Origin of the sequence: Streptomyces cupreus (genome assembly GCF_014257025.1) — a bacterium.
GTDB classification, from domain to species: domain Bacteria; phylum Actinomycetota; class Actinomycetes; order Streptomycetales; family Streptomycetaceae; genus Streptomyces; species Streptomyces cupreus.
The window spans coordinates 227,088-416,080 of the sequence record NZ_JACMSF010000001.1; the positions used below are offsets into that span (position 1 = coordinate 227,088).

Here is a 188,993-nt window from a genome sequence, read left to right on the forward strand (position 1 = left end):
TCGCCCGCAGCGGCGCCGACCGCTTCGCCCCGCCCACCGTCTGGCACGAGGGCCCCGAGGGTGTCCCGGTCCTCGACAACGTCCCCGCCTGGCTGATCTGCCGCATCCACGCGCGCGTGCCCGCCGGCGACCACCGGATCGTGCTGGCGGAAGTCCTGCTCGGCGACCACACCGGCCCCGGGCGGCCGTTGCTGTACCACCAGGGCCGTTTCACCGGCCTGCGCGACTGACCGCGTATCGGACAGTTCTGCGAAACCGTCCAGTTCCGATTACGCTGCGTTGCGAAGGTCACAGTTCAAAGCGCTTGCTTAGCGGGAACGAACTGGGTGTACTGACGAGTAATATTTTCGCTCGGAGCGCGGGTCGCCCCGATCGGGATCGGCCGCTTGGGGCGCCTATGCTGCCTGCAAGTAGGCAGCAGAGAAATGTCGACGCAGTAGGAGAGCCGGCGTGAGCTTGAGGATCGTTGTCACTGTGAAGTACGTGCCCGACGCCACTGGCGACCGGCACTTCGCCGATGACCTGACCGTCGACCGGGACGACGTGGACGGTCTGCTCTCCGAGCTCGACGAGTACGCCGTCGAGCAGGCGCTGCAGATCTCCGAGAACTCGGACGACGACGTCGAGATCACCGTCCTGACCGTGGGCCCCGAGGACGCCAAGGACGCGCTCCGCAAGGCTCTTTCGATGGGCGCCGACAAGGCGATCCACGTCGAGGACGACGACCTGCACGGCACCGACGCCATCGGCACCTCCCTGGTGCTGGCAAAGGCGATCGAGAGGGCCGGCTACGACCTGGTCATCTCCGGTATGGCCTCCACCGACGGCACCATGGGCGTGGTCCCCGCGCTGCTCGCCGAGCGTCTGGGCGTCCCGCAGGTCACCCTGCTCTCCGAGGTCTCGGTCGAGGACGGCACGGTCAAGGGCCGCCGCGACGGCGACGCCGCCTCCGAGCAGCTCGAGGCCTCCCTGCCGGCCGTCGTGTCGGTCACCGACCAGTCGGGCGAGGCGCGTTACCCGTCCTTCAAGGGCATCATGGCGGCCAAGAAGAAGCCGGTTCAGTCCTGGGACCTGGAGGACCTGGAGATCGAGGCCGACGAGGTCGGTCTGGACGGCTCCTACACGGTGGTCGACTCCGCGGCCGAGCGTCCGGCCCGTACCGCCGGCACGATCGTCAAGGACGAGGGCGAGGGCGGCAAGCAGCTCGCTGAGTTCCTCGCGGGCCAGAAGTTCATCTGAGCCCGGATTCGCTGACCGCCCCTCAACTGATCCAAGCAGGAGAGCATTCCCATGGCTGAAGTTCTCGTCTACGTCGACCACGTGGACGGCGCCGTCCGCAAGCCCACCCTGGAGCTGCTGACCCTGGCCCGCCGCATCGGCGAGCCGGTCGCCGTCGCGCTCGGTGCCGGCGCCGCCGACACCGCCGCCGCCCTCGCCGAGCACGGCGCGGTGAAGGTCCTCACCCACGACGCCTCCGAGTACGCCGACTACCTGGTCGTACCGAAGGTCGACGCCCTGCAGGCCGCCTACGAGGCCGTCTCTCCGGCCGCCGTGCTGGTCCCGTCCTCCGCCGAGGGCAAGGAGATCGCCGCCCGTCTGGCGCTGCGCATCGGCTCCGGCATCATCACCGACGCCGTCGACCTGGAGGCCGGCGACGAGGGCCCGGTGGCCACCCAGTCGGTGTTCGCCGCCGCCTTCACCACCAAGTCCCGCATCGCCAAGGGCACCCCGGTCATCACGGTCAAGCCCAACAGCGCCGCCGTGGAGGCCGCCCCGGCCGCCGGTAGCGTCGAGGCCCTCGCCGTGACCTTCTCCGAGAAGGCCACCGGCACCAAGGTCACCGCGCGCACGCCGCGTGAGTCGACCGGCCGCCCCGAGCTGACCGAGGCCGCGATCGTGGTCTCCGGCGGCCGCGGTGTGAACGGCGCGGAGAACTTCGCAATCATCGAGGCGCTCGCCGACTCCCTCGGCGCGGCCGTCGGTGCCTCGCGTGCCGCCGTCGACGCCGGCTGGTACCCGCACACCAACCAGGTCGGCCAGACCGGTAAGTCGGTCTCGCCGCAGCTGTACATCGCCTCCGGTATCTCCGGTGCGATCCAGCACCGCGCCGGTATGCAGACCTCGAAGACGATCGTGGCGATCAACAAGGACGCCGAGGCCCCGATCTTCGACCTGGTCGACTACGGCGTGGTCGGCGACCTCTTCGACGTCGTCCCGCAGCTCACCGAGGAGATCAAGACCCGCAAGGGCTGATCCGTCCGACGCCGTACGAGGCCCCCGCGACCGTGCCGACGGTCGCGGGGGCCTCGGCGCGTTCAGCCCAGGCTCAGCGATGCCTGTACGGGCAGATGGTCACTCGGGAACTGGCCGTCCACGGCGAAGGTGTTGATGGTCGCCCGGTGCGCGGTGACGCCCGGCGTGGTCAGGATCCAGTCGATGCGGTCGCCGTCCGGGACCAGCGGCCGGTAGCCGTGGAAGGTGGCGTACTGGGCGCTGCGCTCGGCGGCCGTGTCCCAGGTGTCGACGAGCCCGGCGCCCAGCAGGGTGTCGTAGACGATGTTCTTGTGCGCGGCCACGTTGAAGTCACCGGTCACCACGACCGGAAGAGCGGGGTCGAAGCCCTTGATCCGCTCGGCGATCAGGGCGGCGCCGCGTTCGCGCGCCGACTGGCCGCGGTGGTCGAAGTGGGTGTTCATGACGTAGAACTCCCGCTCGCCGTCGCGCAGATCGCGGAAGCGGATCCAGGTGACCATCCGGGGGAAGGCGGCGCCCCAGGTGTTGGAGCCGATCACGTACGGGGTGTCGGAGAGCCAGAAGTGGTCGTACTCGACCGGGCGGACGCGACGGGTGTCGTAGAAGAGCGCCATCGATTCGTCGGCACTGCCGTGCAGACGGCCGGTGCCTGTCCAGTCGTAGTGGCGGCCGAGGTCGGCGTCGATGTCGAGCAGTTGCGGGAAGAGGCCCTCCTGCGTGCCGATGACGTGCGGGGCCTCGCGGCGCAGCAGCTCGCGCATCACCGGTCTGCGCACGGCCCAGCCGTTGGGCTCGGTGGTGCTCGCGAAGCGCAGGTTGAAGGACATGACCTCCAGGTGGCGGCGCGGGCCTTCGTCCGCCGCGGCGGACTCGGAGGTCAGTGCTGTACTGGAGAGGGGTGTGGTGACCGCGACGGCTAACGCGGCCTTCATGCCCAGACGGCGCGTGACTCGGCTGTGGTTCGGCACGGGAGGCTCCTTAGGTGGGAACTGCCGGACGAGTCGTGCGGACGTGCCCAAGGAGTGTCATAGCGTGCCATGAGGCGGGCGTGAACATGACGAGATGACCGAGTGGCTCCCCGTGGACACGGTGTTGACCATCGGAAGGACCCCGGATAACTTCGTTCTACGGATTGTTGATTCCGTACAGCGGAAAATAGGAGGGTGTGGGATGGGTCAGGGCCAGCAGGAGAAGGTGGCGACGAGCCTCGCGGGCGCCGTCAGCGAGGAGATCAGCGCCTCCCTCGCGCCGGTCGACGCCGAGCTGGAGCGCCGCTACCCCGGAGACCCCGGCACCCGCCAGCCCGTCCACACCGTCTACGTCCCCGGCGAGGTCTTCGCCGCCGACACCATCCGCTCCTGGGGCGACCAGGCCCTCACGGCGCTCGATGAACACGCCCCCGACGCCGCCTCCTTCGCGGCCGTCCTCGGCCTGGCCGACGAACTCGCCGAACCGGTCTACACGCGCGTGCGGGCCAAGTTGGAGCGCGAGCCCGTCGAAGACCTGCGCGTCGACTTCGAGGACGGCTACAAGGGCGCGGACGAGGACCAGGACGCGGCCCGCGCCGCCCGCCTGATCGCCGAGGCGTACGAGAGCGGCACCGCCGCCCCGTACATGGGCATCCGCATGAAGTGCATGGAGGCCGCCGTCCGCGACCGCGGCATCCGCACCCTCGACGTCTTCCTCAGCGGCCTGATGGAGGCGGGCGGACTGCCCGACGGGCTGGTGCTGACGCTGCCCAAGGTGACGTACGCCGAGCAGGTCAGCGCGTTCGTGCTGCTCCTGGAGGCCTTCGAGAAGATCCACGGCCTGGAGCCCGGCCGGCTCGGCTTCGAGATCCAGATCGAGACCAGCCAGTCCATCCTCGCCACCGACGGCACCGCCACCGTCGCCCGTATGATCCAGGCCGCCGAGGGCCGCGCCACGGGCCTGCACTACGGCACCTTCGACTACAGCGCCTGCCTCGGCGTCTCCGCCGCCTACCAGGCCAGCGACCACCCGGCCGCCGACCACGCCAAGGCGATCATGCAGGTCGCCGCGGCCGGCACCGGCGTACGCGTGTCGGACGGCTCCACCAACGTCCTCCCGGTCGGTACGACCGAGAAGGTCCACGACGCCTGGCGGCTGCACTACGGCCTCACCCGCCGCGCCCTGGCCCGCGCCTACTACCAGGGCTGGGACATGCACCCCGGCCACATCCCGACCCGGTACGCGGCCGTCTTCGCCTTCTACCGCGAGGGCTTCGAACAGGCGGCCGCCCGGCTCGCCCGCTACGCCAACCGGACCGGCGGCGACGTCATGGACGAGCCCGCCACCGCCAAGGCCCTCAGCGGCTACCTGCTGCGCGGCCTGGACTGCGGCGCCCTCGACACCGCGGAGGTCGCCCGGCTCACCGGTCTGACCCGCGCCGACCTGGAGGGCTTCGCGGCGCCTCGGCGCGGGGATCTGACGATCTCCGGGCCGCAGTAGGCTCCGCCAGGGCGCAGCAGGCTCCGCCGGGAGTGCTCTGATGCGTCGTCGGTCGGCTGCGGCCACGTCGTGGCTGGTCGCGCAGTTCCCCGCGCCCCTTTGGGGCGCCTTCGCCGCCCCCCTCTAGTCTGTACGGCACGCGTTGGTGGGTCACAGGAACGGGGCGGCGGTGTCTTCGGGGGAGTACGGACGGACGGATGGGGGCGGGCGGCTGCTGGCCGGGCGTTATCGCGTCCTGGCGCAGCTCGGCCGGGGTGGCATGGGCGTCGTCTGGCGGGCCCGCGACGAGGTCCTCGGCCGCGAGGTCGCCGTCAAGGAACTGCGCACCTACACCGACGCCGACGGCCCCGAACTCGACGGCCTCAGGGTGCGGATGCAGCGCGAGGCCCGCGCGGCGGCCCGGGTGCGCCACCCCGGAGTCGTGGCCGTGCACGACGTCACCGAGGTCGACGGACGTCCGCTGATCGTCATGGAGCTGGTCGACGGCCCCTCCCTGGACGACGTGCTGCACGAGCGCGGCACCCTCGACGCGCGCGAGGCCGCCGGGATCGGCGCCAAAGTGATGGACGCACTGGCCGCCGCCCACCGCGCCGGCGTCCTGCACCGCGACGTCAAGCCGGGCAACATCCTCCTCGACCGCTCGGGCCGGGTCGTGCTGACCGACTTCGGCATAGCCACCATGGAGGACCCGGGCGACGGCTCGGCGACCCATCTCACCCGCAGCGGCGAACTGGTCGGCTCCCTGGACTACCTGGCGCCCGAACGCGCCCAGGGCGCCGACCCCGGCCCGGCCTCCGACGTCTGGGCCCTCGGCGCCACCCTGTACGCCGCAGTCGAGGGCTCCTCGCCCTTCCGGCGCACCTCGACCTTCTCCACGCTCACCGCGATCGTCAGCGAGCCCCTGCCCGAGCCCCACCGCGCCGGTGCGCTCGCCCCGGTTCTCCAACGCCTCCTGGACAAGCGCCCGGAGGGGCGACCGGAGGCCGAGGAAGCCCGCGAACTCCTTCAGGCGGTGGCGGGCAGGGACACGCCGACGACGACACTGCGCGGCCCGGAACGGGCGGAGACGCAGCGCAGCGTGCCGACGGTGCCGCCGGGGTTCGGGCCACCGCAACAGGGCGGTCCCGGGGCGTACGTCGCCGGTTTCGACGCCGCCCCGGCGCCACAGGAGCCGGCCACCACGCACCCCATGGACACCCCCCGCCCCTCCCGCCGCAAGAGCCGCGCCCTGCTCGCCGCCGCTGCCGTGACCCTCGTCCTCGCCACGGCCGGCGTCACCGTCGCCCTGGTGAGCAACGGCGACGAACCCAAGGCGGCCGGACAGCCCACCTCCACCGCCATCTCCGCCGACGCGACCGGCGGCGGGCCGAGTCTCGACGGCTCGGCCGACACGAAGCCCACCGACAAGGGCGACGAGAAGACCCCGACCCCGAGCCGCTCGCCGAGCCGCAGCACCGAGACCGAGCCGTCCGCGAAGCCCACTCCCACACCGAGCAGGACCTCCGGCGGAGACGGCGCCACGACCCCCGCGGCCGCCTGCCACCCCATCGGCGGCGGCAAGTACAACTGCGAGGTCTGGCGCACCGCGAAGTCCTACACCGCCGACGGCACCGAGGTCGGAGTCCTGGGCGCGGGCACCAACTACTTCTACTGTCAGCAGAATCTGGGCCGCCGCGAGACGTCCGGCGAGTGGACCAACGTCTGGTGGGCGAAGACCGACGACGACAGCGGCAACGCGGACGTCTGGGTCAGCGACGTCTACGTCAAGGGCGGCGACAACGACGAGCCGGTGCCCGGACTTCCGGTCTGCTGAGCGACGTACCGCTCCAGGCCGTGCACGGTCACCAGCTTCTCCTGTGCGAACAGCCGTGTCCCCTGCTCGCACAGCCGCCGGTCCGCGCGCGCCCGGGCGCAGAACTCCTCCGGGGCCACGCCGAACAGCTCCCTCAACCGGGCGGAGTTCAGGAGCAGTTCGGTGAGCAGCTCCCGCTGCCCGGGGTGGGTGCGCGGTGCCGCGGAGCCGTTGCGCAGAACGCCGCGGCGGTTGACGTACGAGAAGACACCCGGCAGCGTCGTTCCGTCCGCCAGGTCGAGGCGCACCTCGGGGGAGGGCAGCCAGGCACGCCGGTAGTTGCCGTAGGGCAGCGGTACGCCCTCGCTGGCGTCGATCACCGCGAGCTGCTCGGCGTCGAGCCACAGGACGAACAACTCCCGTACGGAGTCGGACGCGTGGAAGGGTGATGCCGACACATAGCCCAGCCGGCTCACATGTGCCGAGACACCGATCGCGATGCCGGTGACGCGGACCTTGACCATGGGGATCGGCGAGAGGATGCCGAACTCGGTCATCTTGTGCCGCAGTTGGCCCGGGCAGGCATTGGAGCCGATCGCGAGGACGGGGGTGCGGTCCGGGTGGGTCAGCCGGTCCAGGGGCAGGAAGCGCTCGCCGTCCAGGAGCCCGGAGTCCGCGGGCCAGGCGCCCGGGTAGAGCAGCGGATGGTCGCGGGGTGCCATCGCGAGGCCCAGTGCCTGGAGGGTGCGCGCGTCCATGCCTTGCTCAGTCCGCCGGGGGCAGCTCGCCCGAGCCGCGGGTGATCAGCCGGGTCGGCAGCTCGATGCGCTCGGGTGTGATCAGCGTACCGTCCAGCTGCCGGAACAGCCGCTCGGCGGCGGTCCGGCCGAGGGCGGCCGCGTCCTGCGCGACGACGGTGACGCCCGGCTGGAGCAGATCGGCGAGTTCCAGGTCGTCGAAGCCGACGAGCGCCACCCGGCGGGCCTCTTCGGCCAGGACCCGGATCACGGTGACCGTCACTCGGTTGTTGCCCGCGAAGATCGCGGTGACCGGCCGGGGTCCGGAGAGCATCTCCTCGGCGGCCCTGCGCACCCGCTCGGGGTCGGTGACGCCCAGGGACATCCAGGAGTCCTCCACGGGTATCTCCGCGTCCTCCATGGCCGCCCGATAGCCGCGCAGTCGCTCGGCGGCGGTGTGGATGCGGGGCATGTCGCCGATGAAGCCGATCCGGCGGTGCCCGTGGGCGATCAAGTGGGCGGCTCCCTCCCGGGCGCCGCCGTAGTTGTCGGAGAGGACGACATCGGCGTCGATCTTCCCGGCCGGACGGTCCACGAACACGGTGGCGACGCCCGCCCTGATCTCGGGCTCCAGATAGCGGTGGTCGTCCCCGGCCGGAATCACCACCAGACCGTCCACCCGCCGTGCGCACAGCGCGAGCGCCAGCTCCTGCTCGCGGTCCGGGTCCTCGGCGCTGGAGCCGTTGATCAGCAGCGCGCCGTGCGCCCGGGCCACCTCCTCGACCGCGCGGCTGAGCGGGCCGTAGAACGGGTCCGCGAGGTCCTCAAGGACAAGACCGATGCTGGCGGTACGGCCCTTGCGCAGTACCCGTGCGCTGTCGTTGCGGCGAAAGCCGAGGGCGTCGATGGCCTCCTGGACGCGGCGCTCCGTCTCCGGTGTGACGCCCGGCTCGCCGTTGACGACCCGCGAGACCGTTTTCAGTCCGACTCCCGCACGAGCGGCCACGTCCTTCATCGTCGGCCGATTGCCGTAACGGTTCCCGGGGGTACGGTCGGCGCGGCGGATGGTCTCGGGCACTATGCGGGTCCTGTCCTGTTCGTCCACGGGGGATGCGTCGATCCATGGTTTGTATGAGGATGTGGCGTCGAGCATAGAGCCTGGACAACGTTGTCAGATGCAGGGGACACTGTCCACCGCACTCTCCGGCCTGCGCCCCACCGCGAGACCGGCCTGCCCTTTTCCTCATGGTTGACCGGGAGATCTGACTCTGATGCACACCGACCTCGTGGCCGCGCTCGACATCGGCGGAACGAAGATCGCCGGAGGTCTTGTGGACGGCGACGGCCGGATCCTGGCGCGCGCCCAGCGCCCGACCCCGGCGCGGGAGGACGGTGACACCGTGATGGGCGCCGTCGAGGCGGTGCTCGGCGAACTGACCGCGAGCCCGCTGTGGACGCGCGCGACGGCCCTCGGGATCGGCAGCGCGGGTCCCGTGGACGCCTCCGCCGGCACGGTGAGCCCGGTGAACGTGCCCGGCTGGCGCGACTACCCGCTGGTGAGGCGGGTCCGTGAAGCGGCGGGCGGACTGCCGGTCGAGCTGATCGGCGACGGCGTGGCCATCACCGCGGCCGAGCACTGGCAGGGCGCCGCCCGCGGCCACGACAACGCGCTGTGCATGGTGGTGTCCACGGGCGTCGGCGGCGGTCTCGTCCTGAACGGCCGGCTGCACCCCGGCCCCACCGGCAACGCCGGCCACATCGGTCACATCAGCGTCGATCTCGACGGCGACCCGTGCCCGTGCGGTGCGCGCGGCTGCGTGGAGCGCATCGCGAGCGGCCCCAACATCGCCCGGCGCGCCCTGGAGAACGGCTGGCAGCCAGGCCCCGACGGCGACACCTCCGCCGCCGCGGTGGCCGCCGCCGCCCGCGCCGGCGACCCGGTCGCCGTGGCCTCCTTCGAGCGAGCCGCGCAGGCCCTGGCCGCCGGGATCGCGGCCACCGCGACCCTGGTCGAGATCGACATCGCCGTCATCGGCGGCGGGGTCGGCAAGGCGGGTGAGGTGCTCCTCGCGCCCCTGCGCAAGGCGCTCGGCGACTACGCCACCCTCTCCTTCGTCCGGCGTCTGACGGTGACGCCGGCACAGATGGGGACGGACGCGGGGCTGGTGGGGGCGGCGGCCGCGGCGCTGCCCCGGCGGGCGGACGCGGCGACGGTGTGACGGGGGCGGCCCGGCGGAGCGTGGCAGGAACGTTCCGGCGCTGGTCGGACCAGCGCTTCGGACAAGAACGCCGTGACTGTTGTCCCGCTGTGCAGTTGAACCGGTCATGAAGAAGCGCAGCATGCTCGCCATCGCCTCCCTGGCCACCGGTTTCGTCGTCGCGGCGGTCACGCCGTCCCACTCGCTCGGGTCCGACCTGGACGACCTCGACGTGGGCAAGACCCTCAGCACCCTCGACGACACGGTCGCCGGCGACAGTCCGGCCGTCGAGGACAGCGCCCTCGGGCAGAACGACTGACGAGCCCGACGGCACGGAGCACGGCGCCGGTGTCCCGCACCCAGGGGCACCGGCGCCGCCGCGCGTGCGCCCTCAACTGGCACTGGTTTCCGTGGCAGGGTGGAGCGGGCAAGCCACAGGGGTCCAACAGAAGAGGGGGAGTCTGTGATCGTCTGGATCAACGGACCTTTCGGTGCGGGGAAGACCACCACCGCACGGGAACTGATCGAACTGATCCCGAACAGCGCGCTCTTCGACCCCGAGGTCATCGGCGGAGCACTGCCGCATCTGCTTCCGCCCAAACACCTCGCCGAGGTCGGCGACTTCCAGGATCTGCCGATCTGGCGACGACTCGTGATCGACACGGCGGCCGCGATGCTCGCCGAGCTCGGCGGAACCCTCGTGGTCCCCATGACCCTGCTGCGCCAGGAGTACCGCGACGAGATCTTCGGCGGCCTGGCCGCGCGCCGGATCGCCGTACGACACATTCTCCTGGCCCCGGCGGAAACGATCCTGCGCGAGCGAATAGCGCATCGGGAGATCCCCGACGTCCCCGACGGCGAACTACGGGCCCGGCAATGGTCGTACGACCAGATCGAGCCCTACCGCTCCGCGCTCGCCTCCTGGCTGACCGCCGACGCCCACCTCGTGGACAACGGCCGGCTCACCCCGTACCAGACGGCCGCCCGGATCGCCGAGGCCGTCACCTCCGGTGAGGCGCCGGTGAGCGACATCGTGCAGACGCCCGAACCGACCGCCGAGACGCTGGCCGCCGGAGTGCTGCTCTTCGACGAACACGACCGGGTCCTGCTCGTCGATCCCACCTACAAGGCCGGCTGGGAGTTCCCCGGCGGCGTCGTCGAGCCCGGCGAGGCGCCCGCGCGCGCGGGCATGCGCGAGGTCACCGAGGAGACGGGGATCCGTCTGGACGACGTACCCCGCCTCCTCGTCGTCGACTGGGAACCGCCCGCACCTCCCGGCTACGGCGGACTGCGCCTCCTCTTCGACGGCGGGCGGCTCGACTCCGCGCGGACCGGACGTCTGCTGCTGCCGGGGCCCGAACTGCGCGACTGGCGCTTCGTGACCGAGGAGGAGGCCGCCGACCTGCTGCCACCCGTGCGCTACGAGCGCCTGCGCTGGGCCCTGCGTGCCCGTGAACGCGGGGCCGCGCTGTATCTGGAGGCGGGGATTCCCACCCCGTGAGGGGCGGGCCGGTCAGCTCCCCGCGTAGTTGCGCAGGAACAGCGCCTCCGCCACGGAGAGACGCTCCAGCTCCTCGGGCGAGACGCTCTCGTTCACGGCGTGGATCTGGGCCTCCGGCTCGCTCAGCCCGATGAGAAGGATCTCCGCGTCCGGGTAGAGGGCGGCGAGGGTGTTGCACAGCGGGATGGAGCCGCCCTGACCGGCGTACTGCATCTCCTGGCCCGGGTAGGCCTCGGCCATCGCCCGGGCCATCGCCTCGTACGCCGGGCTCGTGGTCTCGGCGCTGAACGCCTGCCCCTGCCCGACCTGCTCGCTGCGCAGCCGCGCGCCCCACGGCGTGTGTGCCTCCAGGTGCGCCTGGAGCAGCTTGGTCGCCTCGGCCGCGTCCACGCCCGGCGGCACCCGCAGGCTGATCAGCGCACGGGCGCTCGACTGCACGGACGGGGTGGCGCCGACGACGGGCGGGCAGTCGATGCCGAGCACGGTCACGGCCGGGCGCGCCCAGATACGGTCCGCGACCGTGCCGGAGCCGATCAGCTCCACCCCCTCCAGCACCTTGGCGTCCTTGCGGAACTGCTCCTCGTCGTACTGGAGCCCCTCCCACGCGGATCCCGGCGCCAGCCCGTCGATCGTCGTCGAGCCGTCCTCGGCGCGCAGCGAGTCCAGTACGCGGATCAGGGCGCCCAGCGCGTCCGGGGCGGCGCCGCCGAACTGGCCCGAGTGGAGGTTGCCCTCCAGCGTGTCGATCTGCACCCGGAGCATGGTCATCCCACGCAGCGTCGTGGTGACCGTCGGCAGGCCGACCCGGAAGTTGCCCGCGTCGCCCACCACGATCGTGTCCGCCTCAAGGAGCCCGGGGTGCGCCTCGGCGTACTGCTCAAGTCCGCCCGTGCCCATCTCCTCGGATCCCTCGGCGATCACCTTGACGTGCACGGGGACGCCGCCGTTGGCCTTGAGCGCGCGCAGCGCCAGCAAATGCATGATCAGGCCGCCCTTGCAGTCGGCGGCCCCGCGGCCGTACCAGCGCCCGTCGCGCTCGGTCAGCTCGAACGGCGGGGTCCGCCAGGCGGTTTCGTCCAGCGGCGGCTGCACGTCGTAGTGGGCGTAGAGCAGGACGGTCTTCGCGCCCGCCGGCCCGGGCAGGTAGCCGTACACCGACTGTGTGCCGTCCGGGGTGTCCAGCAGGCCCACGTCCTCGAAGCCCTCGGCGCGCAGCGCGTCCGCGACCCAGCGCGCGGCGCCCTCGCTCTCGCTGCGGGGGAACTGGTCGAAGTCCGCCACCGATTTGAACGCCACCAGTTCGGTGAGCTCTCGCTTCGCCCTCGGCATCAGCGAGGCGACGGTCTCGGCGACCGGATTCGACGACATGGGCACGCTCCTTGTAGGTGCGACGTTGTACGTGTGCGTACTTCTGTGTACGGCTGATCGTGCGAGCGTAGGCGCCGCCGGGTGGGGTGGGCACCCACGTCGCCGATCCTCCCACAGCGGCCTGCGGCGACCGCCGCCGTAGGATGCGGGGGACAGCAGCGGCAGGCGGCTTGATCGGGAGCAGTAGACCATCGTGAGCAGCGAGAACTCTTCGGCGGACGACGTGCGGCAGGTGTGGGACGTCGTCGTGGTCGGCGCGGGGCCCGCGGGTGCCTCGGCCGCGTACGCGGCGGCGGTCGCGGGGCGGCGCGTGCTGTTGCTGGAGAAAGCCGAGTTGCCGCGTTACAAGACCTGCGGCGGCGGCATCATCGGCCCCTCCCGTGACTCCCTGCCGCCCGGCTTCGAACTGCCGCTGCGGGACCGGGTGCACGCGGTGACGTTCTCGAACAACGGCCGCTTCACGCGCACCCGTCGCTCCAAGCAGATGCTGTTCGGGCTGATCAACCGGCCCGAGTTCGACCAGCAGCTCGTCGAGCACGCGCAGAAGGCGGGCGCCGAGCTGCGTACGGGCGTCACCGTGCAGCGGGTGGAGCAGCACGGCTCGGCGGTACCGGACCGGCGCACGGTCGCCGTCGTCCTGCAGGGCGGCGAGACGCTGCTCGCGCGGGCGGTCGTCGGCGCGGACGGCAGCGCGAGCCGGATAGGAGCGCATGTCGGGGTGAAGCTCGACCAGGTCGATCTCGGACTGGAGGCGGAGATCCCGGTGCCGGAGACCGTCGCGGAGGACTGGCAGGGGAGGGTGCTCATCGACTGGGGGCCGATTCCCGGGAGTTACGGCTGGGTCTTCCCCAAGGGCGACACGCTGACGGTCGGGGTGATCTCGGCGCGCGGTGAAGGTGCGGCGACCAAGCGGTACTTGGAGGAGTTCATCGGGCGGCTCGGGCTCGCCGGGTTCGAACCGAGCATCTCCTCCGGCCACTTGACGCGCTGCCGCGCCGACGACTCGCCGCTGTCGCGGGGGCGCGTGCTGGTGTGCGGGGACGCGGCGGGGCTGCTGGAGCCGTGGACCCGTGAGGGCATCTCCTTCGCGCTGCGCTCCGGGCGGCTCGCGGGGGAGTGGGCGGTTCGGATCGCCGAGGCGCACGACGCGGTGGACACCCGGCGCCAGGCACTGAACTACGCGTTCGCGGTCAAGGCCGGGCTCGGCGTCGAGATGAGCGTCGGCAAGCGACTGCTGGCCGTCTTCGAGAAGCGCCCCGGCCTGTTCCACGCCGCGCTGACCGGGTTCCGGCCCGCCTGGCGGGCGTTCATGGACATCACCCGCGGATCGTCGTCGCTGGGCGAGATGGTCCGCAGCCATCCGATGGCCCAGCGCGCCCTGACAGCGCTGGACCGCCGGCAGATGGGCGGCGAGTCCGGGGAGCGGGCTGAGGTCTAGTGCCTCGGCAGGCAACGTTTGCCCGTCAAGGAGCGGCGTCCGGTGCGTGCTCTCGGCGTGCCGGGTGCAAGCCCTCGTACTGGATGTACTTGGGCTTGTGCCCGGTGCGGCGAGTGGGGGCACCTCCCACGCCCTTAAGGCAGTGGGGGAGCGTGCCGGGCGTCGCGACGGGGCGAACGTTGCCTGTCGGGGCACTAGCTCTTGATGGTGACCTGGAATACGGGGTGGTCCGGGGCGATTCGGCGCAGGTCGGTGTCGGGGGAGTCGGGGCCGACTCCGTTGAAGAAGACGCCGACCTCGGCCTTCCAGCGCTTGAGGTAGGCGCGCAGCAGGGGGACTTTGTCGTCGTCGGAGACCTCGGTGGCGGTGAACACGTCCACGTTCTTGCCGAGGTGCAGCTCACCGCCGCCGGCCGCGCGCATGTTGTGGGTCCACTGGACGTGGCCGCGCGGGGCGACGAGGTAATGCCGGCCGTCGACGGTCAGCAGGTTCACGGGGGTGGTCCGCCACTGGCCGCTCTTGCGGCCGCGGACGGCGAGGACGCGGGAGCCCCAGACGCTGAGGCCACGGCGGGTCAGCCAGGCGACGGTGCGGTTGAAGACGTTGACGGTGAACCAGCCGGGCTTCTTGACGTGCGTGGACATGGAGGACTCCCAGGGTTTGGTGAGCGGTGCTCTCTGTGGCGAACGGGTGTTCTTCGCTGAGAGCGGTGTTCTCTGTTGTGAGCACTGCTCTCGCTGCCGCTCCTACAGTGTGGACGAGATCGACGCTCCAAAGCAAGAGCAGTGCTCTCTTTTTAGTTCACCGCTCTCGTTTGTGTGCACTGCTCTCGCTTTCATGCGACACTGCCTCGCATGAGCACCGCACACGGCAGCACTTCCCAGGGAGCCCGGGCCCGGGCCCGGATCGAGGTCACCGCGGCCATCAAGGACGAGGCCCGCAGACAGCTCGCCGCCGACGGCGCCGCCAAGCTCTCACTGCGCGCCGTGGCCCGCGAACTCGGCATGGTCTCCTCCGCCCTCTACCGCTACTTCCCCAGCCGCGACGACCTGCTGACCGCGCTGATCATCGACGCCTACAACTCCGTCGGCGAGAGTGCCGAGGCCGCGCGCGACGACTTCGCCGACGTCGGTCCCGGGCACCGCTGGATCGCGGTGTGCGAGGCCGTACGGGGCTGGGCGCTGGCGCATCCGCACGAGTACGCGCTGATCTACGGTTCCCCGGTGCCCGGCTACAGCGCCCCCGACACCACGATCCCGGCCGCGTCCCGGGTCGGTCAGGTCTTCATCGGCATCGTCCGTGACGCCCACAAGGGCCTCGGCCTCGCCAAGCCACCCCTCCCCGCCCAACTCCGCCCCGAGGCCGAGCGCATGGCCGCCGACTTCGCCCCCGACCTCCCCCCGGAGACGATGGCGGCACTCATCGCGGCCTGGGCCCAGCTCTACGGCCTGGTCGGCTTCGAACTGTTCGGCCAGTTCCACCGGGTGGTCGAGGACCGTGAGCGGTTCTTTCGGCATGCGGTGGGCCAACTCGCCCATGGGGTGGGGCTGGTGTATCCGCAGACGGGACCGGCCGCGGAGGGAGGGTGAACGCGTCCCGTGTGTGGGCCTGCCGGTCAGGGAGGGCGGCGTACTTCGTGGGGAGTACATGTGATCACCTCGCGTGGGTGACGCGGCCCGGTGGGGGTGGCGTCTAGCGTGGCGGGCATGGAGGAGCAGCGTGTGCCCGTGGTCGGTCCGCCGCAGTGGTGGCGGAGCGGGCCGTCGTGGTGGCGGCAGGAGGAGCAGGAGCGCTGGCCCTGGCGGTCCACCCTGCTCGTGACCGCGTTCGTGCTCGTCGGGTCCAACTTCGCGGCCGAGGAGCAGGCCGGGGAGCGGGCCGACCTCGATGCCTTCGCGCGGGCGCTGTTGCTCGTGGCCGGGCTACTGCTGCTGTGGCGGCATCGGTACCCGGTCGCCGTCGCCTTCGGCACGGCCGGTGCCGCCATGGTCTATCTGGGCGCCGGGTATCCGTACGGGCCCGTCTTCCTGACCGTGGCGATCAGTTGCTTCAGTGCCATCGTCGCCGGGCATCGGCGGGCCGCCTGGGCGGCGATGGGCACCTTGTGGGTCGGGCATGTGCTGGTCGCGCACTGGCTCTATCAGTGGCTGCCGCCGTCCGGGGACTCCGCCGCCCCCTGGGGGCAGGAAGGCGTGGTCGCCGCCTGGGTGGTGGCCATCGTGGCGCTGTCGGAGCTGGTGCGGACGCGGCGGGAGCAGTGGGCCCGGGAGCGGGCCGAGCGGGCGCAGGCGGCTCGGCGGCGGGCCGACGAGGAGCGGTTGCGGATCGCCCGCGAGCTGCATGACGTACTGGCGCACAGCATCTCCGTCATCAACGTCCAGGCGGGTGTCGGGCTTGCGCTCCTCGACACCGATCCCGAGCAGGCCCGCACGGCGCTGACCACCATCAAGGCGCAGAGCAAGGAGGCGCTCGGCGAGGTGCGCCAGGTGCTCGACACGCTGCGCGCGCCGGGTGACGCGCCGCGCGCGCCCGCACCCGGACTCGGCCGGCTCCCCGAACTCGTGGACCAGGCGGCCGGCGCCGGCCTGACCGTCGACGTGCGCGGCACCCCGCCCCCGCTGGCGCCCGGCACCGATCTCGCGGCCTTCCGGATCGTCCAGGAAGCCCTCACCAATGTCGTACGGCACTCGGGATCGCGGCACGCGCGCGTGCACCTCGATCACGGTGGCGGGACGCTGCGGATCCGCGTGGACGACGACGGCCCCGCGACCGGCGCCGACGCGGGCGGCAGCGGCAATGGTCTGGCCGGAATGCGGGAGCGGGCCGCCGCGTTGGGTGGCACGATCGAGGCGGGCCCGCGCGCCGACGGCGGCTTCCGGGTGCTCGCCGTACTGCCGCTCACCACGAAGGAGGACGACCGGTGATCCGCGTACTGCTCGCCGACGACCAGTCGCTGGTGCGGGCCGGTTTCCGTGCGCTGCTCGACGCGCAGCCCGACATCGAGGTGGCCGGCGAGGCCGCCGACGGCGAGGAGGCGGTGCGCACGGCGCGTGAACTCGCCCCCGATGTCGTGCTGATGGACATCCGCATGCCGGTGCTCGACGGCCTGGCCGCGACCCGGCGGATCACCGAGGACGACCGGCTGAAGGACGTGAAGGTGGTCATGCTCACCACCTTCGAGCTCGACGAGTACGTCTTCGAGGCCATCCGCTCCGGGGCCTCCGGATTCCTGGTCAAGGACACCGAACCGGATGAACTCCTGCGCGCGGTGAGGGCGGTGGTCGGCGGCGACGCGCTGCTCTCGCCGGGAGTGACCCGACGGCTGATCGCCGAGTTCGCCGCCCGTTCCAAGGAGCCCGCGGCCGCCGACGCCCTCGCCGAACTCACCGAGCGGGAGCGGGAGGTGATGGCCCTGGTCGGGATCGGCCTGTCCAACGAGGAGATCGCCCGCCGTCTCGTGGTCAGCCCCCTCACCGCCAAGACCCACGTCAGCCGCACCATGGTGAAGCTGGGCGCCCGCGACCGGGCCCAACTGGTCGTGCTCGCCTACGAGTCGGGGTTGGTACGGCCCGGCTGGCTCGGCTGAGCCGTCCGCCGGTAGCGCACCAGCACGCTGATCACGCGGGCGGCGAACAGGACCACGGCGAGCCACTTGCCGCCCTGCCACACCAGCGACTCCGCCGTCCGCGGCAGCTCGAACAGCAGCGCCGGACCGGCGACGGCCCCGAAGACCACCCCCGCCGCGAACACCGCGCTGAGCAGCGCGTACCCCACCTCGACGACGAACGCGTCCTGCTCGGCCTTGGCGCGCCGACCCCCGTGAAGACTCATGAACGGAGTCAAACAGGCGTGTGCCCGGCCGGGCAAGCACCCCGGCCGGGCACACGCGTTGGAGGCGATCCCCCTAGTCACGGACCGGAACCCGGTCCGCCTCCGCCTCCCGCACGGTGGACTTGGCGACCACGACGGACTGCCGGGCCGGGCGCGACCGGCGCAGGCCCGTGAGCGTGATCAGCAGGCCCGCGACGGCGACGCACGCCACCACCGCGAAGCCGGGACGGTAGCTGTCGAGGACCGCCTGCGGAGTGGGCCGGTCGGGCGCGCCGGCGGTGACCACCGCGGTCACCACGGCGAGGAAGATCGCGCCGCCCACCTGCACCGAGGTGTTCAGCAGCCCGGAGACCATGCCCTGCTCGTGGTCGTCGACGCCGTTGGTGGCCTGGATGTTGAGCGAGGGGAAGACCAGCGCACAGGCCGCGCCGATCAGCAGCATCGACGGCAGGATCGTCGCCGCGTACACGGGGTCGAGGTCGATCTGGAGGAACAGCGCGTAGCCGACGACCATGAGCCCGAAGCCCACCGCGATCAGCCGCTGGGTGCCGAACCGGTCGACGATCGAGCCGACCTTCGTCGAGGAGAGCGCCACCAGCGCGCCCGCGGGCAGGAAGGCGAGCGCCGTGTGGAGCGCGGACCAGCCGAGCAGCGACTGCATGTAGAGGGTGGTCAGGAACTGGAATCCGACGTACGAGCCGAAGAAGGCGATGGCGCCGAGCTGGGCGCGGATCTGGTTGCCCGAGCGCAGTACGCCGAGCCGGATCAGCGGTCCGGGCGAGCGCCGCTCGACCGCCACGAACGCGGTGAGCAGGACGGCGACGGCGAGGAAGGACAGCAGCGTCCGGGCGGAGGCCCAGCCGACCTCGGGCGCCTGGACGACGGTGAACACCAGCAGCAGCATCGACGCGGTGCCGAGGACGGCGCCGGGGATGTCGTAGCCGTTGTGGTCCTTCTCGCGGGCGCTGCGCGGCAGCAGCTTCAGGCCCGCCACCAGGGCGATCAGGGCGATCGGCGCGGGCAGCAGCATGGTCAGGCGCCAGCTGGCCTCGGTGAGCAGTCCGGACAGGACCAGGCCCATGGAGAAGCCGGTGGCGGCGCAGGTGGTGTAGATGGCCAGGGCCCTGTTGCGCAGCGGGCCCTCGGCGAAGGTCGTGGTGATGATCGACAGGCCGGCCGGCGCCGTGAAGGCCGCGCTCAGGCCCTTGATGAAGCGGCTGGCGATCAGCAGCGGCCCGGAGTCGACGAGCCCGCCGAGCAGCGAGGCCAGTGCGAAGACGCCGAGGGCCACCAGGAAGACCTGACGCCGGCCCAGCAGGTCGGCGGTGCGTCCGCCGAGGAGCAGCAGTCCGCCGTAGCCGAGGATGTAGCCGCTGACGATCCATTGCAGCGTCGAGGTGGAAAGGCCCAGGTCGGCGCCGATGGACGGCAGCGCGACGCCGACCATGGAGACGTCCAGGGCGTCGAGGAACATCGCGGCGCAGAGCACCAGCAGGGTGCCCCACAGCCGGGGGGTCCAACGTCCGTCGGACGTGGGGGTGGTGAGCGGAGAGGTCATGCCGCAGACACTACATGCGCTTGCATTGAATGCAAATACATTTAATTCCGATGCAACAAACCCGGTTCTCTGCTACGGTGCGCCCATGGCGGCGAAGAAGGCCGAGCAGGCGCTCGTGGACCAGTGGCGGGACATTCTGGCGCTGCACGCCCGCACACAGTGCGAACTCGACCGGGCGCTGCATCAACACGGCTTGTGCGGCAGCGACTTCGAGGTGCTGGACGTGCTGGCGGGCGGCGAGTGCGCGCAGCGCGTGCAGGAGATCGCCGAGCATGTCCATCTCAGCCAGAGCGCGCTCTCGCGGCTGATCGCGCGCCTGGAGAAGGATGGCCTCGTCGACCGCCACATGTGCCCCGAGGACCGGCGCGGGGTGAAGGTCGCGCTCACGGCGAAGGGGCGCGCGCTGCACGGGGATGTGCTGCCCGTGCAGCGGGCGGTGCTGACCAGGATGCTGTCGGGCTGACCGCGTTCGGCTTCAGATGACGCCGGACTTCTCCCGCCACAGCGCGGCCACCGACGCGTCGCCGTGCACGCTAGGGAAGGGCAGCCGGTTCCACAGCGCCGGATACAGCAGTTCAAGGGGCCCGGCGACCTCGCAGTCGGCCTCCCCGACCTCCTCACGCACCGCCGCGGGCGGCTCCTGGGACAGTCGTACGGTCCACACCGCGTCGTCCCTGTCGGTCGCCCGCACCCGCAGCACGCGGGGCTCGGCGCTGCGGGCGCGGCTCTTGGGGCGGGCGTGGAAGGCGAGCAGGAGTTCGTCGATGCCGTCGGCCGCGAAGGCGGGGTCGATCCCGGTCGGCGTACCGCCGAGGGCCGCCTCCGCGTCGAAGCGGTGGATCGTCGTTTCGTGCGCCTGACGGCGGGCCCAGAAGGCGAGCGGCGACGGCGCCGGCAGGAAGTGCCAGCACTGTACGTCCGGTTGGGCGCCGGTGAGGGTGTCGACCAGGTGACGGTGTCCCTCGCGGAACCAGGTCGTCAGCTCGGTGCCGTCGAGGTCGGGCGGGTCCGCGGCGGGCACGGAGGCGGTGTGGCCCTCGGCGACGAACGCGGCCGCCCAGCGGTGCACCATCCCCGTGTGCCGCAGCAGGTCGCGCACCTGCCACTCCGGGCAGGTCGGCACCTTGGCGTCGGTCCCGGCGCGCTCGGCCGCCTCGGCCAGCAGTCGGCCCTCCCGGTCCAGGACGCGGATGAACTCGGCAGTCTCCATGCGGCTGAGTCTGCACGATGAAGTGCGGTCGAAGGCAATGGCCGTAAGGGTTTCGTCATCGGTTCAGGGATGCCGTACGCCTCGGTGATCGGCTGGAATGGGAGCCGACAGGAACTCTCAGGAAGTCGGGGGGAAGGTTATGGGGCGCGTGCGGAAGTCGCTGATCGTCGGGGTGCTGGTGGTGGCCGTCGTCGGGGTCGGGTTCGGGCTGTACTGGTTCCAGCCGTGGAAGCTGTGGCAGGACGAGACGGTGGACGAGGCCCTGCCGGTCGCGGTGGGCACGTCCGCGCCACCCGCGACCGCGGATCCCTCCGCCCCGGCGGATCCCTCCGCGACACCCGGCCCGCGGATCCTCGCCCGCGGCGAGCTGATCAGCCACGAACACGACACCTCCGGCAGCGTGAAGCTCGTACGGCTGGCCGATGGATCCCATGTCGTCCGGCTGGAGAACCTCGACACCAGCAACGGCCCCGACCTGCGGGTCTGGCTGACCGACGCCCCCGTGAAGGAGGGCAGTGCCGGCTGGCACGTCTTCGACGACGGGCGGTACGTCAGCCTCGGCAAGCTCAAGGGCAACAAGGGCAGCCAGAACTACGCCGTCCCGGCCGACCTCGACCTGACGCAGTACAGCAGCGTCAGCATCTGGTGCGACCGGTTCGACGTCTCCTTCGGGGCGGCGGAGCTGGGGCAGGCCTGAGAGCCGTGGCTCAGGCGGTGAGCTCCTTCCGGATGCGGTCCAGCATGAACGCCGAGGACTCCCGGGCCCGTTCCTCCCACGCGAACACACAGGCCGTGGCCACGCCGTCGAAGCCGAGGTCGCGCAGGGTGCCGAAGAAGGCGTCCCAGTCCACCTCGCCCTGACCGATGTCCAGGTGCTGGTGGATACGGGCCGGGGTGCCGGGCGGGTTGAGGATGTAGCGCAGGCCCGAGGAACCCTTGTGGTTGAAGGTGTCCGCGATGTGCACGTGCTGGAGCTTGTCGCCCGCGTACCGCATCATCGCCGCGATGTCCGCCGTCGGGTCGGCGCCGGACAGGTGGAAGGAGTGCGGGGCGCAGTAGAGGTAGTTCACCCACGGCTTGTTGATCGCGCGGACCAGGTCGACGGCCGGGGTGTTCTCCTCGCAGAAGTCGTCCGGGTGCGCCTCCAGGTTGAGGGCGATGCCCTCCCGCTCGAAGAGGGGCAGCAGCTCCTCCATCGAGCGCCAGAAGGCGGCCTCGCTCTCGGCGGCGCGCTCGGGACGGCCGTTGAACTCGCTGTTCATCAGCGGGCATTCGAGATCGGAGGTGATCTCGATCATCCGCTTCCAGTAGCGGACCGCGGCCTGCCGCTCCGACTCGTCCGGCGACGACCACTTGTAGAGCGGCAGCACGGAGGAGAGCCGGACACCGTGCGCGCGCAGGGCGTTCTTCAGCTCCGCGACGCGCTCGTCGTCCGCCCGCGGGTGCAGGAAGAACGGCATGAAGTCCTCGCGCGGCGACAACTCGATGTACTCGTAGCCGAGTTCGGCGACCGTGCGCACCATCTCGTCGATGGGCAGCGCGCGGAACATGTACGGGTCGAGGGCGATCTTCACGCGGCACCTCCGTAGAAGGCGGGACGGGGCTTGAGGTCGGTGGTGACGACGCGGCCCGACTCCAGGGCCTCGACGGTGGCGGCGGTGATGACGGTGGCGGCGTAACCATCCCAGGCCGAGGGCCCGGCGGGCTCGTCTCCGGCGGCGAGCCCCGCGATCCACTCACGGAACTCGGTGTCGAAGGCGTCCCGGAAACGGCCCACCCAGTCCGTCAGCACCTCGGTGCTGTGCTGCCCGGCGGTGCGCACCCCGACCGCGGCCGGATCCGGCAGCCGTACGAGGCCCTCCTCGCCGACCGCCTCGCACTGGATGTCGTAGCCGTACTGGCAGTTGACGAAGACCTCCAGATCGATGCGGACGCCCTTGGCCGTCTCGAAGAGCATGATCTGCGGGTCCTTCAGATGTGCGAACCGCTTGCTCGTGGCGCGCGGGGTGAGCACCTGGGTGGAGACGATCTCGTCGTCGAGCAGCCAGCGCAGTACGTCCACCTCGTGCACCGCCGTGTCCAGGGCGGCCATCGAGGACGTATACGACTCGGGGACGGTCGGGTTGCGGTGGGCGCAGTGCACGATCAGCGGCCGGCCGATCCGGCCCGAGTCGATGACCTGCTTCAGTTGCCGGTAGCCGGTGTCGTAGCGGCGCATGAAGCCGACCTGGACGAGCCGGCGGCCGTGCGCCTGCTCCGCCTCGATGATCCTCAGGCAGTCCTCGGCGGTGGTGGCGAGCGGCTTCTCGCAGAACACCGGCTTCCCGGCGGCTATCGCGCCCAGCACATGCTCGGCGTGCGTCGGGCCCCAGGACGTCACCAGGACGGCGTCGACGTCGTTCGCCGCGATCACGGCCGCGCCGTCGGGCAGCACCCGGGCGCCGACCGGCGCCGCCGCCTCCTCGGCGCGGGCGGAGTCGATGTCGGTGACCGCGCTGACCCGGGCACCGGTGACGGTGTCGGTGAGCCGCCGGATGTGCTCCTTGCCGATCCAGCCGGCGCCGATCACTCCGATGCGTACAGTCATGGTTCCGTCCTAACTAGGAGAAGCGCGCCCGGAGTTCGGCTTCGAGGGTTTCGAGGGTGCGGCCCTTGGTCTCGGGGACGTAGAGCTTCACGAAGGTGAGGGAGGCGAGCCCCACCACCACGAACAGGAAGAACGTGCTGGAGATCCCGATCCCGTCGACCAGGGAGGGGAACACCAGACCGATCACGAAGTTGGTCAGCCACAGCACCACGGCCGCGACTCCCATGCCGAACCCGCGCATCCGCATCGGGAAGATCTCCGAGAGCATCAGCCAGGTCACCGGCGAGATCGCGCCCTGCTGGAAGGCGAGGAAGGTGACCGTCATGGCGAGCACGGCGTACGCCCGTCCAGTGCCCTCGGGCAGCGCGAGGGAGAAGATGCCGATCAGCAACAGGGCGCCGGTGGTGCCGATCTGACCGGCCATCAGCATCGGGCGCCGGTTGACGCGGCTCAGCAGCCAGATCCCGACGAAGGTGGCCAGCACCGAGATCACACCGTTGGCGATGTTCGCGGTGAGGGCGCTGTCCGAGGTGAAGCCGGCGTCGGTGAGGATCTGGGTGCCGTAGTACATGATCGTGTTGACGCCGGTGATCTGCTGCACGATCGCGATGCCGAAGCCGACGAACATCAGCCTGCGCACCCACGGCACGGTCTTCATGTCCTGCCAGCCGCCGAGTTTCTCCTGCTCGTCCTTGACGGCGAGCGCGGACACCTCGGCGAGTTCCGCCTCGGCCCGCTGCCGTGCCCGGACCTGCTTGAGCACGTCCAGCGCTTCGGAGAACCGGCTCTGCGAGGCGAGCCAGCGCGGGCTCTCCGGCATCACCAGCATGCCGAACCAGAGCACGACCGCGGGGAGGGTCGCGATGACGAGCATCCAGCGCCAGACCCCACCGGACTCGCCGCCGACCTGAGCGATGATCGCGTTGGAGGTGAACGCCAGCAACTGGCCTGAGACGATCATGAGTTCGTTACGGGTGACCAGCGCTCCGCGCCGCTCGGCGGGCGAGATCTCCGCGAGGTACACCGGCACGGTCACCGACGCCCCGCCGACCGCGAGGCCGAGCACGAACCGGGCCACGACCATCACGGCCGTGGTCGGCGCGAGCGTGCAGCCCAGCGCGCCGATGAAGAACAGCACCGCGAGGGTGAGGATCGTACGGCGCCGGCCGCGCGCGTCCGACAGCCGTCCGCCGACGACCGCCCCGAGGGCCGCGCCGAGCAGAAGGGAGCTGGTGACCATGCCCTCGGTGACCGGGGTCAGGCCGAGGTCGTCGGTCATGTACGGCAGGGCGCCGTTGATGACGCCGGTGTCGTAGCCGAAGAGCAGTCCGCCGAAGGTGGCGACGATCGTGATGACCCGCAGCCGCCGTGAGACGGCTGGCGGGGTGTCGTTCGTCAGGGCAGGGGCCTGAATCGCGTCGTCCCGGACGTCCATGGCCGCCTCCTTAACGGTTCAGGGTCGGGCGTCGGGTTCCGGTGAGGCCGCAGCCGACCAGGTGCTCACGGGTGCGTACCGCGATCGGCAGCGGCACCTCGGGAGCGCACGGGTACAGGTCCTGCTCGACGATCACGAACAACTCGGCGTCGAGCCGGGCGAGTTCGGCCACCACCTCGGCCGGGTCCGGCACGCCCGCCGGGGGCGAGACACACACCCCGCGCTTGACGGCCTCGCCGAACGAGAGGTCCTCGGCGGCGACTTGGGCGAGGACGTCCGGGTCCATCTGCTTGATGTGGACGTAGCCGACGCGCTCGCCGAACCGGCGGATCAGATCGAGGTTGTCCCCGCCGCCGTAGGCGACGTGCCCGGTGTCCAGGCACAGGTTCGTGCAGCGGGAGTCCGACTCGTTGAGCAGCCGCTCGATCTCCGGCTGGGTCTGGATGTGGCTGTCCGCGTGCGGGTGAATGACGAGCCGCACGTCGTACTCGTCGAGGAGCAGCTCGCCCAGCCGGTCGGCGGCCTTGCCGAACCCGGCCCACTGCTCGGCGGTCAGCTCGGGGGACTCGGTGTACGCGCCGGTCTTCTCGTCCCGGTACATCGGCGGGATGAGGACCAGGTGGTGGGCGCCCGCTGCCTGGGTCAGCGCGGCGACCTGGCGGACGTGGGCGAGCATGTCGTCCCAGGCCTCGGGCCGGTGCAGCGCGCCGAACGCGGTGCCGCCGGAGACCTTCAGGCCACGGGCGTCGAGCTCCTCCTTCAGGCGCTGGGGGTCGGTGGGGAGGTAGCCGTAGGGGCCCAGTTCGAGCCACTGGTAGCCGGCCTCGGCGAGCTCGTCGAGGAAGCGGGTGTACGACACCTGCTGTTCGTCCTCGGGGAACCAGATCCCCCAGGAGTCGGGGGCGGAGCCCAGGCAGAGGTTGCCTGCGGTGGTGCGGAGCGGTGTGGATGGCGCCGTTGCCATGACGTGTTCCTTCGGGGAGTCAGTTGGAGGTGGGGAAGGTGAACCCGGCGGCGACCTGCTGCTTCGGCTGGGGCCAGCGGGTGGTGACGACCTTGGGGCGGGTGTAGAAGCGGATGCCCTCGGGGCCGTGGATCGGCGAGTCGCCGATGAGGGAGTCCTTCCAGCCGCCGAAGGAGTAGTACGACATCGGCACGGGCACCGGCACATTGACGCCGATCATCCCGACCCTGACCTTGCGCTGGAAGCGACGGGCGGCCTCGCCGGAGGCGGTGAACAGGGCGGTGCCGTTGCCGTAAGGGTTGGCGTTGACCAGGTCGATCGCCTCGTCGAGGGTGTCGACGCGGACGATCGCGAGGACGGGGCCGAAGAGTTCCTCCTTGTAGGCGTCCATCTCGGCGGTGACGTGGTCGAGCAGGGACGGGCCGGTGAAGAAGCCGTCCTCGTGACCGTCGATCTTCAGGCCGCGTCCGTCGACGACCACGGTCGCGCCCTGTGCGGCAGCCGTGCCGACGGCGTTCTCGACGCGCTCCTGGGCGGCCTTGGTGACCAGCGGGCCCATCTCCACGCCCGGCGCGTCACCCGGACCGACCTTCACCTCGCGCGCCTTGCGCTCCAGCACCTCGACCAGACCGTCGGCCGCGTCACCCACGGCGACGGCCACCGAGACGGCCATGCAGCGCTCACCGGCCGAGCCGTAGGCGCCCGCGGTGATGTGATCGGCGGCGAACTCCAGGTCGGCGTCGGGCAGGACGACGGCGTGGTTCTTGGCGCCGCCGAGGGCCTGGACGCGCTTACCCGCCGCCGTGGCCTTCTCGTGCACGTACTTGGCGATCGGCGTCGACCCGACGAAGGACACGGCCTGGATCCCGGCGTGGGTGAGGATCGCGTCCACGGCGTCCTTGCCGCCGTGCACCACATTGAAGACACCGTCGGGCAGACCGGCCTTCCGGTACAGCTCGGCGACGAAGTCGGCGGCCGACGGATCGCGCTCGCTCGGCTTGAGGATGAAGGTGTTACCGGTCGCGATGGCGATGGGGTGCATCCAAAGTGGCACCATGGCCGGGAAGTTGAACGGCGTGATGCCCGCGACCACACCGAGCGGCTGACGGAAGTTGTGCACATCGACACCGCGCGAGACCTGGTCGGAGAAGGACCCCTTCAGGACGTCGCCGAGACCGCAGGCGTACTCCACGACCTCCCGTCCGCGCACGATCTCGCCGCGCGCGTCGTCGACGGTCTTGCCGTGCTCGGCGGAGATGATCCGGCCCAGCTCCTCCTCGTGCTCGACGAGCAACTGCCGGAAGGCGAACATGACCTGGGTGCGCCGGCTGAGGGAGGACTCCGACCAGGCCTCGAAGGCGTGCGCGGCGGCGGTGACCGCGGCGTCCACCTCGGCGGCGCCGCCCAGGGCGACCCGGGCCTGTTCGGCGCCGGTGGCCGGGTTGAACACGGCGGCGGTCAGGGCGCCGGGGACCGGTGAGCCGTTGATCCAGTGCTGGATGGTCTTCACTTCGACGGTTTCCTTACAGGTAGTGGCGCTGGGTGAGCTTGTGGGCGGCGTACGCCTTGTGGGCGGCCCTGGTGGAGTCGAGTTCCGAGACCTCGCTGACGGGCACGTCCCACCAGCCGTGGCCGGGCGGGTTGGGGCCGTGGAGGTCGGTCTCGACATGCACGACGGTGGTGCGGCTCGCGGCCTTCGCCTTCTCCATCGCCGTGCGGAACTCCTCGACGCTCGTGGCGTGCAGGACGTCCGCGCCGAGGCTGGAGGCGTTCGCGGCGAGGTCGACGGGGAGGACGTCACCGTCGAGGAGGCCCGAATCCCCGTCCCGGTAGCGGTACTGGGTGCCGAAGCGCTGCGAGCCGAGGGACTCGGACAGGGCACCGATGGAGGCGAAGCCGTGGTTCTGGACCAGGACGATGATGACCTTCAGGCCTTCGGAGACCATGGTCACGATCTCCTGAGCCATCATCAGATAGGAGCCGTCGCCGACCAGGACGACGACCTCGCGCGACGGGTCGGCCATCTTGGCACCGACCCCGGCGGCCACCTCGTAGCCCATGCAGGAGTAGGCGTACTCCACGTGGTAGGCCTTCGGATCCCGGGCCCGCCACAGCTGTTGGAGGTCGCCGGGCATGGAGCCGGCCGCGTTGATGACGACATCGCGGTCGTCGAGTACGGCGTTGAGCGCGCCGAGGATCTCGGTCTGGGCGGGTAGCGGACCGTGCCCGACGGTGAAGCAGGCGTCCTCGATCTCCCGTGTGCGGGCGATGAGTTCACGCGTCCGCGCCCGGTACTCGGCCGGGACCTGCCAGTCCGAGAGCGCTCCGGCGAGGGCCTGGAGCCCGAGGCGGGCGTCCGCGACCAGCGGCTCCGCCGAGTGCTTCACGGCGTCCAGGCGGGCCACGTTGAGGTTGACGAACGTGACCTCCGGGTCGCCGAAGACGGTGTGGCTCGCGGTGGTGAAGTCGGAGTACCGGGTGCCGATGCCGAGGACCACATCGGCCTCGCGCGCCAGCTCATTGGCGGCGTACGACCCGGTGGACCCGATGCCGCCGACGGCGTACGGGTGGTCCCACGGCACCGCGCCCTTGCCCGCGTGGGTGTCGGCGACCGGAATGCCGGTGGCCTCGGCGAAGGCGCGCAGTTCGGTCTCGGCGCCGGAGTAGACGGCACCGCCGCCCGCCACGATCAGCGGCCTCTTCGCCCCGCGGATGAGCGCGGCGGCCCGCTCGACCGCTTGGGGCTCCGGCACCGGGCGGCCCACATGCCAGACCCGGCGCCGGAAGAAGCCGGCCGGCCAGTCGTATGCCTCGGCCTGCACGTCCTGCGGCAGCGCCAGCGTGACGGCACCGGTCTCCACCGGATCGGTCAGCACCCGCATCGCGGCGAGGGCGGCCGGGATGAGCTGCTCGGGGCGCGAGATCCGGTCGAAGTACTTCGACACGGCCCGGAAGGCGTCGTTGACGGTGACGTCCCCGCAGCGGGTGTCCTCCAGTTGCTGGAGCACGGGGTCCGCGGCGCGGGTGGCGAACATGTCGCTGGGCAGCAGCAGGACCGGCAGCCGGTTGGTGGTGGCGAGAGCCGCACCCGTGATCATGTTCGTCGAGCCGGGGCCCGTCGACGCAGTGCAGGCGAAGGTGGCCAGCCGGTCGCGCATCTTGGCGTACGCCACCGACGCGTGCACCATGCCCTGCTCGTTGCGCGCCAAGTAGTAGGGGAGATCGGCCTCTTGGGTGACGGCGGCCTGCAGCAGCGCCTGCCCGATCCCGGCCACGTTCCCGTGCCCGAAGATGCCCCACACGCCGGGGATCAGCCGCTGCTCCTGGCCGTCGCGCTCGCTGTACTGGTTCGCCAGGAAGCGGACGAGGGCCTGGGCGGTGGTGAGTCGAATGGTGTTCATCGGTGGTCTCCGAAGGGCAGCCGGTCGTCGACGTCCTGGGACTCCCACGTGGAGCGCACCCACCCGTGCGCCGGGTCGTCGCAGATCAGCCAGGCGCGGTCCTGGCCCGGACCGGCCATGATGTTGAGGTAGTAGAGGTCGTAACCGGGCGCGGCGATCGACGGGCCGTGCCAGCCGTGCGGGATCAGCACGGCGTCGCCGGAGCGGACCTCGGCGAGCACGTCGATGGGCCGCTCAGGGGTGCCGTACACCCTCCCCCACGCTCGGCTTCGCTCGCGCGGGGGCACCCCCAGGTAGCCGAAGCCGCTTTCGCCGCCGGAGACCTCGAAGTAGTAGATCTCCTCCAGCTCCGACTCCTCGCCGGGCCGGGCCTCGTCGTGCTTGTGGGGCGGGTAGGAGGACCAGTTGCCGCCGGGGGTGAGCACCTCGCAGACCAGCAGCTGCTCGGCGTCGAAGGTGCCGGGCAGGCAGTAGTTGTTGACCTGCCGGGACAAGGCGCCGGCGCCGCGCAGTTCGACGGGTACGTCCTCCTTGCGCCCGTACCGAGCCGAGTGACCTCCCCGCTCGGTACGGGCGGAGGGCAGCGCGAACCTCCCGCCGGTGGCGCTGCTGATGACGGCCTCCGCCTCGCGCGGCAGATACGCGAAGTCGGTGACCGAGGCGAACACGTCCGTCCGGCCGTCGAGTTCGAGGCTCCGCCCGTCGACGGTGACCGTGCAGCCACCGCTCAGCGGCAGGACCAGGAACTCGGACTCCCCGGTGGACAGGGTGTGCGCCTCACCCGGCCTCAGGTTCAGGATCCCGAGGCCGGAGTATCCCCAGCCCGCCGACTCGGGCGTGACCAGGAGTTCGTAGGGACCCTCGGCCGAAGTCCCCTTCGGCAGGTGGTACTTGCCGCTCACAGCAGGCTCACCGCCTTGTCGACGGCGCCGGCGATATCGCCGCCCGAGGGGTAGAGCAGGGAACGGCCCACGACCAGGCCCTGCGCGGTGGGCTGCTTCAGCGCGCGGCCCCAGGAGGCGAAGGCCGCGTCGGGGTCGGTGACTTCGCCGCCGAGCAGCAGCGCGGGCAGGGTGGAGGCGGCGAGCACACGCTCCATGTCCGCCACGACCGGCAGCTTCAGCCAGGTGTACGCGGTACGGCGGCCCAGTCCCGCCGCGATGGTGACGGACTTGACGACGGCGTCCGTGGAGAGGTCGTTGCGGATCCGTCCGTCCTGCCACTCCGACAGGAACGGCTCGACCATGGCGATGAGTTGACGGTCATTCAGCTCGTCGACGGCATGGGCCGTGTTCTCCAGGAGGGAGGGGGTGGCGGGGTCGCCGAGGGCGATTCGGGTGAGCATCTTGCCGCCGTCGAAGCCCATCGCGGCGATCGTCTCGGCGTCGTATCCGGTGAACCGGTCGTCGATCTCGAAGATCGAACCGGCGAGCCCGGCGCGGTTCATGGAGCCGAAGACGCTCTTGCCGTCGAGGACGCCGAGCAGCAGCAGGTCCTCCAGGATGTCGGCGGTGCCCAGCACGCCGGTGACGCCCGGGCGCTCCAGGGCGACGCACATGCGGTCCAGGAGTTCGAAGCGGTCGGCCATGGCGTTCGGGTCGCCGCCCACCGCGTTGGCGCCGCGCGCGGGATGGTCGGCGGCGATGATCATCGCCTTGCCGTGTTCGCCGAGCGGCGAGGTCGCGCGGACCCGGGCGGCGGCGGCCGCCGCGATGGCACCGGGGTCGCCTACCCGGGTGTCGACGATGCGGGTCACCTTCTCAGACGGCACGGTTCACCTCACGCAGCTTCTCGTCGACCTCGGCTTCGGTGGGCATCGCCTCGGAACAGGCCAGCCGGCCAGCGACGAGGGCGCCGGCGGCGTTGGCGAAGGCGACGGTGCGGGGGAGGTCCCAGCCGGACAGCAGCCCGTGGCACAGGGCGCCGCCGAAGGCGTCACCGGCGCCGAGCCCGTTGACCACGTCCACGGGGACCGGCGGGATCTCGACCGACCGCCCGTCGCGGTCCATGGCCAGCACGCCCTTCGGGCCCTGCTTGACCACGGCCAGCTCGACGCCGGCCGCCAGCAGCGCCTTCGCGGCGGCGGACGGTTCGCGCTCGCCGGTCGCCACCTCGCACTCGTCGAGATTGCCGACGGCGATGGTGGTGTGGCGCAGGGCCTCCGCGTAGGCGGCCCGGACCTCGGCCGGGTCGGTCCATACCGTGTCCTTCCAGAACACCGGCCGCCAGTCGAGGTCGAAGACGGTCGTGCCGCGCTTCGCCCGGTGGGCCAGGGCGGCGAGGGTGGCGGAGCGGCTCGGTTCTTCGCTGAGCCCGGTGCCGGTGATCCAGAAGATGCCCGCGTCCCGCACGGCGTCCAGGTCCAGCTCGTCCGGCTGGATGTCGAGGTCGGGAGCCTCGGCCAGCCGGTAGAAGTACAGCGGGAAGTCGTCCGGCGGAAAGATCTCGCAGAACGTCACCGGCGTCGGCGCGATGTCCGACGTACCGACGAACCGGCTGTCGACGCCGTATCCGTCCAGGGCCGTCCGGACGAAGTCGCCGAACGGGTCCCGGCCGGTCTTGGTGATCACGGCGGCGGCTCGGCCATGGCGTGCGGCGGCCACCGCGACGTTGGTCGGGCTGCCGCCCAGGTACTTGCCGAACGAGGTGACCTCCGCCAGTCCCACCCCTGTCTGGAGCGGATACACATCCACTCCGACGCGGCCCATGGTCAGCACTTCGAACGACATCACGCTGGTGGTCCCTTCGCCCCGGCCCGACCTGAGCGGCCTTCGTCGGGGAATCGGTGTCTGTCGCGCTCTACTAGCGCGCTCTAGTGCGAGTACGATGGCCCCTGTCCAAATGTCATGTCAATAGCTTGTTGCCGGGGAATTCCGAGAGCGCCCTTAGGGTGGGCCGCGTCGAAGGGTGGGTTCACAGGTGGATGCATCGGGCAGGCAGCGGCCCACGATGGCGGACGTCGCCGAGAAGGCGGGCGTCTCCCGCGCGCTCGTCTCGATCGTCTTCCGCGATCAGCCGGGGGCGAGTCAGGAGACCCGGGAGCGGGTGCTGCGGGTGGCCGACGAGATCGGCTACCGCCCCGACAACGCGGCCCGGCTGCTGGCCCGTGGCCGCAGCCGCACGCTCGGTGTGATGTTCACGGCCCATCAGACCTTCCACGCCGACCTGTTGGAGGGCATCTACGGCGAGGCGGAGCGGCTCGGTTACGACGTCGTGCTGTCCGCCACCGCGCCGGGACGCGGCGAGGCGAAGGCGGTCGAGTCACTGCTCAGCCACCGCTGCGAGGCGGTGATCCTGCTCGGTCCGGGCGCGGACGCGGCGGACCTCGACGCCCTCGGCGGACGTACCGCCGTCGTGTCGGTCGGCCGGCGGGTGCTCGGCGCCCGGGTCGACAGCGTCCACACCGCCGAGAGCAAGGGCATCCGCCAAGCCATGGACCACCTCGTCGAGTTGGGCCACCGCCGCATCGTGCACATCGACGGCGGCCGGGGCCCCGGCTCGGCGGAGCGACGCCGCGCCTACCGGGCCGCGATGCGCCGCCACGGCCTGGAGGACGAGCTGCGGGTCGTCCCCGGCGACCACACCGAGGAGTCCGGCATCGAGGCCGGCCGCCTGTTCCTCGCGGAACGGGACAGCGGCCGACCCCTGCCGACGGCGGTCCTGGCGGGCAATGACCGTTGCGCGATGGGCCTGTTGATGGCGCTGACGCGGGCGGGCGTGGAGGTTCCGCGCGACTTGTCGGTCGTGGGCTACGACGACAGCCACCTCTCCCATCTCATGCCGGTCGGCCTCACCACGGTCCGGCAGGACGCGGTGCTCATGGCCGAGCACGCGGTGCGATTCGCCGTGGAACGCCTGGACGACCCGGACTCGGCGCCCCGGGAGGCGGTGCTGGACCCGAAGCTGGTGGTACGCGGGACCAGCGTGCCGCCGCCCGAGAAGCCGGTCTGAGCTCTGCCCTCAGCGCGTCCCCTTCGCCGCGAACTCGGCGACCTGGTCGACGTTGTCCTTGGTGATGAACGCGGGCCCGGTCAGCACCGGGGCGGTTCCGCCGCCGCTGAAGTTGCCGTTGGTCCGGTACAGCCACAGGGCGTCGATGGCCAAGTAGCCCTGGAGGTAGGGCTGTTGGTCGACGGCGAACTCGACTGTGCCGCTCTGGACGGCCTTCACCAGATCCCTGCTGAGGTCGAAGGTCGCCACCTTCGACTCGGTGCCCGCGTCGGACACCGACTGCACGGCGGTCAGCGCGATGGGCGCGCCCAGGGTGACCACCTGGTCGATCGAGGAGTCCTGCTTGAGCTTGGCGGTGATGGTCGACTTCACGGACGGCATGTCGGTGCCGTTGACGTACAGCGTGTCGGTCTTGCCGCTGAAGCCCTTCTTCAGACCGGCGCAACGGGCTTCGAGAGCGACCTGGCCCTGCTCCTGGATCACGCAGAGGGCGTGCTTGGCGCCGAGCTGGTCGAGCCGCTCGCCGAAGGCCTGGCCCGCGATGTTCTCGTCCTGCCCGAAGTACTCCAGCATGCCGAGGTCTTTCCAGTTGTCCAGGCCGGAGTTGAAGCCGACGACCGGGATACCGGCCGCCTTCGCCTTGGCGACCACGTCCTTCATGGCGTCCGGCTTGGCGGCGGTCAGCGCGATGCCGTCGACCTTCTGGTCGATGGCGTTCTGCACGAGGTTCGCCTGGGTGCCGGCGCTGGGGTCGCTTGAGTAGACGAGCTTGACGTTGTCCTTGGCGGCGGCGGCCTCGGCACCCTTGCGGACGATGTCCCAGAAGGTGTCGCCGGGGGAGGCGTGGGTGATCAAGGCGATCGTCATCCGGGGAGTGTCGGCCTTGCCCGCGGAGGCGTTGGCGGAGCCCTCCTCGGACTCCTTCCCGCCGGAACTGCTGGAGCAGCCGGCGACGAGGAGGGCGCCGACGAGGGCGGCGGCGGTGAGAGCGGCGGATCGGCGGTGTCTGCGCATGTCCCTGTGCACCTCGCTGTGCTGATGGGGGCGTGGATGTTGAGCGGGAGCCCGATGAGCCCTGGGGCGGGGAGATCCTGCAGGTGCGTACTAGAGCGCTTTATTAGCGCGCTCTAGTGGCACGTACTATGAGTCCGCCCCAGAGGGATGTCAACGGGTTTGTCAGGACGTCTCAACAAGGGGCTTGCGGGGGCCCGGTCAGCCTGTTGCCGCGTGCCGGGTCGCGAACCCGATGACGGCGGCGACGGCGGCGAGCACGGCGACGCTGGTCAGGGCGGTCGGCAGGGAGAACCACTCCGCCATGAAGCCGATCGCGGGCGGGCCGAGGAGCATGCCGCCGTAGCCGAGCGTGGAGGCGGTCGCGACACCGCTCGGTCCGGCGAGCGCGCCGGCGCGCTCGATGGCGATCGGGAAGAGGTTGGCGAGACCGAGCCCGGTGACGGCGAACCCGACGAGCGTGGCCCACACGGAGGGTGTGAGCGAGCCGAGGAGCATCCCGGCGGCCGCGGTGGCACCACCGACGACGACGGTACGGGTGCGGCCGAGCCGCTGGAGCAGCGTCGACCCCGTCAGCCGCCCGAGCGTCATGGCGAGCGCGAAGCATGAGTAGCCCACGGCCGCGAGCCCCGGTGATGCATCCAGGTCCTGCTCGAGATGGAGCGCGCCCCAGTCGGCCATGGCGCCCTCGCCGTACGCCGTGCACAGCGCGATCAGCCCGAAGACGGTGACGAGTCCGCGGGTACGGCGGTCCAGGCGCCGCGGGCTCGTCTCCTGGGGCCGCGTTGCCTGGGGCGGTGCGATCCGCAGGAGCACGCGCCCCGCGAAGGCGGTGACCAGGAGTCCGACGAAGGTGAGGCCGAGCAGATGCCGCGTGGGGGAGAGGTTGCCGGCCACCAGCCCGCCAAGTCCCGCGCCCACCATTCCGCCCAGGCTGAAGGCCGCGTGGAAGCTGGGCATGATCGGCCGCTGGAGCGCGGTGACGAGATCGACGGCGGCGCTGTTGAAAGCGACGTTGATGCCGCCGTACGCGGCGCCGAAAACGAGCAGTACGGCGGTGAGGGCGGGGACGGAGTGGGTGAGCGGTGGCAGGGCGACGCTGAGGGAGAGCAGGACGGCGCAGAAGACGGTGACCGGATGGCTGCCGTAGCGACGGCAGAGCCGTCCGGTGAGCGTCATCGTGATCACCGCTCCTGCGGAGACACCCAGAAGCGCGAGCCCCAGGCTTCCGGCTGACGCGCCGACCTGCTCCTTGATCGCCGGGATGCGCACGACCCACCCGGCGAAGACGAAGCCGTCCATGGCGAAGAAGACGGTGAGGGCGATACGGAGGCGGGTGAGGTCGGTGGCGGTTCCCGGCACGACGTTGTGCGAGCGGGGTTTGTTTATTTGCGGCACAAAGTCAGGCTAGGTGGGGTGGGGTGATGGGGCAAGGGTGAGGTGGCACCCCCCTTTGGCTGCCACGCGGAGGGGTGGAACGCCCCTGCTCCGGCAGCAGGGGCTTCCTTCAGCCGAGCGGCACGGTGGCGAAGGGCTCCCACTCGTACATCTGGTTGTCGCGGTGGATGACGATCAGCTCCGCGCTGGAGATGCGAGCTTGCGCTGGGGAGAGTTCCCTCCCGGCAAGTGCCTGCGCGATCGGCTCCGAAGGTCCGTCGCTGGAGCTGTACGCCACCGAGACGTGAGGTGTGAACCCTTCCGCCTTCTCGGGCACTTCGTTCAGGACGTCACCGATGGAGGCGCGGATGGAGTCCCGTACGGCCCGCACCGGAGCGTCCGGCTGGACGTGCAGGAGGACGGCCTCGGGGTCCAGGACTTCAGGCCCGATCTTGAGGTCGAAGGCCGGGATGGCGGCGAGGCGTGCAGCAGCAGCGTCAACGATGGCCTGGACGTCGTGTTCCTTCACGTCTCGCACGAAACCGATGCCCTGCATGGTCAGGTGCAGCCACTCGTCGGGGATCGGAGTGAGGACATCGCCCAGCGGTGCCAGAGCGGCCCGGTACTCGGCAGCGAGCCGGTGCACGTCGCCCTGGCCCTCGAACGTCAGATGCCAGGTGTAGAAGCGCCGGCCCACGCTCCAGCCGGGACGCCACCACCAGTGGTTGCGCATGATCTCGGTGTGAGTCGTCATACTTCGAGATCAAATCAGGCAGAGGCTTCCCCTGGCGAGAGTGCAAGGTACCGCGGTGCGGAGTCCACGCAGAACTCTTCGATGGCGGCGCGTAGTCCGACCGCCGCTGTTCCCTGGGCGCTCGGTCGGCCCATCCCGCCGGACAGCTCATTCAAGCGACATGTGACGGGCGCCAGTCGGTGGTCGGGCGGGAGTGCGAGGACCGGTGCAAGGGCTTCCAGGGCGCCTTCAGCTTCGCCGTCGGCGAGGTGTGCCGCAGCCTGGCTGATGTGGATCTGTGCCTCTGTGCCGTACGCCCTGACACGCTGCACGGACATCAGGGAGAGGGCCCGGTCAGCTGACCGTAGTGCGTCCGCCGGGTGGCCGATACGCAGTTGTACTGCGGCGGCGTAGTTCTGCTGCCGCGCTGGCTGGCAGGCGAAGATGCCGCCGACCTCGTCTTCACCGCTCACGCCGTCACGAGCATCGTCGGAGCGAGCAAGCGCGGCCATGGCCTCGTCGTGCGCCCCCAGTTCCGACCAAGCGTCGGCTTCCTGGCAGGCGAGCAGGACGCCGACGGTGCCGGAAGTTCGGAACGTGGCACCGCGACGGGCGAAGCTGATGGCGTCTCTCAGGCGTCCGTCCCAGAAGGCCACCTTCGAGCGGGTGGACAGCACCCAAGCGCGCAGGTCGTTGTAGCCCGCGAGTTCAGCGCACAGCCACGCTGTTCGCCCTTGGGTGTCCGCATCCCGCAGCTGGCCCAAGTCCGAGGACATCCACGCGAGCAGCCCACACAGATAGCCGGCGGCAACGTAAAGGTCGGCGGCTTGGCGCGGGTACTGGTGACCTTCGAGCAGGGTGAAGACGCGGTCGCGGAGTGCTCGCGTGCGAACGAACAAGGCGACGGGGTCAGATGTGAGGTAGTCCGAAGCCAGGCCTCGCATCTCCGTCATCAGCTGTTCCAGCGCGATGTCGCCGACGTTCGAGGCCTCTGCCCACTGCGCCCACGACGCCGATTCGTCCGCAGCGAGGCGTACAAGTTCGGTGCCCGATGGGTCGGCCGACAAGGAAGGAAGCTGCGGTGTGGGCGCCGGCGAAGCCGGTTCGACGTGCGCCGACTGGCTGTTGATGATGCGGACGTCGGCGTCCGGCAGGGAGCGCCGGTCGTCAAGGTCCAGGAGGTCGTGCGCACAGCATCCGAATGCCTCGGCCATGGCATGCAGCACGGCGATGCTGGGCCGCCGCGAAGAAGGGCCAGGCCACTTCTCCCACTTTCCCACCAGGGATGCGTCAGCGGCGACAGCTCCGCCGGGGTGCTGGAGGCTGGCCTGAGTGATGCGGTCCGCCGTCTCCTGGAGAGTCCAGCCGCGGGCGTGGCGCCAGGCTTCACGCGGACGCATGCGGTAGCGGGTGCGCATTTCGATGGCGATGTCGGCGACCGTGCAACCGGCGGCGGTCATGTCGTGGCGGAGGGCGTCTCGGTCGGCTTTCGACCCAGGCTTGTTGGGGCCGTTCATCGGCAAGCTCCTGCGCGGCGTCGTAGACACACGGTAGCGGCCGTGTACCCCTCCTGTGTGAGCGTCAGCCGAAGGAGCTCCGCGATGCTGCCCAACAGCGGATCCAAAAGGCCGAGTTAGCCCAGCTCACAGGCGTTCTGCCGGTCCAGGAAAGTTGGTCACCGGTGCCCGTGACGCTAACGACCCTCCTTGGAACCGTAGGAGGCCTACAGATCAGACCCGGCGGCCGCGCGAACGGCCCCGGGAGTGGCCAACGCTCGAATCAGGCAGGAGCGTCGACATGACGAACCATAGGACCCTCAGAGGGGACTGCACAGCATCAAGTCCGTCGCCCACCGAGACGGTTCAGGAGTGGCTCGCCTCGGCACACGCCTCGCCCGCCGCAGTGCACCGTGAGTGGGACAGCGAGACCCGGCTCGCCCTGATCCCGCTGGGGAAGCTCTTCGACGCGGTCCGCATCTCCGAGAGCGTCGTTCACAGCGTGGCCGGAACCGCCGAGCCGTCCACCGTGAACGGTTGGCTCGGCTGGAGCTTCAACGGCGGCCCGGTCATCCACGACCCCGCCGGCCGCCGCTACTACGCCCTCGTGCCGCCCGGCACCGCCCCGGACTGGCGAGCGCCCGCCGCCGCCTGCCTCGGCGATGGCACCTATCTGGGCGTGCCGCGTACCGATCTGACGGAGCTGGAGGAGCACGCCTCGGGCTCGTACTGGGCAGTGCCCCTCACCCGGCCGGGCTGGCTGTGCAGGACGGCCGATGTGCTGACGTTCGCCATGGTGGCTGGCTGCCTGACCCGCGTGGACGACAGCGAGGCCGAGTCGTGACCTCGATCGACCCCCCTGCCACGAACGACGCCCCGCCGGTGGACATCGCCACGATGCGCGCGAGCGTCGCCCAGGTCCTCCCGCCCGAGGTGACCCCCACCGACCGGGCCACGCTGGAGACGCTGACCGATACCCTGCGCCGCGGCATACAGCTGCTCATCCCCGAGGTTGAGCGGGCCGCCGCGAAGCAGCCCGCCGACGACATCCCGCGCTACGTGGCGCTCGCCTGCGTCCGCGAGGCCCGCGGCAAGCTGGACGCCCGCCCCCTGCTGATGCCGTCCGACGCCGCCCCGTACGTGCGCAAGCTCGGCCGGTCGCTGCTGGCGCTGTGCGATCACTACATTGCGCTGACCGGCGTCCGCGTGTGTGTGGTCTGCGACCAGTCGATCAGGCCGGGCGAATCGACGCAGCCGTACGACCAGGGCAGCCAGTCCGGAGGGTCGGCCGTCTCCGGCCGGATCCACGAGGGCTGCGTCAACGCCGTCCGCCTGCGCTGACTGGCGCCGCCCCGCCCCGGCGAAGAGGGGTCCCACGGCGACCGCAGGGTCAGGGTCGCGCCCACCACGTCTCTCCCGCCGGAGGTCCGCAAGCCTGCGGCGGGACGGGTCTCCAAGACGTCCGCCCCGGCTCCCCAACCCTGGACAGGCCGAGCAGTCGGGGCGGGGTCTCTTCCGACGAAGGGGAATCATGACCACTCCGACAGTTGCAGGGATCCGCTCCGTGGAGCTGGAGATCACCGGTCGCTGCCAGCTGAAGTGCGGGCACTGCTGCACCAGCTCCGGCCCCAAAGCGCCCGCCGGGACGATGACCTGGCAGGACTGGCTCGACGTCAGCACGGACATCGCCGAAGTCGGCATCCCCGCTGTCCAGTTCATCGGCGGTGAACCGACCCTCGCGCCGGACCTGCCCCAGTACATGGACCACGGCCTCAGCCTCGGCCTGAACGTGGAGGTGTACTCCAACCTCAGGCACATCCGGCCGCAGCTGTGGGATACGTTCCAGCGGCCGGGCGTGTGTCTGGCCGCCACTTCTACAGCGACCAGGCACAGCAGCACGAGCAGATCACCAACGGGCCCGGCAGCTACCGGCGCACCCGCGAGAACATCGCCGAGGTGGTCCGGCGGGGCATCCCTTTGCGCGTCGGCATCGTCGAGGTCCTGGAGGGCCAGCGTGTCGCTGAGGCTCAGGAGCAGCTGCGGCACTTGGGCGTGACGAGGATCCAGGTCGACCGGGTCAGGAAGGTCGGTCGTGCCGCCGCACCGGATACGTCCATCCCGAGCACGTCCGAGCTGTGCGGCAACTGCTTCCGTCACCGCATGTCCATCTCCCCGGACGGGCAGGTGTCCGGCTGCATCCTGTCGAGGTTCCTCGTCGCCGGGAACGTCCGCGAGCAGCGTCTCGCCGACATCCTTGTGAGCGAGGAGTGGCAGCAGCTGACGGATGCCGTGCCGATGCCGCGCATGGCGTGCACGCCTGACGACTCCGGAGACTGTGACCCGGCCAACACGGAGGCGTGCGACCCTGCCTATTACGCCCCGGCTCCCGCACCGATCCTCGGAGTGACCGCGTGAACTGGAAAGACCACGCCCTGGACTTGGCCGACCGCGTCACCCACCGCACCTCCCGGTGGCGTGGACCCGTCTCGTACACGCCCCGGCATCTCTTCGTGCCGCAGTGGTGGGAGCGCGAAGGCGAACAGTGGACCCTGCGTGAGCCGCTCACCGACACCGACTGGTACGCCGCTGTCTACGACGACCGCTCCCTGATCACCCGGGTTGGCGCGCTGCACGCGGACCGCGCCAAGTCCGGCGACCACCCCACGGGCCGGCCGACGTCGTCGGCCACACTGCCAAGCCTCGTGGTGCGCATGCTCGACCACGCCCGGATCGACGACGGCGACGAGCTGCTCGACGTGGGCACTGGCAGCGGGTACGGGGCAGCGCTCGCCGCGCAGGGGCTCGGCGATGCCTCGGTGACGAGCGTGGACGTCGACCCGTACCTCGTCGAGGCCGCCCGCGAGCGCCTCGACCTGGCCGGCCTGCACCCCACGCTGGAAGTGGTCGACGCGACCGGACCACTCCCTGCCCGCCGCGGCAAGTTCGACCGCATCGTGGCGACGGTCGCCGTGCGCAGCGTCCCGGAGAGTTGGCTTGCGGCCCTGTGTGTCGGAGGCCGTCTGGTCACCACGATCGCGGGGACATCGCTGTTGGTGACCGCGGAGAAGCGGGCGGATGGCAGCGCAGTGGGCCGCGTGGAATGGGACCGTGCCGGGTTCATGCACGCCCGGCGCGGCGACGACTACCCGCCCGGTGCGACCAGTCTGCTCGCGACGGCGCACGACCTGGACGGTGAGGACGTCATGACCAGCCCGTACCCGGTGGTCGACGTCGCCAACGCCTGGGACCTCGACTCCATGCTCGGTATCACCACGCCGGGCATCGAGCACTCCTACCGCGAGAACGGCGAGCGGCGCACGGCCGAGATGGCGCACGCCGACGGCTCATGGGCGCGCGCTGTCACGGCCGACGACGGGCGCACGGTCGTCCACCAGGGTGGACCGCGCCGCCTGTGGGAGATCCTCGACAGCCTGCGCGCCTACTGGCTCCAGCATGGCGAGCTGCCGGTGCGAGGCGTCCAGGTGCTCATCACCCCCGAGGGTCAGACGCGCCTTGCCCGCGGGAAGTGGCGCGCGGTGCTCTGAGCGCGCCCCCTGATCGGCCCCGCTTGTCTGCTTCCCCCGTGGCGGATGGGCGGGGTCTCATCGCGGCGTTGGGTTTGTGCCGACCCGGGTCGTGAGCGGCCCGTCGAGGACGTCCGACATCCGGAGCAGGTCGCCGAGGCGTGGGTCAGCCTGGCCGGATTCGATGCGCTGGATGTGGGCCCGGCTCAGGCCGATGGCCTCGCTGAAGCGATCCTGGGTACAGCCCGGGGCGACACGGACGTCGTCGCCGATGAGTTCGCCCAGCTTGCGGCGCCGCTTCATGATCCAAAAGGTCCCGGAGGTGATGTCCCTGCGCGAGCACACCCCGCGGCGGGCCCTGCCCAGCGCGGCCTGGACCGTGTCGCCCGTGCCTACGACGCCCGGGCGTCGACCGTCCAGCAAGCGGCGGTGAAGCGGACTTCCGTGCCCTGTACATACGGGTCGAAGGCGGCGCGGACCGTCTCGATTACGCGTGGCCGAGTGTCTTCGTCCACGTCGGGGAGGATCAGGCCGAGCGGGCCGAGTCGGGTGAAGTAGCCCACCAGCTCGCTCTCGGGCAGGGTGCAGGACAGTTCGACCGGCCGGATGTCGATCTCGGACCACCCGCTCTTTGTCAGGATGTCGCGGATCCTGTCCGGGTCCGCGAAGGCGAACTGGCCCGGCCCCTCCGGTCGTCGGGCGGGGAGGTTCGGCACGAGGGGCGCCGCGGCGCGTTCGGCCGTCGTCATGAACGGATTCTCCTCGGCGCCTCGCCAGGCGATGAACCGCAGCCAGGCCTCGTCCTTGGCGGCCCGCCGAAGGTTCGCGAAGGCTCGGACGGAGTCGGTGAAGAACATGACGCCCAGGCGCGAGATGACGGCGTCGAAGGCGGCGGGTTCGAACGCGTGATGTTCCGCGTCGGCCAGGATGAAGGACGCCGCCTCGCCCGCCCGTGCGACACGCTCCCGGGCGGCGGTGATCATCGGCTCGGAGATGTCGATGCCCACGGCATGACCGGTGGGACCGAGCCGCCGTGCGACGGCCAGCGTGGTGCTGCCGGTGCCGCAGCCGACGTCGAGCACGTGGCCTCCGCGCCCGGCGGGCACCCTCTCGACGAGCAGTTCCTCCAACGGCCTGAGCATTCCGTCCAGCAACTCCTGGGTCTCGACCCAGGCGTGGCCGGCTGCCCGCCAGCGGGCCGCCTGATCGTCGTCGGCCAGGTGTTTCGCGTCCATGATCATCTCCTGTGCTTGCCATCAGCGGGTGTGGATGACAGCGTGCTACTTCAAGTCGACTTGAGGTCAAGAAGATGACAGACCTGGACATCGGTGAGGTGGCGCGACGCGCGGACGTTCCCGCCTCGACCCTGCGGTTCTATGAGGAAAAGGGGCTGATCGCCTCGACCGGCAGGCGGGGCCTGCGCCGCCAGTACGATCCCGCCGTACTGGAGCGCCTCGCGCTGATCGCGTTGGGGCGTGCCGCCGGGTTCTCCCTCGACGAGATCGCGCGCATGTTCACACCGGACGGGCAGCCACACATCGACCGCCAGATGCTCGCGTCCAAGGCGGAGGAGTTGGAGACACGGATCCGCGAACTGGGCGTCCTGCGTGACTCCCTTCGGCACGCCGCCGCCTGCCCCGCACCGAGCCACCTCGAATGCCCCACCTTCCGCCGCCTCCTCAAGGCCGCGGCGTCCGGCGCTGTCGCCACACCGAGGAGGCGGGCTCCCGGGGCGGCCACACCGAGGAGGCGGGCTCCCGGGGCGGCCGCACCGAGGAGGCCGGCTCCGGGGGCGGGGTGATTCCCGCACGCTCGCAGGCGGTTCAGTCGCCGCGGCCCCTTCCGAGGAGGCGGTGCGCGTGCGACGTAGATCATCATTACGTTGAGTGAGGGCATGTGACGCCTGAGAGCCGTGCGCCGTCCTCGTGGCACCGCGTCCGTCGGCTGACTGTGCGGCCCCCGCCCTTGGTGCGACGCTGGAGAGGCAGGTATCCGCCGAGGTGACTCGGGAGGGCGCGATGGGACGTGACGTGCCGGCCCTGGTGTTCACGCGGGAGGACCGCCGTCGGTACCGGGAGAAGATGCACACCTGCCTCGATGTGCTGGCGCACATGCTGCGCGAGTCGAGCTTCGAGAGTGAGCGCCCCCAGGTCGGTCTGGAGATCGAGCTCAATCTGGTGGACGACGACGGGCTGCCGGCGATGCGCAACACCGACGTGCTCCAGGCCATCGCCGACCCCGCCTGGTCGAGCGAGCTGGGACGCTTCAACCTGGAGATCAACATCCCGCCCCGGCGGCTGACCGCCGGTGGCCCCTACGCCTGGGAGCAGGAGATCCGTGACGCGCTCAACCACGCCGAGGAACGCGCTTCGGCCGTGGGCGCGCACCTCATCATGATCGGCATCCTGCCCACCCTGGGGGAGGCGCACGTCGACGAGACCGCCCTGTCCGGCGATCCGCGCTACCGGCTGCTCAACGAGCAGATCTTCGCGGCGCGCGGCGAGGACCTGCGGATCACGGTGGATGGCGTGGAGCAACTGTCGACGTACGCCGACACGATCACCCCCGAGGCCGCCTGCACCAGCACCCAGTTCCATCTGCAGGTCTCGCCGAAGGATTTCGCCGACTACTGGAACGCGGCCCAGGCCGTCGCCGGCGTACAGATCGCCCTGGCCGCGAACTCGCCCTTCCTCTTCGGCCGGGAGCTGTGGCGCGAGACCCGTATCCCCCTGTTCGAGCAGGCCACCGACACCCGGCCCCAGGAGATCAAGGCCCAGGGCGTACGGCCCCGGGTGTGGTTCGGGGAGCGGTGGATCACCAGCGTCTTCGATCTCTTCGAGGAGAACGTGCGCTACTACCCGGCGCTGCTGCCGCTGTGCGACGACGAGGACCCGCAGAAGGCGCTCGACAGCGGCGGTGTTCCCCAGCTGGGCGAACTGACGTTGCACAACGGCACGATCTACCGATGGAATCGCCCCGTCTACGCCGTCACCGACAGCGGCCCGCACCTGCGCATCGAGAACCGCGTCCTGCCCGCAGGACCCACCGTCGCCGACATCATCGCCAACGGCGCCTTCTACTACGGCCTGACCCGCGCCCTCGTCGACGAGGACCGGCCGGTCTGGACGCGCATGTCCTTCACGGTCGCCGAGGAGAACCTCCACACCGCCGCCCGCGACGGCATCGACGCCCGTCTGTACTGGCCCGGCACGGGCGAAGTGCCGGTCACGGAACTGGTGTTGCGGCGCCTGCTGCCCCTGGCCCATCGGGGCCTTGAGCTGGCCGGCATGGACGCGGCGTGGCGCGAGCCCCTGCTCGGCATCATCGAGCAGCGCTGCGTCACCGCCCGTAACGGCGCCCTGTGGCAGGCGGAGACGGTTCACCACCTGCAGAAGGCCGGCACCCCCGACCGGGGCGAGGCACTGCGGCAGATGACCCAGGCGTACATGGACTACATGCATCTGAACGCACCCGCACACACCTGGCCCGTGGACTGACCCCGACGGCCTCAGCCGGTGATCCGTCCTCTCCACTCCTCCACGGCCGTCAGCGGAACGCGGGCCGGAGGCTCCGCCGAGGTCGTCAGCTCGATGCGGCGGCCCTCGGCCGACGAGCGGAGCAGCGCGCTCATCGTCTCCAGCACGTGCAGGGCGAGTTCACCGTTCGCGCGGGGCGACCGCCGCCCGTCGGCGGTGACGAAATCGAGGAGGCCCACGCCGCGGGCGCCACTGACGTAGCCTGCCGACGGTGGGAGCGTGCGCCACTGTGCGGCGCCGAGTTCGAAGAGCCGTATCTCTCCGCCGAAGCCGTTCGGATCCGGAACCGTGAGGGTTCCCGTCTCGCCGTGGACCTCGATGGGCGCGGCCGTGGTGGTCACGCCGTCGAAGCTCGTCGTGATCGTCGTCAGGGTCCCGCCCAGGTGCTCCAGCACCCCGGAGACATGGCTGTCCACCTCGACCGGTATCCGCTCGCCCGCGCGCGGTCCGGAACCGATGACGCGCTCCGTGCGCAGCCGGCTCGAGGCCCCGATCACGGCGCGCACCGGACCCAGCAGGTGGATCAGGGACGCGAGATAGTACGGGCCCATGTCCAGCAACGGACCACCCCCGGCGGTGTAGTAGAAGTCCGGGTGGGGGTGCCAGCGTTCGTGTCCCGGGGTGACCAGTGTGGCCGAGGTGAAAAGGGGGCGGCCGATGGTTCCCGCCTCCACAACCGCCCGCGCCGTCTGGATCCCGGTGCCCAGGACGGTGTCCGGCGCACACCCCACCCCCACCCCCGCCTTCGCGGCGGCCTCCAACACCGCATGGGCGTCAGGGAGGTTGGCGGCCAGCGGCTTCTCCCCGTAGACGTGCTTGCCGTGGCGTATGGCGCCGAGGGCGATCTCGGCGTGGGCCGCGGGGACGGTGAGGTTCAGGACCGTGTCCACGTCCGGGCTGCTCAGCAACTCCTCTACGGACAGCGCCCGGACGCCCGGCAGTTCGGCGGCGACCGCGGCCGACCGTGCGGCGTCGAGATCGGCGACCGCGGTGACGCGTAGGGCGGGATGGCCGACCAGCGTGTCCAGGTACGCGCGGGAGATGACTCCGAGCCCTACGACGCCGATGCGGTGCGCGTCGCCCACAGCATGCCCCTCTCGATGATGGTGCGGACGCTGGGGTCCGCCAGAACGTCGAGGCTGTGCCCCGGTGTTGTCACCACGATGCGCCCGGCTCCCCAACGGCGGGTCCAGACCGCCGGCGAGACGACCGGGCGGTGCCAGGGCTGCCACGGCCGGACGGGATGGGTGGTGGTGGCCAGGACGTCGATCAGGTCGTCGTGGAGCACCCAGTACTGCTCGGTGTGCAGCTCGAAGTCCTCGATGCCCGCCGTGACGGGGTGTTCGCGGCCGAGCTCCGTGATGTGGACGGCGTACGGCAGGTAGTTGTCCTCCTGGACACCCCGACGCTCGCACGGTTCCCTGCCCGGGTGGGTCGCGAACTGGCCTCCGACCAGGTGGAGATAGTCGGAGGAAGCGCGGAAGGAGTCGGCGATGCCACCGTGCCAGCCGGTGAAGCCGGTGCCGGCCTCGATCGCCGTACTCAGTCCCGACAACTGCTCGGCGGTGATCTCCGACATCGTCACGCACTGCACGACGAGGTCGGTGTCGGCCATCTCGGTGGTGGCGGCGTAGACGTCGGTGGACTCCTCGACACGGACGGTGTATCCGCTGTCCCGGAGGAAGGGCAGGAACAACTCCGTGGCTCCGACCGGCTGGTGTCCCTCCCACCCGCCTCGGACCACCAGGGCTTTCTTCCGCGTCATCTCGTTCCTTCATGGATCCCCGGGGACGGCGCGCCCTCACTATGCACCAGGCACTCGTATTCAGGAACTCGTCGGTGGTGAGGGGCCGTACGTGCCGCTGGTGCAGCCGGGCGCCGACCAGCCGGGCCGGCCGGGCGAGGTCCAGGAAACGGTTGGCCGCCTGTACGTCGGCCAGTTGGCTCCAGGCCGACGCCATCAGCTGCTCCTGCTCGCGCTGCACGGACCGTGTACCGAGGCCGGCGGCGACCCGCCAGCGCGGGTCGAGGTCGGGCGGGCGCGCGCAGTCCGGGCGGCGCTGCGCAGCGGGAGGGCGATCCCGTTCTCCCGCCACCCTCGAAGCGGACGCCCTGCGCGTCGAATCGGGCCTGTAGGTCGCCCTCCAGCGCCAGTCCGCCCGGTACGAGCAGGGTGAGCAAGTCGTCGCCGGGCAGGGTGAGTTGCACACCGCGCACGGAGAGCCTCAGCGCGGCGCCGGCCGGGTCGGAGGGCACGGTGAGGGTGAGCGTGATGTCCTGCCGTACCCGCAGGACGTCGGCGAGGCGGAGCGTGCCGAGGTTCACCACGAAGGCGACCTCGGGCGGCAGCGCGGTGGCCAGTACTCGGACGTCGTCCGCCGTGGCCGTGAGCACCTCCGGCACGGTGAGGCTCCAGGACGGGACGACGTCGTCCGCCGCTGCGGCGAGCAGCGCCAGCAGCCGGGGCCACAGGTCGCCGGCCTGGTCGGCGTCCGGGGCGCCGAGCCGGGACAGCAGCGTCGAGGGGGTCAGCCGGGCGCCCGGGAGCCCGAGCGCCTCCGCCAGCTTCGCGCGCCGCTGGGCGGGGTCGAGGGGGCCGAGGGATCCCAGCACTCCGGCCAGCCCGCTGCGCAGTTGGCCGGCGAGACCGGCGACTGTTCCGCTCATGCTGCGGCTCCCTCTCCCGGCCGGGTGACGTCATCGGTACACCCGGCGTGTGTCCCCCGACCGCTGCGGAGGCCTGAGTGTAGGGCGGCTTTCGGGCGCGGCGGAATCCTTCCGGCAATCGCTATCGGGTTCGATAAAAGCCCTGGTGGGGACGGGTGTTCACGCGTGGGCCGGCTGTGCACTCAAGTGGTGTCGGCGTACGGCGCGGGCGCTGCCGGCTCTGCGCTCATCCCACGGATACGTCATCGGCATAGCCCTGAAACACTCCTGACGGACCCTCATCTGGCACCTCCGGTCTCATCGGCAACTCACCCCCCACGTGACCGGTTGACAGGACGTCGTGTCCGGACCTTGTGCCCGGGCGCGGGTGAGGAGGAGTGGATGGCTGCGGAGAGATCCACGGCATCACGGCGGAACTTCCTGCGCTCCGTCGGAGTCGCGGGCGGCGCGGGAGTGCTCTACTCGGCGATGGGGGCACTGGGCCTCGCGCCGGTGCCCGACGTACGGGCGGCGGAGTACCGGGCGCCGCGAGGGAGCGACTTCGCGCTCAGTGGGCGGAGCGGGAAGAAGGTGCTCGTTCTCGGGGGTGGCATAGCCGGTCTGGCCACCGCCTACGAACTCGGCAAGGCCGGCTACGACTGCCGGATTCTGGAGGCCAAGGACCGGCCCGGCGGACGGAACTGGACCGTGCGCGGCGGTACGAGCCTCACCGACCTCGACGGGCGTGCGCAGACCGCCTCGTTCAGCAAGGGCCAGTACATGAACGCCGGGCCCGCCCGGCTGCCCCAGTCGCATGTCACGCTTGAGTACTGCCGTGAACTGGACGTTCCCATCGAGGTGTTCACCAATCAGAACGCCAACGCGTACATCTATCACGAGAAGAGTGCCGCCCTCGCGGGGCAGCCGATGCGCTGGCGGACCGCGAAGGCCGACGTCTACGGCTATGTCTCCGAACTGCTCGCCAAGGCCACCGACCAGGGCGCCCTGGACGCCGAACTGACCGCCGCCGACAAGGAACGGCTGATCGCCTTCCTGCGCAACTTCGGCGCCATCAAGGGCAAGGCGGACGGCTACGCCTACACCGGCAGCGACCGGCGCGGCTACGCCGTGGAACCCGGCGCCGCCTTCGAGGCGGGCACCGTGCTCGGTCCGGTGCCAACGTTGTCGGACGTCATCGCGAGCGGCGTCGGGCAGCGCTTCACCTTCGAGTTCGGCTACGACCAGGCCATGCTCATGTTCCAGCCGGTCGGCGGCATGGACGCCATCCCCTACGCCCTCGCCAAGGCCATCGGACCTGACCGGATCACCTACGGCGCCGAGGCGCTGGAGGTCACCGACCTGGCCGACGGCGCCGATGTCACCTACCGGGACGCCCAGGGCCGTATCCGTACCCGGCACGCGGACTTCGTCGTCGCCGCCGTACCGCCCATGGTCATGGCCCGCATCAAGCACAACCTCGGCGCGGATGTCACCGCCGCGCTGAAGTACCCCACCGCCACACCCGTCGGCAAGATCGGCCTGGAGTACGGCAGCCGCTGGTGGGAGACCGACGAGCACATCTACGGCGGCATCACGCCCACCGACACCGACCTGGCCACCATCTGGTACCCGTCCTACGGCTACCACGGAAGCCGAGGCACCCTCATCGGCTACTACAACTTCGGCGCCGACGCCCTCAGTTACAGTGCGCTGCCGCACCAGGAGCGGCTCGCCCGGGCGGTCAGCCGGGGCGTGAAGATCCACGGCGAGAAGTACCGCACCGAACTCGCCCACTCCTTCAGCGTCGCCTGGCACCGCACCCCGTACATCGAGGGCGGCTGGGTCGGCTGGGCCTCGCAGAACGGACCGGAGTACAAGCGCCTCAACCAGCCCGCCGGACATGTCTACTTCGCGGGCGACTGGCTCAGCCATGTGATCGCCTGGCAGCACGGCGCGTTCAGCTCCGCCCGCAAGGTCGTGACCGACATCCACGAGAGGGTGATGGCCGCGTGAAGCGCCGTACGAAAGTCGTCGTCGGTACGGCCCTGACCGCCACGCTCCTCACCGGCGGCACCGCGCTCGCCGATGCCCGCGGCTGGTGGCCGGGACCGAAGGAAGTGCGCGTGATGCTGCCCGAGGGGCAGTCCAACCCGGCCATCGCCAATGGCGTCGTCACGGGCGGGGAGGTCGCCCTCTACCAGAGCAGCGGCCTCGGGCCCTCCGCGCTCAACCCCTCGGCCCCTGACGGGAGTCCGGAGCGCTACACCGACCCGTCGCTCACCGAGGGCGCCCAAGGCGTCACGGTCACCGAGGCGCAGGCGCTCGTGGTGCTGCGCAACATCAAGAACAACCTGGAGGCCGCGGGCCTCACCCCGGCCGACGTCATCACGATGAAGTGCTATCTGATGAAGCCGCCCGGCGCGGAGACCGCCGACTACGCGGGGTGGAACCGTGCGTACCGGCAGTATTTCGCCAATATCGACCTGACGACCCATCAAGTCGTGGCCGTGCCGATGGGCACCTCTACGCCCAGGGCGCCGCTGCTCGCCAACCAGGCCCGCCCGGCGCGGGCCACGATGGAGGTCGCCTCGCTGGCGGTCAAGGGGTGGCTGGTCGAGGTCGAGGTGACGGCGGCGTACCGCAGACGCTGACGGTGAAGATCGGCCGAGAAACACCGGGGCGGGACCGCGTGCCGGATCCCGCCCCGTACGTTTCCCTCATCCGTCTCTCCTGTTCCGGCACACCAACCCCGTGCACTGGGAGCTCCCTTGGACGTCGAAGACACCTCAGCCTCCGCCCTCTCCCGCCGCCGGTTCCTCCAGGCGAGCGCCTCGGCCACCGCGCTCGTCACCCTCGGCACTCCCGCCGAAGCCGACGCCTTGGCCACGACGACCCTCTCCCTCACCGCCGCCACGGGTGGCTCCGCGACCCTCTCGCCCTCCGGGGACACGCTCGTCGCCGAAATCCAGAACGTGCTCTGGTCCGTGCCGCGCACCGGAGGCACCGCCGTCGCGCTGACCCCGCCCGGCCTGGAACCGACCCGGCCGCAGTACTCGCCCGACGGCAGCCGTCTCGTCGTGTGCGCCTACCGCGGCGGCGGGTTCCACCTCTGGACGCTGCGGCCCGACGGCAGCGATATGCGCCCGCTCACCGACGGACCCTGGGACGACCGCGGCCCGGCCTGGTCGCCGGACGGCACCCGGGTCGCGTTCGCCTCCGAGCGCGGCGGCGACACCGTGACCGGCAGCCCGTACCGCATCTGGGTCGTCGATGTGCGCACCGGCGCGCTCACCCGGCTCACCGGCCTGCCCGGTCAAGAAGGTCCCGAGCGGTGGGAGGACTTCGACCCCACCTGGTCCCCGGACGGTGAGCGTGTGCTGTTCGTCCGGGCGGCCGTCACCGCGAGCGGCGCCCTCCGGGCCTCCACCGTCGCCTCGGTCGCCGCCGACGGTTCGGGACCGGTCGACATCGAGCACACCGACACCTCGGGCGCCCAGGTGATGACCCCGGCCCTGTCGCCGACCGGCCGCCTCGCCTACCTCCGTACGACGCCCTCACCCGCCGCCTCCTGCACTCTCGTCGTGGCCGGCGAGCCGGTCGCCGTCGACGGCGACGTCCTGTCCGCGCCACCCCGCTGGACCGACGACGGACGCCTGCTCCTCGCCGTCGACGGCCACTTCCGGCTTCTCGACCCGGCGGCGCCGGGAACGGGGGAGGAGATCCCGTTCACGGCGACGATGCCGGTGCACCGGCCCCGCTACCGCGTCAAGAAGTACGACTTCGAAGGCGCCGGCACCCGGCCGGTACGCGCCCTGCACCTCCCCGCCCTCTCACCGGACGGCCGCAGCGTGGCCTTCGCCGCGCTCAACGCCCTCTGGATCGCCGACACCGAGGGCGGACGCGCACCCCGCAGGATCCTTCAAGTCCCGCCCACGCGCTATGTGTTGGCGCCGACCTGGACGCCCGACGGCAAGGCGCTGCTGTACGCCGACGACCGCGACGGGCTCTTCTCGGTGCGGCGGCGCGAGCTCGACTCCGGCACGGAGACCGTGCTCGCCGAGGGCGGCCGGGTCTTCCCCGCGCTCTCGCCCGACGGGACACGGCTGGCCTGCCTGGACATGTCCGGGAACCTGGTGGTGCGCGACCTGTCCGAGGGCACCGAACAAGTCCTCGCCGCACCCCTCGGCGGCGGCGGAATTCCCGGACGCCCCAGCTGGTCGCCGGACGGCCGCCGAGTGGCCCTCTGCGACCGCAACCGCCTCAACCAGCGCTTCCGCGAGGGCTACAACCTCATCCGGGTCGTCGATACGACCACCAAGGCCGCCGTCCTGCACGCCCTCGCCCCGCACACCTCGCTCTCCGACCGCTACGACTCCGGCCCCGTCTGGTCCCCGGACGGCCGCTGGATGGCCGTGGTCGCCGAGTCGGCACTGTGGCTCCTGCCGGTCGGCGCCGACGGCACCCCGGCCGGCGAACCGCGCCGCCTCACCACCGAACCCGCCGACCACCCCTCCTGGTCCGGTGACTCCCGCACCCTGCTCCACCTCTCGGCAGGCAGACTGCGCCTGATCGACATCGAGTCCGGCACGGCCCGTACGGTCCGGGTCCCGCTCGACTACCGCAGACCCCGGCCCGCCGACACCGTCGTGCACGCGGGCCGCTTCTGGGACGGCACCGGCGACGAGGTCCGCGAGGACGTCGACGTCGTCGTACGCGACGGCCGTATCGCCGAGGTGTCCGCGCACCGCGGCGGACGGCCCGCCGGACGACTCATCGACGCCTCCGGCCGTACCGTCCTGCCGGGTCTGTGGGACGCGCACACCCACCCCTGGCAGTCCACCTACGGCGGCCGGCAGTGCGCGCTCCAGCTCGCCTACGGCATCACGACCGCGGTCTCGCTCGGCGGCTTCGCCTACGAACAGGCCCGCATCCGGGAGGCCGTCGCCGCCGGAGTGCTCGCCGGACCGCGGCTGCTGGCCACCGGCGAACTCCTCGACGGGGCACGCGTCGCCTACAGCATGGGCCGCGCCCATCGCACCCGCGAGGGTCTGCAACGGTCACTGGCCCGTGCGGCGGCGCTGGACTGGGATTTCGTGAAGACGTACGTCCGTGCTCCCGGCTGGATGATGAAGGAGGCCTCGGACTTCGCCCATGAGCGGCTCGGTGTGCGGAGCGGAAGTCATCTGTGCACCCCGGGCGTACAGCTCGGCCAGGATCTGACGACCCATCTGCAGGCCACGCAGCGACTGGAGTTCGGGCACGCGACCAGCGCCGGGGGCCGGGCGTACCAGGACGTCGAGGAGATCTACACCAAGGCCGGTTTCCACCTCGTCGCCACCCCCTTCACGGCCTTCCCCCTGCTCGGCTCCGACCCCGCGCTCGCCGAGGACCCGCGCGTCACCACCCTCATGCCGCCGTGGGACGTCGTGCTGGTCCGCCAGCAGGCGGCGCAGCCGCCGACAGCCCCGCAACTGGCCACGCTGGACCGCGAGTTCGCCGTCTACCGACGGATCCTCGCGGGCGGCGGACTCATCGCGCTGGGCACCGACCAGCCTCTCGTCCCGGTCGGGCTGCATCTGCACCTGGCGCTGCGCGCCCTGCACCGCGCGGGACTGTCCCCGGCCGAGGCGCTGCGCACCGCCACCGTGCTGCCGGCCCGCGTGTACGGCGCCGACGCGGACCTCGGCACCCTGGAGGAGGGGAAGTTGGCCGATCTGACGGTGGTGGACGGGGATCCGTTCAGCGACTTCGACAGCCTGATCCGGACGGTGGCGGTGGTGCGCGGGGGCGTGCACTTCGAGCAGGCGCAGCTGGTCGGCGCCTTCGAGAAGGTGTCGTACGCCGGGGACTGGCACGAGGTCAGCCGTCAGTTGCGGCGCGACGGATGCTGCGATCCCGGATCAGGTCACTTGTCCCGGACTCTTGACTCGGATTGAGTCAGTCGTCATCCTCGACCCACACATTGGGCTGGTCATGACAATTCGTCATGGTGATTTCAGGAGGGTGGGTCCATGGCTCGGCTCCCGTACCGCGGACGCAAGGACGTCACCGTCGCGTCGCTGCTCCTCCTGGTCCTGGCCCTGCTTCTCGGCCCCGTGCCGAGCTCGGCGGCCGGGACCGAGTGGTGGCTGCCGACCGCCCGGCCCGCGCCGGACTCCCAGATCAACGTCACCGGTGGGCCGTTCACCGGAACCAACGCCCAGGGCGAGGTGCGCGGCTTCGCCGACCTGCACAACCACCTGTTCTCCAACGAGGCGTTCGGCGGACGGCTGATCTGCGGCAAGACGTTCTCCGAGGCCGGTATCGCCGACGCCCTCAAGGACTGCCCCGAGCACTACCCCGACGGCTCCCTCGCCATCTTCGACTTCATCACCAACGGCGGCGACCGCAAGCACGACCCGGTCGGCTGGCCCACCTTCAAGGACTGGCCCGCCCATGACTCGCTCACCCACCAGCAGAACTACTACGCCTGGATCGAGCGCGCCTGGCGCGGCGGCCAGCGGGTCCTCGTCAACGACCTCGTCACCAACGGCGTGATCTGCTCGGTGTACTTCTTCAAGGACCGTTCCTGCGACGAGATGACCTCGATCCGCCTCCAGGCGAAGCTGAGTTACGACCTCCAGGCCTATATCGACAAGATGTACGGCGGCACCGGAAAGGGCTGGTTCCGGATCGTCACCGACAGCGCCCAGGCACGCCAGGTCATCGAGCAGGGCAAGCTGGCGGTCATCCTCGGCGTCGAGACCTCCGAACCCTTCGGCTGCAAGCAGATCCTGGACGTCCCGCAGTGCAGCAAGGAGGACATCGACAAGGGCCTGGACGAGCTGTACGACCTGGGCGTGCGCAGCATGTTCCTGTGTCACAAGTTCGACAACGCGCTCTGCGGCGTCCGCTTCGACGAGGGCTCCCTCGGCACCGCCATCAATGTCGGCCAGTTCCTGTCGACCGGCACCTTCTGGAAGACCGAGCAGTGCACCGGGCCCCAGCACGACAACCCCATCGGCAACGCCTCGGCGGCCGAGGCCGAGGCGGAACTCCCGGCGGGCGTCGAGGTGCCCGCGTACGAGAGCGGCGCGCAGTGCAATGTGCGCGGCCTCACCGAACTCGGTGAGTACGCCGTGCGGGGCATGATGAAGCGCAAGATGATGCTGGAGATCGACCACATGAGCGTCAAGGCCACCGGCCGCGCGCTCGACATCTTCGAGGCCGAGTCCTACCCCGGCGTGCTCTCCTCGCACAGCTGGATGGACCTCAACTGGACCGAACGGGTCTACGGCCTCGGCGGCTTCATCGGCCAGTACATGCACGGCTCCGAGGGCTTCATCGCGGAGGCCGATCGCACGGAGGCCCTGCGCGACAAGTACGGCGTGGGCTACAGCTACGGCACCGACATGAACGGCGTCGGCGGCTGGCCGGGACCGCGTGGAGCGGACGCCCCGAACAAGGTGACGTACCCCTTCAAGAGCGTCGACGGCGGCTCCGTCATCGACCGGCAGACCACCGGACAGCGCACCTGGGACCTGAACACCGACGGCGCCGCCCACTACGGCCTCGTCCCCGACTGGATCGAGGACATCCGCAAGGTCGGCGGCCAGGACGTGGTGGACGACCTCTTCCGCGGCGCCGAGTCCTACCTGGACACCTGGGGAGCCTCCGAACAGCACCGGTCCGCGGTGAACCTCGCCAATGGCGCCCCCGCGACGGCCAGTTCGGCGGAGTGGAACCCGTTCACCAGCTACGCTCCCGGCCGGGCCGTCGACGGTGACCGGGGCACCCGGTGGGCCAGCGACTGGAGCGACGACCAGTGGCTGCGGATCGACCTGGGAGCCACCCACCGGGTCGGCAGGGTCACCCTCGACTGGGAGCGCGCCTACGGGAAGTCGTATCGCATCGAGCTCTCCACCGACGGCGCGAGCTGGAAGACCGCCTGGTCGACCACCGCAGGCGACGGCGGCCTGGACACCGCCCGCTTCACCGGCACACCCGCCCGCTACATCCGGATCCTCGGCCTGGAACGCGGCACCGACTGGGGGTACTCACTGCACGAGGTGAGCGTCCACAGCAACTGAAGACCGGTACGAGCACGAGGGACACGCACATGGCACGCATGCCGTCGGCAGAACGGCGTCAACAGCTGACGGAAGCGGCGATCAGGGCGATGGCCCGGGACGGCGTCGCCAGGACGACGACCCGGTCCATCGCCGCCGAGGCCGGCGTGTCCCTCAGCGTCTTCCACTACTGCTTCGACTCCAAGCAGGCCCTGATCGAGTCCGTCATCACCACCATCACCGACCACTACGTCACCCTGGTCAAGGACGCCCTGCGCCCGAGGGCCACCCTCCAGGAGACCATCCGGGCCGGACTCCAGGCCTACTGGGACCACGTCCGCGCCCATCCGGACGAGCACATGCTCACCTACGAACTCACCCAGTACGCCCTGCGCCAGCCGGGGTTCGAGCATCTGGCCCGGCGACAGCACGAGCTCTACCGCGACACCTTCGCCGAACTCATCGAGGAACTGCGCCCCGCCATGGGCCTCCGGCTGAGGGTGCCCGTCCCGGTGCTGGCGCGCTACCTGGCCGCCATGACCGACGGGCTGACCCTCAACTACCTGGTACTGGGCGACAAGGAGGCCTGGGCGGGAGTCCTGGACACGGTCACCGCCCACATCGCCGGACTCGTCGACCCGCAGGGGTCATGACGGATCGCGGTCGCCGATCCACTTCAGCATCAGCGCCTCCCGCTCCTCACGGCCGGGGCCCGTCTCGCCGACGCGGTCGCGGCGCCACAGGAGCAGCTCTTCGAGGTCCGTGCGGCCGTCGACGAGCCGGCCCAGCAGGGTGCGGGAGAGCTCGTACTCCACCGGGCCGTAGATCCCCCCGGCGACGGCGCTGAGCACGCTCACCTCGACCGTCTCGTCCGTGGTGGTGATCCGGACGGTGAAGGCGGGCGGCAGTTCCCCGTCACCGGTCAGCGCGACGGCCACCACGTCGATGGCCTGTGAGACCCACCGTCGGGAGGCGGGGCGTACGGTCACGTCGGCGACCTCGATCCGCCGCACCTCCTCCCAGCTCCAGGAGCCGCCGTGCTCAAGCCCCAGGGCCTCGACACCGTCCTTGGACAGCCGTACGCCGGATGCCGTGCCCGCCGGTTCGGCACCGACGTACACCGAGTCCTCGGTGATCCAGAACAGGCCGACCATGGCCATGGGGTCCTCCTCGTGATTCGTCTCGGTGACTGAGACGGCGGGCGTGGCCACTCGGTTGCGTACGAGGTCAGGCCGCTACTTCGGGAGCCAGTCGGCGAGGGCGTCGATGAGCCGGTCCAGCGCGGGCTCCGCCACGGAACGGTCGGTGATGACCGTACGGCCGTCGATGCGCAGCGTGTACTGGAACGTGTCCCGCGCCCCCATGTCCATGGTGAGTCCGGGAACTTCGGCGAGCGCGGGATTGCCGAGCAGGGTGCGCAGTTCGGTGAACTGGGCCTTGGTGGTACGGCGGACGCGCGGCTCGCCCTCGGCGCTGGTGTGGACGGTGCCGTCGGTGCGCAGGATCACCGTCTGGTGGACGCCCGCGAAGCCGCCGGTGACGGTCATGATGACGAGCTTGGGGTCGGACCGGCCGGTGGTGGGGACGGGCGTCGGGGGTGCCTCGCGCGAGGGGGTGGGCATGGGCGTGGGATCGGCGGGAGCCGGTGTGGGGGAGGCCGTCACGGTGACTGTTTCCGTGGGGGCCGTCGCCGGGTCTTCGCCGACGTCGGCGGTGCAGCCGGACAGGGTGGCGAGCCCCAGCGCCGCCGTCGCGGCCGTACGTCTTCCGATCACCGTGTCCCCCGTCGGCCGATCGCCCCCGCCACATGGTGAATACCACGGAACCGATCCATCCTGGGAGTTCCGCGTGCTGTCCGGAGGCGTCTGGAGGCCCCCATGCCCGAACCGTCCGTCCTCGCCTCACTGGTGTCCGCGCTGCGGGAGGGGGCGATCGAGATCGTCGACCTGACCGCGCCGCTGTCGGCGGCGACCCCGCTGATCCAGCTGCCGTCCGAGTTCGGGCAGACGGCGGCCTTCGAACTCCAGCAGATCAGCCGGTACGACGGCCGGGGCCCTGCCTGGTACTGGAACAACTTCCGTACCGGCGAACACTCCGGCACCCACTTCGACGCCCCGAACCACTGGGTGACCGGCAGACACCTCGACGACGTGGCATCGGTGCCCGTCCGTCGCCTGATCGCACCGGCCGCCGTACTGGACTTCAGCGCCGAGGCGGAGCGGGACCCCGACTTCCTGCTCGAAGTGGACCATGTGAAGGCCTGGGAGGCCGAGAACGGCCCCCTGCCCGACGGCGGTTGGCTGCTGCTGCGCACCGGCTGGGACGAACGCGCCCAGTCGCAGGAGGAGTTCCTGAACGCGGACGACAACGGCCCGCACACCCCCGGGCTGTCCCCGGAGTGCGCGCGCTGGCTGGCCGAGGAGTCCCCGGTGATCGGGCTGGGGGTGGAGACCGTGGGGACGGATGCCGGGCGCGGGCACGCCTTCGAACCGGCCTTCCCCTGCCACTCCTATCTCATGGGCAACGACAAGTACGGGCTGACGCAGCTCCAGAACCTGGCGCTGCTGCCGCCGACGGGCGCCGTCGTGATCGCGGGACCGCTGCCCATCGTCACCGGGTCCGGATCGCCCGCGCGGGTGCTGGCGCTGGTGGAGCGCTGATGAAGGTCGCCGAGGCGGTCGGACGGGCGCTGGTGGGGGCCGGGGTGGCGCAGGTCTTCGGCGTGGTCGGATCCGGGAACTTCCATCTGACCAACGCCATGGTGGCGGCGGGCGCACGGTTCACGGCCGCCCGGCACGAGGGCGGCGCGGCGACCATGGCCGACGCGTACGCCCGCATGAGCGGCACCGCGGCGGTGCTCAGCGTGCATCAGGGACCCGGTCTGACGAACGCGCTGACCGGGATCACCGAGGCGGTCAAGAGCCGCACACCGCTGGTGGTCGCGGCGGCGGAGGTGACCCAGCCGCGGTCCAACTTCCATGTGGACCAAGAGGCGTTGGGGCGGGCGGTGGGCGCGGTCCCGATGCGGGTCGCCGTGGCGGAGGAAGCGGTCGGGCAGGCCTGCGAGGCGGTGCGCCGGGCCCTGCACGAGCGGCGCACGGTGCTGCTCAACCTGCCCTTGGACGTGCAGGGTTCGGACGTTCCGGCCGATACGTTGGCGCAGGCCGTGTGGCCACTGCCGAGAGCGGCGGTCGAACCGTCGGCGGCCGATGTCGAGGCGCTGGCGCGGGTCCTCGCCCGGTCCCGGCGGCCGGTGTTCGTGGCCGGGCGCGGAGCACGCTCGCCCGGTGCGCGGGACGCCCTGGAAGCCCTCGCCGACCGCTGCGGGGCGCTGCTGGCGGCCTCGGCCGTGGCGCGGGGCCTGTTCCGGGGCAGCCCCTGGGCGCTGGACGTGTCCGGCGGCTTCTCCTCACCGCTCGCCGCCGAGCTGATCACGGATGCCGACACGATCGTCGCCTGGGGCTGCGCCCTCACCGCCTGGACGACCCGGCACGGCCGCCTGATCGGCCCCGACGCCACCGTCGTAAGGGTCGACGACGACAGCAGCACCGTCGGACCGGCCGACGTCACCGGCGATGTCGAGCTCACCGCGAGGCGGGTGCTGGAGGCGAGCGGCGGCGGCCGGCAGGGCTACCGCACCCCCGAGATCGCCGAGGCCCTGGCCGACCGGGTGCGCTGGCGGGACGTCCCGTACGAGGACCTGAGCACCCGCGACCGGATCGACCCCCGCACCTTGAACATCGCCCTCGACGACATGCTGCCCGCCGAGCGCGTCGTGGCGGTGGACTCCGGCAACTTCATGGGCTACCCGACGATGTACCTCTCGGTCCCGGACGAACAGGGCCTGTGCTTCACCCAGGCCTTCCAGTCGATCGGCCTGGGCCTGGCGACCGCGATCGGCGCGGCCCTGGCCCGCCCGGACCGCCTGGCGGTGGCGGCCCTGGGCGACGGCGGGGCGCTGATGGGGGCGGCGGAACTCGACACGGTCCGCCGCCTCGGGCTGCCCATGGTGGTCGTTGTCCACAACGACGACGCCTATGGGGCGGAGGTCCACCACTTCGGCCCCGACGGACACCCGCTCGACACCGTGCGCTTCCCCGAGACGGACATCGCCGCCGTGGCCCGCGGCTACGGCTTCGATGCGGTGACCGTGCGCACACGGGCCGACCTCAAGGCCGTGGCCGACTGGCTCGCGGGACCGCGGACGGCACCGCTGCTCGTCGACGCCAAGGTGGTGGCCGAGCGGGGGAGCTGGTGGCTGGAGGAGGCCTTCCGCGGGCACTGACAGAGGCCAAGTGCGCCTGGCTCGGCACCAGGCGCACCGGCATCTCTTCGACCGGCCGTTACGGCCGGTCGACCACGCGCCCCAGTTCGATCCGGTCGATGTTCGGCGCCCAGGCGCTCGCGTTGCCGAACGTCACCTTGTTGGCGCCCTCCTTCAGATCCACGGGGACGGCCACCGTCCAGTAGTCGTCCCAGCTCCACGTGTTCTTGAAGGTGACCCTTTTCGGGTCCTCGGAGCCCACCGTGATGTCCGCCGTACGGGACATGATGTCCGTGTTGTAGGCGTGGCCGTTGTCGCGGCGGTCGTTGTGGGCGTAGTGGACGACCAGGAGGAAGCGGCCGGACTCGGGTGCGGTCACCGTGAACTCGGCTGTGCTGGATGCACTGTTGCCGAGCCAGCCGATGCAGGACCCGGCCGAGGCGTACGCGGAGTCGACCAGCTTGGCCCCGCCCGCGAGGACCGCCGTCGCCCCCTCGTAGGAGAGAGCACCTCGCGTCGAGCCGTCACCCGACACGTCCAGGGACCGGACCGCCGCGCGCGGGGCCGTCATCGCCACGCGGTTGTTGCCCGCCGCGAGATACAGGCGCAGCGGGCGGCCCGGAGCCGCGGTCACCGTCTCGCCGTGCAGCGCGAGCCTCACCGCCGCCGACGCCCTCGGCGTCACCGTGTAGTAACCGTCGCGCGGCGCGTACACATCGAACACCGCCGTGTCGCCCGAGCGCAGGAACAGGGCGCCCGTGCCCACTCCGGCCGACGAGGAGTAGTCGTACGACGGCCTGCCGCTGATGTCCGCGAGCGTCGCTTCGTACGACGCCGTCGGGGCGCCGGAGCGGGCCGTCAGGTCGATGCGGTCCAGGGTGACCTCCGCGTCGCCCTTCGCCAGCGTCAGCAAGTGGGTGCCGGCCGTCAGCTCGACGGTGACGTCCTTCTTGGCGCGGTAGGTCCAGTTCTCGGTCGACGGATACGCCACCGTCACCGGGGCGCCGCCGTCCACCGACAGCTTCTGCGTCGCGGGCACTCCGGACTGGTTGCCGTACAGGATCGCCAGCTCGTACGCGCCGTCCCGGGGGACCGTCACCGTGAAGTCGACCTTGCTGGTGGCCTGGTTCAGGGAGCCGACGTCCTTCGTCCCGGAGGCCGCGTAGCCGTTGGCGTTGCTCACCGTGCCCTGGGTGTAGACCTTGCCGTCGGTGATGGCCGTATCCTCGGCCTCGTACGACGCCGACCAGGGCACGGAAGCGGTGGACGGGGTGCCCGTGCCGCCCGGGGTGAGGACGATCCGGTACGCGGACATCTTGTGCATGCCGCGCAGCGGGACGGTCACCGTGCCGTCCTCGGCGACCCGCACCTTCGTGCGGGACAGCACCTTCGGGGCCGCGTGCTGTCCCTCGTAGCCGGACCAGGCGGCCTCCGCGACCGTCGCGGTGACCGTGCCGCCGAAGACGGAGCGGGGGACGTGCGACACGACGACGTCCGAGTCGCCCGCCGCGCCGCCCAGCAGCACCTGTGCCTGACGGCGGGAGGAGTCCAGGGAGGCCAGGCCCTGAAGCGTGTCTATGGTGTTCGGCTGCGGCGGGGTCACCTTCACGGTGTCGCCGGTCAGACCCGCGTACCAGCGGAAGAACCACCAGCCGCCGTTGGGGATGTTGGAGCGCACCACATTGCCGTCCAGGTTGCCGGCGGCGTCCCAGTAGGCCTGGTTGGCGTACACCTTGTTCCGCTCGAACATCGAGACCCATTGCACCAGTTGGCCAGGTACGGAGAGGTCACGGCGGTTGGCGTACTCATCGATGTTGATCTTCAGCGGGCCGATGCCCAACTCGCGTTCCAGGGCACGGTAGTTGTCGTAGTGGCCCTGGAAGTCGCGCAGTGAGCCCGAGCTCAGCTCGTGCCAGGTCATGATCTGGGGCAGGACGTTCTCACGCTTGGCGAAGGTGAGGAAGTCCCGCAGGAAGCGCGGGTAGTAGCCGGTCTCGTTGGGTCCGGCGATCACCGCGTCCGGGTCGATGGCGCGGATCCGCTGGTACACCGTCTTCCAGTGCGCGAGGAAGCGGTCGCGCTCGACCTCGTACTCCGCCTGGGGCCCGTTGAGCTTGTACCAGATGAAGTCCGGTTCGTTGAACGGGATGTAGACGAAGCGGTCGCTGTTCGGGTCGGCCGAGATCTCCTTGACGATCTTGTCGACCTTGGGGAGATAGTCGTCGATGCCGAGGTCCTCGTACGGCCACTTGGCGTAGACGTCCTGCATCATCACATTGATCTCGCCGCCGCCGTTGCGGAAGAACGACTTGGAGACCGTGAGCGCGTCGCCGTTGGGATGCTGGGCGCCGCCCTCCGGCTTCTGCGAGATGCTGGTGAGCTTCAGCGGCTCCAGCACGGCGTCGCTGGGCACTCCGTCGTCACTGAGTCCGTACAGCGCGCCGTTCGCGCCGAGCATCACCGGGCCTTCGGAGGCGGCGAGGTCGACGGTGAGACGCTGTGGGCCGGCCGCGGCCGCCGGTGCGGACGCGGGGAGGGTGGCTGCCATGGCGGCTACTCCAAGTGCGGCTGTGATCAGGGCGGTTCTGAAACGGGATCTTGTGCGGGTGGGGGTGATCACACTGGACCTCCGGTCATTTGACGGCTCCACTGGTGATTCCGGACACGATCTTTCGCTGGCCGACGAGGAACACGGCGACCATGGGCAGGCTCATCACCACGACGTACGCGAAGACGAGATGCCAGTTGTTGAGGTAGAGCTGCGCGCTGGCCACCTGGTAGAGGTTCAGCGGCAGGGTGGCGCGGTCACCGCCGCCCAGGACGAAGAAGGCGTAGAAGACATCGCTCCAGGCGTAGAGCATCACCATGATCGTCGCGGTGGCGATCACCGGCCTGACCAGCGGAAGGACGATCCGCGCGAAGATCCGTGCCTGTGACGCCCCGTCCATCCGGGCCGCCTCCTCCAACTCCATCGGGATGGCACGGATGAAGCCGGTCATGAAGAAGATCGACGTCGACAGATACATGCCGGTGTAGACGGCGATCATTCCGGGCCGGGTGTTCGCCAGACCCAGTTGCCTGAGCTCCATCACGATGGTGATGACCGCCGGGGGCAGCAGCAGCCCGCTGATGCACAGCGCGTACGCCGCCGACACCAGCCTCGACCTGCGGCGCGCGAACACCCAGGCCGCGCCCGCCCCGAGGAGCAGCACCAGCAGCACCGAAGGCACCACGACCAGCAGGGAGTTGACGAAGCCGCGCAGCATCTCGCCCTGGCTGACGGCGTCCTCGTAGTTGGCGCCGGGCTGCCAGCGGTCCGGCAGGTCCAGGTTCGGTTCGATCGACTCCGCCTGCGGCTTGGCCGAGGTGACCGCGACCAGCCACAGCGGCACACCGACCGCGAGTCCGGCGAGCAGCAGGACGAGGGCCGGGCGGCCGTAGCGCCACATCACCGGGGTCACAGCAGTTGCTCCCTTCGGCGGAGCCCTACGACCAGCGGGATCGCGACCGCGACCACCACCAGGAAGAGGACGAGGCTCATCGCGGAGGCCTGGGCGTACAGGCCCTGCCCGAAGATCCGGAACATATAGATGTTGAAGACCTCGGTGGAGGCCGCAGGACCGCCGCCCGTCGTCGCCTGCACGATGTCGAAGGTGTTCATCGAGCCGATCAGCGCCGTGGTGACATTGAAGGTGACCGCCGGAGCGAGCATCGGCCGGCGCACCGACCAGAACGTCCGCCAGGGCCCCGCGCCGTCCATCCGGGCGGCCTCCAGCAAGTCGCCCGGGATGCCCTTGAGCCCCGCCAGATAGATCAGCATGGCCAGGCCCATCCACTTCCAGCCGTGGATCAGGGTGACCACCACCAAGGTCCACGTCGTCGACCCCAGCCACGGAACGTCCGTACCGAGCAGGGAGTTGACGGCACCGTCCTGGTCGAGCAGCGCCTGGAAGACATAACCCGTGGCGAGCGCGGAGATCAGCACGGGCAGGAAGAACACCGCGCGGAAGAACCGGTTGAACCGGGTGTCGGCCTCCAGCAGCAGCGCGAGCACCAGACCGAAGCCGTTCTGGAACAGCGCCGCCAGCAGCGCGTACAGCAGCGTCGTGCGGATCGCGCGCAGCAGTGAGCCGTCGTCGGCGATGGTCCGGAAGTTGTCGAGGCCGGTGAAGGCGATGTCCGCGTGGTACGAGGACCAATTTGTGAACGGGTAGTAGAAGTTCAGCAGGTTGGGCACCAGGAAGAAGCCCACGAAGACGGTGATCGCGGGCAGCGCGAACCACCAGGGGTGGTGCACGGCGGCGCGCGGGAGCCGTCCCGCTCCCTTCGGCGGACCCTCCACTGATACCTGCCTACGCGTACGTACGACCGTGTCCGCCATCGCTAGAACCCGGACGCGCCCTGCGCCTTGGCCACCTGCGCGAACTGGTCCTGGATGGCCTGGGCGACCTGCTGCGGGTTCTTCTTCCCGAAGATCATGTCGGCGAGGTAGAGATGGGTGTCCGGCGCGACGATCGCCTTGGCCTGGAACACCCCGATCGCCTTCGGCAACGCCGCCACCTGGGCCTTGGACGTCTGCGGCAGCCCCTCCGGCGTGGGCACGGACGGCTGCACGGACGGGATCTTCATCTCCTTGATGTAGTCGGCGTAGTCGGGCCCGAGCCAGAAGGCGAGGAACTGCCGGGCCGCGTTCTGCCGTTTCTCATCACCCGTCTTGAAGGCGACGACCCCGTTGGTCTGGTCGGGGGAGTACATGCCGGTGGCCGAGGAGTTGGCGATCGGGAACCAGCCGATCTTCTCGTCGATCTCGGCGGTGGAGTACTTGGCCTGCAACTGGCTCTGGAAGGAGGTGACGTTGAGGACCATGCCGACCTCACCCTTCCACAGGGCGTCGGCCTGACCGGTGAACGTGCCGGTGCGGTAGTTCTTCTGGGCGAGCCCGGCGTCGAGCAGCTCCTCCTTGTACTTCTTGATCGCGCCGACGACGACCGGGTCGGTCCACTGTTCCTTGTTCCGGTTCAGCCCGTCCCACCACCGCTTGTCGAGGTCGGTGAGCTGGACCTGCATCTGCCACTGGAGCGGCCACTTGTCGCCCCCGGCCTCGTAGAAGGCGGCGGAGTCCGTCTCGTCGACGACCTTGTGGCCGAGGGCGAGGAGTTCGTCGTAGGACTTCGGGAAGTCCTTCTCGCCGAGCCCGGCCTCCCGGAACACGTCCTTGTTGTAGTAGACACCGAGCATGGCGGGGCTGGTGACGATCGCCGCGTACCGCTTGCCGTCGATCACGCCGAGGGACTTCTCGGTGTCACCGAGCTTGCCGACCCACTCCTCCCCGTCGAGGGTGAGGAGGTTCTGCTGCGGCTGTACGAACGGCAGGGTGGAGATGGACGGTTGCCAGAACATCAGGTCCGGGCGGTCGCCGGAGGCCAGCTTGGTCGGCACGTTCTGCTCGTAGAGGTCCGGGATCGCCTGGGTCTCCACCTCGGCGCCGGTGGCCTTCTCGAAGGCGTCGATGACCTGCTTCGGGGCGTTGACCGTGTTCTGCGCGGTCCACATGGTCAGCTTCACGCCGTCGAGTTCGGCCGTCGGGTCGACCGGCGCGTCTTGGCCGGTGTCCGTACCGGAGTCGTCGGCGGTGGGGTCGCTGCACGCGGTGGCGGCCAGGCCCAGGGCGCATATCAGGGCCAGGGCGGGGAAAGCGCTTGTCTTCATCACGTGCCTTTCTCTGAACGGAAGTTCGGGGCAGGACGTGCTCACGAAGGGGTTCGGTTCAGCGAGGAGGCCGCCCCGAAGTCTCCCGCACCACCAGCTCCGGTACGGAGACGGGATGCGGGGCGACCTGGGCGGACTCCTCCACCGCGCCGTGCAGGAGGGCGAACGCGGCTCGTCCCAGGCCGGTGAAGTCCAGGCGTACGGTCGTCAGGGACGGCGTGAGATACGCGGAGTGCGGGGCGTCGTCGAACCCGGCCACGCTGACCTCGTCCGGCACCGCACGGCCGGCCTCGTGCAGGGCGCGGAGCACGCCGAGCGCGAGGTCGTCGTTGCCGCACAGGACGGCGGTGACGGCCGGGTCCTTCGCGAGCTTGCGGCCCGCCGTATGACCGCCTGCCGGGCCCCAACTTCCTTGCACCGGACGGGGCTCAGGGGCTCCGGCCTCCCTGAGTGCCTGCCGCCAGCCGCTGGTGCGGGCGCTGGTGCGGCGGGTGCTGGAGGGGATGGCGACGTAGTGCACGGTCTCGTGGCCGAGCGAGAGCAGATGCCGGGTCACCTGGTAGGCGGCCTCGCGGTCGTCGGTCCACACCCAGGGGCGGTCGCCGCCCGGCGGGCTCGCGGGGGTCTCCACGACCCCGACGACCGGGAGTTCGGCGGGGACGGAGGTCAATGCCCGTACACCGGCCGGATCGTAGGCGATCACGATCAGTCCGCCACCCGCGTCCGCCGCCCGTTGCACCTGGGCGGCGACGGCGGCTTCCTCCGCGGATTCGAGTACGCCGATCCCGACCGCGTAGGACGCGGCGCGGGCGGCCTCCTCGACGCCCTGGAGGATGGAGGCGTAGCCGTAGTGGGTGGTGTTGGCGGTGAGCACGGTCACGGCGCGGCTGCGTCCGCTGGCCAGAGCGAGCGCGGTGGCGTTGCGCCTGAAGCCCAACTCGTCGATGGCGGCCAGCACTCGGTCCCGGGTGGACGGCTTGACGCTGGGGTGGCCGTTGATCACCCGGGAGACGGTCTGGTACGAGACGCCGGCGGCGGTCGCGACGTCCCTGATGCTCGCCGGGCGCCTTGTGTGACCGGTCACATTCATGCCAGGATTGTGACCGGTCACATATGGGCCGTCAAGAGACCGTAACGAGGGATTCACGAGGGGGAGCACCTTGACCGGTACGGCGGACACGGATCCCAACGGCAACCGCACGAGGTTCGGTTGGGGTCATTCGGCCCTGGAGACCGAGTTCGTCATCGCCTCCGACGGGACTGCGCGCCTGGTCCGGCTCGGTGCCACCGGCTCCGTCGACCCGGAAGCCGCACTCCCTCTGGTCGAGCTCACCGCCTTCGGCCACGGCAGCGGCTGGTCCGGCCCGCGCTTCACCGGTACGGCCCTCGGTGCGCGCCTGCGCTACCGGGAGCACCGCACCGGAGCACGCGGCGCATGGGAGTGGCTGACCGTCGAACTCCACGACCCGGCAACCGGATTGACGGCCTTCGCCGAGCTGTCCTCCCCGGACGGTGTCCCCGCCCTGCGCTCCCGGGTGCGACTGCGCAACGACGGCGCCGAACCCCTGGTCGTCCAGTCCGTCAGCAGCCTGCTGCTCGCCGGACTCCCTTCCCCGGACGCCCTCGACGTCCACCGCGCCCGCAACGACTGGCTCGCGGAGTGCCGTTGGTACACCGAGCCCCTGCGCGACTGCGTCGCCGACATCAACGTCGACGTCCATCAGCACGACAGCCGGGCCACGCTCACCCTGACCGGGCGCGGGAGTTGGCCCACCGACGGGCATCTGGCGATGGGCGCCGTCACGGACCGGGGGAGCGGCCGGGCCTGGCTGTGGCAGGTCGAGTCGCCGGCCGGCTGGCGCTGGGACCTGGGGGAGTGGGCGCACGGCACCCATCTGTCGGTGAACGGCCCCACCGACGCGGAACACCAGTGGCGGGTGCGGCTCGCGCCGGGCGAGGAGTTCACCACCGTACCGGCGGCGCTGGCCCTCGGCTCCGGGTTCGACGAGGCGCTGGGCGCGCTCACCGCGTACCGCCGTGCGGTCCGCCGCCCGCACCCGGACCACACCAGGCTCCCCGTCGTCTTCAACGACTACATGAACACCCTGATGGGCGACCCGACGACGGAGAAACTGCTCCCGCTGATCGACGCCGCCGCCGAGGCCGGGGCCGAGTACTTCTGCATCGACTCCGGCTGGTACGACGACACGGGAGGCTGGTGGGACAGCGTCGGGGAGTGGCTGCCGTCCGGGCGCCGGTTCCCGGACGGCGGCATCCGGACGGTCCTGGAGCGGATCCGGGAGCGCGGCATGGTGCCGGGGCTGTGGCTGGAGCCGGAGGTCGTCGGGGTGCGCAGCCCGGTCGCGGGCGCGCTGCCGCCGGAGGCGTTCTTCCAGCGCGACGGCGTACGCCTCGTGGAACAGGGACGCCACCAGCTCGACCTACGGCATCCCGCGGCCCGCGCCCACCTCGACAAGACCGTGGACCGCCTGGTCGGCGACTGGGGGGTCGGCTATCTCAAGCTGGACTACAACATCGCCGTCGATCCCGGCACCCGCGGCCCCGGCGACCTCGCCCCCGGTGCCGGACTGCTCGGCCACGCCCATGCCTACCTCGACTGGCTGACCGGCGTCCTGGACCGCCACCCCGATCTGGTCGTCGAGAACTGCGCCTCGGGCGGAATGCGCATGGACGGCGCCACACTCGCCGTCACCCAACTCCAGTCCACCAGCGACCAACAGGACCCCCTGCGCTACCCGCCGATCGCCGCCGCCGCCCCGACGGCGGTGCCGCCGGAACAGGGTGCCGTCTGGGCCTACCCGCAGCCCGAGTTCGACGACGACCTGATCGCCTTCACGCTGGGCAGCGCACTCCTCGGCCGTATCCACCTCTCCGGGCACCTGAACCGGATGGCGGAACCCCAACTCGCCCTCGTGCGGGACGCGGTGGCGACGTACAAGTCGATCCGCGGGGACCTGGCCCGGTCGCTCCCCTTCTGGCCGCTGGGCCTGCCGGGCTGGACGGACGAGTGGCTGGCGCTAGGTCTGCGCACCGAGCACACCGCCTACGTCTCGGTCTGGCGCCGCGGCGGCCCGGCCGAACTCCGCCTCCCCATAGCCTACTTGGCGGGCCGTACGGTACGGCCCGACATCCTGCACCCCGCCCGCCCCGGCGCCGGCTCGGCCGACTGGGACGGGACGGCACTGCGGGTGTCCGTGCCGCACACGCCCGGGGTGCTGCTGATCCGGCTCACCACCGAGGACGTCCGGGTCAGGCCGGCGTGAGCTGCTTCCAGACCTGGGCGTTCGTGCCGTTGCACTCGTGGATCTGGAGCTGGACTCCGTTGGCGAAGTTCGCGTAGGGCACGTCCAGGCACTTGCCGGACCGGGGGTTGATGAAGGTGGTCCGGTCGTAGCTCCACTGCTGGGCGCCGGTGCCGTTGCACGTGTAGATCTGCACCTTGGTGCCGTTGGCCGTGCCCGCGTCGGCCACGTCCAGGCACTTGCCCGAGTTCGGGTTCACCAGCGTGCCGCCGGACCTGATCGTCCAGGTCTGGCCCAAGGAGCCGTTGCAGTCCCACAGTTGCACCCGCGTGGCGTCCTGCGTGCCGGCGCCGCTCACGTCCAGGCAGTGCTTGCCGCCGTCGGGGCTGTAGGAGAACTCCGCGGGCGTGGCCGCCGGGCCCGTAACGGTGAACGTGCACCACGCGGACCAGGCGGACGGGCCGTCGGAGCCCTCGGCACGGATCCGCCACTGGTAGTCGCCCGGGCTGAACGTGCTGGTGGGGATCTGGACGCCCCACTCGTGGCCGACCGGCCCCGTGCTGACCTGGACGGTGTGGAAGGGCTGCTCGCCCGGGCGCGCGATCTCCAACGTTCCGCCCAGGTGGGGCTGGGGGTCCACGCCCCTGACCGAGGCGGCGAACAGCGGGGCGGAACCGTTGGTGGTGCTGAACGTCGGCGCGGTCGGTGCGCCGCACATCTGGAAGCCCGCGTAGGGGCCGTCGGAGATCCGCAGGGACTCGGGGACATCGGGTGTGGCGGCCCACGCGGGGGCAGAGACGCTGAGGAAGGCGGTGGCAAGGCCCACGGCCGCGACGAGCACGGAACGAATCCGTCTCATGACTACTCCGTATCGCAAGATCGACAATCTGGTCGATCAGGAGTTCACACCGCCGAACGCTCCCACGCCAGCCCTTCATGGGCGGACGTAATGATTACGTCATATCCCGGGTGCCCGCGACGCCCGGTCCGGGGCGGGTGCGCGCCCCGGACCGGACAACCGCGCTCAACCAGTGGTCAGTTCATAGAAGCCGCGCCCGAAGGTCGCCGCCAGCAGCCGCCGGTGCCCGGCGTCGTACTCGATGTCGTCCACCGGAACCGCGGGCATGCCCCGCCCCAGCCGCATCCAGTGCCCGCCGCCCTTGAGGCTCGCGAACACGCCCTGATCGGTGCCGATGTACAGGGCGCCCCCCTTGGCGACGACGAGGTCGTTGACGGGGGCCGCCGGGAGGTTGCCGGACAGGTTCCGCCAGGTCGCGCCGCCGTCGGTGCTGCCGTAGACATGGGGCAGCGGTGAGCCGGAGCGGTAGCCGGAGTGGGTCGTCCAGACGCGGTCGGGGTTGTTCGGGTCGACGACCACCCGGGTCACCCAGGGCCGGCCCTCGGCGAGCTTCGTCCAGGTCGCCCCGAGGTCCTTGGTGACCCATACGCGGCCGTCGTCCGTGCCGACGTACACCGTGCGTCCGTCGGAGGCCGGCGCGATCGAGGTGATGGTCCCGAAGTTGGTGTAGATCGGGTCCGCGCCCGGTCCGCCGGTCAGATCCGGGCTGATGGGCTGCCAGGTCGCGCCGCCGTCCGTGGAGCGGTTGAGCACCTCGGCGCCGTAATAGAGGATCTTCGGGTCGCGCGGGTCGAAGACGACCGGGGTGAACCAGTTGCGGCGCTTGAAGGTCGTGCCGTTCGCGAAGTACGTGAGGGTGTCGCCGCCGTCGGTGGAGCGGAAGCAGTTGCCGTACTGGTAGCAGGCGTAGACCTTGTTCACGTCGGTGGGGTCGATGAGGTTCTCCTCGCCGTCGCCGCCGAGATACTCGTTGAAGCCGTCCCCGCCCCAGGAGCGCAGGGAGCCGTTGTCCTGGGCGCCGCCGGAGATCCGGGTGACGTCCTGCGGACTGATCGCCGCGCTGTAGAGCTGGGTGTACGGCTCGTGGCGGGCCTTGACCCAGCCGCCGTCGCCGTCGGAGTCGGAGCGGTAGACGCCGCCGTCGTTGCCGAGGTAGACGCGGCCCGGACGGCGCGGGTCCCACACCATGGCGTGGTGGTCGACATGGATGCTGGTGTCGTCCGCGGTCCAGGTGGCGCCGCCGTCCTTGGTGGTGAGCAGGGCCACTCCGGCCACATGCACATGCTCGGTGTTCCGGGGGTCGATCCACACCTTGCCGAACCACCAGCCGAAGCTGGACTGGGAGCCCGCCAGATCCGGGTTGGCCGGAGCGCGGTTCCAGGTGTCGCCGCCGTCGGAGGAGGCGTAGAAGCCCTCGAAGGGGCCGCTCGCCTTGTTGACGATCGCGTACAGGTGGTCCCCGGCCACGGCGAGGCCGATGCGTCCCACGTCCGGGCCCTCGGCGGGCAGTCCGCCGCCGAGGCGTTCCCAGGTCGCGCCGTCGTCGTCACTGCGGTAGACACCCGAGCCGACACCGCCGTAGGTCCTGAGGTCGGGGCGGCGGCGGTGGTCCCACAGGACGGCGTAGAGGCGGTCGCCGTCCTTGATGATCTCGGTGGCGCCGGTGAACTCGTTCGCGCCCGTGAGGATCCGCTCCCAGGTGGCGCCGCCGTCCTCCGTGCGGTAGACGCCCCGGTCGCCGCCGCCGTTGTACAGCGACCCGGCCGCGGCGACGTAGATGCGGCGCGGGTCGGCCGGGTCGACGGTGATGGCGCTGATCGCACCGGAGTCGCGCAGGCCGAGCGGCTTCCAGCTACGGCCGCCGTCCTTGCTGCGGTACAGGCCGGTGCCCTCGTAAGTGATGCTGCCGCCGCCGGGGTTGGGCTCGCCGGTGCCCACGTACAGGGTGCCGTCGGGGGCGGTCGTCACCGCGCCCATGGCCTGCGTCCAGCTGTCCGGCCACACCGAGTGGAAGGTCTGCCCGGCGTCGGTGCTGCGCCACAGGCCGCCGCTCGCCGCCGCCGCGTACAGGGTGTCCGCGCGCTTGGGGTCGAGGGCCAGGGAGACGATGCGGCCGCCGATGTTGGTCGGCCCGACGCTCTTCCAGCGCCCGCCCGCGGTGGGCAGTTCGCGGGCCTCGGCCGCGGCGAGATCGTGGGCGTGCCGGGGTATCGACTCGCCGGGCAGGGTCTTCTGGAGGTAGCGGTACTCCGCCGGTGCGGCCGGGCCCCGGACCGGCCGGTACACATCGGTCGGCGGGGGCGGTGGTGCCGCGGACGCCGGTGCCGCGAGCAGGGCGGCTCCGGTGACCGCGGCGAGCATCAGCGACAACAGACCTCTGCCCATGAGAACCCCTTCGTAGTCATGGCCGCGTCAATCGGCAACGACGGTACGGGAGAGGTGAGTTGAGGAGAAGGGTGCCTCCGGGGAGGGCGTTGCGCCGGGGCGCGGGCCATCCGAAACATGCCGTTCCTTTACGACCGCCACCCTTGACAGTCTCGGTGCGGTTTCGCCACGTTTGATCCCTGCCGCACTGTTCCGATCTCGGTCGCGCAGCCGGCACAGCAGGGCGTGGCGCGCACCGCGCGTCACAGGGGGGAACTGGGGGGAGCGATCGCCCATGCGATCCATGAGCAGCACGGATACGGACATCACCGTCCACAGACCCGACCAACTGAGCGACCCGCTGCGCACGGCCTGGCACCGCGCGATGGACGAGTCGCCCGAGTACGCCAACCCTTTCCTGTCACCGGAGTTCGCCGTCGGGGTCGGCGCTCACCGGGGCGGGGTCGAGATCGGCGTCCTGCACGAACACGGCGAGCCCGTCGGCTTCCTGCCGTACGAACGCAACATCCTCGGCGTCGGCCGGGCCATCGGACTCGGCCTCTCCGACCGCCAGGCCCTCGTGCACCGGCCCGGGATCATCTGGGACACCGAGGAACTGCTGCGCGGCTGCGGGCTCGCCAGCTTCGAGTTCGACCATCTCGTCGAGGAACAGAAGCCGTTCGGCCGGTACGTCACCGGCATGTTCGCCTCGCCGGTGATCGACCTGGAACCCGGCGACGGCGACTACGCGCGATGGCTGCGGGCCACCTACCCCGGCCAGGCCAAGACGACGCTGAAGAAGGAACGCCGGCTGGGGCGGGACATCGGCGAGGTGCGGTTCGTCTTCGACGAGCGGGACCCGAAGGTGTTACGGCGGCTCATGGAGTGGAAGTCCGCCCAGTACCGCAGGACCGGCCGCATGGACCGGTTCGCCCGGCCCTGGATCGTCGACCTCGTGGACCATCTGTTCCGGTTGCGCGAGGAGCACTTCACCGGGGTGCTGTCCGTGCTCTACGCCGGTGACCGTCCCGTGGCCGCGCACTTCGGGCCGAGGTCACGGACCGTTCTCGCGGCCTGGTTCACCGCCTACGACCCCGAGTTCCACTACTACTCGCCCGGGCTGATGATGCATCTGCGCACCGCGGAGGCGGCGGCCCGGCACGGGGTGCGGCTGATCGACCTCGGGCGGGGCGACAAGGAGTACAAGGACTGGCTCAAGACGCGCGAGCTGCGGGTGGGCGAGGGCTTCGCGACCCGGCCGCACCCCGTGGCGGCGGCGCACCGGATGTGGCGCAGACCGGTGCGCGGACTGCGCAACACCGTCCTCGCCCACCCCGGCCTGCGGGAACCCGCCGACCGGCTGCTGAAGACGGTCGGCGCGCTGCGGTCCTCCCGCCGGACGGCCCCGCGCACCCACTGAGCCGGCCCCATGACGGGGACGACCCACCGAGCCGTAAGGCTCCCGGATCCGATCGGCGCGCGCGGACAGCCGCGTCCGTCCACCCCCTACACGGAAGAAGTGACGATGCCGTACGGATCGCGGCTGGCCGCGACGATGACGCGGCGGCTCGGACGCGAATGCGTCTACACGCCCTCGGCGCGGCTGGCCCTCTATCTGGCGCTGCGGCGCTGGTGTCGGCCCGGTGCCCGGGTGCTGATGTCGCCGGTGAACGACGATGTGATCCTCTTCGTGGTCCTCGCCGCGGGCTGCCGCCCGGTGCAGGCCCCCGTCTCCGTGTGGGACGGCAACATCGACGCGGCCGCCGTACCGGACTCCACCTGGCGCACCGTCGACGCCGTCCTGACCACCAACCTCTACGGCATCCCCGACCGCGTCCTGGAACTGCGCCGCCGCTGCGAGCAGTTGGGCATCCCGCTCATCGAGGACGCGGCCCACGCCATCGGCACCCATGTGGACGGGCAGCCGATCGGGACCTTCGGGACCGCGGCCGCGTTCAGCCTCTCCAAGCACGTGGCCGCCATGGCCGGCGGATTCCTCGCCGTCGAGGACGCGCGCACCCGGCGCGAGCTGGAGCTGCTGCGCGACGACCTCCTCACGCCGAGCCGGCTGCGCGACGACCTGAGCGTGACCCTGCGCCCCCTCGCCCGCTCCACCGTCCGCACCCTCCACCTGGTGCGCCCGGTGTGGCGCACGATGCAGCGCCTCGGGCTCCTGGAGCGCGACGCGTTCCGGATGGCCCTGCACGCCCCACGCCTGACCGCCTGCGCCCGCTCGGCCCCCAGCCTGACCGCCTACGAACCCTGGGTCAGCGTCGATCTGCACGGCTTCCGGGTCCGCCACGGCAGCCTGGTCCGCGGCCAGCTGAACCTGCGCATGTCCCGCCTCGACGACGACCTCACCCGCCGCAGGGCCGGCGTCGCACTGCTGGCGGGCACCGCCTGGGCCTCCACCGCCCTGCGCGAACGGGCGGTCCCCGACGGACCCCTCCCGCTGTTCCGCGTACCGCTCCTCGTCCAGAACCGCGACGCCCTCCTGGAACGCCTGGTCGACCACGGCATGGTCTGCGGCTACGTCTACGACCCACCGCTCGACGACTACGCGGGCGCCGAGTTCGTCGAACCCTCCCCCGCCCCGGCCGCGGCCCGCTGGTTCGCCTCCCATGTCCTGCCGGCCGACCCCCTGTCGGCCCGCCGGATGACCGGCGCCCTGACCCGGGAGCGGGCGGCGACCGCGCGGCCGTCGTTCCCCGTGGCCGTCAAGGACGCCACACCTCCGGCGCCCCTGGGGCAGTAGGCGGCGCCCGGGAAGCACGGCGCGCAAACCCCGCCCAGGGACCTCGGCGACCGGTGTGACCTGAGAAAAAGCCTCGTCGATGTCCCTGTAGAGGGGTTGTCCGGACAATGCCTCGGCGCCTAGGGTCTGCCTTCGAGCGCAAGCGCTTTCTGTTGGCATGTCCGTCGGCCGTTCGAGGAGCGCCGCATGACCGTGTTTTCCGGGGACCCCGTCCGCCGCCGCGTCGCCGTCGTAGGCACCGGTGCCATCGTCAGCGGCAGCCATCTGCCCGCGCTCACCGCCCACGCCGACCGGACGGAACTGGTCGCCGCCGTCGACGTGGACCGGGACAGACTCGACGCCTTCCAGGAACTCGCGGGCGGCACGGTCACCGGGTACACGTCGATGGCCGCGATGCTGGACGCCGAGCGCCCCGACCTGGTGCTCATCGGCACGCCCCCGTCCCTGCACCGGGAGCAGACGGTGGCCGCGCTCAAGGCGGGCGCCTGGGTCCTGTGCGAGAAGCCGCTCACCCTCTCCCTCGCCGAGTACGACGAGATCGCGGCGGCCGAGGAGGCCTCCGGCGCCTACGCCGCCGTGATCTTCCAGCACCGCTACGGATCCGGCGCCGTGCACGCCCGCGAGCTGCTCGCGAGCGGTGAGCTGGGCACCCCGCTGGTCGCGCACTGCCAGACCACCTGGCACCGGGACGCGGAGTACTACGCGGTGCCCTGGCGCGGTCGCTGGGCCAGCGAGGGCGGCGGCCCGACCATGGGCCACGGCATCCACCAGTACGATCTGCTGCTCCACCTGCTCGGCGAGTGGGACGAGGTGCGGGCCATGGCGGCCCGGCTGGTCCACGACACCGAGAGCGAGGACGTCTCCACCGCCCTGGTCCGCTTCGCGAACGGCACCCTCGCCACCGTCGTCAACAGCGTGCTCTCCCCGCACGAGGTCAGCCGCATCCGCGTCGACTGCGCGGACGCGACCGTCGAGCTCACCCATCTGTACGGGCACCGCAACGACGACTGGGTCTACACCTCGGCCCCGCATGTCGCCGCCGACCGCGCCGACGCCTGGCGCAGCCCGGCCGCCGACGTCCCCAGCTCCCACACCGCCCAGCTCGGCGGCCTGCTCGACGCGTACGACGCGGGCGTACGACCCCCCGGCAGCGGCCCCGACGCCCGGGCCACGCTCGAATTCGCCGCCGCCCTGTACAAGTCGGCGTTCACCGGCCTGCCGGTCCGCTCCGGGGAGATCACGCCGGGTGATCCTTTCTACGCGGCGATGCACGGAGGCCACCCCGACTGGGCCCCCAAGGAGCGCGCATGAGCATCCGAGTCAGCCACGCGTACGGCGAGCACATCGCGGTCGCGGCGGCCAACGGCACGGAGATCCTCCGCTACGTCTACCGCCCCGACCCCGACGCCTTCGAGTCCCGCAAGCCGTACGCACATCCCTTGCGCACCCTCGCCGGCCGGACGGTCACCGGATACCGGCCCAGCGACCACCGCTGGCACAAGGGCCTCCAGATGACCGCGAGCCATCTGTCCGGGCAGAACTTCTGGGGCGGCAACTCCTACGTCCATGGCGAGGGCTATCTGCGCCGGCCGGAGCGGGTCGGCTCGATGCGGCACGACGGTTTCGCCGAGTTCACGCTCACCGATGACAGGCTCGCCGTCACCGAGGAGCTGACCTGGGTGGAGAACGGCGGCGAGGAGTGGGCGCGCGAGACCCGGGGACTCACCGTCCACTCGGTCGACGAGGAGGCCGGTTCCTGGGCCCTGGACTGGTCGATCCGGCTCACCAACATCCGCGCCGAGCCCCTCGCCTTCGGCTCCCCGACCACGGCGGGCCGGGAGATGGCCGGCTACACCGGACTCCAGTGGCGCGGACCGCGTGACTTCACCGGCGGTACGGTCTTCGCGCCCGGCACCGACTCCGAGAAGCTGATGGGCTCCCAGGGGCCCTGGCTCGCCTTCACCACCGAGCACGACGACGTCGACGCGCACTCCACGATCGTCTTCGCGCACGCCCCCGAGAATCTCGACGCGATCCACGAGTCCCACTGGTTCGTGCGCTCCGAGCCGTTCCCCACGGTCGCGTTCTCCTGGGCGTTCTTCGAGGAGTTCGAGCTGGCGCCGGGCGAGTCCCTCGCATACCGCTACCGGGTGGTGATCGCCGACGGTGCCTGGGACACCGAGCGCGTGGCCGCGCATCTGGAGGGCCTGCCGTGGTGAAGCCCGCCCTGCCCCACCCGCTGCCCGGGGCCGTCGGTCTGTCCCACCTCAGCGCCTACGACTGGGAGGCCACCGACGGCGTCTGCGGCGGCAGCCCGCATCTGCACCTGGTGTGCACCGAGGCGTACGTCGTCACCGGCGGCCGGGGCGCCGTACAGACCCTGAGCCCCGACGGCTACCGGGAGATCCCGCTGGAGCCCGGCTCGGTCGCCTGGTTCACGCCGGGCACCGCGCACCGCATGGTCCAGGGCGGGTACCTGCGTATCACCGTACTGATGCAGAACAGCGGGCTGCCCGAGGCCGGGGACGCGGTGTTCACCTTCCCACCCGAGGTGCTCGCCGACCCCGAGAAGTACGCGGCGGCGGCAACGCTCCCTCCCGGTACGGGAGTTGACACCGCCGAGGCCGCCCTGCGCCGCAGGGACCTCGCCGTCGAGGGCTACCTCGTCCTGCGCGAGGCCCTCGTCGCCGGCGACAACGGCCCGTATCTGGAGTTCCAGGGCGCCGCCGCCCGGCTGGTGCGCGACAAGGTGCCGGCCTGGCGCGAGCTGTGGCGGGCGGGGGCCCTGGCCACGGCGGAGCGCACCGGCGCCCAGCTCGACGCGCTGGCCGAGGGCGAGCCCGCCTACCTCGGCGAGGCGACCGCGCACGAGGCAGCGCCCACCCGGCTCGGCGGCTTCGGGATGTGCGGCAGACGGGACGAGTACGCGCTGCCGGGGACGACGCTGCCGTATCAGGGGGAGTAGCGCACCCGGGGGATTCCCCCAACGGTTCGCCGACATGCTGAGCGTCGGCCTCGCCACCGCCGTGGCCTGCCTGCCGCTGGTGTGCGGTCGGCCGGTCAGCGCGGTTGATAGGCCTTGGGCAGGCGCATGCCCCGCTCGGCCATGATCTCCCTTACCCGGTTGGGGTAGTTGGTGATGATGCCGTCCACCCCGGCGTCCATCAGCGCCTCCACCGTGGCCGGGTCGTCGCAGGTCCACGGCACGACCTTCAGGCCCCGGGCGTGCGCCGCCTCGACCATCGCCGCGTCGGCGTAGAAGCGGAAGCCCGGGTCGCCGACCTTGCCGCTCTGCGGGAAGCCGTAGTTGGGGGAGAGGGTGGTGACACCGGGGAGGGAGTCGGCGGCCTTCACGAAGTCGCCGTCGTAGTCGTCGGCGTCGATGCCGCCGAGCCACGGGGAGGCGCCGGGCTTGCCGACCTGGAGGAAGTCGTAGTTGGTGAGCGCCACCAGCGGCCACTTGGGCGCGAGCTGGTGCATCTCCTTGAGCGCGCCCCAGTCGAAGGACTGGATGGTGACCTGCTTCTCGATGCCGGACCGGTGGATCTCCTCGTAGACCCGGCGCACGAACAGCTCGCGGGGCGCGGTCTGTTCGGGGGCGCCCGCTTCCACCTTCGTCTCGACATTGAGGGTGACCTGACGGGCCTCGTAGCGCTTGACCAGGTTCAGGACGTCCTTCAGCTCGATCATCCGCAGACCGTCGATCTGCTCCTGCTCGGGATGTCCGGGCAGCTGCTGGTAACCGCAGTTCATGGTCCTGATCTGGGCCAGGGTGAGGTCCTTGATGTACTTGCCGACATACGGGTACATCGGGTCGCCCTGCACCAGGGGCGCGGTGTCCCGGCACTTGGTGGCGCTGACCTGCCGGTCATGGGTGACGACGACCTTCTCGTCCTTGGTGATCTGGGTGTCCAGCTCCAGCGTGGACACACCAAGACGGAGGGCCTTGGCGAATCCCTCCAGCGAGGACTCGGTCGTCATGCCGAGTCCGCCGCGGTGGGCCTGGAGGTCGAACTGCGTCTTCTGCGCGTCGTATGTCGTGGCGTGCGCCGCCACCGGGGTGAGAAGCAGCGGCACCAGCGCCAGGCCGGCGAGGACATGTCTTGAGGACATCGCAACCTCGATCGTGTGGGTTCGGACGACCAGACGACGCTATTTCTACGGCAGAAGCGCTCAACAGCCCAGAAGTGAATGCTGGACGAACGCTGAAGCGCCCTCCGCCCGATGAGGCGGAGGGCGTCGGCTTTCGTCGTCAGGCCGTGGCCCGGAAGGAGCGCAGCCGCAGCGAGTTGCCGACCACGAAGACCGAGGAGAAGGCCATGGCCGCTCCGGCGAGCATCGGGTAGAGCAGTCCGGCCGCGGCGAGCGGCAGGGCGGCCACGTTGTAGGCGAAGGCCCAGAACAGGTTGGAGCGGATGGTGCCGAGGGTGCGGCGGGCCAGCCGGATGGCGTCCGCCGCGGCTCGCAGGTCGCCGCGGACCAGGGTCAGGTCACCGGCCTCGATCGCGGCGTCCGTCCCCGTGCCCATCGCCAGACCGAGGTCGGCCTGGGCCAGCGCGGCCGCGTCGTTGACGCCGTCGCCGACCATCGCCACCGAACGCCCCTCGCCCTGGAGCCGCTTGACGACGTCGACCTTGTCCTGCGGCAGCACCTCGGCGATGACGTGCTCGGGTGCGATGCCCACCTGCCGTGCCACGGACTCGGCCACGGCCCGGTTGTCGCCGGTGAGCAGCATCGGCGTCAGACCGAGCGCCCGCAGCCGGCCGATGGCCTCGGCGCTGGTCTCCTTCACGGCGTCGGCGACCTCCAGGACCGCCCGCGCCTCACCGTCCCAGGCCACGGCGATGGCGGTACGACCGCCCGCCTCGGCCTCGGACTTGGCCCGCGCCAGCTCCGCGGGCAGCTCCATGGCCCACTCCGCCAGCAGCCGCTCGCGGCCCACCAGAACCGCGTGCCCGTCGACTATGCCCTGCACCCCGAGTCCCGGCACGTTCGCGAAGTCCTCCGGTACGGGCAGCGTGCCCAGCTTCTCCAGGGCGCCGTCCGCGACGGCACGGGCGATCGGGTGCTCGGAGGAGTGCTCCAACGCACCCGCAAGACGCAGGACTTCGGCCTCGTCGGCGTTGTCGGCCGTGTGCACCGCCAGCAGTGTCATCCGGCCGGTGGTGACGGTACCGGTCTTGTCGAGGACGACGGTGTCGACCTTGCGGGTGTTCTCCAGCACCTCCGGGCCCTTGATCAGGATGCCGAGCTGGGCGCCGCGCCCGGTGCCGACCATCAGCGCGGTCGGGGTGGCGAGGCCGAGGGCGCAGGGGCAGGCGATGATCAGTACGGCGACCGCCGCGGTGAAGGCGGCGGCCACACCGGCGCCGCTGCCGAGCCAGAAGCCGAGGGTGCCCAGCGCGAGGGCGATCACGATCGGCACGAAGACGGCCGAGATCCGGTCGGCGAGCCGCTGCGCGGCCGCCTTGCCGTTCTGCGCGTCCTCCACCAGCTTGGCCATCCGGGACAGCTGGGTGTCGGCGCCGACCCGGGTGGCCTCGACGACGAGGCGTCCGCCCGCGTTGATCGTGGCGCCGGTGACCGGGTCACCCACGCCGACCTCGACCGGCGCCGACTCGCCGGTGAGCATCGAGGCGTCCACCGCGGACGAGCCCTCGACGACGGTTCCGTCGGTGGCGATCTTCTCGCCGGGACGGACGAGGAAGCGGTCGCCGACCTTCAACTCGCCGACCGGGACGGTCCGTTCGCTGCCGTCGGGACCGATCAGCGTGACGTCCTTCGCGCCCAGCTCCAGCAGCGCCTTCAGCGCCGCGCCCGCCGTGCGCTTGGAACGGGCCTCGAAGTACCGCCCGGCCAGGATGAAGGCGGTGACCCCGGCAGCCGCCTCCAGATAGATGTTCCCGGAGCCGTCGCTGCGGGAGATGGTCAGCTCGAAGGGGTGCGTCATGCCCGGCTCGCCCGCGGTGCCGAAGAACAGCGCCCACAGCGACCACAGGAACGCGGCCGAGGTGCCGACCGAGATCAGTGTGTCCATGGTGGCCGCGCCGTGCCGCGCGTTGGTGAACGCGGCCTTGTGGAACGGCCAGGCGGCGTAGGTCACGACGGGCGCCGCCAGGGTGAGGGACAGCCACTGCCAGTACTCGAACTGCAGGGCCGGAATCATGGCCATCGCGATGACCGGGACGGCCAGGACGACAGCGGTGGTCAACCGTTCTCGCAGCGGCCGGAGTTCGTCCTGCTCGGGCGCCGTCTCGGGTTCGGGCGTGGGTACTTGGGCGGTGTACCCGGTCGCCTCGACGGTCGCGATCAGATCGTCGACCGAGACGCCACCGCCGTAACTGACCTTCGCCTTCTCGGTGGCGTAGTTGACGGTGGCGGTGACGCCGTCCATGCGGTTGAGCTTCTTCTCGATGCGCGCCGCACACGAGGCGCAGGTCATGCCGCCGATGGTGAGTTCTGTGTCGATCGTGGTGGTCACTGTCTGCTCCTCGTGTGGGCGTGCGGGGGATCAGGCTCGGCCGGTCAGCTCGTAGCCGGCCTCGTCGACGACCTCGGCGACGAGCGTGTCGTTGGGCTCGGCGCTGCTGCTGACGGTGACCTGACCCTTCTCAAGATCGACCTCGACCCCGGTCACACCGTCCAGCTCCCCGATGACCTTGGTGAGTGTGGCCTTGCAGTGGCCGCAGGACATGCCGGAGACGGCGTACGTGGTGATCGTCTGCGTGGACATGAGGTGCCTCCCGGATAGACTTCCGCATACCCGGCGGGGGTATCCCGGCCGGTGACACCATGTATACCCATGGGGGGTATTGAAAGCAAGCGGGATCCGGGCTTGACTTCATACCCCCCAGGGGTATGGTGAGCGGCGTAGAGACCTGAGACCGAGGAGATCGTCATGAATGCCGGACTCAAGATCACCGCGTTCGCCGCCGGCCTGGCCGCCACCTTCGGCACCGCCTACGGCGTGGGCAAGGGCGTCGGACCGGTCGGGGAGGACCCCGCGCCCGCACGGCACGAGAGCCACAGTGAGGCCTCCCCGAGCCCGGAGGGAGGCGGCGGGAACCAGGCGGCGGCCGGCGGGCTGCAGATCTCCGAGGGCGGCTACACCCTCGACCTGAAGACCCCCACCGTCGCCGCCCGCGACCGCGCCGACCTGCGCTTCGTCATACGGGACGACAGCGGCCGCGCGGTGACCGCCTACCAGCGCGACCACGACAAGGAACTCCACCTCATCGTGGCCTCGCGCGACCTGGTCACCTACCGCCATCTGCACCCGACCCGCGCCGCCGACGGCACCTGGAGCACCCCCGTCGACCTGCCCCGCGCGGGCGGCTACCGGGTCTTCGCCGACTTCACCCCGGCGAGGAAGGGCGCCGAGAACCTGACCCTCGGCGCCGACCTCGCCGCCTCCGGCCCGTACGAGCCCCGGAACCTCCCGGCCCCGAAGGCCACCGCCGAGGTCGACGGCTACGAGGTCCGCCTGGACGGCACCCTGCGCCCCGGCGCGGAAAGCGAACTGAAGCTGAACGTCTCACGCGACGGCAAGCCCGTCACCGACCTCCAGCCCTACCTCGGCGCCTACGGCCACCTGGTCGCACTGCGCTCCGGTGACCTCGCCTACCTGCACGTCCACCCGAACGGCGAACCCGGCGACGGCAAGACCGAGCCCGGCCCGGCCGTCTCCTTCGGCGCGACCGCGCCGAGCAGCGGCACGTACCGCCTGTTCCTCGACTTCAAGCACGACGGCGTGGTCCGCACGGCGGCGTTCACGGTCCGCACCGGAGTCACAGCGGCGCCGGAGGAGGCCACCTCGCACGAGGAGGCACCCGCTCACGGCCACTGAGGTCAGCCGAGCGCCCGGTCGAGATTGAAGGCGGCGCTGATCAGGGCGAGGTGGGTGAACGCCTGGGGGAAGTTGCCCTGTTGCTCGCCGGTGTGGCTGATCTCCTCGGCGTACAGGCCCAGATGGTTGGCGTAGGTGAGCATCTTCTCGAAGGCCAGGCGGGCCTCGTCGACGCGGCCGGCGTGCACCATGGCCTCGACGTACCAGAAGGAGCAGATCGAGAACGTGCCCTCGTCGCCGCGCAGTCCGTCGGGGCTGGCCATCGGGTCGTAGCGGTAGACCAGGGAGTCGGAGACCAGGTCCTGGGTCAACGCGTCCAGGGTGGACAGCCACTTGGGATCCGTCGGCGCGATGAACTTCGTCAGCGGCATCATCAGTACGGCCGCGTCCAGCACGTCGTCGTCCTCGTGCTGGACGAAGGCCTGGCGGGACTCCGACCAGCCGTGGCTCATGATGCGCCGGTAGATGGTGTCCCGGCAGTTGCGCCAGCGGACGATGTCGGCGGGCAGGCCACGCCGGTTGGCCATGCGGATCGCCCGCTCGATCGCCACCCAGCACATCAGGCGCGAGTACAGGAACTTCTTGCGCCCGCCCCGGGTCTCCCAGATGCCCTCGTCCGGCTGGTCCCAGTGCTCGCACACCCAGTCCACCAGCGCGCACACATCGTCCCACTGGTCGCTGGAGATGGGCTTGGCCCACTTGTCGTAGAGATAGATCGAGTCGATCAGGGCGCCGTAGATGTCGAGTTGGAGCTGTTCGGCGGCGGCGTTGCCGACGCGGACCGGCGCGGATCCCTGATGGCCGTCCAGATGGTCGAGTTCGCGCTCGGTGAGATCGGTGCGGCCGTCGATGCCGTACATGATCTGCAACGGTCCCGAGGGCTTGCCGTCGCCCGGACTGACGTGCCGGGTCACGAAGTTCATGAACGCCTCGGCCTCACCGGTGAAGCCGAGACGCAGCAGCGCGTAGACACAGAAGGCGGCGTCGCGCACCCACACATAGCGGTAGTCCCAGTTGCGCTCGCCGCCGATCTGCTCGGGCAGGCTGGTCGTCGGCGCGGCGACGATCGCTCCGGTGGGCGCGTACGTCAGCAGCTTCAGGGTGAGCGCCGAGCGGTGCACCATCTCCCGCCAGCGGCCCCGGTACTTGGACGCGGACAGCCAGTGCCGCCAGTACGCGACCGTGGTGCTGAACTGCTCCTCCGCCTCGGTCCTCGCGCACCTGCGGGGTGTCACCTCGCCGCCGACCTGGTCCAGCGCGAACACCGCCGACTCGCCCTCGGCGAGCTTGAAGTCGGCCCGCACATCAAGGCCGTCGGGCTCCAGGGGCACCGTCGCGGTCAGCCCCAGCGAGAGTTTGGCGGACTCGAAGACCGCCACGTCGCCATCCATCCGGACGGAGTGCGGCTGGGTGCCGTAGTCGAAGCGCGGGGCCACGCGCGTGCGGAACGGGATGGAGCCGCGCACGCACAGCACACGCCGGATCAGCCGATGCCGCTCGGTCTCCACCGAGTCACCGTCGACGGGCATGAAGTCCTGCACCTCACCGACGCCGTCCTCGGTGAAGAAGCGGGTGATCAGGACGTTGGTGTCCGGGAAGTAGAACTGCTTGGTCCGTGCCGGTACCGCCGCCGCCAGTTCGAAGGCCCCGCCGCGCTCGGCGTCGAGGATCGCGGCGAACACGCTCGGCGCGTCGAACGCCGCGCAGCAGTACCAGTCGATCGTGCCGTCGGTCCCCACCAGGGCCACGCTGCGCAGATCGCCGATCAGGCCGTGCTCGGCGATCGGCAGATAGCGCGAAGCCCCGGGGGCCTCCTGGTCGCTCGGTGCTGTTCCGCTCATCGCAGCCTCCCTGGCCCCCGACACCGCCACGGAACCAGCCTAGGCGGAAAGAGCAGCCCCGTGGGCGCGCAACGGCGTCAGACCGTGACGACCTCGATGCCCGCCTCAGTGAACCTCCGGACCGTGTCGGACCCGGCCGCCGTGTCCGTGACCAGCGTGTCCACCGCGTCGGCCGCGCAGATCCGGGCGAACGCCCGCCGGCCCAGCTTGCTGGAGTCCGCGGCGACGATCACCCGCCCCGCCCGCTCGCACAGCAGCCGGTTGATCGCCGCCTCCGCCTCGTCGTTGGCCGCCGCCCCGTGCACCACGTCGAACGCCACGACACCGAGCACCGCCACATCGAGGGTGATCTGCCCGAGCACCCCGTCCGCGAGCGGCCCGATGAGTTCGTACGACTGCGGGCGCGCCACCCCGCCGGTCACGACAATCTTGAACTGGGGCCGTACGGCGAGCTCGTTGGCGATGTTCAGCGCGTTGGTGACCACGGTCAGCGCGGGCGAACCGGAGGCCAGATCGCCGCGCACGGCCAGCGCGCGGGCCACCTCGGTCGTCGTCGTGCCGCCGGTCAGGCCCACCGCCTCGCCGGGTGCGACCAGCGCGGCCACCGCCTTGGCGATGCGCTCCTTCTCCGAGGCGTGCCGGGCGGTCTTGTAGCGCAGGGGCAGCTCGTAGGAGACGCCGTGGACGACCGCGCCGCCCCGGGTGCGCACCAGCATCTGCTGCTCGGCCAGCTGGTCGAAGTCGCGGCGGATCGTGGCGGCCGAGACCGCCAGCTCGGCGGCCGCCTCCTCGACATCGAGACGGCCCCGCTCGACAAGCAGTTCCAGCAGTGACTTCCAGCGGGCGTCGCGCGACATCCGCACCTCCGTTCCTCGATCTCCCGGCGACCCTAGCGCACCCTCACTTCCCTCGAATGCTTGATTCTGCTCGAAAGCTCGCTATATCTTGCAAGAAAAATCAAACAAGGGGAGGGGTGGGCATGACCCACGTCGAGGAGGAGCTGGCCGGCCAGCCCGACTGCTGGGCACGGGCCGCGACACAGGCGACGGCACACGGCGCGGCCCTGCCGACGCCGGGGGAGCGCGTCGCGATCGTCGGCTGCGGCACCTCGTACTTCATGGCGCAGTCGGCCGCCGCCCTGCGCGAGGGCGCGGGCCAGGGCGAGACCGACGCCTTCGCCGCCTCGGAGTTCCCGCACGGGCGCTCCTACGACCGCGTCGTCGCCCTCACCCGCTCCGGCACCACGACCGAAGTGCTGGCCCTGCTGGGGGAGTTGAGGGACCGCACCCGCACCACCGCGATCACCGCCGACCCGGGGACCCCCGTCATGGCAGCCGCCGACGATGTCGTCGTCCTCGACTACGCCGACGAACGCTCCGTCGTGCAGACGAGGTTCGCGACCACCGCGCTCACCCTGCTCCGCGCCCACCTGGGCCTGCACACCGACTCGGTCGTCACCGACGCCCACGCCGCGCTGGCCGCCCCGCTGCACGAAGGGCTCGTCGACTGCGCGCAGTTCACCTTCCTCGGGCGCGGCTGGACCGTCGGGCTCGCCCACGAGGCCGCGCTGAAGATGCGCGAGGCCGCGCAGGCGTGGACCGAGTCCTACCCGGCGATGGAGTACCGGCACGGCCCCATCAGCATCACCACCGACTCCACCGCGACCTGGATGCTCGGCGACCCGCCCGAGGGACTGGAGGAACAGGTCCGCGCCGCCGGCGGCAGCTGGGTGACCGGCACCCTCGACCCGCTCGCCGAACTGATCCGCGCCCAGCGCCTCGCGGTCGCTGTCGCCCAGGCCCGCGGCCTCGACCCGGACCGTCCGCGCCACCTCACCCGCTCGGTGATCCTCGCCCCCTGACGCCGCCGGGTGTCCCGACGCCCACGGAAGGACCAGCCGTGCCCCTCGTCACCACCGGCGAGCTCGTCACCCGAGCCGCCGCCGAGCGCTGTGCCGTCGCCGCCTTCAACATCATCACGCTCGAACACATCGAGGCCGTCATCGCCGGCGCCGAGTCCGCTGAGGCCCCCGTCGTCCTCCAAGTCAGCGAGAACGCCGTCAGGTTCCGCTACGGCCGCCTCCTCCCGCTCGCCCGGGCCGCCGTCGCCGCCGCCGAACGCGCCGCCGTACCCGTCGCGTTGCACCTCGACCACGTCCAGAGCGACGACCTGCTGCGCCAGGCGCCCGGCGCCGGATTCAGCTCCGTCATGTACGACGCGGCCTGCCTGCCCTACGCCCAGAACCTCGCCGCGACCCGGGCCGCCGCCGACTGGGCGCACGCCCAAGGGCTCTGGATCGAGGCCGAGTTGGGTCAGATCGGCGGCAAGGACGGACAGCCCGCCCTGGACGCCCACGCCCCCGGCGCCCGCACCGACCCCACCCAGGCCCGCGCCTTCGTCACCGACTCCGGCGTGGACGCACTCGCCGTCGCGATCGGCAGCGCGCACGCCATGACCACCCGCACCGCCACCCTCGACCACGATCGCCTCAAACGTCTGGCCGCCACCCTGGACGTCCCCCTCGTCCTGCACGGTTCCTCGGGCGTACCGGACGCCGAACTCACCGCGGCCGTCGCCGGAGGCATCGCCAAGGTCAACATCGGCACCGCGCTCAACATCGCGATGACCGGCGCCATCCGCACCTACCTGGCCGCGCACCCGGAAGCGGTGGACTCACGCAAGTACCTGAGCGTCGGAAGGGAGGCGATGGTGCGGGCGGTGGCCGGAATCATCGGCACCCTGACTAACGCTTGACCGCCTTCAGCACCACGAACTTCGGGTCCCCGGACACCAGTTGGCAGTTCCCGAACAGGCGGCGCAGCTTGACGTGGTAGCCCAGATGACGGTTGCCGATCACCCACAGCTCGCCGCCCGGCCGCAGCGCTCGCTTCGCCCCGGTGAACATCCGCCACGCCGTCGCGTCGGTGGTCGCCTGGTGGGAGTGGAACGGCGGGTTGTTCAGCACCAGGTCGACACTGCCGGCCGGCACCCCGGCCAGCCCGTCACCCACCCGGAACTCCGCGTGCCCCGGCACCCCGTTGGCCTTGTACGTCGCCTCGGCCGACGCCACCGCCTGGAAGGACTCGTCGACGAAGAGCACCTCCGCCTCCGGATTGCCCAGCGCCACCGCCGTACCGACCACGCCGTTGCCGCAACCGAGGTCCACCACCCGCCGGCTGCCCCGGCTGCTCGGCAGATGCGCCAGGAAGAACCGGGTGCCGATGTCGAGCCGGTCCGCGCAGAAGACACCCGCGTGGTTGACGACCGTACGGCCGGAGACGACACCGATCCCGTCCGGCAGCTCATAGCGGTACGGCCACGGGTTGGCGCCGCGCTCCAGCGCCGGATCCGGCGTGCAGAAGATCAGTCGCGCCTTCTTCTCGGCGAGGGAGGTCCGGGTCGGGCCGATGATCCGCTCGAACAGCTTCAGCGTCGAGGTGTGGATGTCCTTCACCATCCCGGTGCCGACCACGACCGTGTCCGCGTGCACGGAGGGCGCCAGCCGCAGCAGCTGGTCCTCCAGCAGCGCCAGGCTCTTCGGGACCCGCACCAGCAGCACATCGATCCGCTCGGGCGGCGGATCCTGCGTGGTCAGCAGCCGCACCGCGCCGGGCTCGACACCGGCCCGGGCCAGGTTCGCCCGCGTCGCCTCCTGGGCGAGATGGGAGTCGGTGATCTGCGTCGGCCGGTGCGCCGCCAGCGCCGTGACCAGCGCGCCCCAGCGATCGCCGACCACCACGACCGTGCCGGACAGCGGGATCTCCTGGTCCGCGAGATGCCTGAGGAGGTACTCGTCGGACGCGTCCCAGGCACGCAGCCGGTCGCGCGGATCCTCCGGGAAACGGGACAGCAGGGCCTCGCCCCACGGAGTCGTCATACGGTCGTTCATCGTGTGTCAAGGCTAGCGGAGCCGCAGCTCAGGGCAGGATGGAGGGATGGACGCCGAGCTGTTCCCGAGGCCCCGCGCGCAGATCGCGCCGGGCGCGGTGCACCTACCGGACTGGCTGGACGCGGACCGACAGCGCGAGCTGCTGGCGGCCTGCCGGGAGTGGGCCCGCCCGCCGGCCGGACTGCGCACGGTCCACACCCCGGGCGGCGGCACGATGACCGCGCGGCAGGTCTGTCTGGGCTGGCACTGGTATCCGTACGGCTACGCCCGCACGGTCGTCGACGGCGACGGCGCCCCCGTCAAGCCCTTCCCGGACCGGCTCGGCGAGCTGGGCCGTCAGGCGGTGCGAGACGCGCTGGGGGAGGAGACACCGTCGTACGACATCGCGCTGATCAACTTCTACGACGCCGACGCCCGCATGGGCATGCACCGCGACAGCGACGAACAGTCGGACGCCCCGGTGGTGTCGCTGAGCCTCGGGGACACCTGCGTGTTCCGCTTCGGCAACACCGAGAGCCGGGCCCGGCCGTACACCGACGTGGAGCTGCGCAGCGGGGATCTGTTCGTGTTCGGGGGACCGTCGCGGCTCGCGTATCACGGGGTGCCCAAGGTGTACCCGGGCACCGCACCGGCCGAGTTGGGGCTGACCGGGAGGTTGAACGTCACGCTCAGAGTCAGTGGCCGGTAGACCGGCGCACCTGCGGATCATGGGAGACTCGCCCTCATGAGCGGCAAGGCTGACCCCCGGCCGGCGGGGGAAGGGACCACCTCAAGGACGCGGTTGGACCGGGGACGTGGCGCGCTCGGGCCCGCCCTGGAGCTCGTGCACACCGGACGCGCCCCCACCCGGGCCGTGCTCACCGCCGAACTCGGCGTGACCCGGGCCACGGCCGGCGCGGTCGCCGCCGAACTGGAGGCCCTCGGGCTGATCCGGGTCGACGCCCGCCCCGGCGCGGCGGCCGGATCCCAGGGCCGCCCCTCGCACCGCCTCGAGGTCGCCGAGGACGGCCCCGTCGTCCTGGCCGCCCAGGTGCACGCCGACGGCTTCCGGGCCGCGCTGGTGGGCCTCGGCGGGCGGATCGTCGCCACCGCGCCGGGCTGCGAGACCGTCGACGCCGACCCGGCGAAGGTCCTCGGCTCCGTCGTCGAGGCGGGCGCGGACCTGCTGCGCACGACCGGCCGGCGCTGCGTGGGCGCGGGCCTCGCCGTGCCGTCCGCCGTCGCCGAACCCGACGGTCTCGCCCTGAACCCCCTGCACCTGGCCTGGGCCGTGGGCGCGCCGGTCCGCCGGATCTTCGCCGAGTGCGTACGGGCCGCCGGGATCACCGGACCGGCGTTCGCGGGCAACGACGTCAACCTCGCCGCGCTCGCCGAGCACCGGCACGGCGCCGGCCGCGGCGCCCGGGACCTGCTGTGCGTGGCCACCGGGCACCGGGGCGTGGGCGGCGCGCTGGTGCTCGACGGGCGGCTGCACACCGGCAGTTCGGGGCTCGCCCTGGAGGTCGGCCACCTCACCGTCAACCCCGAGGGCCGTCCCTGTCACTGCGGCAGCCGCGGCTGCCTGGACGTCGAGGCGGACCCGCTGGCCCTGCTCACCGCGGCAGGCCGCGACCCGGGCCCCGAGGTGTCCCTGTTGCAGCAGGCCAACGACCTGATCCGGCACCACTACGACGACGCGACCGTCCGCACCGCCACCCAGGCACTGATCGACCGGCTCGGCCTGGGTCTCGCGGGACTGGTGAACATCCTCAACCCGGACCGCATCATCCTCGGCGGTCTGCACCGCACCCTGCTGGACGCCGACCCGGACCGGCTTCGCGCGGTGGTCGCCGACCGCAGCCTGTGGGGGCAGAGCGGCGGCGTCCCGATCCTGGCGTGCACGCTCGACCACAACAGCCTGGTGGGCGCCGCCGAACTGGCCTGGCAGCCGGTGTTGGACGATCCGCTGGGGGCGCTGACCCACCAGTGAACCCGCGGATGCTCAGGGGCCCGGTTGGGGCCGGACGGCCCGACCGGCGGCTACTTCTCCGCTGACGGCCCACTGCCCTGGGAGGCCGTGAGGCTCCACAGCGCCGCCACCGACGGCCGCCGCAGATCCGCCCGCCGTACGCACAGCCCGATCGGGAAGTCCTCCGGCGGCGGATCGGCGGGGAGCACCGACAGCCGGTCGCGCACCGCGCTGTGCTCCAGTACGAGGCTGGGGACGACGCCCGTGCCACAGCCCAGCGCGACCAGCGTCAGCAGGCCCTCGTGGCCGTCCGGCTCGCAGGCCACGTCCGGCACCGTGCCCCGGGCCCGGAACCAGCGGTCGGCGGCCTCCCGGACGAGCCCCCGGTGCGGCAGCACGAACGGGCCGTCGAGAGCGGGATCCGGGCGGTCCGGTTTGCGTCCAGCCCCGCGTCGCTGACGCGGTGGTGGGGCTGGGGCCGTCGACTCGGCCCCGCGTCGCCACAACTCCCACGCACGCGCACGGATGTTGCGGGAGCCGTTCAGGTCCGCGTGATCAACGAATCCGCACGACCGGCACGCGAAACAGGCCCGAAGCGCGTCGAGGAGAACGCCGGCGCCGCCGCCCTCACCCTGACCGAGGCCGACCTCGCCGCCATCGACGAGATCCTGCCCCACGGCGGCTTCGGCGCCCGCTACGCGGAAGGCCACGTCCCCACCTGGATCTGACGCCGGAACCCGGCTAGGCCGGGGCAGTGGCGCGGCGAGGCCTCGGGACCAGTTCGCCACCGCAGTTGGGGCACACATCCCGCATGGCCTCGCCGCACGGCACACAGAAGGTGCACTCGTAGGAGCAGATGCGGGCGGGCCCGTCGGCCGGCAGGGCCGCCGCCTCACAGCGCTCGCAGCGGTCACGCATCTCCAGGGCCATGTCCGCGCCTTTCCTCGGCATCGTCCGTCGCCTTCCATCCTCCGCACGCCGGGCGTGGCCGAAAGTGTTCGGCGGGACAAAGATCAACACGATCGGGCCACGGTCAGGGCCGGGACGGCGAAGGCTCGGGCCGGATTCTCGACCAGCATCCACCGGACCGGCTCCGCACCCACCGCGAGCTCCAGCCGCGGCCGCACCGGGCGCAGCAGATACGGCATCCCCGGGCCACCGCGGGCCGAGGCGGTGGTCGTGTCACCACCGAGCAGAAGCCGATCATGGTTCGCGCGTGACGGCCCCTCAAAGGCGAGATAACACCCGACCTGAGCCGCCTGCCGCTGCTCCACGAGATCGGGGGACGGGTTGAGGTGCCCGAGGATCACCCGCCGCGGAGGCATCCCCAACTCCCCGCACAGCAGGTCCAGTACGTCCAGAGCCGGTGCCGAGTTCCAGGTGTACGGCGACGAAGACCTCGGCGAGCCTGCCACGCAGCCCGGCGTCCACTGCACAACAGTCCCCCCGCCCTTCGCCCGACAGGCGGCGAGCTCCTCACGTGCCGCGGGAAGACTCCTCATCCCGAGCGCGGTCCGCACGAAGCTCACCGGGCCAGCCGATCCCGCTCGGGCGTCGACAGATGCAGCACCTGGAACACGTCCCCCTCGGCCTTGGGCGCGTCCTGCTCCCACAGCGAGAAGTGCACGAACTCCCAGGCCCCGGTGTCCACACCGGCCGCCGCCAGCACCGCCCCCTCCCGCGCCGCGAGCCGCCGCACCTCGCTCAGCGCCTCCTCGACGACCTCGGCCAACGGCACGCCGTCCGGCACGGGTTGCCGTCGCCGTACCGCCGTCCGCGCGCGGGATCCGTGCCCCTCCTCGTAGGCCAGCCCGGTCCACCCCCGCACCGACGGCCGCCCGAAGTCGTCACAGATGCCCTGGAAACCGCCGCCCCACAGAAAGGAGTTCATGCCCTCCACGGTGTTCCAGAGGTAGAACGGCGCGTACTGGCTCATGGGCGACCCGTGCACCCCCCGCTCCCGCATCAGGTAGGCCTTCAGCCCGAGCCCCTCCCAGCGGTCGAGCAGATGCCCCCGCTCGGCGACACGCCGTCGGATGACGCCCATGTCGTAGTCGGCGGGCAGCGTGATCTCGTACTGCATGGCGTGCACAGAACCCCCTAGGCGGTAGGACGGAGCAGAGCGAGCAGCCCCCGCACCCCGGTGTCGAAGGCGGCCGGTGAACCGGACGCGCGGGCCAGCACATAGCCGCCCTGGACGGTCGCGACGATCGCCGCCGCGATCTCCTCGCCGTCGAGGCCGGGCGCGAACTGCCCCTGTTCCTTGCCCTCCTCGACGATCCCGGCGAGCCGTTCGCGCAGCCAGTCGAGGGTCTCGTCGACCGGAGCGCGCAGCTCCTGGCTGGCGACGATCTCCGGGTCCATGGTCAGCCGCCCGATCGGGCAACCCCGCAGCACATCGCGCTCGCGCCGCAGATAGGCCTCGATGCGCTGGTACGGCGTTCCGGGCGAGCTCAGTACCGCCTCGGCGGTGGCCCGCATCTCCTCGGCGGTCCGCCGGATCGCGGCCAGGGCGAGATCGGGCTTGCCCTTGAAGTGGTGGTACATGCTGCCCTGCCCGGCACCGGAACGCTCCAGGATCGCCTTGGGGCTCGTACCGACGTAACCGCGCTCCCACAACAACTCGCGCGTGGACTCGATCAGCCGCTCCGGAGTACTCATACCGACACTGTACATACTAGTAGTTACAGAATCCGGGGAGCAGCCACAGACGCCCCACCTACTCCCCGGGAGGTACACGCACTGCCGCTGCCCGTACGACGACCAGGACCCCTCCCCAGGGCGAGTCTCGAAGCATCACCGGAAGTCCATCCGAACCGACTCGGGAGATGACCAGAGATGCAGACCCTGGCGCACTTCGCGGACGGCGGGCCCGGCCCGTGGATCCTGTTCTTCCCCCTCATCTGGGCGGCCGTCGTGATCGGCGGCGTCACGCTGCTGCGCCGTACCGTCCGGCACGGCCGCGGCGGCCCCCGCAGGCCCACCGTCGACGACCACTCGCCCCTCACCGTGCTGGGCCACCGCTTCGCTTCCGGTGAGATCGACGAGGACGAGTACTGGCGCCGACTGTCCGTCCTGGACGAGCAGTTCGGCCGCACCGGCAAGGGCGGTGCGGCATGACCACCACGACCCTCGCCCGCACGGCCGCCCGGGTCGTCGACGCCGTCAAGGTCTACGGCAGCGGCGACACCGCCGTCAGGGCCCTGGACGGGGTGAGCGTCGACTTCCCGGCCGGCCGCTTCACCGCGATCATGGGCCCCTCGGGCTCCGGCAAGTCCACCCTGATGCACTGCGCCGCCGGCCTCGACACCCTCACCTCGGGCGCCGCCCACATCGGCGACACCGAACTGGGCAGGCTGGACGACCGGCGCCTGACCCTGCTGCGCCGCGACCGCATCGGCTTCGTGTTCCAGGCGTTCAACCTGGTGCCGACGCTCACCGTCGCGGAGAACATCACCCTGCCGCTGGACCTCGCGGGCCGCCGCGGCGACCCGGAGTGGATCGACGCGCTGATCGACGTCGTAGGCCTGCGCGACCGGCTCCACCATCGGCCCACCGAGCTCTCCGGCGGCCAGCAGCAACGCGTCGCCGTGGCCCGGGCGTTCGCAGGGCGGCCCGAGGTCGTCTTCGCCGACGAACCGACCGGCAACCTCGACTCCCGCTCCGGCGGCGAGGTCCTCGGCCTCCTCGGCCGCGCCGCACGCGAGACCGAGCGCACGGTCGTCATGGTCACCCACGACCCGGTCGCCGCCGCCCACGCCGACGAGGTCGTCTTCCTCGCCGACGGACGCCTGGTCGACCGTATGACCGCGCCCACCGCCGACAAGGTCCTGGACCGCATGAAAGCCTTCGAGGTGCCCTCATGAACGCCTCCGTCCGCCTGAGCGCGTCCTCCCTGCGCGCCCACAAGCGCCGCTTCGCCGGAACGTTCGTCGCGGTGTTCCTCGGCGTGGCGTTCCTGGCCGGGACGCTCGTCATGGGCGACACCCTGCGCGCCAGCTTCGACAACATGTTCGGCAACGCGACCAGCGGCACCGACGCCGTGGTCCGCAGCGCCGACGCCATCACCACACCCGGAGAGAGCGAGGGCGTACGCGAACCGGTCGCCGCCGACCTCGCCGACACCGTCGAGCAGGTCCCGGGCGTGGCAGCCGCCGAGCCCAGCATCGAGGGCGCCGGCCAGCTCGTCGGCCGCGACGGCGACCCCATCGGCGGCCAGGGCCCGCCCACCCTCGCCGGCAACTGGATCACCGACGAGAAGCTCAACGCGTACCGACTGGACGAGGGCCGCGCCCCGGAGAAGTCCGGCGAGGTCGTCGTCAACCGGGGGACCGCCGAGCGCGGCGACCTGAGCATCGGCGACACGACGACACTGCGCACGCCCGACCCGGTGAAGGTCACCATTGTCGGCCTCGCGACCTTCGGCGGCGAGGACGGCATGGCGCAGGTGACCTACACCGGCATGACCCGCGCCGACGCCGAGAAGTACCTCACCGCCCGCCCCGGCGAGGCGGCGACCATCCTTGTACGGGCAGGACCCGGCGTGAGCCAGCAGGAACTGGTGGACCGCCTGACTCCCGCCCTCCCGCAGGGAGTCGAGGCCATCACGGGCCAGGAGTCGGCCGAGGAGAACACCGACATGATCTCCGGCCAGTTCCTGAGTGTCTTCACCACCTTCCTGCTGGTCTTCTCCGGCGTCGCCCTGCTCGTCGCGACCTTCTCCATCCACAACACCTTCGCCATCGTGGTCGCCCAACGCACCCGCGAGAACGCCCTGTTGCGCGCCCTCGGCGCTTCCCGCCGCCAGGTCACGGCGTCCACCCTCGTCGAGGCGACCGCGGTCGCCGTCACCGCGTCCCTGGCGGGCCTGGCCGGAGGCATCGGCATCGCGGCCGGACTTCAGGCACTCTTCCCGGCGATCGGATTCCCCTTCCCCGAGGGCGACTTGGTGATCAGCGGCGTATCGATGGCGTTGCCGCTGGCCGTCGGCGTAGTGGTCTGCCTCGGTTCCGCGCTCCTGCCCGCAGTCCGCGCCGGACGCACCGCACCCCTGGCCGCGCTCCGGGAGACGGCCGTGGACACCTCCGGAGCCTCCCGCGCCCGAGCCATCACCGGCCTGGGCCTCGCGGCCCTCGCGGTCGGGATCACCCTGAACGGGGTCCTGGTCTCCCCGAACATCTGGCTGGCAGGCCTGGGCGCCGTACTGGCCCTGGCGGCCTTCGTGGTCCTCGGCCCGGTCGCCTCCACCACCGCGATCCGAATCCTCGGCGGCCCCCTCGGCCGACTCCGCGGCGTCACCGGCGGCCTGGCCCGCCGCAACGCCCTGCGCAGCCCGAAGCGGACGGCCGCGACCGCCGGCGCCCTGATGATCGGCGTGGCCGTGGTGTCGCTGTTCACGGTGTTCGGTGCCTCGCTCAAGGCGACCATGGACCAGACCGTGTCCCGCTCCTTCGCGGGCGACGTAGCCGTCAGCGCCCCGTCGTTCGGCGCGGGCGGCAGCGGCCTGAGCCCCCGCCTCGCCGAAGCGGTCCAGGACCTGCCCGAGGTGGACACGGCAGTAGGGCTGGGCCGGGGCGTAGCCGAAGTAGACGGCAAGGGACGCGCGCTGACAGTCACCGACCCGGCGGCCCTGGAACGCACCTTCGACCTGGGCGAGATCCGCGGCTCCCTGAACGACCTGGGCACGACCGGCATCGCCATTACCGAGAAGGAGGCCGACAAGCACCACCTCACCACCGGCGACAAGACCCGCCTGACCTTCACCGACGGCAGTACCCAGACCTTCACTGTCCGCGCGGTCTACGGCCAGTCCGAACTCGCCGGCGACTACGTCATCACCCGATCCGCCTGGGCCCCGCACCGCACCCAGGACGCCGACACCCTCGTAGCCGTGTCCTTCGCGGACGGCGTCAGCACGGACGCCGGAAAGACGGCAGTGGAGAAGGCCGCAGCCGACTACGGCAACCCGGAAGTCCAGACCCGAGACGAGTACGCGCAGTCCTCGGCAGGAGCCATAGACATGATGCTCACCCTCGTCTACGCCCTGCTCGCCCTGGCGGTCCTCATCGCGCTTCTGGGCATTGCCAATACGCTGACCCTTGCCATCCACGAGCGGACCCGCGAACTGGGTCTTCTGAGGGCGGTGGGCCAGACCCGCTCGCAACTGCGCGCGATGGTCCGCTGGGAGTCGGTCCTGGTGGCAGCCTTCGGCACGACAGGTGGCCTGGCTCTGGGCGCGTTCCTGGGCTGGGTGCTGGTGAAGGCCTCGGACGGAGCGAGCGACAGCGCCTTCGCGTTCGCCATGCCACCCCTGCAACTCCTGGTGGTGGCCCTGGTAGGCCTGACGGCAGGAGCCCTGGCGGGCCTACGCCCGGCAAAGCGAGCGGCAAGGCTGGACGTACTGCGAGCAATAGCCACGGAGTAAGGGGCAAGAGGCCAACCAAGCGAGCTCGAACCCCGGCCACCGGCCGGATCTCCCACCCCGGCAAAGGTCCCGGCCCCCCTCACCGCCCGATCAGCCGACAACGGCCGACCGGGCGGGAGCGTGTTCGGGTCGGCGGAGGTCGACACGCGGCCCGATGTCCGTGAACCGGTGGGCGGGTTTGTCCAGCACCGTCCGCCGTGGCGGACGCGCCGCCGCGGCCCTGGCAGCGGCCGGGGTGGGCAGCGTGAACCACACGACCTTGCCCGACTCGCCGTCCGGCCGCACGCCCCAGCTCTCGCTGACCGCGGCCACCATCGCGAGGCCTCGCCCGCAGGTGGCGAGGGGTGCGACGTCGTCGATCTCCTCCACGACCGGCAGACGTGGGTCGTGGTCGTGCACGGAGACCATGAGCCGGTCGAGCAGCAGTTCGATCTCCACTGTGCACGTCTTGTCGGGCTGCGCGTGCTGGTGGACGTTGGTGAGCAACTCCGTCACACCGAGCGCCGCTCGGTCTATCAGGGGATCGAGATGCCAGTAGCGCAACTGCGCCGATACGATTCTGCGGACCTGGCCGATCCGCGACGGCAGGGCTTGGAGCTCCACCGTGCAGTGCCTGCTTGGGTGACTGATCACGGCTGCGACTCCCCGACTTGAGGTCCGGAAGAACACGGGATTCGGATCGATCCAGCAGGGTGGCTGCGTACAACGGCCGCCTGCTGTGGTGGCCGGCGGGCTGGTTCGCAGCGTTATCGCCGGTAAACCCTAAGTGACGTGAGACCAGAGTGACGCAGGGGGTGCGGTACCGCAACTCGCCGTGCGTCAGCGGTTACGCCCCGCAGCCTTCCGTACCGCCTCGATGAACCGGCGTGCCGCGGGCGGCCCGGGCTCGCCGGGCGCAGGGTCGTGGTCGCCCAGGGTCAGCAGGTACCGCTTGCCGTTGAGGTCCGCGAGCGCCCGGTCGTCCGGCGCGAACCAGGGTTTGGACGCCCGTACGGCCTGCACCGGCGCACTGTCGATCTCGCTGCCGTAGCTCGTGAGCAGTTCGAGCCGACCGCCGCTGATCCGGACCTGTCCGGCCCGGGTGAGCGAGCGCAGCCGCTTCCCGATCCGCACGCCCGTCGCCGTGAACTCCGGCTCCGTCATGCCGCCCCGCCCCCTTGTGCGTGTCGGTCAGCCGGACCGAAGGGCCCCCGTGGGCGAGGTCCGGCTCGTGTCGTGATCCAGTGTGCGCCCTCGCTGAAGTCTGCCCGCACCCGGCGTCGAGCACCAGTGCGTACGGCGGCCTCGGCACGCGGGGCCGGAGCACTCGTCCGAATGCGCCCCCATGGATCCGCGCAGCGTCGTCCCCAGGGTGGTCTTTGAGGCGCTCAAAGGTGTGTTTATGCAGGTGAGAAGCGTGCGGAAGGTGTCTATGATCGGGGCGTCGGCCGCGCGAGGCGCCGTCGGCGCGAAGCGTAAGGAGCCCGCCGTGAGCACCCCTCAGCAGACCCGGACCGGCGAAACCCTCGATGTCGATCACACCGACGTCACTTATCGGAACTGGCTGAAAGAGGCCGTCCGCAAGGTCCAGGCCGACGCGAACCGCTCGGCCGACACGCATCTGCTCCGCTTCCCGCTGCCGGAGAAGTGGGGCATCGACCTGTATCTGAAGGACGAGTCGACCCACCCGACGGGCAGCCTCAAGCATCGCCTGGCCCGCTCGCTCTTCCTCTACGGCCTGTGCAATGGCTGGATCCGGCCGGGGTGCCCGGTGATCGAGGCGTCCAGCGGTTCGACGGCGGTGTCCGAGGCGTACTTCGCGAAGCTGATCGGTGTGCCCTTCATCGCCGTCATGCCGCGCACGACGAGCGCCGAGAAGTGCCGACTCATCGAGTTCCACGGCGGGCAGTGCCACTTCGTGGACGACCCGCGCACGATGTACCAGGAGTCCGCCCGCCTCGCGGTGGAGACCGGCGGCCACTACATGGACCAGTTCACCTACGCGGAACGGGCCACGGACTGGCGCGGCAACAACAACATCGCCGAATCGATCTTCCGGCAGCTGGAGTTGGAGCGGTATCCGGAGCCCGCGTGGTTCGTCGCCACGGCCGGCACCGGCGGTACGTCGGCGACCATCGCCCGCTACGTGCACTACATGCAGTACGACACCCGTATCTGTGTCGCCGATCCGGAGAACTCCTGCTTCTTCGAGGGCTGGACCACCGGCGATCCGGACGTCACGTGTGACTGCGGCTCGCGTATCGAGGGCATCGGCAGGCCGCGGATGGAGCCGAGCTTCGTGCCCGGCGCGATCGACCGCATGATGAAGGTTCCGGACGCGGCGAGCGTGGCCGCCGTGCGGGCGCTGGAGAAGGCCATCGGCCGCAAGGCGGGCGGCTCGACCGGCACCGGGCTGTGGAGCGCACTGAAGATCGTCGCCGAGATGGTGGCCGAGGGACGGCAGGGCAGCGGGGTGACGCTGCTGTGCGACCCGGGCGACCGGTACCTCGACAAGTACTACTCGGACGCCTGGCTCGCCGAGCAGGGCCTGGACATCCAGCCGTACACGGAGGCGATCGAGTCGCTGCTGGAGACGGGCGTCTGGCCGTCCTGACACAGGCTCTCAGTGTTTCGCCAGCCGCCGGTCCAGTGCGGTGACCGCGTCCCGGAACGCCCGCCCGAGACCGGGCCGTACGGCCTTGAGCACCATACGGAAGGGCGCCGAGCCGTCCGCCGCGAACGTCCACTGCACGCGCGTGCCCGTCCCGGCCGGGGCGAGGCGCCACTCCTCGACCAGGGCGCGCAGGCCCGGCGCATTGGTCGAGGCGACGCTGTAGGCGTACACCTCGGGGCTCTTCGCCACGAGGACGTGTTCCACGAAGCGGATTCCGCCGCGCAGGGTGATGTCGCGTCCGAGGCTGGTGTCCTCGATGGCGCGGGCCCGGGTCACGGCCGAGAACCACTCCGCCCAGCCGGGCACGTCGCCCGCGAGGGCGGTGAAGACCTCTTCGGGCGGCGCGGAGATCTCCCGGGCGAAGACGAGCCGTACCGGAGCGGTCTCGACGAAGCCGAGCCCCTCCGGCCGCAGTTGCCGCAGCATGGACGCAACCCCCTTGGCGATGGCCGGAAGCGCCACCTTAGTTGACGGCGCGTCAGCTGTCTGCAGCGTCCTCCGGCTCACCGGCGACGACCAGCCGCCGCAGATGCTCCGACACCTCGGTGCGCGCCTCGGCGGCCAGGCCCCGGTCCGTCACCAGTGTGTCCACCTGGTGCAGCGCGGCGAACGAACTCAGCCCCACCACACCCCACTTGGTGTGATCGGCGACCACCACGACCCGGCGCGCCGACTGCACCAGACGGCGGTTGGTCTCGGCCTCGGCGAGGTTCGGCGTGGACAGACCGGCCTCCACCGATATGCCGTGGACACCGAGGAAGAGCACATCGAAGTGGAGCGCGGCGATGGCCTGGTCGGCGACCGGACCCACCAGCGAGTCGGACGGGGTGCGCACCCCGCCGGTCAGCACGACCGTGGCCGCGCCCTGCCGGGGGCCCGTCGTGCGCTGCGCGACATGGAAGACATCGGCGACCCGCACCGAGTTGGTGACGACGGTCAGGTCGGGGACGTCCACCAGCTGATGGGCCAGCGCGTACGTCGTCGTACCGCCGGACAGGGCGATCGCCGCGCCCGGGGCCACCAGTTGCGCGGCGGCCCGCGCGATGTCCTCCTTGGCCGTCAGCTCCAGGCCCGACTTGGCCTCGAAGCCCGGCTCATGGGTGCTCGCCTCGACCACCGGGACCGCGCCGCCGTGCACCTTCTCCAGCACGCCCTGCCGGGCCAGCGCGTCGAGATCGCGGCGCACGGTCATGTCCGACACGCCGAGCTTGCGGGTGAGCTCATTGACCCGGACCCCGCCGCGGCGCCGGACCTCGTCCAGGATCAGGGCGCGCCGCTGCTCCGCGAGGAGGTTCTGATTCTCACTCACGTACGCTCCGGTTCCTTTCGCCTCAAGCCGTCTCGCCCGCCTCGCGCACCCGCTCCGACGAGCAGGTTCTCCTCGTTTCCGGTGCGCGGACGTCCCATCCTTGCACGCCGTGGCACGGCATGCGCCACCGACCGCCCCGACGCGCGCATGTCACCCGCACATCATCCCTCCCTCGCATGTCACCCGGATCGGGGAGATTCCGTGACGAGGGGTGTGAGCCGCCCGCCGAGCGGAGATCCTGGTGCCCGCACGGACACAAGCCGACGGCTCGTCACGGGGGAAGTGCGAAACAGTGGAGCGTGCCCCAGAAGAACCCGCCCCGGCCGCCGCGGCGCGGCCGGAGGAAGCGGACATCGCCCTGGAGCTCCTGGTCCACGGAGTGGGCGGTACGACACCGCAGGACATGCTCGGCGATCCCCGCACGGAGCGGATCACCGGCGACGACACCGCGGCCGTCTTCCGACGGGCCGACGACGTCGACGCCGAGTCCCGCCCCGACGACTACCGCGACCGACCGGTCCCCGAGGCCTACGTCTGGTCCAACCTCACCTCCGGCAACGGCGCCCGCGCCCTGTGGCTGTTGCTGCTGCCGTTCATGGTGGTCAACCTCGCCCACTGGATGCGCCCCAGCGTCCGCGGCCGGGTCCGCACGGTCCGGCTGTACGGCCTGCTGGTGCGGCTCGCCGGACTGTCCCTGACGGTGCTGCTGGTCGCGGCGGCCTGCGAGGTGGCCCTGGATCTGGCCGCCTGGCAGTGCGCGGGCACGCAGGCGTGCGCCGAGCGGCACTCCTGGCTGGGCTTCCTGTCGCCCGAGGTCTCGAACGCCGGCTGGTGGAGCCTGCCCGGCCGCCGCCTCGCCCTGGCCGCCCTGGTGCCGCTCGCCCTGACCGGTCTGCTCTGGTACCTCTCCCACCGCACCTGGAGCGCGTACGAGTCCCAGGAGCCGCTGACCCGTGGCCGCGAGCCCGAGGAGGAGACCGACCGCACCGCGCTGGGCCGCCCCGGCTTCTGGTACGGCCGCCGCCTGGTCGCCCGTCTGCGCGCCGCGCACACCTCGGCGGGCCTGCTGACGGTCGCCGCCGCGGCCGGCCTGCCCGCCGCCCGCTTCGACCACGAGACCGGCGGCCCCGCCACCCTGGACGCCCTCGGCCGCCTCCTGGAAGCGTCCCTCCTGATCGCGGCGGCCGTCGTGGTCTGGGTGGTCTGCCGCCGGGGCCGCAGCGAGCACCGCCTCGATCGGCGGCTCGACGACCATCTCGTACGACGCCTGCCGCTCGTCTCACTCGCCCTGCTGGCCCTCACCCTGCTCTACGCCGCCTGGCAGCGGCCGGAGTGGACATCGAGCGGCCGGCTCCCCGGCGACGCCACCTTCGGCGCCCTCGCCTTCGTCCAGGGCCTGCTCGTCATCGTCCTCGGCGTGATCGCCCACGCCCTGCACCGCACCCACCCCGACCCGAGGGCCGCGATGGGGGGCCTTGGCGGACCGGCCGTCGCGATGCTGGCCTGCGCCCTCGGCGGAGTGATGTCGGGCGGTGTCTCCCAGCGTGTGGCCGACTGGCTGGACGGCACGCGCGCGTCGATCCCCGGCCCGCCGGTCCTGCTGACCTGGCAGGCGTCCGTGATCCCGCCCCTGCTCGTACTGGTCCTCCTGCTGTGCGGCTGGCTCGCCTGGCGCACCATGCGGCTCGCGCGCGCCGAACTCGCCACCGTGGAACGCGACTACCGGAGCGAGCCCCACGACAGCACGCGCAGCCGCCGTATCGCCCGCACGCGCGCGATGGCCACCCTCACCGACCGGGGCCCGCTCCTGGTCGCCGTGGTCTCCACCGCGACCCTGCTGCTCGGCGCGGGAGCCCTGGCGGGCGCCCTGACCACGGACGAAACCCCGGCCGAGGCGACGGAACCGGCGCACGCCTTCGTCCAGGGCGCCGCCGAGACCGCACAGGCCCTCGGCTCCTGGCTGATCGGCCTCGGCTTCATACTGTTCGTCACCTGGGGCCGGCGCGCCTACAAGGACGCCTCCGCCCGCCGCACCATCGGCATCCTGTGGGACGTCGGCACCTTCTGGCCGCGCGCCGCCCACCCCTTCGCCCCGCCCTGCTACGCCGAGCGCGCGGTGCCCGACCTGACCTGGCGGATGGCCACCTGGACGCGGGCCACGGGCGGACGGCTCGTGCTGTCCGGCCACTCCCAGGGCAGCGTCCTCGCCGCGGCCGCCGCCTGGCAGCTGAAACCGTCCGTCCGCAAACGCGTCGCCCTGCTGACCTACGGCTCCCCCCTGGAGCGCCTCTACGGCCGCTGGTTCCCCGCCCACTTCGGCCCGGCCGCGCTCAGCGCCCTGCACCACGACGTCGACTGCTGGCGCAACCTCCACCGGCCCACCGACCCGATCGGCGGCCCCGTCCTGCTGCCCGGTGCGTGCGGCCCCGAGGTGGACCGCGACGCCCTCAAGGACCCCCTCGCCTACGGCCGCACCGAACTGCACCCCCTGCCCGCACCGATCCTCGGCCACTCCGACTACCAGGCGGACCCGGCCTTCGCCGAGGAACGCGAACGGCTGCTGACCCGGCTGCGGCCCGGGCTGCCCGGCCCACGCGGTCAGGACGGATCGGGCAGGTCCTCCGCGTAGAGCAGCGTCAGATCGTCCGTGCTGGGCTCCTCCAGCTGGGCGACCCGGCTCGCGTGCCGCTCCACCATCGCCTCGAAGGTCTGCCGCGCGGTGCGGCCGTTGCCGAACGCGGGCCCCTTGGGGATCGCCGTGAAGTACTTGAGCAGCGCCTCGGCGGCGCCCGGGGCCAGCCGGTACTCGTGTTCCTCGGCCTGCTGTTCCACGATCCGGAGCAGTTCCTCGGGGTCGTAGTCGCAGAAGGTGATGGTCCGAGAGAAGCGGGAGGCCACACCGGGGTTGACGGAAAGGAAGCGTTCCATCTCCGCCGTATAGCCCGCGACGATCACCACCACCGCGTCCCGGTGGTCCTCCATCAGCTTCACCAGCGTGTCGATGGCCTCCTTGCCGAAGTCCCTGCCGGAGTCCTCCGGGGAGAGCGCGTAGGCCTCGTCGATGAACAGCACACCGCCGCGCGCCTTGTCGAAGGCCTCCTGGGTGCGGATCGCGGTGGAGCCGATGTGCTCGCCGACCAGGTCGACCCGGGACACCTCGACGAGATGGCCCTTCTCCAGGACGCCGAGGGAGGCGAGGATCTCGCCGTAGAGCCGGGCGACGGTCGTCTTGCCGGTGCCGGGGGATCCCGTGAAGACCAGGTGCCGTTTGACGGATGCGGCCTTCAGGCCCGCCTGCTGGCGGCGCCGGCCGACCTCGATCATGTCGGTGAGCGCACGCACCTCGCGCTTGACGCTGTCCAGGCCCACCAGCGCGTCCAGTTCACCGAGGACGGCCTTGGAGGTCCGCGCGGGCTGCTCCGGCGTCACCGGGGCGATCAGCGGCTCCTGTTCGGTGGCGCGCTGGCCGGGGATCGCGCCGAGCAGGCCCGGCGACTGGCTCGCCGACTGCACGGCCGTCTCACGGGGCGCGGTCGGCTGCCGCAGCCCCGCGCTCTCGTCGCTCGTGCAGTCCTCCACCACGGGCCCGGTCCTCGAACCCGCGTCCGGGCCGGCGTCCGCGAACTCGTAACCGCCGCGCGCACAGCGCTCCGTACGGCACTTCTTCAGCGTCGTACGGCAGCCGTCGATCACATGGAAGCCGTAGCCCGCGCTGCCCGTGACCCGGCAGTTCAGGAAGCTGCCCCGGCCGCCCGCCGACACATAGAAGCCCGCCTCGGCGGGGGAGGCGACCGTGCACCGCTCGATGGTGGGGTCGGCGCCCTTGGTGACGATCACACCGGTCTGTACGCCGTCCAGCGTGCAGTTGGCGAGGGTGCCGCCGCTGCCGTGGTCGCGGAACCAGGCGCCCGTCGCCGTGTCCCGGATACGGCAGTCGTCGAGCTGGGCGGTGGCGCCGTCGCTGACCGACACGGCCGTGTTGCGCACCTGGGACAGGTCGCTGTCGACGACGTCCGCGCGGGAGCCGCGGTCGAGGACGAACAGGGCGTCCGGCACGTCGTGGACCCGGCAGGAGTCCAGTACGGCGGTGGCGCCGTCGCTGACCCAGACGGCCGGGTAGTCGCCGGTGCTGTCGAAGATCTCGCACTGGTTGGCGTCCACGCGCGTGCCCGGGTCCCACACCGACAGGCCGTTGCGCCCGAACTGCCGCACCGTCGTACGGGTCAGGGTGAGCACGGAACGGGAGCGCAGGTCGACCGCGTTCTCCGGGATGTCGTGGATCCGGCAGTCGGCGAGGGTCAGCACGGCGTCCGTGTCGAGGGTGACCCCGTCCGCCGTGGTGCGGTGCACATCGCAGTCGGTGAGGTGCCCGGTGGCCCGGCCGGTGATCTGCACTCCGCTGCCGCGGACCTCGTAGACCTCGCAACCGACCGCCTCCAGCGCGGAGTTCTCCCCGGTCGCGCTGAGCCCCGCGCCCGAGGTGTGGTGCACCCGGCAGCGATCGAGCCGGGGGTGGGCCCCGCCGCGCACCGCGATCCCGGACTGTCCGGCCGCGACCACCTCGCACTCCTCGAACACCCCGCCCCCGCCGTCGAGTACGGCGATGCCGATGCCGGCGGGGTTGTCGACGGTGCAGCGCCGCACGGTCGGCCGGGCGCCTCCGCGCACCTCGATTCCGGCCGCGGAACGGGTGACGACCCGGATGTCCACCAGCTCCGGAGCGCCCTCCTCGACCAGCAGGGCGGGCGCGGCCGAGTCCTGGCCCTCCACATGCAGGTCCTGGATCACCGCCGAGGCCCGCACGGTCAGCGGCACACCGTCCAGGGGCGCGATGCGCACCGAGCCGGGGGAGCCCTCGGGGCCGCGCAGGGTCACCGGGCGCTGGACGACGAGGTTCTCCCGATAGGTACCGGGCGCGACGGTGAGGACATCACCGTCGGCCGCGGCCTGGAGCGCTGCGGCGAGCGATGCGTACTCACCCGTGCGGCGCCGCCACCGCGACGTGCCGGTGTGCGTCACCTGGACCGTGCCCTGTGCCATGGCGTTGTTGTGCCCCCACCTCGGTCGTACTGATGGCTCGCTCGCCTTCGGGGCGCGTCGGCCACCCCTGCGGCTTCGCGCGGGTCGTCGCCGAAGACTCGGCCGGTCCACCGTAGCGTGCGCGCAGGTCTTGGGTTGACCAGAGGCGGAAGGCGGTCAGCTGCCGGTACCGGTCCGGCCCCAGTCCGGTCCCGCCCGGTCCCAGGCCTGGTCCCAACGGGCGTACCGGCGACGGACCATGCGCCAGACGATCAGCCGTCTGGCGCACTCGACCAGGCCTATGACCATCACGGCCGCGCCGAACCCGGCCAGCACGGCATGGGTGGTCGCCGTCGCGGAGTCCAGCGGGCGGGCCGCCACGCGGCCCTGACGGTCCGTCCAGATCGTGAAGCGGTCGCCGGGCTGCGGGTCGTCGATCCGCGTGGTGACCGCGCCATGCCGGTCGGTGCCGTCCGGGGCGGTCCAGTCGGCCAGCACGCGGGTGCGCACCTCCCGGCCGGTGGCGGCGGTCTCGGGGTCGGCGGCCAGCGGGGAGTCGCCCAGGGTGTCGGCGACGGTGGCCCTCACCAGGTGCCGGGAGGCCCGCTGTTCGCGCACCGACTCCTGCAACGCGTCCTGCGCGACGGTGCCGACCACGGCGCCGGACACGGGTGCCAGCACGAGGACGAGCAGCAGCGCGGACAGCGCCACCCAGGCCTCGGCCAGATCGGTCGACCGGCGCAGCGGGTTGTGCCGCCAGCGCCAGAGCCCACTGATCGCTCGCACCCTCCCGCACCCCCTTCCCGCTCCGTGATAACCCCCCGCGGAGCCGCTCACGCGCGATCCCGGCCGAGAGAGAGCGAAATCACCTGCGGCCGAGACTCTCATGAACTGCTCGCGAAACGCTCAACGCGCAGGCCGGTGCCCCGGGTTCCCGCCGCCGCGGGTCAGGCGAGGATCTCGACCGGATCCCCGACCCGGATCGTGCCGCCGGTCAGCGGCACCAGGTTCTGCCCGAAGACGAGCTTGCCGCCGATGCGACGGTGGCGCCCGAGGGTGGACAGGGGCTCCTTGCCCCGGCCTGCGGTGCCCTGGTCGGTGGTGGTGACGACGCACCGCCCGCACATCTTGGCGACCCGGAAGGTGACGTCGCCGATGGCGACGCGGGACCAGTCGTCCTCGGCCCAGGCGGCGGTGCCGGACACGACGACGTTCGGCCGGAAGCGGTTCATGGGCAGCGGGCCCTCGTCCGCGTGATCGCCCTCGGCGATCAGGGAGTTGAGGGCGTCGAGGGAGGCGGTGGAAGTGACCAGCAGCGGGTAGCCGTCGGCGAAGCTGACGGTCTCACCGGGCAGCGCGTACTCCGGGTCGACGGGCCTGCGCGTGGCCGGGTCGTCCATGTGCACCAGACGTACGGCAGTGCCGAGATAGGCACTGCACCAGGCGTGCGCGGCGTCGTCCTCGGCGGGCACGGCCTCGACCTTGTCGCGGAAGATCTCCACCGGGACGGTGGCGGCGGACTTCGGCACGTGCACGGTCAGCGGGTCCATCCCCGGTGCGGACAGGCGCAGGCCGCCGCCGGGCAGAGGCTCGGCGGCGGCCAACGCGAGGCGCGCTTGCTGGCGTTGCGTGACGACCTTTCCCCCGTCGTCGATCAGCATCCAGCGACGATCACCGGCCAGCCCCCAGGGCTCCACGACGGCCTCCCGGGGCGCGACGCCCCGGAACGCCTTGACCGGATGAACGTGTATCGACTGCAGTCGCGTATTCCCCATGGGGTCAATCGTGCCAGGTGGCACGGACCGTCGGGGAACGGCTCAGTAGCCGCGGTACTGCTGGTTGTTGTACGGGTCCTGGTACATCGGCGCCGCGGGCCGGGGCTGCGCGGGACGCATCGCCTCGTAACCCGTGGGAGCCGCCGGGCGGGGCTGCTGGGGCTGCGGACCGGGATAACCGCGGGGCGCGGCCGCCTGCTGCGGGATGTACGCCGCGGGGGCCTGCTGGAGCGGCGCGGGCTGCGGCGCCTGCGGGTAGCCGTAGGAGGGCTGGGAGGGAGCCGCCGGCAGGGCGGGCAGGGCCGACGGGAGCGCGGGCAGATGGCTGCTGCCCGTGTCGTACGCGGCGGGGACCCGGATCGGGGCGATCTGCGGGGTGCCCCGCTCGGCCACGAGCGAGTCGTAGATCGGGGTGTCCGGGAAGGAGGCGGAGTAGTAGCCGCCACCATAAGTGGAGCGGGGGGAGGTCATGGCACATAAGTTAAGCCCACGATGTGCTGGTTGGGGAGACCGATAAGAGGGTTGTTTTCCGTGTCGGCGGTGACGTGGGATCCCCAATGCGAGCGAACTTGGCAAAAAGGGGCGCCGTTCGGCGTTCGGATGCTGTAAAGGCCAAGTTCCCTAGGGGTTACCGGCGGTTGGCCAGCGATCTTCGTGGGCGCTGCGGTGCCGGTCCCCGCGCGCGGGGAATAGGTTGACCCTGTACGGAACCGAATGGAACCAGCCGGGGCGTGACCTGGCACGCTGACACGTGATGGGGGCGGACATGTCAATGCCGAAAGGATCGAATGTTCCGGTGCCGACGACGGAGCTTCGCGTCGAATTGGGCTGGCGTTCCGGGCCGGGTGTGCCCGACGCCGACGCCTCGGCGCTGCTGCTGGTCGGCGGAAAGGTCCGCTCCGACGCGGACTTCGTCTTCTACAACCAGCCGGTGCACGCCTCGGGCGCGGTCCGGCACGAGGGCAAGCGGGACGCCGGCGGGCGGGTGACCGACACCCTCCTCGTCGACCTCGCGCGCGTGGAGCCCGCGATCGAGACCGTCATCCTCGCCGCCTCCGCCGACGGCGGCTCCTTCGGCCAGGTCCCCGATCTCGCCATCGAGGTCAGGGACGCCGCCCAGGGCACTTCGGTCGCCCGCTTCGACAGCACCGGCGCCACCGTCGAAACGGCCTTCGTGCTGGGCGAGTTCTACCGCCGGCAGGGCGCGTGGAAGTTCCGCGCCGTCGGCCAGGGCTACAGCAGCGGCCTGGAGGGCCTGGCCACCGACTACGGGATCACGGTGGACGAGCCGCAGCAGGCGGCCCCCGCCGCTCCGCCCGCGGCTCCCGCGGCGATGATGCCTCCTCCGCCCGCGATGCCGCCGACCGCCCCGCCCCCGCCCCAGGCGCCCCCGGTGAGCCTCAGCAAGGTGACGCTCACCAAGGCGGCCCCCGCGGTCTCGCTGACCAAGCAGGGCGGCACCTCGGGCGCGATGCGCGTGAACCTCAACTGGGAGGTGCGCAAGCAGTTCTCGGGCTGGGCGAGCAAGCTGGGCCGCCCGGTCGCCATGCACAACGACCTCGATCTCGACCTGTGCGCCCTGTACGAGCTCGCCGACGGCAGCAAGGGCGTCGTCCAGGCCCTCGGCAACGCCTACGGCTCCCTGCACCAGCCGCCGTACATCCACCTCGACGGCGACGACCGCACCGGTGCCGTGGCCAGTGGTGAGAACCTCACCGTCAGCCTTGATCATCAGCGGGCCTTCCGGCGCATCCTGGTCTTCGTGACCATCTACGAGGGCGCGCGCTCCTTCGCCGACCTGCACGCCACGGTCACCCTCACCCCGCAGTTCGGCGCCCCGATCGACTTCTCGCTCGACGAGTGCACGGTCCCCTCCACGGTGTGCGCGCTCGCCCTGATCACCAACACCGGCAGCGACCTCGTCGTCCAGCGCGAGGCCCGCTATCTGGTGCCCGAGCGCGGGGTGAGCCCGCAGCGGACGGTCGACTACGCGTACGGCTGGGGCATGAACTGGACGCCCGGCCGCAAGTAGTCAGCCCTCGGCCGCCGTGTCCGGACGTGCGTAGGTGCGGCCCTTCCAGGCCGCACCCCGCCCCCGGTAGTGCTGCACCGCGGAGTCGACCGTCATCAGCAGATACAAGAAGGCGGTGAACGGCAGCAGGGGAGCGAGCCACAGCGGCTGCCGGTAGTAGCGGAGCATCGGCACGTACGTCCCGGTCATCACCAGCCACGCCAGCGCGCCGATGACCGCCGTCGCCGTGTCCCCGGCCGCCAGTCCCGCGAGCAGCGCCACGGGCGGCACCAGGTACACCAGCGCGAGCCCGGCGACCGTACCGACGAGCACCAGCGGGTTGTGGCACAGTTGCGCGTAGGCGCAGCGGGAGACCATCCGCCACAGGTCGTGCAGGCGGGGATACGGCCGCACGCTGTCCACCGCGTCGGCGAGTCCGAGCCAGATGTGCCCGCCGCCGCCCTTCACGGCCCGCGCGAGCGCCACGTCATCGATCACCGCGTGCCGGATGGCGTCCGGGATCCGGGCCCGCTCGGCCGCGTCCGCCCGCAGCAGGACGCAGCCGCCCGCGGCGGCGGCCGTGCGTGTCCCCTTCTTACCGATCCGGCGGAAGGGATACAGCTGCGCGAAGAAGTAGACGAAGGCCGGCACCACGAGCCGCTCCCAGAGGCTCTCCACCCGCAGCCGGGCCATCTGCGAGACCGCGTCGAAACCGCCGGTGTCCGCCGCGGCGACGAGCTGTCTGAGGCTGTCGGGCGCGTGGGCGATGTCGGCGTCCGTCAGCAGCAGATATTCGGGGTCACGCGCGCGTGCCAAGCCGATGCCGTGGCGCACGGCCCACAGCTTGCCGGTCCAGCCCGCGGGCGGTTCACCGGGGGAGTCCACGGTCAGCGGCAGCCCGCCGTGCCGCTCGGCGAGCTCCCGGGCCAGCTGCCCGGTGCCGTCGGAGCTGCCGTCGTCGACGAGGAAGATCTCGGCCCGTCCCGGATAGTCCTGGGCCAGCAGCGCGGGCAGGCTGTCGGGCAGGACCGCCGCCTCGTCGCGTGCCGGTACGACGACACACACGGACGGCCACGCGCGCGGTTCCCGCCGGGCCGGCAGCCGGACGTCCGTGCGCCAGAAGAAGCCCTGACAGAGCAGCAGCCACAGCCAGGCGGCGAGTGATCCGACGGCGATCCACACAAAGGCGCTCACCCGCGCAGTCTGCCCCACGGGAGCGGCCCGCAAGGGGCCATCGTCTATCGTGGCCGGGTGAAGATCGCGCTGATGGACTCCGGAATCGGCTTGCTCGCGGCCACCGCCGCGGTACGACGGCTGCGGCCCGACGCAGATCTCGTCCTCTCCCTCGACCCGGACGGCATGCCCTGGGGACCGAGGATCCCCGAGGACCTCACCCGGCGAGCCGTCGCCGTCGCCGAGGCCGCCGCGGCGCACCGGCCCGACGCCCTGATCGTCGGCTGCAACACCGCGACCGTGCACGCCCTGCCCACCCTGCGCGCCCGCCTGGAACCGGCCATTCCGGTGATCGGGACGGTCCCCGCGATCAAGCCCGCCGCGGCCGGCGGCGGACCCGTCGCGATCTGGGCGACGCCCGCCACCACCGGCAGCGCCTATCAGCGGGGCCTCATCGAGGACTTCGCCGACGGTGTGACGGTCACCGAGGTGCCCTGTTTTGGGCTCGCCGAGGCCGTGGAGTACGCGGACGAGGACGCCATCACCGCCGCCGTCGCCGCGGCCGCCGCCCTGACCCCCGACGACGTGACGACCGTCGTCCTCGGCTGCACCCACTACGAGCTGGTCGCCGAGCGCATCCGCGCCGCCGTGCAGCGCCCCGACCGCCCGCCCCTCGTCCTGCTCGGCTCCGCCGAGGCCGTCGCCGCGCAGGCGCTGCGCCGGATCGGCGCGCACCCCGCGCCCGAGGCCGACGTCACCGGCACCGTCACGGTGCTGCTGAGCGGACGCGAGGGCACCCTGCCCGAGCCCGCCCTGGCCTACGAAGAAGGGCAGCTGCTCCAGGCGGTCACCCCGGCCAGGTGACCCGGGGACGCCCGCGCGGACCAGTCACCCTGCGCAACGAGGTACCCGCGCAGCGAAACCTGAGTAACCTCAATGCCATGAGGGAGCACTCCCAGGGCGAGCACGCGCCGCACCCCGATGTCTGGACCGGCCGCGCCACCAACCGTGTCCAGTGGCTGCTGGCGCTGGTCGGTGCCGCCTGCATGGCGCTCGGCATCGAGCTGGCGGTCGACTCGGCCTGGACCTCCGGCGCCGCCCCGCTCGCGATGGCCGTGGTCGGCTGTATCGCGGCGGGCCTGCTGGTGCTCTTCGGCACCCTGGCGTTCGTGCATGTCGCCCTGAAGGTCGACAAGGAGTCCCTCGAAGTGCGCTGCGGCCACATGGGTGTGCCGCGCCGCCGTATCCCGCTGTCGCATGTCGCGGGCGCCGACTTCGCCCCGCTCGTCACCCCGCGCCACTGGGGCGGCTGGGGCTACCGCTGGCGGCCCGAGAAGGGCACCGCGGTCGTCGTACGGCGTGGTGAGGGCGTGGTGCTGCGGCTGTGGGACGGGCATACGTTCACGATCACCGTGGACGACGCCGAGGCCGCGGTACGGGTCATCAGGGACCGGCTGCGCGCGGGGACCCCCGGCACCGCGCACTGACCTCATGCCGCCCGGTGCGGGCGAGCCTCCAGGAGGACCGCGGCGGCCGGCGTTTCGGGTATCGGGCGGGCCGTGGCCAGCCCGGCCAGCAGTCCCGCGCCCACGGACACCGTGGTGAAGCTGAGCGCGTTGCCGACGGCGGCGATCGCCGCGAGACCCGTCAGGGCCGCACCGGCGGTGAGCACGACCGGTGTCGGGCGTGGCGCGCGCCAGAGCGCGAACAGCACCCAGCAGAAGGCCGCCGCCAGCAGCACCACCCCGACGACTCCCTGCTCGGCCGCCTGCTGCAAGGGCGCCGAGTGCGGTTTGCCGTCGGAGAGCAGGGTGCTGGTCGCCGTCGTGCTGAGCTCGCCGAAGCGGCCCGGGCCCACGCCCAGGGCGGCGTCATTTTGCGCCAGGTCCAAGGCGTCGTGCCACAGGTCCAGACGGTGCCCGGTCAGCTGGCCCTCCAGTGACGCCGCGAGCCCGTCCGGCACCGCACTTCCGGCGACCGCCCAGGTCACACCGGTCACCAGGGCGGTGGTCAGGGCCAGTCCGGCGATGCCCAGGCCGCGGTGGTGCATACGGCCGGCGGCGAGGGAGCACAGCAGCACCGCGGAACAGACCACGAAGCCGGTGGTGGAGCCGAGGGCGGCCGCGGTCACCGCGATCCCGGCGGCCAGCAGGCGCAGGGTGAGCCGAAGGGCGGGCGCGGTGGCGGCCCACGCGGCGCAGCAGGCGGCGCCCGCGGAGAGGGTGAGGAGGGCGGCCGTGGCCCCGGCTTGGCCGAGCGGCGGGACGATATCGGGGTCCGGGCCGAGATGGGGGAGGGTGACCGTCAGAGCCACTCCGGCCAGCGCCGCCGCGCAGGGCGCGAGGACCGGCAGCAGCGCTCCGCCGATCCGGCCCGCCGCGTAACCCGCGGCGACGGCGAGGATCGCGAGCAGCACTCCCTCGGGTCGGCCGTCCTGCACGGTGGCCGTGACCAGGGACCAGGTGGCGCAGGCGCCGAGCACGACGACGCCCGCCGCGTCAGAAACGTTTCGTCTTTCGCCGATTTCTCTGGCGCCCTCAGAACCGGCCGTAGACGTCATCCCCGTGGCACCCACCCCGACCCGCTACCCGGCCGCCCCCCGAACCATGACGAAACCTTCCGCCATGGCCCTGACCGGCTCCTACGACACTTGCTCCGGCACACCGTAACGGCTGATGGACGATTTGTGGACGTCTTGGGCAGGAGCGATGCAGCACACAGGGCGCCACTGCCCCAAGGACCGCGCTGTCGGGGCCAAGGTCAACCGCCGTACACTCCCACAGTGACCGTCACCGCAACCTCCGTGGACGAGTCGGACCAGGTAGAGCCGCTCGCGCCCGCCCCGCGCCGGGTGTGGCTCGCGCGCCTGCTCCCGGCTCTCACCGCGGCGCTCTCCGGAGTGCTGCTCTACGTCAGCTTCCCGCCGCGCACCCTGTGGTGGCTGGCCCTACCGGCCTTCGCCGGCTTCGGCTGGGTGCTGCGCGACCGCAGTTGGAAGGCGGGCCTCGGTCTCGGTTACCTGTTCGGCCTGGGCTTCCTGCTGCCGCTGCTGGTGTGGACGGGCGTGGAGGTCGGTCCCGGTCCATGGATCGCGTTGGTCGTCATCGAGGCGGTCTTCGTCGCGCTGGTCGGCGCGGGCGTCGCCGCGGTGTCCCGGCTGCCGGGCCGGCCCGTCTGGGCCGCGGCGCTGTGGATCGCGGGAGAGGCGGCACGCGCGCGTGCGCCGTTCAGCGGATTCCCCTGGGGCAAGATCGCCTTCGGCCAGGCCGACGGTGTCTTCCTGCCGCTCGTCGCGGCGGGCGGCACCCCGGTGCTCGGCTTCGCGGTCGTGCTGTGCGGCTTCGGCCTGTACGAGGTGATCCGGCTCGCCGTGGACCTGCGGCGCACCCGAGCTGTCCAGCGGTCCGCCGCGGCCGTGGCGCTGCTGAGTGTCGCCGTCCCCGTCGCCGGGGCGCTGGCCGCCCGGCCGCTGGTCAGCGACAAGGCCGAGAACGGCACGGTGACCGTGGCGGTCATCCAGGGCAATGTGCCGCGCGCGGGACTGGACTTCAACTCCCAGCGCCGGGCCGTGCTCGACTACCACGCGCGGGAGACCGAGCGGCTCGCCGCCGAGGTCAAGGCGGGCAAGGTCGCCAGGCCCGACTTCGTGCTGTGGCCGGAGAACTCCTCCGACATCGACCCCTTCGCCAACGCCGACGCGCGCACGGTCATCGATTCGGCGGCCAAGGCCATCGGGGCGCCGATCTCGGTCGGCGGAGTCGTGGAACGGGACGGCAGGCTGCTCAACGAGCAGATCCTGTGGGACCCGGTCAAGGGCCCGCTCCAGACCTACGACAAGCGGCAGATCCAGCCGTTCGGCGAGTATCTGCCGTTGCGGTCGATGATCGGGGCGATCAACTCCGAGTGGACGTCGATGGTCCGCCAGGACTTCAGCCGGGGCAGCACGCCGGGTGTGTTCAGCATCGGCGGCACCAAGGTGGGCCTCGCCACCTGCTACGAGGCCGCGTTCGACTGGGCGGTGCGCGACACCGTCACCGACGGCGCGCAGATGATCTCGGTGCCGAGCAACAACGCCACCTTCGACCGCAGCGAGATGACGTACCAGCAGCTCGCCATGTCCCGAGTGCGGGCCGTCGAGCACAGCCGGACCGTCACCGTCCCGGTCACCAGCGGGGTCAGCGCGATCATCATGCCGGACGGGACGATCACCCAGAAGACCGGCATGTTCGTCGCCGACTCGCTGGTGCAGGAGGTGCCGCTGCGCTCCTCCGAGACGCCCGCCACGAAGCTCGGCATCCTGCCGGAGATCGCCCTGGTGCTCATCGCCGCAGGCGGACTCGGCTGGGCGATCGGCGCCGGGGTGCGCGGGCGACGCGCCGGTGACGTGTAGCCGTACGCCTGCCGTACTCCCGCGGGAAGCCCCGCAGGTGACAAGGGCGGCCCGTTAGGGTCATGGCCATGGCCACTCCTGACTTCATCCGTACGATCCGGGCCGCCGCCGGGAACCAGCTGCTCTGGATGCCCGGCGTCAGCGCCGTCGTCTTCGACGACGAGGGCAGAGTTCTGCTCGGGCAGCGCGCCGACAACCACAAATGGGCGGTGATCTCCGGTATCCCGGATCCCGGCGAGCAGCCCGCGGCCTGCGCCGTACGGGAGGTGTACGAGGAGACGGGCGTGCACTGCGTGCCCGAGCGGATCGTGCTGGTGAAGTCCGGGAAGGAAGTCACCTTCGACAACGGCGACATCTGCCAGTTCATGGACGTCTGCATCCGCTGCCGGGCGGTCGGCGGCGAGGCCCGCGTCAACGACGACGAGTCGATAGAGGTCGGCTGGTTCGAGGTGGACGCCCTGCCCCCGCTGAGCGAGTACCAGCTGTTTCGGATCAAACAGGCGCTGTCCGACGAACCCACATGGTTCGAACCCATGACCAGCGACTGAAGTATGGGCTGTGACCACATGGGGCGGGATGGGAGCGCTGCCTAGGGTCGGGGCATGACCCCGTCCAACGCCCTCTCGGCGCCCCCCGCCCCCTCGCTCGACCTCGGCGGTCGCACCGCCCTTGTCACCGGCGCCGCCGGAGGCATCGGCCGCGCCTGCGCGCTGCGGCTCGCGGCCGCCGGGGCCAAGGTCAGAGCGGTCGACCGGGACGCCGCGGGCCTGGAGGCGCTCGCCGAGCAGTGCCGAGGCCTCGCGGGCACCGTCGAGCCGCACCCCCTCGACCTCACCGACCTGGACGCCGCGGAACTCGCCGCGGCCGGCACCGATGTCCTCGTCAACAACGCCGGACTGCAACTGGTGCGGCCCCTGGAGGAGTTCCCGCCCGAGGTCTTCCACACGGTGCTCACCGTGATGCTGGAGGCGCCGTTCCGGCTCATCCGCGGCGCCCTGCCCCATATGTACGGCCAAGGGTGGGGCCGTATCGTCAACGTCTCCTCGGTGCACGGGCTGCGCGCCTCCGCCTACAAGGCGGCCTACGTGTCCGCCAAGCACGGTCTGGAGGGACTCTCCAAGACCGCCGCCCTGGAGGGCGCCCCCCATGGCGTCACCTCGAACTGTGTGTGCCCCTCCTATGTGCGCACCCCCCTGGTCGAGAAGCAGATCGCCGACCAGGCCCGGGCGCACGGGATCCCCGAGGAGCGCGTCCTGACCGACGTCATGCTCCAGGACAGCGCGCTCAAGCGGCTCATCGAACCGGACGAGGTCGCCGAGGCGGTGGCGTATCTGTGCAGTCCGCAGGCCTCCTTCGTGACCGGTACGTCGCTCGTCCTCGACGGTGGCTGGACGGCGCACTGAGCGCTCGCGCGCCCCGGGTTGTCCACAGGGGCTGACCCGGTGGCGGTGTGATGAGGAATCCTGTGAGCATGTCCCGCGATCACGTGCAGTCCGCAGAGCGCTCCGCCGGCCCTTCGCCGGACGGCGGTGCCGAGGCGCCGTTCCTCGAACTGCTGGCCCGAGGCGCCTCGGCCGACGCCTACGAGCAGCCGGTGCTGCTCGCCCGCGCCGAGGGACAGCCCGCCGAGCGGATAGCCGCGCTGGAAGCGGCGAAGCTGCTCGCCCTGCGCGTCCGTTCCGAGCTGGAGGGACGGCGCCGACGCGAGGCCGAGCTGTCCGCCCTCTTCGAGACCGCCCACGATCTCGCGGGCCTCCGGGACCTGGACGCCGTACTCCAGGCGATCGTGCAGCGCGCCCGGTCACTGCTCGGCACCGATGTCGCCTACCTCAGCCTCAACGACCCCAAGCGCGGCGACACCTATATGCGGGTGACCGAGGGCTCGGTCGCCGCCCGCTTCCAGCAACTGCGCCTCGGCATGGGGGAGGGACTCGGCGGTCTCGTCGCCCAGACGGCGCGCCCCTACGTCACGGACGACTACTTCCAGGACGACCGGTTCCGGCACACCCTCAGCATCGACGCCGGGGTGCGGGACGAGGGCCTGGTGGCGATCTGCGGGGTGCCGCTGATGCTCGGGCACCACGTCATCGGCGTGCTGTTCGCGGCGGACCGGCGGGCCCGGGTCTTCGAACGGGAGCAGATCGCGCTGCTGGGCTCCTTCGCCGCCCTGGCCGCCGCCGCCATCGACACCGCAAACCTGCTCACCGAGACCCGCTCTGCCCTCGCCGACCTGGAGCGCGCCAACGAGATCATCCGGGACCGCAGCGGCGTCATCGAGCGGGCCTCCGACGTGCACGACCGGCTCGCCGAACTCGTACTGCGCGGCGGCGGGGTGCACGACGTGGCCGCTGCCGTCTCCGAAGTCCTCGACGGCACCGTCGAGTTCACCGAGAGCGCCCCCGCCCGCGCGCTGGAGACCTCCCGCGCCGAAGGACACGCCGTACGGCACCAGGACGACTGGATCGCGGCCGTGGCCGCGGGTGGTGAACTCCTCGGCGCGCTCGTGCTGCGCGGCCACCCCGGACTCGACCCCGTCGACCAGCGCACACTGGAGCGTGCCGCCATGGTCACCTCGCTGCTGCTGCTCGCCAGGCGCTCCGCCGCCGAGGCCGAACAGCGGGTCCGCGGTGAGCTGTTGGACGACCTGCTGGACGGCCGCGACCGCGACCCGCGCCTGCTGCGCGAGCGCGCCGCCCGGCTCGACGCCGACCTCGACGCCACCCATGTCGTGCTCGCCGCCCGCCTCGACGGCCCCGCCGCCGACGCCGACCAGGAGGCCGCCGCCCGCCGCCGCCTGTGGTCCGCCGCCTCGCATCTCGCCGCCACCCGGCACGGCCTGGCCGCGGCCCGGGACGGCGGCACCGTCCTGCTGCTGCCCCTGGAACGGGGCGACACCGCCACCGACCTGGCCCGCCGCACCGCCCACCAACTGGGCACCGCCGTCCAGGAGACGGTCACCGTCGGCGCCTCCGCCCCCGTGGAGGACCTCGCCACCTACCCCGACGCCGTGGCCGCCGCCTACGAGGAGGGCCGCCGCTGCCTAGACGCCCTCAGGCTGCTCGGCCGCCGCGGAGACGGCGCCGCCGCCGAGGACTTCGGCTTCGTCGGTCTGCTGCTGGCCGGCGACCGGGACATCACCGGCTTCGTGGAGCGCACCATCGGCCAGGTCGTGGCCTACGACGAACGCCGCGGCACCGACCTGGTCCGCACCCTCGACGCCTACTTCGCCAGCGGGATGAGCCCCGCCCGCACCAAGGACGACCTGCACGTCCATGTGAACACCGTCGCCCAGCGCCTGGAACGCGTCGGCCGCCTCCTCGGCGACGACTGGCAGAGCCCGGCCCGCGCCCTGGAGATCCAGCTGGCGCTGCGGCTGCACCGGCTGACGGGCTGACCGGTTCGGCTTCCGACGCGCCCTGAGGACACGGAGGCGGGCGCCGCCTGCTCGGGGGCAGGCGGCGCCCGGTGTCCACGGCGACTTTGGCGGCCTCAGCGGACCGCGGCCGTGTCCGTGGTGTTCTGCGGGGAGTCGGTGGCGCCGATCTGCGCCAGGTCGCGGTGGCGGGTCTCGCGGGCCGCCAGGATGGCGACGAGGGTGATGGCCACCGCGGCCAGCAGGTACAGCGAGATCAGGGTCGAGCCGCCGGACTCCGCCAGCAGCGCCGTCGCGATGAGCGGTGCCGGAGCGCCGGCCGCGACGGAGGCGAACTGCGCACCGATCGACGCGCCCGAGTAGCGCATCCGCGTCGCGAACATCTCGGAGAAGAACGCCGCCTGCGGCGCGTACATCGCCCCGTGGAATACCAGACCCACCGTCACCGCGACGATCAGCAGACCGAAGCTCTCGGTGTCGACGAGGGCGAAGAAGGGGAACGCCCAGGCGCCCATACCGAGCGCGCCCAGCAGATAGACCGGGCGCCGGCCCACCCGGTCGGACAGCGCGCCCCAGCCCGGGATCACCGCGAAGTGGATCGCGGAGGCGATCAGGACGGCGTTGAGGGCGGTCTGCTTCTCCAGACCCGTGTCCTCCACGGCGTATACCAGGATGAAGGCCGTGATCACGTAGTACGAGATGTTCTCGGCCATCCGCGCGCCCATCGCGATGAGCACGTCCTTCCAGTGGTGCCGCAACACGGCGACCAGCGGCATCTTCTCGACGGCCTGCTCGGCCTTGCGCGCCTCGGCCTGCGCCAGCGCCGCCTTGAACACCGGCGACTCGTCGACCGAAAGCCGGATCCACATCCCGACGATCACCAGCACACCGGAGAGCAGGAACGGCACGCGCCAGCCCCAGGACTCGAACGTGGCGTCGCTCTGAAGCGCCGTCAGCGAGGCCAGCACGCCGGTGGCCAGGAGCTGCCCGGCCGGGGCGCCGGTCTGCGGCCACGAGGCCCAGAACCCGCGCCGCCGCGCGTCCCCGTGCTCGGAGACCAGCAGCACGGCACCGCCCCACTCACCGCCGAGGGCGAAGCCCTGGACGAGCCGCAGCACGGTCAGCAGCACCGGAGCGGCGGTGCCGATGGTGTCGTGGGTGGGCAGCAGCCCGATGGCGAAGGTGGCACCGCCCATCAGCAGCAGGCTGAGGACCAGCAGCTTCTTGCGTCCCAGCCGGTCGCCGTAGTGACCGAAGACGAGAGCGCCGATGGGCCGGGCGGCGAAACCGACGGCGTAGGTCAGGAAGGAGAGCAGGGTGCCGACGAGCGGGTCGGAGTCGGGGAAGAACAGCGTGTTGAAGACCAGTGCGGCGGCGGCACCGTACAGGAAGAAGTCGTACCACTCGATGGTCGTGCCGATGAGGCTGGCGGCGACAATGCGCTTGAGGCTGCTGGGTGTCGGTGGTGCGGTTGCTGCGGAGGCCATGTGCGCCACTTCCTCGTGTGCGGTGGGGACGGGTACGTGTCGGCACACCGTAGAAACACGCAGGTCAGGCGCACATGTGGCGGGACTACATAGTTCCGGGCGCGGCTATATGCGTCAGACCACCATGACGGCTCGCGCAGCGGCGGCTCAGTGGCTCGAAGAGGGTCGGGCATGCACCGCGCTGAGCGTGCTGGCGGACATCGCCCCCGAGTACGAACCCGCGGCCACTCGGACGGCCCTGAGGATCGCAGGCAACGGCCAGTCCTGACGCCGGGCTTCGAGAGCTCGTAGACGAGGTCAAGGGGTACCCGCCCCCCTGCTGTCCAGGGCATGCCGCCGTTCCTGACGGTCACAGTCCGCGGCCGATGTCCCGCGCCACCGCGAGCAGCGGCTGGGCCAGTTCGGTCAGTCGGCCCCTGGGGCAGCGGGCGGACGGCGCTGCCACGGCGACGGCGCCCACGGGCGGCGGCAGCTGGGCGAGCAGAGCCTTTCCGCCCGAGGTCATGTGTGCGGGCAGGAGTGCACCGGTGCGGAAGCTGACGCGCGGCGCTTGGGGCCCTCCACTCCGACCTGTTCAGCGAAACAGAGCCCGTATGGTCGAACACCGTTCGAAGTGGCGGCTGTGTGCTGATGCTGAAGTGGCAGGGCCCGGTTCCGTCACCGGGCCCCGGCCGCTCGGCCTGTCAGGCCCCCAGAAATCGTGCCTACTGAACGAGCTCCCAGTCCTGGGAGCCGTCCGTGACCGCGTTCTGCAAGGTCAGCTGCGCCCCGGCGGAGGCTCCGGTCAGGTACAGGTTCGGGTTCTTGACGGACTGCAGTTTGTAGAACCCGTCGTCGGTCTGGACGAGGTTCCAGCTGCCCGTGGCGCTGTTGTCCACCCACTGCCCGATCTTCTGTCCGGCCGTCGCGTTCCCGGTCCAGATGGCTGCCGCGCGTCCGCCCGACTTGTTCAGCAGCGTCTTCCCACCGTTCGGTTCGGTCATGATGTGCCAGTACTGCGTGTCCGGGTCGCCCGCGGAGCCGGGGGCTTCCAGACGGACGTCGGGAACGTCGCCGTTGCCGAGGTTCGCGTCGTTGCTGTTGTTCCCGGTGCCGATCACCTGGTCGGTCTTGCGGTTGACCAGCTGGTAGTAGGCGCCCGCGGAGTCGCCGAGGTCGACCTCGGCGAACCTGAGCGTGGATGTGCCCTGGTTGTTGAGGATCGAGACGCGGCCGGTGCCTTCGACGTACGTCAGGTTGCGGCTGTAGCCGGCCTGGGACGTCGTCTGGTACTCCTTCCACTCGCCGTCGCTGCGTCCGCTCTCGTTGACCCAGACGTTGCCGCTGCCCGCGGCGTTGTAGACCAGACGCCCGCCGGGGAGCTTGATGAGGACCGGGCTCCCGTTCATCGAGAGCGTGCGCGAACCGGTTTCGACCGGCAGTGAGTTGACTCCCGTACCGGTGGGCGAGCCGGTGTAGAACTTCAGCGGGTCGTCGGCGATCCGGTATCTGGTGTTGGCGCCGCCGCCCCAGTACTCGTAGGTGATCATCCACTTGCCGTCCGTCGTGCGGACGACGTTCGTCATGCCGGGCCTTCCGCCCCCGATCTCCGTCTTGCCGCCTCCCATGTCCTGGGTCAGCCCGGCGATGTCGACGACGGGCGCGCTCCAGTTCGTATCGCGGCCGTCCCAGGTCTTGTGCACGAGGATCTGGCCGAGCGAGTCCTTGGCGGTGTCGTTGGCGGGGTCCAGGGTCGGGACGCCGGTGTTCGGGTCGAAGCCGGTGTAGTCGTTCTCGTCGGAGTAGTAGCAGACGAGCCGGCCCTTGTGGACCATCAGGTACGGCTCCCAGAGCGGGTCCACCTGCTGGTTCGTGTTGGCGTTCGCGAAGTTCTGGCCGAGGGCCCCCGCGCTGCCGCCCTGCCAGCCGCCTGTCGCGACGATGTTGAGGATCTTCCACGTGGCGCCGTCATCGGTGCTGGAGTACAGGGCGATCGCCAGATCCCTGCGGTCGCCGTCGTTGGACGGGATCCAGTTCGGGTCGGCCGCCTTGCGCTCCTTGTAGTACTCGTCGTCGCCCGACACGACACTCGCGAGCAGCAGCGTGCCCTGCTTCAGGTCCCCGACATCCTGCGGGAGCGCGTAGAGAAACGGGTTGGTCCAGTTGCTCGTGTACTTCGCGTACTTGGGGTCGCTGGAGATGTACGCCGGGGCCTTGACCTCGGACAGGGGCTGCCAGGTCGTGCCGTCGTCGTCGCTCTTGTAGACCGGGAGGGTCTGCTTGTCGGCGCTTCCGGTCTCCGCGACAACGGTGGACTTCTCGAACGACGCGACCAGACGTCCGCTCGGCAACTGCGCCGCCTTGGGGTAGACCGCGCAGTTGCCCCGCCCCTTCAGGCAGGGTTCGCTACCGAGCTGGTACAGGGTCCCGCCCGTCGGGTTGTACGCCTGCGCACCGGACGCGGGTATGGCCAGCAGCGCAGTCGCGGCGGTGAAGGTGCCCAGCGCCTTCCCCACTCTTCTTCTCTGCATGGTTCCTCCAACTTGCTTACGGGGTTGGGGTGGTGGTGTCGGCGGACACGAAGACACGTACGTCCCACGCGTTCAGGTCCAGCGGGGTGCCGGCCCGTATGGGGTCGTCGGTCAGGACATCGGACAGGGCAACCGGGGCCTGGACGCGTGTGGGCTCCCAGCTCCAGTTGTGCACGATGTGCACGCGGCGGCCGCCGGGTGACGTACCGGTCGTCGCGGTCACGGACGCGGGCAGACCCTGCCATCCCTCGCGCGAGGCCGGAGCCAGCCAGGCGGCCAGCGCCCGGGCGAGGTCGCGGCCGGGCACGGTGCCCACGCAGGTGACGCGTCCCTGGCCATGGCGACGTGTGGTGACGGCCGGCCAGCGGCCGAAGTGCGGGTGGTCGTACGAGGCCAGCACGTCGGCGTCGATGACGATGAGGCCCTCGATCCAGTGCGTCGCCGTCGCATCTGCGGGCAGGTCGAGCGGACCGCCGGGGACGGTGCGGACCGGAACGTCCTGGGCGAGGTTGCTGAACTCGTCGTACCGGACGCCCGCGGCCTTGGTGAGACGCCCGGGGGCCGGTTCGTGCCGGGCGCGGGCCTCGTGGTCGGCGTAGGCGGTGCGCGGGCCGAGTACGAGGTGGCCGCCCGCGTGGGCGTAGGCCGCGAGCCAGTCGACCGTGGTGTCGTCGACGACGTACAGGGCCGGGGCGACGAGGACCGGGTGGCGCCGCACGGCTTCCTCGGGCGTCATCCCCTCCCGTCGGCCGCTCGGGTCGTGCAGCTGCCGGGCGTGGACGATCCGCACCTGGCGGCCCGCGTCGAAGGCGCCCCGGTAGAAGGGGTCGAAGATGCGGTGGTAGGAGGCCGGGTCGGGGGCGCCGTCCGGCTTGGACAGCGGCGGGTACTTCTGCATCAGCCATTTGCTCGGCATCGAGTAGACCATCGCGATGTCGGTGTCCGGCTCGATTCCGGCGACGAGCGGGCCCGCCTTGTCGAACTCGGCTCCCAGACGGGCGATTTCGGCGAACGTACGGCCCGGCTGTCCGCTGTGCGGGAGGACGCCACCCCAGTAGGTCTCCGCGCCGAAGCGCAGGGTCTGCCACTGCCAGTACTCGATCATCCGGGCGCCGCGTGCCACATGCGCCCAGGCGGCCTGCCGCCACTGGCCGTCGTACCCGGGGCGGTTGTCCCAGCAGAAGCCGATGGAGTTCGCGTTGGTCTCGGTGACCAGGAACGGTTCCTGGCGGGAGGAGAACATCCAGTCGGCGGTCTGGTACATCGACCACACGCCGGTGGTCTTCCAGACCTGTTCGTGCTCGTCGGGCGTCGGGTCGGGGAGGAGCAGGCCGTCCTGCATGTCGTAGTACGGGTTGCCGGAGGCGATGTCGAGGCGGTCCGACATCTCGTCGTCCTCCACCCCGTTGCGGGTGTAGGAGATGCAGGTGGTGACGAACTGCTCCGGGCGGGCGTAGTCGCGGACGATGTCGGCCTGCCAGCCGATGAACTCGGTGACCTGCCGGGCCTGGAACTCCCGCCACGCGACGTCGTACTGAGGCTGCTCGTTGCCGTCCGGCGTCCACAGGTCGGCCCAGGTGGACAGGCGGTGCGACCAGTAGACCAGGCCCCACTCGCGGTTGAGGGTCTCGATGTCGCCGTACTTGTCGCGCAGGTGGTCCACGAAGCGCTGGAAGACGCCGTGGTTGTGGAAGAGGTGCAGGCCGGGCTCGTTGTCCACCTGCCAGCCGATGACCGCCGGGTGGTCGGTGTACCGGGCAACGATCTTGCGGATGACGCGCTCCGCATGGAAGCGGAAGGCGGGGTGGGTGAAGTCGGCCTCCTGGCGGGCGCCCCAGCCGATGCGTTCGCCGGTGCGCCGCTCGCCCGTGATCTCCGGGTACTGGCGGGCCAGCCACGGCGGCACGGCATAGGTCGGCGTGCCGAGGATGACGGAGATGCCGCGTTCGTGGGCGCCGTCGAGGACCGGCTGTAGCCAGTCGAGGTCGAACCGGCCGTTCTCCGGCTCCCAGGTCGACCAGACCGACTCACCGACCCGGATGACGGTGAAATTGGCTTCGACCATCAGGTCGAGGTCGGTCTTCAGCCGTTCGTCGGGCCGCAGTTCGGGGTCGTAGGCGGGTGTGTACTCGTGGTAGTACGCGGCACCGAACAGGATGCGGGCGGGCAGAACCGCCATGAGGGAGACCTCCGAAGAGTCGAATGGGGCGTGGTGGTCTGTGCGCCGGCGGCGCATCACTGCTTGACGCCGCCGGTGGCCAGACCGCTCTGCCAGTTCCGCTGAAGGAGCAGGAAGGCGATGACGAGCGGGATGAGTGAGAGCAGCGAGCCGGTCGTGACCAGGGCGAGCATGTTGCTGTTGGCCCCGGATCCGCCGCCGACGGCCTGGGAAGCCCAGGAGGAGAGGCCGACCGTCACGGGGTACAGCCGCGGGTCGTTGAGCATGATCAGCGGCAGGAAGTAGTTGTTCCAGGTCGCGACGAGCGTGAAGAGAACGACGGTCACCAGGCCGGGGGCCAGCAGCCGCAGCGCGATCGTGAGGAAGATCCGCAGCTCGCCCGCCCCGTCGATGCGCGCGGCCTCCAGGATGCTGTCCGGTACGGCGTCCTCGGCGTAGATGCGCATGAGGTAGAGGCCGAACGGGCTGACGAGTGAGGGCAGGACGATCGCCCAGGGGGTGTTGACCAGGTCCACCTTCGCGAAGAGCAGATAGGTCGGGATGGCCAGGGCGGTGGGCGGGATCATGATGGCGCCGAGCACCGACGAGAAGGCGGCGTTGTTGCCGCGGAACCGGTACTTGGCGAACCCGTATCCGGCGGCCGCCGCCAGGAGTGCGGCACCGAGCGCGCTGCCCACGGAGTACAGGACCGTGTTGAGCAGCCAGTGCAGGAAGACCCCGTCGTCGTGCGTCACGGTCTCCCGGATGTTCTCCAGCAGCTGCGGAGAGCGCGAGAACCACAGTCCGAAGGAGGTGAACAGGTCCTGGGTGCTCTTGGTCGACGCCACGGCCAGCCAGAACAGCGGCAGGAGGAAGTAGGCGAGGACGGCCAGCATGACGATGGTCAGCGGTGTGCTGTGGCGGCGGACCGATCGTCTACGCGGGTGAGTTGGGCGGGGCGTGCCGGTCGCGGTGCTGTTCAGCGCCGCTTGGGAGGACGCGGCCGGGGGACTTGTGGTCGTCATGAGGTCCTCCTGCGGTTCGCGGTGAACAGGACGACGTAGGAGAAGATCACGATGACCAGACCGAGGAGGAAGGACACCGCGGCCGCGTAGTTGACCTGCTGTCCGGTGAAGGCGAGGGAGTAGGCGTAGAGGTTCGCGGTGTACGAACTGTCGATGACGTCGGGCGCGATGTCCTGCAGCAGCTTCGGCTCGTTGAACAGCTGGAAGCTGCCGATCACGGAGAACAACAGGGTGAGCAGGAGCGCCGGGCGCAGGGCGGGGAGCTTGATGGACCAGGCGATCCGCCAGGCGCCGGCGCCGTCCATCGCGGCGGCCTCGTACAGCTCCTGGGGGACGGTACGCAGGGCCGCGTACAGGATGATCATGTTGTAGCCGACGAACTCCCAGGTCACGACGTTCGCCAGGCTACTGAGCATCCAACCGTCGCTGAGGAAGTGGGGGACCGGCAGGTCGAACTTCTCGCCCAGCTGGGCGAACGGCCCGAAGTCCGGCCCGTAGAGGTAGCCCCACATCAGGGTGGCGACCACACTCGGGACGGCGTAGGGGACGAAGATGCCCAGGCGGATCACCCGCGCGAGCCGCAGCAGGCCGCTGTCGAGGGCGAGCGCGAAGAGCAGGGCCAGCAGCAGCATCAGCGGGACCTGGATCGCGAAGAACGCCGCGACCCGCAGGACCCCTTCTCTGAGGAGCGGGTCCTTCAGCGCGGTCACGTAGTTGTCCAGCCCGACGAACGTGGTGCCGCCTATGAGCCGTTCCTGGAAGAGGCTGAGGTAGGCGGCGTAGCCGAGCGGAGTGACGAACATCAGCAGGAACAGCACCATGAACGGTGCGACGAACAGTGGACCTGCCGCACCATGACGCGGGCCACCGAGCCGGCGACGCTTCGGCCCCGCTCGGCGCGGGTCCTCGGTGGAGGCCGCGGTTGTGGCGGTCATCATCGGGCCTTTCTGAGGGGGAGAGACGTGTGCTGACCGGGTGCGGGTCCCGTGTCCTGCCGGTGGGGTGTCGGAGCACGGGACCCGCCGGACCTCACGGGGCCTGGACGGTGAAGCCCTGCTTCTCGGCGTACGTGGTGAGCCGCGTCTGCCACGCGTCGAGAGCGGCGACGGTGTCCTTCTTCCTGGCGAGGGACGTGCCGACGGTCTCGGTCCAGTCGGTGACGGCCTGGTCGAGGAACGGCGGCCACTGGAAGTCGAGGCTGACCGTATCGCCGATCTCGGCGAACAACTGGTTGACCTTCTGCCCGCCGTAGAAGGCGGACGCGTTGCCGGCGAAGGAGGGGTCGGCGAGCAGTGGCTTCGTCGCCGGGAAGAACGACTGCTTGGTGCTGAAGAGCTTCGCGCTCTCCGGGTCGCTGTTGAGGAACTGCGCGAACACCGCCGCGGCGATCGGGTTCTTGGTCGCCTTGATGACCGCGCTGGTCGAGCCGCCCCAGTTGCCCGAGCTCGGCTTCGCCGCGTCCCATTGCGGCAGGGGTGCCGCCCGCCACTTGCCCGCGGTGGACTTGGCCGAGCCGGAGAGAAAGACCGGCCCCCAGGCGGCGGTGATCCAGGTGGCGTACTTGCCCTTGTTGAGGGCGGAGAACCAGGCGTCGGTGAAGTCCGGCTCGACGCCGATGACTCCCTCCTGGGCCAGCCCGCCCCAGTATGCCGCCAGTTTCTTGGAGATCTCGTCGTTGACGTTGATGGAGACGTTGCCCTTGCCGGAGGTCGCGTATGGCTTCGCTCCCGCCTGCCACAGCAGACCGTGCCAGGCGGCGGCCTCGTTCGCGGCCAGGTTGGTCAGGTAGACGTCCGGGTCGGCCTTGTGCAGCTTGCGTGCCGCGGCGGCGAAATCGTCCCAGGTCTTCGGCGGCTCGATGCCGTGCTTGTCGAAGATGTCCGCCCGGTACAGCATGCCCATCGGGCCGGTGTCCTGCGGGATCGCCCAGATCTCGCCCTCGGGGCCGCTGACCTGCCCCCACGTCCAGTCGACGAACGTGTCCTTCAGCTTGGACGCGCCGTACGGGCTCAGGTCCAGGAGGCTGTCCGTGATCGTGAACGTGGGAATGGCCTGATACTCCATCTGGGCCACATCAGGCGCGCCCTCGCCGGCCTTGATCGCCGTGCGCAGTTTCGTGTAATGGTCCACGCCCTGGCCCGCGTTGACGACCTTGACCTTGATCGCCGGGTACTTCTTCTCGAAGAGCGCGATCTCCTGCTCGATGTCGGGGACCCAGGTCCAGAACGTCAGCTCGGTCGGAGTCTTCATGGCCTCGTCGATGTCGGTCTGGCTGACCGGCTTGGCGGAGGAGGCTGAACCGCCGCCGCCGCCGCCGCCGCCGCTGCCGCCGCAGGCGGTCAGTGCGGCTCCGAGCGACACCGCTGACGCGGCGGTGAGGAAGAGTCGGCGGCTCATCTGGGAGGTGCTGGGGGTGAAGCTGGCTCTGTGCATGGTGAACTCCCGCCAATGGCTGAGGAAAAGGCACGCCGGGCTAGGACGTGCGCAACGAGGGAGACGAGAAAGGCTTTGGGCGTGACGGCCAGGACGTGACGTCGCCATGGCACGGACACACGTTTCAGACGGACTTGGCCCGGTGGGCGGCCCACCTACCGGTGGGGCGGAAGCCGCGGCTCGGGGAAGCAACGGGTGGAGCTGTGAACCGTTCGTTGCGGCGAACCTGGTCTGGGGCTGCCGCGTGAAGGCGGGGAGACGCGTTGCTCGCGCAACGGGGGTGTCCGCACATGTGCGGGCGCGCTCGGGGGAAGGGGAAGCGAGCGGAGACCGATACGGCGGCTCGCCTCAGTGCCACGCGCCTGGAACTGACGAAGGCGGCGCGGGCTGGTCTGCGCTGTTCAGTCGTGGGCCGAGGCACCTCCGTTCAGGTCTGGACTGTGCCGGGTTCCGCTCGTAGGAGAGGCGGTATGCCGACCATGACGTGGGGTCGTCCGGGTCGAAGGGGGCGCGGTCGAACTGCGGATCACGAGGTGGACCGGGGGATCGCTCGCCGGCAAGGGGAGCGCCTGTGGATTCTCGATGGCATGGACGAGGCGCTTGAGTCCCTCCTGCGCCACGGCGTCGAACGGCTGACGCATCGTGGTGAGAGGAGGGGTCACATAGGGGGCCACGGGGATGTCGTCGAAGCCGACGACGCTGACGTCCTCCGGCACACGGCGGCCTGCTTCCGCCAGTGCCCGGATGAGGCCGATCGCCATGTCGTCGTTGGCAGCGAACACCGCGGTCACCTCGCCGTCCGAGGCCAGTTCGCGGCCCGCCGCGTAGCCGGACGCGGCCGACCAGTCACCCTCGACGACGGGCGGCACCGTTCTGCCGTGCGCGGTGAGCGCCGCCCGCCAGCCCTCCAAGCGGTCCCGGGCGGCGTACCACCGCTGTGGCCCGGCGAGGTGGCGAACGGTGGCGTGCCCCAGGTCCAGCAGGTGCTCGGTGGCCGTTCGCGCCATCAGATCGGCGCCGGTGCCGGCGGCCAATGCCCTGGGTGTGAGCATCGGCGGCGCGCCGAGAACGAGGACGGGCATGTCGAGTCGGGCCGACAGGTCTCCCTCATGCCCCTCGTCGATCGGCTCGGAGATGACGATGCCGTCCACGCCCTGATCGAGGAGCGACTCCACCGCGCCGGCGACTCCCGCGGGGTCGCCTTCCATCGTGTTGACCACGCGAAGCGCGTACCCCGTGTCCCGTGCGGCGCGCTCGACCCCCATGATCAGTGAGGCGGGCCCGTACAGGGCGGTTCCCAGCGTCACGACACCGATGGACCGCGTACGTCCGGAAGCCAGCGCTCGGGCGGCGTTGTTCGGTCGGTATCCGAGTTCCTCGGCAGCTTCGAGAACGCGTCGGCGCACGTCGGCGGAGACATATGGCTCGTCGTTGAAGACACGGGACACTGTCTTCTGCGATACGCCCGCCATGCGGGCCACATCCACGCTGCGCGGTGCGCCGGAACTTCCGCCCCGCGTTGCCTCTCGCGCCATGGTGTCTCCCGAGGATCGTGATCCGAACCACTGCTGTTTGATGTCCGTCTGACTGCGCTGACATGTCTACGCAGTCATAAGAAGGGCGTCAAGGGTCTGGGAACAAATTCGTCACCTGGAACGGGGATGTATTCTCCCGGTTTGTGGCGACTGGTTTCGGCGCGTCTCGCGCACCACGGCGACGCCCCCGGCGGGCACGGTGACCGATCCGTGGACGGGCTTGCCGGTGAGGAGCTCCACGCCGTCGGCCGGGACCTCGGCGCCGGCTCCCGAGTGGTCGATCAGAAACAGGTAGTCCGCGTCGGCCCCGCTGCGGCGAACGGCCTCGATGCCGTTCGGTGCGGTGGCGAGGACAGGCCGGACGTCGGCCTCGTCCCGGATACGGTCCAACAGCGCCCCCAGGGTGACCGGATCGGGACGAGTGGCCAGGTACCAGGCGGTGCCCGTGCCGTGGGCGTTCCTCGTCACGGCCGGTACGCCGGCCAGTGGGCCGTCGGCGTAGGAGGAGATGGGCTCGGCGCTCGTGAGCCGGAGGCGTTCGGACCACAGGGCGGCGGTGGCGTTCTCGGGGACCTGACCCATCAGTTGTCGGGGCTCGTCGGGAAGCAGCGGGAACAGTTCGTCCGCACCCCGAGGGCGTCCCGGAAAGCGCCGGGGTAACCGCCGAGCCGGGCGTGGCAGTTCTCGTCGACCGCGCCGCTGCGGAAACCGACGGCAAGGGTGCCGCCGCGCTCCGCGAAGCCGGTGAGGTTCGCGGCGCCCGCATCGTCGATCAGGTAGAGGCTGGGGGCGAGGACCAGGCGGTAGGGGGACAGGTCCGTGTCGGGGCGTACGAAGTCGACGGCCACGCCTGCGCGCCACAGGGGCGTGTACCAGTCTCGGACGAGGTCCTCGAAGCGGAGTTCGGAGCTGGGCTGGGGGGGAGTTCCAGGGCCCAGCGGGCGTTCCAGTCCCAGACGATGGCCACGTCGGCGGCTACGGTACTGCCACGGACTTCCGCCAACGCCTCGAGATCAGCGCCGAGTTGAACGACGTCCTGCCAGATCTGCCTGTCCGTGCCCGCGTGCGGCAGCATCGCCGAGTGCCACTGTTCGGCGCCTGCCTTGGCGGCCCGCCACTGGAAGTAGGCGATGCCGTCGGCGCCGTGCGCGACGTGGGTGAGGGCGTTGCGGCGCATCTCGCCGGGCCGCTTCGCCCGGTTCACCGGCTGCCAGTTGATGGCCCCGGTGGAGTGCTCCATCAGCAGCCAGGGGCCGCCTGCCATGGAGCGCACCACGTCGCCGCAGAGAGCGACGTCGATCTCCGACTCGGGGTCGGTGGAGCGCAGGTAGTGGTCGTTGGAGACAATGTCCAGCTCGGGCGCCCAGCGCCAGTAGTCCAGTGCCTCGATACTGAAGTTCACCATGAAGTTGGTGGTGGCCGGAATGCCCGGCGCGGCACGGCGGAGCACGTCGCGTTCGGCGGTGAACAGCGACAGCAGTTCGTCCGAGCAGAAGCGGCGCCAGTCCAGCCGGTGAGTCGGGTTGGGGGCGGCTCCAGTGGTGCGGGGCGGCAGGATCTCCTCCCAGTCGTAGTACCACTGGCTCCAGAACGTCGTGCCCCAGGAGTGGTTGAGCGCGTCCAGGTCATCGCCGTACTTCGCGCGCAGCCAGCGCCGGAAAGCGGCCGCGCTCTCGTCGCAGTGGCACTCGGCGTTGTGGCAGCCGTACTCGTTGTGTACGTGCCACATGGCGAGGGCCGGGTGGTCGGCGTAACGCCGGGCGAGCTCACCCGCGATGCGCAGCGCCGCGGTGCGGTAGGCCGGGCTGGACGGGCAGAAGGTCTGGCGGCTGCCGTACGACATTCTGCGGCCGTCCCGGTCGACGGGCAGCGCGTCGGGGTGGGCGCGGAAGAACCAGGCCGGTGGGGCCGCCGTCGGGGTGGCGAGGTCGGCGGCGATGCCGTTCTCGTGCAGCAGATCGAGGATCCTGTCCATGCGGGAGAAGTCGTACACCTCCTCCGCGGGTTCCAGCAGGGCCCAGGAGAAGATGCCGACGCTGACCATGGTCACCCCGGCCTCGCGCATCAGGCGCATGTCCTCGGCCCAGACCTCCTCGGGTCACTGCTCGGGGTTGTAGTCACCGCCGTACGCGATGCCGGGCAGGCGCAGGCGGCGTTCAGTACTCACTGGTGGGGCTCCAGGGGTAGCAGGGTCGACGAAGTGACCAAAAGTAAACGCGATCAAACAAAATCGATCGACGAGACGTCAGGAAGAGTGAACGGGGTGCAGTCCCGGTGTCAAGGCTCCGAGCCTGACGGCCTGCACGGGTCTGGCCCGGGCAGGGTCATCGGGCCGGGGCGCCGAACTCCCGCCCCCGTCCAGCAGTCCGGCCCCTGTCCTGCATGAACGCCGCCCGAGCCCGACCCCTCGGCGCCGGTCATGGCGACCACCGCCGCACGGTCGCCGATCGAATGGAGCCGTGCGAACCCTTGACGAGCGGCCGGTCCCGCTGCGTAGATATGACCGCGCGGTCAGACCGCGCGGTCATATCGCTTGACGTCGTTCGAGTCGTTCGATGAGGAACGTGGCCGTAGGGAGACTTCATGGCACCAGAAGTGGGGCGCGCTGCCGGTTCCACCGCGCCGCGTAGTGCGGACGTCGCCCTGGTGGCCGGGGTGTCACGCAAGACCGTCTCTCGCGTCCTCAACGGTGAGCGGTATGTCTCCGACGAGGCCCGCCGGCGTGTCCTCGCGGCCGCCGAGGAACTCGGCTACCGGCTGAACCACGCGGCCAGGGCACTGGCCTCCGGACGCACCCGTTCCCTCGGCGTCGTCGCTCTGGGAACTGCCGGGTACGGAACGGCCTCCCTGCTCGTGCACATCGAACAGGCCGCACGGGAGTCCGGTTACGCGCTCCGCGTGATCTATACGCCGGACGGCGACCCGGAGGGCATCGCAGGTGCTCTGGCGTCACTCCTCGAACAGGGCGTGGACGGCGTCGTCGTCTCCGAACCCATCGTGAAAGGAGACGTCCCGGTCCGCGTCGACGTGCCGGTCCTCTTCATCGGAGCACCACCGGCACCCGCCTTCACCGCCACCCGGACGCTGACCGTGAGCGTGGGCGCCCTCGAACTGGCGCGGGCGGCCACCGAACATCTGTTGGACCTGGGGCACGAAACCGTCCATCAGCTCGCCGGCCCGCGGCAGTGGTACGCCACCAAGGACCGCATCGAGGGATGGCAGGCGGCGCTGGCGGCACGGGGCGCGCACGAACCGCCTCTGCTTAACGGTGACTGGTCGGCCGCCTCCGGGTACGCGGCGGGTCGTGCGCTGGCCTCGGACAGGTCCGTGACCGCGGTGTTCGCCGCGGGCGACGAGATGGCCATCGGCCTGATCCATGCCCTGCGGGAAGCCGGGCGGCGCGTTCCGGAGGACATCAGCGTGGTCGGGTTCGACGGCAACCCGGTCTTCGCCTACGTCTCCCCACCGCTGACCACCGTTCGCCAGCCTTTCGACGCCGCGGCGCGGGAAGGAATCCGGCTTCTCGTTCACGCCATCGAGAAGCCCGACGCCGAGCTGCCGCCGACGGGCCAGCCACCCGTCGAACTCGTCGTCCGCGGCTCGACCGCGCCTCCACCGTCCCACCGAGGCGCGACGGCACTTCGCACCACCTGACCAACCGGACCACCTGACCGACCGGGCCAACCGGACCACTGACAAGGCCGACCCCAGGAGTACGTCCGCCTCGAACACCGCGTCTGTGTCCAACGGGCATGTCACCGTGCCTCCGGCCGGGCCGCACAGTGACGGCACCAGCCTCTGCGTACCCGACTGTCGCACCCCCACTGGACTCCGCCGTACCCGACCCGAAGAGTCCCAGGAGCGGCGGGCACCGAAACACATCCCGACGTCGCAGGTGCGGAAGCGCCCGGATTCGACGACTCCGGATGGACCTCGGTCAACACGCCCCACACCTGGAACGCCGTCGACGGCGCCGACGGCGGCAACAACTACTACCGCGGGGTGGGCTGGTACCGCCGCCATTACAACGTGCCGTCCGAACTGGCCGGGAAGAGGCTGTACTTGCAGTTCGCCGGGGTGAACCAGGTCGCCGACGTCTGGGTCAACGGCACGTATCTCGGGCAGCACAAAGGTGGATACTCCCGGTTCAGGTTCGGAGTCACCGGCGTGCTCGTCCGGGGCGGGGACAACGTGATCGCGGTGCGGGTGACCAACGCCCGCAACACCGACATCGCGCCGGTCAGCGCGGACTACACCTTCGAGGGCGGCATCTACCGCAATGTGAGCCTGTGGGCCACCGACAACCTCCATGTGCGGATGGAGGATTACGCAGGCCCCGGCGTCTACCTGCGGCAGAGCAATGTGACCGCGGAATCGGCCACGGTGACCGTGACGACGAAGCTGTGGAACGACAACAGCACCACCAGATCGGTGCTCGCCCGCACCGTCATCGCCGACAACAGCGGGACCGTCGTCGCGGAGACCAGCAGCACCGCGCAGAGCGTCGCCGCGGCCACCGGCGCGGAGATCAGACAGACCGTCGCCATCGACCGCCCCCGCCTGTGGAACGGCGTCGCGGATCCCTATCTCTACAACGCCGGCGTGGAGATCCATGACGTCACCGCGGGCGCGGACAGGATCGCGGACGTGGTGACCGAACGCCTGGGCCTTCGCTCCTTCACCGTCGACCCCGACACCGGCTTCCACCTCAACGGCAGCCACCTCGGCCTGCACGGCGTCAACCTGCACCACGAACGGGCGGGCAAGGGCTGGGCGATCAGCGACACTGAACACACAGGACTTCGATCTCATCCGGGAGCTCGGCGCCAACGCCATCCGGATGGCGCACTACCAGCACGACCAGAAGGACTACGAGCTCGCCGACGAACGGGGGCTGATCGTGTGGGCGGAGATCCCGCTGGTCAACTCCGTCACCGACTCGAGCGCCTTCACGGCTGGCACCCAGAACCAACTCCGTGAGTTGATCGAAGCCGAAGACCCCGACCGGCTCTCCACCTACGTGGTGCGCTCCGAAGACCCGGACAACGCGCAGGCTGGGCTGCACACGCGGACAACGGGATTCAACAAGTACCTCGGCTGGTACTACGGTTCCAAGGACGGCGAACTCGGTGCATGGGCCGACAACCTGCACGCGAACTCCCCGTCCCGCAGGATCGCCATCTCGGAGTACGGAGCCGGCGCCAACACCACCCAGCACGCCCTCAACCCGCCCAGGCCCGAACCGGGCGGATCCTGGCACCCTGAGGAGTACCAGGCGCTGTTCCACGAGGCGTACGCCATCGCGGCCGGCGACACGGTCACCGTCCTGGCCCGCAGACCGGAGGCGCTGGCAGACCTGGCAGACCTGGCAGACCAGGTCAACGTGGTCGCCGGAGACGCCACCTCACACAAGGACGTCGCGAAGGCCATGGTCGGCCAGGACGTCGTCATCTCGGCTCTCGGCAGGAGCACATCCGTGCGCGCCGACGACCTGTTCACCCGCGCCGCGCCGCGGCGGCGGTGATCGGTGCGGTCAAGGAACAGGGCGTATCGCGCCTGGTCTGGCTGTCCTCGTTCGGCGTGGGTGACACCTACCGGTCGGCGAGCGCCGCGCAGAAGCTCATGTACCGCACGTTCCTGCGGAACATCTACGCGAACAAGGAACTCTCCGAGAAGGCGATCCGCTCCAGCGGCCTGGACTGGACCCTGGTCTACCCGACCTTGCTGACCAAGGCCCCCGCCAAGGGCACCTACCTCGCCGGCGACCGTCTCCCGATGAAGGGCAACCCGAAGATCAGCCGCGCGGATGTCGCTGCCTTCATGCACAGGGCGGCCCACAGCCCCGAGTGGATCCACCGCGACGCCGTCATCACGGACTGACGAACCCTGATTCCCCCACCTCACGCACTTTCTTGCCGGTGTACATCGCGGCGGACACCGTCGCGGCCCCGGCGCGGCATGACCGGTATCCCACACACCGGCGCCACCCTGGCCCGTCCATCGCGTCGAGGAACGCGGCTCAAGGCGGGCTCTCAGCCGAGTTCCCGAACACGGCCACGTCATCGACACCGAGCCCGAACCGATCGCCCACCCCGACGCGGACGTCCTGATCGAGGGCGGCCGGATCACCGCCGTGGGGCCCGACCTGCCATCAAACCCCTCGGCCTCAGAAGAACCCCGCAGCCCGCCCGGTATCCGCCGGTACAACGTGCGTGCATGACCTGAAGGACGCGGGCGGAGGCTGACCCAGGGTCGTCAAGGCCGTCGGGCTCGTAGCCGCACCCAAAGGCGTTCCGCCCGCGCCTTGGAAGGAGTCGTACGGCCGACTCAGGCGCCGCTCCTCACCGGGAAGGTCGAACGCTGACGCCCCCGAGTGCACAGCGGTGAGCCCGGAACCTCAGCCGCCGAGCCAGGCCTTGACCTTGTCGGGGTTCGCGTCGATCCACTTCTTGGCCGCCGCCTGCGGTGTCATCTTGTCGAGCGCGATGTACTTCGCGACGGTGTTCTGATCGTCGTTGGTCCACGTGAAGTTCTTCACCAGGTCGTAGGCCGGGCTGCCCGATTTGGCGAACTTCGTGCTGACGATCTTGTCGAGGTCGAACACGGCGTAGTCGCAGGCGACCTTCGCGGGATCGGCGTCACAGCCCTCCGTGTGCTTGGGCAGGTCGACCTTGACCAGCGGTACTTCGGAGAAGAACCAGGACGGCTCGTAGAAGTAGCCGATCACCCATTTCTTGTTCTTCTCCGCGTCCCGGAATGCCTGGATCAACGCGGTTTCGCTGCCCGCGTACACCACCTTGAAGTCGAGCTTGAGGTTCTTCACCAGGGCCTCGTCGTTGGTCTGGTACGACGGGTCGCCGTCGAGGAGCTGGCCGTCGCTGCCGGACTCGGACGTCTTGAAGTTCGAGGCGTACTTGTTGAGGTTCTTCCAGTTGGTGATGTCCGGGTACTTCTTGGCGATCCACGGGGGGAGGTACCAGCCGATGATTCCCTTGTTTCCGGTCGAACCCAGGCTGATGGCGGTCTTCTGCTGGGTGATGTACTTCTTCTTCAGGTCCGCGTGGCCCCAGTTCTCCAGAATGGCGTCGACCTCGCCCGTCTCGAATCCCTGCCAGCCGATCTCCGCCTTGAGGTCCTTCTGGACCACCTTGCAGCCGAGTTCCTTCTCCGCGACGTAGGTGACGACTGCCGCGTCGGCCTCGTAGCCCACCCAGGGGCTGACCGCGAGGTTGAAGGTGCCGCACTTGCCGGAACTGCCCGCGTCGGCGGATTCCTCACCGACCTTCGCTCCGCCGCAGGCGGTCAGGGTGAGGCCGAGTACGGCCATCCCCGCCGCGCCGCAACGCCACTGCCCTGTTCGTCTTGCCATGGTCGTACTCCTTGTGCGCCGAGGTGTCGCGCGGTTGTCCGAGTGGTGGAGTCAAGGGGGGTCAGGTCATGTCGAGGACGCACCGGAATCCCACGTTGCCGGTCGCCGAGTCCGGGAAGAGGCCCTGTCGGGCGGCGACCCGGTAGCGGCGGCAGTAGGAGGCGTGGCAGAGGTAGGAGCCGCCCTTGGCGACGCGCTCCTGTCTGGTGGGGGACGGGGAGAACAGGTCCTCGCACCACTCCCAGACGTTGCCGGTGGCGTTGTACAGGCCGAAGCCGCCCGGCTCGTAGGCGTTGACGGGGCAGGTGCCGTACCAGCCGTCGGCGGTCGGGTGCCGGTGAGGGAAGTCGCCCTGCCACACGTTCATCCGGGGCCGGCCGCCCGGCTCGAACTCGTCGCCCCAGGGGAACACCTTGGCGTGCAGACCTCCTCGGGCGGCGCGTTCCCATTCCGCCTCGGTGGGCAGGCGTTTGCCGGCCCAGGCGCAGTAGGCGCGTGCGTCGTCCCAGTCGACGTGGACGACCGGATGATCCGCCCGGTCCTCCCAGGTGGAGTGCGGTCCGTCGGGATGGCACCAGTCGGCGCCCTCGACCTGCCGCCACCAGGGCGCTGCCGCCACCGCGCGGGTCGGCGGGAAGTCGTCCGGGAGCAGCCCGGCGAAGACGAACGACCAGCCGATCCGCTCGGCGGAGGTGCGGTGTCCGGTCTCGGCGGCGAAGGCCGCGAACTGGGCGTTGGACACCGTGCAGGCGTCGATCCAGAAGGCGTCCACGTGCACCGTCCGCACCGGACCTTCCCCGTCGGCCGGGTAGGCGAGGGCATCCTGACTGCCCATGAGGAACTGGCCGGCGGGAACGGCCACCATGCCCTCGGTGGCCGCCGCGCGGACCGTGGACTGCGAGGGTGTCGGCGGCCGGTCCGCGTCCCGGCCGCCGGACGGTGCGCAGCAGTTCACTGTGCCCCCATGACGCGCCGGTGCAGTCCGCCGTCGTACTCGGGCGATTCGGCGCCCTGGGCGTCCAGGTCGATGCGCACGGTGTGAATGATCCCGGTGAACTCGTTGTCGAGTACGGGGTAGTCGTTGCTCACCGGTGTGCTCAGGTCCACTCCGACGTCGAGTGTCTCGTCGAAGGAGAAGTAGTACGGGATGGTCTGCTCGACCCGTCCCGTCGCGCGCTTCTCCCCGTCCACCAGCAGCTCGGCCGTGCCGCCCTTGCCCAGTCCTCCGCCGTCGTAGGCGAAGTCGAGCCGGATCTCATGCCGCCCCGATGCGAGGGGCTCGTCGCCACGGACCGTGTACAGGCTCATGCCGAAGTAGTTGTAGGCGTAGGCCGGTCTGCCCTCGGTGAAGTACAGGGTCCAGCCGCCGAACCGGCCGCCCTGCGCGATGATCACGCCCTCGGTCGTGGTCTCGGGCAGGTCCACGTCGGCGGTGATGCTGTGCGAGCGGTTCTTGACGTTCGGGGTGGTCTCCTCGGTGAACCGCCGCATGCCCGCACGGTAGGTGACAGAGGTGCGGTCGCCGATCAGATCGATGCGTCCGGCCATGGCCGGGTTCTCCCGCTCGGTGACCCGGTCGTCCAGCGGGAAAACCTGGTGCTTCGACGCCTCGATGAGGAAGAGGTCCTGCAACTCGCGGAGTTTCCCGGGGTGTTCGGCGGCGAGGTCGTACGCCTGGCTCCAGTCCGTGCCGAGGTCGTACAGCTCCCAGACGTCGTCGGCAAACCGCCGGTCCCCCTCCGGCACCATCTCCCATGGAATGCCGTGCCGGGTGACCGCCATCCAGCCGTCGTGGTAGATGCCCCGGTTGCCACACATCTCGAAGTACTGGGTACGGCGGTGCTCGGGAGCGTGCGGATCGGCGAGCGTCCGCTGCATGCTCGTGCCCTCGATGGGCTGCTGCTCCACCCCGTCCACGCTGAACGGCGCCGGGATTCCCGCACAGTCCAGGATGGTCGGCAGGACGTCGATCACATGCGAGAACTGGTGCCGGAGCCCACCACGCTCGGCCACCCCACGCGGCCAGTGCAGGATCATCCCGTCCCGGATGCCGCCGAAGTGCGAGGCCACCTGCTTGGTCCACTGGTAGGGGGTGTTCAGCGCCAGCGCCCAGCCGGCCGGAGCGATCGGGTAGCTGAGGGGGCCGCCGATCTCGTCGATGTGGCCGATCATCTCGTCGGGGTCGTCCACGATGCCGTGGCCCAGTCGGTGTTCGACGATCGTTCCTTCGATGCCGCCCTCGCCCGAGGCGCCGTTGTCACCAAGGATGTAGAGGATGATCGTGTTGTCCAGTTCGCCGAGCTCCTCCAGAGCGTCGAGGAACCTGCCGACCTGCACGTCGGCGTGTTCGGTGAAGGCGGCGAACGTCTCCATGAACCGGGCGGACAACCGGCGCTGGTTGTCGCTGAGTTCGTCCCAGTGGGGAACGCCTTCGGCCCAGGGCGCGAGTTCCGTCTCCGGGGGTACGACGCCGAGTTCCTTCTGCCGCTGGAGGGTCACCTCGCGCTGCTGGTCCCAGCCGTGGTCGAACCGCCCGGCGTACTTCTCCTGCCATTCACGGCCGACGTGCAGCGGCGCGTGCGCGGCACCCAGCGCGAGGTAGGTGAAGAACGGCCGGTCCGGGGTCAGGGTGCGCTGGGTGCGCACCCAGTCGATGGCGTGGTCGACGAGGTCCTCGGACAGGTGGTATCCGTCCTCGGGCCTGCGATCCGGCTCGACGGGGGTGGTGCCCTGGTACAGCAGGGGGTACCAGTGGTTCATCTCGGCGCCCATGAAGCCGTAGAAGGTGTCGAATCCCTCTCCGGTCGGCCAGCGGTCGAACGGCCCGACGGCGCTGATCTCCCGCGGCGGGGTCTGGTGCCATTTGCCGAAGGCGGCCGTGCTGTAGCCGTTGGCCTGCAGGATCTGGGCCATGGTCGCCGCGCTGCGCGGCCGGAACCCGTTGTACCCGGGAGCGGCGGTGGTCATCTCGGTGGTGCCGCCCATACCCACCGAGTGGTGGTTGCGGCCGGTCAGCAGGGCCTGCCGGGTCGGCGAGCACAGGGCCGTCACATGAAAGCGGGTGTAGCGCAGCCCGTTGTCGGCGAGCCGCTCCGCCGCGGGCATCTCGCAGGGTCCGCCGAAGGCGCTGGAGGTGCCGAATCCGAGGTCGTCGACGAGCACGATCACCACGTTCGGTGCGTCCTCGGGCGGAGGCACCGGGCCGATCGGAGTGAAGGGGGTCTCCTGGTCGTGGATGTCCATCGCCGTCGTCAGGGGCCTACGGGTGTCGGGCCGCGGAAGTATGTGCCGTCCGGCGTCGAACTCGCTCATGTATTTCTCCGATTCGGTGCCCGGCGGGGAAATGTCACATCCTCGCATCGCGGCAGAATTACCGGCGAAATACAGCTGCCGGCCAGTGACTCCCGGCGTATTCCTGCCTGCGATGCAGTCAAAGTGGCAGCCGCCACCAAGGACGGTCAACAAAACGTCCTGGATTCCCGCGAACCGGTTTTGAATGAGGGCGATAGAAAACTTCTATACCTGCAGCGGCCCGTCCTGAGCCGGAGCGGACGCCAGGGTCACGAAGGCCTGGGCGGCCGGTGACAGCGGGCCGGATCGCCAGACCAGCCGGCCGTGGCGCAGCAGCCGCGGCCGGGGAGACAGCATCCGGGCCCCGCGCAGCACGGCGTCCCTCGCCATGGAGGCAGGCAGCAGCGCGGCACCGACGCCGGAGAGGACCAGTGGGACGATCATCGCGCGGTGCGCCGTCTCCACGGTGATGCGCGGGACGACGCCCAGCGCGGTGCACACCTCGTCCACCGCCGCCCGGGTCTCGGTGCCCGGCGGTGTCACGATCAGGTCCAGGGCGGCCAGTTCGCGCGAGGTGATGGTGTCGCCCGGCGCATGCGGGTGGTCCGGTGGCAGCACGACGTGCATCTCCTGCTCCGGCAGATCGATACCACGCAGGTCGGCCGTGGGCACCGAGGCGTCCACCAGGCCGAGTTCGCACTGACCGGCCGCGACCATGTGCGCCACGGCCGGGCCCTGTTCGGGATCGACGACACGTACGGAGACCTTCGGATGCACGCGGTGGAAGCGGCCGAGCATCCCGGCGAGCGGGTCGACCGAGAGGGTCGTCTGGGAGACGATGTCGAGCCGGCCGCCGCTGAGGCCGAGCACTTCGCGGACCAGCGAACGAGCCGTGGACAGATCACGCAGGACCTGCCGCGCCGGCTGGACCAGTGCCTGGCCCGCCGCGGTGAGCGCGACACCGTGCGGGAGGCGGTGGAAGAGCTGCCCTCCGAATTCGCGCTCCAGAGTGCGGATCGCGTGGGACAGCGAGGGTTGGGCGACGTGGAGCGCAAGGGCCGCGGCCGTGAAACCGCCGTGCTCGACCACGGCGATGAAATACTCCAACTGTCGTCGTTCCATCAGATCTCCGCACGTCCCAGGGCCACCGCACGTACCGGTCCGACGAGCGGCAAGGACAGTATCTTCCGGCCTGGGCCCGCCGGACGCATCGGCGGACGGAATACCGGGACGAGGACGCACTTGCTGCAATGGTCGAGCGCAGTTCGAGCATGACAAACATGGTCGGGGTCGGCCTCGCCGTGGCCTTGGTGAATCTGTCAGCGACTGACTCGTGCACTACTGAGGCGCTGGTGGAAACGCTGCGGGAGCACGACATTCGGCTTCTCCATGTCACCGATTTCGCGTCCGCGGAAATCAGGTTGTGGTCGCAACGGCTGAGGCCGGTTTTCGCGGCGTTCTCGAAACCGAGCGATGGGCGGCAGTGCGGGCGGTGGACTCGCCGGGGCGCTGGCGCTGCCGGCCCGCGACCGAAGCGGCCCGCGCGTCATCGGGCAGGCGCTGATGTGCCCGATGCCCGACGACCGCAACGACAGCCCGTCCGCCCACCAGATGGTGGGCCTGGGCGTGTAGGACCGCACCTCCAACGAGACCGGCCGGAGCGCGCTGTTGGGGGAAGCGCGGGGAACGGCCGATGTCTCGCCCCTGATGTACGTGTCCGGGCGAAGGAGAGCCGACATGGTTAGGCAATCATGGGTTCGGTGGTGTCGCCGGACGGCTTCATCGCCGACGACCACGACCAGGTGGGACCGCTGTTCGACTGGTACGGCAACGGAGACGTCCGCTGGACCACTATCCGGGCGGTGACAACGAGTGCCGCACCACGCAGGCCTCGGCATCATGCGCCCAGTACCGGATCGTGGCCTGCGTCGTCCACCGCCGGCTGGCGGGCCCAGGCTTGTGTCACAACTTGCCCAATCCGTACGGACCTTCGCCTGTAACGGCTAGGGCGCCTGCCATGATCGTGATCATGGGGATACACATCGCACCGGCCGCGGTGGCCGACTTCCACGAGGTCCTGACCGATCACTCGCGTTACTGGGGCGAACGCGACCTTCGGTCGCTGCACCTTCTGGCCCTGGTGCAGGAGTTCGGTTCCACCTGCTTGGTTGCCCGGGCCGAGGACGGAATCCACGGGTACATCTTCGGGTTCGTCACCCCAGACGGCACCGGGTACGTGCATCTGATCGCCACGCGGGATGATGCCCGTGGCACCGGTCTCGGGCGTCGTCTGTACACGGCGTTCACTGAAGCAGCGGAACGTCACGGTGCACGGAAGTTGAAGGCGATCACGTCAGTCGAGAACACCGGCTCGATCGCCTTCCATCGCAGCCTCGGCTTCGACACGAAGATCGTCGACGACTACAACGGCCCCGGCCGGGCTATGGCCGTCTTCCACCGAGATCTGCCGCCCAACGTCTCACGGCCCTGACCCACCACCGTCACCGGTAATCGCTCCCCAGCCACCGTCACCGGTAACCGCTCCCCAGGTCGTCAGCCGTGGGATGATCTTGGTTCGTGGCACGTGGAGATCTGACGGGCCAGCAATGGGCGCTGCTGAAACCGTTGTTGCCGAGGGCCAAGAAGCCCGGCCGCCCGCTGACATGGGCCCGGCGACAGCTGGTCGACGGCATACGGTTCCGGGTCCGCACCGGTGTCCCGTGGCGGGACATGCCCGCCGAGTACGGACCCTGGGGTCGGGTGTACGACCTGTTCCGTCGATGGCAGCGGGACGGCACCTGGCATCGGATCTTCACCGCATTCCAGGCCCGGGCGGATGCCAAGGAGCTGATCACCTCGCGGTCCGCTACGAGGCCACCGTCCCCGTTGCCGCCATCAACGAGTGGTTGTGACGTACTGGTCCGACGACAACTCGAACACCCGAACTCGCCGACCGCAGGTGGGATTCACGGTCTCACGGACCGGATGCATCCCCAGTTTGGTCATGATCCGTTCGGAGGCGTCGTTGCCTACTTGAGTGATGCTGACGATCCGCTCCAGCCCTCGCTCTTCGAACCCGAACCGTACAGCGGCCGCAGCGGCCGCAGCGGCCTCGGTGGCCAAGCCCTGCCCCCAGTGGGAACGTCCCAGCCGCCAGCCGACCTCAACCGCCGGCAGTATCTCCGGCAAGAAGTCGGGCACCGAAAGGCCGGTGAACCCGGCCAGCTCGCCAGTGGACCGGATCTCCACGGCGAACAGGCCGAAGCCCTGTGACTCCCACTCGCTCTCCCATGCCTGGACCCCGCCGCGAGTCTGCTGTTCGTCACGGACGCTGCCGTCACGGATCCACCGCATGACCTCAGGGTCGGCATTGATGGCAGCCATGGGCACAACGTCTTCTTCATGCCAGCGACGCAGGATTAAACGGGGAGTCTCAAGCGTGACCATCCAATCATTCTGGATTACAAATGGGCTCTCCGTCATCCTCACCAGGCACTTTCGATACACGCCCTTGATGTGCCGAGCGGCTGCGCGCGCTCGCGGAATGACCGGCCCCGCCGGGTGGGTCAGCGGGCGATGAACGGCTCGGTCAGATGCGGGGCCGCGAGGTAGAGGGTGCTGGCGGCCCGGCTGTGGAGCACCTGTTCCCTTGAGACCCTTGCCTGCTCAGGGTCCATCTCGTGGGCGTAGGCGAGTTCGGGATGGAGCAGCTGGATCGCGTGCACGAGCAGGTCACCGGTGACGGCGACCAGTTCGCGCCCGGACGCGACGAGCACGCTCTGGTGCCCGGGCGTGTGACCGGGCGTGGCGAACACCCGCTCGCCGCTGCGCAGCGGGGTGTCGCCGTCGAGCAGCCGTAGCTGATCGGTCTTCCGGAGCGGGTCGACCACAGTGGACCGCAGCTGCGGGTTGACCTCCTCGAGAACGTCGAGTTCGGCCTGCTGCAACAGGTATTCGGCGTTCGGGAAGAACGGCCGCGTATGCTCGCCGCCGACGACGGCCCAGCCCACGTGGTCGGTGTGGAGGTGCGTGAGCACCACGGTGTCTACTTCGGATGGTTCGATACCCGCGGCGGCCAGCGAAGCCGGGAGCGCCCCGGGCACGGGCGCCCACGAGGCCGCCGGGCTGTCGGCCGGGCCGATCCCCGCGTCGACCAGCGTCACGCCCTGGTCGCTGCGGATCGCGAACGCGCGGAACTGGAGCCACCAGCGCCCGTCGGCGTCGAGCGCACCGGGATCGAGCTGATCGGCCGCCGCCCACTGCTCGGTGGTGGCGCCGGGGAACGCCTCCGACCTGGGGGAGAAGAAGGGGCCCGCGCCGTCGGCGAGCGCGATGACGGTGTACGGGCCGACCTGAATGGAAGGGGGCATCCCACAGATAGTGCCACTGGCGGGCGGCCCACGACCAGGTTGCCCCGGAGTTCACCCCAGGTCGTGGGCGCCTCGCAGAACTGGCAACCTCGACCTCGCGCATGGCTCGGGCGTCGGCCGCATCCGTCTCATTGACGCGCGCGTACTTCTTTCTGGACCACAAGCCTGCCTCCCCCGCAGACAGTGCCGTCATCTCATCGACATTCAGGCGACGAGAGACCACCAACCGCCTCCCAACCCCACCCACATCTGCTGTTCCTAGAGATGCACAAAGCCAGCTGCCGGACCGAACATGGCCGTGCGCTTGCTCTCGTCGAGGAACTCACACCCGGTGGGCCACAGCCGCTGCGGCGAGGGAACCGAGGTCTGGGCGGTCCGGCGGACCGCGCACACGGGGCGGTACACACCACGTACGAAACCGAAGTGAGGGAGCGTCACGAGCGCTTGCCGCACGCCAGGCCGCGGGCCTGGATCGGGTCGCCGCGGTGGGCTATTCCTTGACGGCGCCTGCGTTGGCGCCTTGGACGAAGTAGCGCTGGAAGCAGAAGAACAGTGCGGCGACGGGCAGGGTGGCCAACAGGGCCGCGGCCAGCTTCAACGGGTACTGGGTGCCGCCGCCCAGGCCGCCGGAGACCAGTCGGGCGAGGCCGGTGGTGAGGGTTTCGTACTGGCTGGACTGGGTGGCCACGAGGAAGTGGGTGAACTCGTTCCACGAACCCTGGAAGGACAGGATGGTCAGGGTCAGCAGCGCGGGGCGGGCCATCGGCAGCACGATCGACCAGAAAGTACGGAACACGCCCGCGCCGTCGACGCGGGCGGCTTCTTCCACTTCCCGGGGTATGGACTCGAAGAACTGCTTCATGATGAAGATGCCGGCCGCGTCCACCATCAGCGGCAGGATCATGCCGGTGTAGGTGTCGAAGAGGCCGAAGGTGTTGAGAACCAGGAACCTCGGGATCAGCAGGGCCACCATGGGCACAGCCATGACGGCGAGGACGAAGCCGAAGAGCAGAGTCCGGCCGGGAAAGCGCAGCCGGGCCAGCGCGTAGCCGGCCATCGAGTCGAACAGCACGCGTCCGGCGGTGACCAGCACGGCGACGAAGGCCGAGTTGCCCAGCCAGCGCAGGAACGGCACCCCGTCACCGTCCTGGCTGAGTCCGAACAGACGCTGGTAGGCAGCCGTCGTGGGGGTGGTGGGAATCAGGCCGAGGGGATGCGCGGCCGCGTCAGGGTCCGTTTTGAACGCGGTCACCAACTGGATCACGAACGGCACAATGTACAGCAGGCCGAGCGCGGCCACTGTCGCATAGCCAAGGACCCGCAGCGACAGGGGGAAGCGGCCCAGCACGTGACGTCCCTGCGCCCGGGCGGCCGCGGACTTTGCGCTCATCGGTTCCTCCGGGCGCGAGGGGTGCGCTCCCGGAACAGGAAGCGTTGGACGGCGGTCATGGTGAGGATCAGGGTGAGCAGGATGAAGGCGATGGCCGCGCCCTGTCCGAAGTCGGCGTCGTTGAAGGCGGAGGAGTACGACAGGAAGGCCGGGGTGAGGGTGGTGTTGCCGGGGGCACCCTGGCTCATGACGTAGACCTGGTCGAAGACCTGCCAGGTACTGATCAGGCCGAGGGTGAGGACGAGGAAGAGCACGGGCCGCAGCGCGGGCAGGGTCACGTACCGCAGCAGTTGGAAGCGGCTGACGCCCTCGATGGCGGCGGCTTCCTCCAGTTCGCGGGGGATGTCCTGGAGGGCGGCGAGGAAGATCAGCATGAAGGTGCCGGAGGTCGTCCATACGGCGAGCAGGATGATCGTGCACATCGCGACGGACGGCCCGGACAGCCACTCGAACCAGGACAGTCCCATGAACGAGTGGTCGGCCAGGGCCCCGGTCGGGTGGCTGGTGTCGACGATGCCGAGGCCGCCCAGGAGGAGGGAGAGCACTCCGCGGGAGTCGTTGAACCAGTTCGGGCCCTTGACCCCGATCCAGGACAGCACCGTGTTGACGGCGCCGCTGCCCTGGAACAGGAACAGGAAGATCGTGGAGACGGCGATCGAGCTGGTGACCGAGGGGAAGAAGAACGCGGTGCGCAGGGCGCTGCGGCCGCGCAGCATCCGTTGGTTGACGATGAGCGCCAGCGTCAGCGCGAGGATCGTCTGCAGCGGCACGGTCAGCAGCACGTAGTAGAGGTTGTTGCGCAGCGAGGTCGCGAAGAGGGTGCGGTCGAGGCCGTCCTGGGTGAGCAGGCCACGGTAGTTGTCGAGGCCGACGAACTCCGCCTGGCCGCTGAAGGGGTTGGACTGACCGTCCCAGTTGAGCAGGCTTACCCACAGCGCCATCAGGATCGGCAGCACCAGGAACAGGCCGAGGATGAGCACCATGGGGCTGACGAAGAGCCAGCCCCAGGCACCTTCGGCGCGGCGCCCCACGCGCGGGGCAGGGAAGGCGTGGGGCGCCGCGGCCGGGCCGCCCCCGCCGGGCGCGTCAGGTGCGCCCGGCGAGCCGACCGTACGGGGACCCCCGCCCGCGCGGGAACGCGGGGCCGGGCGGGGGTTCTGTGACGTACGCGGGAACATGCTGGCTCACTCGCCTGTCGTGAGGGCCGGTTCGCCGTTGCGCTGCAGGTCGGCGAGGATCTTCTTCGGGTCGCCGGTGGCCAGCTCGGCGAGGTCGGTGTTGAACTGGGTGAGCACCTTGTCGAAGCCCGAGACGGTCACCGGGCCCTGTGCGTAGGCGGTGGCGTCGGCCCACGCCTTGGCCGAGGGGTACTTCTTCGCGTACTCGGCAAGGGCGCTGGTGCGGGAGGGCATCACGCCGAAGGCGTCCGCGTTCTTCATCATCTGCGTGCTGCTGGTCAGGTACTTCACCAGGTCCACGGCCGCCGCCCGGTGGCCGCTGTCCTGAGCCACGCCCCAGCACTGGCTGAAGGCGAGGGTGCCCGTGCCGGCCGGACCGGCGGGCAGAGGGACCGCCGTGTACTTCACGTCCGGGTAGTCGGCCTTCATGCCGCCGGTGAGCCAGTTGCCCTCGATGGTCATGGCGGCCTTGTTCTTGCCGAGGGCCTCGCCGCCCCAGTTGGTGTCGACCTGGTTGGCGTACTTCAGGGAGCCGGACTTCAGCAGCGACTGCACGTAGTTGAGGGCCTGGGTGTTCTGGGTGCTGTCGGCGGTCATCTTCGTCTGGTCGGCGTTGGTTATCCAGCCGCCGGCCTGTTTCATGAAGGCGCCGACGCGTGCGTACTCGCCGTTGATGACCAGCCCGGTGACATCGCCCTTGGTCAGCCTGGCGGCGACGGTCTTGAGTTCGGCCCAGGTGGTCGGGTAGTCCTTCGCGGTCAGCCCGGCCTTCTTCCACAGGTCGTCGTTGATCGCCAGGGCGAGGGTGGAGGTGTCCTTGGGCAGGCAGACCAGCTTGCCGTCGTGGGTGAAGGAGGCGCGCAGTTGGGCGGAGAAGTCGTCGGCGTCCTTGATCTGGTCGCCGTAGGGGTAAAGGGAGCCGCCCTGGGCGTAGTTGGCGAACTGGTCGGAGTTGACGTAGAAGGCGTCCGGCGGCTTGTGCCCGGCGAAGGACTGGGCGAGCTGCTGGTTGATGTCCTTGGCGACGTCGACGGTCACCGTGTTGCCGGACTGCTTGGCCCAGGCTGCTGCCGCATCCTTGACGGCCTTGGTCTCCGCGTCCCCCGAGGAGGCGATCAGCACGGTGAGGTGCTGCTTTTCACTGGTGTCCTGCGTGGTCTTTTCGTCGCTGCCGAAACTCGACGAGCAGCCGGTGGCGGCCATCATGGCCGCGCAGGTGACGAGGGCCGCGATGGCCGTACGGTTGGGCATTGCTTCCTCCGAGGGTTACGGGTGGTACGAGCGGCTCCGCCCAGGCACACGAAGGCGTGCGCCAGGGATGTGGGGGTGGAGGAGGGCGGAAGGTTTCGGGGTGAGGGGCCGGGTGGCCGGGGGTGCTTACTCGTCGGTGATGGACATGGATGTGGTGCTGTCGCGGATGACCAGGGACGGTTGCAGCAGAATCCGCTCGGGTGGTGCGTCGGGGGCGGCGATCCGTGCCAGCAGCAGCCGTACGCACTCCTGGCCGACTTCTTCCAGCGGCTGGGCGACGGATGTCAGGGCGGGCGAGAGGATCTCGGCGGTCGGTGAATCGTCGAAGCCGACCACGGCAACGTCACGGCCGGGCAGCGCGCCGCGCTCGCGCAGGGTCTGGTAGCAGCCGAGCGCCAGCATGTCGCTGGCCGCGATCACGGCGGTCGCGCCGGCGTCGAGCAGCGGCTTCACGGCGGCGCGGGCCGCGTCGATGTCGTTCATACTCTGTCCGCGCCGCCCGCGGGTGGGTAGCCCGTGCCGCTTCATCGCCCGGAGCCAGCCCTCCGCACGGTCGTCACCGGCGCCGGAGGAACCGCGTTCCCAGCCCAGGAAGGCGATCTTGCGATGCCCAAGGGTGACCAAGTGCTCGACGGCGGCGTCCGTACCCGAAGCGCCGTCGACGTCGACCCAGTCGCCGACGGGCCGCCCTGACCACATCCGGCCGAAACCGACGAACGGTACGCCCCGCTTGGTCAGCCATGCCTGGCGCGGGTCGCTGCGGTCGGTACCGCTGAGCACGAAGCCGTCGACCTCATGTTGGGCGAGCAGTTCCTCGTAGCCCTTCAGGCTTGGGCTGCCGGGTGGGGAGGCGAACAGCAGGATCCGGTATCCGGCCTCGTCAACGGCCTGCGACAGGGCGTGCAGGAAGCGGTCCATGACCGCGGCCCCGGTGCCGGGCGGGGTGGGCTGGATGCCGTAGCCGATCAGCTTGCTGGAACGGGTGCGCAGCGTCTGCGCGGCGCGGCTGGGGCGGTAGCCCATCTCGTCGATCGCGCGGCGGACCCGCTCCAGGGTGTCGGGCCGCAGTATGTCCGGCGAGTTGATCGCGTTCGACACGGTCTGCGCAGAGACCCCTGCCCGGGCAGCGACCATCGCGAGGGTCACCGGGCCGCCCTTGGCCGAGGAATTCTTGCTGGAGCGAGGCATGCGGCTCTCCGGCTTGCAGTGGACTTTTGGATTCAGTTTTAGCGTTCCAAAGCCGTTGTCAGGCCTCTGGCGAGTGACTTAGTGTCCTTGGAACGCTAAAACACTGAGAGGTTGTACTCCCTTGGACATGACTGTCAAGACTCAGGACCCCAACGGGTCGGTCACGGCGTCCGTCTCTGCGGTCGGTGGTCTACAGCCGTTCCTGCACGACGCCGTCGTCACGCTGTGCGCGCCGAGTCTGGTGATCTCACAGGCAAGCGGCCAGTTCAGCGGGGGCGCGGACGGCTTCTACCACGGCGACCGCAGGGCTCTGTCCCGGCTGATGGTCGCGGCTGAGGGCATCGCCCTGGCGCCGGTCCACGGCGGATTGCGAGGCGCACACCGGGCGGATTTCCGCGCGATTCTGCGGGGCGTCGGCGAGGTGACGGCGGACCCCGCGGTCGCTCTGCACCGGCGCCGCCGCACGGCGGCCGGCCGGATGGAGGAGGTCTTCGAGGTCACGAACGCGGGTGTCGAGCACGTCCACCTCCGGCTGACGGTGACCGTCGGCACGGACCTTGCAACCATGCAGCAGGTCAAGTCTGGGCAGGTCCTGGAGCCGGTACCGCCACAGGTCGCGGACGCCGACGGCATCGGCCTGTCCTGGACCGCCGACGACTTCGCTGTCAGCCTGGTCAGTGTGCCCGCGCCGGACGTGCTTCAGGTGCCGGCAGGGCAGCTGTCGTACGACATCGATCTCCGGCCCGGTGATTCATGGAGCGCGACACTGAACTGCGCCGCGGCCTACGCGGACGGCGACCAGTTCCCGGCCCCACCTGGTGACCAACTCCCGTGGCGTATCCCCGCGGTGCGCAGTGCGGACCGCCGTCTCGAGTGGTGGCTTCAGCAGTCACTGGCCGACCTGGACCGTCTGCGCCTCGCGGACCCGCAGTCCCCTGACCCGGGCCGTCCGGACCAGTTCCTGGCCGCCGGCGCCCCCTGGTTCCTGACCCTCTTCGGCCGCGATTCGCTCTGGGCCGCCCGAATGCTCCTCCCGCTCGGAACCGACCTCGCCGCCGGCACCCTGCGCACGCTCGCCCGACGTCAGGGCGCCGTCACCGACCCGGCCACCGAGGAACAGCCAGGCAAGATCCTGCACGAAGTGCGCCGGGACACCCTCCAGCTCACCGACGCCCTCTCCCTCCCGCCCGTGTACTACGGCACGGTCGACGCCACCTCCCTGTGGATCACCCTCCTCCACGACGCCTGGCGCTGGGGCCTGCCCCCCGGGGAGGTCGAACAGCTGCTGCCGCATGCCGAGTCGGCGCTCGCCTGGATGCGCAGCCAGGCGGACGCGGGTGGCGATGGTTTCCTCAAGTACGCTGACCACAGCGGCCAGGGCCTGTCCAACCAGGGCTGGAAGGATTCCGACGACTCCATCCGTCACCGCGACGGGCGCCTCGCCACGGCGCCGATCGCGCTGTGCGAAGTCCAGGCGTACGCCTATGAGGCGGCACGCGGCGGGGCGTCCCTGCTGCGGGCGTTCGGCCGCCGGGGGGCGGAGCAGTGGGAGGAGTGGGCCGAGCAGCTGGCCGACCGGTTCCGCAAGCACTTCTGGGTGGAGGACGAAAGCGGTCCCTACCCGGCGGTCGCCCTCGATCGAGATGGCCGGCCGGCGGACGCGGTGACCTCGGGCTTCGGCCACCTTCTCGGCACGGGACTGCTCAACGCGGAGGAAAGCGCGCTGCTGGCCGCCCGGCTCACCGGACCCGACCTCGACGCGGGCCACGGCCTGCGCACGCTGAGCAGCGACTCGGTGGGCTTCAACCCCTATGGCTACCACACCGGTTCCATCTGGCCCCACGACACCGCCATCGCCGTGCACGGCCTGGTCAGGGCCGGCTTCCCGGACGCCGCCGCATCCCTGGCCCAGGGCCTGCTGACCGCCTCGACCGCCTTCGACGCCCGCCTGCCCGAACTCTTCGCCGGCCACGGCACCGAGGCCGGTCCCCGCCCCGCCCCGTACCCGGCATCCTGCCGACCCCAGGCATGGGCGGCCACAGCCTCGGTCCTCGTGCTGCAGGCCGCCCTCGGCCTCGACGCGGACGTTCCCGCCGGAACAGTCACCGTGACGCCCAGCTTGGCCGCGGCGTACGCACCGCTCACCGTGACAGGACTCCAAGTCGGCGGAGGTCGGCTGGATGTCAGGGTCACGGCCGGTGGAACGGTGAACGTGACCGCGCCGGAATGGCTGACCGTTGTCACACGCTGATGCCGCGCCGCCGAGTCATCCCGCGGTGCCGCGCCGCGGGATGGCCACTGAGCGCTGGAAGCCGTGAACTCGTTCGGGCGTCGTCGGCTGCGCGACAAGGACTGACGCGGCGGTGCCGGGGCGGCGGCCCGCCCCGGCACCTCTTCGGCTGGTAGCTCACAGATCAGGGCAGCACGACGATCTTGCGTCCTTGCCCGGCGGCGAACTGCTCCAGCGCCTGGGGGTAGTCCGTCAGCGGCATCCGGTGGCTGATGAACACCTGCGGATCGAGCACCCCCGTGGCGAACAGTTCCGCCGCCCGCTCGTAGCTGTGCAGCACCGCCATGGAGCCGGTGATGGTGATCTCCTGGTTGTAGATGCGGTACGGCGAAATGGTGGCCGTGGTCGCGTAGTCGGAGACCCCGAACTGGAGAAATGTTCCGGCCTTGGCGACCCGCTCCAGGCCGTCCTGGATGGCGGCGGCGTTGCCGGTCGCGTCGACGACCACGTCCCAGCCGCCGGGTCGTCCCAACTCGTCGGCGGAGAGCGCCGTTTGCGTACAGCCCAGCTTCTCCGCGGTCGCCAGTCGTTCCGGGTTGATGTCGATGACATCCACCGAGGCGGCGCCGGTGCGCTTGGCCAGCTCCAGCATCATCAGGCCCATCGTCCCGCTGCCGTAGATCAGCACATGGGAGGCGAGCCTGCTGCTGAGCACGTCGTAGCCGCGTACGGCGCAGGACAGCGGCTCGATGAGCGCCGCGTCCTGGACGTCCACATGGTCGGGCAGTCGGACGCAGTTGGCGACGGGGGCGACGGCGTACTCGGCGGCGCCGCCGGCCACGGTCACTCCGATCGCCTGCCACCGGTCGCACAGGTTGTTGCGGCCGGCCCGGCAGTAGCGGCACTCGTTGCAGTACAGCGAGGGATCCACGGCGACCCGGTCGCCGATGGCGAGTTCGGTGACCTCACTGCCGAGGCCCACGACCTCCCCGGCGAACTCGTGGCCCGGCACGACCGGCAGGGTCGGGGCGAACTCGCCCTGAAGGATGTGCAGATCGGTCCCACACAGTCCGCAGGCCGCCACGTCGACCACGACCTCGCGCGGTCCGGGAGTGGGGTCGGGCACCGTGGTGACGGTGACCTTGCCGGGGGCTTCGATGACAGCGGCCTTCACTTGACTGCTCCAAGGGACAGGCCGCGGACGAGTTTGTCCTGAGCGGCGAAGCCGGCGATGAGGACGGGCAGGGAGACCAACGTGGCGGCGGCGCACAGCCGGGCGAGGAAGAGCCCCTCGTTGGTGATAAAGCCGACGAGGAAGACCGGCGCGGTGGACGCCTGCGTGGCGGTGAGGTTCACGGCGAACATGAACTCGTTCCAGCTGAAGATGAAGCAGATCAGCGAGGTGGCGGCCAGTCCGGGCATGGCGACCGGGGCGACGACCCGCCACAGCACGGTGAGCAGGCCCGCGCCGTCGACCTCGGCGGCCTCCAGGATCTCCTTGGGCACCTCGGCGAGGAACGAGCGCATCATCCACACCGCGATCGGCAGGTTCATGGCCGTGTAGAGGATGATCAGCGTCCACACGTTGTCCAGCATCCCGGCGTCCTTGACGATCAGGTATACCGGCAGCAGGGCCGCGATGGCGGGCAGGAACTTGGTGGACAGGAAGAAGAACATCACGTCGGTCCACTTCTTGACCGGCTTGATGGACAGCGCGTAGGCCGCCGGCACCGCCAGGGCAAGTACCAGGACCGTCGAAATCACGCTGGCCATGGCCGAGTTGAGGAGGAAGGGGGTGATGTCCCTGCTGAACAGCAGCTTGTACTGGTCGAAGGTGACCGGCGCGAACGGGGTCGGTGGGTTGGTCGCCGCGTCCGCCTCCTGGTGGAAGGAGGTGAGCACCATCCACGCCACCGGCGCGAAGAACGCCAGCGTGGCCAGCCAGGCGACGAAGGTCCACAGCGGCGACAGGCGGGGCGCGCCGCCGCGGTCGTCGTGGCGGCGGATGAGCTTCTTGAGTCTCGCGCCGGGAGCGGCGACTGCCGCGTGAGTGGTCATCGGGACACCTCCTCGCGGAACAGCGACGCGATGGTGCGCAGTGCGAAGGTCGCGATCACGATCGAGCCGAGCACGACGACCACACCGGCGGCGGCCGCCTGGCCGTACTCGTACTTGCGGAACATGGTCAGGTAGATCTCGTAGGGCAGGTTGGTGGTCCGGGAGCCGGGGCCGCCCTGGGTGATGGTGTAGACCGCGTCGAAGGTCTGCACGACGTAGATCGTGCCGAGCAGGATGCCCAGCTCGATGTACTGGCGCAGGTGCGGCAGGGTGATGAAGCGGAAGGTCGCCAGGGCCGACGCCCCGTCCATGCGGGCCGCCTCCAGCACATCACCGGGCTGGGCCTGGAGACCGGCCAGGAGGATCAGCATCATGAACGGGGTCCACTGCCACACCAGCGAGATGACGACCGCGGGCATCGGGTAGGAGGAGATCCAGTCGATCGTGGGGCCGTTGTCCGCGCCGAAGAAGCGGTAGACGGCGTTGAGGGTGCCGTTGAGCAGGCCGTAGTCGGGGTTGTAGATGGCGTGCTTCCACAGCAGCGCCGCCGCCACCGGCATCACCAGGAACGGCGCGATGAGCATCGTCCGTGCCAGACCGCGGCCGATGAACCGGCGGTCGAGCAGCATCGCCAGGCCCAACCCGAGAACCACGCTGATGATGACCACCGACGCGGTGAGTACGACGGTGTTGAGCACCGCCGTGCGCAGCCGCTCGTCGGTGAAGACGAAGGCGAAGTTGGACAGGCCGACGAAGTGCCGCTCGCCCGGCTTGAGGACGTTCCACTGGAACGTGGAGATGACGAGCGTGGCCACGAAGGGCAGTTGTGTGACGACGATGGTGAAGACGAGCGCCGGCAGCAGCGGGATACGGCGCCGCCACTTGCTGACGCCGGAGGAGGTGCGCGGACGACTGGGCGGTGGTGCTGTCTTGGGTGGGGCGGTGAGCGTGGTCATGGAGGGTTCCTCTGCCGATGCCGGCGGGGGTGGGGGAGGAGGCCCGGCCGGGGGGAGGGCCGGCCGGGCGGTTCCTGAGGGTCACTGGTAGTTCTTGGCGACGTCCTCGGCGAGCTTCTGGCCGTCTTCAAGTGCCTTGTCCACGCTGGTCTTGCCGGCGATGGCGGCGGAGATCTCCTGGGTGACCTTGGTTCCCAGGTCCTGGAACTCGGGGATGGCCACGTACTGGACGCCCACGGTCGGACGGGGCTGAACGCCCGGGTTGGCGGGGTCGGCCTGCTCGATGGACTTCAGAGTGATGTCACCGAACGACGCGGCCGCCTTCTGGTACTCCGGGAGCTCGTACGTGCTGGCCCGCTTGCCGGCCGGGACCCGCGACCAGCCCAGCTCCTCGCCGACCAGCTTCTCGTACTCCTTGCTGGAGGCCCACAGCATGAACTTCGAGGCCGCGTCGGCCTTCTTCGTGGTCTTGGGCAAGGCCCACGCCCAACTCCACAGCCAGCCACTGCTCTTGGTCTCGACGGTCGGCGCGTAGGCGTAGCCGACATGGCCGGCGATCTTGCTGGAGCTCGGGTCCTCCAGCGATCCGGCCGCGCTGGTCGCGTCGTACCACATCGCGACCTTCTTCTGGCTCATGGCGTTCAGGCACTCGGTGAAGCCGGCCTGCGCCGCTCCCGCCTCCCCGTGCTCGCGGACCAGGTCGACGTAGAAGTTCGTGGCCTTCTTGAACTCCGGGGTGTTGACCTGGGCCTTCCAGTCCTTGGTGAACCAGGTGCCGCCGAAGGTGTTGACCACGGTCGTCAGCGACGCCCCGAGTTCGCCCCAGCCGGCCAGACCCCGCAGGCAGATGCCGCGCATCCCCGGCTCCGCGCCGTCGACCTTGGCCGCGATGTCGGCTATCTGCTGCCAGGTCGGGCGCTCGGGCACGGTGATGCCCTTCGCCTCCATGACGTCCTTGTTGTACATGAGCATGGACGACTCGCCGTAGAACGGCAGGGCGTAGAGCTTGCCGTCGGAGCCGGACAGCGAGGTGACCATCGGCTTGAGCAGATCGGCCTTGTCGAAGCTCGCGTCCTCGTCGGCGTAGGAGCTGAGCTCGTGCAGCCAGCCGTTCTTCTCCCAGATGGGGACCTCGTAGGCGCCGATGGTGGCGACGTCGTACTGGCCGGCCTGGGTGGCGACGTCCTGGGTGACCTTGTCTCGCAGTTCGTTCTCGGGAAGGATCGTGAAGTTCACCTTGATGCCGGTGTCCTTGGTGAAGGTGTTCTTCGTGAGCTTCGCGATGTCCTCCATCTGCGGATTGCCGACCATCAGCACATTGATGCTCTCGCTGCCCCCACCGGAGTTCGCGGAGCCGCCCGCTCCGCTGCAGGCGACGAGCAGGGAGCCCGCTGCCGCGGCCGTGACGGCGACATGGATCATTCTTCGTGTGCGCATGACTGACTCCAGGGGATGATTCGAGGACGTGCGGGACCAGACCCCCGGACCTGCGGGGTTTGGGGAGAGGGGGAGTTGAACTGCGGCTCAGGCCCGGATGACCTCGGGGCCCAGCAGTGAGTAGCGGTGTGCTTCGGAGGCGGGCAGCCCGGCATCGGTGACGATCGCCTCGAACTCCGTGACCTCAGCGAAGCGGCAGAAGCTCGCGACACCGAACTTCGTATGGACCCCGGAGAAGACCCGGCGCCTGGCGGCCTTCAGGACCTGGGCCTTGACCTCGCTGACCGCGGGGTCAGGGGTGGTGAGTCCGTACTCGCGGGAGATGCCGTTCGCGCCGACGTACGCCAGATCGATGACGAAGCCGGACAGCATGCGGGTCGCCCAGTGGTCGACCGTGGCCAGAGTCCCGCCCCGCACCCGGCCGCCGAGCAGCACCACGGAGAGGTTCTCCGCGGAGGCCAGGGCACCGGCGGTGGCCAGCGAGGAGGTGACCACGGTCAGTGGCCGGTCGCGGGGGAGGGCGGCGGCGATGAGCTGCGGGGTGTAGCCCTCGTCGATGAAGACCGTTTCGGCGTCCCCGAGCAGTTCGGCCGCTGCCGCGGCGATCCTGGCCTTCTCGGGGACGTGCATGGTCGTACGGAAGGCGAGCGTGGTCTCGAAGCCCGCGCTCTCCACGGGATGGGCTCCGCCATGGGTACGGCGGACCAGCCCATGCCGTTCCAGCAGATTCAGATCGCGCCGCACGGTCTCCCTGGAGACCTGGAGGTCGGCTGCGAGTTCTCCGACGTCGACGGATCCAGAACGGCGTGCCGTTTCCAGAATTCCGCGTCTTCGTTCATCGGCGTCCACGGCGACACCTCCGTTTCACGGCTCTGCGCGTAATCCCGCGCCGGCTGATTCCCGAAGCCCAGCCCGTTGGGATTCGGTGGCCAAATTTCTACCGGCGATTGCCAGTACTGACCAGGTTCGTCGTAGCGCGGCTGATGACCGAATATGCCCGCTTTTCGGAGGTGGGAGGCCCAGGATGATGGCGGCGAGGGCTCAGCGGCACGGGTGGACGCTGCCCGCTCAGCGCCCGGCGTCTGCCCGATTGCTGCCCGTTTTCCCGACGGGATTCGGACAGTCGAACGGGTCCGGCATGGAGATCCTGGGTTCTTCCTTACCCGGTACGGATTGCGAAGCCCTCCCGCTTGAAGTCCGAACAATTCCATCTGTTCCGTATCGGGAACGCACGAGCCCCAGTTGCTCTCTTGCACGGCGACACACCCCTACCAGAGAAGGGACGCGCTGTGCGCAGACGTACGCGTTCACGTACGAACCCCGCAGGACCCGTGGTCCTCGCCCTCGCCGCCGCCGGATCCGTTCTGGCCGCACCGCACCCTGCCGCCGCGGCGGAACCGTCCGTGCGGCCCGACCTCCGTGCCGACGTGAACCGTGACGGGCAGGTCGATCTCACCGGCGACACCGACCGGGCAGGCGAGGACGGTTGGTCCGTCGGACGTGGGGCCGTCCACCTGCCCAACATCGACGACGACACCAGGCGCTGCCCCGTCACCGGCCCCGGCGGCAGACCGCTGTCCGACGCCAAGTTGGCGTCCTGCAACGACGCCTCCGACACCAAGGTCAACGGCACCGCCGACGCGGCCGACCTGGCCCGGGTCCGTTCCGTCCCGATGCCGGATGTGCGATCCGATGCCAAGGGCAGCCTGCGGGTCACCACCGGCGCCGAGCACACCCGCGTATTCGTCAAGCGCGACGGGAAGTGGGTCCTGGTCACCTCCCAGACCCGGCTGTCCGCCGCCGAACTGCGCTCCGGCGCGGAGCTCGGCGTCGAGGCCACCGATGTGATCCGCGACAGCGCAAAGTGGGACGGCCGGGCCGTGATCCGCCTGAGCGTGACCTCCGCCGGGGAGACCACGTCCGACTCGGTCACCCTGCGGGTGGCGCCGCTCCTGACCCACCACCATCTCCAGAACGCCCAGCAGTTGATGGTCACCAAGGTGCGTGGCGGCGGGGAATGGAACGAAATCCAGCGGAAGTTCGTCAAGGACCTGGAGAAGGAGGTCAAGGCCGCCGGCATCACCAGGCCGCTCATGACCTTCGACAAGTACAACGACATCTGGGCGCAGGACTTCGTCGAGCCGGCCTACGTCAGCATGACCGGACCGCGCGGACGCCGGCAGGTGATGCGCGTGATGCTGCGCTCGGCCCAGCCGGACCGTGAGGCGGGCCGCGAGCTGTTCGAGAAGGTGCGCGGCCGGGACATCGGAGTCGTCCAGGCCTTCGACCGGGGCGAACCGGAGGACTGGTCGCTGAACTCCATGGGGAACCTGGAGACCATTCCGCCCTACACCCTGGGCGACCGGGCCTATCCCGCCGGGCGGGTCATCCAGGGCTGGCGCAAGGACACCGGCCAGCGCCCCTCGAAGGCCGTACGCAAGCTGCTGAAGTCGCAGGGGATGCAGGACCCGTTGCTGCTGGACACCTCCTGGCTCGGCGTCGGTCACGTCGACGAGTTCGTGCAGTTCCTGCCGGCCGACACCCCGCGCGGCTGGCGCATCGGCCTGGCCGATCCCGAGGCCGGTCTTCAACTGCTCCGTGACGCCCAGCGCGACGGCCACGGCCGGACCAAGATGTTCTCGGTTCCGCGCGAGCAAGGCATGCCGGCGCCCAGGGAGACCATCGACGAAGCCCTCGCCTCCCGCGACCTGGTGGCCGACAACCAGATGGCGGCCCAGCGCATCGCGGCCAACCTGGAGATACTCAAGCGCGAGACGGGCGTCACCGACGACGAGATCGTGCGGGTGCCAGCCTTGTATGTCCGCGAACGGCAGCCGGTGGGAGAACGGGACGGCGTCTCCGTGCCCCGCCTGACCAGGCTGGGCGCCGACACGCCCCTCATGGACCGGCTCGAGAAGCACGGCCAGCAGAAGTGGCTCGCCGAGGGTCCCAGGGCCGCCGCCCCCACCGTCATGACCAGCGCGTACATCCCCGGCGCCGTCAACGGCATCGTGGTCTCCCGCGACCGCTACCTGGCCCCGCGCCAGTGGGGTCCCGTCATCGGCGGCAAGGACATCTTCACCGAGGCCGTGACCGCCGTGTACCAGCAGGCCGGGATGCAGGTGTCGTACCTGGACGACTGGTACACCTACCACCTCGGCCAGGGCGAGATCCACTGCGGCACCAACACCCTCCGCGACGCCTCCGCCCCGTGGTGGCAGCGCCGGACAGGCTGATCCGGGGGCGGACTCCGGGGCGAAGCAGGGCGTCCGACGGGCACGAGACCCGATCGGACGCCCTGCTCCGCTGCCTGGACCGCTGAGCCAGCTGCACCGTTCCTGGAAGCAGGGGGAGTTGTAGAAGCCGCCGGTGTGCTTGAAGAGTTGTCGGGGTCCTCCTGACCTGATGGTGGTGATGGGAGGGTGAAGCGGGCGTTGGGCAGGTAGAAGCGGTTGCCGAAGCGCGCCATGGTGGTCGGTGTGTCGAAGCGAGGGTCGGTGCGGCGTTCCGTGACGCGGCCCGTGCTGCCCTTCCTGTCGAGGTGAACCACGGCAACGGTGTTGGTCATGTTCTGCACCACGTAGAGGGTTCTTCCCTCAAGGAGCATCCCGTCGCCGAAGGTCAGGTCGTCTCCTCCGAGGTCGACCGCGGTGGCGGCGCCGGTGGCGGGGTCGACGCGGAAGAGCCGCCCGGTGTTGGTCTGCACGACGAGCAGCCCATCTCCGTCCGGCGTCCGTGTGATGCCGTTGGCGTTGAAGCGTCCTGGAAGGTGATGTCGCCGCTGAGCGGTATGCGTTCCACGTCGGCCTGTGAGGGGAGGGTGCCTCGGCGGCGCGGGTGAAGTTGGCGCGATCATCCGGACGCCGCCCGCGCGGCGTGTGTCCGGCCGCGGCGCCTGGGGTGTGCCCTGAGACGTCAGTACGGCTCATCCGTGAAGGAGACACACGGCATGTTCGGACAGTCGAAGGCGTTCAGCGGCTTCTCCGTCGACGACCTCGATGAGGCCCGCCGGTTCTATGGTGAGACCCTCGGTCTCCAGGTGGAGGAGTCCGGGCAGGGGGACATGCGGATGCTGACCATCAAGCTCGGCAGCGGTGCCCAGGTGTTCGTCTACCCCAAGGACACGCACACCCCCGCGTCGTTCACGATTCTCAACTTCCCCGTGGACGACATCGAGGCGGCGGTCGGTGACCTGGAGCGGCGCGGCGTGACGCTTGAGCGCTATGCCGAATTCGACCATGACGAGAAGGGCATCGTCCGGGTCGGCGATGGCGGCCCCGCGGCGATCGCGTGGTTCACCGACCCGGCCGGGAACGTCCTCTCCGTGCTCCAGGAGACCTGACCTCAGCGCCGTCGTCCCCAGGCCATGGGCATGCCCGGCCCGAGTTCGGCGAGCCGGTGCGAGGACAGGTAGCCGAGGGCCTCCTCGACGGTGGCGGAGTCCACCCGGCCGCTCGTCTCCAGCTCGGGGCGCATCCGCTGCCAGGTCCGCGACCAGAACCGGGCCAGCGGACCGTCGGCGACCAAGGGTGGGCAGTTCGGCGGCGACCTCGGCCAGGCCTTCCTCGCGGAGGAAGTGCGGGTACGCCGGTACACCGGAGATGTCGGTGCCGATCGTCGTGCAACGGGTGCCGGAGCGGGAACCTCCGTCAGGCGCCCGGATCGCCCCATCCTCGACTTCGGTTGATCTGTGGCGATGTGTACGGTCGTCATGCCCGGGTGCGCAGCGGTGCCTTGGCGAGTGCCCGAGCCGACGCGGTAGCGCCGCGCGGCCGCAGGCCGGCGACCAGGCCCACGATCACCACGGCGATGCCCAGCCAGACCCACGGCCCTGGCATGCCGGTGCCCGACACGGCGCTCGCCGCCGCGGCGAGCGGGGCGATACCGGTGAGCAGTCCGGCTCGTCCGGCGCCCGCGGAGCGGACCGTCGAGTACCACAGGACGAAGGCGACCGCCGTCACCATCAGGGCCAGGTAGCCGGCGGCCGCCCACTGGGTCCCGGACATCTCCCGCGCCGCCGAAGGTCCCTCCAGCGTCACCCCGAGAGCGGTCAGCATCACCCCGCCCAGCCAGGTCGTGTGCAGGGACACTCCCCACGGGCCGTGCCGTCGCAGCACCGGCACCGCGAGCAGCGTGAACGCGGCCTCGCAGCCCAGTGCCAGCGCCGCCCAGGCCACCCCGACGGCGTCGGTCCGCCCGGTCCCCTCGACCAGCACCGCGCCCGCCATGACGACCGGCGCCGCCAACAGGACCTGCCGGCTCGGCCCGCGCCCCTCCAGCAGCGGGCCCACCACCCCGAGGACCAGCGGAACGCACGCCACCGCGACGGCGACCACCGCGGGCTCCGCATGGGCGACGCCCCGCACCACCGCCACGTTGAACAGCACCAGACCGGTGACCGCGATCCCGGCCAGCCACAGCCACTCCCGGCCGCGCGGCCACACCGGACGAGCACCGGCGAGCCGGGCGATGACCAGGAGGATCACCGTCGCGGCCAGATACCGGACGGCCTGCGTGGTGAACAGCGGGGCATCGACGAGGGCGTGCGAGACGGTGACGCTGCTGCCGACCAGCGCCATGCCGATCATGCCGGGCACGAGCTGGGTGAACGAAGCGGTGGGTGTGTCCATACCGTCCACCTTGGCCGCACAATGGACGCCATGGGCAGGTCCACAGAGCCCCCCGTCGAGGGGTCCAAAAACTCGCATGCGGAGACGGACGCGGCCGCCGTCGGCTCGGACTTCCTCCAGCTGGACATCGGCCAGGCACCGCCCGGAGGGCGCACCGCCTGGCTCGCCGACCGGCTGCGGTCGGCGATTGCCGACGGTCGGCTGCCCGTCGGAGCACGGCTGCCCGCCAGCCGAGTGCTGGCGCAGGAGCTGCGAGTCACCCGGGGCGTGGTCACCGAGGCCTACCGGCGGCTCGCCGAGACCGGTCAGATCGCCGGTCGCGGCCGGGGCGGCACGGTGGTGGTGGCGGCTCCCGCCGCGCCCAGCCGTCGCGCCGGCGGCGAGGCGGAACCAGGGCCCGCGCTTTTCGGCGCGGCCGACCGCGAGGGTGCCGTCGACATGCTGCGCACCCTGCCCTGCCGTATCGATCTCTCACCCGGCGTTCCCGACCTCGCCGCCTTCCCCCGCACCGGCTGGCTGCGCGCCGAACGCGCCGTCCTCGCGGGCGTCACCCCTGCCGACTTCGGATACGGCGATCCCCAGGGCGCGCCCGCACTGCGTCGCGCCGTCGTCGGCTGGCTGGCCCGCAATCGCGGCATCCGTGCCGACCCGGACGAGGTGGTGGTGGTCGCGGGGGTGGCACAGGCCCTGAGCCTGCTCGGGCGGCTGCTGCGCCAGGACGGGATCCGCCGTATCGCCGTCGAGGATCCCGGATCCCTCGGCGCGCGCCAGCAGTTGGAGTACGGCGGTTTCACCACCGTCCCCGTCCCCGTGGACAGCGGTGGCCTCGACGTGGGTGCGCTGCGTGCCAGTGGCGCTGGTGCGGTGCTGCTGACGCCGGCCCACCAGTTCCCCACCGGAGTCGTCCTCGACGGGGAACGCCGTCGCGAACTGCTGAGCTGGGCGGCCGAGGGCGGGGTCGTCATCGAGGACGACTACGACGCCGAGCACCGCTACGACCGTCCGCCGGTCCCGGCGCTGCGCTCGCTGCTGCCCGACGGCGTCTGTTACGCGGGCAGCGTCTCCAAACTCCTCGCTCCCGCGCTCCGGGTGGGCTGGCTCCTCGTACCGCCGGGCCGACGGGACGCCGTCGTGACCGCCAAACGGTACGCCGACCTCGGCAACGGCATCCTCACCCAGCTGGTCCTCGCCCGGCTCATGGACTCGGGCGAGCTGGAACGGCATCTGCGCCATGTCCGGCAGCGGCACCGGCGGCGCCGGGACGTGATGCTGCGAGCCATCGAGACGCACCTGCCCGGCGCCCGCGTCCACGGGGCGGCCGCCGGACTGCACCTGATGGTCACCTTCGACGCCCCGCGTGCCGACGCCCACGGCGGCGGCTTCCGCGACACCGACCTCGCCGCGGCAGCTCTCGCCCGGGGAGTCAAGGTGCACCCCCTGTCCTGGCACCGGATCACCCCAGGCCCGCCAGGCCTGGTCCTCGGCTACGCGGCGGGCCCCGCCCACGAGATCGACGAGGGCGTCGCGGCCATCGGCGAGGCGCTGCGCGCCCTGCACCTCGGCGAGTGAGAACCGCAGGACCGACGGAGTACGGCCGGTCAGCGCAGGGCGCGGCCGATCGGCCCGGCCACGTTCGCGTGGCCGAGGTACTCGGCGATGTTGTGCGCCCTGTCCTTGCCGTTCATGACGTCCGGCTGGTCGACGCTGCCCCAGCGCCGGTCGCGCAGCGGGCAGCCGATGGCGACCGCGTCCGCCGGGGACCAGGCGTTGAGCCAGGTACGGACGTTCCCGGGACGGTGGGGACGGCCGGTCAGGAGCCGGCTGTTGACGGCGTCCATGCCCAGCGGGCTGCCCACGGTCACCAGCACGGCCCGATCGATCCCGGACGGGAGTCGGCTCATCAGATCGACTCCTACGACGGTGCCCAAGCTGTGCGTGACGAAGACGAGTTCGCCGCTGTCCGGCATGGTCGCGGACACGGTGTCCAGCACGGTCTCCCGGACGCGCGGGTCGCTCAGATACCTCGCCACGTCCCGGAAGACCGCGTCGATGGTCCACTCGTCGAGGTCCGATCTGGCCGCCACCCAGCCGAGCGCGCGCCGGAACGTGCGCACCACACCGTCGAGCCCCTCCTCGGCCGCCACGCCGTCCTGCCCGTCGCAGGTGCCCTCCGGCATGCCGACCCTGGCCGCCGCCTCGAAGAGCATCTGCTCGTACGCCTTGGTGTCCTGAGCCGGCGGGGCGCCGCCGAGGGACTCCTTCGCGCCCATCAGCTCGGCCAATCGGTCGCCGTAGTACGGGAACCAGGCGTCGGCCGGGTCGAGGGTGGGCAGGCCCGCGGCGGTGAGGCCCTTGTTGAGCCCGGCGGCCCACTCGCGGCGGAGCGCCTCCGGGTTCTTCCCCTCCTGGCTCCTGCCGTGCAGGTACACCAGGTGGCGGTGGCCGCCGAAGGCGCCCTCCCGGGCGCGCAGGCCGGTCGCCGCGGTGCGTTCGGCCGCGGCGGGGACGGTGGGTCGCATGAGGGCGGGAGCCGTGTGGGTGACCGCTGTCGCCTCGTGGGGCGTGGGGCTGCCGAGCCCCGACTCGGGACCCATCTCGGCGAGCAGAGCGCGCTGTTCGGACGTCGGTCGCAAGGACGCCACATGGCGCAGGACGGAGCTGATGCGCACACCCTCGTTGGCCACCCAGGACAGGGTGTCCTCGCCGTCGCTCGGCTGCCACACCGCGCCGTCCCTGCGCAGCGGCCGCCCGCTCGCGTCCGTCTCCGGCACGCCCATGTGATGGAGGGCCACCACCTCCCACTGGTCGTTGAAGACCGGGGAGCCGGAGTTGCCCGGCTCGGTGTCCGTTCGGTAGTGCAGGAAGTCGTCCAGCCGCGTGATCAGCCTGTTGTCGCGCAGCGCGATCTCCTTGAGGCGGCCGTTGGGGTGGCCGATGACGTTCACGAGCTCGCCGACGACCAGCTTTCCGGTGCGAGCGCTGAGGCGGTTCCAGCCGAACAACTCACCCGGCGGTACACCCCCGTTGACCGGGGCGAGCGCCACCAGTGCGAAATCCAGCGGCTCATGGGCGAGGAACGGGGCGTCCGGGGCGAACTCGACGCGGACGACGTCGTCGGGTGCGTTGTCGATACCGATCTGCGCGTCGAACTCCGCGAAGCAGTTTTTGGCGAACTCAGTGTCCGGCAACACATGGTGATTGGTCATCAGCAACTGAGGGGAGACCAGGAAGCCGGTCCCGAGAGGTAGTTCCCGGCCACCCTGACGCAGGGTGATGCGGGCGACCGTACGGGCCGCACGGGCTCCGCGGGGCAGGAAATTCGCTGCCTGGAGGTCGTTGGACAGGCCGATGATCCGCTCGTGGGCCTGGGGGAGATCCAGCGGTTCGGCGTGGATCTGGGCGACGACGGCGGTGGCCGGGACGCCGCCCCGGCTGAGGATGCGCTCGGCCCGGGCGGCCAGCGCCTGCGGTGTGTCGGGGAAGGGCACGCCCTCGGCGGTCCGCGCCTCGGCCTGCTCGCGTGCCTTCGCCGACTCTCGGTAGCGCCGGGCCGCGTCGGCTACTTGGCGGCGCTGTTCGTCGTAGGACCTCTCGACCTCTGGCATGTCGATCGTGGACATGACTTCCCACCTCCGTGGGTTTACGGGTACGCAGCGGCGGCACGGGGCCGGGGTCTCCGGCGCCGTGCCCGCCGCCTTGATCTGTCAGCCGCCTAGACGATGCCGACCCATACGCAGGGGCCGCCGGGCGGGCAGCTCCAGCCGCGTGCGTCGCGGCCGGCCGAGGGGCCGGGGTCCGCGACGAAGTGGCCTGACCCGAACTGATAGTCCATGTACTGCCCTATTACTCCTTCGGGTTGGTCAATGGGGTCGTAGGTCCCCACTACCACCAGATAGGGCTCGTACAGGTCCCACCTGCGCTCGATGGTCGGCCCCTGGATGGGCAGATCGAGGCGTACGCCCGCCGCACCCGCGGTAGCGCTTTCCGTACGATCCGGGGCACTGCCCCGCTCGCTACGAGGTGCGCCACGGGATGCCGCGCCGCGTCGCTCGGACGACTTCTTCCTCCTGCTCGGCTCCTTGTTCATCCTGATGTCCTTTCAGCCGCCGAACCGGCGGTGGGCCGAAGAGGCCACGCCGCCGGGACGCGGAACTCAGCCGAACAGGGAGCCGATCGCCGAGCCGGCCAGGCCGAGCAGGGGCAGGATGGGCAGATTGGGCTCGACGCCGTTGGCGTCGTCCCGCTGTCCGTGGTTGCCGGCGGAGGTCCGGTCGACAGCGGGCGTCTGGTAGGGCGTCCGAAGTGCGGTGACCGGCCCGGGGCCGGGGCGCCGGGGTGTGAACTCTTCGTTCATGGCGATGTCCTCTCAGCGTGGTCCTTGCGGAACGCCTGGTCCTACAGCACGGCGTCCAGCGCACCCCGCGCAGCCTTGCCCAGTTGCGTCCACGGGATGTCCGACCAGCCCCAGTTGGCCTCGACGCCGTCGACGTCGCCGCCGTGGCCGGTCGAGCCGGCGGGGGTCCGGTCGATCGCGGGCGTCTGGAACGGCGTCCGCAGTGCGGTGGCCGGTGAGGAGGAGTCCTCACGCCACTTGTCGATAGCGGTCATGATGCTGTCCTTTCCGATCCGGATTCCGGCGGGCGGGGCACGGGACCCCGCCCGACGACGCACAAGGGGCCCTTGTGTGAGGCGCCTCAGAGCAGGAATTTCGCCGCCGTCTTCAGGATGTCGCCGAATCCGAAGTTGGCCTCGACACCGCCCGAGTCGTCTCCGTCGGCGCCCTGGGGGACGGTGGCGCTGCGGTCGATCGCGGGTGTCTGGAACGGCGTCTGGAGTGCCGTGGGCCGCGTGGGCCTCTCCTCGATGGTGAACGGCGTGTCGTTCATGGTTCTCTCCTCTCACCTGTGGGGTGGCCGACCGGCGATGGCCGCCGGACGTGTTCTTCCGCTAGCCGCCCATGGCACGGCACATGTCGCGCCGTGAACCGGTCAGGTCCGCGCACATCGACCTGGCCGCTTCCGCTCCCCGGTCCGCGGCACCGTCGGCCGGCGCCTGCCACTGGTCGCGGTGGACCGCCGGCGTCTGAAGGGGAACGGCGGGTTGTGGGCGAGGCGGTGTCTCGTACATGGCGTCTCCTTCGTAGAGGTGGGGCGGTCAGAAGCCGCCGATGAACTTGTGGACGGGCGCGAGACTCACCGGGAGCTCGTCGCTGACGTCGTAGGTGAACAGGAAGGAGAGGTTCGCCCTGCGGTCGTTCTCGGGGTCGAAGAAGGTGATCACGACGTCCTGGCAGTCGGAACCCGGACGGCAGAACGGACTCTTGGAGACCGTGATGGTGTCCAGGGAGTAGAGGTGCCTGTCGTCGGCGCCAGGCACCTGGTTGGCCGCCAGCATGCCTTCGGCCATTTCCCTGCCGACATCGAAGGCGTTGGTGCCGGCGAAGTTCAGCGCCCGGTCCGCGGAGCTCTGCCCGAGGTTGCGGAACTGCCAGTAGATCTTGTCCAGGAAGGCGCGGATGGTCTTTTCCGGATCAGGCTGGTTCTCGCCCTCCAACGTCACGTTGCGGCGCTCCAGGTCCTTCTTCAGTGCCGTCAGGACCGCCTCGACGAATACGTGTTCGTTCCAGGTGTAGAGACCGCGGCTCCTCACCTCGACCACCGGGACGACCTGGCCGGAGAACAGACGCACCGTCCGGTCGGTCAGCACGCCCGGGACCGACACCCGTGAGACATGCGCCGGGCTCTGCCGGTCCTCGACCTGGCCGACGATGGCGTCCCGGAACGTCCGATAGACGGTGGACACCGGGGGGTACGACAGCGTTTCCAGAATGCCCGTCAGCCGGGCACCCTGGTCGCTGACGGCGTTCTCGGCGTCGCTTCGCACCGCCGCGGCCGATGCCGCCCGGTCCGTGATGATCGGCTGAGTCCAGTCCATGCCCACCGGCGTCTCCGCTTCCAGCGCGTAGATCGGCGTGGCGTCCATGTTCAGCGTCCAGGTGAGCTTGTCGCACGCCCACGGATTCTTCGCCAAGTAGGCATGGAGCTGCCGGGGGTCATAGACGTTCGGCGGGATCTCCCGCTCCGGGTGATCGGCGGTGGCCTCCACGAACTGATCCGGCATCTGCTGCCGGAAGCTGTCCCTGCGGGCCTCGGTCCGGTAGTCGAAGCCGATCGTGCCGATCGCGAAGATGAGCTGGCGACCCTCTCCGTTCGCCACCGCGCCCATGTTCGCCGCCGTACCCCCGCTGGTGCGGCCTCCGCACGTGCCACCGCAGTCCGGGCAGGAGGGACGGACGCCCTGCTCCACCGGTGCAGGCGGGACCGGTGCTGCCGCGGGAGCCTCGGCCTGGGGCATCGGCGGCGCGGCGGGCTGGACTCCGGCCTGCGGGGCCGCCTGCGGAAATGCCGGCGCCGCGACCTGCTGGGGCGCCGGCGGTGCCGTGCCGGGCCAAGGGGGCGGCGCGGGGCTCGGCGCTTGGGCCTGCGGGGGAGCCGGGGGTGTCTGGGGGACCGGAGGGAGAGCCGGCGCCTGGGGCGGCGCGGCAGGCGGTGTTCCCGCGTCGGCGGGAGGCGGGGCCGCGGCCGCGGACAGACCCTCGGCCGCCTCCCCGGCGTGCGCGTGTACGGCGTTCGTGTCCATGACGATGGCTGTTCCTTTCGGTTCGGCGTGAGTCGTCCGAGGCGTCGAGGGGCCGCCGATGATGCTCACCGAGGCGCCCCGCACTCCCTGGGGGACGACCGAGCCCTCCGCCCTGCTGAGGTCGAAGGCCCGCGCGGCGGCGAGATGACCGCCGAGGAGACGGCGGCAATGCGGCGCGTCGTCCGGGGCGCACGGGGGGCGGCTCGCGGAGGCGAGGATGGCCCGGCCCGCGGCGAGCGGGTCCGGCTCACGGCCCTCGGCGATCTGCTGGGCCACGAGCAGTGCCGCGACCCCGGTGACCGCCGGGGTGGCGAAGCTGCTGCCGGTCAGTGCGGCAAGACCGCCGCCCGGAACCGCGCCCTCGATGTCCCGGCCGGGAGCAAGGACACCGTTGGTCCGATAGGCGGGACCCCAGTTGTTGATGTCCAGCGGCTCGCCTGCGGCGTCGGTCGCCCCGACGGCGAGCACGGACGGCGTGGCGGCCGGTGCCTGGAGGCAGTCGCAGCCGTCGTTGCCGACCGCCGCGACCACCAGCACCCCGTTCTCCGCGCACCGTCGAAGCGCCCGCTCCAGCATGGCCTCCGCCTTGCCGTCGGGACTGCGCTCACCGCCGCTGATGTTGATGACGTGGGCCCCCGCCTCCACGGCCTGTTCGACGGCCCGGGCGAGGTCGAGCTGTGGCACCCGGGCCACACCTCCGTCCGGGGACTCCCGGAACACCGGGAGGACGAAACCGCGGCACCGGGGCACAAGGCCGGCCACCGGAGATCCGGGCTGTCCGAACAGAAGGCTGGCCACATGAGTGCCGTGCAACGACATCGGTCCGGAACCGGCGGCATCCGGGACCAGCGTGGCCAGGCGGGTGAGATCCGCTCCCGCGAAACACGGATGAGCGAAGTCGACGGGCCCGTCGAGCACGGCGACGCTGACCGCCGGTGTGCCCAGAAGCCCGGACTCACCGGGAACCGCGCGCAGTACCGACCGGACGTCCATCCGATCCTCCGTTCCCAGATCTCGTGATTCTTTCGGTTGCGAGACCGGTTTCCCACAAAGATGTTCCGTGGATATTCGACGGAATATGAAGCTTCTATTTGTGATGCATCTCCGGGGCGTTCGAGGAGCGTTCAGAATGCGTTTTCGGTGTGTCGTGAAATTGTTTATCGGATGCCGGATTGATGATTCTTGAAGTACCTGACACGGCGGGCGTGCCTGGTCCGACGGGGTCACAGCGGTTGCAGCGGAAAAACGCGTCGAGCACAGTGTTAGCTGTGATGAACGCGGTACGTCTCGAAATCCTGGGACCATTTGAATTAATCCGCGGCGGCCGTTCGGTCGCCGTCCCGGCGGGGGCTCAGCGTCTGCTCGCGCTGCTCGCCGTGCGCGGCGAAGGGATTCACAGGCGGGCTGCGGCGGAGCAGCTTTGGCCGGAGTGCACGCCGCTGCGGGCCTCGGCCAACCTCAGGTCGGCCCTGTGTCAGAGCAGGAAGATCGGCCCCAAGACCGTCGTCGTCAGCGAAGGCCACCGTCTCGCGCTGTCGCCGTGCATCTCCGTGGACCACCGGGAGGCCTGCGGGTCCGCCCGCCGGCTCCTGGAGCGGGACGACGGGGCCACCCCCGCCACCCCCGTCGGCCTCGACCGGCTCGTCGAGGATCTTGGCCGGCCGTTGCTCCCGGGGTGGGGCGACGAGTGGCTGATACTGGACCGCGAACGCTGGGACCAGATGCGTCTGTACGCGCTGGAGAGCCTGGCGCAGCACTTCCTCGCCCTCGGCAGGTTCCTGGCGGCGCATCAGGCGGCCCTCGCCGCCACCGCCGTCGACCCTTACCGCGAGACCGCCCACCGCATCGCCATCGAGGTCCACGCGGCCGAGGGCAATGTCGCCTGTGCGGTCAAGCACTACCTGGACTACCGCAGGCTCCTGCAACAGGAACTGAGGGTCTCGCCGTCCCAGCGGATGGCCGAGCTGATCCGGGAGCTGACGTCGGCCTAGCGGCGGTGTGACCTGAGTCACCCCAGGATCTCCTTGGCGCCGACATCCCTCCCGTGTCACGATTTCCGCACGCCTTCCCTGCCCGAAAACAGCCCCGCACGGCTGTCTGGTCCGAGCAGCTGAAGTCCCCTTCCGTTGAAGGACAGGCGCAACTCGCCGTCAGCGTTCTCTGTCTGACCGGCCGCCACCACGAACGCTTCCTCCCGTAGCCCGGCCGATCGCGGCTGTGACCGGTGCTGTCCGGCAGCAACCGGGAGTGAGTGCTGCCCGCCTGACGTATCGGCGGGCCGGTCTGCCTTCAGCGCAACGCTCCACTGCCCTTGCTGTCGAGACTCTGAGGAAGTGGATCCCAGATATGCCGAGGCTATGCAAGCCGGCGATGAACGCGCCTGAACACGTCATCACCCTGGAAGAGACCCTGGAATTCGCGGCAACAGCGCACGCCGGCAAGCCGCAACTCGCCCTGGCGCTCCGGCTGATCCGGAACACCGGTGTCAGGAAGCGGCACCTCGTCCAGCCCATCGAGAAGACGCTCCACCATCCGGGCTTCGAGGCGCGCAACCGCATCTACGAGATCGAGTCCAAGAAGCGCACCCCCCAGGTCATCGAACAGGCCCTGGCCAACGCCGAACTGAGGACCCGTGACATAGACGCGATCATCTACGTGTCGTGCACCGGGTTCCTGATGCCGTCACTGACGGCATGGCTGATCAACAACCTCGGATTCCGCTCCGACACCCGGCAGATACCCATCGCCCAACTGGGCTGTGCGGCGGGCGGAGCGGCCATCAACCGCGCCCACGACTTCTGCGCCGCCCACCCGGGCAGCAACGTCCTGATCGTCTCCTGCGAACTGTGCTCGCTCTGCTACCAGCCCGACGCGGACGACATCGGCTCGCTGCTCTCCGACGGCCTGTTCGGCGACGCGGTCGCCGCCGCGGTGGTACGAGGGGAGGGCGGCGTCGGCATCGACCTGGAGCGCAACGCCTCCTACCTGATCCCGGACACCGAGGACTGGATCTCCTACGCCGTCAAGGACACCGGATTCCACTTCCAGCTCGACCGCCGGGTGCCCGGCACCATGGAGCCGCTCGCTCCGGTCCTGCGTGAACTGGCCAAGGACCACAGCTGGGACGCCGGAAATCTCGACTTCTACATCATTCACGCCGGCGGTCCGCGCATCCTCGACGACCTCGCGAAGTTTCTCGACGTCGACCGCGAGGTGTTCCGGCACAGCTGGTCGACCCTCAACGAGTACGGGAACATCGCCAGCGCCGTCGTACTCGAAGCCGCTCGAAGGCTGTTCGAGGAGGAGACCCCCGCGCCCGGTGCCACCGGTCTGATCGCGGGTTTCGGTCCCGGTATCACCGCCGAGATGGCGCTCGGAACCTGGGCGGCCGACGGCATCCCGCAGACCTTCGCCTGAACGCAGCGTGCGAACACAGGAAGCGGAGCACATGACCGACCTCATCATCCCGGCCGGCGCCGGGCGAAAGCTGGTCACCCCGGCACAGTCGGTGACCTTCAAGGCCACGCAGGAGATGGGCTCCTCCGTATCGATCTTCGAGGTGATCGTGCCGCCCGGATTCGATGTCGGGGCCCATGTCCACCAGCGCTCCCAGGAGTTCTTCTACGTCCTGGAGGGCGAACTGGACCTGCTGTGCTTCGAGCCGGCCGAGCGCACCACGGACACCTGGCACCACTGGGAGTCCCCCAAGGGCGACCGGGTCGTCCGTGCCGCCGAGGGCAGCTGCATGTTCGTCCCGCCCGGCATCCCGCACGCGTTCCGCAACGCCACCGACAAGCCGGTGAAGATGCTCTTCCAGAGCTATCCCTCGCCCGAACACGAGGCCTACTTCGAGGAGATCGCCGAGATCTGGTCGCGCGGCACCGCCGTGGACCCCGCGGCCGTGGAGGCGATGCGTCGGCGGTACGACGTCGGTCAGATCACGCCCTTGCGCTTCGAGCCGCCGTCGGTCGTCGCGATGCCCGGCCAGGAAACGAGCGAGAGGTGACCGCGATGGAACCGATTCCCCTTGTCCACGCGAGCCTCGGGGTGCGTGAACTCGCCGCCGTCGCCGAGGTGTTCGCCTCCGGCTGGCCCGCCGGACAGGGCCCAAGGGGCAAGGCCCTGGAGGCACGACTGGCCGAGAAGTACGGGGTCGGGGACGCCGTCACCGCCAGCAACTGCGGTGCCGCGCTCCACCTGGCCCTGCTCGCGCTCGGCGTCGAACCGGGCGACGAGGTGATCGTCGCCGACTACACCTTCCCGGCGCCGGCCCAGGCCGTGCGCTACGTCGACGCCGTGCCGGTCTTCGCCGACGTACGCGCCGACACCGGCACCGTCGCCCCGCAGGCGGTGGCCGACCTGATCAGCCCCCGGACGGTCGGTGTGATCGCGGTGGACACGCTCGGCATCCCCGCCGACTACACGGAACTCCAGGCGATCGCCGACCGCCACGGCCTGTTCGTCGTCGAGGACGCCGCCTGCGCGGTCGGCGCCACCTACCAGGGCCGTCAGGCGGGCGCGCTCGCCGAGGTGAGCTGCCTGTCCTTCCATGGGCGCAAGGGAGCCACCAGCGGCGAGGGTGGCGCGCTGCTCGCCCGGGACCCGAGGATCGGGGCGGACGCCCGGCTGCGCTCCTCCTTCGGCATCGGCAGCATCTTCGACCTGGGCAAGGTCGTCGGCCTGCCCATCCCGGAGTTCACCGAGATCGGCTACAACTACAAGCTGTCCGACATCGCCGCGGCGATCCTTCAGGTCCAACTGGGCCGCATCGAAGAGCTGTTGGCCCGCCGCGATGCCGTCGCCGCGCAGTACGCCGAACTCCTCGCCGACGAAGAGCTCCTGACGCTGCCGTACGTGCCCGAGGACCGTACTCATGCCTGGCAGTCGTACGTCGTGACGCTGGACGCGGGCGTGGACCGTTCGGCGGTCGCCGCCGAACTGCGTGGTCAGGGCATCGGCTGCGGACAGGGCGCGTGGGCGACCCATGTGCAGCCGGTGTTCCTGTCGGAGCAGAGGTGCCCGGTCTCGGCGGACCTGTTCGCGCGCAACCTCGCCATACCCATGCACGCGGAACTCACCTCGAACCAGGTCGAACGGGTCGCTGGCGCCCTGCGGGGCGCGGTCCGCGCGCACTCGGCGGCCACCGTGAGCGCAGGAGGGGCAGCATGACGGACAACCGGCCGACTCCGGACGGCGTACTGCGGCTGATCAACGGCTACTGGGCCACCGGCGTCGTCGGCGCCGCGGCGGGCCACTCGCTGTTCACGCATCTCGAAGCCGGGGCGGACACGGCCGCGGAGCTGGCCGAGCGCGCCGGGATCGCGGAGCGCGGCGCACAGACCCTGCTCGACGGTCTCGTCAGCGTGGGCCTGGTCCAGGTGCACGAGGGTCGCTACCGCAACTCGCCCGAGGCGTCCGCCTATTTGGTAGACGGCAAGCCCACCTCCCTGAGCAACTTTGCCAAGCTGAAGCTGAAGCACATGGCGGGCCTGGCCGCCCTGCCGGACGTGGTCCGCGCAGGGGGGCCGGTGCGGGACGCGGTGGTCGAGGTGGCCGACAACCCGCACTGGGAGGAGATCGTCACGGCCATCGCCGCGCAGTCGGTGCCGGCCGCCACGCTCGCCGCCGAGGTGCTCGGTCTTGCCGACGCCGGCGCGATCTCGATCCTCGACGTGGGCGGTGGCTCGGGCGTCTACTCGGGCATCTGGCTGGAAGCCAACCCGGCCGCCCGCTCGACCCAGATCGACTGGGAGCGGATCAACACCATCGCCCGCCGGCTGCTGGCGGAACGGGGCGTGGCGGACCGCTTCACCACGGTCTCCGGCGACTTCCACACCACGGACTTCGGCACCGCGCGGTACGACGTGGCGCTGTACTCCCACATCGCCCACCAGGAGGGGCCGGAGGACAACATCGCGGTCTTCTCCCGCCTGCGCACCGCCCTCAAGCCCGGCGGCGCCCTGGTGGTCTGCGACTACCTGGTCGACGACGACCGCAGTGGTCCCGCCTTCCCGCTGATGTTCGCCGCGGAAATGCTGCTCAAGAGCAAACAGGGCGGCACCTGGCGGCGGTCCGACTACCAGGAGTGGCTCGGCAAGGCCGGCTTCACGGAGGTCTCGTTCCACTCCGCGCCGCCCGCCACCTTGGTCATCGCTCGCTAGGCCGCGACACCCCGAACGCCCATCGTCCACCGCAAAGGAGGCAGCCCGATGAAGGGCTCCGTGGCCTATCGATCGATACAGAAGCGCGGTCTGCACATCGGTCTGCTGCCGGCCATGGCCGCGGCCGTGAACGGGGCGACGCCCCTCACGCTCGACCACGATCTGGACGTACTGCCCGACGCCGGCAGGCATCTGACGGTCTCTCAACTCGCCGATATGGTCGACGACCTGGCCGCCCGGCTGTGGGCCGCCGGAGTCCGGCCCGACGAGCATGTCGTGATCCACAAGAAGGCGAACGCCGATGTGTGGGTGCTCGCCTGCGCCACGTCCCGGATCGGCGCGGTGCCCGTGCTGCTCTCGCCCAGCCTGGACGCGGTGACCGTCGGCGCCCTGCTCAAGCGGGTCGACCGGCCGAACCTGCTCACCGATGAACACAAGCTCGACGCGCTGGCCGAACTGCCCCTGGCGGAGCTGACCCGGGAAGTCGTCATCGTCAACGGCGAGCGGACGGGGACCGTCTCGCTGGCACGGCTCGCCAGGGCGCCGCGGGTCAAGCCCGTGGTGCGGCCCATCGACGAGGCCGCCGTGATCACCCACACCTCCGGCACCACCGGCGTGCCCAAGCTGGTCGTGCACACGCCCCGCACCCAGGGCATCCGGCTCAAGCCGCAGTGGCGGCTGCTCTCCCTCATGCAGCAGCGGGAGAACGTGGCGATCCACATCCCGTTCGTGCACTCCCGGAACGTCGCGGCGATGGCGCTCGCCCTCCTGAGGGAGATGCCGGTGCTGCTCATGAACGAGTCGGCCCCCGACACGGTCGCCGAGCTGCTCCTGGAGAACCGGCCCGGGCTCATCGAGGCGCTGCCCAACTCGCTGATGGCGTGGGAGGGTCTGGCCGAGGACCCGCGCAGGCCGTTCGCCTCGGTGAAGTACTTCAGCAGCACCTTCGACGCGATCCACCCAAGGACGATGAGCCGGCTGCTCAAGTCCTCCGAGCGGCAGGGCGCCCTGTTCTTCCAGATCTACGGACAGAGCGAGGTCGGCCCCGCCGTCGGCCGCGCCTACTTCCGCCACTCCGCGCACAAGGCCAACGGCCGCTGCGTCGGCTGGCAGATGCCCATCGGCTCGGCGAAGGTCCGCGTCGTCAGCCGGGACGGAAAGCGGCCGACGGAACAGAACCCCGGCCGCATCCAGGTCTCCTGGCCCGGCCTCGCCAAGACCTACTTCGGCGAGCAGGACCGCTACGACAGCAACCGCGAGGGCGACTGGTGGCCGACCGGAGACGTAGGCTACTTCACCCGGTTCGGCTGTCTGCACATGCTCGACCGCGAGGTCGACATGATCCCCGGGGTGCGCAGCTCCCTTGAGGTCGAGGACACGGTCCTCGCCAAGATGCGGGAACTGAGCGAGCTGGTGGTGGTCCACGGCCCCGACTCCGAGGCCGTCCCCGTGCTGTGCACCCACGGCGACCGGCCACTGGACCTGGACCGCTGGCGCGCGGCCGTCGCCGACTTCCCCCAGCTGGCCGACCCGGTCCAGATCCCCGAGGCCGAACTCCCGCGCACCGGCACCTTGAAGGTGCAGCGGCTGGCGCTGGCCGACCGGCTCAAGGCAGCAACGCAAACAGAAACCGAGACTGACTCTTTGGAGCAATGATGTCGGGTGCAGTCGATGTCTCTGTGGCAGGTTTCTACTCCGCCATCGAGAAGTCAGCCGGCCTGCTGGACGTGACCGCTTCGCCTGAGGTCGTCCGGCCCGTTCTGGCCGCGTTCGAGGATGAACTTCCCCAGGCCGTGATCGCTTTCAGGGTGGCCACCAACGCGAAGCACGAAGGAGATTTCGACGCCCGTTTCACGCTGCCCAAGGAGGTCGACCCGTACGAAGTCGCCCTGTCGAAGGGCCTGATGGAGAAGCCGGAGCACCCCATCGGCACCCTGCTCTCGGACCTCCAGCAGCTGTGCCCCATCGACAGTTACGGAATCGACTTCGGGGTCACGTCCGGGTTCAAGAAGATCTGGGTGTACTTCCCGGCGGGGGAGCACGAGACCTTGGAACGGCTCACGTCTTTGCCGTCGATGCCGGCGAGCCTGGCCGAGAACCTCGACTTCTTCACCCGCTACGGCATGGCCGACAAGGTGGACGTCATCGGCATCGACTACCGCAGCCGAACCATGAACGCCTACCTCAGGGCGCCCGCGGAATGCTACGAGCAAGAGACCGTCCTGGCGATGCACCGGGACATCGGACTGCCCAGCCCCAGCGAGCAGATGTTCAACTTCTGCGCCAAGGCGTTCGGCATCTACACCACCCACAACTGGGACTCCCCGGACATCGAGCGGATCTCCTACGGGGTGAAGACCGAGAACCCGATGGCGTACTTCGCCCGGCTCGGCACCAAGATCGAGCACTTCGTGAAGAGCGTTCCGTACGGTGTCGACGACCCGAAGATGGTCTATGCCGCCGTGACGTCTTCCGGTGAGGAGTACTACAAGCTCCAGTCCTACTACCGCTGGCGTTCCGTCAGCCGTCTCAACGCCGCTTACATCGCCGCCCGCGACAAGGTGTAAGAGGAGTGACCGCGATGACGGAGCAGAGCAGTCCGGTATTCCAGTTCAGTCGAATGGAGAGCCTCCTGCGAGGCCGCCGACTGCGCCGCCTGACCGTCGACGGCGTCGACGCCGTGTTCGTCAGGGATCCGGTCCTGGTCCGCAGGATTCTGGTGAGCGACAGCAAGAACTACGGCAAGGGCGAACTCTTCCGGAAGGCCAGGAACCTCAGCCGGGTCGGAATGCTCTCGGAGGACGAGGCCATGCACCGGCACTACCGGCGTCTGGCCAATCCCTTCCTCCGGTCGACGAAGGTCGACGAATACGTTCCTGCCATGCGCGACATCGTTCGTGACGTCGTCTCCTCGTGGCGGGCCGGCGATGCCGTGGACATCCAGGCCGAGATGTGCCGGATCACCTGCACGATCTCGGTGAGCACGCTCATCCCCGGACTCATCCCCGAGACGACGCACGCGCTCAGCGAGCGACTGTCCCGCCTGGCCTGGGAAATGATCAGGAAGCCGCTGTACGGGAAATCGGCGGCACGAGCCGCGCGGCCGGGCGCGTCCAAGCAGTTGTCCCAGGCGCGCAGGGAGTTCCGGGAGCTGCTCGCTTCCTGCATCGAAGATCTCCCGAACCACCCCGAAGAGACGGGTGGCTACCTCTCGGCACTCCTCGCGGACTCCGACGAAAAGGGCAACCGCCTCCTCACGCCGGAGCAGGTGTGCGAAGAGGCGGTCATGATGATGACCGCGGCCACGGTCACCACGGCTTCCGTCATGTCCTGGGCGCTGTACGTCCTTTCCAGGAATCCCCTGGTCGAGGAAAGGATCCTCAAGGACCTGATGCGCAGCGGCAGCGCCGCCCCGGGGCAGGGCGCGCCCAGCTACAGCCTCCGGTTCCTGATGGAGGTGCTGCGGCTCTATCCGCCGGTGTGGATTTCCTGCCGAAAGGCGCTTTCGGACGTCACGCTCGGCGACCACTCGCTGCCCGCGGGGACGAACGTGGTGTTCAGTTCGTACCTCCTGCACCGGGACGCCGAGTTCTATCCGGATCCGCATCGCTTCGATCCCGACCGGTGGACTTCCCTCAACCCCAGCAAGGTCGACGCTTCCTACATCCCTTTCGGCATCGGATCGAAGGGATGCGTCGGCGAGATGTTCGCCTGGCAGGAACTCCAGGTCATCCTCGATGTGGTGACCCAGGAATGGAAGCTCGGCACCGAGCCCGACCAGCACATCCGCACCGCACCGGAGACCACGCTCCATCCGCGGCGCCTCCTCATGGTCCCCCGGCCCCGGTAACCGCGGAAACGACAAGGGAGTTGAGTGCTTTGACTCTTTCCACGTCGGCGGAGGGGGTGCCAACAGACCGTCGGGCAGGTTCCGTCGGCATCGGCCGCGCCCACGCCAAGGCCGTTCTGCTGGGGGAACACGCCGTCGTGTACGGGGCCCCGGCGCTCGCCGTGCCCATACCCCAGTTGACGGTCACGGCCACTGCCCGGGTGACCGACGGACCGGGCGATGTGTCCTTCGCGATGACCGGTTCCCCGTCGCGGCCGATGGTGACTCAGGCGTCCGACGGACTTCGCCGGCTGATCACCGAGTTCATGGCGGCCATGGGCGTGGACGACAGCCCGCACCTCGATGTGCTCATCGACGGGGCCATCCCGCACGGCCGCGGACTCGGCTCCAGCGCGGCCTGCGCCCGCGCGGTCGTCCATGCCCTCGCCGATCTCCATGGCCGTGAGGTCACGGAGAACGAGACGTACGACCTGGTGCAGACGGCCGAGAACATGGCGCACGGCCGCTCCAGCGGCGTCGACGCACGGACGGTCGGCGCCACCGCCCCGCTGCTGTTCCAGAAGGGCGAAGTGCAGGGCTTGAGCATCGGCTGCTACGGCCTGCTCGTCATCGCGGACAGCGGCGTCGTCGGCCGTACGAAGGACGCGGTCGAGCTGTTGCGGGAGGGATTCGAGCAGCACGCGGGAGCGAAGGAGAGATTCGTGCACCGCGCCTCGCGGCTGACCGAGGAGGCCCGGTACGCCCTCGCGGACGGCCGGCCGGAGGAACTCGGGGCGCGGCTGACGGACTATCACGATCTGCTGCGGGCCGCCGGACTCAGTACCAATGGCATCGACGCCCTCGTGGAAGCCGCGCTCACGGCGGGCAGCCTCGGAGCCAAGATCACCGGCGGTGGACTGGGCGGCTGCGTCCTCGCCCTCACGCGCATGGAGCAGGCCGGCGAAGTCACGCAGGAGCTTTACGCGGCAGGCGCCGTGCGGACCTGGGTCGTACCGCTGAGAGGGCCTGCCGAGCATGCACGCTGAATTCCCGACGAACCTGATCGACGTGCGGGAGCGGGGTACCGCAGGACGTGCCACCGCCGTCGCCCACCCGAACATCGCGCTGATCAAGTACTGGGGCAAGCGGGACGAACACCTGGTCCTGCCCCGGGTCGACAGCCTCTCGATGACCCTGAACGTCTTCCCGACGACCACCTCCGTGCGCCTGGCTCCCCGGTCCGGAAGCGACATGGTGACCCTCAACGGCCGGCCCGCCGCCGGTGAGGCGCTGCGCCGTATCGTCGACTTCCTGGACCTGGTGCGGGAACGGGCCGGGCTCGCGCACCGGGCCGTGGTGGACAGCGAGAACACCGTGCCCACCGGGGCGGGCCTCGCGTCGTCCGCGAGCGGATTCGCCGCCCTCGCTGTCGCCGCGGCGGCCGCGTACGGGCTCGACCTCGACGCCACGGCCCTGTCCGGGCTCGCCCGGCGCGGCTCCGGATCGGCGTCCCGGTCGGTCTTCGGCGGTTTCGCGGTGTGGCACGCCGGTCCGGACGCCGGCAGCGCGGAGGAGGCCGACCGCAGCTCCTACGCCGAGCCCGTGCCCGTGGGAGACCTCGACCCGGCACTGGTCGTCGCCGTGGTCGACGCGGGCCCGAAGCCCGTGTCCAGCCGGGCCGCCATGCGTCGCACCGTCGACACCTCCCCGCTGTACGAACCATGGGCCGTCTCCAGCCAGGCCGACCTGATCGAGATGCGGGCGGCACTGCTCGCCGGTGACATCGAGGCGGTCGGGGAGATCGCGGAACGCAATGCACTCGGTATGCACGCGACGATGCTGGCGGCACGCCCGGCCGTGCGCTATCTGTCGCCGGCCACGCTCACCGTCCTCGACAGTGTGCTCCGGCTCCGCCAGGACGGCATCCCGGCCTACGCCACCATGGATGCCGGGCCCAACGTCAAGGTGCTGTGCCGCCGGGTCGACGCCGACCGGGTGGCCGAGGCGGTGTGTGTCGCCGTACCGGGCGGCGCGGTGCACATCGCGGAACCGGGGCCGGGCGCCCGCCTGTTGCACGGGGACGGCCGGTGATCCGCCGGCGTGCTCCGGGCAAGTTGTTCGTGGCGGGGGAGTACGCGGTCGTCGAGCCCGGCAATCCGGCGATTCTCGTCGCGGTCGACCGCTATGTCACCGTCACGGTGACCGACCCGGTCGAGGCAGGCGTCGAGATCTCCTCCGACCTCGGCCCGCGCGGCGCGCGCCTGCGGTGGCGGGACGGCCGGCTCGCCCCCCACGCCGGACTCACCCATGTTCTGTCCGCCATCGAGACCGTGGCCCGGCTGCTGGCCGAACGCGGCCTGCCCGCACCGGAGTTCAGCCTCTTGGTCGAAAGCGGCCTGCACGACAACGGCACCAAGTACGGCCTCGGGTCCAGCGGCGCGGTGACCGTGGCGACCCTGGCCGCCGTCGCCGCGTACTGCCGTCTCACGCTGTCCGACGAGGAACGGTTCCGGCTGGCCCTGCTCGCCACCGCCGAGCTCGACCCCAAAGGCTCCGGCGGTGATCTCGCCGCCAGCACCTGGGGCGGCTGGATCGCCTACCGGGCGCCCGACCGGAGCGCCGTACGGGAACTCGCCCGCGACCAAGGCGTCGAGGAGGCACTGCGAGCGCCCTGGCCCGGATTCGACGTACGACCTCTGCCGCCGCCCAAGGAACTCGCACTGGAGGTCGGCTGGACCGGAACCCCGGCCTCCACCGCGTCCCTGGTGTCCGACCTGCACCGGCGCCCCTGGCGCGGAACGCCCGCCCACCAACGGTTCGTTCGCACCACCGCCGACTGCGTGCACGCGGCGATCGAGGCACTGGAACGAGGCGACGGACCGGAGTTGACGGCCCGAATCCGGCAGGCCCGGCAGGAGCTGGCCCGACTGGACGACGAGGTCGCCCTCGGTGTGTTCACGCCCCGGCTGACCGCGCTGTGCGAGGCCGCCGAAGCCGTCGGAGGCGCCGCCAAGCCCTCAGGGGCGGGCGGCGGCGACTGCGGCATCGCGCTGCTGGACGCCGGAGCCACCCGGGACATCGCCCGATTGCGCGAACGGTGGGCCTCGGCCGGGATCGTGCCCCTGCCGATCCGTCCCGCCGCGGAAGGGAACCAGCGATGATCGCTCAACGCAAGGACGACCATGTCCGCCTCGCTGTCGAGCAACAGCAACAGCAACAGCAACAGCACAGCGGGCGCAACCAGTTCGACGAGGTCTCGTTCGTCCACCACGCCCTGGCCGGACTCGACCGGCCGGACGTCTCACTCGCCACCACCTTCGCCGGTCTGTCCTGGCCGGTACCCCTGTACATCAACGCGATGACCGGCGGCAGCGAACGGACCGGCGTCATCAACCGGGACCTCGGCATCGCCGCCCGCGAGACCGGCGTGCCCATCGCGTCCGGCTCGATGAGCGCCTACTTCAAGGACCCCGACTGCGCCGAGACATTCAGCGTGCTGCGCAAGGAGAACCCGGACGGGTTCGTCATCGCCAACGTCAACGCGACGGCCTCCGTCGACAAGGCGCACAGGGCGATCGACCTGCTCCGGGCCGATGCCCTCCAGATCCACGTCAACACCGTGCAGGAAACGGTGATGCCGGAAGGGGACCGTTCGTTCGCGTCCTGGGCCCCGCAGATCGAGAAGATCGCGGCCGGCGTCGACGTCCCCGTGATCGTCAAGGAGGTCGGCTTCGGGCTGAGCCGCGAGACCGTCCGCCTGCTGGCGAGCCTGGGGGTACGGATCGCCGACCTCGGCGGCCGGGGCGGCACCGACTTCGCGCGCATCGAGAACGGCCGCCGCGAACTCGCCGACTACGCCTACCTCCACGGCTGGGGACAGTCCACCGCCGCCTGTCTGCTGGACGCGCAGGACGCCCCGATCCCCGTCCTCGCCTCCGGCGGTGTGCGCCACCCGCTCGACGTGGCCCGCGCGCTGGCGCTCGGCGCGTCCGGCGTCGGCGTCTCCGGCACCTTCCTGCGCACGCTCCTCGACGAGGGAGTGAAGGCGCTGATCGCACGGATAGGGACGTGGCTCGACCAACTGGCCGCCCTCCAGACCGTGCTCGGCGCGCCCACCCCCGCCGCACTGACCCACTGCGACCTGCTGATCCACGGCGAGCTCCGCGACTTCTGCGCCGACCGGGGCATCGATCCCCGGCCCTTCGCCCGCCGTTCCGGCAGCCCTGACGTCCGCCACGAGATGACGGGAAACACACGATGACCGACAACGCGACCGCCGGGGTTCCGATGCGCTGGGTGGGCCCCCTGCGGATCTCGGGGAACGTGGCCACCACCGAGACCCCGGTCCCGCTCGCCACTTACGAGTCGCCGCTGTGGCCCTCCGTGGGCCGGGGCGCGAAGGTCTCCATGCTCTGCGAACGGGGCATCGTCGCCACCCTCGTCGACGAGCGCATGACCCGATCCGTGCTCGTGGAGGCCCTGGACGCGCAGACCGCGCTGACGGCCGCACGGACCATCGACGCCCGCATCGGCGAACTGCGCGAAGTGGTGCGCTCCTGCAGCCGCTACGCCGAACTGATCGGCATACGCCACGAGATCAACGCCAACCTGCTGTTCGTCCGCTTCGAGTTCAGCACCGGCGACGCCTCCGGGCACAACATGGCCACGCTCGCCTCCGACGCGCTGCTGCGGCACCTGCTGGAGACGATCCCCGGCATCGCCTACGGATCGATCTCCGGGAACTACTGCACCGACAAGAAGGCCACCGCCGTCAACGGCATCCTCGGCCGGGGCAAGAACGTGGTCACCGAGCTCCTCGTATCGCGTGACGTGGTCGAGACCGTCCTGCGCACCACGGCCGCCGGGATCGTCGAGCTGAACATCCGCAAGAACCTGCTCGGGACCCTGCTCGCCGGCGGCATCCGCTCGGCCAACGCCCACTTCGCGAACATGCTGCTCGGCTTCTACCTGGCCACCGGCCAGGACGCGGCCAACATCGTCGAGGGCTCCCAGGGCGTCGTCATGGCCGAGGAACGGGACGGCGATCTCTACTTCGCCTGCACGCTGCCCAACCTGATCGTGGGCTCCGTCGGCAACGGCAAGGGGCTCGACTTCGTGGAGTCGAACCTCGCCCGGCTCGGCTGCCGGGCCGACCGCGCCCCCGGCGAGAACGCCCGCCGGCTCGCCGTGATCGCGGCGGCGACGGTGCTCTGCGGTGAACTCTCCCTGCTCGCCGCCCAGACGAACCCTGGCGAACTGATGCGTGCACACGTCCAGTTGGAACGCGCCAACGAGACAGCGAAGGCGGGTGTCTAGGGAAATGGCCCACGACCGCGCCGTAGGAATTCACGATCTGTCGTTCGCGACCACCGAGTTCGTCCTCGCGCACACCGTCCTCGCCGAGCACAACGGCACCGACATCGACAAGTACCACCACGGCATCGGCCAGCGGTCGATGAGCGTGCCCGCCGCCGACGAGGACATCGTGACCATGGCCGCGACCGCCGCCGCGCCGATCGTCGAGCGGCACGGCAGCGACGGGATCCGGACCGTCCTCTTCGCGACGGAGTCCTCGATCGACCAGGCGAAGTCGGCCGGGATCTACGTCCACACGCTCCTCGGACTGCACTCGGCCACCCGGGTCGTCGAGCTCAAGCAGGCCTGCTACGGGGCGACGGCCGCCCTCCAGTTCGCCATCGGCCTGGTGCGCCGCGACCCGGCGCAGCGGGTCCTCGTCATCGCCGCCGACGTCTCCAAGTACGAGCTGGACAGCCCCGGCGAGGCCACCCAGGGCGCCGCCGCCGTGGCCATGCTGGTCGGCGCCGACCCCGCGCTCGTGCGCATCGAGGAACCGTCGGGCGTGTTCACCGCGGACGTCATGGACTTCTGGCGGCCCAACTACCGCGAGGCCGCCCTGGTCGACGGACAGGAGTCCATCGGCGCGTATCTGCTGGCGGTGCAGGGCAGTTGGAAGGACTACACCGAGCAGGGCGGGCGCGCGCTGGACGACTTCGCCGCGTTCTGCTACCACCAGCCGTTCACGAAGATGGCCTACAAGGCCCACCGCCAGCTCCTCAACCACTGCGGGCACGGCGTCGACGAGGACCGCGTCAGCCGGGACCTCGCACTGACCACCGCCTACAACAACGTCATCGGCAACAGCTACACCGCCTCGGTGTACCTGGCCCTCGCCGCGCTGCTCGACCAGGCCGACGACCTGACCGACCGGGCCATCGGCTTCCTCAGCTACGGCTCCGGCAGCGTCGCCGAGTTCTTCGCCGGCACCGCCGTACCCGGATACCGGGACCATCTGCGCACCAAGGCGCACCGCGAGGCCATCGACCGGCGCACCCCCGTGGACCACGCCCGCTACCGAGGCCTGCACGAGTTCTCCTTCCCGGCCGACGGCGGAGACCACCGCACTCCGGCCGAGACCACGGGCCCCTTCCGGCTGGCGGCCCTGCGCGACCACAAGCGCGTCTACGAGACGCGCTAGCCGACAGTGCCCCATCCAGACCGATTGAGGGGAAGACGGGCGCATGACCGAAGTCGGGATCCTCGGTACGGGTGCTCATGTGCCGGATCGAGTTGTCTCCAATGACGAGGCCGGAGCGCGGGCGGGGGTCGACGACGCCTGGGTCGTCCGCAAGACCGCGATCCGGGAACGCCGCTGGGCCGCCCCCGAGCAGGCCACCTCGGACCTGGCCGCGGCCGCCGGACGGGCCGCGCTGCGGTCGGCCGGCATCACCGCCGACCAGCTGACCGTGATCGTCGTGGCCACCTCCACACCCGACCGTCCCCAGCCGCCCACCGCCGCCTACGTACAGCATCTGCTCGGCGCCGTCGACGCGTCCGCGTTCGACGTCAACGCCGTGTGCTCCGGCGAGGTGTTCGCGCTCGCCGCGGCCGAGGGGATCCTCACCAGAAGGGGCGGATACGCCCTGGTCATCGGCGCCGATGTGTACTCGCGCATCCTGAACCCGGCCGACCGCAGAACAGTCGTCCTGTTCGGCGACGGCGCCGGTGCGATGGTTCTGGGCCGGGGACAGGGCGCTCGCGTCCGCGCCCTCACCACGTACACCTTCGGCGAATTGTCGGGCCTGATCGAGGTGCCCGCGGGCGGCAGCCGGCTGCCCGTCGACCGGGCCGCCCTGGACGCCGGTCTGCACTACTTCAGGATGGACGGCCGTGCGGTGCGCGGCTTCGTCGAGGACCGTCTGCCGCTGCTGACCAAGCAGTTCCTCCACGAGAGCGGGGTCGGCCCCGACGACATCGGCCACTTCGTCCCGCACCAGGCCAACGGCGTCCTGCTCGACACCGTGTTCGCCGCACTGGCCCTGTCCAGGGCCACCCTGCACCGCACCCTGACGTACTACGGCAACACCGGAGCCGCCTCCATCCCGATCACCCTTGCGGAAGCCGCCCGCACCGGAGCCTTCCGGCCCGGCGACCTGATCCTCCTGGCCGGTTTCGGCGGAGGCATGGCCGCGGGGTTCGCGCTGGTCGAGTGGTGAAGACCTCGGCAGAAGCAGGAACCATGACAACGAGACACTGCACGGTGGGCCTGATAGGCAGTGGCCCGCGCGGCCTCTCGGTGGTCGAACGGCTCTGCGCCAACGCCCGCTCACAGCCCGAGAGCGGCACGGTCCACGTCCATGTCGTCGATCCTTACCCGCCCGGCTCCGGCAAGGTGTGGCGCACCGACCAGTCCCGTCATCTGCTCATGAACACCGTGGCCGGACAGATCTCCGTGTTCACCGACGCCTCCGTCGACCTGCGTGGCCCGCTGGAACCCGGACCGAGCCTGCACGAGTGGGCCGAGGCGCTCCTCGCGGGCCACCCCGGCCACGACTGTCCGCCCCATGTCCTCGACGAGGCCCGCGAGTTGGGGCCCGACACCTATCCGACGCGCGCGTTCTACGGCCGGTATCTGCAATGGGCGTACCAGCGCATCGTCGAGAACGCACCCCCGGGCCTGCGCGTCACCACGCACACCGCGCTCGCCGTAGCCCTCGACGACGATCCGGAAGCCGAGGACACGACCCTGCAACGGGTGGTGCTCGACGACGGAACCGTGCTCGCGGGCCTGCACGCCGTGATCCTGTGCCAGGGCCACCTGCCGGCCCGAGCGGACACCGCCGAGCGGGAGTTCGCCACCCGGGTGCGGCAGGCGGGGCTGGTCCACATCCCTCCCGCCAACCCGGCGGACGTCGATCTCGACGTGCTGTCCCCGGGCACCAAGGTGCTGCTGCGCGGGCTCGGGCTGAACTTCTTCGACCACATGGCCGAGCTCACCGTCGGCCGCGGCGGCTCCTTCTCACGGGCCGGCGGACGGCTCGTCTACCTCCCCAGCGGCCGGGAGCCGCACCTGTACGCCGGGTCCCGGCGGGGCATCCCCTACCAAGCCCGGGGCGACAACGAGAAGGGCCCGCACGGCCGGCACGAGCCGCTGCTGCTCACCGCCGACCGCGTCGCGGAGCTGCGCCGCACCCACGCGCGCTCAGGTCTCGACTTCAGGACGGATCTCTGGCCCCTGATCTCCCGCGAGGTCGAGGCCGTCTACTATCGGACGCTGTTCACCTCGCGCGGACACCTCGCCAGGGCCGAGCAACTCCAGGACGACTTCCTGGCGGCAGGACCGGGGGAGCGGGAGAAGGACGCCGTCCTGTCGGCGTACGGCATCAGCGAGAAGTACCGCTGGGACTGGGAACTGATCGCGCGCCCGTACCGGGACCGGGAGTTCGTCAGCCGTCGGGACTTCACCGACTGGCTCCTCGACCACCTGCGCAAGGACGTCGCGGAGGCCAGGTGCGGCAATGTCAGCGGTCCGCTCAAGGCCGCCCTCGACGTCCTGCGCGACCTGCGCAACGAGGTCCGGCTCGCGGTCGACCACGGGGGCCTGCACGGCGACTCGTACCGCGCGGACCTGGACGACTGGTACACCCCGCTCAACGCGTTCCTCTCCATCGGACCGCCCGCGCGGCGGGTCGAGGAGATGATCGCCCTGATCGAGGCCGACGTGCTGCACGTGATCGGGCCGGGCCTGCGGGTCAGGGTCGACGGCACCGGGTACACCGCCGGTTCGCCGCTCGTGCCCGGCTCCGAGGTCCGTGTGGACGCCCTGGTCGAGGCACGCCTGCCCGACATCACCCTGCGTCGCACCGACGATCCGCTGCTACGCCATCTGCTGGCCACCGGACAGTGCACCACCTACCGCATCCGCACCCGCTCCGGCGGCGCGTACGAGAGCGACGGACTAGCCGTCACCGGGCGGCCGTTCCGCCTGATCGACGCGGCCGGACGGGCGCATCCGCGGCGCTTCGCGTTCGGCGTGCCCACGGAGTCGGTGCACTGGGTGACGGCCGCGGGCATCCGGCCCGGCGTCAACTCCGTGACGCTCACGGACTCCGACGCCATCGCGCGTGCGGCCCTCGCCTGCGCCGGCAGCACGAGCGCGGCATCCGGCGGCGGACAGGAAGCTCACACAGAACGAGGGCAGGAAGCTCACACAGAACAGGGACTCACCCATGCCCACTGACATCGGCCTCGCCGGGGATGCCGGTCTGCTGTCCCCGGTCTGGGCGGCCACCCCTGTCGTGGACGCGGTATCCGACGGGGCGTGGCTCAAGGCCATGCTGGACGCCGAGGCGGCCCTGAGCCGGGCGCAGGCCCGCCTCGGCACGGTGCCCGCGACCGCCGCACAGGTCATCACGGAGGCCGCGCGGGCCGACCGGCTCGACCTGGTCGCCCTGGCCCGGCAGGCTCGCGAGTCCGCCAACCCGGTGGTGGCGCTGGTACGGGAGTTCACCGCGCTGGTCGCGGCCCGGGACCCGGAGGCGGCCCGGTATGTGCACCGGGGTTCGACCAGCCAGGACATCCTCGACACCGCCACCGTCCTGGTCGTGCGCCGGACCGTGCGGCTGATCCGCGCCGATCTCGAACGCGTCGAGGAGGCCCTGGCCGTACTCGCCAGGGAACACCGGGACACCCTGATGGCGGGCCGCACCCTGGCCCTGCACGCGGTGCCCACGACCTTCGGGCTCAAGGCGGCGGGCTGGCGCCATCTCGTGCTGGACGCGGTGCACAGGCTCGACGCGCTGAGTGCCGACGTCCAACTCGGCGGCGCGGCAGGCACGTTGGCCGGATATCTCGCCCACGCGCCAAAAGCCGACCCGGCCGTCTACGTCCAGGACCTGACGGACGCGTTCGCGGCCGAACTGGGCCTGTCTGCCCCGCTCTTGCCGTGGCACGTGCTGCGTACTCCCATCGTGGACGTGGCCATGGCCGTCGCGTTCCTGTGCGGAGCCCTCGGCAAGATCGCCGTCGATGTGCTGTCCCTGACCCGGACCGAGGTCGGCGAGGTGCACGAGCCGGCGCCCAGCGGCCGGGGCGCGTCCTCGGCGATGCCGCACAAACGCAACCCCGTGCTCGCGACGGCCGTCAGATCCGCCGCGCTGCAGGCGCCCCAGCTCGCCGCGACCGTACTGGGCTGTCTGCCGAGCGAGGACGAACGGTCCGCCGGCTCCTGGCACGCCGAATGGGAGCCGCTGCGCGCCCTGTTGCGGCTGGCCGGAGGCGCGGCCCACCAGGCGGTGGAACTCGTCTCCCAGCTGTCGGTGGATCCGGAGCGGATGCGCGCCAACACCCGGATCACCGGCGGCCAGATCGTCTCCGAGCGGATCGCCGCCGTACTCGCCCCCCTCCTCGGCAAGTCCCAGGCCCGCGACCTCCTGAACGCGGCGTCCGCCCGCGCGGCACGCACCGGCGAGCCGCTGGCGGATGTGCTACGGCAGGACAGCCGGGCGTCGGCCGTACTCGCCGACGCCCGACTGACCGACCTGTTCGAGCCGGAGGCCTACACCGGCGCCGCGGGCCCGCTGACCGACCGCGCGCTGTCCCGGTCACTACCCGCCACGGGCCGACGGACGAAGAAGGCCTA

166 protein-coding genes and 6 pseudogenes (1 of these 172 only partly in view) are annotated in these 188,993 nt (G+C 70.6%); 82 read left to right on the top strand and 90 right to left on the bottom strand.

Annotated elements, in window-relative coordinates; all coding sequences use genetic code 11:
- The 3 genes from H4N64_RS00955 to H4N64_RS00965 all read left to right on the top strand — a co-directional run.
- Nucleotides 1–230: the 3' portion of a flavin reductase family protein gene (locus H4N64_RS00955; protein WP_186279943.1), read on the top strand. It extends 280 nt beyond the left edge of the window; only the last 230 of its 510 coding nucleotides appear in the window; its start codon lies off the left edge, out of view; the stop codon is at nucleotides 228–230.
- Nucleotides 231–450: 220 nt separating this feature from the next.
- Entirely contained in the window at nucleotides 451–1,239 is a 789-nt protein-coding gene (locus tag H4N64_RS00960; protein WP_186279944.1) for an electron transfer flavoprotein subunit beta/FixA family protein, read from the top strand.
- 51 nt (nucleotides 1,240–1,290) lie between these two features.
- Nucleotides 1,291–2,253 carry an electron transfer flavoprotein subunit alpha/FixB family protein gene (locus tag H4N64_RS00965; RefSeq protein ID WP_186279946.1) on the top strand — a complete coding sequence of 321 codons (963 nt, stop codon included), beginning with the start codon at nucleotides 1,291–1,293 and terminating at the stop codon, nucleotides 2,251–2,253.
- 62 nt (nucleotides 2,254–2,315) lie between these two features.
- Here the strand turns inward: H4N64_RS00965 and H4N64_RS00970 are convergent, their stop codons facing one another.
- On the bottom strand, nucleotides 2,316–3,221 hold the full coding sequence (locus tag H4N64_RS00970) for an endonuclease/exonuclease/phosphatase family protein (protein WP_186279948.1): 906 nt from the start codon (nucleotides 3,219–3,221) through the stop codon (nucleotides 2,316–2,318).
- A gap of 202 nt (nucleotides 3,222–3,423) precedes the next feature.
- Between H4N64_RS00970 and H4N64_RS00975 the strand changes: the two genes are divergently transcribed.
- Nucleotides 3,424–4,722: a DUF6986 family protein gene (locus H4N64_RS00975; protein ID WP_186279950.1), complete on the top strand. Its 1,299-nt coding sequence runs from the start codon at nucleotides 3,424–3,426 to the stop codon at nucleotides 4,720–4,722.
- Nucleotides 4,723–4,891: 169 nt separating this feature from the next.
- Nucleotides 4,892–6,535: a protein kinase domain-containing protein gene (locus H4N64_RS00980; protein WP_186279951.1), complete on the top strand. Its 1,644-nt coding sequence runs from the start codon at nucleotides 4,892–4,894 to the stop codon at nucleotides 6,533–6,535.
- Here the strand turns inward: H4N64_RS00980 and H4N64_RS00985 are convergent.
- Nucleotides 6,481–7,272, bottom strand: coding sequence for a hypothetical protein (locus H4N64_RS00985; protein WP_186279953.1), 792 nt, complete (start codon nucleotides 7,270–7,272; stop codon nucleotides 6,481–6,483). The two genes, H4N64_RS00980 and H4N64_RS00985, sit on opposite strands and share 55 nt — an antisense overlap.
- A gap of 7 nt (nucleotides 7,273–7,279) precedes the next feature.
- Nucleotides 7,280–8,329: a substrate-binding domain-containing protein gene (locus tag H4N64_RS00990; RefSeq protein WP_186279955.1), complete on the bottom strand. Its 1,050-nt coding sequence runs from the start codon at nucleotides 8,327–8,329 to the stop codon at nucleotides 7,280–7,282.
- 193 nt (nucleotides 8,330–8,522) lie between these two features.
- Between H4N64_RS00990 and H4N64_RS00995 the strand changes: the two genes are divergently transcribed.
- The 3 genes from H4N64_RS00995 to H4N64_RS01005 all read left to right on the top strand — a co-directional run bounded on the left by H4N64_RS00995 (nucleotide 8,523) and on the right by H4N64_RS01005 (nucleotide 10,950).
- On the top strand, nucleotides 8,523–9,470 hold the full coding sequence (locus H4N64_RS00995) for an ROK family protein (RefSeq protein WP_186279957.1): 948 nt from the start codon (nucleotides 8,523–8,525) through the stop codon (nucleotides 9,468–9,470).
- A gap of 106 nt (nucleotides 9,471–9,576) precedes the next feature.
- Nucleotides 9,577–9,768: a hypothetical protein gene (locus tag H4N64_RS01000; protein ID WP_186279959.1), complete on the top strand. Its 192-nt coding sequence runs from the start codon at nucleotides 9,577–9,579 to the stop codon at nucleotides 9,766–9,768.
- 144 nt (nucleotides 9,769–9,912) lie between these two features.
- Complete coding sequence (locus tag H4N64_RS01005; RefSeq protein ID WP_186279961.1) at nucleotides 9,913–10,950, top strand: NUDIX domain-containing protein; 1,038 nt, start codon at nucleotides 9,913–9,915, stop codon at nucleotides 10,948–10,950.
- 12 nt (nucleotides 10,951–10,962) lie between these two features.
- Here the strand turns inward: H4N64_RS01005 and H4N64_RS01010 are convergent, their stop codons facing one another.
- Nucleotides 10,963–12,318: a dipeptidase gene (locus H4N64_RS01010; protein WP_186279963.1), complete on the bottom strand. Its 1,356-nt coding sequence runs from the start codon at nucleotides 12,316–12,318 to the stop codon at nucleotides 10,963–10,965.
- 193 nt (nucleotides 12,319–12,511) lie between these two features.
- Between H4N64_RS01010 and H4N64_RS01015 the strand changes: the two genes are divergently transcribed.
- Entirely contained in the window at nucleotides 12,512–13,756 is a 1,245-nt protein-coding gene (locus tag H4N64_RS01015) for a geranylgeranyl reductase family protein (protein WP_186279965.1), read from the top strand.
- 194 nt (nucleotides 13,757–13,950) lie between these two features.
- Here H4N64_RS01015 and H4N64_RS01020 read toward each other — a convergent pair whose 3' ends face one another.
- Nucleotides 13,951–14,400, bottom strand: a complete 450-nt coding sequence (locus H4N64_RS01020; protein ID WP_186279967.1) for a nitroreductase family deazaflavin-dependent oxidoreductase — start codon at nucleotides 14,398–14,400, stop codon at nucleotides 13,951–13,953.
- Nucleotides 14,401–14,610: 210 nt separating this feature from the next.
- Here H4N64_RS01020 and H4N64_RS01025 point away from each other — a divergent pair, with 210 nt between their 5' ends.
- The 3 genes from H4N64_RS01025 to H4N64_RS01035 all read left to right on the top strand — a co-directional run bounded on the left by H4N64_RS01025 (nucleotide 14,611) and on the right by H4N64_RS01035 (nucleotide 17,342).
- Nucleotides 14,611–15,345, top strand: coding sequence for a TetR/AcrR family transcriptional regulator (locus tag H4N64_RS01025; RefSeq protein ID WP_186279969.1), 735 nt, complete (start codon nucleotides 14,611–14,613; stop codon nucleotides 15,343–15,345).
- Nucleotides 15,346–15,462: 117 nt separating this feature from the next.
- Nucleotides 15,463–16,680, top strand: coding sequence for a sensor histidine kinase (locus H4N64_RS01030; protein ID WP_186279971.1), 1,218 nt, complete (start codon nucleotides 15,463–15,465; stop codon nucleotides 16,678–16,680).
- Entirely contained in the window at nucleotides 16,677–17,342 is a 666-nt protein-coding gene (locus H4N64_RS01035; protein ID WP_186279973.1) for a response regulator, read from the top strand. The genes H4N64_RS01030 and H4N64_RS01035 overlap by 4 nt, the downstream gene beginning before the upstream one ends.
- Here H4N64_RS01035 and H4N64_RS01040 read toward each other — a convergent pair.
- Both H4N64_RS01040 and H4N64_RS01045 read right to left on the bottom strand, forming a co-directional pair.
- Nucleotides 17,303–17,587 (bottom strand): DUF6332 family protein, encoded by a 285-nt coding sequence (locus H4N64_RS01040; protein WP_186279975.1) that lies wholly within the window; start codon nucleotides 17,585–17,587, stop codon nucleotides 17,303–17,305. The genes H4N64_RS01035 and H4N64_RS01040 overlap by 40 nt on opposite strands.
- A 73-nt stretch (nucleotides 17,588–17,660) precedes the next feature.
- Complete coding sequence (locus tag H4N64_RS01045; RefSeq protein WP_186279977.1) at nucleotides 17,661–19,145, bottom strand: MFS transporter; 1,485 nt, start codon at nucleotides 19,143–19,145, stop codon at nucleotides 17,661–17,663.
- An 85-nt stretch (nucleotides 19,146–19,230) separates the two neighbouring features.
- On the opposite strand from H4N64_RS01045, the gene H4N64_RS01050 reads away from it, so the two are divergent.
- Nucleotides 19,231–19,608 carry a MarR family winged helix-turn-helix transcriptional regulator gene (locus H4N64_RS01050; RefSeq protein ID WP_186279979.1) on the top strand — a complete coding sequence of 126 codons (378 nt, stop codon included), beginning with the start codon at nucleotides 19,231–19,233 and terminating at the stop codon, nucleotides 19,606–19,608.
- 12 nt (nucleotides 19,609–19,620) lie between these two features.
- Here H4N64_RS01050 and H4N64_RS01055 read toward each other — a convergent pair whose 3' ends face one another.
- Nucleotides 19,621–20,355: a maleylpyruvate isomerase family mycothiol-dependent enzyme gene (locus tag H4N64_RS01055; protein WP_186279981.1), complete on the bottom strand. Its 735-nt coding sequence runs from the start codon at nucleotides 20,353–20,355 to the stop codon at nucleotides 19,621–19,623.
- Nucleotides 20,356–20,494: 139 nt separating this feature from the next.
- On the opposite strand from H4N64_RS01055, the gene H4N64_RS01060 reads away from it, so the two are divergent.
- Nucleotides 20,495–21,052: a DM13 domain-containing protein gene (locus tag H4N64_RS01060; RefSeq protein WP_186279982.1), complete on the top strand. Its 558-nt coding sequence runs from the start codon at nucleotides 20,495–20,497 to the stop codon at nucleotides 21,050–21,052.
- A 10-nt stretch (nucleotides 21,053–21,062) separates the two neighbouring features.
- Here H4N64_RS01060 and H4N64_RS01065 read toward each other — a convergent pair whose 3' ends face one another.
- Genes H4N64_RS01065 through iolC form a run of 9 tightly spaced genes read right to left on the bottom strand, consistent with a single transcriptional unit; the run spans nucleotide 21,063 to nucleotide 31,471 of the window.
- The gene (locus tag H4N64_RS01065; protein WP_186279984.1) at nucleotides 21,063–21,929 is read right to left on the bottom strand and encodes a TIM barrel protein; all 867 of its coding nucleotides are present in this window, start codon (nucleotides 21,927–21,929) and stop codon (nucleotides 21,063–21,065) included.
- Entirely contained in the window at nucleotides 21,926–22,942 is a 1,017-nt protein-coding gene (locus tag H4N64_RS01070) for a Gfo/Idh/MocA family protein (protein WP_186279986.1), read from the bottom strand. Before H4N64_RS01070 ends, H4N64_RS01065 begins: the two co-directional genes overlap by 4 nt.
- A gap of 13 nt (nucleotides 22,943–22,955) precedes the next feature.
- On the bottom strand, nucleotides 22,956–24,377 hold the full coding sequence (locus tag H4N64_RS01075) for a sugar porter family MFS transporter (RefSeq protein ID WP_186279988.1): 1,422 nt from the start codon (nucleotides 24,375–24,377) through the stop codon (nucleotides 22,956–22,958).
- Between the two features lie 10 nt (nucleotides 24,378–24,387).
- Nucleotides 24,388–25,341, bottom strand: a complete 954-nt coding sequence (locus H4N64_RS01080) for a TIM barrel protein (protein ID WP_186279990.1) — start codon at nucleotides 25,339–25,341, stop codon at nucleotides 24,388–24,390.
- A 19-nt stretch (nucleotides 25,342–25,360) separates the two neighbouring features.
- Entirely contained in the window at nucleotides 25,361–26,851 is a 1,491-nt protein-coding gene (locus tag H4N64_RS01085; protein ID WP_186279991.1) for a CoA-acylating methylmalonate-semialdehyde dehydrogenase, read from the bottom strand.
- Between the two features lie 13 nt (nucleotides 26,852–26,864).
- Nucleotides 26,865–28,742, bottom strand: coding sequence for a 3D-(3,5/4)-trihydroxycyclohexane-1,2-dione acylhydrolase (decyclizing) (gene iolD, locus H4N64_RS01090; RefSeq protein WP_186279993.1), 1,878 nt, complete (start codon nucleotides 28,740–28,742; stop codon nucleotides 26,865–26,867).
- Nucleotides 28,739–29,644: a 5-deoxy-glucuronate isomerase gene (gene iolB / locus H4N64_RS01095; protein WP_186279995.1), complete on the bottom strand. Its 906-nt coding sequence runs from the start codon at nucleotides 29,642–29,644 to the stop codon at nucleotides 28,739–28,741. The genes iolD and iolB overlap by 4 nt, the downstream gene beginning before the upstream one ends.
- Entirely contained in the window at nucleotides 29,641–30,513 is an 873-nt protein-coding gene (locus H4N64_RS01100; protein ID WP_186279997.1) for a Cgl0159 family (beta/alpha)8-fold protein, read from the bottom strand. The genes iolB and H4N64_RS01100 overlap by 4 nt, the downstream gene beginning before the upstream one ends.
- A complete protein-coding gene (iolC, locus tag H4N64_RS01105) occupies nucleotides 30,503–31,471 on the bottom strand; it encodes a 5-dehydro-2-deoxygluconokinase (RefSeq protein ID WP_186279999.1) in 969 nt (322 codons plus the stop codon). Before iolC ends, H4N64_RS01100 begins: the two co-directional genes overlap by 11 nt.
- Nucleotides 31,472–31,691: 220 nt before the next feature.
- On the opposite strand from iolC, the gene H4N64_RS01110 reads away from it, so the two are divergent.
- Entirely contained in the window at nucleotides 31,692–32,693 is a 1,002-nt protein-coding gene (locus tag H4N64_RS01110; RefSeq protein ID WP_186280001.1) for a LacI family DNA-binding transcriptional regulator, read from the top strand.
- Between the two features lie 9 nt (nucleotides 32,694–32,702).
- Here the strand turns inward: H4N64_RS01110 and H4N64_RS01115 are convergent, their stop codons facing one another.
- From H4N64_RS01115 to H4N64_RS01130, 4 genes are all read right to left on the bottom strand, one after another.
- Complete coding sequence (locus tag H4N64_RS01115) at nucleotides 32,703–33,707, bottom strand: sugar ABC transporter substrate-binding protein (RefSeq protein ID WP_186280003.1); 1,005 nt, start codon at nucleotides 33,705–33,707, stop codon at nucleotides 32,703–32,705.
- A 198-nt stretch (nucleotides 33,708–33,905) separates the two neighbouring features.
- Nucleotides 33,906–35,066 (bottom strand): MFS transporter, encoded by a 1,161-nt coding sequence (locus H4N64_RS01120; protein WP_186280244.1) that lies wholly within the window; start codon nucleotides 35,064–35,066, stop codon nucleotides 33,906–33,908.
- Nucleotides 35,067–35,211: 145 nt separating this feature from the next.
- The gene (locus tag H4N64_RS01125) at nucleotides 35,212–35,835 is read right to left on the bottom strand and encodes a 2'-5' RNA ligase family protein (protein WP_260859485.1); all 624 of its coding nucleotides are present in this window, start codon (nucleotides 35,833–35,835) and stop codon (nucleotides 35,212–35,214) included.
- 14 nt (nucleotides 35,836–35,849) lie between these two features.
- Entirely contained in the window at nucleotides 35,850–37,331 is a 1,482-nt protein-coding gene (locus tag H4N64_RS01130; protein WP_260859486.1) for an XRE family transcriptional regulator, read from the bottom strand.
- Nucleotides 37,332–37,611: 280 nt separating this feature from the next.
- On the opposite strand from H4N64_RS01130, the gene H4N64_RS01135 reads away from it, so the two are divergent.
- The 5 genes and pseudogenes from H4N64_RS01135 to H4N64_RS01150 all read left to right on the top strand — a co-directional run bounded on the left by H4N64_RS01135 (nucleotide 37,612) and on the right by H4N64_RS01150 (nucleotide 40,855).
- Nucleotides 37,612–38,154 (top strand): hypothetical protein, encoded by a 543-nt coding sequence (locus H4N64_RS01135; RefSeq protein ID WP_186280005.1) that lies wholly within the window; start codon nucleotides 37,612–37,614, stop codon nucleotides 38,152–38,154.
- Nucleotides 38,151–38,651, top strand: a complete 501-nt coding sequence (locus tag H4N64_RS01140; RefSeq protein WP_186280007.1) for a DUF6415 family natural product biosynthesis protein — start codon at nucleotides 38,151–38,153, stop codon at nucleotides 38,649–38,651. Before H4N64_RS01135 ends, H4N64_RS01140 begins: the two co-directional genes overlap by 4 nt.
- Nucleotides 38,652–38,841: 190 nt before the next feature.
- Nucleotides 38,842–39,105, top strand: a pseudogene (locus H4N64_RS46280) (radical SAM protein); the annotation flags it as partial.
- A gap of 62 nt (nucleotides 39,106–39,167) precedes the next feature.
- Nucleotides 39,168–39,725: a radical SAM/SPASM domain-containing protein gene (locus tag H4N64_RS46285; RefSeq protein ID WP_336246607.1), complete on the top strand. Its 558-nt coding sequence runs from the start codon at nucleotides 39,168–39,170 to the stop codon at nucleotides 39,723–39,725.
- Nucleotides 39,722–40,855 (top strand): methyltransferase domain-containing protein, encoded by a 1,134-nt coding sequence (locus H4N64_RS01150; protein WP_186280009.1) that lies wholly within the window; start codon nucleotides 39,722–39,724, stop codon nucleotides 40,853–40,855. Before H4N64_RS46285 ends, H4N64_RS01150 begins: the two co-directional genes overlap by 4 nt.
- A 57-nt stretch (nucleotides 40,856–40,912) precedes the next feature.
- On the opposite strand, the gene H4N64_RS01155 is transcribed toward H4N64_RS01150, so the two are convergent.
- On the bottom strand, nucleotides 40,913–41,137 hold the full coding sequence (locus H4N64_RS01155; protein ID WP_186280011.1) for a helix-turn-helix domain-containing protein: 225 nt from the start codon (nucleotides 41,135–41,137) through the stop codon (nucleotides 40,913–40,915).
- An 89-nt stretch (nucleotides 41,138–41,226) separates the two neighbouring features.
- Nucleotides 41,227–42,069: a class I SAM-dependent methyltransferase gene (locus H4N64_RS01160; protein WP_186280013.1), complete on the bottom strand. Its 843-nt coding sequence runs from the start codon at nucleotides 42,067–42,069 to the stop codon at nucleotides 41,227–41,229.
- A gap of 74 nt (nucleotides 42,070–42,143) precedes the next feature.
- On the opposite strand from H4N64_RS01160, the gene H4N64_RS01165 reads away from it, so the two are divergent.
- Entirely contained in the window at nucleotides 42,144–42,635 is a 492-nt protein-coding gene (locus H4N64_RS01165; RefSeq protein ID WP_186280014.1) for a helix-turn-helix domain-containing protein, read from the top strand.
- A gap of 217 nt (nucleotides 42,636–42,852) precedes the next feature.
- Nucleotides 42,853–44,331 carry a glutamate-cysteine ligase family protein gene (locus H4N64_RS01170; protein ID WP_186280016.1) on the top strand — a complete coding sequence of 493 codons (1,479 nt, stop codon included), beginning with the start codon at nucleotides 42,853–42,855 and terminating at the stop codon, nucleotides 44,329–44,331.
- Nucleotides 44,332–44,342: 11 nt separating this feature from the next.
- Here H4N64_RS01170 and H4N64_RS01175 read toward each other — a convergent pair whose 3' ends face one another.
- Genes H4N64_RS01175 through H4N64_RS01185 form a run of 3 tightly spaced genes read right to left on the bottom strand, consistent with a single transcriptional unit; the run spans nucleotide 44,343 to nucleotide 47,037 of the window.
- Nucleotides 44,343–45,455 carry a Gfo/Idh/MocA family protein gene (locus tag H4N64_RS01175; protein ID WP_186280018.1) on the bottom strand — a complete coding sequence of 371 codons (1,113 nt, stop codon included), beginning with the start codon at nucleotides 45,453–45,455 and terminating at the stop codon, nucleotides 44,343–44,345.
- Nucleotides 45,425–46,135 carry a ThuA domain-containing protein gene (locus H4N64_RS01180; RefSeq protein ID WP_186280020.1) on the bottom strand — a complete coding sequence of 237 codons (711 nt, stop codon included), beginning with the start codon at nucleotides 46,133–46,135 and terminating at the stop codon, nucleotides 45,425–45,427. Before H4N64_RS01180 ends, H4N64_RS01175 begins: the two co-directional genes overlap by 31 nt.
- On the bottom strand, nucleotides 46,132–47,037 hold the full coding sequence (locus H4N64_RS01185) for a hypothetical protein (protein ID WP_186280022.1): 906 nt from the start codon (nucleotides 47,035–47,037) through the stop codon (nucleotides 46,132–46,134). Before H4N64_RS01185 ends, H4N64_RS01180 begins: the two co-directional genes overlap by 4 nt.
- A gap of 381 nt (nucleotides 47,038–47,418) precedes the next feature.
- On the opposite strand from H4N64_RS01185, the gene H4N64_RS01190 reads away from it, so the two are divergent.
- From H4N64_RS01190 to H4N64_RS01210, 5 genes are all read left to right on the top strand, one after another.
- On the top strand, nucleotides 47,419–49,029 hold the full coding sequence (locus H4N64_RS01190; protein ID WP_186280024.1) for a flavin monoamine oxidase family protein: 1,611 nt from the start codon (nucleotides 47,419–47,421) through the stop codon (nucleotides 49,027–49,029).
- Nucleotides 49,026–49,667 (top strand): Rid family hydrolase, encoded by a 642-nt coding sequence (locus H4N64_RS01195; RefSeq protein ID WP_222108372.1) that lies wholly within the window; start codon nucleotides 49,026–49,028, stop codon nucleotides 49,665–49,667. Before H4N64_RS01190 ends, H4N64_RS01195 begins: the two co-directional genes overlap by 4 nt.
- Nucleotides 49,668–49,784: 117 nt before the next feature.
- Entirely contained in the window at nucleotides 49,785–52,952 is a 3,168-nt protein-coding gene (locus H4N64_RS01200) for an amidohydrolase family protein (RefSeq protein ID WP_186280026.1), read from the top strand.
- A 75-nt stretch (nucleotides 52,953–53,027) separates the two neighbouring features.
- Nucleotides 53,028–55,085 carry a galactose-binding domain-containing protein gene (locus H4N64_RS01205; protein WP_186280028.1) on the top strand — a complete coding sequence of 686 codons (2,058 nt, stop codon included), beginning with the start codon at nucleotides 53,028–53,030 and terminating at the stop codon, nucleotides 55,083–55,085.
- 29 nt (nucleotides 55,086–55,114) lie between these two features.
- Nucleotides 55,115–55,717, top strand: coding sequence for a TetR/AcrR family transcriptional regulator (locus H4N64_RS01210; protein WP_186280030.1), 603 nt, complete (start codon nucleotides 55,115–55,117; stop codon nucleotides 55,715–55,717).
- Here H4N64_RS01210 and H4N64_RS01215 read toward each other — a convergent pair.
- Together H4N64_RS01215 and H4N64_RS01220 are read right to left on the bottom strand one after the other, a co-directional pair.
- Nucleotides 55,712–56,224 carry a hypothetical protein gene (locus tag H4N64_RS01215; RefSeq protein ID WP_186280032.1) on the bottom strand — a complete coding sequence of 171 codons (513 nt, stop codon included), beginning with the start codon at nucleotides 56,222–56,224 and terminating at the stop codon, nucleotides 55,712–55,714. The genes H4N64_RS01210 and H4N64_RS01215 overlap by 6 nt on opposite strands.
- A gap of 75 nt (nucleotides 56,225–56,299) precedes the next feature.
- Nucleotides 56,300–56,839: a hypothetical protein gene (locus H4N64_RS01220; RefSeq protein ID WP_186280034.1), complete on the bottom strand. Its 540-nt coding sequence runs from the start codon at nucleotides 56,837–56,839 to the stop codon at nucleotides 56,300–56,302.
- 102 nt (nucleotides 56,840–56,941) lie between these two features.
- Here H4N64_RS01220 and H4N64_RS01225 point away from each other — a divergent pair, with 102 nt between their 5' ends.
- Complete coding sequence (locus tag H4N64_RS01225; RefSeq protein ID WP_186280036.1) at nucleotides 56,942–57,724, top strand: cyclase family protein; 783 nt, start codon at nucleotides 56,942–56,944, stop codon at nucleotides 57,722–57,724.
- On the top strand, nucleotides 57,724–59,349 hold the full coding sequence (locus H4N64_RS01230; RefSeq protein WP_186280038.1) for a thiamine pyrophosphate-binding protein: 1,626 nt from the start codon (nucleotides 57,724–57,726) through the stop codon (nucleotides 59,347–59,349). The genes H4N64_RS01225 and H4N64_RS01230 overlap by 1 nt, the downstream gene beginning before the upstream one ends.
- A 58-nt stretch (nucleotides 59,350–59,407) precedes the next feature.
- On the opposite strand, the gene H4N64_RS01235 is transcribed toward H4N64_RS01230, so the two are convergent.
- From H4N64_RS01235 to H4N64_RS01255, 5 genes are all read right to left on the bottom strand, one after another.
- Nucleotides 59,408–61,876 carry a CBM35 domain-containing protein gene (locus H4N64_RS01235; protein WP_186280040.1) on the bottom strand — a complete coding sequence of 823 codons (2,469 nt, stop codon included), beginning with the start codon at nucleotides 61,874–61,876 and terminating at the stop codon, nucleotides 59,408–59,410.
- Nucleotides 61,877–61,961: 85 nt separating this feature from the next.
- A complete protein-coding gene (locus H4N64_RS01240; protein ID WP_336246608.1) occupies nucleotides 61,962–62,789 on the bottom strand; it encodes a carbohydrate ABC transporter permease in 828 nt (275 codons plus the stop codon).
- On the bottom strand, nucleotides 62,786–63,709 hold the full coding sequence (locus tag H4N64_RS01245; protein WP_186280042.1) for a carbohydrate ABC transporter permease: 924 nt from the start codon (nucleotides 63,707–63,709) through the stop codon (nucleotides 62,786–62,788). The genes H4N64_RS01240 and H4N64_RS01245 overlap by 4 nt, the downstream gene beginning before the upstream one ends.
- 2 nt (nucleotides 63,710–63,711) lie before the next feature.
- Nucleotides 63,712–65,037: an ABC transporter substrate-binding protein gene (locus H4N64_RS01250; RefSeq protein WP_186280044.1), complete on the bottom strand. Its 1,326-nt coding sequence runs from the start codon at nucleotides 65,035–65,037 to the stop codon at nucleotides 63,712–63,714.
- Between the two features lie 58 nt (nucleotides 65,038–65,095).
- Complete coding sequence (locus H4N64_RS01255; RefSeq protein ID WP_222108373.1) at nucleotides 65,096–66,127, bottom strand: LacI family DNA-binding transcriptional regulator; 1,032 nt, start codon at nucleotides 66,125–66,127, stop codon at nucleotides 65,096–65,098.
- 70 nt (nucleotides 66,128–66,197) lie between these two features.
- Between H4N64_RS01255 and H4N64_RS01260 the strand changes: the two genes are divergently transcribed.
- On the top strand, nucleotides 66,198–68,321 hold the full coding sequence (locus H4N64_RS01260; protein ID WP_186280048.1) for a glycoside hydrolase family 36 protein: 2,124 nt from the start codon (nucleotides 66,198–66,200) through the stop codon (nucleotides 68,319–68,321).
- Here H4N64_RS01260 and H4N64_RS01265 read toward each other — a convergent pair.
- Nucleotides 68,308–69,159 (bottom strand): RICIN domain-containing protein, encoded by an 852-nt coding sequence (locus H4N64_RS01265; protein WP_186280050.1) that lies wholly within the window; start codon nucleotides 69,157–69,159, stop codon nucleotides 68,308–68,310. The genes H4N64_RS01260 and H4N64_RS01265 overlap by 14 nt on opposite strands.
- A gap of 165 nt (nucleotides 69,160–69,324) precedes the next feature.
- Complete coding sequence (locus H4N64_RS01270) at nucleotides 69,325–71,544, bottom strand: WD40/YVTN/BNR-like repeat-containing protein (protein ID WP_186280051.1); 2,220 nt, start codon at nucleotides 71,542–71,544, stop codon at nucleotides 69,325–69,327.
- Nucleotides 71,545–71,818: 274 nt separating this feature from the next.
- On the opposite strand from H4N64_RS01270, the gene H4N64_RS01275 reads away from it, so the two are divergent.
- The 5 genes from H4N64_RS01275 to H4N64_RS01295 all read left to right on the top strand — a co-directional run bounded on the left by H4N64_RS01275 (nucleotide 71,819) and on the right by H4N64_RS01295 (nucleotide 77,243).
- A complete protein-coding gene (locus H4N64_RS01275) occupies nucleotides 71,819–72,943 on the top strand; it encodes a GNAT family N-acetyltransferase (protein WP_186280053.1) in 1,125 nt (374 codons plus the stop codon).
- Between the two features lie 105 nt (nucleotides 72,944–73,048).
- Complete coding sequence (locus H4N64_RS01280) at nucleotides 73,049–74,278, top strand: DegT/DnrJ/EryC1/StrS family aminotransferase (protein WP_186280055.1); 1,230 nt, start codon at nucleotides 73,049–73,051, stop codon at nucleotides 74,276–74,278.
- 186 nt (nucleotides 74,279–74,464) lie between these two features.
- Nucleotides 74,465–75,589 carry a Gfo/Idh/MocA family protein gene (locus H4N64_RS01285; protein ID WP_186280057.1) on the top strand — a complete coding sequence of 375 codons (1,125 nt, stop codon included), beginning with the start codon at nucleotides 74,465–74,467 and terminating at the stop codon, nucleotides 75,587–75,589.
- A complete protein-coding gene (locus H4N64_RS01290) occupies nucleotides 75,586–76,497 on the top strand; it encodes a DUF6807 domain-containing protein (RefSeq protein WP_186280059.1) in 912 nt (303 codons plus the stop codon). The genes H4N64_RS01285 and H4N64_RS01290 overlap by 4 nt, the downstream gene beginning before the upstream one ends.
- Nucleotides 76,491–77,243: a cupin domain-containing protein gene (locus H4N64_RS01295; RefSeq protein WP_186280061.1), complete on the top strand. Its 753-nt coding sequence runs from the start codon at nucleotides 76,491–76,493 to the stop codon at nucleotides 77,241–77,243. The genes H4N64_RS01290 and H4N64_RS01295 overlap by 7 nt, the downstream gene beginning before the upstream one ends.
- A 95-nt stretch (nucleotides 77,244–77,338) precedes the next feature.
- Here H4N64_RS01295 and H4N64_RS01300 read toward each other — a convergent pair whose 3' ends face one another.
- From H4N64_RS01300 to H4N64_RS01310, 3 genes are all read right to left on the bottom strand, one after another.
- Entirely contained in the window at nucleotides 77,339–78,391 is a 1,053-nt protein-coding gene (locus H4N64_RS01300) for a glycerophosphodiester phosphodiesterase family protein (protein ID WP_186280063.1), read from the bottom strand.
- A gap of 139 nt (nucleotides 78,392–78,530) precedes the next feature.
- Entirely contained in the window at nucleotides 78,531–80,759 is a 2,229-nt protein-coding gene (locus tag H4N64_RS01305) for a heavy metal translocating P-type ATPase (protein WP_336246609.1), read from the bottom strand.
- Between the two features lie 30 nt (nucleotides 80,760–80,789).
- Nucleotides 80,790–81,011 carry a heavy-metal-associated domain-containing protein gene (locus tag H4N64_RS01310; protein ID WP_186280065.1) on the bottom strand — a complete coding sequence of 74 codons (222 nt, stop codon included), beginning with the start codon at nucleotides 81,009–81,011 and terminating at the stop codon, nucleotides 80,790–80,792.
- Nucleotides 81,012–81,176: 165 nt separating this feature from the next.
- On the opposite strand from H4N64_RS01310, the gene H4N64_RS01315 reads away from it, so the two are divergent.
- Entirely contained in the window at nucleotides 81,177–82,124 is a 948-nt protein-coding gene (locus H4N64_RS01315; RefSeq protein ID WP_186280067.1) for a hypothetical protein, read from the top strand.
- Nucleotides 82,125–82,126: 2 nt separating this feature from the next.
- Here the strand turns inward: H4N64_RS01315 and H4N64_RS01320 are convergent, their stop codons facing one another.
- Together H4N64_RS01320 and H4N64_RS01325 are read right to left on the bottom strand one after the other, a co-directional pair.
- Entirely contained in the window at nucleotides 82,127–83,965 is a 1,839-nt protein-coding gene (locus H4N64_RS01320; RefSeq protein ID WP_186280069.1) for a glycoside hydrolase family 15 protein, read from the bottom strand.
- Between the two features lie 77 nt (nucleotides 83,966–84,042).
- Entirely contained in the window at nucleotides 84,043–84,822 is a 780-nt protein-coding gene (locus H4N64_RS01325) for a DeoR/GlpR family DNA-binding transcription regulator (protein WP_186280071.1), read from the bottom strand.
- A 122-nt stretch (nucleotides 84,823–84,944) separates the two neighbouring features.
- On the opposite strand from H4N64_RS01325, the gene H4N64_RS01330 reads away from it, so the two are divergent.
- Together H4N64_RS01330 and H4N64_RS01335 are read left to right on the top strand one after the other, a co-directional pair.
- Nucleotides 84,945–85,826 (top strand): SIS domain-containing protein, encoded by an 882-nt coding sequence (locus tag H4N64_RS01330; protein WP_186280073.1) that lies wholly within the window; start codon nucleotides 84,945–84,947, stop codon nucleotides 85,824–85,826.
- A 38-nt stretch (nucleotides 85,827–85,864) separates the two neighbouring features.
- The gene (locus H4N64_RS01335; protein WP_186280075.1) at nucleotides 85,865–86,719 is read left to right on the top strand and encodes a ketose-bisphosphate aldolase; all 855 of its coding nucleotides are present in this window, start codon (nucleotides 85,865–85,867) and stop codon (nucleotides 86,717–86,719) included.
- Here the strand turns inward: H4N64_RS01335 and H4N64_RS01340 are convergent.
- Complete coding sequence (locus H4N64_RS01340) at nucleotides 86,709–87,842, bottom strand: methyltransferase (protein WP_186280077.1); 1,134 nt, start codon at nucleotides 87,840–87,842, stop codon at nucleotides 86,709–86,711. The two genes, H4N64_RS01335 and H4N64_RS01340, sit on opposite strands and share 11 nt — an antisense overlap.
- 58 nt (nucleotides 87,843–87,900) lie before the next feature.
- Here H4N64_RS01340 and H4N64_RS01345 point away from each other — a divergent pair, with 58 nt between their 5' ends.
- The gene (locus H4N64_RS01345) at nucleotides 87,901–88,542 is read left to right on the top strand and encodes an alpha-ketoglutarate-dependent dioxygenase AlkB family protein (RefSeq protein WP_186280079.1); all 642 of its coding nucleotides are present in this window, start codon (nucleotides 87,901–87,903) and stop codon (nucleotides 88,540–88,542) included.
- Nucleotides 88,543–88,578: 36 nt separating this feature from the next.
- Nucleotides 88,579–89,823, top strand: coding sequence for an ROK family protein (locus H4N64_RS01350; protein ID WP_186280081.1), 1,245 nt, complete (start codon nucleotides 88,579–88,581; stop codon nucleotides 89,821–89,823).
- Nucleotides 89,824–89,873: 50 nt separating this feature from the next.
- Here H4N64_RS01350 and H4N64_RS46290 read toward each other — a convergent pair whose 3' ends face one another.
- Entirely contained in the window at nucleotides 89,874–90,308 is a 435-nt protein-coding gene (locus tag H4N64_RS46290; protein ID WP_336246610.1) for a LysR substrate-binding domain-containing protein, read from the bottom strand.
- A 45-nt stretch (nucleotides 90,309–90,353) separates the two neighbouring features.
- Here H4N64_RS46290 and H4N64_RS46295 point away from each other — a divergent pair, with 45 nt between their 5' ends.
- Nucleotides 90,354–90,530 carry a hypothetical protein gene (locus H4N64_RS46295; protein WP_336246611.1) on the top strand — a complete coding sequence of 59 codons (177 nt, stop codon included), beginning with the start codon at nucleotides 90,354–90,356 and terminating at the stop codon, nucleotides 90,528–90,530.
- 13 nt (nucleotides 90,531–90,543) lie between these two features.
- On the opposite strand, the gene H4N64_RS01365 is transcribed toward H4N64_RS46295, so the two are convergent.
- The 4 genes and pseudogenes from H4N64_RS01365 to H4N64_RS01380 all read right to left on the bottom strand — a co-directional run bounded on the left by H4N64_RS01365 (nucleotide 90,544) and on the right by H4N64_RS01380 (nucleotide 92,478).
- Nucleotides 90,544–90,732: a DUF1272 domain-containing protein gene (locus tag H4N64_RS01365; protein WP_186280255.1), complete on the bottom strand. Its 189-nt coding sequence runs from the start codon at nucleotides 90,730–90,732 to the stop codon at nucleotides 90,544–90,546.
- A gap of 83 nt (nucleotides 90,733–90,815) precedes the next feature.
- A pseudogene (locus tag H4N64_RS01370) lies at nucleotides 90,816–91,194 on the bottom strand (phosphotriesterase family protein); the annotation flags it as partial.
- 133 nt (nucleotides 91,195–91,327) lie between these two features.
- Nucleotides 91,328–91,894, bottom strand: coding sequence for a DUF4865 family protein (locus H4N64_RS01375; protein WP_186280083.1), 567 nt, complete (start codon nucleotides 91,892–91,894; stop codon nucleotides 91,328–91,330).
- Between the two features lie 8 nt (nucleotides 91,895–91,902).
- Entirely contained in the window at nucleotides 91,903–92,478 is a 576-nt protein-coding gene (locus tag H4N64_RS01380) for a TetR/AcrR family transcriptional regulator (RefSeq protein WP_186280085.1), read from the bottom strand.
- A gap of 162 nt (nucleotides 92,479–92,640) precedes the next feature.
- On the opposite strand from H4N64_RS01380, the gene H4N64_RS01385 reads away from it, so the two are divergent.
- Genes H4N64_RS01385 through H4N64_RS01395 form a run of 3 tightly spaced genes read left to right on the top strand, consistent with a single transcriptional unit; the run spans nucleotide 92,641 to nucleotide 96,226 of the window.
- The gene (locus H4N64_RS01385) at nucleotides 92,641–92,922 is read left to right on the top strand and encodes an SHOCT domain-containing protein (protein WP_186280087.1); all 282 of its coding nucleotides are present in this window, start codon (nucleotides 92,641–92,643) and stop codon (nucleotides 92,920–92,922) included.
- Entirely contained in the window at nucleotides 92,919–93,668 is a 750-nt protein-coding gene (locus H4N64_RS01390; protein ID WP_186280089.1) for an ABC transporter ATP-binding protein, read from the top strand. Before H4N64_RS01385 ends, H4N64_RS01390 begins: the two co-directional genes overlap by 4 nt.
- Nucleotides 93,665–96,226, top strand: a complete 2,562-nt coding sequence (locus H4N64_RS01395) for an ABC transporter permease (protein WP_186280091.1) — start codon at nucleotides 93,665–93,667, stop codon at nucleotides 96,224–96,226. Before H4N64_RS01390 ends, H4N64_RS01395 begins: the two co-directional genes overlap by 4 nt.
- A gap of 90 nt (nucleotides 96,227–96,316) precedes the next feature.
- Here the strand turns inward: H4N64_RS01395 and H4N64_RS01400 are convergent, their stop codons facing one another.
- Both H4N64_RS01400 and H4N64_RS01405 read right to left on the bottom strand, forming a co-directional pair.
- A complete protein-coding gene (locus H4N64_RS01400) occupies nucleotides 96,317–96,859 on the bottom strand; it encodes an ATP-binding protein (protein WP_186280093.1) in 543 nt (180 codons plus the stop codon).
- Nucleotides 96,860–97,045: 186 nt separating this feature from the next.
- A complete protein-coding gene (locus H4N64_RS01405; RefSeq protein WP_186280095.1) occupies nucleotides 97,046–97,369 on the bottom strand; it encodes a hypothetical protein in 324 nt (107 codons plus the stop codon).
- Nucleotides 97,370–97,694: 325 nt separating this feature from the next.
- On the opposite strand from H4N64_RS01405, the gene cds1 reads away from it, so the two are divergent.
- Nucleotides 97,695–98,819, top strand: coding sequence for an L-cysteine desulfhydrase Cds1 (gene cds1, locus H4N64_RS01410; RefSeq protein WP_186280097.1), 1,125 nt, complete (start codon nucleotides 97,695–97,697; stop codon nucleotides 98,817–98,819).
- A 9-nt stretch (nucleotides 98,820–98,828) separates the two neighbouring features.
- On the opposite strand, the gene H4N64_RS01415 is transcribed toward cds1, so the two are convergent.
- Nucleotides 98,829–99,305 carry an SRPBCC family protein gene (locus H4N64_RS01415; protein WP_186280098.1) on the bottom strand — a complete coding sequence of 159 codons (477 nt, stop codon included), beginning with the start codon at nucleotides 99,303–99,305 and terminating at the stop codon, nucleotides 98,829–98,831.
- A 52-nt stretch (nucleotides 99,306–99,357) separates the two neighbouring features.
- On the bottom strand, nucleotides 99,358–100,188 hold the full coding sequence (locus H4N64_RS01420; protein ID WP_186280100.1) for a DeoR family transcriptional regulator: 831 nt from the start codon (nucleotides 100,186–100,188) through the stop codon (nucleotides 99,358–99,360).
- Between the two features lie 292 nt (nucleotides 100,189–100,480).
- Here H4N64_RS01420 and H4N64_RS01425 point away from each other — a divergent pair, with 292 nt between their 5' ends.
- On the top strand, nucleotides 100,481–102,817 hold the full coding sequence (locus tag H4N64_RS01425; protein WP_186280102.1) for a hypothetical protein: 2,337 nt from the start codon (nucleotides 100,481–100,483) through the stop codon (nucleotides 102,815–102,817).
- On the opposite strand, the gene H4N64_RS01430 is transcribed toward H4N64_RS01425, so the two are convergent.
- The 4 genes from H4N64_RS01430 to H4N64_RS01445 all read right to left on the bottom strand — a co-directional run bounded on the left by H4N64_RS01430 (nucleotide 102,787) and on the right by H4N64_RS01445 (nucleotide 107,453).
- The gene (locus H4N64_RS01430) at nucleotides 102,787–105,228 is read right to left on the bottom strand and encodes a right-handed parallel beta-helix repeat-containing protein (RefSeq protein ID WP_186280104.1); all 2,442 of its coding nucleotides are present in this window, start codon (nucleotides 105,226–105,228) and stop codon (nucleotides 102,787–102,789) included. The genes H4N64_RS01425 and H4N64_RS01430 overlap by 31 nt on opposite strands.
- A gap of 156 nt (nucleotides 105,229–105,384) precedes the next feature.
- Nucleotides 105,385–105,993, bottom strand: a complete 609-nt coding sequence (locus H4N64_RS01435; RefSeq protein WP_186280106.1) for an Rv1733c family protein — start codon at nucleotides 105,991–105,993, stop codon at nucleotides 105,385–105,387.
- 161 nt (nucleotides 105,994–106,154) lie between these two features.
- Entirely contained in the window at nucleotides 106,155–106,982 is an 828-nt protein-coding gene (locus tag H4N64_RS01440) for an MOSC domain-containing protein (RefSeq protein ID WP_186280108.1), read from the bottom strand.
- Between the two features lie 42 nt (nucleotides 106,983–107,024).
- The gene (locus tag H4N64_RS01445) at nucleotides 107,025–107,453 is read right to left on the bottom strand and encodes a DUF6643 family protein (RefSeq protein ID WP_186280110.1); all 429 of its coding nucleotides are present in this window, start codon (nucleotides 107,451–107,453) and stop codon (nucleotides 107,025–107,027) included.
- A 301-nt stretch (nucleotides 107,454–107,754) separates the two neighbouring features.
- On the opposite strand from H4N64_RS01445, the gene H4N64_RS01450 reads away from it, so the two are divergent.
- Nucleotides 107,755–109,014 (top strand): TerD family protein, encoded by a 1,260-nt coding sequence (locus H4N64_RS01450; protein ID WP_186280112.1) that lies wholly within the window; start codon nucleotides 107,755–107,757, stop codon nucleotides 109,012–109,014.
- Here H4N64_RS01450 and H4N64_RS01455 read toward each other — a convergent pair whose 3' ends face one another.
- Entirely contained in the window at nucleotides 109,015–110,175 is a 1,161-nt protein-coding gene (locus H4N64_RS01455) for a glycosyltransferase (protein WP_186280257.1), read from the bottom strand.
- 69 nt (nucleotides 110,176–110,244) lie between these two features.
- Here H4N64_RS01455 and H4N64_RS01460 point away from each other — a divergent pair, with 69 nt between their 5' ends.
- Together H4N64_RS01460 and H4N64_RS01465 are read left to right on the top strand one after the other, a co-directional pair.
- On the top strand, nucleotides 110,245–111,030 hold the full coding sequence (locus tag H4N64_RS01460; protein ID WP_186280114.1) for an aspartate/glutamate racemase family protein: 786 nt from the start codon (nucleotides 110,245–110,247) through the stop codon (nucleotides 111,028–111,030).
- A gap of 77 nt (nucleotides 111,031–111,107) precedes the next feature.
- The gene (locus tag H4N64_RS01465) at nucleotides 111,108–111,653 is read left to right on the top strand and encodes a hypothetical protein (protein WP_186280116.1); all 546 of its coding nucleotides are present in this window, start codon (nucleotides 111,108–111,110) and stop codon (nucleotides 111,651–111,653) included.
- A 2-nt stretch (nucleotides 111,654–111,655) separates the two neighbouring features.
- On the opposite strand, the gene H4N64_RS01470 is transcribed toward H4N64_RS01465, so the two are convergent.
- On the bottom strand, nucleotides 111,656–112,726 hold the full coding sequence (locus H4N64_RS01470) for an O-antigen ligase family protein (protein WP_222108376.1): 1,071 nt from the start codon (nucleotides 112,724–112,726) through the stop codon (nucleotides 111,656–111,658).
- Between the two features lie 222 nt (nucleotides 112,727–112,948).
- On the opposite strand from H4N64_RS01470, the gene lnt reads away from it, so the two are divergent.
- The 4 genes from lnt to H4N64_RS01490 all read left to right on the top strand — a co-directional run bounded on the left by lnt (nucleotide 112,949) and on the right by H4N64_RS01490 (nucleotide 117,950).
- The gene (gene lnt / locus H4N64_RS01475; RefSeq protein WP_186280117.1) at nucleotides 112,949–114,556 is read left to right on the top strand and encodes an apolipoprotein N-acyltransferase; all 1,608 of its coding nucleotides are present in this window, start codon (nucleotides 112,949–112,951) and stop codon (nucleotides 114,554–114,556) included.
- Between the two features lie 68 nt (nucleotides 114,557–114,624).
- The gene (locus H4N64_RS01480) at nucleotides 114,625–115,104 is read left to right on the top strand and encodes an NUDIX hydrolase (protein ID WP_186280120.1); all 480 of its coding nucleotides are present in this window, start codon (nucleotides 114,625–114,627) and stop codon (nucleotides 115,102–115,104) included.
- Between the two features lie 54 nt (nucleotides 115,105–115,158).
- Nucleotides 115,159–115,959, top strand: coding sequence for a 3-hydroxybutyrate dehydrogenase (locus H4N64_RS01485; RefSeq protein ID WP_186280122.1), 801 nt, complete (start codon nucleotides 115,159–115,161; stop codon nucleotides 115,957–115,959).
- Nucleotides 115,960–116,027: 68 nt separating this feature from the next.
- A complete protein-coding gene (locus H4N64_RS01490) occupies nucleotides 116,028–117,950 on the top strand; it encodes a helix-turn-helix domain-containing protein (protein WP_186280124.1) in 1,923 nt (640 codons plus the stop codon).
- 95 nt (nucleotides 117,951–118,045) lie between these two features.
- On the opposite strand, the gene H4N64_RS01495 is transcribed toward H4N64_RS01490, so the two are convergent.
- The gene (locus H4N64_RS01495; RefSeq protein WP_186280126.1) at nucleotides 118,046–119,416 is read right to left on the bottom strand and encodes an MFS transporter; all 1,371 of its coding nucleotides are present in this window, start codon (nucleotides 119,414–119,416) and stop codon (nucleotides 118,046–118,048) included.
- A gap of 124 nt (nucleotides 119,417–119,540) precedes the next feature.
- Between H4N64_RS01495 and H4N64_RS01500 the strand changes: the two genes are divergently transcribed.
- A complete protein-coding gene (locus H4N64_RS01500; RefSeq protein ID WP_260859489.1) occupies nucleotides 119,541–119,684 on the top strand; it encodes a hypothetical protein in 144 nt (47 codons plus the stop codon).
- 81 nt (nucleotides 119,685–119,765) lie between these two features.
- On the opposite strand, the gene H4N64_RS01505 is transcribed toward H4N64_RS01500, so the two are convergent.
- The 10 genes and pseudogenes from H4N64_RS01505 to H4N64_RS46680 form a co-directional block, all read right to left on the bottom strand.
- Nucleotides 119,766–119,921, bottom strand: coding sequence for a hypothetical protein (locus H4N64_RS01505; RefSeq protein WP_260859490.1), 156 nt, complete (start codon nucleotides 119,919–119,921; stop codon nucleotides 119,766–119,768).
- A gap of 199 nt (nucleotides 119,922–120,120) precedes the next feature.
- Nucleotides 120,121–121,926, bottom strand: coding sequence for an RICIN domain-containing protein (locus H4N64_RS01510; protein WP_186280128.1), 1,806 nt, complete (start codon nucleotides 121,924–121,926; stop codon nucleotides 120,121–120,123).
- Nucleotides 121,927–121,942: 16 nt separating this feature from the next.
- Nucleotides 121,943–124,105: a beta-galactosidase gene (locus H4N64_RS01515; protein ID WP_186280130.1), complete on the bottom strand. Its 2,163-nt coding sequence runs from the start codon at nucleotides 124,103–124,105 to the stop codon at nucleotides 121,943–121,945.
- Nucleotides 124,106–124,161: 56 nt separating this feature from the next.
- Nucleotides 124,162–125,109 carry a carbohydrate ABC transporter permease gene (locus tag H4N64_RS01520; RefSeq protein WP_186280132.1) on the bottom strand — a complete coding sequence of 316 codons (948 nt, stop codon included), beginning with the start codon at nucleotides 125,107–125,109 and terminating at the stop codon, nucleotides 124,162–124,164.
- A complete protein-coding gene (locus H4N64_RS01525) occupies nucleotides 125,106–126,044 on the bottom strand; it encodes a carbohydrate ABC transporter permease (RefSeq protein ID WP_186280261.1) in 939 nt (312 codons plus the stop codon). Before H4N64_RS01525 ends, H4N64_RS01520 begins: the two co-directional genes overlap by 4 nt.
- Nucleotides 126,045–126,138: 94 nt before the next feature.
- Nucleotides 126,139–127,542: an ABC transporter substrate-binding protein gene (locus tag H4N64_RS01530; RefSeq protein WP_186280134.1), complete on the bottom strand. Its 1,404-nt coding sequence runs from the start codon at nucleotides 127,540–127,542 to the stop codon at nucleotides 126,139–126,141.
- Nucleotides 127,543–127,943: 401 nt separating this feature from the next.
- The gene (locus H4N64_RS01535; RefSeq protein WP_186280263.1) at nucleotides 127,944–129,029 is read right to left on the bottom strand and encodes a substrate-binding domain-containing protein; all 1,086 of its coding nucleotides are present in this window, start codon (nucleotides 129,027–129,029) and stop codon (nucleotides 127,944–127,946) included.
- 159 nt (nucleotides 129,030–129,188) lie between these two features.
- Nucleotides 129,189–129,467, bottom strand: coding sequence for a Beta-galactosidase C-terminal domain (locus H4N64_RS46670; protein ID WP_418896238.1), 279 nt, complete (start codon nucleotides 129,465–129,467; stop codon nucleotides 129,189–129,191).
- A 30-nt stretch (nucleotides 129,468–129,497) separates the two neighbouring features.
- Nucleotides 129,498–129,940: pseudogene (locus H4N64_RS46675) on the bottom strand (beta-galactosidase); the annotation flags it as partial.
- Nucleotides 129,850–131,151, bottom strand: a complete 1,302-nt coding sequence (locus H4N64_RS46680; protein WP_418896237.1) for a beta-galactosidase — start codon at nucleotides 131,149–131,151, stop codon at nucleotides 129,850–129,852. The pseudogene H4N64_RS46675 and the gene H4N64_RS46680, both read right to left, overlap by 91 nt.
- A gap of 509 nt (nucleotides 131,152–131,660) precedes the next feature.
- Between H4N64_RS46680 and H4N64_RS01545 the strand changes: the two genes are divergently transcribed.
- From H4N64_RS01545 to H4N64_RS44740, 4 genes and pseudogenes are all read left to right on the top strand, one after another.
- Entirely contained in the window at nucleotides 131,661–132,731 is a 1,071-nt protein-coding gene (locus tag H4N64_RS01545) for a LacI family DNA-binding transcriptional regulator (protein ID WP_186280136.1), read from the top strand.
- A gap of 156 nt (nucleotides 132,732–132,887) precedes the next feature.
- Nucleotides 132,888–133,691, top strand: a pseudogene (locus H4N64_RS44725) (sugar-binding domain-containing protein); the annotation flags it as partial.
- Nucleotides 133,692–134,058: 367 nt separating this feature from the next.
- The gene (locus tag H4N64_RS44735; protein ID WP_260859491.1) at nucleotides 134,059–134,601 is read left to right on the top strand and encodes an NAD(P)H-binding protein; all 543 of its coding nucleotides are present in this window, start codon (nucleotides 134,059–134,061) and stop codon (nucleotides 134,599–134,601) included.
- Nucleotides 134,598–134,957: an NAD(P)-dependent oxidoreductase gene (locus H4N64_RS44740; RefSeq protein WP_336246612.1), complete on the top strand. Its 360-nt coding sequence runs from the start codon at nucleotides 134,598–134,600 to the stop codon at nucleotides 134,955–134,957. Before H4N64_RS44735 ends, H4N64_RS44740 begins: the two co-directional genes overlap by 4 nt.
- A gap of 517 nt (nucleotides 134,958–135,474) precedes the next feature.
- Here H4N64_RS44740 and H4N64_RS01560 read toward each other — a convergent pair.
- The 4 genes from H4N64_RS01560 to H4N64_RS01575 form a co-directional block, all read right to left on the bottom strand.
- Nucleotides 135,475–136,446 carry an ABC transporter substrate-binding protein gene (locus tag H4N64_RS01560; RefSeq protein ID WP_186280138.1) on the bottom strand — a complete coding sequence of 324 codons (972 nt, stop codon included), beginning with the start codon at nucleotides 136,444–136,446 and terminating at the stop codon, nucleotides 135,475–135,477.
- 61 nt (nucleotides 136,447–136,507) lie between these two features.
- The gene (locus H4N64_RS01565) at nucleotides 136,508–137,311 is read right to left on the bottom strand and encodes a formylglycine-generating enzyme family protein (protein WP_186280265.1); all 804 of its coding nucleotides are present in this window, start codon (nucleotides 137,309–137,311) and stop codon (nucleotides 136,508–136,510) included.
- An 86-nt stretch (nucleotides 137,312–137,397) separates the two neighbouring features.
- On the bottom strand, nucleotides 137,398–139,758 hold the full coding sequence (locus H4N64_RS01570; RefSeq protein WP_186280140.1) for an arylsulfatase: 2,361 nt from the start codon (nucleotides 139,756–139,758) through the stop codon (nucleotides 137,398–137,400).
- Nucleotides 139,759–139,962: 204 nt separating this feature from the next.
- The gene (locus H4N64_RS01575; protein ID WP_186280142.1) at nucleotides 139,963–140,859 is read right to left on the bottom strand and encodes a LysR family transcriptional regulator; all 897 of its coding nucleotides are present in this window, start codon (nucleotides 140,857–140,859) and stop codon (nucleotides 139,963–139,965) included.
- A 354-nt stretch (nucleotides 140,860–141,213) separates the two neighbouring features.
- On the opposite strand from H4N64_RS01575, the pseudogene H4N64_RS44745 reads away from it, so the two are divergent.
- From H4N64_RS44745 to H4N64_RS01590, 3 genes and pseudogenes are all read left to right on the top strand, one after another.
- Nucleotides 141,214–141,477, top strand: a pseudogene (locus tag H4N64_RS44745) (alpha/beta hydrolase fold domain-containing protein); the annotation flags it as partial.
- A gap of 277 nt (nucleotides 141,478–141,754) precedes the next feature.
- Nucleotides 141,755–142,228: a GNAT family N-acetyltransferase gene (locus H4N64_RS01585; protein ID WP_186280267.1), complete on the top strand. Its 474-nt coding sequence runs from the start codon at nucleotides 141,755–141,757 to the stop codon at nucleotides 142,226–142,228.
- 86 nt (nucleotides 142,229–142,314) lie between these two features.
- A pseudogene (locus H4N64_RS01590) lies at nucleotides 142,315–142,593 on the top strand (transposase); the annotation flags it as partial.
- 39 nt (nucleotides 142,594–142,632) lie between these two features.
- Here the strand turns inward: H4N64_RS01590 and H4N64_RS01595 are convergent.
- From H4N64_RS01595 to H4N64_RS01620, 6 genes are all read right to left on the bottom strand, one after another.
- On the bottom strand, nucleotides 142,633–143,184 hold the full coding sequence (locus H4N64_RS01595; protein WP_186280144.1) for a GNAT family N-acetyltransferase: 552 nt from the start codon (nucleotides 143,182–143,184) through the stop codon (nucleotides 142,633–142,635).
- 119 nt (nucleotides 143,185–143,303) lie between these two features.
- Nucleotides 143,304–144,107, bottom strand: coding sequence for an MBL fold metallo-hydrolase (locus H4N64_RS01600; protein WP_186280146.1), 804 nt, complete (start codon nucleotides 144,105–144,107; stop codon nucleotides 143,304–143,306).
- Nucleotides 144,108–144,597: 490 nt separating this feature from the next.
- On the bottom strand, nucleotides 144,598–145,497 hold the full coding sequence (locus tag H4N64_RS01605; RefSeq protein WP_186280148.1) for a carbohydrate ABC transporter permease: 900 nt from the start codon (nucleotides 145,495–145,497) through the stop codon (nucleotides 144,598–144,600).
- Nucleotides 145,494–146,480, bottom strand: a complete 987-nt coding sequence (locus H4N64_RS01610; RefSeq protein WP_186280150.1) for a carbohydrate ABC transporter permease — start codon at nucleotides 146,478–146,480, stop codon at nucleotides 145,494–145,496. The genes H4N64_RS01605 and H4N64_RS01610 overlap by 4 nt, the downstream gene beginning before the upstream one ends.
- A gap of 201 nt (nucleotides 146,481–146,681) precedes the next feature.
- Nucleotides 146,682–147,926 carry a sugar ABC transporter substrate-binding protein gene (locus tag H4N64_RS01615; protein WP_186280152.1) on the bottom strand — a complete coding sequence of 415 codons (1,245 nt, stop codon included), beginning with the start codon at nucleotides 147,924–147,926 and terminating at the stop codon, nucleotides 146,682–146,684.
- 126 nt (nucleotides 147,927–148,052) lie between these two features.
- Entirely contained in the window at nucleotides 148,053–149,114 is a 1,062-nt protein-coding gene (locus tag H4N64_RS01620; RefSeq protein WP_186280154.1) for a LacI family DNA-binding transcriptional regulator, read from the bottom strand.
- A 127-nt stretch (nucleotides 149,115–149,241) separates the two neighbouring features.
- On the opposite strand from H4N64_RS01620, the gene H4N64_RS01625 reads away from it, so the two are divergent.
- Nucleotides 149,242–151,365 (top strand): amylo-alpha-1,6-glucosidase, encoded by a 2,124-nt coding sequence (locus H4N64_RS01625; protein ID WP_260859492.1) that lies wholly within the window; start codon nucleotides 149,242–149,244, stop codon nucleotides 151,363–151,365.
- A 163-nt stretch (nucleotides 151,366–151,528) separates the two neighbouring features.
- Here the strand turns inward: H4N64_RS01625 and H4N64_RS01630 are convergent, their stop codons facing one another.
- From H4N64_RS01630 to H4N64_RS01650, 5 genes are all read right to left on the bottom strand, one after another.
- The gene (locus tag H4N64_RS01630; protein ID WP_186280158.1) at nucleotides 151,529–152,518 is read right to left on the bottom strand and encodes an alcohol dehydrogenase catalytic domain-containing protein; all 990 of its coding nucleotides are present in this window, start codon (nucleotides 152,516–152,518) and stop codon (nucleotides 151,529–151,531) included.
- Nucleotides 152,515–153,402, bottom strand: a complete 888-nt coding sequence (locus tag H4N64_RS01635; protein ID WP_186280160.1) for a carbohydrate ABC transporter permease — start codon at nucleotides 153,400–153,402, stop codon at nucleotides 152,515–152,517. Before H4N64_RS01635 ends, H4N64_RS01630 begins: the two co-directional genes overlap by 4 nt.
- On the bottom strand, nucleotides 153,399–154,358 hold the full coding sequence (locus tag H4N64_RS01640) for a carbohydrate ABC transporter permease (protein ID WP_186280162.1): 960 nt from the start codon (nucleotides 154,356–154,358) through the stop codon (nucleotides 153,399–153,401). The genes H4N64_RS01635 and H4N64_RS01640 overlap by 4 nt, the downstream gene beginning before the upstream one ends.
- 81 nt (nucleotides 154,359–154,439) lie before the next feature.
- Nucleotides 154,440–155,795, bottom strand: coding sequence for an ABC transporter substrate-binding protein (locus H4N64_RS01645; RefSeq protein ID WP_186280164.1), 1,356 nt, complete (start codon nucleotides 155,793–155,795; stop codon nucleotides 154,440–154,442).
- 87 nt (nucleotides 155,796–155,882) lie between these two features.
- A complete protein-coding gene (locus H4N64_RS01650) occupies nucleotides 155,883–156,644 on the bottom strand; it encodes a DeoR family transcriptional regulator (RefSeq protein ID WP_186280166.1) in 762 nt (253 codons plus the stop codon).
- A 440-nt stretch (nucleotides 156,645–157,084) separates the two neighbouring features.
- Here H4N64_RS01650 and H4N64_RS01655 point away from each other — a divergent pair, with 440 nt between their 5' ends.
- Together H4N64_RS01655 and H4N64_RS01660 are read left to right on the top strand one after the other, a co-directional pair.
- Nucleotides 157,085–159,031, top strand: a complete 1,947-nt coding sequence (locus H4N64_RS01655; RefSeq protein WP_336246614.1) for a protein-arginine deiminase domain-containing protein — start codon at nucleotides 157,085–157,087, stop codon at nucleotides 159,029–159,031.
- 713 nt (nucleotides 159,032–159,744) lie between these two features.
- Nucleotides 159,745–160,137: a VOC family protein gene (locus H4N64_RS01660; RefSeq protein WP_186280168.1), complete on the top strand. Its 393-nt coding sequence runs from the start codon at nucleotides 159,745–159,747 to the stop codon at nucleotides 160,135–160,137.
- Between the two features lie 2 nt (nucleotides 160,138–160,139).
- Here the strand turns inward: H4N64_RS01660 and H4N64_RS01665 are convergent, their stop codons facing one another.
- Both H4N64_RS01665 and H4N64_RS01670 read right to left on the bottom strand, forming a co-directional pair.
- On the bottom strand, nucleotides 160,140–160,322 hold the full coding sequence (locus H4N64_RS01665; RefSeq protein WP_186280170.1) for a hypothetical protein: 183 nt from the start codon (nucleotides 160,320–160,322) through the stop codon (nucleotides 160,140–160,142).
- A gap of 182 nt (nucleotides 160,323–160,504) precedes the next feature.
- On the bottom strand, nucleotides 160,505–161,425 hold the full coding sequence (locus H4N64_RS01670) for a DMT family transporter (protein WP_186280172.1): 921 nt from the start codon (nucleotides 161,423–161,425) through the stop codon (nucleotides 160,505–160,507).
- 21 nt (nucleotides 161,426–161,446) lie between these two features.
- Between H4N64_RS01670 and pdxR the strand changes: the two genes are divergently transcribed.
- Nucleotides 161,447–162,994, top strand: coding sequence for a MocR-like pyridoxine biosynthesis transcription factor PdxR (gene pdxR, locus H4N64_RS01675; RefSeq protein WP_222108379.1), 1,548 nt, complete (start codon nucleotides 161,447–161,449; stop codon nucleotides 162,992–162,994).
- 29 nt (nucleotides 162,995–163,023) lie between these two features.
- Here pdxR and H4N64_RS01680 read toward each other — a convergent pair whose 3' ends face one another.
- The 6 genes from H4N64_RS01680 to H4N64_RS44340 all read right to left on the bottom strand — a co-directional run bounded on the left by H4N64_RS01680 (nucleotide 163,024) and on the right by H4N64_RS44340 (nucleotide 169,057).
- Nucleotides 163,024–165,045 carry a S1 family peptidase gene (locus tag H4N64_RS01680; RefSeq protein WP_186280176.1) on the bottom strand — a complete coding sequence of 674 codons (2,022 nt, stop codon included), beginning with the start codon at nucleotides 165,043–165,045 and terminating at the stop codon, nucleotides 163,024–163,026.
- Nucleotides 165,046–165,578: 533 nt separating this feature from the next.
- Nucleotides 165,579–165,779: a hypothetical protein gene (locus tag H4N64_RS01685; RefSeq protein ID WP_186280178.1), complete on the bottom strand. Its 201-nt coding sequence runs from the start codon at nucleotides 165,777–165,779 to the stop codon at nucleotides 165,579–165,581.
- Nucleotides 165,780–165,820: 41 nt separating this feature from the next.
- A complete protein-coding gene (locus H4N64_RS01690) occupies nucleotides 165,821–166,033 on the bottom strand; it encodes a hypothetical protein (protein WP_186280180.1) in 213 nt (70 codons plus the stop codon).
- A gap of 86 nt (nucleotides 166,034–166,119) precedes the next feature.
- The gene (locus H4N64_RS01695; protein WP_186280182.1) at nucleotides 166,120–166,311 is read right to left on the bottom strand and encodes a hypothetical protein; all 192 of its coding nucleotides are present in this window, start codon (nucleotides 166,309–166,311) and stop codon (nucleotides 166,120–166,122) included.
- Between the two features lie 61 nt (nucleotides 166,312–166,372).
- Complete coding sequence (locus tag H4N64_RS01700) at nucleotides 166,373–166,552, bottom strand: hypothetical protein (RefSeq protein WP_186280184.1); 180 nt, start codon at nucleotides 166,550–166,552, stop codon at nucleotides 166,373–166,375.
- A gap of 27 nt (nucleotides 166,553–166,579) precedes the next feature.
- Entirely contained in the window at nucleotides 166,580–169,057 is a 2,478-nt protein-coding gene (locus H4N64_RS44340; RefSeq protein WP_222108380.1) for a cyanobactin maturation protease PatG family protein, read from the bottom strand.
- Nucleotides 169,058–169,335: 278 nt separating this feature from the next.
- On the opposite strand from H4N64_RS44340, the gene H4N64_RS01720 reads away from it, so the two are divergent.
- From H4N64_RS01720 to H4N64_RS01800, 17 genes are all read left to right on the top strand, one after another.
- Nucleotides 169,336–170,055: an AfsR/SARP family transcriptional regulator gene (locus H4N64_RS01720; protein ID WP_186280186.1), complete on the top strand. Its 720-nt coding sequence runs from the start codon at nucleotides 169,336–169,338 to the stop codon at nucleotides 170,053–170,055.
- A gap of 355 nt (nucleotides 170,056–170,410) precedes the next feature.
- The gene (locus tag H4N64_RS01725; protein WP_186280188.1) at nucleotides 170,411–171,481 is read left to right on the top strand and encodes a type III polyketide synthase; all 1,071 of its coding nucleotides are present in this window, start codon (nucleotides 170,411–170,413) and stop codon (nucleotides 171,479–171,481) included.
- Between the two features lie 31 nt (nucleotides 171,482–171,512).
- Nucleotides 171,513–172,070 (top strand): cupin domain-containing protein, encoded by a 558-nt coding sequence (locus tag H4N64_RS01730; RefSeq protein ID WP_186280190.1) that lies wholly within the window; start codon nucleotides 171,513–171,515, stop codon nucleotides 172,068–172,070.
- Between the two features lie 5 nt (nucleotides 172,071–172,075).
- Nucleotides 172,076–173,233, top strand: a complete 1,158-nt coding sequence (locus H4N64_RS01735) for a DegT/DnrJ/EryC1/StrS family aminotransferase (protein ID WP_186280192.1) — start codon at nucleotides 172,076–172,078, stop codon at nucleotides 173,231–173,233.
- Entirely contained in the window at nucleotides 173,230–174,225 is a 996-nt protein-coding gene (locus tag H4N64_RS01740; RefSeq protein ID WP_186280194.1) for a class I SAM-dependent methyltransferase, read from the top strand. Before H4N64_RS01735 ends, H4N64_RS01740 begins: the two co-directional genes overlap by 4 nt.
- Before the next feature lie 48 nt (nucleotides 174,226–174,273).
- Nucleotides 174,274–175,881, top strand: a complete 1,608-nt coding sequence (locus tag H4N64_RS01745) for a class I adenylate-forming enzyme family protein (protein WP_186280196.1) — start codon at nucleotides 174,274–174,276, stop codon at nucleotides 175,879–175,881.
- Between the two features lie 23 nt (nucleotides 175,882–175,904).
- A complete protein-coding gene (locus tag H4N64_RS01750) occupies nucleotides 175,905–176,792 on the top strand; it encodes an aromatic prenyltransferase (RefSeq protein WP_336246615.1) in 888 nt (295 codons plus the stop codon).
- A 14-nt stretch (nucleotides 176,793–176,806) separates the two neighbouring features.
- Nucleotides 176,807–178,075: a cytochrome P450 gene (locus tag H4N64_RS01755; RefSeq protein ID WP_186280200.1), complete on the top strand. Its 1,269-nt coding sequence runs from the start codon at nucleotides 176,807–176,809 to the stop codon at nucleotides 178,073–178,075.
- A 29-nt stretch (nucleotides 178,076–178,104) separates the two neighbouring features.
- Complete coding sequence (gene mvk, locus H4N64_RS01760; RefSeq protein ID WP_186280202.1) at nucleotides 178,105–179,100, top strand: mevalonate kinase; 996 nt, start codon at nucleotides 178,105–178,107, stop codon at nucleotides 179,098–179,100.
- The gene (mvaD, locus tag H4N64_RS01765; protein ID WP_186280204.1) at nucleotides 179,090–180,145 is read left to right on the top strand and encodes a diphosphomevalonate decarboxylase; all 1,056 of its coding nucleotides are present in this window, start codon (nucleotides 179,090–179,092) and stop codon (nucleotides 180,143–180,145) included. Before mvk ends, mvaD begins: the two co-directional genes overlap by 11 nt.
- Complete coding sequence (locus H4N64_RS01770) at nucleotides 180,142–181,215, top strand: phosphomevalonate kinase (RefSeq protein ID WP_186280206.1); 1,074 nt, start codon at nucleotides 180,142–180,144, stop codon at nucleotides 181,213–181,215. Before mvaD ends, H4N64_RS01770 begins: the two co-directional genes overlap by 4 nt.
- Complete coding sequence (gene fni / locus H4N64_RS01775; protein ID WP_186280208.1) at nucleotides 181,212–182,315, top strand: type 2 isopentenyl-diphosphate Delta-isomerase; 1,104 nt, start codon at nucleotides 181,212–181,214, stop codon at nucleotides 182,313–182,315. Before H4N64_RS01770 ends, fni begins: the two co-directional genes overlap by 4 nt.
- Complete coding sequence (locus H4N64_RS01780; RefSeq protein WP_186280210.1) at nucleotides 182,312–183,370, top strand: hydroxymethylglutaryl-CoA reductase; 1,059 nt, start codon at nucleotides 182,312–182,314, stop codon at nucleotides 183,368–183,370. Before fni ends, H4N64_RS01780 begins: the two co-directional genes overlap by 4 nt.
- A 4-nt stretch (nucleotides 183,371–183,374) precedes the next feature.
- The gene (locus tag H4N64_RS01785) at nucleotides 183,375–184,550 is read left to right on the top strand and encodes a hydroxymethylglutaryl-CoA synthase (RefSeq protein ID WP_186280212.1); all 1,176 of its coding nucleotides are present in this window, start codon (nucleotides 183,375–183,377) and stop codon (nucleotides 184,548–184,550) included.
- A gap of 43 nt (nucleotides 184,551–184,593) precedes the next feature.
- Nucleotides 184,594–185,568 carry a 3-oxoacyl-ACP synthase III family protein gene (locus H4N64_RS01790; RefSeq protein ID WP_186280214.1) on the top strand — a complete coding sequence of 325 codons (975 nt, stop codon included), beginning with the start codon at nucleotides 184,594–184,596 and terminating at the stop codon, nucleotides 185,566–185,568.
- A gap of 23 nt (nucleotides 185,569–185,591) precedes the next feature.
- Nucleotides 185,592–187,592 (top strand): FAD/NAD(P)-binding protein, encoded by a 2,001-nt coding sequence (locus H4N64_RS01795; RefSeq protein ID WP_186280216.1) that lies wholly within the window; start codon nucleotides 185,592–185,594, stop codon nucleotides 187,590–187,592.
- On the top strand, nucleotides 187,582–188,993 hold a 1,412-nt coding region (locus H4N64_RS01800; protein WP_186280218.1), incomplete at its 3' end, for a nitrosuccinate lyase. The genes H4N64_RS01795 and H4N64_RS01800, both read left to right, overlap by 11 nt.

Bases quoted from the DNA above. Each gene is read 5' to 3' on its own strand.
- H4N64_RS01640 (WP_186280162.1), bottom strand. From the start codon at position 154,358: ATGACCACGCTCACCGCCCCACCCAAGACAGCACCACCGCCCAGTCGT.
- H4N64_RS01595 (WP_186280144.1), bottom strand. From the start codon at position 143,184: ATGGTCACGCTTGAGACTCCCCGTTTAATCCTGCGTCGCTGGCATGAA.
- H4N64_RS01405 (WP_186280095.1), bottom strand. From the start codon at position 97,369: ATGACGGAGCCGGAGTTCACGGCGACGGGCGTGCGGATCGGGAAGCGG.
- H4N64_RS00995 (WP_186279957.1), top strand. From the start codon at position 8,523: ATGCACACCGACCTCGTGGCCGCGCTCGACATCGGCGGAACGAAGATC.
- H4N64_RS01585 (WP_186280267.1), top strand. From the start codon at position 141,755: ATGATCGTGATCATGGGGATACACATCGCACCGGCCGCGGTGGCCGAC.
- H4N64_RS01515 (WP_186280130.1), bottom strand. From the start codon at position 124,105: ATGGCGGTTCTGCCCGCCCGCATCCTGTTCGGTGCCGCGTACTACCAC.
- H4N64_RS01135 (WP_186280005.1), top strand. From the start codon at position 37,612: ATGACGAACCATAGGACCCTCAGAGGGGACTGCACAGCATCAAGTCCG.
- H4N64_RS01660 (WP_186280168.1), top strand. From the start codon at position 159,745: ATGTTCGGACAGTCGAAGGCGTTCAGCGGCTTCTCCGTCGACGACCTC.
- H4N64_RS01780 (WP_186280210.1), top strand. From the start codon at position 182,312: ATGACCGACAACGCGACCGCCGGGGTTCCGATGCGCTGGGTGGGCCCC.
- H4N64_RS01205 (WP_186280028.1), top strand. From the start codon at position 53,028: ATGGCTCGGCTCCCGTACCGCGGACGCAAGGACGTCACCGTCGCGTCG.
- H4N64_RS01075 (WP_186279988.1), bottom strand. From the start codon at position 24,377: ATGGACGTCCGGGACGACGCGATTCAGGCCCCTGCCCTGACGAACGAC.
- H4N64_RS01605 (WP_186280148.1), bottom strand. From the start codon at position 145,497: ATGAGCGCAAAGTCCGCGGCCGCCCGGGCGCAGGGACGTCACGTGCTG.
- H4N64_RS01680 (WP_186280176.1), bottom strand. From the start codon at position 165,045: ATGTCCACGATCGACATGCCAGAGGTCGAGAGGTCCTACGACGAACAG.
- H4N64_RS01230 (WP_186280038.1), top strand. From the start codon at position 57,724: ATGAAGGTCGCCGAGGCGGTCGGACGGGCGCTGGTGGGGGCCGGGGTG.
- H4N64_RS01365 (WP_186280255.1), bottom strand. From the start codon at position 90,732: ATGGCCCTGGAGATGCGTGACCGCTGCGAGCGCTGTGAGGCGGCGGCC.
- H4N64_RS01050 (WP_186279979.1), top strand. From the start codon at position 19,231: ATGGCGGCGAAGAAGGCCGAGCAGGCGCTCGTGGACCAGTGGCGGGAC.
- H4N64_RS01575 (WP_186280142.1), bottom strand. From the start codon at position 140,859: ATGGAACGACGACAGTTGGAGTATTTCATCGCCGTGGTCGAGCACGGC.
- H4N64_RS01115 (WP_186280003.1), bottom strand. From the start codon at position 33,707: ATGCGCAGACACCGCCGATCCGCCGCTCTCACCGCCGCCGCCCTCGTC.
- H4N64_RS01000 (WP_186279959.1), top strand. From the start codon at position 9,577: ATGAAGAAGCGCAGCATGCTCGCCATCGCCTCCCTGGCCACCGGTTTC.
- H4N64_RS01315 (WP_186280067.1), top strand. From the start codon at position 81,177: ATGAATGCCGGACTCAAGATCACCGCGTTCGCCGCCGGCCTGGCCGCC.
- iolC (WP_186279999.1), bottom strand. From the start codon at position 31,471: ATGTCGTTCGAAGTGCTGACCATGGGCCGCGTCGGAGTGGATGTGTAT.
- H4N64_RS01265 (WP_186280050.1), bottom strand. From the start codon at position 69,159: ATGAGACGGATTCGTTCCGTGCTCGTCGCGGCCGTGGGCCTTGCCACC.
- H4N64_RS01600 (WP_186280146.1), bottom strand. From the start codon at position 144,107: ATGCCCCCTTCCATTCAGGTCGGCCCGTACACCGTCATCGCGCTCGCC.
- H4N64_RS01785 (WP_186280212.1), top strand. From the start codon at position 183,375: ATGGCCCACGACCGCGCCGTAGGAATTCACGATCTGTCGTTCGCGACC.
- H4N64_RS01080 (WP_186279990.1), bottom strand. From the start codon at position 25,341: ATGGCAACGGCGCCATCCACACCGCTCCGCACCACCGCAGGCAACCTC.
- H4N64_RS01790 (WP_186280214.1), top strand. From the start codon at position 184,594: ATGACCGAAGTCGGGATCCTCGGTACGGGTGCTCATGTGCCGGATCGA.
- H4N64_RS01250 (WP_186280044.1), bottom strand. From the start codon at position 65,037: ATGAAGACAAGCGCTTTCCCCGCCCTGGCCCTGATATGCGCCCTGGGC.
- H4N64_RS01795 (WP_186280216.1), top strand. From the start codon at position 185,592: ATGACAACGAGACACTGCACGGTGGGCCTGATAGGCAGTGGCCCGCGC.
- H4N64_RS01385 (WP_186280087.1), top strand. From the start codon at position 92,641: ATGCAGACCCTGGCGCACTTCGCGGACGGCGGGCCCGGCCCGTGGATC.
- H4N64_RS01625 (WP_260859492.1), top strand. From the start codon at position 149,242: ATGACTGTCAAGACTCAGGACCCCAACGGGTCGGTCACGGCGTCCGTC.
- H4N64_RS00975 (WP_186279950.1), top strand. From the start codon at position 3,424: ATGGGTCAGGGCCAGCAGGAGAAGGTGGCGACGAGCCTCGCGGGCGCC.
- H4N64_RS00985 (WP_186279953.1), bottom strand. From the start codon at position 7,272: ATGGACGCGCGCACCCTCCAGGCACTGGGCCTCGCGATGGCACCCCGC.
- H4N64_RS01010 (WP_186279963.1), bottom strand. From the start codon at position 12,318: ATGTCGTCGAATCCGGTCGCCGAGACCGTCGCCTCGCTGATGCCGAGG.
- iolD (WP_186279993.1), bottom strand. From the start codon at position 28,742: ATGAACACCATTCGACTCACCACCGCCCAGGCCCTCGTCCGCTTCCTG.
- H4N64_RS01290 (WP_186280059.1), top strand. From the start codon at position 75,586: ATGAGCATCCGAGTCAGCCACGCGTACGGCGAGCACATCGCGGTCGCG.
- H4N64_RS01500 (WP_260859489.1), top strand. From the start codon at position 119,541: ATGACGGCTCGCGCAGCGGCGGCTCAGTGGCTCGAAGAGGGTCGGGCA.
- H4N64_RS01520 (WP_186280132.1), bottom strand. From the start codon at position 125,109: ATGACGACCACAAGTCCCCCGGCCGCGTCCTCCCAAGCGGCGCTGAAC.
- H4N64_RS01445 (WP_186280110.1), bottom strand. From the start codon at position 107,453: ATGACCTCCCCCCGCTCCACTTATGGTGGCGGCTACTACTCCGCCTCC.
- H4N64_RS01285 (WP_186280057.1), top strand. From the start codon at position 74,465: ATGACCGTGTTTTCCGGGGACCCCGTCCGCCGCCGCGTCGCCGTCGTA.
- H4N64_RS01525 (WP_186280261.1), bottom strand. From the start codon at position 126,044: ATGACCGCCACAACCGCGGCCTCCACCGAGGACCCGCGCCGAGCGGGG.
- H4N64_RS01725 (WP_186280188.1), top strand. From the start codon at position 170,411: ATGCCGAGGCTATGCAAGCCGGCGATGAACGCGCCTGAACACGTCATC.
- H4N64_RS01700 (WP_186280184.1), bottom strand. From the start codon at position 166,552: ATGTACGAGACACCGCCTCGCCCACAACCCGCCGTTCCCCTTCAGACG.
- H4N64_RS01490 (WP_186280124.1), top strand. From the start codon at position 116,028: ATGTCCCGCGATCACGTGCAGTCCGCAGAGCGCTCCGCCGGCCCTTCG.
- H4N64_RS01245 (WP_186280042.1), bottom strand. From the start codon at position 63,709: ATGGCGGACACGGTCGTACGTACGCGTAGGCAGGTATCAGTGGAGGGT.
- H4N64_RS01185 (WP_186280022.1), bottom strand. From the start codon at position 47,037: ATGAGCGGAACAGTCGCCGGTCTCGCCGGCCAACTGCGCAGCGGGCTG.
- H4N64_RS00965 (WP_186279946.1), top strand. From the start codon at position 1,291: ATGGCTGAAGTTCTCGTCTACGTCGACCACGTGGACGGCGCCGTCCGC.
- H4N64_RS01320 (WP_186280069.1), bottom strand. From the start codon at position 83,965: ATGAGCGGAACAGCACCGAGCGACCAGGAGGCCCCCGGGGCTTCGCGC.
- H4N64_RS01465 (WP_186280116.1), top strand. From the start codon at position 111,108: ATGAGGGAGCACTCCCAGGGCGAGCACGCGCCGCACCCCGATGTCTGG.
- H4N64_RS01340 (WP_186280077.1), bottom strand. From the start codon at position 87,842: ATGACGACTCCGTGGGGCGAGGCCCTGCTGTCCCGTTTCCCGGAGGAT.
- H4N64_RS01480 (WP_186280120.1), top strand. From the start codon at position 114,625: ATGGCCACTCCTGACTTCATCCGTACGATCCGGGCCGCCGCCGGGAAC.
- H4N64_RS01415 (WP_186280098.1), bottom strand. From the start codon at position 99,305: ATGCTGCGGCAACTGCGGCCGGAGGGGCTCGGCTTCGTCGAGACCGCT.
- H4N64_RS01345 (WP_186280079.1), top strand. From the start codon at position 87,901: ATGGACGCCGAGCTGTTCCCGAGGCCCCGCGCGCAGATCGCGCCGGGC.
- H4N64_RS01225 (WP_186280036.1), top strand. From the start codon at position 56,942: ATGCCCGAACCGTCCGTCCTCGCCTCACTGGTGTCCGCGCTGCGGGAG.
- H4N64_RS01380 (WP_186280085.1), bottom strand. From the start codon at position 92,478: ATGTACAGTGTCGGTATGAGTACTCCGGAGCGGCTGATCGAGTCCACG.
- H4N64_RS01180 (WP_186280020.1), bottom strand. From the start codon at position 46,135: ATGACGCGGAAGAAAGCCCTGGTGGTCCGAGGCGGGTGGGAGGGACAC.
- H4N64_RS01160 (WP_186280013.1), bottom strand. From the start codon at position 42,069: ATGGACGCGAAACACCTGGCCGACGACGATCAGGCGGCCCGCTGGCGG.
- H4N64_RS01020 (WP_186279967.1), bottom strand. From the start codon at position 14,400: ATGTCCACGCACGTCAAGAAGCCCGGCTGGTTCACCGTCAACGTCTTC.
- H4N64_RS01740 (WP_186280194.1), top strand. From the start codon at position 173,230: ATGACGGACAACCGGCCGACTCCGGACGGCGTACTGCGGCTGATCAAC.
- H4N64_RS01125 (WP_260859485.1), bottom strand. From the start codon at position 35,835: ATGACGACTCACACCGAGATCATGCGCAACCACTGGTGGTGGCGTCCC.
- H4N64_RS01635 (WP_186280160.1), bottom strand. From the start codon at position 153,402: ATGACCACTCACGCGGCAGTCGCCGCTCCCGGCGCGAGACTCAAGAAG.
- H4N64_RS01610 (WP_186280150.1), bottom strand. From the start codon at position 146,480: ATGGTGCTCATCCTCGGCCTGTTCCTGGTGCTGCCGATCCTGATGGCG.
- H4N64_RS01730 (WP_186280190.1), top strand. From the start codon at position 171,513: ATGACCGACCTCATCATCCCGGCCGGCGCCGGGCGAAAGCTGGTCACC.
- H4N64_RS46680 (WP_418896237.1), bottom strand. From the start codon at position 131,151: ATGCGCCTGATGCGCGAGGCCGGGGTGACCATGGTCAGCGTCGGCATC.
- H4N64_RS01280 (WP_186280055.1), top strand. From the start codon at position 73,049: ATGCCGTACGGATCGCGGCTGGCCGCGACGATGACGCGGCGGCTCGGA.
- H4N64_RS01735 (WP_186280192.1), top strand. From the start codon at position 172,076: ATGGAACCGATTCCCCTTGTCCACGCGAGCCTCGGGGTGCGTGAACTC.
- H4N64_RS01545 (WP_186280136.1), top strand. From the start codon at position 131,661: ATGGCACCAGAAGTGGGGCGCGCTGCCGGTTCCACCGCGCCGCGTAGT.
- H4N64_RS01110 (WP_186280001.1), top strand. From the start codon at position 31,692: ATGGCGGACGTCGCCGAGAAGGCGGGCGTCTCCCGCGCGCTCGTCTCG.
- H4N64_RS01570 (WP_186280140.1), bottom strand. From the start codon at position 139,758: ATGAGCGAGTTCGACGCCGGACGGCACATACTTCCGCGGCCCGACACC.
- H4N64_RS01620 (WP_186280154.1), bottom strand. From the start codon at position 149,114: ATGCCTCGCTCCAGCAAGAATTCCTCGGCCAAGGGCGGCCCGGTGACC.
- H4N64_RS01440 (WP_186280108.1), bottom strand. From the start codon at position 106,982: ATGGGGAATACGCGACTGCAGTCGATACACGTTCATCCGGTCAAGGCG.
- H4N64_RS01045 (WP_186279977.1), bottom strand. From the start codon at position 19,145: ATGACCTCTCCGCTCACCACCCCCACGTCCGACGGACGTTGGACCCCC.
- H4N64_RS01300 (WP_186280063.1), bottom strand. From the start codon at position 78,391: ATGTCCTCAAGACATGTCCTCGCCGGCCTGGCGCTGGTGCCGCTGCTT.
- H4N64_RS01560 (WP_186280138.1), bottom strand. From the start codon at position 136,446: ATGGCAAGACGAACAGGGCAGTGGCGTTGCGGCGCGGCGGGGATGGCC.
- H4N64_RS01430 (WP_186280104.1), bottom strand. From the start codon at position 105,228: ATGGCACAGGGCACGGTCCAGGTGACGCACACCGGCACGTCGCGGTGG.
- H4N64_RS01470 (WP_222108376.1), bottom strand. From the start codon at position 112,726: ATGACGTCTACGGCCGGTTCTGAGGGCGCCAGAGAAATCGGCGAAAGA.
- H4N64_RS01310 (WP_186280065.1), bottom strand. From the start codon at position 81,011: ATGTCCACGCAGACGATCACCACGTACGCCGTCTCCGGCATGTCCTGC.
- H4N64_RS01255 (WP_222108373.1), bottom strand. From the start codon at position 66,127: ATGAATGTGACCGGTCACACAAGGCGCCCGGCGAGCATCAGGGACGTC.
- H4N64_RS01645 (WP_186280164.1), bottom strand. From the start codon at position 155,795: ATGCGCACACGAAGAATGATCCATGTCGCCGTCACGGCCGCGGCAGCG.
- H4N64_RS01530 (WP_186280134.1), bottom strand. From the start codon at position 127,542: ATGCACAGAGCCAGCTTCACCCCCAGCACCTCCCAGATGAGCCGCCGA.
- fni (WP_186280208.1), top strand. From the start codon at position 181,212: ATGATCGCTCAACGCAAGGACGACCATGTCCGCCTCGCTGTCGAGCAA.
- H4N64_RS01450 (WP_186280112.1), top strand. From the start codon at position 107,755: ATGCCGAAAGGATCGAATGTTCCGGTGCCGACGACGGAGCTTCGCGTC.
- H4N64_RS01330 (WP_186280073.1), top strand. From the start codon at position 84,945: ATGACCCACGTCGAGGAGGAGCTGGCCGGCCAGCCCGACTGCTGGGCA.
- H4N64_RS01060 (WP_186279982.1), top strand. From the start codon at position 20,495: ATGGGGCGCGTGCGGAAGTCGCTGATCGTCGGGGTGCTGGTGGTGGCC.
- H4N64_RS01190 (WP_186280024.1), top strand. From the start codon at position 47,419: ATGGCTGCGGAGAGATCCACGGCATCACGGCGGAACTTCCTGCGCTCC.
- H4N64_RS01670 (WP_186280172.1), bottom strand. From the start codon at position 161,425: ATGGACACACCCACCGCTTCGTTCACCCAGCTCGTGCCCGGCATGATC.
- H4N64_RS01040 (WP_186279975.1), bottom strand. From the start codon at position 17,587: ATGAGTCTTCACGGGGGTCGGCGCGCCAAGGCCGAGCAGGACGCGTTC.
- H4N64_RS01350 (WP_186280081.1), top strand. From the start codon at position 88,579: ATGAGCGGCAAGGCTGACCCCCGGCCGGCGGGGGAAGGGACCACCTCA.
- H4N64_RS01275 (WP_186280053.1), top strand. From the start codon at position 71,819: ATGCGATCCATGAGCAGCACGGATACGGACATCACCGTCCACAGACCC.
- H4N64_RS01395 (WP_186280091.1), top strand. From the start codon at position 93,665: ATGAACGCCTCCGTCCGCCTGAGCGCGTCCTCCCTGCGCGCCCACAAG.
- H4N64_RS01390 (WP_186280089.1), top strand. From the start codon at position 92,919: ATGACCACCACGACCCTCGCCCGCACGGCCGCCCGGGTCGTCGACGCC.
- H4N64_RS01165 (WP_186280014.1), top strand. From the start codon at position 42,144: ATGACAGACCTGGACATCGGTGAGGTGGCGCGACGCGCGGACGTTCCC.
- H4N64_RS01025 (WP_186279969.1), top strand. From the start codon at position 14,611: ATGAGCACCGCACACGGCAGCACTTCCCAGGGAGCCCGGGCCCGGGCC.
- H4N64_RS01030 (WP_186279971.1), top strand. From the start codon at position 15,463: ATGGAGGAGCAGCGTGTGCCCGTGGTCGGTCCGCCGCAGTGGTGGCGG.
- H4N64_RS01495 (WP_186280126.1), bottom strand. From the start codon at position 119,416: ATGGCCTCCGCAGCAACCGCACCACCGACACCCAGCAGCCTCAAGCGC.
- pdxR (WP_222108379.1), top strand. From the start codon at position 161,447: ATGGACGCCATGGGCAGGTCCACAGAGCCCCCCGTCGAGGGGTCCAAA.
- H4N64_RS01325 (WP_186280071.1), bottom strand. From the start codon at position 84,822: ATGTCGCGCGACGCCCGCTGGAAGTCACTGCTGGAACTGCTTGTCGAG.
- H4N64_RS01055 (WP_186279981.1), bottom strand. From the start codon at position 20,355: ATGGAGACTGCCGAGTTCATCCGCGTCCTGGACCGGGAGGGCCGACTG.
- H4N64_RS01215 (WP_186280032.1), bottom strand. From the start codon at position 56,224: ATGGCCATGGTCGGCCTGTTCTGGATCACCGAGGACTCGGTGTACGTC.
- H4N64_RS01695 (WP_186280182.1), bottom strand. From the start codon at position 166,311: ATGAACGACACGCCGTTCACCATCGAGGAGAGGCCCACGCGGCCCACG.
- H4N64_RS01510 (WP_186280128.1), bottom strand. From the start codon at position 121,926: ATGCAGAGAAGAAGAGTGGGGAAGGCGCTGGGCACCTTCACCGCCGCG.
- H4N64_RS01485 (WP_186280122.1), top strand. From the start codon at position 115,159: ATGACCCCGTCCAACGCCCTCTCGGCGCCCCCCGCCCCCTCGCTCGAC.
- H4N64_RS01505 (WP_260859490.1), bottom strand. From the start codon at position 119,921: ATGACCTCGGGCGGAAAGGCTCTGCTCGCCCAGCTGCCGCCGCCCGTG.
- H4N64_RS01270 (WP_186280051.1), bottom strand. From the start codon at position 71,544: ATGGGCAGAGGTCTGTTGTCGCTGATGCTCGCCGCGGTCACCGGAGCC.
- H4N64_RS01235 (WP_186280040.1), bottom strand. From the start codon at position 61,876: ATGGCAGCCACCCTCCCCGCGTCCGCACCGGCGGCCGCGGCCGGCCCA.
- H4N64_RS01170 (WP_186280016.1), top strand. From the start codon at position 42,853: ATGGGACGTGACGTGCCGGCCCTGGTGTTCACGCGGGAGGACCGCCGT.
- H4N64_RS01685 (WP_186280178.1), bottom strand. From the start codon at position 165,779: ATGAACGAAGAGTTCACACCCCGGCGCCCCGGCCCCGGGCCGGTCACC.
- H4N64_RS01690 (WP_186280180.1), bottom strand. From the start codon at position 166,033: ATGACCGCTATCGACAAGTGGCGTGAGGACTCCTCCTCACCGGCCACC.
- H4N64_RS01745 (WP_186280196.1), top strand. From the start codon at position 174,274: ATGAAGGGCTCCGTGGCCTATCGATCGATACAGAAGCGCGGTCTGCAC.
- H4N64_RS01130 (WP_260859486.1), bottom strand. From the start codon at position 37,331: ATGAACGGCCCCAACAAGCCTGGGTCGAAAGCCGACCGAGACGCCCTC.
- mvaD (WP_186280204.1), top strand. From the start codon at position 179,090: ATGCACGCTGAATTCCCGACGAACCTGATCGACGTGCGGGAGCGGGGT.
- H4N64_RS01720 (WP_186280186.1), top strand. From the start codon at position 169,336: ATGAACGCGGTACGTCTCGAAATCCTGGGACCATTTGAATTAATCCGC.
- H4N64_RS44340 (WP_222108380.1), bottom strand. From the start codon at position 169,057: ATGGACGTCCGGTCGGTACTGCGCGCGGTTCCCGGTGAGTCCGGGCTT.
- H4N64_RS01755 (WP_186280200.1), top strand. From the start codon at position 176,807: ATGACGGAGCAGAGCAGTCCGGTATTCCAGTTCAGTCGAATGGAGAGC.
- H4N64_RS01155 (WP_186280011.1), bottom strand. From the start codon at position 41,137: ATGAAGCGGCGCCGCAAGCTGGGCGAACTCATCGGCGACGACGTCCGT.
- H4N64_RS01615 (WP_186280152.1), bottom strand. From the start codon at position 147,926: ATGCCCAACCGTACGGCCATCGCGGCCCTCGTCACCTGCGCGGCCATG.
- H4N64_RS01070 (WP_186279986.1), bottom strand. From the start codon at position 22,942: ATGACTGTACGCATCGGAGTGATCGGCGCCGGCTGGATCGGCAAGGAG.
- H4N64_RS01565 (WP_186280265.1), bottom strand. From the start codon at position 137,311: ATGGTGGCCGTTCCCGCCGGCCAGTTCCTCATGGGCAGTCAGGATGCC.
- H4N64_RS01210 (WP_186280030.1), top strand. From the start codon at position 55,115: ATGGCACGCATGCCGTCGGCAGAACGGCGTCAACAGCTGACGGAAGCG.